We start from the raw sequence: 230,686 nt of genomic DNA, 5'->3' as shown, positions 1-230,686 counted from the left end.
GGCTCGGGGGTTTCGGTGTCCACCGGTTCGGACGCCACGCCGTCCAGCGGCGGCGCGGTGTCGCCCCGGCGGACCAGCAGGGCGGTCAGCCCGGCCAGGTCGGCGATGCGCTGCTGGCGTCCGGCCGGCTGATCGGAGTCGACCGGTACGTACGCGGCGCCGGTCTTGAGCACCGCGAGCATGGCGATCACCAGCTCGGCCGACCGGGGCAGCCGGATGCCGACCCGGGTGCCGGGTCCGGCCCCGAGCCGGACCAGCCGGGCCGCCAGCGCGTCCGCTGCCGAGTCGAGCACGCGGTAGGTCGTGTCACGGCCGCCGGCGGTCACCGCTATGTGCTCGGGGTGGGCCGCGGCCTGGCGGGCGATCAACCTGTGCAGCGCGGCGCGGCCGTCGGACGGCGCGGTGGCGGCCAGTGCGAGCAGCGCCTGCCGCTCCTGCTCGCCGGGCAGGTCCAGGTCGACGACGGGACGCTCGGCCGCCGCGGCGCCCTGCTCGGCCACCCGCAGTACCTGCTCCGCCAGCCGGCGGACGGTCTCCTCGCAGAACCGGTCGGTGTCGTAGTCGCAGACCAGCGCCTTGCCCTCGCGGTCGGCGAGGAAGGCGATGTCGCAGCCGGACAGCCGGCGGCGCAGGGCTCGCGTGCCCTGCGCATCCACCGGGCCGACCAGCACCCGGGGCCCGTCGCAGGCGTCGTCCACCGTTCCGGCCGGAGGGCTCCCGACGGCGGCGCGGACGTCGCCGAATCCGGTGGACGGGCCCACGTCCACGCCGATGCGGTGCACATGTGCGGCGCCGCCGTCGATCTCGACCCTGCCGATGACTGCGCGCGGGGCCTCCTGGTGGCGGGCGAGCAGCACCGCGACGGCGGCGGCCAGGTCGGTGTCCGGCGGTACGCCGTCCACCCGGACCCGAGCCCTGCGGTACGTGGGCGCGAGCGGTCGTGGAGCGGCGAGCGGGAACGACGAAGCGCCTTCCCCAGGGGCTCCGTCCTCAGCGTGCTGCACGTGTCTCCTCGGCGTGCGACGGGTCGGCGGCGCCGACTCGGCGGATGATCAGGCGGTCCATCACCAGCGCGTCCAGGCCGGCGTCCAGGAAGGTGTCCACCGCCTCCCGGGGGGTGCGGACGATCGGTTGTCCCGCCACGTTGAACGAGGTGTTGAGCAGCACCGGCAGCCCGGTCCTGGTTTCGAAGGCGCGCAGCAGGCCCCAGAAGCGTGGGTTGTCGGTCCGGGAGACGGTCTGCACACGCGCCGAGCCGTCCACGTGGGTGGTGGCCGGCATCCGGACGGCGTGCTCGTCGCGCACATGGGCGACGAAGAGCATCGCGGCGAACATGTGCACGTCCTCGGGGTCCAGCTCGAACAGCCCGGCGGCGGCCTCGGCGGTCACGGCGGGCGCGAACGGGCGGAACGACTCGCGCTTCTTGACCAGGGCGTTGATGCGGTCGCGCATGTCGGCGCGGCGTGGGTCGGCGAGGATGCTGCGGTTGCCCAGGGCACGCGGCCCGAACTCCATCCGGCCCTGGAACCAGCCGACGACCAGCCCTTCGTTCAGCAGCCCGGCCACGGCAGAGGTCAGCTCGGCGTCGTCGGCCGCCTCGGTCACCCGGACCCCGGCAGTGGTGCGGGCGGCCCGCTCGCACTCCTCGGCCCCGTAGCGCGGGCCGAGCAAGGTGCCGGGCTCCGGCTCCGGGCGCTCGCCGGACTGCCAGGCCGCGTACAGCGCGGCGCCGAGCGCCGCCCCGTCGTCCCCGGCCGCGGGCTGGACGTGCACCTCGTCGAACAGGCCGCTGCGCAGGACCACCCCGTTGGCCACGCAGTTCAGGCCGACACCGCCGGAGACGCACAGCCGGTCGAGCCCGGTCTCGGCGCGGACCGCCCGCAGCAGGTGGAGCTGCGCGCGTTCCAGGACCGCCTGGAGGGCGGCGGCGATGTCCATGTACCGCTGCTCCATCGGCGCCCCGGGGGATCTGCGCGGGCCGAGCAGCCGCTCCAGCTCGGCGAGCGCCGGCCGGTAAGTCTCCTTGTCGAGGTCGGTGACGTTCTCCAGCAGGACCGGGACGCGGTAGGTCCCGTCCGCGGCGAGCTCCACCAGACGTTCCAGGACGCGGCGGTGCCGGCTCGCGTCGCCGTGCGGGGCGAGGCCCATCACCTTGTACTCGCCGTCGCCGAAGCGGAATCCCAGGTAGAGGGTGAACAGGCCGTAGAGCAGTCCGAGCGAGTCGTGCGCGCCGATCGCGCGTACGGTCTCGAAGCCGTTGGGGCCCGCGGCCAGCACGGTGGCCGAGTGGCGCTCGCCCAGCCCGTCGGAGACCAGCACCAGGGCGCGGTCGAATCCGCTGGGGAGGTACGCGCCGGCGGCATGGGCCAGGTGGTGCGGCACCGGCAGGAAACGGCCGCCGAGGTCCGTACCGAGCGCCTTCTCCGCGACGGCTCGATTGGCCTCGGGGGCGAGCACCTCGCGGTAGAGATCGTTGTAGTAGCCCTGCTGACCGAGGTAGAAGTCGCGCTCCGGCCCGTAGGAGAAGCAGTGGGCGACCAGGTCGAGGTCGTCGGGGCCGATGCCGGCCTCCGACAGGCAGAAGTGCGCGGCTGCCGCGGGGAAGGCCTCGGAGTGCTTCTGCCCGTCGAACCGCTCTTCGGCCGCTGCCGCGGCCACTCGGCCGCCGACGACCAGGCCGGCCGCTGCGTCGGCCCCCTGGAAGATCGCGTACTCGCTCTCCGTGAGCTCGGAAAGCCGGTCGCGTTTGAACCTGCGGGCCCCGTCGAGTCCGCTGAAACCGAGAACACGCATCCCCGGCAGAATTTGCCCCGCGCTGCTCATCGATAACCCCTCCCCAGGGTCAATGGCTTCCATCCAAACATTGGACACACAGCCAATGGCCGTTGGTGCGAAGAAACTGCCCGCACTGAATCGGCATCATCATTCGGTGGGAGGCGCGGCCAACTGTAGGTCGGCCCCCGGGAAACTGTCAACGATCACAAAATGCGGACGCCGGGGAATCCCAGGCGTCCGTTTTGGGTGCCTCCGATAAGGTTGCGGGGCAGGTAAAAATTCCGGCTCGAAGGTTTTGCGTTCCTTTGGGATTACCGGCCGGGGGTGGGCTGCGACGCCCGCTTATGCCGGTCAAGAGACTGGAACTTCCCTGTGTTGCAGGGCTCTTGGCGGCAAGACGCGTCTTGACAGTGCGGTGGTGACGCGTAAATCTACTGAAGTTCTGACACGGGTCCGGTGCCCTGGCGGCGTTGCTGCGGCACTGAATGACCCGGTATTGCGGAAGCTCTGACATACGGAAGGCCCGGACACTACGGGCCGAGATTTCCCGTCATCCTGTCACCGCAAGGCACGGCTTTTCCCTACCTTCCCGTCGTGTGTGTACGCGACCAGATCGACCGAGTGAGGGCCAGCTGCAATGACCGAATCCGAAATGTCGGCCGGTGAATTCGTCAAGGACGAGCGGTACGACAGGTTCCACAAGCGTGGTGAACCCGTCACCTGGTGGGACTACCAGGGCGGTCGGTGGCTCGTGACCGGTTACGAGGCCGTCTGCGCGGCGGCCAAAGACCCCGAGACCTTCGCGTCACGCCACGAGATGCCCAACGGGGCGAGCCCGTACTCGGGGGTGATGGTGCCGGCCACCCCGGTGCGCGCGGTGCCGATCGAGATCGACCCCCCGCTGCACCAGGAGTACCGCAAGCTGCTCAACTCCCGCTTCTCGCCCACCGCCGTGCGCAAGATGGGGCCCCGCTTCCTGGAGTTCACCACCTGGTGCATCGACAGGTGGATCGAGACCGGCCGTGCCGACCTCTTCCACGGCCTCGCCAAGCTGGTCCCCGCGATGACCACCATGGACCTGCTCGGCCTGCCCGTCGAGGACGCCGAAATATTCGCCGACGCCGTGCACGTTCGCGGCGAGGACCGGTTCACCCTCAACGACGCCTGGTCGCGGCTGCTCAGCAGGACCACCGAGACCATCGTCGCGCGCCGCGCGGACCCCAAGGACGACCTGGTCTCGCACCTGCTCGCCGCCGAGGTCGCGGGCCGGAAGTTCACCGACATGGAACTGGTGGAGATCTGCTTCACCTTCGTCATCGGCGGCATGGCCACCACCGCCCGGCTCGCCCTGGGCGCGCTGTCCTACCTCGGCGCCCACCCCGACCGGCGCGCGGCCATCGTCGAGGACCCCTCCCGGCTCCCCGCCGCGATGGAGGAGTTCCTGCGCTACTACAGCCCGGTGCCCTTCCTGTCGCGCACCGCGACCAAGGATGTCTGCTTCTACGGCAAGGACATCAAGGAGGGCGACCGCGTCGCCATCGGGTACGCCCCCGCCAACCGCGACCCCGAGGTCTTCGACGAGCCGTCGGAGATCATGCTGGACCGCCTGCCGAACCGGCACGTCGCGCTGGGCCAGGGCATCCACTTCTGCATCGGCGGCGGCCTCGGCAAGGCGGAGGCGACCACCATGGTCGAGCAGGTACTCAAGCGCCTCCCCGACTACCGCATCAGCTCCAAGAGCCTGTCCGTCGACGTCGGTCAGCCGAACAACTGGGAGGCCCGGGTCTCCCGCGGCCTGCACATCGAGTTCACCCCGGGCGAGCGGATCGGCGGCACGTCGTCCTTCGACCTCGCGTCCCTCTCCTAGGCGCAGCGACATGAAACTGCTCTCGGCGGAATGGATCGCCGAACGGCTGCGGCTCGGCTCCGCCCTGCCCGCAGCGCCCGGGGCCACCGCCCTCGTCCAGCACGTGGTCGAGGCGGGGCCGGACGGAACGGTCGAGTACTACGACGACATACGGGACGGCCGGCTCGCCGACAGCGCTCTCGGCCGCCACCCCACTCCGCAGGCCGTGATCAATTACCGCTGGCCGGTCGAACTCGCCATGCTGCGCGGTGAACTCGACCCGGTCGGCGGCGTGCTGAGCGGACGCATCCTGATCGACGGGGACATGAACAGCCTGCTGCCCCTGGTGCCGGTGCTGCAGACCTCGGCCGCCATCGACGTCCAGCGCGCCCTTGACGGCCTTCTCGACCCGTCGTGACGCCACCGCACCGACCACAGGATGGAGAGCCCGTCGTGGACACACGACCGTCCGTGACCTTCCCCATGCCGAGGAGCAACCCCTTCGACCCGCCGCCCGGCTACACCGCCCTGCAGGGCCAGGAGCCGCTGACGCTCGCCCGGATGGCGGTCGGAAAACGGCAGGACGTGTGGCTGGTCACCCGCTACGAGGAGGCGCGGGCGATCCTCGCCGACACCGCACGTTTCAGCTCCGACTCGCGCGACCCCGGCTACCCGCTGGTCCGCGCCTTCAGCCGGATGATCCGGGACGACCCGCCGGAGCACACCCACTTCCGGCAGATGCTCACCTCGGAGTTCCTCGGCCGCCGCATCACAGCGCTGCAGGACGACGTCCAGCGGCTCACCGACGAGCTGCTGGACGGCATCGCCACCCGCGAGCAGCCGGTGGACCTGGTCAAGGCGCTTGCCATGCCGCTGCCGTCGCTGGTCATCTGCCGCCTGCTGGGCGTGCCGTACGACGAGCACGAGTACCTCCAGCAGCGCACCGCGGCCGCGCTCAGCAAGGAGTCCACCTCCCGCCAGATCGACCAGGCCATCGACGACCTGGGCGACTACCTGGAGAAGGTCGTCCGCACCAAGATGGACGCCCCCACCGACGACCTGCTCAGCAGGTTCGTGGTCGGCCAGGTCCGGTCCGGGCAGTGCCGTTACGAGGACGCCGTTGACATTGCCCGACTGCTGCTGGTCGCCGGGCACGTCACCACCGTGAACATGATCGGTCTGGGAGTCCTGACACTGCTTCAGCACCCTGACCAGCTCGATGAATTGCGCCGCGATCCGGCCCTCATCGGCGGCGCGGTGGACGAGCTGCTGCGCTACCTGTCGATCACCGGGGGTGTCGCCCGGGTCGCGACCGAGGACGTCGAGGTCGCCGGCCGGCTCATCCGCGCCGGGCAGGGCGTCCTGGTGCTGCACTCGGTGGCCAACCGCGACCCCCGCGAGTTCCCCGACCCGGACCGCTTCGACATCCACCGCGACGCCCGCCGCCACCTCGCCTTCGGCCACGGCGCACACCTGTGCATCGGGATGCTGCTGGCTCGGATGGAGATGCGCGTCGTGCTGAGCACCCTGCTGCGGCGCTACCCCGGACTGCGTCCCGCGGTCCCGGCGGACGAGATCCCCTTCCGGCACGAGATGCGTATCTACGGCATCCACGAGCTCCCGGTCCTGTGGTGAGCGAGGCCACGGCCGGGACCGCAGCCGGACCCGCCACGTCCCATCCGCTCACCCTGGAGCAGCGGATGGGACTCAGCCGGGACAAGATCCGCCGCTGGCGCCTCACACACAGCTGGCGGATCCGGGGCCCGCTGGACGCGGACCGCCTCCGGGCCGCGCTGGCCCTCGTCGTTGAGCGTCACGACCCGCTGCGGATGCGGCTGGTGCGCACACCGGACGGCATCCGGCAGACCTTCGCACCCGCCACGGCCGCGCACCCCTGGTTCGGCCGCTCCACGGTGACGCCGGACGGACTGGCCGCCGCCGTCGCCGAGGCGGTCGGGCACCGGCTCGACCTGTTCGGCACCGGGCCGCTGCGCGCCGACCTGCTGACGGCCGCGCCGGACGACCACGTACTCGTCCTGACGATCCACCACATGGCGTGGGACGCATGGTCAGCCGGCGTCCTGTGGCGCGACCTGTGGACGGTGTACGCCGCGAACGCCCCGGACCTCGCTCCGCTGCGCACCGGCTACCCGCGGTTCGCCGACGCCCAGGCCGCGCACGGTACGGTGCCGACCCCCGCGCAGCTGGCGCACTGGCGGCAGGTCGTCGGCGAGTCGCCCGGCCCGTGGCCCGCCCCCGGCTCGGCGCCCCCTCCGGTCCGAAGCGAGGACGGTTCGGGCGGCGCCCGGCTCGTCGCCGCCCGCCCCGGCCCCGGCTTCCCGCGCCGCCTCGGCGCGTTCGCCCGCGCAGCCCGCGTCACCGCGGCCAGCGCCACCACGGCGCTGTGCCTGCTCGCCGTCGGCAGGGCGCTGGAGCAGCCCTCGCTGCTGGCCAACTACCAGTACCACGGGCGCGACCGCGAGGAGGAGTGGGACCTGGTCGGCATGTTCTGCCGCCGCTTCCCCGTCCGCGCTGCCCTCGACGAGGGAACCGAACTGGGCGAGTTCGCCCGCCGGGTCCAGCGCGGGCTGACCGAGGGCGCGGCCCGCTCGGCCGCCCCCTTCACACTGCCGGGCCTGCGCCGCCTCCTTGAGGACGAGCAGCCGGCGGACGCGCCCGCCGTGGCGTGGCACCCGGGCCTGTCCCCGATCACCGTCAACGTCGTCCCCGGCCGGATGCGCGGTTCCCCGGCCGGCCGGACACCGGCGCCCGGGCTCACCGTCGAGCCCTACGCCGCCGCCGAGCCGGGCCCCGAACCCGTCGCCCGCTACGCCGGGCAGCTCTGGGTGATCGCCACCACCGACCCCGAACCGGTCTTCTACGCCGACTACGACCGCACGGTCGTTTCCGACACCGCAGTCCAGCAAGTCTCCGGCCACCTGGCCCTGCTCACCTCGGTGGCCGACGCGGCCGCGGCGGCCCGGCGGCTGGGCGACCTCGGCTGAAACGGCGTCCGCTGCCGCCGGTACCATCGGTGACGCAGCGACAACAACGGAATCCAGTTTGCTACGGAGCACGCATGCGCGATCAGGCCATCGGTGATTTCCTCCAGCAGTTGGCGGACCGCGTCCCGGCGCCGGGCGGTGGGGCGAGCGCCGCCCTGCACGCCGCCCAGGCGGCCGCCCTGCTCGGCATGGTGGCCCGCTACAGCGAGGGGCCGAAGTACGCCGAGCACGAGGCCGTGATCAGCCGCGTCCGCACGGAGACGGACGACGCGCGCGCGCAGGCCCTGCAGCTCGCCGAGGACGACGCGCTGGCGTTCGGCGCGGTCGCCGCGGCCTACGGTCTGCCGAAGGCCACCGACGAGGAGAAGGCCGCCCGCTCGGCCGCCATCGCCGACGCCCTGATCGGTGCCGCCGAGCCGCCCGCCCGCACCATCGAGCTGTCCACCCGGCTGGCCGAGCTGGCCGAGCTGCTCCTCCCGGTCGGCAACCGCAACGTGCTCAGCGACGTCGCCGCCGCGGCCGAGGCCATTCGGGCCGCCGCCACCACCGGCCAGGTGAACGTCGAGGTGAACCTCGGCGGCATCAAGGACGAGGCAGCGCGCACCGCGTTCGCCGCCCGGGCCGCCGCAGCCGACCACGTCGCGGCACGGACCGCCGCCACCACCGCCGCCGTACGCAAGGAGATCAACCGGTGACCGCAGCTGTCCTCTCCGGCCGGGAACTCGCTGCCGCGATCCGCGCCGAGACCACCGAGCTCGCCGCGAAGCTGGCCGCTCAGGGCCGGCCCGTCCGCCTGGCCGTGGTCAGCGCCACCGACGACGAGGCCAGCGCCTGGTACGTCCGCTCGATCGCCGGCGCGGCGGCCAAGTGCGGGCTGGTGTGCGACGTCGTCGACCTCGGCCCGCAGGCCACCACCACCGAGGTCGCCGACACTCTGCGCCGCCTCAGCGACGACTCGCAGGTGCACGGCGTCATCCTGCAGACGCCGCTGCCGGCCGGCGCGGCGCTGGAGGACCTGGCGTCCGCGATCGCACCCGAGAAGGACATCGACGGGGCCAACCCGCTGTCGCTCGGCCGGCTCGCCGCCGGGCTCCCGGCGTTCGCCCCGGCCACGGCCGAGGCCGTCGTCCGGCTGCTGAAGCACCACGGGATCGAGCTCGTGGGACGGCACGCCGTCGTCGTCGGCCGGTCCACCGTCGTGGGCAAGCCCGCCGCGCATCTCCTGCTCGACCAGGACGCGACCGTGACCGTCTGTCACTCCCGCACCGCGGACCTCGCGGCCGTCACTCGTACGGCCGACGTCCTGGTCGCCGCAGTCGGGCGCGCCGGCCTGCTGAGCGCCGACCACGTCCGTGACGGCGCCGTGGTGATCGACGTCGGCACCAACCCCACCCCGGACGGGGGCCTCGCCGGCGATGTCGACCCGGCCGCGGCCGAACGGGCCGGCGGCCTCACTCCGGTCCCCGGCGGCGTCGGCCCGGTGACCACCGCACTGCTGCTCCGGCATGCCGTGCAGGCCGCCGAGAGCTGAGCCTCGTCGGTGGTCCGCCGGGCGCCTTTCAGCGCGTCCGGCGGACCGCCTCCTCCTTCTCCCAGGCCCGCAGCACCTGTTCCTCCCGCTCGGCCGGCAGCCACTCCGCGGTGCGCACCGCCCTGCCCAGCTTCTCCGCCGGGATCCGCCGTAGCCACGCCCAGGTGTCCGCCACCGTCTCCGCCAGCGGGCGGTAACGTGCACCCGCCGCGATCCCCGCGCCGGGATCCACGTCGTAGATCCCGGCGCCCTCGCCCCCGGCAGGCACCCAGACGGGCAGCTCGGTCCACGGGACCACGCCTGTGCCGGCCAGCCACCGCTCGTCGACCCGCACCAGCCGGCCCGCGCTTCCCGTCACCTCGGCACAGGCGTCCAGTAGGCCGCCCATCGTCGCGTGGCCGGGCGGGCAGCTGATGTTGTACGCCCCGCCGAGCCCCCGCCCAGCGGCGTGCAGGATCCACTGCGCGAGGTCGCGGACGTCGACGTACTGGACGCCTCGGTCGGGGCTGCCCGGTGCCAGGACCGGTTCGCCCTCCGTGGCCGCGGCCATGCGCAGCAGCCACCTCGGCAGCCGGCCCGGGTGCTCCCACGGGCCGAGGACCAGGCCGGGACGCGACAGCAGCGCGCGGTCGCCCATGACCTCCACCACCGCCCGTTCCGCGGCCGCCTTGCGGGCGGGGTAGTCCTCGGTGCGCGAGCCGGGGGACGGCGGGCGCAGCGGGGCCGCCTCGGTGAGCGGCCTGGGGACGGGCCAGTGGTAGGCCATCAGGCTGGAGACGTAACCGTAGTGGCCGACGCTGCCGGCCAGCAGGGACGCCGACTCCCGCACCGCCTCGGCCCGCCCCGCCCAGGTGTCGACGACCGCGTCCCATGAACGCCCTCGCAAGGCGGCGAGGTCGGCGGGATCGGTGCGGTCCCCGGTCAGCCGCTCCACCTCGCCCGGGCCGCGGCCCGAGCGGTCCCAGTTGAAGGTGGTGACCTCCCAGCCGCCTGCGAGCGCGGCCTCCACCACCGCCCGCCCGACGAACACCGAACCGCCCAGGACCAGCAGCCGCACCGTGGATCATCCCCCCGTAGACAGCGTCGGCGCGGACGCTACTCCGCCATTCCGGCAGGGGACAAGAGGTACTGGCCGGCTGCCGTGCCCGGTGTCGTGGACCGCCGCGGCGGTCCACGCACGTCACCGCGGCACCGCAGTCCGGACTCCTCGGCCGCCCTGCGGAGGCGGGGCCCTGCCTGCGCATCCGCACTTCCGGCACGCGCCCTGGAAGCAAGGACATTGGACCGTCTGTCATCTCCGGACGATGTGTCTAACCTGAGGGATCCAGCCAAACGACAGCACGTCGAGCGAAGGGGAGCCGGAACCGCCCATGAACGACGAACAGCCTCCAGCGGTCGCCGTAGCCGACCTGTACGACCGGTCCGGGCGGCGCTATGCCCTGGACGACCCCCGCTGGCGGGGCGAGGACGGCAGTCCGCTCGCCGTCAGTGCGCTGCCGGGTCTGCGGCCCGGACAGATCGACACCGCCGAACGGTCCCTGTGGCGCTATCACACGGTCCTGCCCGTCCCGTTCGCCCGCCGGGTGAGCCTGGGGGAAGGGTGTACGCCGATGATCCCGGTCGACTGGGCGGGGCAGCGGGTTCACTTCAAGCTGGAGTGGTTCAACCCGACCTCCAGTTTCAAGGACCGCGGGGTGTCGGTGATGATCTCCCACCTGGCGGCGCACGGCGCGGATCGCGTCCTCGAGGACAGTTCGGGAAACGGCGGTTCCGCGGTGGCCGCCTACGCCGCCGCTGCCGGAATCGACGCCAAGATCATCGTGCCCGCCGCCACCTCGGCGGCCAAGATCCTCCAGGCCCGGGCCTACGGGGCCGAGATCGAACTCGTACCGGGCACCCGCGACGAGGTCGCGGACGAGGCGATCCGGCAGTCGCGGCAGATCCCGTACGCCAGTCACAACTGGCACCCCATGTTCATCCAGGGCACCAAGACCGTCGCCTACGAGATGTGGGAGTCCCTCGGTTTCACCGCGCCCGACAATGTCGTCCTCGTGGCCGGGGCCGGCAGCAACGTCATCGGGTGCGACCTCGCGTTCGGCGAACTGCTCGCCGCCGGTCAGATCGACAGGCGCCCCCGCCTGTTCGTCGGGCAGCCCGAGCACTGGGCGACCATCGCCGACACGTTCAACGGCGTCGACCCGGGCTCCCGCGGCGAGCGGGTGCCGACGATCGCCGAGGGCGCGTCCATCGCCCATCCGGTCCGGCTGCCCGAGGCGGTGGAGGCCGTCCGCCGCTCCGGCGGAGCCGCGTACGCCGTCCCTGAGTGGGAGATCCGCGCCGCGGTCCGCGCCCTGAGCGCGCGCGGACTGTACGCCGAGCCGACGAGCAGCGTCGCCGCGGCGACCCTTGACCACTTCATCGCGACCGGGGAGATCGCCCCGGACGAAACGACCGTAGTCGTGCTCACCGGCGCGGGCCTGAAGTCGGCGGAGACGATGGCCGCGGTGTTCGCCGGGCACGGTGACGACTCCCGGGAAGCGAGCAGCGGACGATGACCGGCGCTACCGGCCGGCCCGCCGGTGGGGACGACGAGCACCTCGTTACGGGAAGCCGAACGCATCGCTGTCGCCATCGGGCGCGTGTTCCCCGGTCTGTGCGAGGTCGCCCTGCACGATCTGCGCCGGCCCGACAACGCCATCCGCGCCATCGAGAACAACCTGTCCGGACGCCAGGTGGGCGACCCCGCCACCGAACTGGGCCTGCGCCGCATCGCGGATCCCGGTCACATCGCTCGGTATGCCGGACTCCTACCCCTCCCCGTTGTGCCCTGGCAACGTCCCGCCTTGGTGGCCGGACTTCAGCCCGGCACGACCGGGCCTCGTGCGCTACGGGCCCACGACCGTGAGCAGGTCCACGACGAAGACCAGTGTCGAGCCCGGCGGGATCAGATGCGAGGGGGACTGTTTGCCGTAGCCGAGACGCGGGGGAACGATGATCTCGCGGCGGCCGCCGGGCTTCATTCCCCGTACGCCCCGGTCCAAGCCCTTGATGGCCTTGCCGCCGCCTACGGCGAACTTGAACGGGCGGTTCTGTTCCCAGGAGGAGTCGAACTCCCGCCCCGATGCGAACGCGACCCCTACGTAGTGAACCTGGATGACCCTGCCCGGCTGCGCCTCCGGTCCGTCCCCCTCCACGAGGTCGCGGGTCGTGAGTTCGGTGGGCGCGTCACCCTCCCGGATCTTGATTTCAGGCTTCGTCGGTTCGTTCATCGCGGTCCCCATCGTTCGCCACCGTGCTCCCTTGCCGGGAGGCCGGACCATGGACCTTCCATGTGGCAGGCGATCACGCTATCGGCCGATGAGAGACCTCGGCGCCCTTCGACTGTCAGCGGCGGGAGGCAGGACGCGCAGCATGACGACGACCGGGGTGGCCGGTTCGGCGGTCCGGGGGACTGCGGCACGCCGACTTTGCCGTGTCGGGAACAGTGGGTCCGGCCGGGGCGGTTGCATCGAGCGGGGGCCGGAGCCGTACGGGTGCGGGAGCACCGCCGGAGTCCGGGGCCCGGGAGCGCGGCGCGTTTGCCGCGTGCCCTTGTCCAGGCGTAATCAAGCAGAAGGACCGTGACATGACCGACCGGCCGTTGACGATCATGGCAGTGCACGCCCACCCCGACGACGAGGCCACCAGTACCGGAGGTGTCCTCGCGCGGTATGCGGCGGAAGGCATCCGCACGGTGCTGGTGACCTGTACCGACGGCGGTTGCGGTGATGGGCCGGGAGGCAGTAAGCCGGGCGACCCCGGGCACGATCCGGCGGCCGTTGCCGTGATGCGGCGCCGGGAGCTGGAGGCGAGCTGCGAGGTGCTGAAGATCAGCGACCTGGAGACGCTGGACTACGCCGACTCCGGGATGATGGGCTGGCCGAGCAACGACGCACCGCATTCCTTCTGGCGTACCCCCGTGGAGGAGGGTGCCGCACGGCTCGCGGCGCTGATGGAGCACTACCGGCCCGATGTGGTCGTCACTTATGACGAGAACGGCTTCTACGGCCACCCGGACCACATCCAGGCCAACCGCATCACCATGGCGGCACTGGAAATGACCGAGCTGACGCCGAAGGTGTACTGGACGACGGCGCCGCGCTCGATGATGCAGCGCTTCGGGGAGACGATGCGGGAGTTCGGCGAGGACATGCCGGAGCCCGACCCCGAGGAGGCCGCCGCGCTGGCCGAGATCGGCCTTCCCGACGAGGAGATCACCACCTGGGTGGACATCACCCCGTTCAGCGGCCAGAAGTTCGACTCGCTGGCCGCGCACGCCAGTCAGGGCGAGAACATCTTCTTCCTCAAGATGGGCAAGGAGCGGTTCGGTGAGCTGATGGGCATGGAGACCTTCGTACGCGTCAAGGACACCACCGACGCCGCCGTGCCCGAGAACGACCTCTTCGCCGGACTGCGCTGATCCCGACGGCAGACAGTCGCCTCCGGGGCAGGCCGGGACCGTCCCGACCTGACCCGGAGGCGTACGCACGGCTCAGTGCTCGCAGAGGGAGAACTCCCGTTCGTAGAGCTGTTCGTTGTGCTCGTCGACGAAGAACTTCCGCTCCCGCATGAGCTGTTCGCGGTACTCCTCCGCCTGGGCGGGCGTCATGGTCGAGGTGCCGGCCCAGGGCTGCTGCGGCGGTACGTCGGAGGTCGAGACGATCGTCCGCTCCGGGTCGACCAGGAAGAACGCGAGGATCTTGCGGTGCCCGGCACGGGTGGGGTCCGCGAGACCGAACGAACCGACCCGGTGCTGCAGGACGTTCGGGAAGGCCAGGCAGCGGCCCGCGGGGGTGGATGCCGCACCCAGCACCTGGTTCAGCGCGCCCTCGTTCTCCAGGCCGTACACCGCACGCACACCGTTGTCGTCGCTCTGCTCGTACTCCGGCTCGTCGAGGGCCGTCCGGAAGCTCAGCCGGCTGTCCGTGATGTTCTCGCTGTCCCAGTAGTAGATGCCGGTCGACACGATCCGCTCGTTCAGCATCCCCTCGACGTGCCAGGAACCCCCGGCGTACTCGGGTTTCTCCGGGGTGAGGTGGATGGTGGCGAGCTTGACGATGACCTGGAGGCGGCGTCCGCGCAGGTCCACCGGGGCGAATTCGTCCGGCAGCGCGGGCGGGGCGTAGTCCGGGGCGTCCGGGATGACCGGCTGCCGGTTCTCGTACCAGTCGTCCAGGGCCTCTTCATGCGCCTGGACCGCTTCTTCGTACGCCTCCTTGTCGCTGAAGTCGTCCTCCTCCGGGTAGTCCGGCTCGTCGTCTTCGTACCAGCCGTACGGGTCGGCCGCGATCCGCAGAGGCCGCGGGTGGCGCAGATCCGTGAGTACGTTCTCCAGCAGGGGGCGCATGCGGCCGAACAGCTCCGGGAGAACCGAGGCCAGTTGTCCCTGCCGCTCGGGGTGGACGTTGTTCACGTACGAACGGAACGCCACCTTGCCGTCCGCGTCGATGTCGACGTCCGTGGGCAGCCACTGGAACGTGTCCGAGAACTCGTGCTTCGAGTAGTGGTTCGTCGGGTTCTCCCAGGCGCGCTCCGGCCCGCCGCTCACGCCCCGTACCAGGCAGAACAGCGAGGGGTGCACCAGGTCGAGCACCTGGCCGTCCGAGCCCGGGTGCCAGTCCTTCTCCTCCTCGGGGACCTCCTCCAGCACCCGGACCGCCTCGCGCAGCCGCGACCGCAGCTCGTCGTCGATCAGCGTGTCCGACTGCCAGACCCCGTCGACGGCGGACACCTCGATGCCGGTCCGGGCGTCCCGCAGCTCCGCGTAGCGCGCGAGTTCGGCCAGCACGAAGCGGATCTGCGCCTCGGTCAGCCCCTGGGCTATCGCCTCGCTCGTCCACCGGGCGACGATGTCGGGGTCGTTCATCTTGTCGAACCATCCCGGCTTCGCCCGGAGGTGCGCGCTGCACTCGATCATCTCCAGCTCCCGCAAGGTGCGGGGCTCCTTGTACAACGGGGAGTGGGAGGCTTGGAACGGCAGCGGGAAGGTGGACTTGCCGGTCAACTCTTCGAATCCTTCCGGGTGGTGAGTGGTGGCCGGAAGGATACGGGAGCCGACTGACATCGCCCCCGGGCGCGGACTAGACGGTCCGGCGCAGCGCCAGGAGCGTCGCGTCGTCGGTGCGGTGGGGGCCGTCCAGGTGGGCGACGAGCCGTTCCGCGTAGTCCTGGAGCCCGGCGTGCCCGCCGCCCGGGGCGGCTTCCCGGAAGCAGCACTCGGCCGCCTGCAGGAAGCGGCGCGTGTCCGCGTCCGGGTCGGCCGGCCGGCGCTCCGTCAGGCCGTCCGAGTACATGAGGACGACGTCGCCGGTCTCCAGCGGTGTCTCGGTGGCGCTGTAGACCGTGTTCGGCAGCACGCCCAGTGTGAGGCCGGGGCCCCCGGCGGGCGCCGGGAGCTGGGACGCGCGGCCGTCGCGCAGCAGAACGGGGCGCGGATGCCCGGCACAGGTCCAGCGGAGCAGGCTGAGATCCGGGTGGTAGCGGGCGACGATCGCGGTGGCCGTGGACTCCCTGTCGTCGGCGGCTGCCACCTCGTTGAGCCACTGCGTCAGCAGCTCGACGGGCTGCGAGGTGTACGCGAGACCCGCGAGCGCGTACCGGAGTTCGGCCATCAGGGTGACCGCTGCCAGGCCGTGGCCGCGGGCATCGCCCAGCGCGACCAGCAGGCGGCCGTCGGGCAGGCCCCGGGCCTTGTACCAGTCGCCGCCGACCCCGGCCCCGCGGGCGTCGGGGCGGTAGACGGCCGCCGCCTCCAGCCCGAAGTTCTCCAGTTCGTCCTGGAAATGGGGGAGCACCGCGTCGCGCAGGACGTCGGCGACCTCCGCGACGGCCTCGGCACGCTCGTGCTCGCGGCGCGCGTCGCGTTCGGCGCGCCGTGCCGCCTCGCGCCGCCGCCGGTCCGAGGTGACGTCGACGAGGACGGCCCGCAGCGCCCACACCAGGCTGCCGGGGACGATGCGCACGGGCTCGGCGACCATCCGGAACACCCGCTCGCCGCCCCGGAAGCGCAGCTCGCAGTCGGTGGTGCGCTTGCGCAGGATGACGTCGTACAGCGCCTGGTACAGCGTGGAGCGGCTGTCCGGTGTGGCGGCTGTGGCCAGGTCGCTCAGGCTGGGCTCCGGGGCGTCGTCGGCGAGGCCGAGGACCTGGCGGAAGCCGCGGGAGGGCTGGACGCCGTCGTCGGCCAGGTTCCACTCCACCCAGCAGGTGCGTACGAGCTGCTGGGCCGCGGCGGCCATACGGAGCCGGCCGCCCGGCTCCCACGTCAGCAGGAAGTGGTCGCCGCAGGGCGCGATACGCACCTCCGCGCTGATCCGCACCGGCCCCGTGCGGGTGCACACCAGCCACTCCACCGTGTCGCTCTGCTGCGGTGCGCGCTGGTGGTACGCGTCGGCCAGCATCCCCGGAATGGCCGTGGACGCCAGCGAAGGGATGCGTTCGAACAGCGGCACCGGCCCCGTCCACGGGGGCACGGCGTCCGCGGGGAACCGGGAGGCCGCATAGGCGCGGGCCGTGGCGTTGCGGGCCAGGAGCACGACGTCCTGGATCTCGTCGTCCTCACCGACCACGGGGGCCAGGAGCAGGGCCGCCACCGGGAGGGCGTCGAGCACGTCCTGGCAGGTGGGCGGGACGGAGGCCGCGACGGCCGGGGGCGAGGGGTTGGGCGGTCCGGCCCCGTAGCGCTCGGCGTACGCGGTGACGCGCCGCCGCTGCGCGTCCAGCAGGGCCCGGATCGCCTGCAGCTCCAGACGTGCGCGCGGGCCGCCCGCCGGAGGGGAATCGTCCACGGGCATGTCGGGCCTCTCGGTGCGGGTGTACGGGCGGCGCCGGAACAGCATCGGGGCGGGGGAGCGGGGATGCCAGTCGGGATGGGCCGGTGGTGGCAGCGGCGGTGCGTTGCGGTGGGGCGGGCCCGCACTCGCCCCCGCCTCCACGGCCGACGCCGGAAGGCGCCCCGCGCACAGGCGTGGGGCGCCTCACCGTCACGACCCGCGCGGTCAGCCCGTCGCGCAGGAGACCGTCGGCCAGGCCCAGGAACCGTTGGTCTGGATGGTCACTCCCCAGTTGTTGCCGCTGCCGTTGGGCTTCGCGGTGAGCACCTGGGCGCTCGGGTAGGTCGCGCTGATGTTCCAGGTGGTGAGGATCTTCTCGGGTGCGGGTACGCGCATGGTGACGGTCCAGTTGCCGCCCCCGGTCACGGAGACGTTGAGGTTGTAGCGGTCGCCCCACCGCGGTCCGGCGGAGAGGGTCGCCGTACAGCCGCCGGTGTTCCCGCCCCCGCCGCTGTCGCCGTCGGGGGCGACGGCCCGCCCGGTCTGCGGCGAGATCATGCCCGAGCAGAGGCCGCGGGAGGCGAGCGACTGGGCGATGCGGGGGATGGCGGCCAGGGTGTTGGCCGGCCACTCGTGCATCAGGATGACCTGGCCGTTGGAGAGCCGCGACACGGCCTGCACGATCGCGTCGGTGCTCGCCCCGTTCCAGTCCTGCGAGTCGACGTCCCAGATCACCTCCGTGAGACCGTACTTGGCCTCGACCGTCCTGAGGGTCGCGTTGGTCTCCCCGTACGGCGGCCGGAACAGCTTCGGGGTCCCGCCGCCCGCGGCCGCGACGGCCTGCTGGGTGCGGGAGATCTCCGAGTCCATCTGGGCCTGGCTCTGCTGGGTGAGGTGGGGGTGGGTGTAGCTGTGGTTGCCGACCCACATTCCCGCGTCGACCTGGGCCTTCACCTGCGCCGGGTAGGACGCGGCGAACTGGCCCTCGTTGAACATCGTGGCCCGCAGACCGTTCTGCTTCAGGGCGTTGAGCAGGGCGGGGGTGTGGTCGTTGGACGGGCCGTCGTCGAAGGTCAGGCCCACGTAGCCGTTGCAGGCGGCCGCCTGTGCCGGGGCTGCGGCGGTGGCGGTCAGGCCCAGGGAACTCGCCGCGGTGAGCACGAGGCCGGCTGCCAGGACGGCAGGGCGGCGGCGGGGACGGAGACGCATGGGGGTCCTCCTGATGAGGGGTGCTCCGGCCACGCCGGGGGCGGCCGGTCCTGAGCACGGAGTTTTTGGTGGCCCTCCCGTGCTGTCAATGGTTTCGACAGATCTTTCGAAAGCGTCGGACCGGTAGGACGGCCTCTATGTGGGATCGTGTTGCACGTCGGGGGAGTTGGACAGGGGCTGACGTCCCGTAGAGATTGAGGTCCGGGCTCGGCGATACGTGTCGGAGGCAGAACCTCTGTCGAAACTTTCGGTTCTACGGAGGGGCTGTCCGGTTCGGGTGGTGGTCGCCGTATTGACAGTGGGCAGTCAAGTTCGCTGTGATGGGTGGGAGCGCTCCCATTTATGAACTGCCCTACGGTTCCCCGCCCGAGGAGGCGCACATGCCCATACCCGTCCCGCGATTGCCGCGCAGAGCCTGGACCGCCGCCGGAGCCGTGTGCGCGCTGGCCCTGTCGCTGCTCGTCGCCGTGCCCGCCAGCGGTTCGGCCGCGGCGGCCGGATGCCAGGTCGACTACACCGTCAACGAGTGGACCGGCGGCTACACCGCCGAACTGCGGGTCACCAACGAGGGCCCGGCGCTCAGCGACTGGCGGCTGACATGGACGTACGAAGGCGACCAGCACGTCACCTCCGCGTGGAACGCGGGCGTGACGCAGACCGGCCACGCCGTGACCGCCGTCAACACGGCCTGGAACGGGGCCCTGGCGGCCGGCGGCACCGTCGGCTTCGGGGTCCAGGGAACCTCGGGGTCGGGTGGCCCGGCGCCCGCCGGCTTCGCCCTCAACGGGGTCTCCTGCGGCGGTGACGGCACCGCACCCCCGACCACGCCGCCTCCCACGACGCCGCCGCCCACCACTCCGCCGTCCGAGGACTGCGGCGACGCCGTCGTCTGCGACGACTTCGAGAGCCAGACCGGTTCGACGCCCGCCGGGAACTGGAAGTTCACCGCGCCCGACTGTCAGGGCACCGGCGCGGCCGCTGTCGACACGGAGATCGCGCACAGCGGCACACGGTCGCTGCGGCTGGATGGGAAGGCCGGCTACTGCAACCACGCCTTCGTGGCCTCCACCGCGGACCTCTCCGCGGTCGGCCCCGTGTTGTACGTACGCATGTGGGTGCGCCACACCACGGCGCTCCCGGCCGCGCACGTCGCGTTCGTGTCCATGCCCGACAGCTCCCAGGGCGGCAAGGCGCTGCGGATCGGCGGGCAGAACGGGGCCCTGCAGTGGAACCGCGAGAGCGACGACGCGACGCTCCCGGCGCAGAGCCCGACCGGCGTGGGCCTGAGCCGGCCGCTGCCGACCGGCACCTGGCAGTGCCTCCGGTTCGCGGTCGACACCACCGCCCCGGGGCTCGACACCTGGCTCGGCGACGAACAGGTGCCGGGGCTGCACGCGGACGGCGAGCCCACGCGCGACATCGACGACCAGTGGCTCTCCCGGACCACTCCACCGCGCCCCACCGCCCTGCGGCTGGGCTGGGAGAGCTACGGAGTCGGCGACGACACCCTCTGGTTCGACGACGTGGCCGTCGGCTCCTCGCCGGTCGGCTGCTGACGGACGGCCGTACCGGCGCGGGCTCCGGAAGGGGCCTGCGCCGGTACGGAAGGCCCGCCCCCCGGCCGCCCAATCTTCAAGAAAGCGCAATGGTCTAGGCCAACGCATTGACGTGAATGCGTCACCCTCCGATCCTTGGCGGCACCTTCTCCCGACAGGAGCCTCCATGAGACGTCTTCGCGCTCTGCTCTCCGGCGTGGCCACCGCCGCCCTGGCCACCGCAGGGCTCGCGGCCTTCGCCGCGCAGCAGGCCTCGGGTGCGTCCGCCGACGCCACCGCGCTCAGTAACCGGTGGTACGCCGCCGCGCCCTATCTGATGCCGCACGACAACAATCCGCCGGACGCGGGCGCCATCATGGACGCCACCGGCCTCAAGGCGTTCCAGCTCGCCTTCATCCTGGCCCCCAACGGCGGCGGCTGCAGCCCGACCTGGGACGGTACGTCGCCGGTCTCCTCGGACACCGCCGTCGCCTCCGTGATCAGCGCGATCCGGGCCAAGGGCGGTGACGTCTCGGTCTCCATCGGCGGGTACGGCGGAACGAAGCTCGGCCAGACCTGTTCCGACGCTGCCTCCACCGCTGCCGCGTACCAGCAGGTCATCACCAAGTACCAGCTCAAGGCCATCGACTTCGACCTGGAGGAGCCGGAGTACGAGAACACGGCCGCCATCGCCCGCGAGATCGGCGCCGCCAAGATCCTCCAGCAGAACAACCCGGGCCTCTACGTCTCCGTCACCACCGCGGCGACCGCAGACGGCACCGGCTGGTTCGGCAAGCAGATGCTCAACGAGGCCAAGGCGCAGGGCTTCACGCCGAACAACTTCTCCATCATGCCGTTCGACGGCGGGTTCAACGGGGCCGCCGCCCAGACCGGCGCCCTGACGAACTTCAACTCGATCCTGCGGTCCACCTTCGGCTGGGACGAGGCGACCGCGTACGCGCACGAGGGCTTCTCCGGGATGAACGGCCGCAGCGACACCGGTGAGTACTTCACCCAGGCCGATTTCCAGACCGTCCTGGACTTCGCCACCAGCCACCACATGGACCGCTTCACCTTCTGGTCCCTCAACCGCGACCGTCAGTGCACGCCGCCCGACAACAACGGCAAGACCTCCGGCACGTGCAGCAGCGTGGCGCAGTCGGCCTGGGACTTCGCGAAGTACTCGGTGAAGTTCGCCGGTGCCACCCCGCCCACCACCACCCCGCCGACCACCCCGCCCCCGACCGGCAGCTGCACCGCCGCCGCGTGGAGCAACAGCGCCGTCTACACCGGCGGTGCCACCGTCTCGTACGGGGGCCACACCTGGAAGGCCAAGTGGTGGACCCAGAACGAGACCCCCGGCAGCACGGGTGAATGGGGCGTCTGGCAGGACCTCGGCGCCTGTTGATCCGCTCCGCCGCCCCGGCCCCGGCCGGGGCGGCTCGTACCCCCGCGGGTGCCTGCACGTGTCACCCGCTTTGCTCACCCCCACCACCCTGCGACTAGTTTGTGTCCAGCACAGACGGGCGGTCCGTGACAGCAGAGGTGCACGGGGACGAGAGGTCGGGAAGAGTGTCGCTGCGCGCAGGCGATCCAGCCGAGATCGGCGGTTATCCGCTGGAGGCGCGGCTCGGCTCAGGTGGCATGGGCGCGGTCTTCCTGGCCCGCACGAGTTCCGGCCGGCCCGTCGCGATCAAGCTGATCCACCAGCAGTTCGCCGGCGACTCCGAATTCCGCACCCGCTTCCGGCAGGAGGTAGCGGCGGCACGGCGGGTGAGCGGCGCTTTCACCGCCGCCGTGGTGGACGCCGAGCCCGAGGCCGACCAGCCGTGGATGGCGACCACCTACATCGAGGGCCCCACGCTCGCGCAGCGCATCGCCGACGAGGGCCCGCTGAACGGAGCCGGACTGCGGAGCCTGGCCATCGGGCTCGCCGAGGCGCTGCGCGACATCCATCGGGTCGGCGTCGTCCACCGCGACCTGAAGCCGTCGAACGTCGTGCTCGCGCCCGAGGGGCCGCGCGTCATCGACTTCGGCATCTCGCGCGCCGCCGACCAGCAGACGCTGACGATGACCGGACGCGTCATCGGCACCCCGCCCTTCATGTCACCGGAGCAGCTGCAGGCGCCGCGTGGTGTCGGGCCGCCCTCCGACGTCTTCTCGCTCGGCACCCTGCTGGTGTACGCGGCCACGGGCCACGGCCCCTTCGACGCGGACAGCCCCTACCTCACGGCCTACCAGGTGGTGCACGACGAGCCGTCGCTGGACGCCGTACCCGCGGAGCTGCGTACGGTCGTCGAACCGTGCCTGGCCAAGGAGCCCGAGGGCCGCCCGTCGGCCGACGAACTCCTGGAACTGCTGCGTGACCTGCCCGCCGACCTCGGCGGACCCGGCGCGGGCGCGACGGGCCGCACCCGCGATGTGGCCACCCAGCACCACCTCGCCACCCGGGACACCCGGGCGCCGAGCGCCCCCGCCGCCCCGGAGGGGACCGGCTCCCTCATCGGGCGCAGGCTGCGCGGGCGGTGGCGGCCCGTGCTGGCGGCCGCCGTCGCCGTGGCGGCGATCGGCGGGGGTGCCGCCGTGCTGCAGTCGGGCGGCTTCGGCGAGGACCCGGCCGAGGGCAAGGGCAGCACGGTCGCGGCGTCCGCCGCCTCGCTGCCGGACGGCTTCCGGCCCTGGCGCGTGACCGTGCCCGGCGAGCAGGAGGACATCCCCGACGAACTGCGCTGCGTCGCACGCGGTGACGCCGTGTTCTGCGGGGGCGGCGGGGTCGTCGCCACCCGGATCAACGTCCGGGACGGCTCGCGCGCCTGGACGGTGAAGAGCCCGGGCGTCCCCGTCCAGGGCATGCACCTGGTGGGCGCCACCGACGACACCGTGATCGGTTACCGGTTCGCCGCGCAGGACGACCCGCGGGGGCGGGGCGACGAGGTGGTGGCCGTCGACGCCGACAGCGGCAAGGAGCTGTGGTCCACGCCCTCCGGCGCCCAGTCGACGGCCGTCACGGGCCGGACCCAGGACGCCGTCGTCCTCGGCTCCACCGTGATCACCGTCAACGCCTCGGACGACGCCTTCGAGGCCCGGGACGCGCACAGCGGCGAGCTGACCTGGACGGCGCCCTTCCCCGGAGGTTCCCGGTGCGCCCCCGTCCTGGCTGGCAACGTGCTGCTGGCCATGTGCGTGACCGACGCGGAGATCCAGACCCTGGCGGAACGCCGCCCGGTCGTCCACACGCTCGACCCGGCCAAGGGCAGCTGGGGCCGGGCCATCGCGCTGGACGGGCCCGGCGTTCCCGTGGGCGCCGCCGACGGCCGGCTCGTCCTGCTCCAGGAGCACACCGAGGGAACGGCGCTCACCGGCTACGACGCGGTGACGCGGCTCGACCCGGTCTCCGGGAAGGTCACGAACACCCCACTAAACACCACGTACGAGGGCACGCCCGGAATGGCGGACGGCACCGTGTACGTGAGCACGCAGACCGGCCGCGTCACCGCGTTCGACCCCGCCACCGGGCGCAGGAAGTGGGCCCGGCAGACCAGCGTGGAGGGGGCGTCGGGCCCCGCCGCCGGGAACGGCGCGCTGTTCTTCAGCTCCGCCACCGGCCGCGTGGTCGCGCTGTCGCCGTCCGACGGTTCGACGCTGTGGGCGACGGACCCCCGAGCCGACGGTCTGACCGGCGAGGTGGGCGCGAGCCCGCGCGTGGTCGTCGCGGGGCGCGCGGTCGTCGTGGCCGCGGACGGGAACACCCTCTTCGCCTTCGACACGCAGCACCCGCCTAAGTCCGGCTGACCGGCGATGGCCTCCTCAGCCGTCCAGCAGGCCAAGGCGCTCGCCGATCCGGGCGGCGGCCGGCCGGTGCAGCTCGTCGACGAGCCGGCCGTCGGCGAGCAGTAGCACCCGGTCCGCGTGGGCCGCGGCGACGGGGTCGTCGGTCACCAGCACACAGGTCCGCCCCTCCCGGTCCACCCCGTCCCGCAGGAGCGCGGCGATCTCCCGGCCTTCGGCCGCACCGAGGGCGCCGGCCGGCTCGTCCGCGAACAGCACATCGGGGCGTGCCACCAGCGCCCGGGCGATCGCCAGCCGCTGCTGCCGGTCCCCGGAGAGCTGCCCCGGCCGGTGCCGCTCGTATCCGGCGAGCCCGGCCAGGGCGAGCACCTCCCGGACCCGGTCGGGGCCGGCGAACAGCCCGACGTTCTGCTCCACGGTCATCGACGGCACCAGGTTGAACGCCCGGGACACGAACCCGACCCGGTCGCGCCGCAGCTCCGCCAGCCGCCGCTCGGGCAGCCTGGTCACCTCCGTACCTCCCCAGCGGACGGAGCCCCGGGACGGCCGGTCCATCCCCGCGAGGCAGTGCAGCAGGGTGGTCCTGCCGGAGCCGGCGGGCCCCATGACCGCCGTGAACGTACCGGGGGCGAGGTCCACCGACACCCCGCGCAGCGCCCGGACGGCGGCGCCGCCGTGTCCGTACGTGCGGTGCAGGTCCTGTGCCCGGACGGCGGTTCCGGTACCGATGTGTGTCGCTGTCGAAGTCATGACTTCATCCTGGCCGTCCGGACCGTGCCGATCGATCCTGCCCGCACCCGGACCGGGGGTACGGGAAAGTGAACCACCGCCGGGGTGGAGACCCCGCCCCGTCTACAGTGGGCCGCATGAACCGCTGGACCGAGCTGACCGGAGAGACGTCCGGGGAGGACTACGCCGCCCGCTTCGCGGCCCTCGCCCGCAGTGGCAAGGACATGCACGGCGAGGCGAACTTCTGCGCCGCCCTGGTGCCCATCGGCGCGCGCGTCCTGGACGCCGGCTGCGGCACCGGCCGCGTCGCGATCCGGCTCGCGGAGCTCGGGTACGACTGCACCGGGGCGGACGTCGACGCCTCGATGCTCGCCGTGGCGCGGAAGCAGGCCCCCGCACTGCCCTGGTTCCGGGCCGACCTGGCCGCGTTCGACCCGGAGGCGCTCGGTGTCGAGCCGGGCTTCGACCTCGTCGTCGCCGCCGGGAACGTCATGGCGCTGCTCGCCCCAGGCACGGAGGCCACCGTCGTCGCCCGTCTCGCCGGTGCCCTGCGCCCGGGCGGTCTGCTGGTCGCCGGGTTCGGCCTGGACGCGGCCCACCTCCCCGTACCGCCCGGCCTCACGCTCGCCGAGTACGACGACTGCTGCGCCGCCGCGGGGCTCGCCCCCGTCGACCGCTTCGCCACCTGGGACGCCGCCCCGTACGACGGCGGCGGCTACGCGGTCAGCGTCCACCGGCGGGACGACCGGTAGGGCCCTGTCTGCAGGACGGACCCGGCCGGCCGACGACGTGTCGCACCTGATCGCGCGAGAGCTCAATCCCCCTGGTCCGAACCATTGTTCCGCGGAGGGCAATACGCGGCGGCCGTTGATCCATTCCATCGCGTGTTCGTATTGACTTGGACTAGGTCCATCGTAGGATCGGTTCCGGCCGAAGCCAGGGCAGGACGCCCCCGGGGGCGAAACCGGTCAGGCCGCTTCACCCGCCACATTCTCAGAGCACCGAGATCCGCCCCGTCCGGAAGGAATTCCATGACTGAGAACCACGACGCGATCGTCACCGACCCCAAGTCGGAGGAGGCCGGCGGCTGCCCCGTCGCGCACGGTCGCGCGCCGCACCCCACCCAGGGCGGCGGGAACCGCCAGTGGTGGCCGGAGCGGCTCAACGTGCGGATTCTCGCCAAGAACCCCGCCGTGGCCAACCCGCTCGGCGAGGACTTCGACTACACCGCGGCCTTCAACGCCCTGGACCTGCCCGCCGTCAAGCGGGACATCGCCGAGGTGCTGACCACCTCGCAGGACTGGTGGCCCGCCGACTTCGGCAACTACGGCCCCTTCATGGTCCGGATGGCCTGGCACAGCGCCGGCACCTACCGCATCAGCGACGGCCGCGGCGGCGCCGGCTCCGGCCAGCAGCGCTTCGCCCCGCTCAACAGCTGGCCGGACAACGCGAGCCTCGACAAGGCGCGGCGCCTGCTGTGGCCGGTCAAGAAGAAGTACGGCAAGAACATCTCCTGGGCCGACCTCCTCGTCCTCACCGGGAACGTCGCCCTGGAGACCATGGGCTTCAAGACCTTCGGCTTCGGCGGCGGCCGCGTGGACGCCTGGGAGCCCGACGAGGACGTGTACTGGGGCCCCGAGACCGCCTGGCTCGGCGACGAGCGCTACACCGGTGACCGCGAGCTGGAGAACCCGCTCGGCGCGGTGCAGATGGGCCTCATCTACGTCAACCCGGAGGGCCCCAACGGCAACCCGGACCCGATCGCCGCGGCCCGCGACATCCGCGAGACCTTCCGCCGCATGGCGATGAACGACGAGGAGACCGTCGCGCTGATCGCCGGCGGCCACACCTTCGGCAAGACGCACGGCGCCGGCCCCGCCGACGCCGTCGGCCCCGACCCCGAGGCGGCCCCGATGGAGCGCCAGGGCCTCGGCTGGGAGAGCTCGCACGGCACCGGCAAGGGCGGCGACACCATCACCAGCGGCCTCGAAGGCATCTGGACGGACACCCCCACGACCTGGGACAACAGCTTCTTCAACATCCTCTTCGGCTACGAGTGGGAGCTGTTCAAGAGCCCCGCCGGCGCCCACCAGTGGAGGCCGAAGGACGGGGGCGGCGAGGGCACCGTGCCCGACGCGCACGACCCGTCGAAGAGCCACGCCCCGACCATGCTCACCACCGACCTCTCGCTGCGCTTCGACCCGGCGTACGAGCAGATCTCGCGGCGCTTCCACGAGAACCCGCAGGAGTTCGCCGACGCCTTCGCCCGCGCCTGGTACAAGCTGACCCACCGCGACATGGGCCCGGTCGTCCGCTACCTCGGTCCCGAGGTCCCGCAGGAGACGCTGGTCTGGCAGGACCCGCTGCCCGCGCGCACGTACGAGCTGGTCGACGCCGCCGACATCGCCGCGCTCAAGGAGAAGGTCCTCGCCTCCGGCCTGTCCGTCTCCGAGCTGGTCTCCACCGCCTGGGCCTCCGCCTCGTCCTTCCGCGGCAGCGACAAGCGCGGCGGCGCCAACGGTGCCCGCATCCGCCTCGAACCGCAGAGCGGCTGGGAGGTCAACGACCCGGACCGCCTCGCGGGAGTCCTGCGTACGCTCCGGTCCGTCCAGGAGTCCTTCAACGCGGAGCAGCAGGGCGGCAAGCAGGTCTCCCTCGCCGACCTGATCGTCCTCGCGGGCGCCGCCGGGGTCGAGAAGGCGGCCAAGGACGCCGGGACCGGGATCGAGGTCCCGTTCACCCCGGGTCGCGTCGACGCCTCGCAGGAGCAGACCGACGTCGAGTCCTTCGTCGAGCTGGAGCCGGTCGCCGACGGCTTCCGCAACTACCTCGGCAAGGGCAACCGGCTCCCCGCCGAGTACCTGCTGCTCGACCGGGCGAACCTGCTGAACCTGAGCGCGCCCGAGATGACGGTCCTCGTCGGCGGTCTGCGCGTCCTGGACGCCAACCACCAGCAGACCTCGCACGGTGTGCTCACCGACGCCCCCGGCACGCTGACCAACGACTTCTTCGTCAACCTGCTCGACATGGGCACGACGTGGAAGTCCACGGCCGACGACCAGAGCGCCTTCGAGGGCCGCGACGCCGTCACCGGTGAGGTCCGCTGGACCGGCACGCGCGCCGACCTCGTCTTCGGCTCGAACTCCGAACTGCGCGCCGTTGCCGAGGTCTACGCGAGCGACGACGCCAGGGAGAAGTTCGTGCGCGACTTCGTCGCCGCCTGGGACAAGGTCATGAACCTGGACCGGTTCGACCTGGTCTGAGTACGCCGCAAGGGCCGGCCCCCCGCGCGGGGGGCCGGCCCTTGCTGTCGCGCGGGTCCGGTCAGGCGGTGGCCACCGCGAAGACGTGGATGATCCCGCCGTCCGTGGTGGACGGCAGCGTCACGCTCGCGAGCTGCTTGCCCGCCTGGAGTGCGATCGGCGCGGTCGTGAAGACCTCGGTGCCCACCGGGTCCTTCCCGCCGCCCTGCACATCGCGGTACTCGGTGTGCACCGCGACCGTGTTCCCGTACGACGGCTGCTGCGAGCCGCCGCCCAGCGTCCAGTCGCTGAAACCGATCCCGGCCTGCTGCGTCGTGCCGTCGGTGTACGTGAGCGTCACCGTGCCCGACGCCTTGCCCTCGGCCGCGCTGCCCAGGAAGGCGAGCTTCGTGTCACCCTGCGCGGAGGGGACGTTCAGCACCTGGGGGCCCGTACCGACCACCTCGATGTTGTCGGGGTCACCGGCCTTCACCTTCGGCCAGGTGAAGTCGAAGCCGCCCGAGGAGACCGTGCCGCCCGGCTCCGCACCGGCCGCCGCGAGCGCCTCGGCCGAGTAACTCCAGCCCTCACCGTCGAAGTTGGCCTGCGGATTCTTGTCGTCCGCCGAGATCCCGGTGCTGTTGCGGTTCCACAGCAGGCCGTTCTTCTCGGCGACCGTCACCGCCGCCGACGTCTTCGGCAGGTCCGTCCCCGTCGAGGACGTCAGCGTCACCGGGACCGTGTAGTAGCCCTCGGCGGTGTCCTTCCCGGCCGACACGGTCAGCTTTGCCTGCGCCGCGCCGCTCGCCGGGACCGTGAAGTCCCCCTCAGACGGTGTGACGTTGACCCCGTCCGGCGCCTCCGCCTTCCAGTGCACGGTGGTGGCCTCGGTCTCCAGGCTCTGTACCTTGACCACGGTCTGCGCGCCCTCGGCGCCCGGCTCGACCTTCAGCTGGTCGGGCGAGGCCCCGGTGAAGTACTTGAGGCCGCCGCCGGGGAAGGACGGCGGGGCGTCGGCCGGTGCGCTGCCCCAGGAGGTGTCGGGCGTCGTGCCCAGCGTGAAGTCCAGCCGGCCGCCGCGCTCGACGAGCGAGTCGCCGACCCAGGGCTTCGTGGACGTACGGCCGTTGACCTTCAGGCCGTGGATGTACGTGTGGTCCGCCGACGCGGCCGGTGCCTCGATGGTGATCTTCCTGCCGTGCCCGGTGTGCACCACCGCGTGCGGGAACAGCGGGGCGGTGAGCGTCAGATCGGCGCGGCTCGGGTTCTGCGGATACATGCCGAGCGCGGAGAAGACGTACCAGGACGACATGGTCCCCGCGTCGTCGTTGCCCGGGATGCCGCCGGGACCGTCGGTCCACAGCTGGTCCAGCTCGGCGCGGACCGTCTCCTGCGTCTTGTACGGGGCGCCGAAGTAGTTGTACAGGTAGGGCGCGTTGATGTCGGGCTCGTTCGTCGGGTCGTAGCGCGTGTCGTCCTTCGCCGAGAAGTCGAACTTCCCGTCCGGCATACGGAAGAACGCGTCGAGCCGCTCCATCGCGCGCGCGTTGCCGCCCATCGCGCCGGCCAGTCCGGCCACGTCCGAGTAGACCATCCAGGTGTACCGGGCGCTGGTGCCCTCGACGAAGCCGGCGCCGGTGCCGGGGGTGAAGGTGCCCGCCCAGCTGCCGTCGGACTTCCGGTCGCGTATGTACCCGCCGTGCCCGGTGGCGTTGGCGTCGAAGACGTTGGTCCAGTTGCCGGACCGGTCGAGGAACCTCTTCGCGTCCGCCTTGTTTCCCAGCCGCCGGGAGAGCTCCGACAGGCCGTAGTCGGCCGCCGCGTCCTCCAGCGTCTCGGCCGCGCCGCCCCAGCAGTGGCAGTTGTCCGCCGGTACGTAGCCGAGCTCAAGGTACTTGTCGAGCGCGGGGCGCTGGCCCACGCACTCGACGTTGCAGCCGGAGCTGTCGGAGTCGTTCGCGGTGGGCACGGTCGCCGCCTTCACCAGCGACTTCAGCGCGCCCCTGACGTCGAAGTCACGGCCGCCGAAGGCGTAGATGCCGGCGAGCGCCGCGTCGGACGGGTCGCCCGACATCACGCTCGTCTTGCCGTTCTCCAGCAGCCAGCGGTCCCACTCGCCGTCGCGCTGGCTCGCGTAGTTGAACAGGGACTGCGCGTAGTCGCTGCCCGCCCTCGGGTTGAGCAGCGCCATCAGCTGCACCTGGGCCCGGTACTGGTCCCAGCCGGAGAAGGTGCCGTACTGCGCCTTCTGGCCCTTGACGAGCCGGTGCGGCTTGCGGTCGGCGCCGAGGTAGCGGCCGTCCACGTCGCTGGTGAGGGTCGGCTCCAGCATCGAGTGGTAGAGCGCGGTGTAGAACGCGGTGCGCCGGGCGTCGGTGCCGCCGCCGATCTCGACCGCCTTCAGCGCCTTGTTCCAGTTCGCCGCCGCCTGCCGCTTCACGAGGCCGAAGCTCTTGCCGGGCCCGTTCTCCTTACGGAGGTTGGCCTCGGCGTTCGCGGCGCTGACGTACGAGACGGCCACCTTGGCGCCCGCCTCGGTGGTGCCGTCCGCGAAGGTGACGTACGCGCCGGACCCCTTGCCCTCCACCGCGTTGCCGGACGAGCTGTAGCCCGTACCACCGGAGGCGGAGGTGGAGCCGGGGGAGAGGGTGCCGTCCTTCCAGGTGCCGACCTTCGCGAAGGGCTTGTCGAAGTGGGCGGTGAAGTACAGCGTGTAGAGGTCCTTGCGGTTGTTCGCGCTCTGCGGTCCGCAGAAGTTGCCGGCCGTGACGGACCCGGTCACCGTCCGCGCGGCCTTGTCGATCCGCACCGTGGCGTCGGTGCTGCCGGTCTCCGAGTTGGAGGTGCGGAAGAGCATGCTGGCCGGCTTGTCCGCCGGGAAGCCGAACTGCCCGGACCCGGTCCTGGCGGTCGTGGTGAGCGCCGCCGACGCGCCGCTCGCCAGGCCGACCTCGTAGTACCCGGCGGACGCCGTCTCGTCGTCGTGCGAGAAGTCGCTCGCGTACTTCGCGTCGGTGGTGTCCGAGGTGGGGGAGGAGTCGACGTCACCCACGTACGGCATGATCGGGATGTCGCCGTTCGCGCCCGAGCAGCCCACACCGTTGAGGTGGGTGAGACTGAAGCCGCGGATCTTCTTCGCGTCGTACTGGTAGCCGCCGGGAGCGGGCGTCGAGACCTGCTTGCCCCTCGAGTTCTGCGGACTCCACGCCAGCATGCCGAACGGCTGCACGGCGCCCGGGTAGGTGTTGCCCGCGTTGGACGTGCCGATGAGGGGATCGACGTACGACACCGGGTTCTTCACGGTGTCCCTGCCCGGCGCGGCCGAAGCGGGGGCGGCGGCGGCCGCGAGCCCCGCGACGGCCATGGCGGCGGCCGTGACGGAGCCCACGGCCCGGAGTGCGGCGTGCGTACGACGTTTGTGCGTCTGTGGCACCGTTCCTGCCCTTCTGATGTGACGGACGGTCAACGCGGCGGGAGCCGGGCGCCGTGACCGCGGAGGAACGGCGTCGCCCCGACAACGTTGTCAACGACGTGAGGATGCTCCTCCTGCCGGTCCGGGGTGTCAAGGCTCCCCGGAATCCGTCCGTCCGGCCGGGCTGCCCTCCCGTGCAACAGCCCGGCCCGCGCACCCGGTTGATCCGGGTGCGCCCATCAGCGCAGGGACGCCGGAAGAGCCTCCCGGTGCAGGATCCCCAGCCGCTGCGTGGCGCGGGTCAGCGCCACGTACAGGTCACTCGTCCCGAACCGGCCGGGCTCCACCACCAGGACGTGGTCGAATTCGAGGCCCTTGGCCTGCCGGGGCCCGAGCAGCACCACCGTGCGGGTCAGATCCGGCTCGGCGCCGGGCGTGACCCCGTCCAGAGGGGCGGCGATCTCCTCGTGCAGCTCGTGCGGCGCGATCACCGCGAGGCGCCCCTCGGCAGGCGTCAGCTCGGCCACCGCCCGCGCCACCGCGCCGGCCAGGTCCGCCCCGGTGTCCCGGACCCACGGGACCTCGCCCGTGGACCGCACCGACCCCGGCGGCTCGAACGACGGGTCCTCGGCCCGCAGCACCTTCGCGGCGACCTCCATCACCTCGGCCGGCGTACGGTAGTTGACCCCGAGCCGCACATGCTCGTACCGGTCACCCACGTACGGCTCCAGGATCTCCTGCCACGAGCCGACCCCCGCCTCCTCCGAGGTCTGCGCCGGGTCGCCCACCAGGGTCATCGACCGGGTCGGCGACCGACGCATCAGCAGCCGCCACGCCATCGGCGACAACTCCTGCGCCTCGTCCACGATGATGTGCCCGAACGCCCACGTCCGGTCGGCGGCGGCCCGCTCGGCCGCGCTGCGGTGGTCGGCCTCCTCCTGGCGCTCCGCCATCCGCTCCGCGTCGATGATGTCGTGCGCGGCGAGCAGCTCCGACTCCTCGTCCTCGAACTCGAAGGACTCCGAACCCCTGGACAGTTCGAGCACACCCTGCGCGTACGCGATCCGCTCCTGGCGCTCCGCCTCGGCCCGGACCCGCTCGGCGCTGTCGTCGACGCCGAGCAGCTCGGCCGCCTCGTCCAGCAGCGGCACGTCGGCCGGCGTCCAGGTGTCCTCACCGGGCGCGCGCCGAATGTCCTCGGCGTCCGCCTCCGGCAGATGGACCGGCTCGGCCAGGTAGCCGGCCAGGAAGCCCTGCGGGGTGAGCGGCGGCCACAGCTCGTCGATCGCCGCGTGCACCTCCTGGCTGACCGCGACGGCCTTGCCGAGCTGGGCGATGTCGTCCGGCCCCAGGAAATTGGGACCGCCGTACGGGTCGGCGCCGATGCGCTCGGTGAGCTGGGCGGTCAGCGCGTCGATGATCCGGAACGCGAAGTGCGGCCGGGCCAGGTTGTGGGGCAGCCGGGTGTCGCGGGCCGCCTGCCGGGCCTCGTAGGCGATCTCCCAGTCCAGGATCAGGTCGCCGTCGTCGTGCGGGACGATCAGCGGGGCGCCCGGTTCGGGCAGCAGCTGCCGGTCGCGCACCGCGAGCTCCAGCGCCTCGGCCATGGCCGCGCCGCCCTTCACCGCGGCGGCCCGGGGCGTGTCCGCGGAGCGCGCGTGGACGCCGGGGAAGAGCTCGGCCTGCGTGGCGAGCAGGACACCGGTCTCACCGAGCGCCGGCAGCACCTCGCCGATGTAGCTGAGGAAGGCCGGGTTGGGGCCCACGATCAGGACCGCGCGCTTGGCCAGCAGCTCCCGCTGCTCGTACAGCAGGAACGCCGCCCGGTGCAGGGCGACCGCCGTCTTCCCGGTGCCGGGGCCGCCCTCGACGACGAGGACACCGCGGTGCGGCGCGCGGATGATGCGGTCCTGCTCCGCCTGGATGGTCCGCACGATGTCGGCCATGCGCCCGGTGCGCGCGGATTTCACGGCGGCCAGCAGGACGGAGTCGCCGCTGGGGTCCTCGAAGCCGGTGCGCTCCCGGTCCTCGATGTCGAGGATCTCGTCGTGCAGCTCGGTGACCGTGCGGCCCTCGGTCGTGAGGTGGCGGCGCCTGCGCAGACCCATCGGGGTGTGATGGGTGGCGAGATAGAAGGGACGGGCGACCGGGGCGCGCCAGTCGATCAGCAAAGGCGTGTGTTCGGTGTCGTCCTCGCGGATTCCGATACGGCCGATATGGTGTGCGACGCCGTCCGAGAGATCGATACGGCCGAAACAGAGCGAGCCGTCCACCGCGTTCAGAGCGGCGAGCAGACCGGAGCGCTCGGCGACCAGGACATCGCGTTCGAGCCGGGCCTGCTGGCCGGTGCCGACCGGCGTCAGGGCGTCCTGGACCTGCTCGGCGGCGTCACCACGCAGCACGTCGACACGGTGGTGGAGCCGGTCGATGTATTCCTGTTCCTTCTGCAATTCGGCGCTTTCCCGAGTTGACAAAACAGCTCCCTGACGGATATGGTGATTCTTGTTGGCCCCCGGTGAGGGGCCTTTTCTGTGGGCGCACAGAACCACTCAATATACCTGGGAAAATCCCCGGGCCGCAATTGCGGCCCGGGGATTTCTCTTTGCCGTGCGGGGCTCAGATCTCCTTCAGAAGCACATCCGTCGTCGTCACGACCGCGCAGCGGCCCGCCGCCCAGCGCAGCGCCATGTCGTGGTCCTCGCGCGAGAAGTCCGCGACCGCGTCCGCCACCACGAACGCCTGGATGTCGCGCATCCACGCGTCGGCGGCGCTCATCAGCACCCCGATGTGCGCGTACACCCCGGTGATCACCAGCTGGTCGCGGCCGTCGTCGCGGATCAGGGACTCCAGCTCGGTGCGGACGAAGGCGCTGTACTTCCACTTGGTGAGCGCCGTGTCGCCCGGTGCGGGCGCCACCGCCTCCGGCGCCGCCAGGGCCACCGGGTCGTCCGCCACCCCCGGCCCCCAGAAGTCGAGCTGGAGGCCGCGCTCCTCGGCGCTCTGGCCGCCGCGCTGCGCCGAGTGCACCACCGGGATCCCGGCGCGCCGGCTCGCCTCGATGATGCGGGCGGTGTTCGCGAGCATGCCGGTCAGCGGCTGCTCGCCGGGGCGGTACGCGCGCAGGAAGTGGTTCTGCAGGTCGTGGACGAGCAGCACGGCGCGGGCCGGGTCGACGGTCCAGCCGACCCGGTTCGCCGGGAGCTCGTCCGCGCAGGGCAGGGGGTAGGGGGCGATGGCGGGGAGTGGCATGGGGGAGCCTTTCGGTGCCGCTCGGGGCGGATTCAGTGCTGTGTGACGGGGGCTGACGGGGCGTCGGCAGCCGATGGCCCGGATTCGGTGCGCAGGCCCTTCTTGCTGACCTTGCCGATCCCCGTCTGCGGGAAGACGTCGACGAACTCGACGAGATCGGGCACCTTGTACGCGGCGATCCCGCGCTCGCGCACATGCCGTTTCACGGCGAGCGCCCCGAGCACTTCGGCGCCCTCGCGCAGGATCACGTACGCCAGGGTGCGTTCACCGAGGTACGCGTCGGCCACCCCGACCACCGAGACGTCGTGCACGGACGGGTGGGCGAGGATGATGTTCTCGATCTCCTCCGGCGCGACCTTCTCGCCACCCCGGTTGATCTGGTCCTTCGCCCGGCCCTCGACGACGAGATGGCCGCTGGGGGTGCGGCGCACGATGTCGCCCGTACGGTAGAAGCCGTCCTCGGTGAACGCCGACCTGTTGTGGTCGGGGGCGCGCCAGTAGCCGCGGATGGTGTACGGGCCCCGGGTCAGCAGATGCCCGAAGTGCCCCTCGGGGACGTCCAGTCCGGCATCGTCCACGACGCGGATCTCGTCGTCCTCGGAGATCGGCCGGCCCTGGGTGGTGACCACGGTCTCCTGGTCGTCGTCGAGCCGTGTGTAGTTGACCAAACCCTCGGCCATGCCGAAGACCTGCATCAGCCGGCAGCCGAGCGCGGGCTCCAGCCGGCGGGCCGCCGTCTCGCTGTACTTGGCGCCGCCGACCAGGACCAGCTCCAGGCTCGACAGGTCCTGCTCCGCCGCCGGGGCCGCGTCGGTCCACAGCAGGGCGAGCGGCGGCACCATGCCCGTCATCGTGACCCGCTCGCGCTCGATGACCGGAAAGGCGGTCGCCGGGTCGGGGCGCGGGCACAGGACGACCGTGCCGCCGGCGTACAGCGTGCCGAGCCAGCCGGGCGAGCTCATCGGGAAGTTGTGCGCCGCGGGCAGGACCACCAGGAATCGGGTGTCCGCGTCGACGCCGCAGATCTCGTTGGAGCCGCGCAGCGAGTAGATGTAGTCGTCGTGTGTACGGGGGATGAGCTTGGGCACCCCGGTGGTGCCGCCGGACAGCTGGAGGAAGGCCAGGTCGTGCGGCTCGGGCTCGTCGTCCGGCTCGCCCGTCTCCTCGCACGGCACGTCGGACAGGGCGGTGTGCTCACCCGGGTCGCCGACGACGAACACGTGCTTCAGGGTGGGCGCCTGCTCCTTCACCGCCGCGGCCAGGGTCCGGTGGTCGAATCCGGCGTGCCGGTCCGGGATCACATAGGCGACGGCCTCCGCGAAGGAGCAGAAGTAGGCGATCTCCGTCTCCCGGTGCGCGGGCAGCGCGTAGACGGGCAGCGCGCCGATGCGGAAGAGGGCGAAGACGACCTCGGCGAACTCGGCGGCGTTGGGCAGCTGGACGACGACCCGGTCGCCCTTCGCAATCCCGCGCGCCCGGAAGCCGGCCGCCAGCCGGGCCGCGCGCTCGTCGAGTTCGCGGTACGTCCAGGCGCGGCGCTCGGGGGCCGGGTCGACGATCGCGACCCGGTCGCCGTGGGCCTCGGCCCGTTCGCGCAGCATGCCGGTGAACGTCTCGCCGCGCCAGTGACCGGCCGCCCGGTAGCGGGCGGCGAACTCGGCGGGCCAGGTCGGGGCGTCTTCGTACGGTGAGGCAGTCATCGTTGAGGTCTCCAGTGGGGAGGGCTGCGAGCCGCTTTCGGGGGCGCCGGGCGGACGGGTCAGGCGCGCAGGGTGGCGCCGCCGTCGACGTACAGGTCGTGCAGGGTGATGTGGCGGGCCCGGTCGGACACCAGGAAGGCGACCGCCTCGGCGATGTCGGACGGCTCGGCGATCCTGCCCAGCGGTATGCCCGTGCGGTAGCTCGCCAGGTCCCCGGCGATGACGCGCTGCGCGGCGGGCCCGTCGTCGCGCGCCTCGCCGGCCGGCCACATGCCGCGCTGCATGTCGGTGAGGGTGGAACCCGGCGAGACCGTGTTGCACCGGACGCCGAGGGGCGCCAGCTCCAGGCCGAGGCACTTGGTGAACATGACGGCGGCCGCCTTGGACGCGGCGTACGCCGCCATGGTCGTACGGGGGATGCCGGCGGCGTTGGACGCCACGGTGACGATGCTGCCCGCACCGCGCGCGGCCATCCGGCGTGAAACGGCCCGCGATACGTGGAACACCCCGTCGGTGTTGACGGCGAACGTGGCCGCCCAGTCCTCGTCGGTCAGCTCGGCGACCGGTGAACACCGCAGTATCCCGGCGACGTTGACCGCGATGTCGAGGGCGCCGAGCGTCTCCTCGGCCTCGGCCACGAGGGCTTCGACGGCCGCCGCGCCCGTCACGTCCAGCCTCCGTGCGACGACGCTCCGGCCGTACTCCCGGGCCAGGGCGTCCACGCCTTCGGGGGCCGCGTCGGTCGCCAGGACCCGGCAGCCGCGTGCGACCAGGACGCGGACGACCGCCTCACCTATGCCGCGTCCGGCTCCTGTCACGAGGGCCAGGCGGCCGGTGAGTTCCAGGTCGTCGGAGGGGGCGGAACGGCCGGAGTCATGCGTGGAATGCGGCGCCATGGCCTGGGGTCTCCATTTGCCGATGAGGGGTGAACGGGGCCGTGCCGGACGATCGACGTCGTTTCAGGGCAGGGGCGTGCCCCGGTGCCGCCGCCGACATCCCGACACACTTAGGTAAGCCTAACCATATGTTGATCGTGTGGGCGAGGGGGCCGGAAGGCGGATTTCCGGCCTTCCGCATGGCTCCTGTGCCCCTTTTGTCACTTTATGGGCCAAAGGTCAACAGTGGGCACTTGGGGAGGGTTTGATGCTGCCCAAGGCCATCGAAACGGACTAATGCCCCACTTCGGTCGCAGTGGGCAGCGTCACGTTCGCCGTTTCTGACGCGTAATCCGATCTCGCGGTTCCCAGGCGTGCCAAGAAATTTGACTCCCCCTGCCGAGAGCGATCATGAGCATTTCCTTTGATTGATCTTGCAAAACAATTGTGATCAGCAATTCTGGGCTTGTTCCGGCCGTCGTTTCTCGCTTACGGTCCCGTCATCAATCCGGATGGAACGCCGAATCCTGCCGCCGTCCGGGAACCCGACCACCCACGTACGGCAGGAGCGGGGGACCCAGGTTTGCCGCCGGTCCGGAATCCGGAGCGGCTAGGGGTGAAGTCGCCATGCGCGACCGGACATCTCCAGTCCGAACCCGACAGCTCACCTCGTAGGCGACGGAGAGGAAATACGCCATGCCCATCACGGGTAAGCACCGTCGTGCCAAGTCCGCGTCCCTGACCCGCGGTTTCATCGCCGTGAGCGCGGGCGGAGCCGTTCTCGCGCTCCCCCTGATCACTGCCGGATCGGCCTCCGCCGCCCCCGCCAAGTCCGTCGTCGCCGAAAGGGCCGCGGCCCCGACTTCCGTCGCCGGCAAGGAAATTGCCGTGCGCAAGGCCACGCCCACCACGTATTCCGTGGTCTCCGGCGATTCGCTTTACAAGATCGCGCAGGGACATTCCCTCAGCGGTGGCTGGGAGCGGCTGTACAAGGACAACCGCGGTGTTGTCGGCAGCAACCCCGACCTCATTCACCCGGGCCTCAAGCTCACCATCGGAGCCAAGTCCGAGGCCGCCGCCCCGAAGGCCGCGGAGAAGAGCGAATTCAAGGCGGAGACCGCCGAGAAGAACGGCGACACCGCGCCCCGGACGGAGAGCGCCGACCGCGCCGACCGCTCCGAGCGCACGGTCGTCCCCGTCGCCGAGAAGACCGCCGCCGCGCCCGCCGAGGCCCAGACGGTCGCGTACACCGACGACCTCGACGGCTGGATCAAGGAATCCCTGGCCGTCATGGCCGAGCACGGCATCCCCGGCAGCTACGACGGCATCTACCGCAACATCATGCGTGAGTCCTCGGGCAACCAGTTCGCCATCAACGACTGGGACATCAACGCCGTCAACGGCACGCCCTCCAAGGGTCTGCTCCAGGTGATCCAGCCCACCTTCGACGCCTACCACGTGGCCGGTACGTCGACGGACATCTACGACCCGGTCGCCAACATCACGGCCGCGTGCAACTACGCCGCCGCCACGTACGGCTCCATGGACAACGTGTTCGGCGCCTACTGATCCCACCCGGCCCCGTGCTCGGGGCGGAGCCGTGAGGAGGGGCGGAGGAAGCGAATGCGCTTCCTCCGCCCCTCTGCGTGTGCCGGTAAATACATGGTGTTCGACGTCGTGGGGTCCCGCCCCGGAATGCGTCGGGCGGGCCGGGCGTGGATGCTGGAACGGTCAGCGTCTCTAGGAGGTCAGTCATGAGCATGCTCGACAAGATCAAGGGCATGATCAAGGGGCACCCCGATCAGGCCCGGCAGGGCGTCGAGAAGGGCGGGGACTTCGTCGACAAGAAGACCGGCGGCAAGTACGGCGGCCAGGTCGACTCGGCCCAGCAGAAGATCAACGACCAGCTCGGTGACCGCCGCCCGCCCGACGAGGGCCGGTAGGAGCCTGCACGGACCGTGAAGGAGCGGTGGCCGCCACACCCGTGGCGGCCACCGCTCCGCCGCGTGGGAAGGCCGGACACACCCGGCCCCCGGCCGCGAACCGGCGGAAGGAAGGCGCGGACCCGGCCCCTCTCCGACGTGCGCGTACCGGCCGGGCGGGAGCATCCTGGCTGTGTGACCTGGCACGGTGCGGCCGGGCGGGTGCCGCTCGGTCCGGGCGACGGCCTTCCCGGGAGACCGGACGACGGACGGGCACCGGACGATCTGTCCCTGGTGCTCGCGCAATCAGTCGTGAGCGCCATCGACGCAGTCGGCGGCCTGGCCGGCGGGATCTATCTGCCCTCCGGCACCCCCGGCCTGCTCCGCCTGGCCGTCCTCGCCGGGCTTCCCGGACCGCTGTTCCGCCCCTGGTGGCGGATGCACGTGAACCGGCCGTTCCCGATCGCCGAGGCGTTCCGCACCGGCAGCCCCGTCTACCTCGCCGACGCCGAGGACGCCATGCGCCGCTTCCCGCAGCTCATGGCCGGCCTGCCGTTCCCCTTCGGGTCCCTGTACGTGCCGGTCCTGCGGGGTCACGAGCCGGTCGGCGTCCTCGTCGTCCTGCGCGCCGCGACCGGGGACGAACCGGTGTCCGCCGCCGACCGGGACCGGCTCCAGCGCATCGCCCGGAGCCTCGGCACCGAACTGGCCGCCCTGGCGGACTCCGGCACCCGGCCGGAGTGGGACGGGGAACCGCTGCCCGTCCAGCTGCCCGCCGAGACCTCGCCGCCGGTGCGCATCGGCCGCTTCGACTGGGACCTCGGCACCGGCACCGTCCAGGCGGACGCGGACCTCGACGCGATCCTCGGCACCGGCACCGGCGGCTTCCCCGGCACCATCGGGGCCCTGGCGGCCAGACTGGCGCCCGAGGACGTCTACGGCCTCTGGGCGCTGGCCCGGCAGGCGGCGGACTCCCACGGCCCCGTCGTACGCCGGATGCGCCTGCGCGGCCCGGACGGCCGCTCCCACCTGCTGGAGGTCTCCGGGCGCCGGGACGACGACGCCGGCCCGGGCGGACACCTCACCGGCTTCCTGGTGGACCTGGGCATCGGCCCGGTCGTCGCCGAGGCCGCCGACCGGCTGCCGCGCGGCATCTTCTCGCTCGACCGCTTCGGCCGGATCACCTACGTCAACCCGCTGGCCGAGGAGATGCTCGGCCGGGCCCGCGCGGAACTGGTCGGGCGGGTCTTCTGGGAGGCGCTGCCCTGGTTCGCGAACCCCGCGTACGAGGACCACTACCGGGCCGCGATGATCTCCGACGCCCCGGTGCACTTCCTCGCCCGGCGCGACCCGCCGCCCTGGCTCTCCGTCTCCCTGTACCCCGGGCACGACGGGCTGACCGCCGTCCTCACCCACACCGACGAGCCCGCCTACACCCCGGGCTCCGTCGTCTCGCCCGGCCTGGGACTCGGCTCCCCGGCCGACCGGTCCGCCGCCCTCTACCGCCCGGTCGCCCTCGCCATCGCGCTCACCGAGGCCGTCACCGCCCGCCAGGTCTCCCGCGTGGTCACCGAGGAACTGCTGCCCGCGTTCGGCGGCCGGCAGCTGGCGATCTACCTGCTCAAGGAGGGCCACCTCTACCTGGAGTGGGAGACCGGCTTCCCGCAGGGCTTCCTCGACCGGTTCGACGCCGTAGGCCTGGACGCCCGCATCCCGGGCGTGGAGACCCTCACCACCGGGCGCCCCATCTTCTTCGAGTCCATGCAGCGTCTGGCGGCCGCCTACCCCGGCATCCCCATGGACGCGGACGTCGGCGCCCGCGCCTTCCTGCCGCTGATCGCCTCCGGGCGGCTCGTCGGCTCCTGCATCCTCGGCTTCGACCGGCCGCGCGGCTTCAGCCCGGAGGAGCGTACGGTCCTCACCGCCCTGGCCGGCCTCATCGCCCAGGCGCTCCAGCGGGCCCAGCGCTACGACACCGAGGCCGCCCTGGCCCGCGGCCTCCAGGACGCCCTGCTGCCGCACCGGCTGCCCGCCGTCCACGGCATCGACACCCAGGGCCGCTACCTCGCCGGCACCCAGGGCATGGACGTCGGCGGCGACTGGTACGACGTGATCGAGACCCACGGCCGGCTCGCCCTCGTCATCGGGGACGTACAGGGCCACGGCGTGGCCGCCGCCGCGACCATGGGCCAGCTCCGCAGTGCCGTACGGGCCTTCGCGCTCAGCGGCCACGACCCGCAGGAGGTCATGAGCGGTACCAACCGCCTGCTCATCGACCTCGACACCGGCCAGTTCGCGAGCTGCTGCTACATCGTGACGGACCCCGCCACCGGCCGCACGCACGCCGTGCGCGCCGGGCATCCCCAGCCCGTCCTGCGCCGGCCCGACGGCACCGCCGAGGTCATGGAGCTGGCGGGCGGCATCGTCCTGGGCATCGACGCCGACGTCGCGTACCCCGTCACCGAGCTCCACCTGGACCCCGGCGCGACGCTCGCCCTCTACACCGACGGCCTCGTCGAGCAGGCCGGCACCGACATCGACATCGGGGTCGAGCGGCTGCGCGGCACGATCGCCGGCCTCGGCGCCGTGCCCCTGGTCGACACCGCCGACCACGTCATCAGCCGGGCCCGGCTGGCCGCCGACCGGCCCGACGACATCGCCCTGCTGCTCGCGGCCAGGTGGACCGACGACGAAACCGTGCGCGGGTGGCTTCACGGCGTGTGACGCAACCAGCGCCGCTCACGACGGCCCCACCGCCCGCCCGTGCCCCGGGGCAGCGGCGGACAGCGCGACAGCGAGCTCCGCGACGGCCGGCAGATGGTCGTTCAGGAAGAAGTGCCCGCCCGGCAGGACCCGCAGTTCGAACGGGCCCGTGGTGTGCGTGCGCCATGCCCGTACGTCCTCCGGAGGCGCATCCGGGTCGCTGTCACCGGTGAGGGCGACGACCGGGCACGCCAGGAGGCCGTCGCCCGGCACGTAACCGGCGACGGCCGCGTAGTCGGCACGCAGCGCGGGAAGGATCACGTCGAGCAGGTCGGGGTCGGCCAGCACGGCGGGATCGGTGCCGCCCAGCGCGCGGACCCTCGCGATCACCGCCTCGTCGCTCTCCAGCCGCTCCCCGGCCCCGAGGCGCGAGGGCGCCCGGCGGCCGGAGACGATCAGCGCCGCCGGACCGTGGCGCCCGGACAGCCGCAGCGCCACCTCATGGGCGAGCGAGGCGCCCATGCTGTGCCCGACGAAGACCCGCGGCCCGGCCGGCGGCGGTCCGCTCTCCAGCGCCTCGGCGACCAGGTCGGCGAGCCGGTGCAGATCGCGGACGGGCGGCTCGCGGTAGCGGTCCTGCCGGCCCGGGTACTGGACGGCGCGCACGTCCAGCGAGGCGCGGACGGCGGCGGACAGCGGACGCCAGAAGCCCGCCGCGCCGCCCGCGTGCGGGAAGCAGACCAGCTCGGCGCGGGCGTCCGTGGAGTGGTAGCGGCGCAGCCAGGCGTCCTGGCGTACGGCGGCCACCTCAGCTCGCCACGGGCAGGTCGAGGAGGCGGTCCGACGTGAGGATCGCCTGATGCAGCCTGCGCAGCGACCGGCAGGGCTCCAGGCCCGGTTCGGACCGCTCGACGGACAGCTCCAGGCAGGCGGGCCGCTCCTCCTCCACCCAGGTGGCGAAGCGGGTCAGGAGGACCGGACCCTCGGGCGTGCCGTCGGCCGCCGTGAGGAACTTGCGCAGCTGTGAGAGGTAGCCGTGGACGGCCGCCGAGGCGCGCCGGGGCGACCCCGGCCCCCACGGCTCATCGATGATCTGATTCTTGGTGGTCACGCGTCCGGCTCCGACGAGCAGGGTGGCCAGGGTCACCGAAACGCATGGGGTGCGGCCGGCTTCGGAGCGGCTTCGGTACGGGCGGGAACGCCGGCGGCATGCGCCTCGCCCTCGCCCGGCATCTGCGGTCCTTCGCATCTTCATTGATCGCTTTCGGTCAGATCCGGGTCTGCACGCCGCCTGTCGACCAGGGAGTCAGCGGCGCCGGAGGCCCGGCGCGGGCACGAGCCGGACCGCCGTGTTCAGGACATGGTCGATCGCGTCGCGCGAGGGGTGCTCCGTGAGGTTGGTGAGCAGCCGGGCCAGCGTGTTGAGCAGGGCCGGCGAACCCATCACATAGCGGTTCAGCACCGGCTGGAAGCCCGACCGGCTGAAGATCAGGTCGGCGGCCGTGTTGCCGAGCCGGTAGTAGCGGCCCCACCGGCGGTTCATCTCGGCCGGGTAGTGGCGCAGCGCCCGCTCCCGCCTCGGCCCCGGCGGCAGCGCCAGCGCGAGCGCCGTCGTCTCGGCGGCGACCTCGCCCGCCTCCAGGGCCTGCCCGATGCCCTCGCCGTTCCACGGGCTGACCATGCCCCCGGAGTCACCGACCAGGAGCAGCCCCCTGGTGTACAGCGGGTGGCGGTTGAAGCCCAGCGGGAGGGCGGCGCTGCGCACGGGCCCCTCGGCGTTCTCCTCCCGCAGCCCCCACTCGGCCGGGGTGCGGGCCAGCCACCGGTCCAGCGTGGCCCGCAGGTCGGCGCTGCCGAGCCGGCGGTGGGGGAGCGCGCCGAGCCCGACGTTGACCCGGCCGTCGCCCATCGGGAAGATCCAGCCGTACCCCGGCAGGTAGGCATCGCTCTTCGGGAAGCGGAGGTCGGCCCACAGCTCCAGGAAGTCCTCCCGCGAGCGCTCCGGGCTGCGGTAGTAGCGCCGGGCGGCCGTGGCGATCTGCCGCTTGGCGTCCCGCTCAAGACCCATGGCCAGTGCGATCCGGGCCGAGGCGCCGTCGGCGGCGATCACGACGGGTGCCCGGTGCGCCACCGTGCCCGCCGCGGACACCGCCGTCACCCCGGTGATCCGCCCGGCCCGGTCGGTCACCGGCTCCTTCACCTTCACGCCGGTACGCAGCCGGGCACCGGCCGCGACCGCGTGCCGGGCCAGAATGTCGTCGAAGTCGTGCCGGCTGCGGGTGAGCCCGAAGTCCGGGAAGCCGCCCAGCGCCGGCCAGTCGATCTCCACCTGCCGGGGCCCGGCCACCCAGCGCATGCCCCGCGACCGGGTCCAGCCCGGGGTCTGGATGTCGACGCCCATGCGGATCAGCTGGTGCACCGCGCGCGGGGTCAGGCCGTCCCCGCACACCTTCTCGCGGGGGAAGCGGGACTTCTCGAGCAGCAGCACGTCGACCCCGGCCCTGGCGAGGTGGTAGGCGGCGGACGAACCGGCCGGGCCCGCACCCACCACGATGACCTGGGCCTCCTCGGCCGCGCCGTGGGCGGCCTCCTCGTCCGACGGCGACTGCTCTGCACGCGTCTCCCGCATGGGGCTCCTCTCCTCGGCCGGGCACCGCCGCCGGGACGACGGCCCTGTACGCCGACATCCTGCCAATTTCCCGGGCCCCGGGGCGGGTGATCGAGAAAGGAGTGCCCGGCACCGCGCCGTTCACACGCAGCGCCCCGCGGCTCAGCCCGGCGGCCTGCGGCCCGAATCGGCGAGCAGCCGCTCGATGCGGTCGAAGCGCTCGTGCAGCAGCCGCTCCGTGTCGTCCCGCATCCTGCGCGCGGCATGCTCCGCGTCGGCCGCCAGCCGGTGCCGCCGTCGCTGCTCGTGCCCCACGAACCAGGTCGCCAGGGCGGCCGTGACCATCCCGTACGTCGTGATGCCGACACCCATCACGACGGCGGCCACGATCCGCCCCCACAGCGTCACCGGGAAGAGATCCCCGTAACCGACGGTCGTCGCGGTCTCCACCGACCACCACAGCGCCCGCGGATACGAGGTGATCGTGGCGTCGGACGCGTGCCGCTCGGCCAGGACCACCAGCCAGGAGCCGGTCAGCATGGTCACGGCGAGCAGCACTGTCGCCCAGCCCGCCGCCTTGAGATGCAGCGAGCGGTTCTCCCGGCCGAGCAGCAGCTCGACCGCCTTGGTCAGGAATACAGGCACCATTTCCGGATCATCGGGCGGCCGCGGCGCTCCCGGCGGCCGGGCACGCACCCGCCGCCCCCGCGTCACCCGATCGCACCGGGCCGGGACCGCCGGGGAAAGCGGACTGGGCCCGCCCACCGATCGCCCCGCGACGATCCGTGTTAAACCTGAACATGTGGGTGGTACAGGTCGATTCCGGGCGAGGTTTCACCGCTCCGCCCGGCGTCCGCGTCGACACGATGGCGGCCGCCCGGGCGGTGGCACACCCACGCCCCCCGGACCGCCGCCCGAGCGGACCTCACCGGGGCGCCGACTGCGCGCCCTGTTCAGTGTCCGCACCGTCGCCGGTCAGTTCTTCATCCTCATGCTCGGCATCGTCGTCCTGCTCGACGCCGCCGCCGTCGTCGCCCTCGTCGTGCAGGGCCGGCGCGACAGCATGAGCGCGGCCCGCGCCCAGTCGCTGAGCGTCGCGCAGACCTTCGCGCACGCACCGGGGGTGGCGGCCGCCCTCGACAGCAAGGACCCCACGGCCGTCCTCCAGCCGCGTGCCGAGGAGATCCGGCAGAGCACCGGCGTCGAATACGTCGTCGTGGCAGGCACCAACGGGATCCGCTACACCTACCCGGACATCGCTCTCATCGGCAAGCAGATCCCCGGTCCCTACAAGGACGCCCTGGAGGGCGGGCCCGTCACCCGGACCGTCGACGCCGGCCGGGGCAAGGCCGTCAGCTCCGCGGTGCCCGTCCCGCGCAAGGACGGAACGGCCGCCGGCCTGGTCGCGGTGGGCATCAAGGTCGAGGCCGTCAACCGGCTGGCGTACCCGAGCATCCCGCTCACCATCGGCGCCGGGATCACCGCCCTCGTCCTCACCATGGCCGGCGCCATCCTGGTCGGCCGCCGCCTCAGCCGCCAGACGCGCGGCCTCGGCCCTGCCGAGATGACCCGGATGTACGAGCACCACGACGCCGTGCTGCACGCCGTGCGCGAAGGCGTCCTCATCATCGGCGCCGACCACCGGCTGCTGCTCGCCAACGACGAGGCCCGGCGGCTGCTGGACCTCCCGCGCGACGCCGAGGGCCGCGCGGTGACCGACCTCGGCCTCGCGGCGGGTACCGCGGAACTGCTGGCCTCCGGACAGGTCGCCACCGACGAACTGCGCCCCGCCGGGGACCGGCTGCTCGCCGTCAACCTCCGCCCCACCGAGGAACGCGGCGGCCAGCCCGGCATGGTCGCGACCCTGCGCGACACCACCGAACTGCGCGCCCTCACCGGCCGCGCCGAGACCGTGCGCGAGCGGCTGACGCTGCTCTACCGGGCGGGCGCCCTGATCGGCACCACCCTCGACGTCACCACCACCGCCCAGGAACTCGCGGACGTCGCAGCCCCCGGCTTCGCCGACTGCGTCACCGTCGACCTGTCCGACTCCGTCCTGCGCGGCGAGGAACCGCGGCCGCCCACCGGCGACACCCTGGACCTGCGCCGCACAGCCGTCAGCCGCGCCGTCGAGAACCAGCCGTTCCACCCGGTCGGGCGCGTCATCGGCTACCTGCCGACCAGCGCCGACAGCTTGGGCACCGGCGTCGGCCACACCTGGATCGTCTCGGATCTGGCCGCTTCCCGGCAGTGGCGCGAGGCCGACCCGGACAAGGCCGCCCACCTCATGGACCACGGCTACCACTCACTGCTCTCCGTCCCGCTCCGGGCCCGCGGTGTCATCCTGGGCGTCGCCAACTTCTGGCGCGCCGGGAACGAGGAGCCCTTCGACCTCGACGATCTCTCCTTCGCCGAGGAACTGGTGGCCCGCGCGGCGGTCAGCGTCGACAACGCCCGCCGCTACACCCGCGAGCACCAGATGGCCGTCACCCTCCAGCGCAGCCTCCTCCCGCGCGGCCTGCCCGAGCAGAACGCCCTCGACGTCGCCTACCGCTACCTCCCGGCGCAGGCCGGCGTGGGCGGCGACTGGTTCGACGTGATCCCGCTGTCCGGCGCCCGGGTCGCCCTCGTCGTGGGCGACGTCGTCGGACACGGGCTGCACGCGGCGGCCACCATGGGCCGGCTGCGCACCACGGTCCTCAACTTCTCCACGCTGGACCTGGCCCCCGACGAACTCCTCGGCCACCTCGACGAACTGGTGGTCGGGATGGACCAGGACGAGGAGACGGGCGGCGCCGCGATCACCGGCGCCACCTGCCTGTACGCGATCTACGACGCGGTGTCCGGCCGCTGCACGGTCGCCCGGGCCGGCCACCCAGGGCCCGCGCTCGTGCTGCCCGACGGGACGGTGAGCTTCCCGGACATCCCGGCCGGGCTGCCCCTCGGGATCGGCGGCATGCCCTTCGAGATGACCGAGCTCGAGGTTCCCGAGGGCAGCCGCCTCGTCCTGTACACCGACGGGCTGGTCGAGCGCCGCGACCGGGACATCGACGACGGCCTGGAACTGCTGCGCCGCTCGCTCGCCGACCGCGACCGCACGCCGGAGGAGACCTGCGACGACGTGCTGGAGGCCATGCTGCCCAGCCGCCCCGGCGACGACGTGGCCCTGCTGGTCGCCCGGACCCGCACCCTGGACCCGTCCCGGCGCGTCCAGTGGGACGTCCCCCCGGACCCCGCCGCCGTCGCCGGTGTCCGCCGGCAGGCCATCCGCTGGCTCTCCGACCAGGGGCTGGACGAGGAGGGGTTCGTCACCGAGCTCATCCTGAGCGAACTCGTCACCAACGCCATCCGCTACGGCTCCGAGCCCATCAAGGTCCGGCTGCTGCACGACCGGTCCCTGATCTGCGAGGTGTCCGACTGCAGCAGCACCTCCCCGCACCTGCGCTACGCCGCCACGACGGACGAGGGCGGCCGGGGCCTCTTCCTGGTCGCGCAGTTCGCACAGCGCTGGGGGGCCAGATACACCGACAGGGGCAAGGTCATCTGGTCCGAGCAGACGCTCGGCGGCCCGCCCCCGGCGGCCGAGTGGCCGCTTTGACCACGACGACGCGGGGCCCGGCACACCGCCGGTCCCCGCGCCGCTCACTCACCTCGTACGACCTGTGTCACCTGCCGTCCGTCACGGGAACGACACCACGTTCGACGGAACGGTGGAGGTCCCGGACGTGGGCGATCCGGTGTTGTTGATGACGTGGTTGTACTGGCCCTGGCCGCCGAGTGAGACGACGAGCAGGTCGTGGAACTTCACGCCGGCCTTGACCGGGGCCTCGAAGCCGTGGTCCTGGCGGATGCTCGGGTCGACGTTGAAGTAGCAGTAGCTCCCCAGCCCCCAGCCCTCGTGGGTGTTGACCGAGTCGTCGACCTTGTAGGCGGCGTAGCCCTTGATGCCGCCGTTCTGGACGGCGTCCTGGTTGGGGGCGTCGTAGGCCTTCTCGTTCTGGAAGAAGATCGTCTTGCCGTTCTCGCCGGACCAGCGGACGTCGTACTTGTTGAAGTGTTCGACGAACAGGCCGGTGGCCAGGACGTTGTCGCCGTTGACCTGGAGGCCGTAGTCGGAGCGGTTGGTGTCCCAGCCGATGCCCTCGCCGTGGTCGGCGCGCCACAGCCAGGTGTGGTCGATGATCGTGTCGTTGCTGTTGATCACCATGCCCGTGGTGGCCTTGCCGGCACCGGCGCCGCCGACCCGGACGAACACGTCCTGGACGCTGGTCGGGTTGGCGGAGTGGTTCGCGGACGCGCCGTCGGGGCCGACCTGGACGAGCACCTGGGAGTTCTGCGGCCCGGCGTCGATGAGGAGCCCGGCGAGCTTGACGCCGTCCACGTCACCGACCTTGAGGGCGGTGACCCCGTTGTCGGGGATGATCGTGGCGAGGCCGAGCCCGAGGACCACGGTGTCGGCACGGTCGATGTTGATCGTCTGGTTCACGTGGTAGATGCCGGGCGTGAACAGCAGGTGCAGACCCTGCTGGACGGCCGCGTTGATGGTGGCGGCGGAGGCCCCCGGCTTGACGACGTAGAACTGGCTCAGCGGAATGGACTGGCCCTGCGGGGTCCCGCTCCAGGAGACACCGCGCGCGTTGGTGCGCTTCGCGGGGACGAACACCTTGTAGTCGTTGCCGTCCAGGTAGAGGAACGGCTTCTCGCGGGAGACCGGGGTGTTGTCGAGTGTGGTGTACGGGGGGTTGGGGAAGCTCTGGGCCGGGGCGCCCTCGACACCGGAGAACGTCATGTTCCAGACGCCGTTGCCCCAGCCGCCGATGGAGCTGTCGCGGGTGTACCACTGCTGCTGCGAGTACGGGCCGACCTGGCCGTCGATCTTGCTGTCGGCGATGTACCCGCCACTGGCCCAGCCGTAGCCGTTCGGGGCGAGGTTGAGGCCGCCCTTGACGTGCATCCGGCGGAACGGCGCGGCCTGCGAGACCGCCCAGCGGTCGGTGCCGTTGACCGGGTTGAGGGCCAGGTTCTCGGCCGAACGCCAGAAGTTCTGCGTCGCGTTGCCGTTGAACCAGCCCGCGTCGACCGTGACGTCACCGTTGAACGTGGTGTCGTCGGGCTTGAGGCCGAGGCCGGCGATCGAGGTGTAGAAGCCGATCTGCGCGTTGATGTTGTTGTACGTGCCCGGCTTGAACAGCAGCGCGTAGCGGCCGGTGCCGAACTGTGCGGACTCCTGCTGGTGGAAGATCTCGTCGACCTTGCCCTGGATGTTGGGCGTCGACGGGTCGAAGACCAGGACGTTCGGGCCGAGGTCGCCGCCGCCCGGAAGCTGCGGGCCGCCGTCGCCGCCGGTGGTGCCGAACACCTGGAACTCCCAGAGGGAGTAGCCGTACTGGGTGGCGCGGGCGGTGCCGGTCAGCCGGACGTACCGGGCGGTGCCCGAGACGTTCAGCGACTCGTCGCCGCCGGGGCCCGTGGTGGTCGAGTAGGCCGTGCTCCAGGTGTTGTTGTCCGTGGAGAACTCGATCTTGTAGCTCTTGGCGTACGCGGCCTCCCACTTCAGCGCGATCCGGCTGACCGAGGCGGAGGTGCCCAGGTCGACCTTGATCCACTGCGGGTCGGAGAACGTGCTCGACCAGCGGGTGCCGTTGTCGCCGTCGACGGCGGCGGTGGCGGGGGTGCCGGCGCCCTCCTGGCTTGATGTGGTCACCGTCTTGCCCTGCGAGAGCAGGGAAGGGGCCGCGTCGGCCGGGGTCGAGGGTACGAAGGCGAGGAGCGAGACGACGAGACCGGCGACGGCGGCCAGCACGCCGGTACGTCTTCTTCCGGAGGAAGGTGCGGGTCTGCGGAGCGAGGGGGGTCCATACATGGGGGCTTGTCTCCTGAGTCGCGGAACGGGTGCACGACACGAAGCCGGAGAGCGCTCTCTCCGGCGATGGGGATACTTCACCCCCGGCTCACGACACGTCAATAGGTGTGCAGCGACGGCTTGTTGGGGTGGACTTGAGGTCAACAGTTGACGACGGAAAGCTCACGTGTGTCCGTGTTGCGGCCATCTTGACAGCGCCCGCTACAAGGGAACTGACATGGCGTCGGTTCAGGTGATGACGGGGCAGGTACGAGGAGTGCATGAGGCGACGTGGATCGTTGCCACCGCAATCATCGATCGGGTACGGAGAGCGCGGGGGTCCGAACGGCCGAGCCTGTTACCGGACATGTTCTTGCCGCCCCGGGGACAGCGGGCCCGGGCCCTCGCTATCCTCCGGGGCATGAGCCGTGAGCGTGGCGCCGGAAGCGGCGCTGACCAGGCACGACGAGGCCCCGGATGACCGAGGTGACGGGCGCCGCGCCGGCGGACGCCCGGAGCGTCAGGGCATGGCGGGTGTTCGGCGCCCGGCTGCGTCACTGGCGCAGGCGGGCCGGTCTCACCCAGGCCCAGGTGGGGGCCCGGGTCGGCTACGACCACACCGCCATCAGCAAACTCGAACACGGCAGCCGCAGGACCCCGCTGCCGCTGGCCCGCCGCCTCGACGACCTCCTGGCGGCCGGCGGAGACCTCGTGGCCGCCTGCGAGGACGCAGAGCGGGCCGACGCGGGCGAGCGGGCGCCCGCCGCTCCCGCGCCGCTGCCGGACCCGGTCGGCCAGGGCCCGCTCCCCGGCGAACCGGCCGGCGGGGCGCTCGCGGCGATGCTCCCGCCCGGGGCCGTACTGCCCCCACGGCTGCCCGCGTACGGGCTGGTCTGCCCGCTGCACGGCCGGGACGGGTGCACGGTCCCGGCGCTCACCGACGTGGTCGCCCTGCACGCGCGCTTCTGCTCGCTGGGCCCCGACACCTCGTCCCGGCCGGCCCTGGACACCGACACCGTGCACGCCCTGACCGCACTGCTCGCAGTCTGCCTGCGCGCCGACGAGGAGCACTCCTGGCCCGGCGCGACCGCGGTCGTCGAGCGCACGCTGCACGCGATGCTCCGCTGGATGGCGCTTCCGGCCGCCCCGTATCAGCGGCAACTCGCGCCGCTGGCCGCCGAGTACGCGCAGTCGGCCGGCTCGCTCAGGCTGCTGTGGGGCCGCAACGGCACGGCGATGGCCTGGCTCGACCGGTCCCTGGTGTGGGCGGCCATGGCGGGCCACGTCGGCGCGCAGGTCGCGGCGCTGAGCGACATGAGCACCCTGGCCCGGCTCGAGGGCGACGGCCCCTCCGCGCTCGCCTACGGCGAAGCCGTCCGCCGGGCCGCCGCGGGCCGGCACTGGGCGGGGGCCCTGAGCGATCTGTACCAGGCACGCGGCCACGCGGTGCGCGGTGACGCCGACAGCACCCTGCACCACATCGCCCGTGCCTGGACCCAGATGGACCGGGCCGACGAGCGGGACGAGACGGAGGCGCCCTGGCTCTCCGTCGCCTCCGTGCGCCTGCGGGTGGAGTCGGGCGCCGCCGGCGCACTGCGGGACCTCGCCGCCGCGACGGGGGAGCGCCGCTTCGCGCTCCGCGCCCTCGACGCGGCCGGCACCGCGATCAGGCTGCTGCCGCCCGGCATGCACTCGGCCCGGATGCTGTTCCTGGCCCGGACGGCGGACGCCTACGTCTGCGCGGGCGAACCGGCCGCCGCGCCGTCGGTGGCCGGTCCGGTCCTGGACGGCAGGGTGCATCCCCCGACGCTGCTCGGCCAGGAGCTGCGCGGACTGTACGGACGGCTGGCCGCCCGTACCGGCGGCGGGACCGAGACCGACGACTTCGTCCGCAGACTGGCCGCCGCCGTCCGCTGAGAACGCGCCGAGGGACGGAGCGTGTCCACCACGCCCCGCCCCTCCCTTTCACCCCTACGGTCGGGTCAGCTCACGTCGAGGGCCACATCGTCCACGACGAAGCTGGTCTGCAGATAGGCGTCCTCCTTGCTGGTGAAGCCCAGCGTCACCGTCTGCCCGGCGGCCGACGTGACGTCGAAGGTCTTCAGCGCATAGCTGTTGGTGGCGTCGAGATTCGAGTACGTGGCCAGCGTCCGCGACCCGAGCTTCACGGTGAACGTGTCGTACGCGTTCCCGTCGGGCGTTTCTGCGGTGTCGGTGCGCAGGTAGAACGACAGCCGGTACGTCGAGCAGCCGGCCGGCACGGTCAGTGACTGGGTGGCGGTGTCGCTGTGGGTGCTGCCCCAGCCGCCGAACCACGCCTGGTACGAGCCGCTGTGCGCGGGCTTCTCGGAGGTCCGGTTGTTGATGACGCCGTTCGTCTGCGTCCAGGGCGACGTCCCGTTCTCGAAGCCGCCGTTGGTCACCACCTGCCGGGGCTGGCAGTTGCCGCCGCCACCGACCACGAGCGAGTACGTGGTGGTGTGGGTGGCCGTCCCGGTACCGGTCACGGTGAGCGTGTACGTACCCGCCGCGGCCTGGGCGCCGGCGGAGACGGTCATCGTGGCCGACGAGCCGGACTGCACGGAGGCCGGCGAGAAGGAGACGGTGACGCCGCTCGGTGCACCGGACGCCGTCAGCCGGACGCTCTGCGCGGAGCCGCTGGTGGTGGCCGTGGACACGGCCGCGGTGACCGAAGCGCCCGGCTGGACGCTGCCCGAGACCGGGTTCACCGAGACGGAGAAGTCGTCGGCCGGCGCGGTGGAGCCGACGGCCGTCTTCCACAGTGTGTAGGCGACCCCGTCGGCACTGCGGTCGAGCGCGGTGGCGTTGATGTTGGAGGTGGTGTCGCAGGACTGGTGGTAGCAGGGGTCGTACGAACGGCCCGCCGTGCCACCCCACTTGGACGCCTGCGCCGAGGTCTTGGTGTCACTGGCGCCGGTCGCGTAACCCGAGGTGGCGATCCCGCCCTGCTGGAAGGAGTAGTCGTCGGAACGGCCCTGGCCCTCCACGTTCTCCTCCGGGGCGAGCCCGAGGGAGGCCCAGTACTCCTTCATCGGCGCCGAGGCGGCCGAGTTGAGGTTGTTGATGAAGTAGCCGCCGTTCACCGAGGCGACCATGTCGAAGTTGTAGTACGCGGTGATGGCGCTGCGCTGGGCCGAACTCAGCTGGTTCACGTAGTACTCGGAGCCCTGGAGCCCCTGCTCCTCGCCGTTCCACCAGGCGAACCGGACGTGCTTGGTCATGGTCGGGTTCTGCTGGGCCAGGGCGAGCGCGTTCTCCAGCAGGGTCGCCGAGCCGGAGCCGTTGTCGTTGATCCCGGGCCCGGCGGAGACGCTGTCCAGGTGGGCGCCGAACATCACGGTGCGGTCGGCGGGCCCGCCCGGCCAGTCAGCGATGAGGTTCTTGCCGGAGTAGCTGCAGGTGGCGCAGGTCTGCTCGGTGACGGTGTAACCGGCCGCCTGGAGCTTGCCCTTCACGTAGTTGAGCGAGGCGGTGTACCCGCTGCTGCCGGCCCGCCGGTTGCCGCCGTTCTGCGAGGCCAGGGTGTTGAACTGGGCGAGGTGCGCCTGCACGTTGGCGACGCTGATGTCGGGCGCCGTACCGCCGGGGTTGCCGCCGCCGTCGTTGACGGTCAGCGTGTACTGGGCGGTGTGCTCCTGGGTGCCCGCGCCCTTCACGGTGAAGGTGTACGAGCCGGGGGCGGCGGCCGACGTCGTCGACACGGTCATCGTGGACGTGGCGCCGGACTGCACCGAGGAGGGGCTGAAGGAGACGCTGGCCCCGGCGGGCAGGCCGCTCGCGGACAGGTTCACCGTCTGGGCGCTGCCGGAGGAGACCGTCGTACGGACGGTGGACGTCACCGAGCTGCCGGGCTTCACCGAGCCGGAGGCCGGGTCCAGGGACATCGAGAAGTCGTTGTTGCCGCTCGGCGAGCAGGCCGGGTCACCGCTCTGGGCGGGCACGCTGACCGCGTCCCACGCCGCCTTCGCGCGGTTGTACAGCACGCAGGTGGCGTCGAGGTTCTTCGCCGCGGTGAGGGTGGCCGTGCGGTAGCGCTTGTACGTCATGCCGCTCGTCTTGAGGAGCATGCCGCCGTAGAAGACCTTGCCGGCGCTCTGGATGCCGACACCGGTCACCGACGAGCTGTTGCAGGTGGGGCTGGAGGGCTTGCCGCCGCCGGGGTTCGAGCCCTCGGCGAGCAGGTAGAACCAGTGGTTGAGGGGCCCGGCCGCCGCGTGTTCCTCGGTGTTGGGTATGGAGGAGCTGTAGCAGTTCGGGTCACCGATCTGACCGGGGTTGTACATGATCCGGATCGGCCCGTTGCCGACGAGGTTGATCTTCTCGCCGACGGTGTAGTCCGGGTCGTCGTACGGGGTCGGCTCGTTGGTGTACGCCTCGGTCAGCGCGCCCATGATGTCGCCGGTGGCCTCGCCGAGACCGGACTCGTTGTTGGCGCCGCCCGGGGTGTACTGGTCGATGCCGTGGCCGAACTCGTGGCCCACGACGTCCATGGCGCCGATCCACTGGTTGGCCTGGTTGTGGCCGATCGAGACCGTGGAGCCGTCCCAGTAGGCGTTGACGTCGTTGAGACCGACCTTGACGGGCCAGCTGCGGCCGTTGCCGTCGTGGCCGTTGCGCCCGAGCCAGTCGCGCAGCATGTCCCACTCGTGCTGGGCCGCCCACATGACGTCGACGCAGCCGGTCTCCTTGCTGGACGCGCTGCCGGTGCCCCAGGAGTCGGTGGACTTGGTGAACACGCTCCCGGTGCTGTAGTCGGCGCAGCTCAGCCCGGGCCGGTTCGGGTCGCGCAGCGAGTAACGTCCGCCGGACGAGGTGGTGTTGATGGTGAGCGGGGACGGCCCGTTCCACTGGCTGTTGCCGGTGCCGGCCCTGACGTCGTCGTAGCTGTCGATGACCGCGCCGGTGCCCGCGTCCACGAACACGTGCAGCCGGCTCGGCGCCTTCGCGGTCCGGCCGGTGAGCACGGTCTCCCAGGCGAGCCGCGAGCGCTTGTCGGTGGCCCGTACGACGAGCCGGTGGCTCTCGACCTTGTCCACCGTACGCAGCTGCTTGCGGGAGGTGGACTCGGCGGCCTTCGCGGAAACGGTCGCGGTGGTGGGCACGTTGATGCGCCGCGAGACCGCCGACTGCGAGCCGCGTACCCGGCCCTTGGAGTCGGCCACCACGACGGCGTCCCCGCCGACGACGGGCAGGCCGCGGTAGGTGCGCTCGTACGCGACGGAGTAGAGGCCGTTGACCCACGGGGTGACCATCCGGCGCTCGTAGCGCTCGTCCGGCCCCTTGGCCAGGGTGTCGAGCCCGCTGGCGGCCGCCTTGTCGGCGGCCGAGACGGCGGCGGTGAGCGCCTTGGGGGCCGGCGGCGGTGCGGGTTCCGCGGAGGCCGGCTGACCGCTGATGGCGACCAGCATTCCGGCGAGGACGGCCAGGGTTGTCCCGGCCGTCATCGGTCTGCGTTTCATCGAGGCTCCTCGTTTCGTGGGGAGCCCGGTCACGGGCAGCGGCGTGGGGAGACGCGCGCCCGCCCGTACGGCGGGCGGGGCCGTCCGACGGGTGGTGTCCGTGATCGAGCGACCGAACACTCACACGTGGTCATGACCTCGTCAACGAACTGCGGCACCGCGAAAGGGGGTTGGCAAGTCTCGTCAAGTCGCCGATCTGACCGTCAACCGGATCGGCTTCGGCGCCATGCGGCTGACCCGGAACGGCGCGGCGTTCAGCGACGAGCGCACCCCGCACGACCGCGACCGGGCCGTCGAGCTGGGCGTGAACCACATCGACACGGCCGCCTTCTGCTTCTCGCCCCTGCGCTCCGCCAACGAGCTGATCAACCGGGCGCTCGGTCCTTACCCGGACGACCTCGTCATCACCACCAAGGTCGGACCGGGCCGCGGCCCCTCCGGCGACTGGACCGACTGGGCCCGTCCCGAGCAGCTGCGCGGCCGGGTCCAGGAGAACCGCTACGGCATCGGCGAGCGGCGCGCCGACTCCCAGGAGGTCATGCGCATGTGCGGGGAACTGGGCATCGCCTTCGTCCCCTTCTACGCCACGCGGGCACCGGCAACCCGGCCCACCTGGAGGCCAGTGTGGCGGCGGGCGCCCTGCGGCTCACCGCGCTCGGCCAGCCCACCGGAGCGGACGTAGCATGATCCCCATGGAGCAGCGCGAACTGGGCAGGACCGGACGGAACGTATCGGTCGTCGGACAAGGCACCTGGCAACTCGGCGGGGACTGGGGCGACGTCCGCGAGGCGGACGCACTCGGGGTGCTCGACGCGGCCGTCGAGGCGGGAGTCACCTTCTTCGACACGGCGGACGTGTACGGGGACGGCCGGAGCGAACAGCTCATCGGCCGCTATCTCAAGGAACGGCCCGACGCCGGGGTCTTCGTCGCGACGAAGATGGGCCGCCGCGCCGACCAGGCGCCGGAGAACTACACCCTGGAGAACTTCCGCGCCTGGAACGACCGTTCCCGCGCCAACCTCGGCGTCGACACGCTCGACCTCGTACAGCTGCACTGCCCGCCCACCCCCGTCTACTCCTCCGACGAGGTGTACGACGCGCTGGACACGCTCGTCGCCGAGCGGCGGATCGCGGCCTACGCGGTCAGCGTCGAGACGTGCGCCGAGGCGCTGACGGCCATCGCACGCCCGGGTGTCGCGAGCGTCCAGATCATCCTCAACCCGTTCCGCCTCAAGCCGCTGGACGAGGTGCTGCCGGCGGCGCGGGAGGCCGGGGTCGGCATCATCGCGCGGGTCCCGCTGGCCTCCGGGCTGCTGTCGGGCAAGTACACCGCGGACACCGTCTTCGCGCCCGGCGACCACCGCACGTACAACCGGCACGGCGAGGCGTTCGACCAGGGCGAGACCTTCTCCGGCGTCGACTACGGGACCGGGGTGGCGGCCGCCGCCGAGTTCGCCACGCTCGCCCCCGAGGGCGCCACCCCGGCGCAGACGGCGCTGCGCTGGATCATCCAGCAGCCGGGCGTCACCAGCGTCATCCCCGGCGCGCGCTCGACGGAGCAGGCACGGGCCAACGCGGCCGCCGCCGCGCTCGACCCGCTGCCGCAGAGCACGCTGGACGCGGTGCGCGACCTGTACGACCGCCGGTTCCGCGCGGCGGTCCACGACCGCTGGTAGCGGCCGTCTGCTACCGGCCGGTCCCGGGAGCCGCCGGCGCGGTCGTCGAGGTGCCGTCGTCCGGCGTGGTGGCCGAGCCGGTGTCGGGGGAGAACAGGCTCATCCCCAGGAACACGGCGGCCAGGAAGGCGATCGCGCCCGCGATGGCGCTGGCCACCCGGGGCCGGCGCCGGATCGCCTCGCCCGCGGTGCGCCGCCGGGGCTTCGCGGTCCGGGCCGCCGCTCGCCGGCCGTGCCCCTGACCGTGCCCGGCGGGGGCCTGCGGCAGCCGGTACGTGGTCGGCGCGGCGGCGTCCGCCCCGGGAGGCGGGGCGGACACGGCGGCGAAGGGTGCGGGCGTCGCCGGGTGGGGCGCGTGGGCGACGGGCTGGTGCGCGGGAGCCGGGTGGTGCTGGGGCAGCGCCTCCGCGTGGCCCCGCCAGGCATCGCTGTGGAACCAGTCGGCGACCTGCTGGGCGGTGGGCCGGTCCTCCGGCTGCTTCGCCAGCAGACCGAGCAGGTAGGCGTCGAAGGCGGCGGAGACGTCCACGCCGCGCTGACGCAGCGGCACCGGCGGGGTGTCCACGTGCTGGTAGAGGGTGGCGGTCGCGGTGTCCGAGCGGAACGGCGGCTGCCCGAGCAGCAGTTGGTAGATCACACAGCCCAGTGAGTACATGTCGGACGCGGCGTCGGCGGTGCGGCCGAGCGCCCGTTCCGGGGCGAGGTAGAGGCTCGTACCGACGATGTGACCCGTCGTCGTCAGCGCGGCGGACGGATCGTCGACGAACTGCGCGATGCCGAAGTCCCCGATCTTGACGGTGCCTTCGCCGTCCAGCATGAGGTTTCCGGGCTTGATGTCGCGGTGGACGACGCCCTGCCGGTGCGCAGCGGCGAGACCGGCGGCCGCCTGGCCGGCGATGTGCGCGGCCTGCTCGGGCCCCAGCCGCTCCTGGGCCAGCAGCAGGTCCGCCAGGCTCCGGCCCTCGACCAGCTCCATCACGAGGAAGAGCCGGTTCTCCCACGCGCCGAAGTCGAAGACGGCCACCAGGTGGGGGTGGCTCAGCCGGGCGGCGGTCTGGGCCTCCAGCCGGAACCGGGCGGTGGCCGATTCGTCGGCGTGTTCGCCCAGCAGCAGTTTCACGGCGACGGCGCGCCCGAGGACTTCGTCGGTGGCCCGCCAGACCTCACCCATCCCGCCCCGGCCGATGGCGGATATCAGCCGGTACCGACCAGCAACCAGCACCTGTGCACACCTGTCTCGATAGCTAGGGGGGTGTCTGGTAAATCCCCGTGGCGTCACGTCGCCTGGCACGCACGCTCGCGGCGTTGCCGAAAAGCCCTAGTAGCTCCTTCCCCAAGCTCTGACGAGCAGGGGAGGCCCCATCCGAGGACTTCCCGGCGCCTTGCGATCGCACGCACCAGGCGACGCTCCTTCTTCCACGGGGATTTACCAGACACCCCCTGGGGCGTCGGCCCGGACCGAGGGCCGCTTCGACTGCCGCGGCGGCGGCCTCGCCGGGGCGAGGCCGGGTGGGGGAGCGCGGCAAGATCAGGATATCCGGCGCGCGGACCCCGTACGACCGTCGGTCCTCAACGGCCGCCCGCGGCCGACCGGCCCACCGACTCGACGAGGGGCAGCAGCCGGTGCGGCACGCGTTCGCGCAGCGCCATCTCGGTCCGGGTCCTGACCACGCCGGGCAGCCGGATGAGCCGCTGGATGACGTCCTCCAGATGCCCGTTGTCCCGGGCGACGACCCGGGTCAGCAGGTCGCCGCCACCCGTGGTCGAGAAGGCCTCGACGATCTCCGGCACGGCGGCGAGCGCGTCACCGACCTCGTCGAGATGGCCCTGGGTGACCTCCAGGTGCACGAAGGCGAGGACGGGGTGGCCGAGCGCGGCGGGGGAGAGGAAGGGGCCGCTGCCGGTGATCACACCGTCCCGTTCGAGCCGGTCGATCCGAGCCTGGAGGGTGCCCCGGGCGATGGACAGGATGCGTGCGTACTCGCGCACGCTCGTCTGCGGCTGCTCGATGAGCAGCCGCAGGATACGGGTGTCGAGCGCGTCCACCGCCATGCTTCGCCGGCCTCTTTCGGTGCGTCCTTCGGGGGCCAGCGACTGTACCAACGGCATCGGTACGCACCCGGTCGCCCCGTGGCCGGACGTGCCCCGCACACGGGCGGGTGGCGCGGGGCACGGACCGGACGGTCAGAACTGCACGTCGGAGCAGGCGTAGAAGGCGTTGCCGGTGTCGGAGATCGTCCACACGCCGAGGATCAGGTGCTTGCCGGACTTCTGCGGCAGCACGCCGGAGTGGCTCACCGTCGAGCCCGGCTGCCTGCCGCCGAAGGGCACGGTGAGGAACGGCTGCGGGTCCAGGTCGGCCCGGGTGAGGGGCTTCGTGGGGTCGTAGCCGTCCTTGGTGATGTAGTAGCGGAAGTCGGTCGTGGCGTGACGCGCCTCGATTCGCCAGTTGAACGTGTAGCTCTGGTTGGCGGTGACCTTGGTGGCGGGCCAGGCGCCGCCGCGCGGGTCGTCGAGCTCGGAGAAGCGGCCGATGCCGCCCGAGCAGATGTGGCCGTCGGCCGGGCCGCGGGTGGGGAAGCCCTTGGGGCCCTCGACGCTCGGCGGCTCCCACTGGATCTGCCCGCAGTGCTTGACGGTGCCGATGCCGCAGAGCTGCTGACGGCTGATGGGGGAGTCGGTGTAGCCGTGGCTCTGGGCGGGGGCCGAGGTGGCCAGCAGGGCCGCCCCGGCGATCCCGAGCCCGGCGAGTAACGAGGTGATCTTTTTGCGCATCCTTCGCTCCTGGAGATGTGGGGTGATGTCCGGAGAGTGCTGCGGTCTAGACCAGGGGTGAGCGTAGCGACGGCAATTTGACATGTCTAGACCAAGGAAAGAGGTGCTGCGCGGACGCACCCCGGCGGTGCTGGTCCGTTGGCTACCGGCTGGTAGCGCATATATGCCTTCGTATGGGCCAATGGCTCAGTGGATCGAGCTCAATTTGAGCCAACCGCCCTTCGGATGGTCTGATGGATCCGTCGATGGCGCTGCGGACCTCCGCGGCGCCTTTTTCGTGCCTGGAGGGAGAACCGGTGGACCGGAGCGGGGGAGCAGTCGTGCTGAAGAAGGCGTTCGTGGCCGGGGACCCCGGACGGCTGCGGCTGCGTTTCGCCTGCCGCGCGGTGCTCGGCATCGGGCTCGCCGTGGTGCTGTGCGGGCTGGTCGGCCACTCGCTCGTGGCGGCGATCACCGGCGGCCTCGCCGCGCTGCTCGCCCTGTTCACCGTGACGGACCCCACCGTCCGGGGGCAGGCGGTCACCACCGCGCTGCTGCCCGCCGTCGGCTTCCCGGTGCTCGCCCTCGCCGCCGTGCTCCACGACCACCCCGCCGCCCGCGACGCCGCCTTCCTCGCGGTCATGGGAGCGGGGGTCTACGCGAGGCGGTGGGGGCCGCGCGGGCACTCCCTCGGCGTGTTCGCGTTCATGGCCTTCTTCACCACGCAGTTCCTCCACACCCTGCCCCGCCAGCTCCCCGAGCTCTACTCGGCCGTCGCCCTGTCCCTGCTCTCCGCGGCGGCCGTCCGCTTCGGCCTCTGGTGCTACGAGCGCCGGCTGACCGCCCCCGCCGTGCCCGCGCCGCCCGCCGGCACCGGCCTGGCCCGGGTCACCACCCGCCAGGCCGTCCAGGCGGTCTCCGGCGGGGCCGCCGCGCTGCTGGCCGGACAGCTCATGTCGGACCAGCGCTGGTACTGGGCCGTCGGCGCCACCTGGTGGGTCTTCGTGAACACCGCCTCGCGCGGCGAGACGCTGGTACGCGGCTTCCGCCGGGTCCTGGGCACCCTCATCGGCATCCCGATCGGCCTCGCCGCCGTGATCCCGGTGCACGGCGCGCCCGTGCCCACCGCCCTGATCGTCGCCGCCGGGGTGTTCGGCATCTTCTACACGGCCGCGGTCTCCTACACCTGGATGATGCTCTCCGTGACGGTCATGGCCGGCGCACTCTACGGCTCCCTCGGCGTCCTCGATCCCGCGCTGCTCGCCCTGCGGCTCGGCGAGACGGCCGTCGGCGCCCTCGGCGCGATGCTCGCGGTGCTGCTCGTGCTGCCCGTCACCACGCACGCCACGACCGACGCCTGGATCCAGCGCGCCCTGCGGTGCGTGCACGCCTGCACCGAGGAGGCCGCCGCCCGGCTCTCCGGCTCCGCCACCGCCGACCCGGCCCCGCGCGTCGCCGAGCTGGAGGCGCTCCTCGGGCGCGTCCGGCTCTCGCTCGCCCCGCTGGTCCACCCGCTCAGCCCGCTGCGCGCTCGCAGGGCCAGGGCCGGGCACGTCCTGGCCCTGCTCGACGAGTGCGCGCGGGAGGTGCGCGGCCTCGCCTCGGTGGCCGCCGACCCGGAGGCCTCCCACGACGCCCGGCTCGCCGCCGCCTGCTGGCGCGTCGAGAACGCCGTCGAGGCCCTCACGGCCCCCGAGCGGCCCGCCCGTACCGCCGTCACCGCCGCCGTCCCGGCGCACCCCGCAGCCACCGAGCCCGCCCTCGCCCACCTGCACAGCCTGGAACGCGCGCTCGCCGAACTCGCCGCGCCGCTGCACAGCCCGCCGAGCGCTCCCCTGGCCACGGCCTGATCCGGACCCTCGCCACCACCCGATCCGGTCCCTTGGTCTAGACCGCACCGCCGCACTGCTACCGTCGCCGCAGAAGATCACGACGGCCACGTCCGCCGCGCACAGCCGGCGGGGAGGAGCAGCGGTGGACAGCAGCAACAGAGCGGGACGGGCATTCATCGGGTCGTTCACCTCGGCGGGCGGGCGGGGCGTCACCGTCGCCGCCGTGGACGGGGAGACCGGCGCGCTCACGGTCCTGGGCGCCACCGACGCCGTACCGGACCCCTCCTACCTGGCCCTCGGCCCCGGCGGCACCGTCCTCTACGCGGTCAGCGAGACCGAGCCGGGAGCCGCGGCGGCCCTGGACGTCACGGCGGACGAACCCCATCCGCTCGGTGAGGTCCGGGCGGTGGACGGCGACGGCCCCACCCACCTCGCCCTCGCCGCGAACCACCTGGTCACCGCGAACTACGGCTCGGGCAGCGTCAGCGTGCTGCCCGTTGCCGGGGACGGCACGCTCGGCGCCGTCGCCGCGGTCCTCGCGCACAAGGGCGGCGGACCGGTCGCGGACCGCCAGGAGGGCCCGCACGCCCACCAGGTCCTGCCGGACCCCTCCGGGGACTGGGTGCTCAGCGTCGACCTCGGTACCGACTCGGTACGCGTCTGCGCGCTCGACCCGGCCACCGGGGAGCTGCGCCCGCACGCCGAGACGGCCCTGCGCCCCGGCACCGGGCCCCGCCACCTGGCCTTCCACCCCTCCGGCCGGCACGCCTACGTGCTGAACGAGCTGGAGCCCACCGTCACCGTGTGCCGTTGGGACGCGACCGCGGGCGTCCTGGAACCGGTCGGCGAGACGCCGGTGCTCCCCGAGGGCGTGACCGGCGAGAGCTACGCCTCCGAGGTCGTCGTCGCCCACGACGGCCGGTTCCTGTGGGCGGCCAACCGGGGCCACGACAGCATCTCCGTGTTCGCGCTCGACGCGACCGGCGAGCACCCGTCCCTGGTCACCACCGTGGACTGCGGCGGTCACTGGCCGCGCGACCTCGCGCTCGACCCGGCCGGACGCCGGCTCTACACGGCCAACGAGCGCAGCGGGAACGTCGCCTGGTTCACGGTGGACCCGGAGACCGGCGTCCCGCGCCACGACGGCTCCCTGGATGCCCCGGCGGCCTCCTGCGTGATCTTCGGCTGATCGCTCCCGGGTGCGACTGAGGCCCCGTACGGGACTGCCGTCCGGTACGGGGCCTCACGCATGCCGAAGAGGTCAGCGGGCCTGCGCCCCCTGAGCCACCGGGGGAGCGATCCCGAGGGCCGAGGTGTACATCGAGAGCACCAGCTTGCCGATCGCCGGGTACGCGCCCAGCGGCTCGGCGGTCGCGCAGCCGGCCTCCTTCGCGGCGGCGTCCAGCAGGCCCTCCGCCACCTCGGGGCCCACCAGGTACGGCGCCACGGCCAGCTGCAGCGAGCCGGAGCCCTTCAGCTGCTCCGCGATCGCGGCGACCGAACCGTCCACGTCGAGCGCGGCGGCCATCACCGGCACCGCGAGCCGGGCCGCGAGCAGCATGCCGGTGATCCCGGCGGCCTGCACGGCCTCCTCGCCGCCCACCGTGGCGAGCACGATCCCGTCGGCGGCCGTCGCCACCGTGAAGAGCCTCGCCCGGTCGGCGCGGGCGAGCCCGGCCTCCGACAGGCGCACGTGCAGCGCCTCGGCCAGCAGCGGGTGCGGGCCGAGCACGTCGGCCAGCTCCGCCGGGGCGCCGCTGTCGGTGATCGCCTGACGTATGCGCTGCACCAGCGCGCTGTCCGGACCCACGAGCAGCGGGACCACGACGGCGGCGGGGCCCTCGGGCTCGGCGACCTCACGGCCCACGGCCAGCGCCTGCTCGTAGCGCGCGGTGCGCTCGGCGGCGGAATGCGCGACCACGGAGGTCAGCGTCGGGTACTCGGCGTCGTCGCCGTCGACGTAACCGATCAGGGCGTTCAGACCGGGCAGCTCGGAACGGGCGATGCTGATGACTTCCTCGGCCAGACCACGGCTGTCCGGGGAAGGCGTACCGGGAACGGCGAGAACGAGCGCGGCGGCGCCCTCGGGTGCGGCCACGGGCTCCGGGCGGCGGTGCCGTCCGGACTGGCGAGGTCGCGGCATTCGTACAGGCAGGCCGGAAGCGGGCCCAGTGGGGGTGCTCATGGCGCCGCATGCTACTGGTTTCGGACGGCTCCCTGCGCGGGGAGGGTCCGGTCGAGCGGCCTCTGTCCGCTTTTGTCTGATCGGCGGCTTACCGGGCAACTGCCCTGATCTGTCGTCAGCGTTCATGGGCCCGCCACCCTACGACCGCGGTGAGGCCGTGGGAACGCACAGCAGCGTCGGGTGGTGCGGCAGCCGCAGACCGCCGGTGGCCAGGGCCTGGGCGATGCGCAGGGCGCCGATCAGCGGATCACCCGAACCGGGGACCGCCCGTGCCCGCGGCAGCAGTTCCGCCAGTTCCTCCCGAAGGGGTACGAGCAACGGCTCGCCCATCCGGAACAGCCCGCCCGTGAGCGCGACTTCGTACGCCTCCTCGTCCGCCTTCGCCTCCGGGCACACCGCCGCGGCGGCCTCCGCGATGTGGGCGGCGGCGGCCCGCAGGATGCCTTCGGCGACCGGGTCGTGGTCCGCGCACGCGGCCACCTCCGGCGCGAACGAGGCCAGCAGGGCGGGCCGGTCGGCGCGCGGATAGAGCAGACCGGGCAGCTCCTGCGGCGGGCCGAACACCGCCTCCAGCCGGGCCAGCAGTGCCGGTGACCCGCCGCGCCGACCGTCGTACGCGCGCATCGCGGCATCGAGCCCGGCCCGCCCGATCCAGGCCCCGCCCCCGCTGTCGCCCAGCAGGTGCCCCCAGCCATCCGCCCGCCGCCACCGCGTCAGGTCCGTGCCGAGCGCGATCAGCCCGGTGCCGGCGGCCACCACAGCGCCGGGCCGCTGCCCGACCGCACCGGCGTACGCGGTCACCGCGTCCGCCGCGAGCGCGATCCGGCGCACGCCCAGCGCGTCGGCCAGGGCGCCCGGCAGTTCGGCGCGCAACTCGTCGCCGAGCGTGGCCATGCCCGCGGCGCCGACCGCCGCGGCGGTGATCCGGGCACCGTCACCGAGCCCGTCGAGCAGGCCGCGCACGACGGGCAGCACCTGCTCCAGGAGGTGGGCGGCGTCGATGCCGCGCGGCCCGGTGCGTACGGGACCGCCGCACTCGGCGGTCTCCGACGGGGCGTCCGCTTCCGCCGTGCCCAGCGCCACCCGGAGTCCTGAACCGCCCGAATCCACCCCGAGGACATACGTGCCCGGTTGTCCGTGTGACGTCATGGACCGGCTCCCGGGGGACGAAGGGGTGAGGGACGGGCAGCACCCTATCCCCGGGGGACCGCGTTGCGCCGGTAGGGTGATCTTTCGTGACAGCGCGACCGTTGAACGAAGTAGTCGAGCCCGGCTGGGCCGACGCCCTCGCCCCCGTGGCCGGGCGCATCGCCGAGATGGGCGATTTCCTGCGTGCGGAGGTCGCGGCCGGCCGCACCTACCTTCCCTCCGGGGCGAACGTGCTGCGCGCGTTCCAGCAGCCCTTCGAGGACGTACGCGTCCTGATCGTCGGTCAGGACCCCTACCCCACGCCGGGGATGGCGATCGGGCTGAGCTTCGCGGTCTCCCCGGACGTCCGCAGGCTGCCGGGCAGCCTGGAGAACATCTACCGCGAGCTCCACGACGACCTCGGCCTCCCCCGGCCGTCGAACGGCGACCTGACCCCGTGGACCCGCCAGGGCGTGCTGCTGCTGAACAGGGCGCTGACGACCGCGCCCCGCTCGCCCGGCGCGCACCGCGGCAAGGGCTGGGAGGAGGTCACCGAACAGGCCATCCGCGCACTGGTCGCCCGCGGGAAGCCGCTGGTGTCCGTGCTCTGGGGACGCGACGCCCGCAACCTGCGCCCGCTGCTCGGCGACCTGCCGGCCATCGAGTCCGCGCACCCGTCCCCGATGTCCGCCGACCGCGGCTTCTTCGGGTCCAGGCCGTTCAGCCGGGTCAACGAACTCCTGGCCGCGCAGGGTGCCCAGCCGGTGGACTGGCGGCTTCCGTAACCGGCTTACCGTAGCGGCTTCCGTGAAGCTCACACGTCGACCGCCGCCGCCCGTACGCACAGCACGTCCGGCAGATGCGAGGCCAGCTGCTCCCAGCTGTCCCCGTCGTCCGCGCTGGCGTACAGCTCGCCGTTGCGGTTGCCGAAGTACACGCCGGCCGGGTCCGTGTCGTCCGTGCACAGCGCGTCGCGCAGCACCGTGCCGTAGTGGGCGCTCTCGGGCAGGCCCGCCGACAGGGGCTCCCAGTGGGCGCCCGCGTCCGTCGTCCGGAAGACCCGGCAGCGGTGCTCGGCCGGCACCCGGTCGGCGTCGGCGTTGATCGGGAAGACGTACGCCGTGTCCGCGCGGTGCGGGTGGGCGGCGACGGCGAAGCCGAAGTCCGAGGGCAGGCCCGCGCCGATGTCCGTCCAGTTGCCCCCGGCGTCGTCGCTGCGGAAGACGCCCCAGTGGTTCTGGAGGTAGAGGCGGTCCGGGTCGGCCGCGTCCCGGCTGACCTTGTGCACGCACTGGCCGAACTCCGGGTCCGGGTCGGGCAGGAAGACCGCCGAGACCCCCTTGTTGGCCGGGGTCCAGCTCGCGCCGCCGTCGGTCGTCCGGAACACCCCTGCGGTGGACACGGCGACCGTCACGGCGCGGGCGTCCCGCGCGTCGGTCAGGATCGTGTGCAGCCCCTCGCCGCCTCCGCCCGGCACCCACCGCGAGCGCGTCGGGTGCTCCCAGAGCGGGCGCACCAGCTCGAACGACTCGCCCCCGTCCTCGGACCGGAAGAGGGCGGCCGGCTCCGTGCCCGCGTAGACGACGCCCGGCGCCTCGGATCCCGCCGGCTGCAACTGCCACACCCGCTCCAGCGAGGTGCCGGTGAACTCGGGGAACTTCACCGCCGGGGTCTTCGGCTCGACCCAGGTCGCGCCCAGGTCGTCGGAGTGGAAGACGGACGGGCCCCAGTGCGCGCTGTCCCCGCCGACGAGCAGCCGGGGCCGGTCGCCCCGGGTGTCGATGGCGACCGAGTAGACCGCCTGCGCGTTGAAATGCGGCCCCTCGAACTCCCACGTACCGCCGCGCCTGCGGCCGAGGAAGAGCCCCTTGCGGGTGCCCACGGTGAGCAGTACATCGGTCATGACCGAACCTCCCGAAACGCCGTTGTGCCGGATACGCGCCAGTCTGTACCCCGGCACTGACAACGGCGTGGACAACGGCCCGGGGCGTCCCCGGTCCGGGCGGTCCCCGGCTCAGCGGCAGGGCGGGGCCGTACTGCTGCGGACCACCAGATTCGTCGCCAGGTCCACGCGCGTCGTCGCGGGCTGCCGGCCCCGGCCGAGGTCGAGGACCAGCCGGGCCGCGGTCTCCGCCATCTCGATCAGCGGCTGGCGCACCGTGGTCAGCGGCGGACCGATCCACCGGGTGAGCGGCAGGTCGTCGAATCCGACCACGCTCAGGTCCTCCGGGATGCGCAGACCCAGCTCGCGCGCCGCCTCGTACACCCCGAGCGCCTGGAGGTCGTTGCCGGCGAAGACGGCGGTCGGGCGGTCCGCCGAGCGCAGCAGCTCCATGCCGGCCGCGTACCCCGCCTCGTGCGAGAACTCGCCCTCGCGGATCAGAGACTGGTCGATCGGTACGCCCGCCGTCTCCAGGGCGGCGCGGTAACCGTCCACCCGGGCCCGGCTGCACATCATCCGGGACGGTCCGCTGACCACGCCGATCCTACGGTGGCCGAGCCCGGTGAGGTGGCGGGTCGCGGCGAGACCGCCCTGCCAGTTCGTCGTGCCAACCGACGGGATGTCGTCGCCCGGGTCGCCGGCCGGGTCCACCACGGCGTACGGGATGCTGCGACTGGTGAGCTGTGCGCGCTGGGCGGCGGTGAGGTCGGACAGCACCAGGATCACCCCGACCGGCCTGCGGGCCAGCACCCCGTCGACCCAGGTCTGCCCGGGGCTCAGACGGCCCGCGCTCTCCGAGAGGACCAGGCTCAGACCCTCCTCGCGCGCGACGTTCTCCACCCCGCGTACGACCTCCATGGCCCACGCGCTGTCCAGCTCGTGGAAGACCAGGTCGATGAGTTGCGACTGCGTGGTCGAGCCGCGTCTGCGGCGGTAGCCGTGCTGCAGCAGCAGCTCCTCGACCTTGGTGCGCGTACCGGGCGCGACATCGGCGCGCCCGTTCAACACCTTCGAAACTGTCGGAGCCGAGACTCCGGCCGCTCGGGCGATTTCCGCCAGCGTGGCAGTGCCGTCGGACGGCGCTGCGGCAGGCGCATTCTCCTGATGTGACTGGACGTTTGCGGGGCTCATGCAGCGAATCGTAACCGCCCGGCGCCCGAACGGAGGCGGGAGCCCCGGCGAAAAATTCGCTGTCCGCGACCTCTTGACTGGCCGGAAACCCAACCGTACGGTTCCGGCAACATTCGCAAGCAACTCCGAAAGATTCGACAGAGGTGCGGTCATGCGGTCGGGAATTTTCACTCAGGGCAAGCGTGCGGCGAGATGGACAGCGGCCGGTGCGGCCATGGTCATGGCGGGAGTCCTGGCGGGCTGCGGATCGGACAGCGGCAGCGGCAGTGGTGGCGGCGGCACGCTGACCGCGTACGTCTACGGTGACGACGCGGTGAAGGTGCAGCAGGCGGCGGTCAAGGAGTTCAACAAGACCTCCGACGTCAAGGTCAAGCTCGTCTCGGTGCCCGGTACCGACTACGTCAACAAGCTCCGCAGCGCCATGGGTTCCCCCAGCGCCCCCGACATCTTCTTCAACTGGGGCGGCGGCTCCATCAAGCCGTACGTCGACGCGAACCAGCTGGTCGACCTGACCTCCACGTTCAAGGACGACGCCACCCTGAAGGACGGCTTCCTGCCGTCGATCGTCACCGCCGGCAGCCTCGACGGGAAGGTCTACGGCGTCCCGATGCGCGGTATGCAGCCCGTGATGCTCTTCTACAACAAGACCCTCTTCGCCGAGAACGACGTCGAGGTCCCCAAGACGTGGGAGGACCTCCAGAAGGCCATCAAGACCTTCAAGGGCAAGGGCATCACGCCGTTCGCCCTCGGCGGCTCCGACAAGTGGCCCGAGCTGATGTGGATGGAGTACCTGCTCGACCGGATCGGCGGCCCCGACGTCTTCCGCAAGATCCAGAACGGCGACAGCTCCGCCTGGGGCGACCCGGCCGTCCTGAAGACCGCCCAGACCGTCAAGCAGCTCGTCGACGACGGCGCCTTCGGCAAGAACTTCAACTCCGTCGACTACGGCAACGGCGGTGCGCCCACCCTGCTCAACAAGGGCAAGGCGGCCATGCACCTGATGGGCTCCTGGGAGTACTCCACCCAGCTCGGCAAGGCACCCGACTTCGCCAAGAAGGACCTCGGCTGGACGAACTTCCCGACCGTCGCCGGTGGCGTCGGCGACCCGGCCGACGTGGTGGGCAACCCCACCAACTACTGGTCCGTGAACGCCCGCACCAAGCACAAGGACGCGGCCATAGCCTTCCTCAAGACCATGGCGTCCAAGTCCTACGCCCAGGCCCTCGTCGACAACGGCGACGTGCCCACCACCTCCAACGCCGCGTCCATGCTGAGCGGCTCGCCGAACCCGAAGTTCGCCACCGACCAGTACCAGATGGTCCAGAAGGCCCCCGACTTCACCTTGTCCTGGGACCAGGCGCTGGAGTCCAAGATCGCCACCCCGCTGCTCACCGAGATCAGCAAGCTGTTCGCCGCCAAGTCCACGCCCGAGCAGTTCGTCGCCGCGATGAAGGCCGTCAAGTAACGATGTCCCACGTTTCCTCGTCACCGAAGGTGCGCGGAGGACGGAAGGCGGCCGCCGGCAACGTCGGCCGCCCCCCGGTCGCCTGGGCCCTGCCCGGCATCCTCTTCTTCGCCCTTTTCGCGATCGTCCCGCTGGCGATCGCCGTGTACCTCTCCTTCTGCCACTGGGACGGGCTCAACTCCCCGACCTCGGCGGGCACGGCCAACTGGACCCGGCTCTTCAAGGACCCGGAGTTCCGCCAGGCCGCCTGGCTCAGCCTGCTCCTCACCACCATCAGCTGGGCCTTCCAGACCCCGGTCGCCCTGCTGCTCGGTGTCTGGGCGGCCGGCCGGCAGCGCAGCCGCGCCGTGCTCTCCGCGATCTTCTTCGTCCCGCTGCTGCTGTCCACCACGGCCATCGCGATGCTGTTCCACGCGCTGCTCGACCCCAACTTCGGGGTCATCAAGGAGATCGGGCCCTGGTTCGGCATCGACCCGAACATCATGGGCTCGTCCACCGGCGCCCTGCTCACCGTGGCGTTCGTCGGCGGCTGGCAGTTCATGCCCTTCCACACCCTGATCTACCAGGGCGGCACCCGGCAGATCCCGCAGGTCCTCTACCAGGCCGCCGAGATCGACGGCGCGGGCATGTTCCGGCAGTTCTTCCACATCACCCTGCCGCAGCTGCGCAACACCATCACGACCTCCTCGGTCCTGATGATCGTCGGCTCGCTGACCTACTTCGACACGGTGCTGATCATGACCAAGGGCGGACCCGGGACGGACACCACCATCCTGCCGTACCTGATGTACCGCACCGGTTTCCAGACCTACGACCTCGGGTACGCCGCCGCGATCGCGACCGCCCTCGTCGTCGTGGCCACCGCGATCTCGCTGATCCTCGTCCGCTTCAGCGGCTTCGGGAACATGCGCTCCACCCGGGAAGGTATGTGACGCGATGTCGACCGACACCCGCCCCGCGGCGCGACCCGCACGGCCCCTGACCCGCACCCGCCCCGCCGCCGTCCGGCGCCGCCGCAGGTGGGGCAACCCGCTGGCCGGCCTCGGCTCGCTGGTCTGGCTCGTGCTCGTGATCGTCCCGCTCTACACGCTGGTCTCGTCCTCGCTGATGCACCAGGACGAGGCGCTGAACGGCGACCCGCTGGCCGTCCCGGCCAACCCGACGCTCGAGAACTACCGCACGGTGCTGGACAGCGGCTTCTCCACGATGCTCTCCAACACGGCGATCGTCGCCGTGGCGACCACGGCGATCGTGCTGGTCCTCTCGATCCCCGTCGCGTACGTCGCGGTACGCACCCGCAGCAGGCTCTCCGGACTCGCCTTCCGCACCTTCCTGCTCGGCGTCGCCATCCCCGCCCAGGCCGTGATCGTGCCGCTCTACCTGCTCATCAGCAAGATGGGCCTGTACGACAGCCTGCCGGCCATCATCCTGCCGACCGCGGCGTTCGCGATGCCGGTGGCGGTGCTGATCCTGAGCGGCACCATGCGCGACGTCTCCGAGGAGATGTACGAGGCCATGGCGCTCGACGGCGCCTCGTCGCTGCGAATGCTGTGGCAGCTGGCGATCCCGATGTCCAAGGCGGGCATCAGCACGGTCGCGATCTACACCGCGCTCCAGGCGTGGAACGGCTTTCTGTTCCCGCTGATCCTGACCCAGTCCGAGGAGAACCGGGTGCTGACGCTCGGCCTCTTCAACTTCATGTCCCAGTTCGGGGTGAACATCCCGGCCGTGCTCGCCGCGATCGTGCTCTCCGTCGTGCCGATCTTCGCCGTGTATTTGGTGGCCCGCAAGGCCCTGGTCAACGGACTGATGGGGGTGGGCGGCAAATAGCGCACTCATGCCGCCACGTACCACCGCACTCTTGAGAGGAATCCCCGCCGCCATGGCAAACCCCCCTGTTCCGCATGCCCGCAGGACCGAAGCGGCCACCGCCGTCGACGGCCCCTGGCAGGACCCCGCGCTCGCCCCCGAGGAGCGTGTGGCCGACCTCGTCTCCCGGATGACCCTCCAGGAGAAGACCGCCCAGCTGTACGGAATCTGGGTGGGCGCCGACGCCGACGGGGACGGGGTCGCCCCGCACCAGAACGAGATGGTCGGCGCCATCGACTGGGACGCGCTGATCCCGCGCGGCCTCGGCCAGCTGACCCGCCCCTTCGGCACCGCCCCCGTCGACCCCGCCGTCGGCGCGATCTCGCTCGCCCGCGCCCAGCAGGCCATCGCCGGCGCCGGCCGCTTCGGCATCCCGGCGCTCGCCCACGAGGAGTGCCTCGCCGGCTTCACCGCCTGGGGCGCCACCGCCTACCCGGTCCCGCTGTCCTGGGGCGCGGCCTGGAACCCGGACCTCGTCGCCGAGATGGCCCACCGGATCGGCGGCGACATGCGGTCCGTGGGCATCCACCAGGGCCTCGCGCCGGTCCTGGACGTGGTACGCGACCTGCGCTGGGGCCGCGTCGAGGAGACCATCGGCGAGGACCCCTACCTCGTCGCCACCATCGGCACCGCGTACGTGAAGGGCCTGGAGTCCGCCGGTGTCGTCGCCACCCTCAAGCACTTCGCCGGGTACGCGGCATCGGCCGGCGCCCGCAACCTCTCGCCGGTCCGGGCCGGGGCCAGGGAGCTCGCGGACGTCATCCTGCCGCCCTTCGAGATGGCCCTCGTCGAAGGCGGCGCGCGTTCGGTCATGCAGTCCTACGCGGAGATCGACGGGGTGCCGTCGGCGGCCGACCCCGCCCTGCTCACCGGACTGCTCCGCGACACCTGGGGCTTCGAGGGCACCGTCGTCGCGGACTACTTCGCCATCGGCTTCCTGGAGACCCTGCACAAGATCGCCGAGGGCCGGGCCGACGCCGCCCGCCTTGCCCTGCGCGCCGGGGTCGACGTGGAACTGCCCACCGTCCGCAGCTACGGCGACGAACTCGCCGCCGCCGTCCTGGCCGGTACGGTTCCCGAGGAACTCGTCGACCGCGCCCTGCGCCGGGTCCTCCTCCAGAAGTGCGAGCTCGGGCTGCTCGACCCCGACTGGACCCCGCTGCCCGCGCTCCTGCGGGACGCCGACCCGGAGCAGGCGCGCGAGACCATCGACCTGGATCCGCCGCGCAACCGCGCCCTCGCCCGCGAACTCGCCGAACAGGCCGTGGTCCTGCTCGCCAACCCGCAGGGGGCGCTGCCGCTCGCCGGTACGGGCCGGATCGCCGTGGTCGGGCCCCGCGCCGACGACGCGCTGGCGATGCTCGGCTGCTACTCCTTCCCGAGCCACGTCGGCGTGCTGCACCCCGAGACCGCCATGGGCATCGACATCCCCACCGTGCTCGACGCGGTGCGCGGCGAGTTCCCCGCCGCCACGGTCACCGGCGCCCCCGGCTGCGAGGTCGACGGCACCGACACCTCGGGCATCGCCGAGGCGGTCGGCGTGGCCCGGGACGCGGACGTGTGCGTCGCCGTGCTCGGGGACCGGGCCGGGCTCTTCGGGCGCGGCACCTCCGGCGAGGGCTGCGACGCCGACGACCTGTCGCTGCCGGGCGTCCAGGGCGAACTGCTCGACGCGCTGCTGGACAGCGGCACCCCGGTCGTCCTGGTCCTGCTCACGGGCCGGCCGTACGCGCTCGGCCGCTGGGCGGACCGCACCGCCGCAGTGGTCCAGGCGTTCTTCCCCGGCGAGGAGGGCGGCCCGGCCCTCGCCTCCGTGCTCTCCGGCCGGGTGAGCCCCTCCGGCCGGCTGCCGGTCTCCGTCCCGCGCCACCCGGGCGGCCAGCCGTGGACCTACCTCCAGCCGCCGCTCGGACTCGCCAACGGGGTCAGCAACCTGGACCCGACACCGCTCTACCCCTTCGGCCACGGGCTGACGTACACCTCCTTCGCCTGGGAGCCCGGCGCCCCCGCCCCGGAGGAGATCCCCACCGACGGCTCAGCCGACATCGAGCTGACCGTCCGCAACACCGGGGACCGGGCCGGCGCGGAGGTCGTCCAGCTGTACGTGCACGACCCGGTCGCCCAGACGACCCGGCCCGACAACCGGCTCATCGGATACGCCCGGGTGCCGCTCGACGCGGGCGAGGAGGCGCGGGTGCGCTTCCGGTTCCACGCCGACCTGGTCTCCTTCACCGGGATCGGCGGGCGGCGGGTCGTCGAGCCGGGCGCGCTGGAGCTGCGGCTCGCGGCGTCCAGCGGTGCCGGGGACATCCGGCACACGGTGCACCTGCGCCTCACCGGTCCCGAGCGCACCCTCGACCACCGGCGCCGGCTGGTGTGCGACGCGGTGGTCGAACCCGTGCCGGCGGTCGCCCCCGTACGGGGCTGACCGCCTCCGCACCACCGGGCGGGGGCGCCTCGGCCTTACCGCAGCGCCCCCGCCCGGTCCACAGATCCACGAAACTTTCGAAACACCCACACTCGCGCACGCCCTCCCGGTAACCGGGAACCCGGTCGTGCGCCTCTCGAAAGGTTTCTGTCATGCGCAAGCCAATCAAGGCCGTGCTGGTCGGCACCGCGGCCGCTGCCCTGCTCGCCCCCTGCACCATCAACGCCTTCGCCCACTCCGGCCACGACGGCGGGCCCAAGGGCCGCCCGGCCACCACGCTCGGCGCCCTCGGCAAGCGTGCCGGCCTGCGCATCGGCACCGCCGTCGACATGACGGCCCTGGCCGACGACGCGCCCTACCGGGCCAAGGCCGCGAGCGAGTTCAGCTCCGTCACCCCCGAGAACGTCATGAAGTGGGAGGTCGTCGAGCCGAGCCGCGGAACGTACGACTGGGCGGCGGCCGACGAGCTCGTCGACTTCGCCCGCGCCAACGGCCAGCTCGTGCGCGGCCACACCCTGCTCTGGCACAACCAGCTGCCCGCCTGGCTCACCACCGGCGACTTCACCGCCGACGAGCTGCGCGCCGTCCTGCGCAAGCACATCACCGACGAGGCCCGCCACTTCAAGGGCCGCATCTGGCAGTGGGACGTCGTCAACGAGGCGTTCAACGACGACGGCACCCTGCGCGACAGCATCTGGCTGCAGAAGCTCGGCCCCGGCTACATCGCGGACGCCTTCCGCTGGGCCCACGAGGCCGACCCCAAGGCCAAACTGTTCATCAACGACTACAACATCGAGGGCGTCAACGCGAAGAGCACCGCCCTCTACGACCTCGTCGCCCGGCTGCGCAAGCAGCACGTACCGATCGACGGCGTAGGCATCCAGGGACACCTGTCCGTCCAGTACAACGCGCCCCACGACATCGCCGAGAACATGAAGCGGTTCGACGACCTCGGCCTGGAGACCGCGATCACCGAGGCGGACGTCCGCATACCGATGCCCTCCGACAGCACCAAGCAGGAGGCACAGGCCGAGGGCTACGACGTACTGCTGCGCGGCTGCCTGCTGACCCGCAAGTGCACCGACTTCACGGTATGGGGCTTCACCGACAAGTACTCCTGGGTGCCCGACACCTTCGAGGGTGAGGGCGCGGCCAACCTCTTCGACGAGAACTACCGGGCCAAGCCCGCCTACAGCGCCCTGCGCGACGACCTGCTGCTCGTCGCGGGCCGGCGCTAGCACGGAGAGGGAGAGCAGGATGGACAACGACACCCCGCGGCCCGCCAGCCGCGGGGCGGTGCTCGGCCTCGGGCTCACCGCACTCACCGTCACACCTCTCGGCACCCTCGGCGGGCTCACCGGCGAGGCGTCGGCCACCTGGCACGGCCCCGCGGCCCGGCCAACCGACCCCGGCGCCTACATCTCGTTCACCGCCTCGCGCGGCAGCTTCCCGCTGGTCAGGCACGGGCGGGCGACGCCGGTCCTGGTCAGCGTCCGCGACCGGCCGGGCGTCGTACGGGTCGCGGGCGACTTCCGGGACGACATCGAACGTGTCACCGGCACGGGGCGGTCCCGAAGGACCGAGAGATCACGATCATCGGGACCGTGGGCCGCAGCCCCCTGATCGACCGGCTGGTCGCCGACGGCCGGCCCGACGTCTCCTCGATCCGGGGCAAGTGGGAAACCAGCCTCCAGACCGTCGTCGACAAGCCGCTGCCCGGGGTCGAGCGCGCACTCGTGATCGACGTCTCGCCCTGGTACTGGTGGGACGACGTCGTCCCCGTACCTGCACGCGCTGCGCGAGGCAAAGTTCACCTTGACGCTCCCAGGACCCCCCGTCCTTCAGGTCTTCGACAACGTCACCACCGTGCACCGCGTCACCGCCCCCGGCACGCATGTGCTGAAATTCTGGATGGTCGATCCGACGGTGGTTCCCCAGAACCTGGTGATCGACACCGGCGGCCTCGAACCCAGCTACCTGGGCCCGCCGGAGAGCCTCCGGCCGGACTGAGCCCGGGGGACCGGAACTCGGGAAGGTACGCAGCGATGACGAACGAGCACGAGGACACCGGCATCCTGGACGTCGCCCCCGCCGGGGCGGAGGTCGCGATCCGGGCCGCCACGCCGTCCGGCGAGCTCACCTTCCTGTGCACCCCCGCCCGGGCCCGGGAACTGGCCGCCGCTCTCGGCCTCGCGGCGGACGAGGCCGAGAGCGGCCCGGCGGACCACGTCACCGTCAGGGCCGACGAGCTGCGCCGGGGCGACGTACGCGACGGCGACCGCCCCATGACGGTGAACGCCGTTCGCACCGACGCGGGCACCGCCCATGTCACCTGGTCCTCGGGCGCCGGGCGCAGCTGGAACCAGATGTACGACGCGGACGCCTCCATCCCGCTCCGCCGCCGGGGGCGTGAGGTGGGCGCCTGAGCAACCCCCGGCCGCCGGCCGGGCCCCCTCGCGCGCCGTTCCCGCGTGAGGCGCACCCTGGAAGGGAGACCTTCCGGAGGTGAAGCGCCATGACCCGAACCGCTGTCGGCTGGCACATCGAGCTCGAATTCGAGGAGGACACCCACCGCACCCGCGCGGCCGCCCTGGTGCGGCTCTCCGACGGACAGGAGGTACGCGCCCAGGGCTATGCCAGCCGCCACCCCTCGGACGCCGAGCAGCCCCGGGTGGGGGAGGAGGTCGCCGGAGCACGCGCGCTGAACGAACTGGCGATGAAGCTGCTGACCAAGGCCCACGACGAGATCGACGAGGCGGCCGGCCGCAGCTCGTACCCGCTGAAACCCCGCTGACCGGAATCCGCGAACCACTTGTACGAGAGTGGTCGTAATTTGACGGGCGTCGTACTACGGGATGTATCGTACTAGCGATCCTTCCGTACCCGGCGAAACGGAGTCCGTCGTGAGTGCCCTCTTCGAGCCCTACACCCTCAGGTCGCTTGTCGTGCCCAACCGGGTGTGGATGGCGCCGATGTGCCAGTACAGCGCCGCGCCGGAGGGGCCCGAGACCGGTGTGCCCAACGACTGGCACTTCGCCCACCTCGCCGCCCGCGCCACCGGCGGCACCGGCCTGATCCTCACCGAGGCCACGGCGGTCAGCCCCGAGGGCCGGATCAGCCCCGCCGACCTCGGTATCTGGAACGACACCCAGGTCGAGGCGTTCCGCCGGATCACCGACTTCGTCAAGGCGCAGGGCTCCGCGGTGGGCATCCAGCTCGCCCACGCCGGCCGCAAGGCGTCGACCGCCGCGCCCTGGACCGGCGGCGGCCCCGTCGGCCCCGACGCGCACGGCTGGACGCCGGTCGCCCCGAGCCCGCTGCCCTTCGACGAGGGCTACCCGGTGCCGCACGAGCTGACCGCCGACGAGATCGCCGGCGTCGTCGACGACTTCCGCGAGGCCGCCCGCCGCGCCGTCGAGGCGGGCTTCCAGGTCGCCGAGGTGCACGGGGCGCACGGCTACCTCATCGGCCAGTTCCTCTCCCCGTACACCAATCGCCGCACCGACGAGTACGGCGGCAGCTACGAGAACCGCGTCCGCTTCGCCCTCCAGGTCGTCGACGCCGTGCGCGAGGTGTGGCCCGAGGACCTGCCGGTCTTCTTCCGCGTCTCCGCGACGGACTGGCTCACCGAGAACCCCGAGGACGAGCGCGAGGGCTGGACCGCCGACGAGACCGTGCGCCTTGCGGCGGAGCTGAAGGAGCACGGGGTCGACCTGCTCGACGTCTCCACCGGCGGCAACGCGCCCCGCGCCCGCATCGAGACCGGCCCCGGCTACCAGGTGCCCTTCGCCGAGCGCGTCAAGAGGGAGACCTCGCTGCCCGTGGCGGCCGTCGGTCTCATCACCGACCCGCAGCACGCCGAGAAGATCCTCACCGAGGGTCGCGCGGACGCCGTCCTCCTCGGCCGCGAGCTGCTGCGCAGCCCCTCCTGGGCCCGGGACGCCGCCCGTGCGCTGAACGGCACCGTACACGCTCCCGCCCCGTACGGCTACGCGATCTGACCCACTCTCAGGGCATTCCCTTTCGCCCTCGGCCGCCCCCTTCGCACCCAAGGTGTGCGTAGGGGGCGGTCTGCGTGGACCGCCTGCCGGGCTCGCGCCGACGATATTTTCTATCGTTGAAAAATCCTCATGCACGACTGTTGTTTTGCGTTTGATGCTGTGGCTCAATGTTCGATTGTGTGCTGTGCCTCACAGGTTCGAGGCACGTCAGCTCTCTCGACAGGACGACGCCTTGAGACCACAAACGCCCCACCCCCGCGCTCTGTTCAGGACGGCGGCCTGCGCCGCCGCGCTGTTGATCCCCCTCGGTGCGACCCTCGTTCCGGCCGCCGCGGCCGCTCCCGCGAGCGCCGCCTCGACCACGTTCAAGGCCGGTGACCCGGCCACCACCGTCCATGGGCTGAAGGGCGAGTACTTCAGCATGTCCGCGCCCGGCGCGCGGGACTTCGACAAGCTCGGCGGGGTCGCCCTCGAACCGCAGATCAACTTCCCCGGCCTCACGGGCACGTTCGAGTCGACCACCGGACAGACCGAGAACACCACCGCCCGCTGGACCGGGTTCATCACCGCGCCCGAGGACGGCGACTACACGTTCGCCGCCAGCGGCGACAACGGCTTCCGGCTCTTCATCGACGGCAAGGCCGTCATCGACCACTGGCAGCCGGACTGGGACAACGAGCAGACCAGCGAGCCGATATCGCTCAAGGCCGGCGAGCCGCACGAGTTCAAGCTGGAGATGTTCCAGGACGTCGGCGGCGCCAACATGTTCCTGCGCTGGTCCAGCGCGAACACGGCCAGGCAGTTCGTCCCGGAGTCCGCCTTCACCCCGCCCGCCGACTTCGAGGTCTACCCCGTCGGGCTGAGCGTCGCGGACAACGGCACGGAGCTGCACGCCGTCTTCGAGGACAAGGTCAGCGACTACGCGTCCCTGAAGGACCACCTCACCGTCGAGGCCGACACCACCCCGATGCCGGTCAAGTCCGTCACCCGGGCCCGCAGCGGCAAGGAACTCGTCGTCAAGCTGGACGCGGCCGTCCTCAAGGACCAGCGCGTCAAGATCACGTACGACGGGAAGGCCGGCCTCAAGTCGGGCGGCGAGACCGTCCCCGAGATCAACCGCACGGCCACCAACAAGTCCACGCACCGTCTCACCACCAAGTGGGGCGACAAGGTCGACCGCAACCACCCGCTGCCCGAGTACCCCCGGCCGCAGCAGGTGCGCGACAAGTGGCAGAACCTCAACGGCCAGTGGGAGTTCGCCGGGGCCGCCGCCGGTGAGAAGCCCGTCTTCGGTAAGAAGCTCGACGAGCGCATCACCGTTCCGTACCCGGTCGAGTCGCAGCTCTCCGGTCTCGAACGCCACGAAGACCACATGTTCTACCGCAAGCTCGTCACCGTCCCGAAGAACTGGGCCGTCAAGGGTGACAAGCACGGTAAGAGCAACCGGCTGAAGCTCAACTTCGGTGCTGTCGACTACCAGGCGACCGTCTGGGTCAACGGCAAGCAGGTCGCCGAGCACACGGGCGGCTACACCGCCTTCAGCGCCGACATCACCGACGCGGTCAAGGGCAGCGGCCCGCAGGAGATCGTTGTCGCGGTCACCGACACCACCGGCCCCGACCAGCCCACCGGCAAGCAGTCGGCCAACCCCGGCGGCATCTTCTACACCGCCTCCTCCGGCATCTGGCAGACCGTCTGGATGGAGCCCGTCGCCCCGGCGGCCGTCGACTCCCTGACGACCACCCCGGACATCGACAAGGGCCGCCTCGCCCTGAAGGTCAACTCCGAGGACGCCTCGAAGTCCGCCACGATCTCCGCCGTAGCCCGGGACAAGAAGGGCAAGGTCGTCGGCAGGATCAGCGGCCCGGCCAACCGCGAGCTGAGCCTCCCGGTCGCCAAGCAGCACCTGTGGACGCCGGACGACCCGTACCTGTACGACCTGGAGGTCACCTTCAAGGACGGCCGGTACAAGGACACCGTCGACAGCTACTTCGGCATGCGCTCCGTCGGCATCGCCAACGTCGGCGGCTACCAGAAGATCGTCCTCAACGGGAAGCCGTTCTTCTCGCTCGCCCAGCTCGACCAGGGCTTCTACCCGGACGGCCTGAACACCGCGCCCAGTGACGACGCGCTGGTCTTCGACCTGAAGGCGCAGAAGGAACTCGGCTTCAACTCCGTGCGCAAGCACATCAAGGTCGAGCCCGCCCGCTGGTACTACCACGCCGACCAGCTCGGTCTGTTCGTGTGGCAGGACTTCGTCTCCGGCAACCTCACCAACGAGAAGGGCCACCAGGCCTTCCTCGACCAGGGCGCCGAGATGATGAAGCAGCTCCACAACTACCCCTCGATCGGTTCCTGGATCGTCTTCAACGAGGGCTGGGGCGAGTGGGACCGCACCGAGACCGGCAAGATCACCGAGCAGGTCCAGGCCGCCGACCCCTCCCGCATCGTCAACGCACACAGCGGTGTCAACTGCTGCAACTCGAAGGGTGACTCGGGCAAGGGCGACATCATCGACCACCACGACTACAACAACACCGACCCGGCCTTCCCGGACGCCAACCGCGCCGCGATGGACGGCGAGCACGGCGGCTTCACGCTGCGGATGCCCGGCCACATGTGGCCCGGCGCCCCGACCGTGATCTACAGCGGCGTCGCCGACAAGGCCGCGCTCACCGCCAAGTACGTCGAGAACACCCGCAAGTACTACCTGGAGGCGGCCGGCGCCGAACTCTCCGGCTCCATCTACACCCAGGTGACCGACCTGGAGAACGAGCTCAACGGCCTCTGGACGTACGACCGCCGCGAGATCAAGGTCGACGCCGCCCAGGTCCGCAAGATCAACCGCGAGGTCATCGCCGCCGGCGCCGCCGCCGGCACCCGCACCCCCGTCAAGGGCGGCGGCTCCTGGTCCCTCGACGAGAACAAGGGCACCAAGGCCGCCGACAGCGGCCCGAACCACAAGGACCTCACCCTCTCCGAGGGCACGTCCTGGACCACCGGTGTGCACGGCTCCGCGCTGAAGTTCGACGGCGAGGGGCAGTACGCGGAGACCAACGGCCCGGTGGTCGACACCACCGGCGACTACACCGTCTCCGCCTGGGCGTCCCTGGACGCGCTCCCGGGCAACTACGGCACCGTCGTCAGCCAGGACGGCCGGCGCCAGGAGAACCCGTTCTACCTCCAGTACGGCCAGGGCGCGTTCGCCTTCTCCACCCCCGGCGCCCACCGCGCCCGGGCGGAGATGACCCCGGAGCTCGGCCACTGGTACCACCTGGTCGGCGTCCGCAGCGGTGACGAGATCAAGCTGTACGTGGACGGCAAGCTCGCCTCCACCGCCCCGGCCGGATCGGCCGACGTCAGCAGCGGCGCCCTGTCCGTGGGCCGCGCCAAGTGGTCGGGCAACAACACCGACTTCTGGAACGGCTCCGTGGACCAGGTGCAGGTGTACGACAAGGCGCTCACCGACCAGGAGGTGACCGCCCTGTACGACGGCGGGAAGGCGTAAGCCCCCCTGCCCCCAGGACCGCTCCCGGCGGTGCGCGGCGACGGCCCGCACCGCCGGGAGCTTCCGGCTGCCCGCGCTTTCCCTTAACCGGCGCTGCTCTCGCGGACCAGCAGACGGTGCGGGACGACGATCCGGCGTGCAGGCAGCCCGGAAAGCCGGCCGAGCACGCGCTCGCTCAGGCACTGCACCGCCCGCTCCGCGATCTGCGCCCGGTCCGGGGAGACCGTGGTCAGCGAAGGCGTGGAGAACCTCCCGTCCTCGATGTCGTCGAAGCCCACCAACGCCAGGTCTTCGGGCACCCGCACCCCCTGCTCACCGGCCGCCCGCAGCGCCCCCAGGGCCAGTTCGTCGCTGAAGCAGAACACCGCGTCCGGACGCTCCGGCATAAGCAGCAGCTCGCGCAGCGCCCGCGCCCCCTCCTCCCGGTGCAGGTCCGCCACCTCCACCTCGGCGACCGGGCCGAGCCCCGCCTCCGCGAGCCCCTGCCGGAACCCCTCGGCGCGCAGCTCCGCCGTGCCGTGCCCCAGCGCGGACTGCAGCCCGATCGCGGCGACCCGACGGCGGCCGGCCGCCACCAGGTGCCGCGCGGCGTCCCGGGCCGCCGCCACGTTGTCCAGCGCCACATGGTCGATGGACCCGTGCGGATCGAGTTCGCCGAGGACGACGAGCGGCAGCCCGCCCGCGAGCGAGGCCAGTTCGGCCGGGGGAGCCGACCAGGGGCTGATGATCATCCCGTCCACCTGATGGCCCTCGGAGCCGTCGAGCAGCCGCCGCTCCAGGTCCGCCCGGCCCCCGGTGCGCTCCAGGAGCACGGTCCAGCCGCGCTCCTGGGCCGCGTCGATGAGGAGACCCGTGAGCGCGCCGAAGTAGGGGGAGTGGATCTCCGGGACGGCCACGCCGATGAGGCCGGTACGGCCCTGGCGGAGGTTACGGGCGGCGAGGTTGGGCCGGTAGCCCAGCTCCTCCACCGCGGCCAGCACACGGGCCCGGGTCGCCGGGGCGACGGCGGCCGCGTTGCTCACCACGTTGGAGACGGTTCTGACGGACACGCCCGCGAGCGCGGCGACGTCCTTGAGTCTCGCTGCCACGTTCGGTGCTCCTGCTCTCTGCCGGCGGGCGGAGGGTCCGCGCCCTGTGCGCAGTGACCGTAACAGGTGGTGCGAGGTCCGTCCGTACAGGCTCTTGCCACGTTGCTTGCAACGTTGCAATATGGGGGTGCTCCGAACGAAGGAAGGACCACACCATGACTGAGGCCGCGACCACCACCGCACCGTTCCCGCCCGCCGAGGACGCGGTGCGCGACCTGCACGGCGCCGGGATCACCGCCTGCTGCGGGGCGTTCAGCCCGCAGTGGGCGGACCGGATACGCGAGGACATCGACGCCGCCTTCGCCGAGGCGCGCGGCCGGGAGGGCGGCGCGGTCGGCCGCGGCCCCCACCGCTACTACGTGGAGATCCACCCGGAGCAGCTGCGGGGCTTCGTGGACCTCGTCGACCACCCCTGGGTGCGCGCGGTCAGCGAGGCGGTCCTCGGCCCCGGCTACCGCATCGTCGAGCTGGGCTTCGACGTGCCGCTGGCCGGTGCGGTCAACCAGCCCTGGCACCGCGACTTCCCGATGCCGGAGGAGACCCGCCGCGACCGCCGGCTCACCTCGCTCGCCTTCAACCTCACCGCCGTGGACACGCGCGAGGACATGGGGCCGTTCGAGATCGCGCCCGGCACGCAGTGGGACGACGACGCCCGCTTCGGCCACGCGATGTTCCCGCGCCGCGAGGACTACCCGCGCTACGAGGCCCTGGCCGAACGCAAGTTCCCGCAGCGGGGCGACATCTCGGCGCGCTCGGCACTGACGATCCACCGGGGCACGGCCAACCAGTCGCAGGACCCCCGCCCGGTCCTGGTGCTCGGCGTGGACGCCCCGGGCGCGGGCAACGACGGCCACCACGACATGGCGGTCACCCGCGGCTTCTGGGAGTCGCTGCCCGAGCGGGTCCGGGCGCACCTGGGCTGCCCGGTGGCCGACGCGCTCGAGCCCATCGTGCAGAAGCACACCATTGAGGGGCTGGTCATGGGCGACGCATGACGAAACCGGGGACCGGCGGCGGTCCGCCGGTCCCCGGTGCTCATCTCAGGGAGCCCAGGGCGCCTCCACCGCCCAGGTGGTGTCCTCGGTGAAGGTGGCCGGGTTGTCCCAGTCGTGTCCGCCGCCCGGGGTGGCCAGCCACACCTCCGAGTTGATGTGCCGCAGATAGCTGCCCGGCAGGTTCGCGCTGGTCAGCCGCACACCACCGTTGCCGGCGACCGCGCACCAGGTGGCGTCGGCCCTGTAGAGCGCGGACCCGTCGTTCGCCTCGCGCCGGACCCGGAAGTCCCGGTGGCGCAGGTACTCGCCGGGGTAGTTGCGCGACTCGAACGAGTAGCAGTTGCCGTTCGCCAGGCCGGGCACGACCTTCCAGGTGGCGTCGTTCTTCAGCAGCGCGCCGCTGTTGCCGTCGACCACCTCGGTGAAGGCCAGCGAGTCCTGGTGGCGCAGGTACTTGTCGGTGTACCCGGGCGTGGTGACCCGCAGCGACTTGTAGCCGCCGGTGGGCAGGGTCACCGGCGGGGCCGGGTTCTTCGAGGCGTTGACCAGGGCCTGGTTCGCCGCCCGCACCCGCGCCGCGTCCACCTTGACGACCTGGCGGTCGTAGGTGAGCAGCCCGTTCGCCTCGTTCTCCACATCGGTGATCTCGGTGTAGACCGAGGCGGACAGGCCCGCCGGCAACTGGCCGATCCGGATGCCGTCGATCAGCCCGACGAACCGGTCGTTCAGCGCGGAGAGGCTCGGCTGGTCCTCGTAACTGAATCCGCCGCCGGGGAACCACTCGTGCCCCGGGACCTTGTAGCCGAGGCCGCCGAACTCGCCGAGGACCGCCGCGCGGGTGGCGGTCGGCGCGGTGTTGCCGGGGCCGACGTAGACGTGGTTGTCGACCACGTCACCGTTGCCGCCGTCCACCGCGCCGCAGCAGTTGACCCCGCTCATGTTGTCGACCAGCCGGGTCGGGTCGTACGCCTTGACCTCGTTCGCGATCCTGGCCTGGTCGTACTGCCCCCAGCCCTCGTTCTGGTCCACCCACATGACCAGCGACGGCGAGCTGCGGTGCTGGTCGATGATCGCGTGGAACTCGGCCTCCCACTGGGTGCGGGCCGCCGCGTCGGGGGTCTTGCCGGTGTCCATGGCCGGCATGTCCTGCCAGACCAGCAGCCCCAGCTTGTCCGCCCAGTAGAACCAGCGCTGCGGTTCGACCTTGATGTGCTTGCGGACCATGTTGAACCCGAGGTCCTTGTGGGCCTGGAGGTCCGACTTGAGAGCGGCGTCGGTCGGCGCGGTGTAGATGCCGTCCGGCCAGTAGCCCTGGTCCAGGGTGCCGGTCTGGAAGACGAACTTCCCGTTCAGGACCGGCCGAAGGACGTTGTCGACCTTCGCGATCGCGATCGAGCGCATGCCGGCGTAGCTGCCGGCCGAGTCCGTCACCGCCGAGCCGTCGAGCAGCTCCGCCCTGACGTCGTAGAGGAACGGGTCGTCCGGGGTCCACAGATGGGTGTTCGGCACCGGTACGGAGATCCGGGAGCCGACCGTACCGGTGGCGGAGCCGACCACGGTACCGCCGCTTGAGACGGTGACCCTGGCCGTACGTCCGGACGCCGAAGCGGCCTGCACCTTCACCCGCAGGGTGCTGTCGCCCAGGTTCGGGGTCATGTCCAGCCGGGTGATGTGCGCGGCGGCGACGGGTTCCAGCCAGACCGTCTGCCAGATGCCGGAGGCGGCGGTGTAGAAGATGCCGCCCCCGTTGTGCGGCTTCACGTCGTTGATCCGCTGCTTGCCGACGGCCTGGCCACCGGTCTGCGTCGGGTCGTAGACGGACACCACAATCGTGTTCGTGCCGCCGTTCAGCTGGGGCGTGATGTCGTACGAGAACGAGTCGTACCCGCCCTTGTGCGCGCCCGCCTGGGTGCCGTTGACCCAGACCGTGGTCTGCCAGTCGGAGGCGCCGAAGTTGAGCACGGTCCGGCGGCCGTTCCAGTCCGACGGCACGGTGAAGGTGCGTTTGTACCAGAGTTTGTCGTTCTCGGTGATCCTGCGCTGGATGCCCGAGAGCGCGGACTCGGCGACGAATGGCACCCGGATCCGGTCGGTGAACGCCGATGGCTGCCCGGCGTCGCGCCCGGTCACCGCGAAGTCCCAGATGCCGTTGAGGTTGGCCCAGTCGGGCCTGGTCAGCTGAGGGCGCGGGTACTCCGGCAGCGGCTTGTCGACCGGGACCTGGCTGGTCCAGGGCGTCGTCATCGGCGGGGCCTTGGGCGACCAGGACGCGGCGCCGGCCGGCGAGGCGCCGACCCCGACCAGCGCGGAGGACACCAGCGCCAGCAGGCCGGTCGTCGCGATCGCCCGTCTCCACCACGGCCTCGGGCCGGGCACACGTAAACGGCTCACGGTTCGTCTCCTTGATTCGGTTCGGCCCCCGGGGACGGGAGCGGTATGGGGGAGGTGCGGGGAGCACCTGGAATCAGACGAGCTGCCAGAGGTGGTCGTCGGTGCCGTTGTCGTCGAACTGGACGACATGGGCGCTGTCGGCCGTGGACATGTTGTCGACGCCGAGGACCTTGCCGGAGTGCCGGTTGCGGATGCGGTACCAGCCGTCGCCGTCCGGGACGAGCTGCCAGAGGTGGTCGTCGGTGCCGTTGTCGTCGAACTGGACGACATGGGCGCTGTTGTCCATCGACATGTTGTCGACGCCGAGGACCTTGCCCGAGTGGTGGTTGCGGACGCGGTACCAGCCGTCGCCCTCCGCGACGAGCCGCCAGTCGTGGTCGTCGGTGCCCGTGTCCCCGAACTGCACGACGTGCGCGCTGTTGGCGGTGGACATGACGTCGACGCCCAGGACCTTGCCGGAGTGGCGGTTGCGGATGCGGTACCAGCGGTCGGCGAGCCAGGGCCGCGCGTCCGGGTCGGCGGTCGGGAAGGAGGTGACGCGCAGCCGGGCCGCCCCCATCGGGACGAGCGTGACCTCCTCCACCGGCTCGGTGCTGCGCGCCGGCGAGTCCTGGAGCGGGGCGACCACGTGCTCGTCGTCGGCCGTCCACTCCGGGATGCGGCGGGCCTTCGCGGTGATGGACAGCGGCGTGCCGTCGAGCGTGAACGGGTTGCCGGCCTTCACCCTGCGCGCGGTGTGGTGGCGCAGGGACGCGGCGGGCTTCTTCGCGTCCAGGACGAGCCCGTAGTTCCACGGGCCGGTCGCGTGGACCGCGTACTCGGGAAACCGGTCGGTGCCGCCGATGCGCTCGTACGTCTCGCCGATGCGCAGCGAGTATGTGAGCGGACCGCGGTCCACGCTGACGGAGCCGTGGTTGTCCGCCCAGGTACGGACGCTGGTGCGCTGCGGGAGCCGCAGGGTGACCCGGTCCCCGTCGGCCCAGGTGCGGTCGATCCGGGTGAAGGCGGGGCCGGCCGGGGCGTCGACGCGCCGTCCGTTCACCGCGATCTCCGGGGCGTCGCACCAGGCGGGGACGCGCAGCACCAGCGGGAAGGCCAGCCGCTTCGGGGCCTTCAGGGTCAGCGTGACGGTGTCCGTGAAGGGGTAGTCCGTCTCCTCGGTGAAGGTGACCTCGGTGCCGTCGGCGACCTTGGCCGTCACCTCGCAGGCGGCGTACATCGCGGCGGCGAGCCCGCCGTCGGGGGTGGCGAGCCACAGCTCCTCGGTGAAGTACGGCCAGCCCATGCCGTAGTTGTGCGGGCAGCAACGGTACTGGTCGACGCCGGGCAGGAACGCCTGCATGGCGAAGCCGTTCTGGAACTGGCGCTCCGACTTGGGCACGTTGTCCAGGTCGACGCTGTTGGCGCTGGTGATGTAGTGGATCGCCTTCCCCGAGGGGTCGAGCGAGGCGGGCAGCGAGTTGAACGCCAGTTCTTCGCAGCGGTCGGCCCACAGCGGGTCGCCGGTGATCCGGGTCAGCAGTTGGTGACTGGCCATGAACTCGACGATGCCGCAGGTCTCGAAGCCCTGGCGGGGGTCGCCGTGCCCGGGGCGGGCGTTCTCGTCGCCGGCGAAGCCGCCGCCGGGGAACTGTCCGTACTGGTCCATGGCCTTGCCGTACGTCCCGTACGTGTCCCGGGTGTCCTGGGCCGAACCGCTGCGCAGCGCGTACTGGGCGGGCTCGCGGAAGCCCTGCGCGATGTTCACGTTGTGCGGGTTGACCAGGTTGTCGCCCCAGTCGGCGCCGTACGTGTGGATCTTGTCGGCGAGGTCCAGCAGGAAGGTGTCGCCGGTGCGGTTGAACAGCCAGAAGACGCTGTCCAGGCCGTCGCCCCAGCGCAGGGCGATCCAGCTGGTGTTGAAGGCGCCGGGGCCCTGGGCGTTCATGTACCGGAAGAAGCGGCTGAGGAAGGGGATGATCCGGGTGTCGCCGGTGTACTCCTGCCAGGAGCGCAGGGCCTGCACCAGAGGAAGGAACGGCCAGAAGTCCGGGCCGCCGTTCAGCGAGGTGCGCAGGGCCTTCGGGCCGAAGAACCCGTCGGACTGCTGGGTGGCGAGGATCCCGTCGAACCAGCGGCGCACCGAGGCCAGCGCCTTCGCGTCGCCGGTGACGATCGCCAGGTCGGTGTAGCCGCGCAGCCAGTACGGGACCTCCTCCCAGCCGCCGAGTTCGGGGCGGACCCAGCCGGTGGCCGAGAAGTCCAGGAAGTGCGAGAACTCCTCGTACCGGCCGCACAGCCCGTCGAGCTGGAGCTTCAGCTGTCCGGCGAGCCAGCCGCGCGCGGTGACCTTGCCGGGCGGCAGCTTCAGGAAGGCGGTGGGCTGCAGGGGCGCGGCGTTGGGGGAGTAGTGGCCGCCGTGCGCGGGACGCGCACGGTGCTCGGCGGCGGTCGCGGTGGCCGACCAGCGGCCGGCCGCCGTGGTGGCGGCGACGGTGGCGAGGGCGCCGGTCATGAGTTGTCTGCGGTTCAGGGGCATGGGGGAGGGCTCCTGCTCTGCCGGACACGCGGCTCCGGCTCAAGGAATGCGCATGACAAAAAGAGGGTCGTCGCTGCGCGGCGGTCCGGACCGGACGCGCGCATGACGAAGAGCGCCGTCACGATCCGGGCGGAGGGTGCGGTGCCTCTTCTGCAACGTTGGAAAATGGGGTTCCGGCGGTATGACAGCACGCCCTCGGGCGGCTGTCCAGAGGATCGGCGGCATTGCTTTCGCCGGGCCCCGGCGTCCGGGGAGGTCCGCTCCGACACATTTTGGAAACGCATCGACAACGCTCTTGCCGCCCGTGCCGCGCCGCCTATATAACGTTGTAAACCGAGCCGCCGAGAGGCCGCGCAGGCTCTCACGACCACAGTTTGTGCAGCTAGGGGCCGTCTCCTAGCGGGGCCGTGAGTGCAGTGACATCAGCCGCCGTGCAGCGGCCGATGCATCGTCCAGCCATGACCGACCGCACGCCCCTCGGCGTGCCGTCAACCCGCCAAGGAGCTCCCGCGCATGATGATCCAGCGCCGATCCCGTACCCTCGCCGTGGCCTGCGTCCTCGCCGCCACCGCCACGCTGGCTGTTTCCGGCTGCTCCAAGTCGGAGGGCTCGGACAACAACGCGAGCAGCGACAGCAGCCAGGCAGCGCAGGCGGCCAAGACCCCCGAGTCGTCGTCCGGTTCCGGCTGCTCGCTGCAGAGCTACGGCGCGCCGAAGCTCGACCTGAAGAACGCCGTGGTCGGCTTCTCCCAGTCGGAGAAGGAGGCCAACCCCTTCCGTATCGCCGAGACCCAGTCCATCAAGGACGAGGCGCAGAAGCTCGGCGTCAAGAAGCTCCTCACCACCAATGCCCAGTCGCAGCTGCCCAAGCAGATCAGCGACATCCAGGACATGCTCGCCCAGGGCGCCCAGTTCCTCATCATCGCCCCGCTGAACTCGGACGGTCTGGAGCCGGCCCTCAAGGCCGCCGCCGCCAAGAAGGTCCCGGTCCTCACCGTCGACCGCAAGCTCAACGCCACCGCCTGCAAGGACTACGTGGCTTTCCTGGGCTCCGACTTCGTGGAGCAGGGCAAGCGCGCCGCCGACGCGATGATCAAGGCGACCGGTGGCAAGGGCAAGGTCGCCATCCTCCTCGGTTCGTCGGGCAACAACGTCACCACCGACCGCACCAAGGGCTTCGTGGACCAGCTCAAGGCCAAGGCCCCCGACATGGAGATCGTCGCCCAGCAGACCGGTGAGTTCGCCCGCGACAAGGGCCAGTCGGTCACGGAGCAGCTGATCCAGTCCAAGCCCGACATCACCGCCATCTACGCGGAGAACGACGAGATGGGCCTCGGCGCGGTCACCGCGGTGAAGGCCGCCGGCAAGAAGCCCGGCAAGGACATCAAGATCGTCTCCGTCGACGGCACCCGCAACGCCGTCAAGGCCATCGTCAACGGCGAGTACAACGCCGTCATCGAGTCCAACCCGCGCTTCGGCCCGCTCGCCTTCGCGACCGCCCAGAAGTTCTACAGCGGCGAGGAGATCCCCGAGAACGTCATCATCAGCGACCGCGCCTACGACGAGTCCAACGCCAAGTCCACGGTCGGCAACGCGTTCTGATCCCAGCCGGCCCCATCTGCCCGTACCGGCTCCGTCGGTTCACCGCCGCCGTGGCGCTCCCTCGTCACGGCGGCCACCGGGCCCCCATCCTTGGAAGAGCGGAAGGCCAAGACCAGCCATGGCACCACCCGAAGCAGTACCGCAGCCGCCGGAGCCGGCCGCCGACGTGAAGGGGACGAGCGCGACCGGAACGGCCCTCGCGGACGAGCCCGGCGCGGCTCCGGCCGTCCTGGAGGCCCGCTCGGTCAGCAAACGGTTCCCGGGCGTCGTCGCCCTCGACGGCGTCTCCTTCTCCCTGCGCGCCGGCGAGACCCACGCCCTGGTGGGGGAGAACGGAGCCGGGAAGTCCACCCTCATCAAGGTCCTCACCGGCGTCTACCGCCCCGACGAGGGCGAGCTGCGGCTGGCCGGCGAACAGGTCTCCTTCAACCGGCCCTTCGAGGCCCAGCAGGCCGGGATCTCCACGATCTACCAGGAGGTCAACCTCGTCCCGCTGATGAGCGTGGCGCGCAACATCTTCCTCGGCCGCGAACCCAAGAACCGCTTCGGCCTCATCGACTTCCCCCGGATGTACCGCGAGACGAGCGAACTGCTCGACGGCTTCGGCGTCCGAGTCGACCCGAAGCGCCCCCTGCACACCCTGGGCATCGGCACCCAGCAGATGGTCGCCATGGCCCGAGCCGTCTCCGTCAACGCCCAGGTCGTCATCATGGACGAACCCACCTCCTCGCTGGAGCCCCGCGAGGTCGAGACCCTCTTCCGGGTCATCGAGGACCTCCGCGGCCGCGGCATCGCCGTCCTCTACGTCAGCCACCGCATGGACGAGCTGTACCGGATCTGCGACCGCGTCACCGTCCTGCGCGACGGCCACCACATCCACACCGGGGACCTCGCCGACCTCGACCGGATGAAGCTCGTCTCGATGATGCTCGGCCGCGACATGGCCGAAGTGCGCCGCGAAGGGCTCACCAACTTCGGCTCCGAGGGCCACGAAACCGCGCGCACCCCGGTGCTCACCGCCACCGGCCTCTCCCGCGACCACCAGCTGCACGACATATCCCTCGACCTGTACGCGGGTGAGGTCCTCGGCCTCGGCGGGCTCCTCGGCTCCGGCCGCAGCGAGACCGCGAAGGCCATCGCCGGAGCGCTCGGCCTGGACTCGGGCGAGGTGAGCATCGGCGGACGCACTCTGCGCCGGCTCACCTCCGCGGGCGCCATCCGCGCCGGCATCAGCCTGCTGCCCGAGGACCGCAAGGCCGAGGGCATCGTCCCCGGCCTCTCCGTCCGCGAGAACATCGTGCTGGCCGCGATGCCCCGGCTCTCCCGGGCCGGCATCGTCTCCCGCGCCAAGCAGGACCGTATTGTCGACATCTTCATGAAGCGACTGCGGATCAAGGCGGCGAGTCCCGAGCAGAAGGTCGGCGAACTCTCCGGAGGCAACCAGCAGAAGGTCCTGCTGGCCCGCTGGCTCTGCCTGGAGCCCAAGGTCCTGCTGCTCGACGAACCCACCCGGGGCATAGACGTCGGCGCCAAGGCCGAGGTCCAGAGCCTCATCGACGATCTCGCCCGCGAGGGCCTCGCCGTCCTGCTCATCTCCTCCGACATCGAGGAACTGATCGAGGGCGCCGACCGCATCGTCGTCCTGCGCGGCGGCGCGGTCGCGGGTGAACTGGCGGGCGACGAGGTGGCCGAGAGCCATCTGCTCGAAGTACTCGCCGACCACTCACCGGCAGCCGCGGACAAGGCGCCGGCCGCCAAGGAGGACCCCCGATGACCCAGGCCGCAGTCACCACCCCCGCGGCGCGGCCACTGGCCCGGCTGCGCGACCCCGCCTGGTACCAGGAGTACGGCGTCTACCTCGCCGTCGCAGTCGTCCTCGTCTTCAACGCCCTGTTCACCGAGCACTTCATGACGGTGGACAACCTCCGCACCCAGCTCGTCCAGGTCGCCCCGATCGTCATCGTCGCCCTCGGCATGGCGCTCGTCATCGGCACCGAGGGCGTCGACCTCTCCGTCGGCTCGACCATGGCCCTGGCCGCCGCGCTGCTGCCGCTCTACCTCGGCTACGGACTGGTCCCCGCGCTCGTCATGGCGCTGCTGGCCGGTGCCCTCGTCGGAGCGGTCAACGGCACCCTGGTCTCGCTCGTCGGACTCCAGCCGATCGTCGCCACACTCGCCCTGTTCGTCGGCGGCCGGGGCATCGCCCTGGTCATGGCGGACAGCCAGCTCAAGCAGATCGTCAACCCCGACCTGCTCTCCCTGGGCACCGGCTCCTTCCTCGGCATCCCGCTGGTCGTCCTCATCGCCGGCGTCCTCGCCGTCGCCGTGGCCTTCCTCGTCACCCGGACCACCTTCGGCCGCCAGGTCGTCGCCATCGGCGGCAACCGCTCCGCGGCCGCCCTGGCCGGCCTGCCCGTACGGCGGGTGCTGATCGGCGTGTACGTGCTCTGCGGAGTGCTCGCCGCCCTCGCGGGGGTCCTGGCCACCGCCCGGCTCACCGCCAGCGACCCCTCCTCGCTCGGCACGCTCATGGAACTCTCCGCCATCACGGCGGTCGTGGTGGGCGGCACCCCGCTCAACGGCGGCTCCATCCGGGTCCTCGGCACCGTCGCCGGCGCCCTGCTGATGCAGCTGCTGCGCGCCACCCTCATCAAGCACGACCTGCCCGACTCCACCGCACAGATCGCCCAGGCGGCCATCATCATCGCCGCCGTCTACGTCGCCCGGGAGCGTCGGTCCCGATGAACGAAACCTCACCTGCCCCGGCGGCCCCCGCCCCGGCCCCGCACAAGACCCCCGCGACGTCCGGCGGCACCACGCCGGAGCCCGGCGCCAAGGCGCAGCGCCCGGCCGGCCGGAGGATCGCCGAACTCCTGCAAAGCCAGGGCGTACTGGTCGTCCTCCTGGCGGTCGTGATCGTCGCGTCCTGCATCTACCCCACGACGTTCTCCACCCTGGACAACGCCCGCGGAGTGACCATCCAGGCCTCGTTCCTGGCTGTCGTCGCGCTCGGGATGACCATGGTCATCATCACCGGCGGCATCGACCTGTCCGTCGGCTCCGTCTTCGCCCTGGGCGGGGTGCTCGCCGCCTGGGCCTCCCAATGGGGCATCCTGCCCGCCCTGTTGGTCCCGCTCGTGGTCTGCGGCGCGATCGGCCTGCTCAACGGGTTCCTCGTCGCCCGGGCCGGAATGGCCCCGTTCATCGTCACGCTCGCCACCCTGCTCGGTGCGCGCGGCCTGCTTCTCGCGATCACGGACGAGGGCGCCACCACCTACCTGGTGCCCAAGGACTCCGCCTTCGCCGAGCTCGGCCAGGGCGCGCTGTGGGGCTTCGGCTACCCGATCTTCATCGCCCTCGCGCTGTTCGGCCTCGGCGGACTCCTCCTCCAGCGCACCTCGTTCGGGCAGTCGATCTTCGCCGTCGGCGGCAGCAGCGACGCGGCCACGCTGATGGGCCTGCCCGTCGCCCGTACGAAGATGCTCGTCTACACGCTCAGCGGGCTGCTGGCCGGGCTGGCCGGGGCGCTCAACGCCGCCCGGCTCTCCTCCGGAGTCACCATCATCGGCGTGGGCATGGAGCTCGACGCGATCTCCGCCGTCGTCATCGGCGGCACCCTCCTCATCGGCGGCGCCGGCTCCATCAGCGGAACGCTCTGGGGCGTCCTGCTCCTTCAGGTCATCCAGAACCTGATCAACCAGATCGGCACGTTGAACTCCTCGTACCAGTCGGTCGTCAGCGGCGGCTTCCTTATCGTTGTCGTCGTGGCCCAGCGCTATCTGGCGCGCAGCCGCAGAACCACCTGAACCGGTGCCGGGGCCCCACGGCCCCGGCACCGTTCGAGCCGATCGAGCCGAACCGGCGGGAGCCGGACCACCGCGCGTCACCGCGCGACAAGTCGATTCAGGGAGTGCCGTGGGCGTCAGCCTCAAGGACGTTGCGCAACGGGCGGGCGTGTCCATCAAGACCGTGTCGAACGTGGTGAACAACTATCAGCACGTCACACCGAAGATGCGCGCCAAGGTGCAGCAGGCCATCGACGAGCTCGGCTACCGGCCGAACCTCACCGCGCGCCATCTGCGCAAGGGCCGCACCGGGATCATCGCCCTCGCCGTCCCCGAGTTCGGCAACCCGTACTTCGCCGAACTGGCCGGCGCGGTCGTCGACGCCGCCGCCCGGCACGACTACACCGTGCTGGTCGACCACACCGGCGGACTGCGCGAGAAGGAGCTCCTGGTCAGCCAGGGATTCCGGTCCCACGTCATCGACGGACTCATCCTCAGCCCGATTCACCTGGAGACCGAGGACCTGATGGCGCGCACCGAGACCGCGCCCCTCGTCCTGCTCGGCGAGCGCGAGTACGAGGCGCCGTACGACCACATCGCCATCGACAACGTCGCGGCGGCGCGCGAGGCCGTACGCCATCTCATCGGCCTCGGCCACCGCCGGATCGCCTTCCTCGGCTCCCGCACCGGCCGCGAACGCCAGCCCGCCCACCTCCGGCTGCGCGGCTGGCGCGAGGAACTGGCCGCCGCCGGCATCGAGCCCGACGAGGCGCTGGTCGTCGTCACCGACGGCTACGGCCGCGAGGACGGGGCCTCCGCCATGGCAGCCCTGCTGGACCGGGGCGAGCGGCCCGACGCCGTGTTCGCGTACAACGACCTCATCGCCATCGGCGCCATGCGCACGCTCTCCGCACGCGGCCTGCGCATTCCCGAGGACGTCGCCGTCGTCGGGTTCGACGACATCGAGGAAAGCCTCTACGGCGCCACCACGCTCACCACCGTGGCGCCCGACAAGGAGGCCATCGCCCGGCTCGCCGTCGACAGCCTCGTCGAGCGCCTCTCCGGCGACCAGGTGACCGAACCCAGGCGGCCCCGGCCCGGCTACCGGCTCGTCGTCCGCGAATCCACCGTTCCCCGGCCCGCCGCCGACAGGCCCTAGGGGGCGGACTCCCCGCCACCCCTGGGGAGTCCGCCTCCGCCCACGGCCCACCCGTCCGGCCGCTCAGGCCTTCCGATCGCCCCAAGGATCATTGATGCCTCGCCCCACCGTGCACAGCAAACCGTTCGGCGCCCACGGGCCCACGGACGTCGACATCTGGACGCTCGACTCCGGCACCGGAGTCCGGGCCGAGATCCTCACCTACGGCGGCATCCTGCACCGGCTCACCGTGCCCGACACCGCCGGCACCCCGGCGTCGGTGGTCCGCTCGCTGCCCGCCCTCGACGACTACACCGGCAAGAACCCGTTCTTCGGCGCCCTCGTCGGCCGGTACGCCAACCGCATCGCGCACGGCAGGTTCACCCTCGACGGCACGGAGTACCAGGTCCCCGCCACCGACCGGGGCCACGCACTGCACGGCGGCCCCGACGGCTTCCACACCCGCGTCTGGGAGGCGGCCGGCTCCGCAACCGACGAGGCGGCCGTCCTGCGGCTCACGCTGCACAGCCCAGACGGCGACATGGGATTCCCCGGCGCCCTGGACGTGACCGTGACGTACACCCTCGACACGTCGGGCACCCTCGCGCTCGACTACGCGGCGACCACCGACCGCGCCACCGTCGTCAACCTCACCAACCACGCCTACTTCGACCTGACCGCACGGGGCGACATCCTCGGCCACACCCTCCAGGTGGACGCCGGGCACTATCTGCCGGTCGACGAGGAGGGCATCCCCGAGAGCCCGGCCGTGCCCGTCACCGCCACCCCGTTCGACCTGACGGCGCCTCAGGTGCTGGCGGACCGCGTCGCCCTGACGGACGAACAGCTACGCCGGGCGGGCGGGTTCGACCACTGCTGGGTCCTCGACGCTCCCGGCGGACTGCGCCGCGCCGCCCGCCTCACGGCCCCGGACGCCCGACGGGTCATGGAGGTGTGGACCACCGAACCCGGCATCCAGGTCTACACCGCCAACCAGCTGGACGGCACCCTGGCCGACCCGGACGGCGGCCACCACGAACGGCACAGCGCCGTCTGCCTGGAGACCCAGCACCTGCCCGACTCGCCCAACCGCCCCGACCAGCCCGCCACGGTCCTGCGCCCGGGCGAGGACTTCCGCAGCCGCACCGAGTTCCGCTTCCCGCACCTGTCGGGCGCATGAGCGCCGGGCCCGTCAGCTGACCTTGCGGCCCTCGGCCATGGCGGCCACCGCCCGGCCCAGCCTGGCCGCCCGGACCTCGGGCGACGGAGCCGTCATCAGCCGCAGGAGCACCAGATAGCGGTCGGACCTGCCGAGCCGCTCGTAGAACCGGCCCGCCGCCTCGTCCGCCGCCAGCGCGGCGGCGAGATCGGCGGGCACGGTGGCCAGGCTCTGCGAGGGGTACGCCGCCTCCCACCGCCCGTCCGCACGCGCCGCCTCGACCTCCGCGAGCCCCGGCGCGCGCATCCGCCCGGCCGCGATCAGCGCCTCGACCTTCTCCACGTTGACCAGCGACCAGACGCTGCGCGGCCGGCGGGGCGTGATCCGCTGGAGGTAGTACACCTCGTCGCAGGACCTGCGCTGCCCGGTGATCCAGCCGTAGCAGAGGAGGGCGTCGGTGTACTCGTCGACGGTCACCGACGCCACCCCGGAGTTCTGCTTGGCGATCTTCATCCAGAGCCCCGCACCGTCCGCGTGGTGCTCCTCCAGCCAAGCCTCGAGAGCCGCGGCACTCGCGAAGGCCAGGGCGTTCTCCTGGATGTCGGCCTTGCCCGTCATGGCTGCGCCTTCCGCTCGGGGCCGGCTCCCGTCGGCCGGCCGCACCACCACGCTAGGCACCCTTCAGGACAGTTCTTGACCTATACGTGAAACTACGACGAGCCTCGTAGTATGGGAGCCCCATGCGGAGCGACGATGCGGAGAGCGACCGTGACCCCTGCCAGCACCACCGACCCGGCAGCGGGCGCGCGCACCCTGGCCCACCCCGCCCGCGAGGACATCAGGCTCGAAGCGGTCCTGCACGCGCTCTCCGACCCGGTGCGGCTGTGTGTCGTACGCGAACTGGCGGCCGCCGAGGGTGAGCTCACCTGCTCCTGCTTCGACCTCCCGGTCACCAAGTCCACCACCACGCACCACTTCCGGGTACTGCGCGAGAGCGGCATCGTCCGGCAGACGTACCGGGGCACCGCCAAGATGAACGGGCTGCGGCGGGACGCGCTGGAGGAGCTGTTCCCCGGACTGCTGGACCGCGTACTCGAAGCGGCCGCCCGCGAGGCGGACCGCCTCGCGGAGAGGTGACGCGGGAGGCCCATCACCCGTCGTCACGCCCGTTTCACGGGCCGTAGTACTTCATTGACCGATCAGCCGCGACGGGACATGCTGTACCCCCGCCACGGCCCGGTTCCGGCGGCGCAGGGGATCGCCGGAGCCGGGACGTCTCAGGCCGCGGGCCTGTCGCTGCCGTTGGTCGCGGCGGCCCACTCGACCAGCAGACGCTGGTACTGCTCCTCGTCCTCCGGGGAGAGGTGGCCGCCCGAGCGCCGCCACAGGTCGCGAATGTCTGCATTCACCACTGCTGCGGGGCGTACGGAACCGGACGGGCACTGAGTCGGGGACATGGCTACCAGGCTAAGGCCACGATGTGACAATCCGACCCATTGGGCGTCAGGGACATCTCTCACATGTGTCTCAGGCAACCTTCTCGGTCAGTCCGAGCTCCCGCAGTCCGTACGGCCGCTCCTGCACCGGCAGATGGCGCACGAAGCGCACCTCGCAGCCCAGCGCCGCCGCTCCGCCGTCGGCGTCACGGTTGTCGCCGACCATCACCACATCCGTCGGGTCCTGTCCCAGAAGTGTGCAGGCCGTGTGGAAGAGGCGTGCGTCCGGCTTCTGGACGCCGTGCTCGAAGGAGAGCACATACGCGTCCACGTACTGGTCCAGGTCGTGCGCCCGGAACACCGGCCGCAGGTCCCAGCCGATGTTGCTGACGATCCCGATCCGGACGCCGGCCTCGCGCAGCCCCGCCAGGACCTCCGCCGCATCCGGGTAGGGCCGCCAGGCGTCCGGGCTCAGATGACGGTCGTACAGCGCGTCGTACAGACCCTGGTCGGGCAGCGGGACCTGGCGGGCCAGACCGGTGTACACCGCGCGGTGCAGCTCCGCGCTCTCGTCGCGGTGCGCCCAGCCGTCCGCCAGCTCCCCGGGCATCCGCTTCGGGCCGGGCCCGCCCGGCAGCGCGCCGAACGCCTCCAGCTCCGTCGCGTACCGCTCGAACGCGTTCTCGTCCACGCTCACCCCCCGCTCGGCGAGGGTCGCGGCGAGCCAGGAACGGACGGATTCGATCCGGAACAGCGTCCCGGAGAAGTCGAAGAGGGCACCCTTGATCGGCATGGCACCGATCCTCGCCGACCAGTCGGCGGCGGGCAAGGGCGCCTGTTCAGCCTCCCGGAACGCCCAGGAAACCCTGGTCAGAACCCCGCGCCGTGGCGCTCCGGAGCGGCAGCCTGCCACCGTTCGAAGCCGCAGACCGCGAACGCGGCCAGCGCCGCCCCCAGGAGCCACCCGCCCAGGACGTCGGACGGCCAGTGCACGCCCAGGTACACCCGGGTGAGACCGACCCCCAGCACCGACACGGCCGCCGCGCCCACCGCCGCCCGCCACAGCCGGGGCCGGGCGCCGGACCGGTGCAGCAGCCACAGCAGCAGCCCGCAGCTCACCGTCGCCGTCATCGCGTGCCCCGACGGGTAGGCCGCGTACGAGGCGGAGTCCACCGGGTCCGCCCACCAGGGCCGGTCCCGGCCCACGGCGGCCTTGACGCCCTGCTGGAGAAGCGCGGAGAGCAGGGTCGTCGCCGCGACACACGCCGCGAGCGGCCGGGCGCCGCGCCACCACAGGGCGACCACCGCGACGGCGATCAGCGCGCGGAAGGCCCACGGATCCCACAGCCAGTCCGTCAGCAGCCGGTTGACGTGGACGAAGCCGGGCTCGGTCACCGCCCGCCGGTGCAGCGCGACCGCGACATCGAGGTCCAGGTCGGTCAGCGGCCGCCAGCGGGTGACGACCAGGGCCGTCACCGCCCCGCCGAGCACCGCGCAGACGGCCCCCGCCCGCGCGAGGGGCGAAGCGGCGGAGACGTGGCCGACGGGGGAGAGCAGCGGGAGATGCATGGCACGATCCTCGCCGACGGGCGCCACCTGCGGCCATTTCAGCGCGCCGGACAGGCCCGGGCTACTTCAGAGCGCTGAGACCCGGGACGAACGCCACGAGCAGCGGCACCACGGGGACCAGGGCCGCTGCCGCGGTCAGCCGCAGCCGCCGCCCTGCCGTCAGCCTGCCCGCCGGAGCCAGCAGCCGGTTCACCCGCTGCGGCAGCTCCGCGTCCGCGGTCGGGCAGGGGCCGAACACGCCCCTGTCCTCGTTGAGTTCGACCAGGGCGAGCGCGATCGTCAGCCGGCCGAAGCGCCGCGAGGCCACATCGTCGGCGGCCAGCTCGACCAGCCGGTGCATCTCGTTCCGGAACGCCGCGAACACCGGCACCTGCGGGAACCCGGAGGCCAGCGCCTCCGAGCAGTTGAGCAGCCAGTCGTGCCGCGCCTGTGCGTGGCCCTGCTCATGGGCCAGGACCGCGTCGAGCTGTCGCCCCTTCAGCCGGCCCAGCGCGGCCGTGGTGATGACGAGTTGGGGCGCGGCCCCGGGCAGCCACCAGGCGTCGGGGCGCTCTCCTTCCAGCACCACCAGCCGCCCGCCCCCGGGTTCCTCGCCGGGCATCAGCGGGGCGCGCACCAGGAGTTCGGCCCGCCGCTGCCTGCGCCGCAGCTGCGCGCGGTGGATCACCCGGGCCAGCATGGCGGCCGTCCACACCCCGCCGAGGGCCAGCAGCACCGCCATCACCGCCGACCACGGCCCGTGGCCCGCGAGCGCGTACGCGTCGACGACGGCGTGCGGAGCGGGTGCGAAGACGTGGCCGCGCACCGCCTGCCACGCCACGGCGGCGCTGAAGGTCATGGAGAGGGCGAACGAGAGCAGCACGGCGGCCACCACGCACTGCCACACCCACAGGGCCACCACGGGCTCCCGCTCCGGCCACTCGGCCCGCGCCATCAGGCGCGGGGCCACGACGGCGGCCAGTGCACCGATCAGCAGCAGCGCTAGGGAGACCCACATGGCGCCAGCCTATGAGGGCCCCGCCACACACGGATACGGGTCCGCGCGCCAAGTGACGCACACCACGGAGGCAGGGCTTCCCCGTCTCACAGGGTGAGCAGCATCGCGAACATGGCTATGCCCATGGTCAGCCGGCAGGCCGGCGCCAGCTCCGGGAGGGCTCCCCAGCCCGAGGGCGAAGGACCGCCGCCGGTGGCCGCCACGGCCACCGGCACCAGCCGGGCGCCCGAGCGCAGCACGTACACCGCGTAGTAGGCGAGGAGCAGCCCCGTCAGCAGGGGTATGCCGCCCGCAGCGGCCATGCCGTGGCCACCCATCGTGTGTGCGGCGTGGCCGCCGTGCGCCCCTCCGCCGGCCCGGGCCATCACGACGGCCATGTAGACCATCGCCGACGAGCCGACCAGGTGGTGCAGATGGTGGCCGCTGCGCCGGGAGAACCACAGGGCCCGCAGCGCCGCCACCCCGAACAGCACCGCGTACACCCCCCACCCCCAGGTGGGCGGGGCGACGGCGGCGGCCGGCACGGCCATGGCGGCCATGCCGAACCCCATCAGCGCCTCCGCCCGCGCGGTCCTGCGCTCCTCCTCGCTTCCCGTACGGGCGCGCAGCAGGCAGTACGAGCCCGTCACCGCGCACAACGCCATCAGCAGCCATCCGGACATCGCCGGTCCGTGCACAGCACCCTCCCCCCGGGCGAACGACATCGCCGTCGGTTAGTCGATGCCCGGGGCCGCACGCCCGTACGCGGCGCACTGGGGTGCGGGGGAGCGCGCGGCGGGAGCGTTTCCGCGACGTACCTGGTGCGGGCGGCCCCGCGCGCCCCGGGAGATCCGCCCTGAGCAGGGACGAGGCCGGCGGAGTTACGCTGCTGGGGCACCGCTCTCGCACGAATTCGGAGAAACACCGCCATGGACACCGCGCCGCCCCGGGACACCGGGAAGCTGACATTCCGCGACGCCACCGAGGCGGACGTTCCCGCCCTCGTGGAGCTGATCGAGTCGGCGTACCGCGGCGACAGCAGCCGCGCCGGATGGACCACCGAGGCGGACATCCTCCAGGGCCAGCGCACCGACCCGCAGGGGGTGCGCGAGGTGGTCGAGAGCCCCGGCAGCAGGCTGCTCGTGGTGGAGCGCGACGGCGCCCTCGTCGCCTGCTGCCAGCTGGAGCACCGCGGCGAGGTCGCCTACTTCGGCATGTTCGCGGTCCGTCCCGCGCTCCAGGGCGCCGGTCTCGGCAAGGTGATCATCGCCGAGGCCGAGCGCACCGTCCGGGCGAGCTGGGGCGCGCGGGAGATGCACATGACCGTGATCTCCGCCCGGGCGGAGCTCATCGCCTGGTACGAGCGCCGGGGCTACCGCCGTACGGGCCGGCTCTCCCCGTTTCCGTACGGTGACGAGCGGTTCGGCATCCCGCAGCGCGACGACCTGGCCTTCGAGCTGCTGATCAAGGAGCTCGAAGGCTGACCGTCACGCGGTGGCGCCGCCCCCGCGCCGGATGTCGGGGTGGTCGGTGGTCACGCCGTCGAGCCCGAGCCCCTCGGCCAGCCGCAGCTGGTCCTGGGTGTTGACCGTCCAGCCGAACACCGTCAGCCCTTCGGCGTGGGCCTTCTCGACGAGTTCGAGCGTGATGCGCCGGATGTTCAGCACCAGCCGGGTGGCGCCCACCGCCTTCGCACGGTCCAGCAGGTTCCCGCCCCACCGGCTCGCCACGAGAGCAGTCCGCACGCCCGGCACGAGCTGCGCGATCTCGGCGATCGCCTCGTCGTGGAAGGAGATCACCTCGACGCGCTCGACGAGATCGCGCTCGTGCATCACCCGGGCCAGGGTGCGAGCGGCGGCCACGTCCTTGATCTCCGCCTGGAGCGGAGAGCGCACGGCGTCCAGGACCTCCTCGAAGACGGGCACCGGCTCGCCCAGGCCGGCGTCGAGCGCGCGCAGCTCGGCGAGCGTCTTCTCCGCGATCGCGCCCTCGCCGTCCGTCGTACGGTCCACGTCCGCGTCGTGCATGACGGCCAGTGCGCCGTCCTTGCTCAGATGCAGGTCCAGCTCGATGAGGTCCACGCCCTCCCGCTCGGCGCGGACGAACGAGCGCAGGGTGTTCTCCGGCTCGATCCCGGCCGCTCCGCGATGACCGATCGTGAGAAGAGACAAGGCACGCTCGCTTCCGTCGACACTCTGTTCCCCGTGCGCTGCTTCTGCCCGCACGGCTCGGTGCTATGACCGCGATCGGCAGCCTAGTGGCCCGCGCACGCGGGGCCGAGGAAGGGCGGGACCGCTCGCGCAGCGCGTCCGACACCCGCCGAAGAAGCCGCTGAGTCGGCATGCAACAGGAAAAACAGCGGTGACCATGGGGTGTCGGCAGGATAATTTTCACAACCCCACTTGTCCCGGGGACTCGCGCGTGGATACGGTGGTCGGACGCGAGGTTCTCCCGTGGAGGAAGTGTGATGACGGAAATTCTTGTGCACGACGCCGAATCCGGCGACATAGCTGCTGCCGCGCGGGTGATCGAGCACCCGGCCTGGCCCGCGCTCAAGAATGCCGTGGAGGAGATCCGTCCCTGGCAGTCGAAGGACGGCTCCATCGACTTCGACGCCGAGGGCGCACCTGCCCCGGCCTTCGCCGAGGCCGCCGTGGGACGGGTGATCGCCGCAGTCGAGCAGCTCTCCCCGCTGCTGCCGCACGACGCCGCGTACCACCGGGCCCTCGTCAAGGACCTGCGCGGCTGGGTGGGCGGTGGCTTCGACGTCCCCGACTTCCTGGACTCCCTGCTGGCCTTCCAGCCGGCCAAGGGCCGCGCCGACGGGCTCCAGCACCTGGTCGTCTTCGCGATGTACACCCAGAACGGCAACCCCGACCGCAACCTCGAAGCGGTCGTGCTGCGGATGGTCTGGCCCGAGTGGCTCGCCGAACTGGAGGCCACCCGCTACGACAACCCGCTCTTCTGCGGCATCACCTTCGAGGACTTCACCTCCGGCTACGACACCAACTCCGCGGTCCTCTTCCCGGAGACCATCGCCGTCCGCGAGGCCCCCGAGCGGTTCAGCTGGGGCGGCATCTTCTGCGACCGCGAGGCCGCCCGCTTCCGCCGCGTCACCGAGGCGTCCGTCGAGCTCCTCGGCGTGGACCTGCCCGACGACATCCGCGCGATGATCGGCGACCAGCAGCGCTGCGAGCAGGCATTCGTGCTCTGGGACATGGTCCACGACCGCACCCACAGCCACGGTGACCTGCCGTTCGACCCCTTCATGATCAAGCAGCGCCAGCCGTTCTGGATGTACGGCCTGGAGGAGCTGCGCTGCGACCTCACCGCCTTCAAGGAGGCCGTGAAGCTGGAGGCCGAGGGCAACGCCCACGGCCGCGACGTCCAGTACGCCGTGCTCTTCGACCGGATGTTCCGCTTCCCGGTCACCGGCGAGCGCGTCCGCAACTACGACGGCCTCGGCGGCCAGCTCCTCTTCGCGTACCTCCACAAGCACGACGTCGTCCGCTGGACCGACAACAAGCTGCGGATCGACTGGGAGCGGGCCCCGCAGGTCACCAACCAGCTCTGCGGCGAGATCGAGAAGCTCTACCGCGACGGCATCGACCGCCCCAAGATCGTCCACTGGTTCGCCGCGTACGACCTGGTCTCCACCTACCTCGCCCCGCACCCCGGCTCCCGCTGGGCCAAGGGCCCGGACGCGCTGGATCTCTCCCAGCCGCCGCGGAAACTCGTGGACGACGTGCTTCCGGACGAGTTTCCCCTGAGCATGTTCTATGAGGCCCTCTCCAAGAAGCTGAAGCACGTGATCGCCTCCACCAAGGGCATCACCGCCTCGGACGCGGGGAAGGCTGCCGCGTGAGCACAGGTCACAAGGAGGCGGAGGCCATGAACGGAACAAGCACGGGCGACGCGAGCGGCGCGCTCGAGGGCGCCGTCGTCGCCGTCGCGGGAGCCGCAGGACCGGCCGGCCGGGCCACGCTGCTCCGGCTCGCCGAGGCGGGCGCGGTCGTCGTCGCGTCGGACTCCCACCCCACCCGCCTCGCCGAAGCCGTCGACGCGGCGCGCTACGCCCACGGCGGCGCGACCGTCACCGGCGACACCGTCGACCTCCTCGACCTGGGCGCCACCCGGGAATGGGCGGCCAAGACGGAGAAGGAATTCGGCCGAGTCGACGGCGTCGTCCACCTTGTGGGCGGCTGGCGCGGCAGCGCGAACTTCGCCGAGACCGACCCCGCCGACTGGACGCTGCTGGAGAAGCTGCTGATCCGTACGGTGCAGAACACCTCGCTCGCCTTCCACGACTGCCTGCTGCGCAGCGACCGCGGGCGCTACCTGCTGACCAGCGCCGCGGGCGCGAGCAAGCCCACCGCGGGCAACGCCGCCTACGCCGCGGCCAAGGCCGCGGCCGAGGCGTGGACCCTCGCGCTCGCCGACTCCTTCCGGAAGGCGGGGGGCGAGGACGGCCCGCGCAGCGCGGCTGCGATCCTGGTCGTGAAGGCACTGGTGCACGACGCGATGCGCGCCGAGCGCCCGAATGCGAAGTTCGCGGGCTTCACCGACGTCGGGGACCTGGCCGATGCCATCGTCGGCGTCTGGGACCGGCCCGCCCCGGAAGTGAACGGAAAGCGCCTGTGGCTGACCCCGCAACCGTAAGGACCGACGCGCGTCGCCACCACGACCCGCAGGTACGCGGTTTCGCCAGTGACAACTACGCGGGAACGCACCCGGAGATCCTCGCCGCGCTCGCCCTCGCCAACGGCGGTCACCAGATCGCCTATGGCGAGGACGACTACACGGGCCATCTCCAGCGCGTGATGCACAGCCACTTCGGCCCCACCGCGGAGGCATTCCCGGTCTTCAACGGCACCGGCGCCAACGTGGTGTCGCTCCAGGCCATGACCGACCGCTGGGGCGCGGTCATCTGCGCCGAGTCCGCCCACATCAACGTGGACGAGGGCGGCGCGCCCGAGCGGGTCGGCGGCCTCAAGCTGCTCACCGTCCCCACCGAGGACGGCAAGCTCACGCCGGAGCTCATCGACCGGCAGGCGTACGGCTGGGACGACGAGCACCGCGCCATGCCGCAGGTCGTCTCGATCACGCAGAACACGGAACTGGGCACCGTCTACACGCCCGACGAGATCCGCGCGATCTGCGAACACGCCCACGGGCACGGCATGACGGTCCACCTCGACGGAGCCCGCATAGCCAACGCGTCCGCGTCCCTGGACGTGCCCATGCGTACGTTCACCAACGCCGTCGGCGTCGACGTGCTGTCCTTCGGCGGCACGAAGAACGGCGCCGTCTTCGGCGAGGCGGTCGTGGTCCTGAACCCCGACGCGGTCCGGGCGATGAAGCACCTGCGCAAGCTGTCCATGCAGCTCGCGTCCAAGATGCGCTTCGTCTCCGTGCAGCTGGAGGCGCTGCTCGCGGGCGACCTCTGGCTGCGCAACGCCCGGCACGCCAACGCCATGGCCCAGCGGCTCGCGGAGGGCGTGCGCGGAGTCGGCGGTGTGGAGATCCTCTATCCCGTGCAGGCCAACGCCGTCTTCGCGCGGCTCCCGCACGCGGTGAGCGAACGGCTGCAGAAGCGCTTCCGCTTCTACTTCTGGGACGAGCAGGCCGGCGACGTGCGCTGGATGTGCGCGTTCGACACCACGGAGGAGGACGTCGACGCGTTCCTCCTCGCGCTCAAGGAGGAGATGGCCGCGGCCTGACGGCCACCAGGAACAGCGCCGGGGGTGCGGACGGTACCGTCCGCACCCCCGGCGTGATGTTTCAGCCGCGCTCGCGCACCTCGGCCGGCGTCGGAGCCGTACCGCCCAGGTGGGCGGGGACCCACCACGTGTCACTGGCGTCCTTCGGCCGGACCGGATAGGCCCGCTGGGCGGCTTCGAGCAGCTCCTGTACCCGCTCGCGCAGCCGGCGCGTGATGGCGCCCGCGTACTGGTCGGTGGGGGCCTCCACGGGCTCGCCGACGCGGATGGTGATCGGGGTGTGACTGCGCTTGAAGCTGCGCGGCCGGCCCTTGGTCCACAGCCGCTGCGTGCCCCACAGCGCCATCGGGACCAGCGGCACCCCGGCCTCCTGCGCCAGGCGCGCCGCACCCGACTTGAAGCTCTTGAGCGTGAAGGACTCCGAGATCGTCGCCTCGGGGAACACCCCGACGATCTCCCCGGACCGCAGCGACTCCAGCGCGTGCGCGTACGCGTCCTCGCCCTGTTTGCGGTCGACGGGAATGTGCTTCATGCCGCGCATCAGCGGCCCGGAGACCTTGTGCCGGAATACGGATTCCTTGGCCATGAAACGGACCAGCCGCTTCTGCGGCAGTGCCGCGAGCCCGCTGAAGATGAAGTCCAGATAACTGATGTGGTTGCTGACCAGAACAGCGCCACCGGTCTTCGGGATGTGCTCCGAACCCTGAGTGTCGATCTTCAGGTCGAGCGCCTTGAAAAACGTGCGAGCGGCGCCGATGACCGGCCGATAGACGAGTTCTGCCATCTGGGGAAGACCCTTTCTTCAGCGCCCGCGGAGGTTCTCCCGGCGGAAGTTACGCAGCCGTAGGTTTTCGGCATTGGGGCGATCGTGCCCCATGCGGTGACGCGGTGGCCAGTCCCGGCAGCCCCGGGCCGCGAGATTCTCGTCACGTAGGGCGGCCGGGAATGCCCGCGCCGCAGCGGGCGCTGACCCTCTGCGTAGAGCTCTGACAGGAGGACGGCAGTGGACGGGCAGGCGCGTACGGAGAGGCTGGACCCGGCAGGACTCGGCGCGGAACTGGGGGAGCGGGCCACGCTCGTGCAGTTCTCCAGCGCATTCTGCCAGCCCTGCCGGGCGACGCGCCGTACCCTCGCGGAGGTGGCCGCGATGGTCGACGGGGTCGCTCATGTGGAGATCGACGCGGAGTCGCACCTCGCGCTCGTACGGGCCCTCGATATCAGCCGCACCCCGACCGTGCTGGTCCTCGACGCCGGGGGCCGGATCGTCCGTCGGGCCGTCGGGCAGCCCCGGACCGTCGACGTCGTCGCCGCACTCGGGCAGGCGATGTGACGGGCCGTGATGCTTCTCCCACCTGGTGGGACGCCCTTGACCGCAAGCACCAAGCATCGTCAGTCTGACGCTATGCCGTCAGATCCCCTTCTCCATGGCCGGGCGTACATCGACCTCGCCCGCACCGCCGGCGCGTGCTGTCCGGATGCCTGAGCATCCACGACCCCGCACCCCCGACGCCCAGAAGGACATCTCCATGACGGCAGCACCCGGCCTCGGCACCCCGCGCACCGCGTCCCCGGACCTCCTGCGTTCGGTGTTCCGGCAGCACGCCGCCGGAGTCGCCGTGATCACCGCCGCCGGCGAGCGCCCCGTCGGCTTCACCGCCACCTCGCTCAACTCCGTGGCCGCTGAGCCGCCCCTCATCTCCTTCGGCGTCGGTACGTCGTCCTCCAGCTGGCCGGTGATCGCCACGGCCGAGCATGTCGGCGTGCACATACTCGGCGAGCACCAGCAGGAGCTGGCCGCCACCTTCGCCCGCAGCGGCGCCGACCGGTTCGGCCCGTCCACCTTTTGGCGCAGCGGCCCGGAAGGCGTTCCGCTGCTCGACGGCGTGCTCGCCTGGCTGGTCTGCCGGGTCGTGGCCCGGGTCCCGGCGGGGGACCACCGCATCGTGATCGCGCAGGTGGTCGAGGGCGACCCGGCGGGCGGCGGCCGGCCACTGGTCTATCACCAGGGCCGATTCACGGCTCTGCGAGACTGAGGCGAACCGGGTGGTTCCCGGGCGTCGCGCGTTGGGCAGATCACAGTGCAAAGCGCTTGCTCATTGGCCACCCACTCGATGTACTGGCGAGTAATATGACGGTCGGAGGCGTCGGTCGCCTCGACCGGAAAACGCCCCATCAGGCGCCTATGCTGCGTGCAACAAGGCAGCCCGGAAATGACGATGCAGTAGGAGAGCCGGCGTGAGCTTGAGGATCGTTGTCTGTGTGAAGTACGTGCCCGACGCGACCGGTGACCGGCATTTCGCCGATGACCTGACGTTGGACCGTGAGGATGTCGACGGTCTGCTGTCGGAGCTGGACGAGTATGCGGTCGAGCAGGCGTTGCAGATCGCGGAGGCGGCTGATGATGCGGAGGTCACCGTGTTGACGGTGGGTCCGGAGGATGCCAAGGACGCGTTGCGCAAGGCGTTGTCGATGGGTGCGGACAAGGCTGTTCACGTCGAGGACGACGATCTGCACGGCACGGACGCGCTGGGCACGTCGTTGGTGCTGGCGAAGGCGATCGAGGAGACCGGGTACGACCTGGTTGTTTCGGGGATGGCGTCGACGGACGGGACGATGGGTGTGGTTCCGGCGCTGCTCGCGGAGCGGCTGGGTGTGCCGCAGGTGACGCTGCTGTCGCAGGTGTCCGTCGAGGGCGGTGTCGTGCGTGGGCGTCGTGACGGGGACAGTGCGTCGGAGGAGCTGGAGGCGTCGCTCCCGGCGGTCGTGTCGGTGACCGACCAGTCCGGTGAGGCCCGGTATCCGTCGTTCAAGGGGATCATGGCGGCGAAGAAGAAGCCGGTGAAGTCCCTGGACCTGGACGATCTGGGTATCGACGCCGACGAGGTGGGTCTGGCGGGTGCCTGGACCGCGGTCGACTCCGCGACCGAGCGTCCGGCCCGCACCGCGGGAACGATCGTGAAGGACGAGGGCGAGGGCGGCAAGCAGCTGGCCGAGTTCCTGGCCGGCCAGAAGTTCATCTGAGCCCCGGCGCCCCCTCATCACCCCCGCCTACTTCGCACACGCAGGAGATTGAAGTCCCATGGCTGAAGTTCTCGTCTATGTCGACCACGTGGACGGTGCCGTCCGCAAGCCCACCCTGGAGCTGCTGACGCTTGCCCGCCGCATCGGCGAGCCCATCGCCGTCGCCCTGGGCAACGGCGCCGCGGACACCGTAGGCGCGCTTGCCGAGCACGGCGCGGTCAAGGTGCTGACCGCCGATGCCCCCGAGTTCGCCGACTACCTCGTGGTGCCGAAGGTGGACGCCCTCCAGGCCGCCTTCGACGCTGTGTCCCCGGCCGCCGTGCTGCTGTCCTCCTCCGCGGAGGCCAAGGAGATCGCGGCCCGCCTCGCGGTCCGGATCGGCTCCGGCATCATCACCGACGCCGTCGACCTGGAAGCCGGCGACCAGGGCCCGGTCGCCACGCAGTCCGCGTTCGCCGCCTCGTACACCACCAAGTCCCGTGTTTCCAAGGGTGTCCCGGTCATCACGGTCAAGCCGAACTCCGCCCCGGTCGAGGCGGCCGCGGCCGCCGGTGCCGTCGAGACCCTCGCGGTCTCCTTCTCGGCGCAGGCCACCGGCACCAAGGTGCTCTCCCGCACCCCGCGTGAGTCGACGGGGCGTCCGGAGCTGACGGAGGCGGCGATCGTGGTCTCCGGTGGCCGTGGTGTCAACGGTGCGGAGAACTTCGCGGTCATCGAGGCGCTCGCGGACTCGCTGGGTGCCGCGGTGGGCGCCTCCCGTGCGGCGGTGGACGCGGGCTGGTACCCGCACACCAACCAGGTCGGCCAGACCGGCAAGTCCGTCTCGCCGCAGCTGTACATCGCCTCGGGTATCTCGGGTGCGATCCAGCACCGGGCCGGGATGCAGACCTCGAAGACGATCGTCGCGGTCAACAAGGACTCCGAGGCCCCGATCTTCGACCTCGTCGACTACGGCGTCGTCGGCGACCTCTTCGACGTCGTCCCCCAGCTCACCGAGGAGATCAACACCCGCAAGGGCTGATCCTCGGACAGCAGGCACGCGCAACGGCCCGGGGCCGCACGGTGAACGCACCGTGCGGCCCCGTGGCGTTTCCGGGCACCGTTGACTCGGATGCGGCGGCCTTATAACTTCACTATACGGATTGTTGTTTCCGGGAAGCGGAAACAGTCAGAGTCTGGAGGGTGCGGACGATGGGTCAGCAGGAGAAGGTGGCGACGAGCCTCGCCGGAGCGGTCAGCGACGGGATCAGCGCGTCCCTCGCGGCGGTGGACGCCGAACTCGCCCGCCGGTACCCGGGCGACCCCGGCACCCGCCAGCCCGTGCACACGGTCTACGTACCGGGCGACACCTTCAAGGCCGGCACCCTGCGCACCTGGGGCGACGAGGCGCTGAAGGCGCTCGACGAGCACGCCCCCGACGCATCGGCCCTCGCCGGGGTCCTCGGGATCCCGGACGAGCTGGCCGGCCCCGTGTACGACCGGGTGCGCGCCAAGCTGGAGCGCGAGCCGGTCGAGGACCTCAGGATCGACTTCGAGGACGGCTACGGGCCCCGCCCCGACGCCGAGGAGGACGAGGCGGCGGCCCGCGCGGCCCGGCTCGTCTCGGAGGCGTACGCCAACGGCACGGCGGCGCCGTACATGGGCATCCGGATGAAGTGCATGGAGGCCGCCGTCCGGGACCGGGGCATCCGGACCACGGACGTCTTTCTCACCGGCCTGATGCGGGCGGGCGGGCTTCCCGAAGGGCTCGTCCTCACCCTGCCGAAGGTGACGTACCCCGAACAGGTCACCGCCTTCGTCCAGCTCCTCGACGCCTTCGAGCAGGCGCACGGGCTGCCGGCCGGGCGGCTCGGCTTCGAGATCCAGATCGAGACCAGCCAGTCCATCCTCGCCGCCGACGGCACCGCCGCCGTGGCCCGCATGATCGACGCGGCCCGGGGCCGGGCGACCGGTCTGCACTACGGAACGTTCGACTACAGCGCCTGCGTCGGTGTCAGCGCCGCGTACCAGGCGAGCGACCACCCGGCCGCCGACCACGCGAAGGCCGTCATGCAGGTCGCCGCCGCCGGCACCGGCGTACGCGTCTCCGACGGCTCCACCAATGTCCTGCCCGTCGGGCCCACCCGGCAGGTCCACGAGGCGTGGCGGCTGCACTACGGCCTCACGCGCCGCGCCCTGGCCCGCGCCTACTACCAGGGCTGGGACATGCACCCGGGTCACCTGCCGACCCGGTACGCGGCCGTCTACACGTTCTACCGCGAGGGCCTGGAGCAGGCAGCCGCCCGGCTCGCCGCGTACGTGTCCAAGGCCGGCGGCGACGTGATGGACGAACCGGCCACCGCCAAGGCGCTCAGCGGCTACCTGCTGCGCGGCATCGACTGCGGCGCACTGGACACCGACGAGGTGGCGAAGCTGACCGGGCTGACCCGCGCCGACCTCGACGCCTTCGCCTCGCCCCGGCGGGGCTCCCTGACGGTCACCGCGCCCTGAGGCGTGTCCTTCAGGCCGGCGGGATCTCGCCCGAGCCGCGGGCGATCAGCCGGGTCGGGAGCTCCACGCGCGCCGGGGTGTGGTTGGCACCGTCGAGGCGCCGGAACAGGTGCTCGGCGGCGGTGCGGCCCACCGCCGCCGCGTCCTGGGAGATGACGGTGATACCGAGCAGGTCCGCCAGCTCGATGTCGTCGAAGCCGACCAGTGCGACCGGCCGCTCCCGTTCGGCCAGTACGCGCACGGCGGTCACCGTCACCCGGTTGTTGCCGGAGAACAGCGCCGTCACGGGCTCCGGGCCACCGAGCATCGCCTCGGCGGCGGCGCGGACCCGGCCGGCGTCCGTGGAGCCGAGCGACACCCAGGAGTCCTCGACGGTTATCCCGGCCTCCGCCATCGCGGTGTGGTAGCCGCGCAGACGCTCGGTCGCCGTGTGGATGCGCGGCTGGTCACCGATGAAGCCGATCCGCCGGTGGCCGTGTGCGATGAGATGGGTGACGCCCTCGTGCGCCCCGCCGAAGCTGTCCGACAGGACCATGTCCGCCTCGATCCGCCCGGCCGGGCGGTCCACGAAGACGGTCGCCACCCCGGCCTTGATCTCCGGCTCCAGATAGCGGTGGTCGTCGGCGGCCGGGATCACGATCAGCCCGTCCACCCGGCGCGCGCACAGGGCGAGGACCAGTTCCTGCTCGCGCTCCGGGTCCTCCGCGCTCGACCCGTTGATGAGCAGGGCGCCGTGCGCACGGGCCACCTCCTCCACCGCGCGGCTCAGCGGCCCGTAGAAGGGGTCCGCGAGGTCCTCCAGGACCAGGCCGATGGAGGCGGTCCTGCCCTTGCGCAGCACGCGCGCGCTGTCGTTCCGGCGGAAGCCCAGCGCCTCGATGGCCTCCTGCACCCGGCGCTCGGTGTCCGGGGTGACCCCCGGCTCGCTGTTGACCACGCGCGAGACCGTCTTCAGTCCCACCCCGGCCCGGGCGGCCACGTCCTTCATGGTCGGCCGGATGCCGTAACGGGGCTCGGGATGACGGGTGGTCTCGGCCACGGTGCGCTGTCCTGTCGTCGGTGCGGGCGTTCCCGGCGGGCCGCGGCTGCCGCCGCGCGGGCTCCCGGAGGGTGTGGCGTCGAGCATAGGCCCTGGACAACGTTGTCAAGGGAATGGAGACTAGGCAGACTGTTCACCTGAGCCGCAGGTCCCGCCCCTCACCACCCGGAGCCACACCGATGCATACCGACCTCGTCGCCGCCCTGGACATCGGGGGAACCAAGATCGCAGGCGCGCTGGTGGACCGGGACGGCACCCTCGTGGCCCGCGCGCAGCGCCCGACGCCCGCGCGGGAGAGCGGCGAGCGCGTCATGGAGGAGGTCGGCGGCGTCCTGGCAGACCTGACCGCGTCGCCGCGCTGGAGCGACGCGACGGCCGTCGGCATCGGCAGCGCCGGGCCGGTGGACGCCGCCGGAGGCACGGTCAGCCCGGTCAACGTGCCCGGCTGGCGCGGCTTCCCGCTGGTCGAGCGGGTCAACGACGCCACGGGCGGCCTCCCGGTCACGCTGGTCGGCGACGGCGTCGCCATCACCGCCGCGGAGCACTGGCTCGGCGCCGCGCGCGGCCACGACAACGCGCTGTGCATGGTCGTCTCGACGGGGGTCGGCGGCGGACTCGTCCTCGGCGGCGCGCTGCACCCCGGGCCCAGCGGGAACGCCGGCCACATCGGGCACATCAGCGTGGACCTCGACGGCGACCTGTGCCCGTGCGGGGCGCGCGGCTGCGTCGAGCGCATCGCGAGCGGCCCCAACATCGCGCGCCGTGCGCTGGACCGGGGCTGGCGGCCCGGCCCCGACGGGGACGCGTCCGCGAGGGGCGTCGCGGCGGCCGCGCGGGCGGGCGACCCGGTCGCCCTGGCCTCCTTCGAGCGCGCCGCGCAGGCCCTGGCCGCGGGGATCGCCGCGACGGCGACCCTGGTCGAGATCGACATCGCGGTGATCGGCGGCGGGGTCGCCGGTGCCGGTGACCTCCTGTTCGCCCCGCTGCGTACGGCGCTCCGCCGGTACGCCACCCTGTCCTTCGTCCAGCAGTTGACCGTGGTCCCCGCCGTCATGGGCAACGACGCGGGCCTGGTGGGCGCGGCGGCGGCCGCCCTCACCGCGCGGACGGGCGCGGGGGAGGGCGTACCGGCGCGGGCGCACTGACGCCCGGCGCCCCCCCGGCCGACGGGCTCAGCAGGTCATCCGGAGGTCCCCCCAGTCCGCGTGGTCCGAGTCGACACCGTCGCCGCCGTCCGTGACCACCAGGCGGACGACCTGCGCCCCGGTCACGTCCGCCGAGAGCGGCTGCGGCGGCATCGCGTTGGTCAGGACCCCCGTGGACGCGGCCTTCGTGCCGTCCGCCCAGATCTCGAAGGCCACGCTGCCCTTGGTCCCCTTCTCGTCGTCCACGCCCACCTGTGCCGTCACGCTGCTGCACGCGCCGCCCGCGTAGAACTCGACGCTGCTCGCCGCGTGGACCCCGAGGCCCTTGGCGTACACCTGGCCCCCGATGGTCAGCGGGTGGCCGTCGCCCGCGGCGCTCTCCCCGTTGCTGGTGTCCTTCTCGACGGGCCCGTAGCCGTTGGACGCGCCGAGCTGCGGCAGGTCGCTCAGATAGCCGCCGCCCGCAGGCGCGGGCACCACCACATGGGCCTGGAACGGGACGGACGACCGCACCCGTTCACCGGTGGGGGAGCGGTACCGGGCGGTGAGCGTCAGGTCGTAGCCGCCCGGGGCCGTCCCCGCGGGCGCCGTCACCTGCCAGCGGGTGGCCAGCGTCCGGCCGGTGGGCAGCGCCGCCGTCCTCGTCGCCGAAGCGGCCTCCACCCGCCAGCCGGCCGGGCCGGTGAGCTCGGCGGACACCGTGAGGGCGGGCGTGCGGCCCAGGTCCGTCACCTCGGTCGTCAGCGACGCCGTGCGGCCCGCCTCGACCAACGGGCTGCCCTCCAGAGAGAGTTCCACGGCCGGGGGGTGCGCGGCCCAGCGCCGGTCGGCGGCGACGCGCAGCAGTACGGTGGCGTGGGCGGGAACGGTCGCCGAGAGGCTGCCCGCCGTGTTGCGGGTGGTGTGGTCCCACAGGTCGCGCACGGTGTACCCGGAGGCATGCGGCAGCCCCACCGCGGCGGCCGTGGTGGAGATCCGCTGGGCGCTGCCGGTCTCGTTGAACAGCGCCACCGCCCGGCTGCCGTCCTGCATCTCCTTGGCGACGACCCAGCGTCCGGCCTCGGAGGAGAGCACCTCGCCCTGCCTGCCCAGCGGGTCCTGGTCGACGGCGATGACCTCCTCGTTGGAGAGGATGCCGAACGTCTCCTGCGAGGCCGTGCGCAGATCGGCCCCGATGAGCAGCGGCGCCGCCATCACCGACCACATCGAGAAGTGGGTGCGGTACTCGGTGTCCGTCATCCCGCCGTTGCCGACCTCCAGCATGTCGGGGTCGTTCCAGTGGCCGGGGCCGGCCGCGGCGGACAGCGGGAGGTTCTGCTTCATGATCGCCAGCATGCTGCCCCAGCTGTCGTTGATGTCGCCCGTGGTGCGCCAGAGATTGCCCAGTTCGGCGGCCCATTCCCAGGGCTTGTTCTCGCCCCATTCGCAAATGCTGTAGACGATGGGCCGGCCGGTCGCGGCGAGCGCGTCCCGCATCGTCGTATAACGCTTCCTGGCGTCCACGCCCTGGTTGTTGCAGTTGTCGTACTTGAGATAGTCGACGCCCCAGTCGGCGAACTGCTGCGCGTCGCTGAACTCGTGGCCGAGCGCGCCGGGAAGTCCCACGCTGTCGCAGGTCCTGGTGCCCGCACTGGTGTAGATCCCGAGTTTGAGTCCCTTGGAGTGGACGTAGTCCGCGACCGCCTTGATGCCGTGCGGAAAGCGCACCGGATCGGCTTCCAGTTCTCCTTCCGCGTCGCGCTGCGGCACCGCCCAGCAGTCGTCCAGATTGACGTACTCGTACCCGGCGTCCTTCAGTCCCTTCTCGACGAGGATGTCGGCGATTCCCTTGACCATCGCCTCGTTGAACTCGGCGCGGCAATGCGTGGAGTTCCAGTTGTTGAACCCCATGGGAGGGGTGAGGGCGAGTCCGTTCGCTGCCCGGACGCCGGCGGCCGGTGCGGGACCGGGCGTCTGTGCGGCGGCGGGAACCACGGCCCCCGCCGCGCACAACAGGGCTGCGGTCAGGGCTCCGAGGACTCTGCGGCGGCTCGCTCGGCTGGGACGGCTTGGAAGGTGACGCATCGTTACGTTCCTCCGTACTCGTGCCGGATCATGTGGCGACATGTGCACGCCAAGGCGGGCGATTACGTTAGAGCGTGTTGAAGTCTGTTGGAAGAGGGCGGGCGTTCGAAGGGCTACATCTCGTCAAAACCCTTGACTGCGCTCCACGTTGAGGGTGAGATCCAAGCGCACGTTCGGTTGTGTTCGGTTGCCTTCCGGAGGGCGGGGTCATGGCACACTCGTACGACAGAACGGATCTGCCCGGCAGTGTCGCGGGGCATCGGATGTCCCGGCGGAGCCTGCTGCGGGGAGCGGCGCTCGGTGCCGGTGCGGTCACGCTCCCCGCCCTGCTCACCGCGTGCGGCGGCGGTCCCGGCGGGGACGGCAAGACCATCACCCTGGGATCGAATGCGTCCGACCCCATTCCCAAGAAGGCGTTCGCCGACGCTTTCAAGGCGTACGCCGGACAGTCGGACGGCCGCAAGGTGAAGGTCAACACCGTCGACCACAACACCTTCCAGGAGAACATCAACCGCTATCTCCAGGGCAAGCCCGACGACGTCTTCATGTGGTTCGCCGGGAACCGCATGCAGTTCTTCGCGAAGAAGGGCCTGCTGCACGACATCAGCGACAACTGGCAGCACTACACGGGATTCTCCGACGCCCTCAAGGATCAGTCCACCGGCGAGGACGGCAAGCAGTACCTCACCCCGTATTACTACTATCCCTGGGCCGTCTTCCACCGGAAGAGCCTGTTCGCCGAGCGCGGCTATCAGGTGCCGAAGACGCTGGACGAGTACGTGGCGCTCGCCAAGCAGATGAAGAAGGACAAGCTCGACCCCATCGCGTTCTGCGACAAGGACGGCTGGCCCGCCATGGGCACCTTCGACTACATCAACATGCGCTGTAACGGATACGAATTCCACAAGAGCCTCATGGCCGGCGAGGAGGCATGGACGGACAAACGCGTCCGGGAGGCCTTCGACACCTGGCGGCGCCTGCTCCCGTACTGCCAGCCCGGCGCCAACGGCCGCACCTGGCAGGAGGCCGCCACCAGCCTGCAGAAGCGCGACGCGGGCATGACCGTCCTCGGCCTCCCGCACCCCGGCGCGCAGTTCCCCAAGGACGAACAGACCGACCTCGACTTCTTCCCGTTCCCCGTGATCAACCCCGAACACGGCCAGGACGCCGTCGAGGCACCCATCGACGGGTTCCTGCTGGCCAAGAAGTCCAAGAACCTCAAGAACAAGAAGTCCCTGGAGAGCGCCAAGGACCTGCTGAAGTGGCTGGCCACCGGCAAGGCCGAGGACATCTACCTCAAGAGCGACCCCAACAACATCGCGGTCAGCGACGAGGCGGACACCTCCGGGTACTCCGCGATCCAGAAGAAGGCCGTCGCACTCGTCTCGGGCGCCAAGCAGATCTCACAGTTCCTCGACCGCGACACCCGCCCCGACTTCTCCTCCACGGTGATGATCCCGGCGATCCAGAAGTTCATCAGCAGTCCGAACGACGTGGACGGCCTGGTCAACGACATCGAACGGCAGAAGAAGACCATCTTCGCCTCGGACTGAACCGGGAGTACGCACCGTGTCGTTCATCTCGGGGCGGCGCACCGGGCGACGGGGTTCGCGGCGCTACACCCGCCGCGACCTCGTCGTGCTCGGCGCCCTGCTCGGCCTGCCCGTCCTGCTCGACCTCGCCATCGTCTGGGGGCCGACCCTGGCCTCCGTCGCCCTCTCGTTCACCAGCTGGGACGGGATCGGCGACATCGAGTGGGTCGGTACGCGCAACTACGTGAACCTCTTCACGAACTACCCGCAGTTCTGGCCGGCCGCCCGGCACAACCTGCTCTGGCTCGCCTTCCTCGGCCTCGTCGCCACCCCGTTCGGGCTGCTGCTCGCCGTACTGATCGACCGGGGTGTGCGGTTCAGCCGCTTCTACCAGTCCACGCTGTACATGCCCGTCGTGCTCTCGCTCGCCGTGGTCGGCTTCATCGCCCAGCTCGTCTTCTCCCGCGACCAGGGCGCGCTCAACGCCGTGCTCGGCGACACGGACTCGCCGACCGACTGGCTCGGCGATCCCGACCTCAACATCTGGATGATCCTGCTGGCCGCCGCCTGGCGCCACACCGGCTATGTGATGATCCTCTACCTCGCCGGACTCAAGGCCGTGGACCCGTCCCTCAAGGAGGCGGCCGCGATCGACGGGGCGAGCGAGGCGCAGACCTTCTTCCGCGTCGTCTTCCCGACCCTGAGGCCGGTCAACGTCATCGTCGGCGTCATCACCGTCATCGAGTCGCTGCGCGCCTTCGACATCGTCTACGCGGTCAACCACGGCCGCAACGGCCTCGAACTGCTCTCCGTGCTCGTCACCGACAACATCATCGGCGAGGCCAGCCGGATCGGCTTCGGCTCCGCCATCGCCGTCGTCCTGCTGACCGTCTCCCTCGGATTCGTGGTGACGTACCTGGTCCAGGAGCTCCGAGGGGAGAAAGACCGATGACCACCACGCAGGCCACCCCCGTACGCCCGGCGCCCGCCGCCCCCGCCACGGCCCGCCGCCGGCTCCGCCCGGGAAGGCTCGGCGTGCACGCCTTCCTGATGGCGGTCTCGCTGGCCTTCCTCGCCCCGCTGCTGCTCGCGGTGTACGCGTCCCTGCGGCCGTACGACGAGACCTCGGAGCACGGCTACTTCTCGCTGCCGCGCCATCTCTCCCTGGACTACTACCGGCAGGCGTTCACCGACTCCGGCATGACGAAGTACTTCGTCAACACCATGATCATCGCGATCCCGGGGGTGCTGGTCACCCTCTTCCTCGCCTCGTTCGTGGCCTTCGCGCTGGCCCGGCTGAAGATGCGCGGCGGGCTGGTCCTGCTGATGCTCTTCACGGCCGGCAACCTGCTCCCGCAGCAGGTGATCGTGACCCCGCTGTACATCGTCTTCAACCGGATCCCGCTGCCCTACTGGATGTCCGACTCGATGACGATGTTCGACTCCTACTGGGCCGTCGTCCTGGTGCAGATCGGATTCCAGCTCGGCTTCTGCGTCTTCGTCCTGGCCAACTTCATGCGCACCCTCCCCAAGGAGATCCTGGAGGCGGCAGTGGTGGACGGGGCCGGTGTGTGGACGCAGTTCTGGCGGATCACCCTGCCGCTGTGCCGCCCCGCGCTCGCCGCGCTGGGCACGCTCCAGTTCACCTGGATGTACAACGACTTCCTCTGGGCGCTGGTCTTCATCTCCGACGGCGACAAACTGCCGATCACCTCCGCGCTGAACAACCTGCGCGGTCAGTTCTTCACCGACTACAACCTGCTTGCCGCCGGCTCGGTGATCGTCGCCCTGCCGACCCTCATCGTGTTCCTGCTGCTGCAACGGCACTTCATCGCCGGTCTCACGCTGGGGGCCGGCAAGGGGTGACGCGGTCCCCTGACCGAGGCCTCCGGCCGGTGACCCGCCGCGGTTCGCGCCCACCCGCCGATGTCAGTGGCGGGTGCGATCCTGCTCGCATGGACGAGATCATGCGACGGCGGGTGTACGGCGCCGACCACGACGACCCCGACCCGGGTCCCCGGCCGGGGCGCGAGTACCGCGAACTGGTGGGCGGACCGCTCGACGGCCTGCTGCTCGACGTGACGGGATGGACGCCGGTGGCCCTCGCGGACGGCTCCGCCCTGGTCACCGAGATCGGCGCCTACGGCCCCGGCGGCCGCGCCGAGTACGGGCCGCGCGCGGACGAGCCGGACAAGTGGGACTGGCGGGGCGATACGCCGTAGCCGGATCGTGGCCGCCCTCACTCCCGTACGCGCAACGCGTCGCCCCGGGCGGGTTTCCGCGGCAGGGTGTTGCGGGCAAGCCACAGGGGGCTGCTACGGAAGAGGGGGAACCGTGATCGTCTGGATCAACGGTGCGTTCGGCGCCGGCAAGACCAGCGCCGCGCGTGAACTGATCGATCTGATCCCGAACAGCACCTTGTACGACCCGGAACTCACCGGGACGGGGCTGCGGAACCTGCTGCCCCAGAAGAAGCTCGCCGAGGTGACCGACTTCCAGGACCTGCCGATCTGGCGGCGCCTCGTGGTGGACACCGCCGCCGCGCTGCTCGCCGAGCTCGGCGGGGTGCTGGTGGTGCCGATGACACTGCTGCGACAGGAGTACCGCGACGAGATATTCGGCGGCCTCGCCGCCCGGCGCATACCGGTGCGCCATGTACTGCTCTCACCTGAGGAAACGATCCTGCGTGAGCGCATCGCCCACCGGGCGGAGTTCCCCGGCGACGGGGACGACGTGGACCCGACGGGCGACTGGGCGTACGACCGCATCGAACCGTACCGCTCGGCCCTCGGCTGGATCACCGGGGACGCCCACACCGTCGACAACAGCGCGCTCACCCCGCGCGAGACGGCCGAGCGCATCGCGGAGGCCGTACGCACCGGGGCCGCCCCGGCCTGCGAGATCGTCCAGACACCCGAGCCGACTGCGGAGACCGTCGCCGCCGGGGTGCTGCTCTTCGACGAGCACGACAGGTTCCTGCTCGTCGACCCCACCTACAAGCCCGGCTGGGAGTTCCCCGGCGGGGTGGTGGAGGCCGGCGAGGCGCCCGCACAGGCCGGCATCCGGGAAGTGGCCGAGGAGATCGGCATCCGGCTCGAACGGGTGCCCAAGCTCCTCGTCATCGACTGGGAGGCGCCCGACCCGCCCGGGTACGGAGGGCTGCGGCTGCTGTTCGACGGCGGTCTGCTGCCCCGGGCGGACGCCGAGCGGCTGCTCCTCCCCGGCTCCGAACTGCGCGGCTGGCGGTTCGTCACCGAGGCGGAGGCGGCCGCCCTGCTGCCGCCCACCCGCTTCGAGCGGCTCTGCTGGGCGCTGCGGGCCCGGGAACGGTCAGCCGTGCTCAACCTGGAGGCCGGCGTCCCCGTCGGCTGAGGCCCGCAGCACCGCGGCGGCGTCCTCGGTGAGGGGGGCGCCGTGACCGAAGCAGACCGTGGCCGGTTCCAGGGCGGCCAGCCGCCGGAACGAGGCCACGGCCTGCTCGCGGTCGACGTTGAAGACGCCCGGCATCACCTGGCCCACCCCGGCCACGCAGTCGCCCGTGAACAGGACGCCGTGCCGGGGCAGATGCACACCGATGGAGCCCGGTGTGTGCCCGGGGGAGTGGACCACCCGGGCCCCGCCCCCGAACGGCAGGGTCACACCGTCGGACAGCTCGGTGTCGGCCCGGGTCGGGGGCGCCGGAGGCACGGTCAGCGCGTGCTCGTACAGCGGGCGTTCCCAGTCCAGGAGCACCGGCTCCCCGACCTCCTCCTCGCCCCGGATCACCGGCGCGTCCAGCCGGTGCGCGAGGATCTCCGCACCATGGCGGCCGGCCAGCTCCTGAGCGGCGCCGTAGTGGTCCCGATGGCCGTGGGTGATGACGATCCGGGCGATGTCGGCGGGGTCGTGGCCGAGGCCGCGCACCGCCTCCTCGATGGCGGACGCCGCGTTCACGTCGCCCGCGTCGATCAGGGTCAGCTCCGTCCCGTCGCGCCAGAGGTACGCCTGGCCGGTCGGGAAGCGGAACATGTGCAGTTGCGGAAGCACTTCGACGAGATCCATGCGGCGAACGTACGGCGAGCCGCCCGGCCACCGCATGGATCTACGTTCTCGGCGAGCTTCGCCCAACGCGTAGCCCGGTCCCCGTGCGGACTCAGACCGCCTTGGACGCCGCGTAGTTGCGCAGGAACAGCGCCTCGGTCACCGACAGCCGTTCCAGCTCCTCGGGCGAGACGCTCTCGTTCACCGCGTGGATCTGGGCCTCCGGCTCGCTCAGCCCGATCAGCAGGATCTCCGCGTCCGGGTACAGCTCGGCCAGCGTGTTGCAGAGCGGGATCGAGCCGCCCATGCCCGAGGACTGCATCTCCTGGCCCGGGTACGCGACCCGCATGGCGTCGGCCATCGCGGCGTACGCCGGGCTCGCGATGTCCGCGCGGAACGGCTGCCCCTGCCCGACCTGCTCGACGGACACCTTCGCGCCCCACGGGGCGTGCGCCAGCAGGTGGGCGGTGAGCAGCTTCGTCGCCTCCTCCGCGTTCTGCCCCGGCGGCACCCGCAGGCTGATCTGGGCCCGGGCGCTCGCCTGCACGGAGGGCGTCGCGCCGACCACGGCCGGGCAGTCGATGCCGATCACGGTGACGGCGGGCCGCGCCCAGATCCGGTCGGCGACCGTGCCGGTGCCGATGAGCCCGACCCCGTCGAGGACCTTGGCGTCCTTGCGGAACTCCTCCTCCGGGTACTGCAGACCGTCCCACGCCGTGTCCGCGGCCAGGCCGTCGACGGTCGTCGAACCGTCCTCGGCGCGCAGCGAGGCGAGCAACTGGATCATCGCGGCGAGCGCGTCGGGCGCGGCACCGCCGAACTGCCCGGAGTGCAGGTTGCCCTCCAGCGTGTCCAGCTGGACCCGCAGCATCGTCATGCCGCGCAGCGTCGAGGTCACGGTCGGCAGCCCCACCCGGAAGTTGCCGGTGTCACCGATCACGATGGTGTCGGCCGCCAGCAGTCCGGGGTGCGCCTCGGCGTACCGCTCCAGACCACCGGTGCCCTGCTCCTCCGAACCCTCCACGATCACCTTGACCGAGACGGGCACCCCGCCGTCCGCCTTGAGGGCGCGCAGCGCGAGCAGATGCATGATGAAGCCGCCCTTGCAGTCGGCCGTGCCCCGGCCGAACCAGCGGCCGTCACGCTCCGTCAGCGCGAACGGCGGGGAGAGCCACGCCGACTCGTCGAGCGGCGGCTGCACGTCGTAGTGCGCGTAGAGCAGTACGGTCGGAGCGCCCTCCGGGCCCGGCAGGAGACCGTAGACGGACTGGGAGCCGTCCGGGGTGTCGAGCAGTTCGACGTCCTGGAAGCCTTCGGTACGCAGCGCGGCGGCGACCCACTCGGCGGCGGCCTCGCACTCGCTCTTCGGGAAGACCGCGGGATCCGCCACCGACTGGAAGGCCACCAGCTCGGTCAGCTCCGCCTTGGCGCGGGGCATCAGCGAGGCGACGGTCTCGGAAATCGGATGGCCGGTCATGGGGCACGCTCCTGGTAGGTGCGACGTTATGTGTACGTTTCCTGGTACTCGCCCGCCTGGAGTGCGGCGTCGCGGGTACGTCGGAGACTCGGCCGATCCTCCCACAGCGGATCTCGGCCACAACGCGCCGTAGGATGCCGTGAGCAGCTTGGGCCACTGGTCGGATCGGGAGCAGAAGCACATCGTGAGCAGCGAGAACGCAGACGCCGGACATGAGCACGAAGAGTCGTCCGTGTGGGACGTCGTCGTAGTCGGCGCCGGACCGGCGGGAGCCTCCGCGGCATACGCGGCGGCTGTCGCCGGCCGCAAGGTACTGCTCCTGGAGAAGGCGGAGCTGCCCCGTTACAAAACGTGCGGCGGCGGCATCATCGGATTTTCGCGCGACGCGCTGCCGCCCGGGTTCGAACTGCCGCTGAAGGACCGGATCCACGCGGTCACCTTCTCGCTCAACGGCAGGCTGGCGCGCACCCGCCGCTCCAAACGGATGCTCTTCGGGCTCATCAACCGCCCCGAGTTCGACGCGGGGCTCGTCGAGCAGGCGCAGAAGGCCGGTGCCGAACTGCGCACCGGGGCGACCGTCTCCCGGGTGGAGCAGCACGGCGCCGCGGTGCCCGACCGGCGCACGGTCGCCGTGGTGCTGTCCGGCGGCGAGACCGTCCTCGCCCGCGCGGTGGTGGGCGCCGACGGCAGTGCCGGGCGGATAGGAGCACATGTCGGGGTCAAGCTCGACCAGGTCGACCTCGGCCTGGAGTCGGAGATCCCGGTCCCGCCCACCGTCGCGGAGGACTGGGCGGGCCGGGTCCTCATCGACTGGGGCCCGATGCCCGGCAGTTACGGCTGGGTCTTCCCCAAGGGCGACACCCTGACGGTCGGCGTGATCTCCGCGCGCGGTGACGGCGCCGGGACCAAGCGGTATCTGGAGGACTTCGTCGCGCGGCTCGGTCTCGCCGGGTTCGAGCCGACGATCTCCTCCGGCCATCTGACGCGCTGCCGCACCGAGGACTCGCCGCTCTCGCGCGGCCGGGTGCTGGTGTGCGGGGACGCCGCGGGCCTGCTGGAGCCGTGGACCCGCGAGGGCATCTCCTTCGCGCTGCGCTCGGGTCGGCTCGCCGGTGAGTGGGCGGTGCGCGTCGCCGAGGCGCACGACGCGGTGGACGCCCGCCGCCAGGCGCTCAACTACGCCTTCGCCGTCAAGGCCGGGCTCGGCGTCGAGATGAGCGTGGGCCGGCGCATGCTGAAGCTCTTCGAGCGGCGCCCGGGTCTGCTGCACGCCGTGCTGACGGGCTTCCGCCCCGCGTGGAACGCCTTCGCGGGCATCACCCGCGGCACGACCTCGCTGGCCGAACTGGTCCGTTCGCACCCGCTGGCCCAGCGGGCACTCTCGGCGATGGACCGTTAGAAGGCGGGATTTCCGGGGGCTGGCGCACCGTCCGGTGTGTCAGCCCTTTTCGCTGATCAGGAAGACGGGGTGGTCGGGGCAGGCCGCCAGGAGCTCGGTGTCCGTGGACTTCGCTGTGATGCCCTGGAAGTACTGGTTGACCTCCCAGCCCCAGCGCTCCAGGTACGCGCGGATGACGGCCGCCTTGTGCGCGTCGTCCGCGATCTCCACGGCCGTGAAGTTCCGCGTCCTGCGGCCGGTCCGCAACTCCCCGCCGCCCGCCGCCCGCATGTTGCGCACCCACTGCGAGTGGCCGCGGGCGGAGACCAGGTAGCGGGCGCCCTCGTAGGTGTGGGGGTTGACCGGGACCCGCTGCATCTTGCCGCTCTTGCGGCCCCGCACCGACAGCTCCTGCGAGCCGAGCAGGCTGATCCCGTGCCGCGCGAGCCAGCCGACGAGGCTGTTGAAGCGGACGTTGAGCGGGCTGCCCTGCAGGTAGTACGGCTGCGTCTGCGACATGGTGTGACCCCCACGGTGGAGAGAGCGTTTCCGAGAGCAGTGCTCTCGCTTGAGATCAGTGTGCACGGAAGCGGTGTTCAAAAGCAAGAGCACTGCTCTCATTATTGGTCGCTGCTCTGCCCGCGTGGCAGACTGAGCCTCATGAGCGCTATCCGGGGAGCCAGGGAACGGGCCCGCATCGAGGTCACCGCCGCCATCAAGGACGAGGCGAGGAAACAGCTCGCCGCCGAGGGCGCGGCGAAGCTGTCGCTGCGCGCCGTCGCGCGCGAGCTGGGCATGGTCTCCTCGGCCCTCTACCGCTACTTCCCCAGCCGCGACGACCTGCTGACTGCCCTGATCGTCGACGCGTACGACGCGGTCGGGGAGGCGGCCGAGCGGGCCCACCGCACCGCCGCCCAAGCCCCCGGCGCCCCCTCCACGGGGCTGGCCCGCTGGGTGGCCGTCGCCTGCGCCGTACGCGACTGGGCTCTGGCCCACCCCCACGAGTACGCGCTCATCTACGGTTCGCCCGTGCCCGGCTACACGGCACCGCAGGACACCGTCGGCCCCGCCGCGCGCGTCGGCATGGTGCTCATCGCCATCGTCGAGGAGGCCCACCGCGACGAGGGCCTGGCGCTCCCGCCGCTCCCCGACGAGCTGCGCCCGGAGGCTGAACGGCTCGCCGCCGACATCGCCCCCGGTCTGGCCCCGGCGGTGGCCGCCCCGCTCGTCGCGGCCTGGTCCCAGCTGTTCGGGCTGGTCTCCTTCGAGGTGTTCGGCCAGTTCAACCGGGTGGTGGAGGCGCGCGAGGTCTTCTTCCGCCATGCCGTCACGGAGCTGGCCCGCACAGTCGGCCTGTTGGGCCGGCGCGGCTGACGACGGCGGACGTACGGCGGGGGCGCGGGGCGGGCCCGGCCCGCACGCCCGCGCCCCCGCCGTACGGTCAGGGCGTCACGACCAGGTGATCGAGGAGTTGTCGCGCCACAGCCGGGCCGGCTCCTCGTCGCCCGTCACCGTGAGGGCGGTGAGCGGGAGCCGGTTCCACAGGGTGAGGTAGAGCGTCTCGGCCGGGCCGCTCAGCTCGCAGTCCACGGCGGACGTCGGATCCGGCGCCTCCTCGCGCACCGCCGACGGCGGCTCGGCGGACAGCCGTACGGTCCACACGGTGCCCGCGTCCGTGGCCCGGACCCGCAGCGTGCGCGGGGTCTCGGTGCGCACGCGGCTCTTGGGGCGGGCGTGCATTCCGCGCAGCAGTTCGTCGATGCCGTCCAGGGCGTGGTCGACGGCGACGGGCGAGAGGGCGCCGCCGCGCGCGGACTCGGCGTCCACCCGGTGGATCGTCGTCTCGTGGACCTGGCGGCGGGCCCAGAAGGCGAGCGGCGAGGAAGCGGGGAGGAACGACCAGCACTGCAGGTCCCGCGGAGCGTTCTCCAGCGCCTCCACCAGAAGCCGGTGTCCCTCCCGGAAGTGGGCCACCAGTTCCGCACCGTCCAGCTCCGGCTCCCCGCTGTCGGGGACGTACGAGGTGTGGCCCTCGCGTACGAAGGCGGCGGCCCAGGCGTGCACCATCGCGGTGTGCCTGAGCAGATCGCGTACTTGCCAGCCGGGACAGGTGGGCACCGGCGCCCCGGTCCCGGCCGTGTCGGCCGCGTCGGCGAGGAGGCGGCCCTCGGCGGCCAGGGTCTCTATGTGTTCCGTGATCTTCATGGCCGGATTGTGCCAGCCGGTCAGGCACCCTGGGGGTGGGCCGCGCGGGTCCGGCGGGCACCGCCGCGTACGAGCCGGACGAACCAGCCCAGCGCCAGCGACTGCACCAGCACGGACACCGTCAGCGCCAGGTACATGAACCAGGCCGGGCCGAAGGACTCCGCGCCCGCGAGCGAGCCGCCGAGCAGGAACAGGAACACGGTCGGCGCCGCCAGCAGGAACAGCCACACACCTGCGAACGAGGCGTCGTCGTGGGTGACCAGCAGGGTGTCCACGGTGACGAACACGGTGACCACGGCGACCGCACCCAGGTAGAGCAGCGACGCGGCGTTCCCGAAGGTGAGCCGTGCGAGCGTGCGGATCGTCTGCTGGTTCATGGCCGGCATGTTCATGGTGTGCTCCCCGTCGATGGCTGTGTCTCCATCGTGCGCGGGGGGAATCGTTCCTGCCTGAGTACCGCTACTCATCCGCTCAGGTGTGCGCCACCTTGCGGGCCCTGTACCCCAGGGCCGCCGCCGCGCCGGCCAGCACCGCCACGGTGGTCAGGGCCACCGGCAGCGAGAACCAGTCGGCCAGGAAGCCGATCGCGGGCGGCCCGAGCAGCATGCCGCCGTACCCGAGCGTCGAGGCCGCGGCGACTCCGCCGGGACCGGCCAGCTCGCCGGCCCGGCCGACCGCCACCGGGAAGATGTTGGCGAGCCCGAGCCCGGTCACCGCGAAGCCGAGCAGCGCCAGCCAGGCCGTCGGGGCGAGCGAACCCAGGAGCATCCCGGCGGCCGCCGTCGCGCCGCCCGCCACCAGCGTGCGGGTCTGGCCGAGCCGTTCGAGGAGGAGGGTGCCGCTGAGCCGGCCGGCCGTCATCGCCAGCGCGAACAGCGAGTATCCGGCGGCGGCCACCCCGGGCCGGGCGTGCAGGTCCTGCTCCAGGTGCAGGGCGCCCCAGTCGGCCAGCGCGCCTTCGCCGTACGCGGTGCAGAGCGCGATCACGCCGAACAGCAGCACCACCTTGCGCGCCCGCCCGGACAGCCGCTGGGCGGGCTTGCCGGCGGACGGAGCGTCCGCCTCCTTGGGCGCCTCGGGGGCGGGGTGCCGCAGAAGTTCCGGCCCGGCGGCGGCGGTGACGACCAGTCCGATTCCGGTCAGGAAGAAGAGGTGAGTGGCGGGTGAAAGGCCGCCCGCGACGAGCCCGCCGAGGCCCGCGCCGATCATCCCGCCGAGGCTGAACGCGGCGTGGAAGCTGGGCATCACGGGGCGGCGCAGCGCGGTGACCAGGTCCACCGCCGCGCTGTTCGCCGCCACGTTCATCCCGCCGTACGCGGCGCCGAAGACCAGAAGCACGAGCCCCAGCGACAGGGCCGAGTGCGTCTGGGCGGGCAGCGCGATGCTGAGGGAGAGGAGGACACCGCAGACGACGGTCACCGCGTGGCTGCCGAACCGGTGGCAGAGCCGGCCGGTGAGCATCATGGTGATCACGGCGCCGGCGGAGACGCCGAGGAGTGCGAGGCCGAGGGTGGAGGCCGAGGCGCCGGTCTGGTGCTTGATGGCCGGGATGCGGACCACCCAGCCGGCGAAGAGGAAACCGTCGAGGGCGAAGAACACGGTCAGCGCGGTACGGAGACGGGCCGGCGGGAGCGGGGCGGTGTTGCCGCCAAGTCCCCCCGGGAGTGCCGTCCGCAGTTTGTTTAGTTGCGGCACAAACTCAGCATAGGGGCGGCCCGACAGCCGGCGCAAGACGGATGCCCCGCCCGGCCCGAAGCGCGGGGCGCGTGGGTGCGCACCCGGGGCAAGTCGGCCACCACGGCGTCAAACGCACCCACGGATCATGGGAGACTCGCCCCCATGAACGGCAAGGCGACCACCACCCGGACGAAGTTGGAGAGGGGCCGCAGCGCGCTCGGACCCGCCCTGGAACTGGTCCATACCGGACGTGCGCCCACGCGTGCCGTCCTCACCTCCGAGCTGGGGGTCACCCGGGCGACGGCGGGCGCGGTCGCCGCCGAACTGGAGGCGCTCGGCCTGATCCGGGTCGACTCCAGCCCCGGTTCGGCCGCGGGCTCGCAGGGCCGGCCCTCGCACCGGCTGGCCGTACGGGAGTCCGGGCCGGTGGCCGTCGCCGCCCAGGTGCACGCGGACGGCTTCCGCGCCGCGCTCGTCGGGCTCGGCGGCCGGCTCGTCGCGACCGCGCCCGGCTGCGTCACCATCACCGCCGACCCGGCCCAGGTCATCGGCGAGGTCGTCGACGACTGCGCCCGGCTGCTGCGGGACAGCGGACTGCGGTGCGTCGGGGCCGGACTCGCGGTGCCGTCGGCGGTCGCCGAGCCGGAGGGCACCGCCCTCAACCCGCTCCACATCGCCTGGCCCGCCGGCGCCCCGGTCCGCGAGATCTTCGCCACCTGCGTACGCGAAGCAGGCATCGAGGGACCGGCGTTCACCGGCAACGACGTCAACCTCGCCGCGCTGGCCGAACACCGGCACGGCGCCGGGCGCGAGGCGCAGCACCTGCTGTGCGTGGCCACCGGACACCGCGGCGTGGGCGGCGCGCTCGTCCTCGACGGCCGCCTGCACACCGGGAGTTCGGGTCTCGCCCTGGAGGTCGGCCACCTCACCGTCAACCCGGAGGGCCGCCCCTGCCACTGCGGGGGCCGGGGCTGCCTGGACGTCGAGACCGACCCGCTCGCGTTCCTCACCGCCGCCGGACGCACCCCGGGCCCCGAGGAGTCCCTGCTCAAGCAGTCGGGTGACCTGCTGCGCAACGAGTACGAGGACCCGGCGGTGCGCACGGCGGCCGAGGAGCTGATCGACCGGCTCGGCCTCGGGCTCGCCGGTCTCGTCAACATCCTCAACCCGGACCGGATCATCCTCGGCGGGCTGCACCGCGCCCTGCTCGACGCCGACCCCGAGCGGCTGCGGGCGGTGGTGGCCGACCGCAGCCTGTGGGGGCGCAGCGGAAGCGTGCCGATCCTGCCCTGCACCCTCGACCACAACAGCCTGGTCGGGGCGGCGGAACTGGCCTGGCAGCCGGTCCTGGACGACCCGCTGGGGGCGCTGGCCTGAGTGGGCTCAGACCCCCGGCGCCTCGAACGCGAACGCCCGGGCCGCGTTGGCGACCAGCACCGTCTCCATGACCTCGGCGCCCAGCACCTCCTCGAGCCGGGGCCGCAGCCGGCGCAGCAGGTACGGCATGCCGGGGGTCTCCGGCACCGTCGTGTCACCGCCCAGCAGCAACTGCCCGGTGAACCCCGCCCCGGCCAGCTCCGCCAGTTCGTCCGGCAGCCGCCAGTCCGTCGCGTGGTTGGCCCGCGAGGGTCCGTCGAATGCCAGGAAGGCCCCCGCCCGCGCCGCCTCCCGCTGCGCCGCCCCGTCCGGGGAGCGGCCGAGGTGGCCCAGGATCACCCGGTGCGGCGGGACGCCCAAGTCGCCGCACAGCAGCTCCAGGACGTCGAGCGCGGCCGTGCCCAGCTCCAGGTGGACGGCGATCGGCGCGCCCGTGTGGTGATGGGCCTCGGCCGCCGCGGTCATGGTGAGGCGGGCGTGTGCGTCGAGCGTGTGGAAGGCGCCGGCCACCTTGATCAGACCGGCCCGCACGCCCGTGGCGCCGATGCCCTCGGTCAGCTCCGCGACGAACATCGCGGCGAGGTCGCCCCTGATCCGGTCCAGCAGTTCCGGCGGGTAGTGCACCGCCTGGTGAAGCCCCGTCGCGGCCACCACGTGCGCGCCCGTCGTACGAGACAGCTCCGCCAGCGCGCCGGCCCCGCGGCCCATGCCGTGCGGCGTCCACTGCACCACCGCCCGGCCGCCCAGCGCGTGGAAGGCGCGCAGCCGCTCGGCCGCCGGTCCGGGGTCGTCCAGCTCCTGGCCCGGCAGCGCGGGGCTGCGCAGGAAGAGGTGGTCGTGCGCGTCGCAGACCCCCAGCTCACCGGGCGGGATGTCACCGAGGACGGTGCGGACCAGCGCTACCACTGCCGCCCCTCCCCGAGCCGGTCCCGCTCGGGGCTGCTGAGGTGGAGCACCTGGTAGCGCTCACCGGGCGCCTTCGGGGCAGGGTCGTCCCAGAGCGTGAAGTGGAGGAGTTCCCAGTGCCGGGGGTCGGCCGCCAGTGCCGTGGCCACCGCGCCGGGGGCCTTCGCGAGCCGCCGGCTCTCCTCCAGCGCGGCCTCCACCGCGTCCGCCGGGGCGGCCGACTGCGGCACGGTCGAGCGGTGGCGGGTGGCCGTGCGGGGGAGTGCGCCCGATGCCGGGCCTTCCTCGTACGAGAGTCCGGTCCAGTGCTGCACCGCGGGCCGGCCGAAGTCCTGGACTACGCCCTGGAATCCGGAGCCCCAGAGGAAGGCGTTCATGCCTTCGGGCCGGGTCCACAGGTAGAACGGCGCGTACTGGTTGACCGGGGAGTCCTCGCCCCGCTCCCGCATCAGGTACGCCTTGATCCCGAGCCCGGGGAAGTCGTCGAGGAGGTGGCCCCTGGTCGCGACGCGGTGGCGGATGACGCCCATGTCGTAGTCGGCGGGGAGGGTGATCTCGTACTGCATGGCGTGCATCGAAGGCTCCTCAGGATGCCGGGTAGTCGGCGACGCGGGTGTCGGTGTGCCAGTGGATGGTGCTGCCGTCCTCGGCGGCCTCGACGACGGCGAGATGGGTCATGAACGTGCGCGGCGACGCCCCGTGCCAGTGCCACTCGTCCGGCTCGATCCACACGGTGTCGCCCGCGCGGATCGTCTCGACCGGGCCGCCCCGGCGCTGCACCAGGCCCTCGCCCTCGGTGACGTGCAGGACCTGGCCGTGCGGGTGGGTGTGCCAGGAGGTGTGGCCGCCCGGTGCGAAGTGCACGCTGAACATCCGCAGCCGGGACGGCGGTTCGGGGGCGGCGATCTCGTCGAGCCAGACGGTGCCGTTGAAGTGCGCGGACGGCCCCTGCTGGGTGTCCGGGCGGTTCCTGCTGATACGCATGGGCGGCTGCTCCTGAAGCGGTCCGTGGGTCAGGCGGGCGGGGCGAGCAGGGCGAGCAGTCCGCGGACGCCCGCGTCGAAGGAGTCCGTCGAGCCGGCGGCGCGGGCCAGCACATAGCCGCCCTGCACCGTCGCGACGATCGACGCCGCGATGTCCTCGGGCACCAGGCCGGGAGCGAACTCGCCCGCGCCGACGCCCTCCCGGACGATCGCGGCGAGCCGGCCGCGCAGCCAGGTGATCGTCTCGTCCACCGGCTCCCGCAGCTCGTCGCTCGCGATGATCTCCGGATCCATGGTCAGCCGCCCCACCGGGCAGCCGCGCAGGACGTCGCGCTCGCGCAGCAGATAGGCCGAGATCCGCTCGTACGCCGACCCGGGCGCGTCGAGCACCCCGCCCGCGGCCTCCCGCATCTCGTCGGCGGTACGGCGGATGGCGGTCAGCGCCAGGTCCGGCTTGCCGGTGAAGTGGTGGTACATGCTGCCCTGGCCCACCTCGGCGTGCTGCTGGATGGCCTTGGGACTGGTGCCCACGTAACCGCGCTCCCACAGGAGCTCCCGGGTGGCCTCGATCAGACGGTCCTGAGTGCTCATGCGGACAGTGTACATACTAGTAGGTACAGAATGGGGGCGGCTCATGCGGAGGGGCTCGCTGCCGTGCGACACGGAAGCGGGGCATCCCACGTGGGATGCCCCGCTCCTGTGGTCTCAGCCCACCACGGCCGACCGTGCCGTCGACGGCGGTGAACCCTCCAGATGCTTCAGGCCGCTCAGGTCGAACGGCCCGTCGGTCGTCGCCCCGTACACGAGCGACGGGCGGGCGAGCCGGTCCGGTGCGGGGAGCGTGAACCACACGACCTTCCCGGACTCGCCGCGGGGACGGACGCCCCAGCTCTCGCTGACCGCGGCGATCAGCGCGAGCCCGCGCCCCGAGGTGCTGGAGTCGTCGGCCTCGCGCACGGTCGGCAGCCGTGGGTCGTGGTCGTGGACGGACACCGTGAGCCGTTCGAGCAGCAACTCGATCTCGACGGTGCATGACTTGTCCGGCTGTGCGTGCCGGTGGACGTTGGTGAGGAGCTCGGTGACGCCCAGCGCTGTCTGGTCGATCAGAGAATCGAGATGCCAGTAGCGCAGTTGCGCCGAGATGATTCTGCGGACCTGACCGATCCGCGACGGCAGGGCCTGGAGCTCCACCGTGCAGTGCCTGCTTGGCTCGCTGATCACGGCTGCGACTCCCCGAAATAGGTCCGGAAGAAGACGAAGGGACGGATCCAGCACATGGCTCGCTGCTGAGTCCGGGCCGGCGGCCTGGATCACAGTGTCACCGCCGGTACACCATGAGTGACGTGACTCCAATGTCGCTCAGGGCATACGGCTCCGCAACTCGCGGTGCCGCCCGCCGCGCCGCTCTCAGCTCCGCCGCCCTCCCGCGCTGTACAACGCCTCCAGGAACCGGTGCGAGGGCGCCACGTCGCCGGGCTTGCCGTCCGGCGGCCGCATCGTCAGCCGGTACCGCGTCCCGTTGACCCGCGCCACCGTGGCGTCCGCCCCCGCGAACCAGGGTCTGCCCGCGCTCACCGTGCCCACCGGCGCGCTGTCGATCTCCCGCCCGTAACTCGTCAGGAGGGCCACCCGGCCGTCCTTGACGGTCACCTGCCCCGCCCTGGTGACCGAGCGCGCCCACCGGTCGATGCGTACGCCCGTCGCGCTGAACTCCGTCACGCCCGTGGTGCTGAACTCCGTTTCGGACATGGCCCCTTCGCCCCCTTCGTCATGCTTCTGAAACGAAGTGTGCCCATCCGGGGGCGCCCGCACCAGAGCGGGACGGTACGTAAACGGCGCATTCGGGCCGCGTGGGGGCACCGAGGTCCGGCCGCGACACCAAGGCAGTGCTATGGACCATCAAAGTCAACGTTTGTGCAGGTGGGGGGCTTATCGTGGGCCGCGTCGAGACCGGTCGTACGAGGAGAAGCGCGCAAATGGACACCAGTGAGCACGGGCACGGCGGCGCAGCCGCGGCGACCGTCGACATCGACCGGTCCGACCCGGCCTACCGCGCCTGGCTCAAAGAGGCCGTCCGCAAGGTCCAGGCCGACGCCAACCGCTCGGCCGACACCCATCTGCTGCTCTTCCCGCTGCCCGAGAGCTGGGGCATCGACCTCTATCTCAAGGACGAGTCGACGCACCCCACCGGCAGCCTCAAGCACCGGCTGGCGCGTTCGCTCTTCCTGTACGGGCTCTGCAACGGCTGGATCCGGCCCGGCAAGCCGGTCATCGAGGCGTCGAGCGGTTCGACCGCCGTCTCGGAGGCGTACTTCGCCAAACTGATCGGGGTGCCGTTCATCGCCGTGATGCCCCGCACCACCAGCCCGGAGAAGTGCCGCCTCATCGAATTCCACGGCGGCCGCTGCCACTTCGTCGACGACTCGCGCCGGATCTACGAGGAATCGGCGCGGCTCGCCACGGAGACCGGCGGCCACTACATGGACCAGTTCACCTATGCCGAGCGGGCCACCGACTGGCGGGGCAACAACAACATCGCCGAGTCCGTCTACCAGCAGCTGAGGCTCGAACGGTATCCGGAGCCCACCTGGATCGTCGCCACCGCCGGCACCGGCGGCACCTCGGCGACCATCGCGCGCTACGTGCACTACATGCAGCACGACACCAGGATCTGCGTGCCCGACCCGGAGAACTCCTGCTTCTTCGACGGCTGGACCCACCACGACCCGAACGCCACCAGCGACTGCGGCTCCCGCATCGAGGGCATCGGCCGGCCGCGCATGGAACCGAGCTTCGTGCCCGGGGCCATCGACCGGATGATGAAGGTCCCGGACGCGGCGAGCGTCGCGGCCGTGCGCGCCCTGGAACGGGCCATCGGACGCAAGGCCGGCGGCTCCACCGGCACCGGGCTGTGGAGCGCCTTCAAACTGGTCGCCGAAATGGTCGCCCAGGGCGCCGGCGGCAGCGTCGTCACTCTGATCTGCGACCCCGGCGACCGCTACCTCGACAAGTACTACTCCGACTCCTGGCTGACCGCCCAGGGCCTCGATATCGCCCCGTACACCCGGACCATCGACCACTTCCTGGCCACCGGCAGCTGGCCGGAGGCCTGACCGCTCAGCCGTACCCGCGCGCGGGCCGGTCCAGCATGACGTCGAGCACCCGGCCGAAGACCCGCTTCCCCGCACCGGCCAGCACCGGGTCGGCCCAGCGTGGCAGCAGCCGCACGCTCAACTCCTCCACCCACACCACATGGGAGCCGGCCCTGTTCGGATACACGTCGATCGACGCCCGGCCCAGCACCATCCGGCCGCGCTTCTCCAGCCGGCACATCCCCGCGCGGCTCCCGGCGGGCGGCGACCAGCGGACCACTTCCATCGGGTCGTCGAACGCCAGAGGACCCACTCCGGTGCGCGCCACGAAAACCGTCCCCACCCGGGTCGGCAGCCCCGTCGGCACCGTGATCGTCGTCAGCGGCACATGCGCGGCATGCCGTTCCCAGTCCGTCACCCTGCGCCAGGACTCGGCGGCGGGCAACGAGGTGAAGCGCTCGATCCGGAAGACGGCCACACCCCGATCCTAGGGGGTGACGGCCCTGTCACGAGCGGAGCGGAATCCTCAGCCCGCGGACTCGTCGCCTCCGGCCACCAGCAGCCCCGGCAGATGCTCCTCGATCTCCGCCCGCGCACCCGCCGGCAGACCGGCGTCCGTGACGAGCGTGCTCACCTCGTCCAGCGCGGCGAACGAGCTCAGACCGACCGTGCCCCACTTCGTGTGGTCGGCGACCACCACCACCCGTCGGGCCGACTGCACGAACCGCCGGTTCGTCTCCGCCTCCGCGAGGTTCGGCGTGGAAAGCCCCGCCTCCACCGAGATCCCGTGGACCCCGAGGAACAGCACGTCGAAGTGGAGCGCCGCGATCGCCCGGTCGGCGACCGGACCGACCAGCGAGTCCGACGGCGTACGCACCCCGCCGGTGAGGACGACCGTCGCCGCCCCCGGACGACCGCCCGGCGCTCCGGGCCGCTGCGCGGCGTGGAACACGTCCGCGACCCGCACCGAGTTCGTCACGACCGTCAGGTCCGGCACGTCCAGCAGATGCTGGGCCAGCGCGTACGTCGTGGTGCCCCCGGACAGGGCGATCGCACTGCCGGGCACGGCCATCGCGGCGGCGGCGCGGGCGATGTCCTCCTTGGCGGTGAGCTCCAGCGTCGACTTGGCCTCGAAACCCGGCTCGTGCGTGCTCGCCTCGACCACGGGCACGGCACCGCCGTGCACCTTCTCGATCACTCCCTGCCGGGCCAGCGCGTCCAGATCGCGGCGCACGGTCATGTCGGAGACGTTCAGCTTCCGGGTCAGCTCGTTGACCCGCACCCCGCCGCGCCGGCGCACCTCGTCGAGGATCAGCGCACGCCGCTGCTCCGCGAGCAGATTCTGATTCTCGCTCAACGCTGGGCCCCGCCCTTTCCTCTGGCCGTACAGGAGTCCGTATCGACGGAGTCATCCTGCCACGCGGTGTCGCGGACCGTCGCCCTGGGGAGATTCGATAGGAACGACGCGGCCATCCGCGCCCGCCCGCGATCGCGGTGACCGGGCATCAGCCGCCTTCCCCCTGCGAGAGCGAGACCCACGTGCCCCCTCCCACCCATGCCCCGCGCAGCACCGGGCCCGCGCTTGAATTACTGGTCCACGGGGTGGGCGGGACCACCCCCCAGGACATGCTCGTCGACCCGCGCACGGTCCGCGTCACCGGCGACACCACTGCGGCCATCTACCGGCGCTCCACCGATGTCGACGCCGAACAGCACCCCGAGCGGTACCGCGACAAGCCCATCGCCGAGGCGTACTGCTGGTCCAACCTCACCTCCGGCAACGGTTCCCGCGCGCTGTGGCTGCTGCTGCTCCCGTTCATGGTGATCAACCTCGCCCACTGGATGCGCCCCACCGCCCGGCGGCGCCCCCGCGCCATCCGGCTCTACGGCGTCCTCGTGCGGCTCGTCGCGCTCAGCCTCACCGTGCTGCTGACCGCCGCCGCCTGCGAGGTGGCGCTCGACCTCACCGCCTGGCAGTGCGCGGGCGTGCCGGTCTGCTCGGGACGGCGCTCGTGGCTGGGCTTCCTCTCCGCCGAGCAGGGCGGCTGGTGGTCCCAGCCCGGCCGCCGCCTCGCGCTGGCCGCCGTGGTGCCGGCCGCGCTGGTCGGGCTGCTCTGGTTCCTGTCCAACCGCACCTGGAGCGCCTACGAGTCCCAACGGCCGCTGACCGGGGCGGCGGACGCGGACGACGAGGACGAGCCGGGCGAGACACCCGCCCCCGACCCCGTGCGCCCCGCGCTCGGCCGGCCCGGATTCTGGTACGGGCGCCGCCTCGTCGCACGGCTGCGCGCCGCCCACACCGCCGCCGGCTTCCTCACCGTCGCCGCGGCCGTCACGGAGGCCGCCGCCCGCCACGACCGCGCCGTCGCCGGACCGGTCGCCCCGGTCCTCGGCCGGCTCATCGAGGGCGCGCTCGCCGGCGGGCTGATCGTCGTGCTCTGGGTGGTCTGCCGCCGGGGCCGCAGCGAACGGCGCCTCGACAACCGGCTCGACCGGGCCCTCATCACCTGGCTGCCCGGCGCCGCGCTGGCCCTCCTCGTCCTCGCCGCCGTCCACGCAGCCTGGTCCCGCCCCGGCTGGACCTCCTCCGGAAGGCTCCCCGGTGACGTCACGCTGTTCCGGGCGGTCAGCGTCGCCGAGGGCATCCTGGTGGTCCTCCTCGCGGCGATCTCGCTCGACCTGTACCGGCGCAGCCCCGAGCCGCGCACCGTCCTGCGCGGCCTCGGCGGACCGGCGGTCGCGATGCTCGCCTGCGCGCTCGGCGGCGTGATGACCGGCGGTGTCGCCCAGCGCGTCGCCGACTGGCTCGACGGACCCGGCAGCCCCGGCATGGGGCGCAGCGCCTTCATAGACGGGCCACCGGTCCTGCTCAGCTGGCAGGCGTCCGTCATCCCCGTCCTCCTGCTGCTGCTCCTGATCCCGGGCGCCTGGCTCGGCCTGCGGACCTGGCTGGTCGCCCGTCGGCTGGAACCCGTGGTCGACGCGGAGTACGGCGAGCCCTTTCCCGATCCGTCACGGACCAAGCGGATCGCCCGCATCCGGGCCACGGCCGCGCTCACCGACTCGGCACCCGGCATGCTGGGGCTCGTGTCCGGCGCCACTCTGTTCCTGGGCGCGGGGGCGGTGATCGGCTCCTGGACCACCGGCGAGGTCCCCGGACTCGCGCTGGACGGCAGCGGGCCGTTCCTCGAATCGGTGGCCGAAGCGGCGCAGTCCACCGGCTCCTGGCTGGTCGGCTTCGGCTTCCTCGTCTTCGTCGCCTGCGGCAGACGGGCCTACCGCGACGCCTCCGCCCGGCGCACGATCGGCATCCTCTGGGACGTCGGTACGTTCTGGCCGCGCGCCGCCCACCCCTTCGCCCCACCCTGCTACGCGGAACGCGCCGTGCCCGACCTGGCGTCCCGCATGTCCGGCTGGACCGGCCGCACCCGGGGCCGCCTCGTCATCTCCGGTCACTCGCAGGGCAGCGTCCTGGCCGCCTCCGCGGTCTGGCAGCTGCCCGCCCGCACCCGCTCCCGGGTCGCTCTGCTCACCTACGGATCACCGATCGAACGGCTCTACGGCCGATGGTTCCCGGCCTACTTCGGGCCCGGGCAGCTCCACGGGCTGCACCGCTCCGTGCACTGCTGGCGCAATCTGTGGCGGGCCACCGACCCCATCGGCGGCGAGATCCGGCTCGGTGAGGAGTCCGGACCCGAGGTCGACCGTGGCCCCCTCAGGGACCCGCTGGTCTACGGGCGGACCCCCGAACACCCGCTGCCGGAACCGGTGCTCGGCCACTCCGACTACCAGGCCGACCCCGTGTTCGCCGAGGAACGCGCCGCCCTCCTGGAACGGCTCGACCCCGTCCTGCCCCACCAGGCGGACCCGGCCGAGGACCTCAGGGCAGTTCCGGGAGGTCCTCCGGGTACAGCAGAGTGAGATCGTCCGTGCTCGGATCGGCGAGCTGGGCGACCCGGCCGGCGTGCCGCTCGACCATCGACTCGAAGGTCTGGCGAGCGGTGCGCCCGTTGCCGAAGGCCGGGCCCTTGGGCAGCTCGGTGAAGTACTTCAGCAGCGCCTCACCGGTGCCCGACGCCAGGCTGTACTCCTGCTCCTGGGACTGCTGCTCGACGATCCGCAGCAGCTCGGCCGGGTCGTAGTCGCTGAACGTGATGGTCCGCGAGAACCGGGACGCCACACCGGGGTTGACGGTCAGGAACCGCTCCATCTCCTGGGTGTACCCGGCGACGATGACGACCACCGCGTCCCGGTGGTCCTCCATCAGCTTCACCAGTGTGTCGATCGCCTCCCGGCCGAAGTCCCGCCCGGAGTCCTCGGGCGACAGCGCGTACGCCTCATCGACGAACAGCACCCCGCCGCGCGCCCGGTCGAACGCCTCCTGCGTACGGATGGCGGTCGAGCCGATGTGCTCACCGACCAGGTCGACCCGGGAGACCTCGACGAGATGGCCCCGCTCCAGCACACCGAGCGCGGCCAGGATCTCGCCGTACAGCCGCGCCACCGTGGTCTTGCCGGTGCCCGGGGAGCCCGTGAAGACGAGATGACGCCGGACCGACGCCGCCTTGAGGCCCGCCTCCCGGCGCCTGCGCCCCACCTCGATCATGTCCGTGAGGGCCCGCACCTCGCGCTTGACGCTGTCCAGGCCGACCAGAGCGTCCAGCTCACCCAGGACCTCCCCGGAGGTGCGCGCGGGCTCGGCCGGTGCCGCCGGCGCGGCCTCCACCGGGCGCGGCGCGGGGACCGAACCGAGCAGCCCGGGCGAGGACTGCGCGGCCGTCAGGACGGTGGCCGGCGGGGGAGTGGCGGTACGCAGCCCGCTCTCGTCGCTCGTGCAGTCCTCCACGACCAGCCCGCTTCCCGTGCCGTCCCCGTGGCCCGGGCCCTCGGGGAACTCGTAACCACCGCGGGCGCACCGCTCGGTGCGGCACCGGGTCAGCGTCGTCCGGCAGCCCTCCATCACATGGAAGCCGTACCCCTCACTGCCCGTCACCCGGCAGCCGTTGAATGTCCCGCGGCCCTCGGCCGACACATAGAACCCGGCCTCGGCTGGCGAAGTCACCGTGCACCGCTCGATCACCGGGTCGGCGCCCTTGGTGACGATCACGCCCGTCTGCGCCGCGTCCACGGTGCAGTTGTTCAGCGTGCCGCCGCTCCCGTGGTCCCGGAACCAGGCGCCGGTCGACGCCTCGCGGATGCGGCAGTCGTCGAGCTGCGCGGTCGCCCCGTCGCTGACCGACACCGCGGTGTTGCGGACCTGGGAGAGATCACTGTCCACGACATCGGCGCGGGAGCCCCGGTCGAGGACGAACAGGGCGTCCGGCACGTCGTGGACCCGGCAGGAGTCCAGTATCACCGTCGCCCCGTCGCTGACCCAGACCGCCGGGTAGTCGCCCGTACTGTCGTGGATCTCGCACTGGTTGGCATCGACCCGGGTGCCCGGGTCCCACACGGAGAGGCCGTTGCGGCCGAAGCGGCGCACCGTCGAACGGGTCAGCGTCAGCACCGCCCGCGAACGCAGGTCCACCGCGTTCTCCGGGATGTCGTGGATGTCGCAGTCGGCCAGCGTGAGCACCGCGTCGGTGTCCAGCGTGACGCCGTCCGCCGAGGTGCGGTGCACGGTGCAGTCGGTGAGGTGGGCGGAGGCCCGAGCCGTCACCTGTATCCCGCTGCCCTTGATCTCGTACACCTCGCAGCCCAGCGCCTCCAGGCCGCTGCCCTCGCCGGTCACCGACAGGCCCGCGCCCGAGGCGTGGTGCACCCGGCAGCGCTCCAGCCGGGGATGACCGCCGTCCCGCACGGCGACCCCGGACTGGCCGGACGAGACGATCTCGCACTCCTCGAACACGCCGCCGGCGCCGTCGAGTACGGCGATGCCGACGCCGGCCGGATTGTCCACGGTGCACCGGCGGACGGTGGGGCGGGCGGCGCCCCGCACCTCGACGCCCGAGGCGGACCGGGTCACGACCCGCACGTCCGTTATCTCCGGGGCGCCCTCCTCGATGAGCACGGCCGGGGCCGCCGAGTCCTGGCCCTCCACATGGAGGTCCTGGACGATGGCGGAGGCGCGCAGTGTCAGCGGCACTCCGTCGGCGGGGGCGATGCGCACGGAGCCGACTGAGCCCTCGGGACCGCGCAGCGTCACCGCGCGGGCGATGACCAGGTTCTCCCGGTAGGTGCCGGGCGCGACGGTGAGCACATCACCGTCCGCCGCCGCTTCGAGCGCCGCGGTGAGGGAGGCGTATTCGCCCGTGCGGCGCCGCCACCGCGATGTGCCGGTGTGCGTCACCTGGACCGTGCCCTGTGCCATGGCGCTGTCGTGTCCCCGCCTCGTGCGTGTGTGATGCCCGTGTCGCCGGCCTCGCGGCAGCGACCAGCCGGGGTCCGCCTGCCGGAGTGAGCGACGGGCGGGCCGGTCCACCGTAGCGCGCGCCGAGGGCCGGAGTTGACCCGATCCGCAGGTCCCGGCACCCGCCCCGGCGGATCGGGACCGGGAGGCTCGCCCGGCTCCCTCTAGCTGCCCGTGCCCGTCCTGCCCCAGTCCGGACCCACCGCGGCCCACGCCCGGTCGATCCGTTCGTACCGCCGTCGCGTCATGCGCCACATGAGCAGGCGCCGGCCGCACTCGATCAGCAGGGCAGCCAGCATCGCGGTACCGAACCCGGCCAGCACCGCGTGCGTGTGCGCCGTCGGCATGTCCATCGGCCGCAGCGCCGGACCGCCGTCCCGGTCGGTCCAGATCCGGACCCGCGCGCCGGGCTCCGCGTTGCGCGAGGCGGTCGTCACCGTCGCGGTGCGCGCGGTGCCGTCCGGGGCCTGCCACTGCGCGACCACCTCGGGGCGCGTCACCCGGCCGGTGGATATCTCGGGGTCGGTGACGAGACGGGTGGCGGCCGCCCGGCGCACCACGACGGCGGTGGTGAGGTGACGATCGGCCCGCTGGGCGCGCACCGACGCCTGCAGCGCCGCGTCGGTCCTGGCCCCGCAGAGCCAGCCGAGTGCCGGAGCCGCCAGCATGAGCAGGAAGAACGCGAGCAGCGCCAGCCACGCCTCGCACCGGTCCGTCGCCCGGCGAAGCGGGTTGTGCCGCCAACGCCAGACACCCGACATAGCCCGCACCGTCCCGCACCCCCTTCCGTATCCGGCCCCGATCCGCCGGAAAGGCCCCGGGCCGCGCGGTGGGGGCGGCCCACTGTGCTCAACGCGCGGCCCGTCGCCCTGAGTTCCCGGCGTCCGTCGGCACCCTCAGCCGAGTATGCGTACCGGGTCGCCGGTCCGGATGACCCCCCGGGCGTCGGGGATCAGATTCTGGCCGAACAGCAGCTGCCCGCCGACGCGGCGGTGGCGGGCGAGCGTGCGCAGGGGTTCCTTGCCGCGCTCGGCGGTCTCCTGGTCGGTCGTCGTGATGACGCAGCGGCCGCAGGGCTTGACGATGCGGAACGGCACGTCACCGATCGCGATCCGGCTCCAACCGTCCTCCGCCCAGGCCTCCGTGCCGCTCACCACTGCATTGGGCCGGAAACGGTCCATCGGCAGCGGCCCCTCCCCGGGGTGGTCGCCGCGTGCGATGAGCGCGTTCAGGGCGTCGAGTGAGGCTTCGGTGGTGAGCAGCAGCGGAAAGCCGTCCGCAAGGCCGACGGGCTCGCCCGGCCGCGCGTACACGGTGTCGATGTGCCGGCGCCGGTCCGGGGCGTCGAGGTGGACCAGCCGTACCGGCACGCCGAGGCGGTCGCCGAGCCAGGCGTGGGCCTCCGCGGCGGCCTCCACCACCTCGACCCGGTCGCCGTGGAGCCGTACCCCGACCCTTTCCCCCGGCTCCGGGACCTCCACGGTCAGGGCCGCCCTCCCCGGCGCGGACAGGGTGACACCGCCGTCCGGGGCGGGCACGGCGGAGACCAGCGCCATGCGGGCCAGTTGGCGCTGTGTGACGGCCGTACCCCCGGCGTCGACGAGCATCCAGCGGCGGTCACCGTCGAGTCCCCATGGCTCGACGACGGCCTCGCCCACCGCGTACGCGGCCAGCGACTTGACCGGGTGAATGCGGACGGCGCTCAGCTCGGGATGGTGCATGCGCCCATTTTGACAGGCGTGACGCCCCGGGCCGCGCTCCGGCTAGTAGCCCCGGCCGCCCTGGTAGGGCCGGCCGTACGGATCGTCGTACGGCGACTGCGTGGGAGCCGCCGGGCGCGGCGCCGCGGGGCGCATCGACTCGTAGCCCGTGCTCGGCGCCGGCCGCTGCTGCTGCGGCGGGGGCGCCTGGTACATCCCCCGGCCGCCGGACGGCTGCTGCGGGATGTAGGGCGCCGGCGCGTGTTGCAGCTGCGGAGACTGCATCGGCGCGTAGCTCTGCTGCGCGGGCGGCTGCGGGTAGCCGTAGGACGGCTGGGGCTGGGAGGGCGCCGCGGGAAGAGCCGGCAGGGCCGCGGGGAGCGCCGGCAGGTAGCTGTTGCCGGTGTCGTAGGCGGCAGGCACTCGGATCGGTGCGATCTGAGGGGTGCCCCGCTCCGCGACCAAGGAGTCGTAGATCGGAGTGTCGGGGAACGACGGCGCGGCGTAGTAGCCGCCACCGTAGGTGGAGCGGGGGGAGGTCATGACACCTAAGTTAAGCCCACGATGTGCAGATTGGGGAGTCCCAATTTTATGGTCATCGGATTTACCCTCACTCTGGCAGCCTGACCTGCCGAAACATCGTTGTCTTCCCAGGCCCGTACCCGCAGGAATCCCCCTTGATTCACCGCCGAACCGCGACCCTCATTCCGGTGCTCTCCGCACTGGTGCTCACCGCATGCGCACCGGACTCGACCGCTCGGCCCGAAAGCGGCCGCGAGGCGGTGAGTGAACGCCTGGCCGCGGCCGACGACGCGCCCTACTCGGCGGCCCTCGAAGCCGTGACCCGCTCCGGGTCGCAGCGGCTCCAGCTCATGGAGGGGCGGATCAACCTCAACGCACCGCTCACGGGGCGTACGAAGGACACGACCGACCAGTACACCGAGGACGTCGTGATGACCCGGCAGAAGGTCTACCGGCGCGCGGTGGGAACGAGCGGCGCGTGGCAGGAATTCCCCGCGGCCGTGGCCAAGGGCGGCATTCCCACCGACCGGCTTCCGCAGTTCGTGCGCCTCATGCTCGATCACAGTGCTTCGGTGGAACAGGGGAGCGAACCGCTGCACGTGTCGGCCCGTCTCACCCCGAAGCAGATCGAATCGGTGGACCGGACCGTCGGCCGCAATCTCCGTCCCGCCACGTCGGTCGACGCGGAGGCGTGGATCGACGAACAGGGCCGGGTCGTCCGCGTACGCCAGAAGATGCACTTCGCGTCCGCCCCCGACATTCGCGCCTCGCTCGAACTCACCGATTTCCGAAGCGCAATTGCCGTGAGCGCGCCCAGCGGGCGGTCATCAGGTCCTGAGAACGCCGAAGCCCGGGAAAACAGTCGCCGCGTCCACGACTCCGGGCACCCGGACACGTACCTCTGTGGTTCCGTGGCGGGGCCGGCATTAGGTTGACCCGGAAAGATCTCGGCAGCGGACTCGTGATGGGGGCGAGCATGACCATGCAAAAGGGAACCAATGTCCCAGTGGCGGCCCAGGCCGTGCGTGTCGAACTGGGGTGGCGCACCGCCCCCGGGACACCGGACGTGGACGCCTCCGCGCTCCTTCTCCTCGGCTCGGGAAAGGTGCGCAACGACGGGGACTTCGTCTTCTACAACCAGCCGTCCCACACCTCCGGCTCGGTACGCCACGAGGGCAAGCGCACCGCGGGCGGCGCTGCGACCGACACCCTGGCCGTCGACCTGGCGCGGGTGGAACCGGCCATCGACCGCGTGGTGCTGGCCGCTTCCGCGGACGGCGGCACCTTCGGGCGGGTGAGCGGACTGTACGTACGGGTCCTGGACGCGGCGAACGGCGCCGAGCTGGCCCGCTTCGAGAGCTCCGACGCCACCGTGGAGACGGCCTTCATCCTCGGCGAGCTCTACCGGCGCCAGGGTGCCTGGAAGTTCCGCGCGGTCGGCCAGGGCTACGGCTCCGGACTCGCGGGGCTCGCCACGGACTTCGGGATCTCCGTGGACGAACCCCATCAGCCCCGGGCGGCCTACCCGGCCACCCCGCCGCCTCCGCAGCCCCAGCCGACGCTCGCCGCACCGATGGCGCCCCCGGTGGCCCCGCCGGTCCCGCCGGCACCTCCGGCGCCGCCCGCCCCTCAGCCCGTCCGGCTGACCAAGGTGACGCTCACGAAGGAAGCGCCGTCCGTCTCGCTCACCAAGCAGGGCGGCACATCGGGCGCCATGCGCGTCAACCTCAACTGGGAGGTGCGCAAGCAGTTCAAGGGATGGGGCAGCAAGCTCGGCCGGGCCGTGGCGAACCACTCGGACCTCGACCTCGACCTCTGCGCCCTGTACGAACTGACCGACGGCCGCAAGGGAGTCGTCCAGGCGCTCGGCAACGCCTTCGGCGCACTCAACCAGCCGCCCTTCGTCCAGCTCGACGGCGACGACCGCACCGGCGCCGTCTCCACCGGCGAGAACCTGACGATCAACCTCGACCACAAGGCGCAGCTCCGCCGCGTCCTGATCTTCGTCACCATCTACGAGGGAGCGCGCAGCTTCGCCGACCTGCACGCCACGGTCACCCTCCAGCCCCAGCACGGCGCGCCGATCGACTTCTCGCTGGACGAGTGCACGGTCCCGTCCACCGTCTGCGCGCTCGCGCTCATCACCAACACCGGGAACGACCTCACCGTGCAGCGCGAGGCCCGCTACCTGGTGCCGCAGCGCGGCGTCAGCCCCCAGCGCACCATCGACCAGGCCTACGGCTGGGGCATGAACTGGACCCCCGGCCGCAAGTGACCCCGCCCGGATGCCACCGGGTCACCGGTCCGGTGCGGCCTCGGGACGGGCGTACGTACGCCCCTTCCAGGCCGCACCGCGGCCCCGGTAGTGCTGCACCGCCGAATCGACGGTCATCAGCAGATACAGCAGCGCGGTGAACGGCAGCAGCGGGGCCAGCCACAGCGACTGCCGGTAGTAGCCGAGCATCGGCATGTACGTCCCCACCATGACCGCCCACGCCAGCCCCCCGGCCCACGCAGCCACCGCACCCCCGCCCAGCACCCCGGCGACCAGCGTCACCGGCGGGGCGAGGTAGACCAGCGCCAGCCCGAGCACCGTGCCCAGCAGCACCAGCGGATTGTGCCGCAGCTGGGCGTACGCGCTCCGCGAGACCATCCGCCACAGATCCGCCAGGCACGGATACGGCCGCACGCTGTCCACCCGGTCCGCGAGCCCCAGCCAGATCCGGCCTCCCGAGCGGCGTACCGCACGGGCCAGCGACACGTCGTCGATCACCGCCTGCCGGATCGAGTCCGGCACCCCCGCCCGCACCGCCGCCTCCGTCCGCAGCAGCACACAGCCCCCCGCCGCGGCGGCGGTCCGGCCGCCCTTCCGGTTGATCCACCGGAACGGATAGAGCTGCGAGAAGAAGTAGACGAACGCCGGCACGACGAGCCGCTCCCAGACGCTCGCCACCCGCAGCCGCGCCATCTGCGAGACCAGGTCGAAGCCGCCCGACTCCGCTGCCGCCACCAGCTCCCGCAGGCTGTCCGGCTCGTGCGCGATGTCGGCGTCCGTGAGCAGCAGGTACTCCGGCTCCCGGGTACGGGCCAGCGCCATCCCGTGGCGTACGGCCCAGAGCTTGCCCGTCCAGCCGGGCTCGGGCTCACCGGGCGAGACCACGGTCACCGGCAGGCCCCCGTACCGCACGGACAGGGCGCGGGCGACGTCCCCCGTGCCGTCCTTGCTGCAGTCGTCGACCAGGAAGACCTCGGCGGCCCCCGGGTAGTCCTGCGCCAGCAGCGACGGCAGGCTGACCGGCAGCATCTGCGCCTCGTCGCGCGCGGGCACGACGACCGCGACCGAGGGCCAGCCCTCCGGATCCGCGCGGCTCGGCAGCCGCTGGTCGGTGCGCCAGAAGAACCCCTGGCCCAGCAGCAGCCAGACCCATGCGACAAGCGAACCCACGGCGATCCAGGCAACGGCGCTCATTGGCGGAAGTCTGCACCACTGAGCGGGGACCGCAAGGGTGGTCGACTATGGTGACCGGGTGAAGATCGCGCTCATGGACTCCGGAATCGGACTGCTCGCCGCCGCCGCCGCAGTACGCCGGCTGAGGCCGGACGCCGATCTGGTGCTCTCCTCCGATCCCGACAACATGCCCTGGGGCCGCGCCCCCGAGGGCGTGAAGGCCCACGCGCTCGCGGTGGCCCGGGCCGCCGCCGAGCACCGGCCCGACGCGCTGATCGTCGCCTGCAACACCGCCTCCGTGCACGCGCTGGAGACCCTTCGGGCCGAGCTGGAACCGGGCCTGCCCGTCATCGGCACCGTCCCGGCGATCAAGCCCGCCGCCGCGGCCGGCGGCTCCGTCGCGATCTGGGCCACCCCAGCCACCACCGGCAGCCCCTACCAGCGCGGGCTGATCAGCGACTTCGCCGGGTCGGCCGCCGTCACCGAGGTGCCCTGCCCCGGACTGGCCGACGCCGTGCAGTACGCGGACGAGGCCGGCATCGAGAAGGCGATCGCCGCCGCCGCCGCGCTCACCCCGCCCGACGTGCGGGCCGTCGTCCTCGGCTGCACCCACTACGAGCTCGTCGCCGAGCGCATCCGCACCGCCGTCGGCACGCCGGGCCGGCCCCCGGTCGCCCTGCACGGATCAGCCGACGCCGTCGCCGCCCAGGCGCTGCGCCGGATCGGTGCCGGACCCGCTCCGTCGGCCGAACCCTCCTCGTCCATCGCGGTCATCCTCAGCGGACGCGCCGCAGAGCTGCCGCAGGCCGCTCTGGCCTACCCGGAAGGGCGTGGACTGGCCGCCGTCGGCTCCGTCCACTGACCTCCCGGCGTCCCGCCGGAACCCCTCGCGCGCACGTTCTTCAGTACGCTGCTGGGCATGAGGGAGCACGCCCGAGAGCCGAAGCGCACCGGAACCGGAACCCACTCGCAGGTCTGGGTCGGCCGGGCCACCAACCGCACCCAGTGGGTCCTCGCGGCCCTGGGCGCCGCCTGCCTGGCCCTGGGCATCCAGCTCGCGGTCAGCTCCAACTGGGCCTCCGGCATCGCCCCGCTGCTGATGTCGGTGATCGGCTGCGTGGCCGCCGGCCTGCTCATGCTGTTCGGCACCCTCGCCTTCGTGAACGTGGCCGTCCGCGTCGACGGCGACGCCCTGGAGGTGCGCTGCGGCCACATGGGGCTGCCGCGCCGCCGCATCCTGCTCACCCATGTGGTGGCCGCCGAGTTCGCGCCCCAGGTGACCCCCCGGCAATGGGGCGGCTGGGGCTATCGCTGGCGCCCCGAGAAGGGCACGGCCGTGGTCGTGCGCCGGGGCGAGGGGCTGGTGCTGCGGCTCGGCGACGGGCGCACCTTCACCATCACGGTGGACGACGCCGAGGCGGGCGTACGGTTCATCCGCGCCCGCCTGCATCTGCCGTCCTCGGGCTTCCCGGCCGGGGCCTGACCTCCGCGGGCGGTCCGCCCGGCCCGTCGGCCCCGATCGGCCGCCTCGCCGACGCCAGCCCGGCCAGCAGCCCCGCGCCCGCCGTCACCGGGGTGAAGCTCAGCGCGTTGCCCACGCTCGCCAGCGCCGCCAGGGCCGTGAGCGTCGCGCCCGCCGTCAGGACCACCGCCGTGGGGCGCGGCGAGCGCCACAGCGCGTACAGCAGCCAGCCGAACGCGGCGCCCAGCAGCACCACCCCCACGACCCCCTGCTCGGCGGCCTGCTGCCAGGGCGCCGAGTGCGGCTTGCCGTCCGAACCTAGGCTCTGCTGCGCGGTCGGGCTCAGCTCGTCGAAACGGCCGGGACCGGTCCCGAGCACCGGATGCTGCTCCGCCAGCCGCGCCGCGTCCTGCCACAGATCGACCCGGTTCCGCGTGAGCTGACCCTCCAGGGAGACCGTGAGCCCTTCGGGCAGCACCTCCTCGGCCACCGCCCACGAGGCCCCGACGATCAGCCCGGCCACCAGCGCGAGGCCGGTGAGACCCAGCAGACGGCGCCGCGTCCGGGCGGCGGCCAGTGAGCACACCAGCACCCCCAGGGCCGCAGCGAATCCCGCCACCGAGTCCAGCGCGAGCGAGGTACCGGCCGTCCCGAGGGCCAGCAGCCGCAGGACCGTGCGCCACGGACCCTTCCCCGCGGCCGCCGCCGCGCAGCAGGCGGCACCGGCGGCGAGGACCAGCAACGCGGCGGCGGCACCGGTCTGCCCGGGCGTCTGGTCCGCGGTGGCCGTCGCACCCGGCATGCCGTGCCGCCAGGCGAGAGCCAGGAGCAGGGCCACCAGCGCCGCGCCCGCCGCGGTGACCACCGGCAGCAGCGTGCCGCAGATCCGCCCGCAGGCGAAGCCCGCCGCGACGGCGAGCAGCGCCAGCAGCACCCCCTCCGGCCGGGTCTCGCGGCCCGCCGCGCTGATCAGGGACCAGATCGCACAGGCGGCGAGGATCAGGGAGCCGGCGGCATCGGAAGCGGAATGGTTCCCGGGCGTCTCCGCGAAGTCCCGCCCGGTTCCGGACGCACGGCCATCGGGCCCCCGCCGCTCTGTTTCAGCCATCACGTCCGTCCCCCGGCCTGTGACCGTCCCGTACGCCAGGGCCGGAGCCGGCCCGTCGGCGGGGGACTGGCGCACAGGTTAACGGCCACGCCGCGCATATGGGCGGAAGATGCGGAGAAATGATGCGGTGGTCGGGATTCCGCCATCAGGACGGGGCTCCCCCGCGGGCAGCCGGTCACCGTAGACTCCGCCGGGTGAGCACCACCATCGCCCAGGTCGGCGAACCGCAGAGCCCCGCCCCCGCCCCCGGGAAAGGCGGCTTGCCGAAGCGCCTCGTACGGCCCGGGGCCGCCGTCATCTCCGGCGTGATGCTGTATCTCAGCTTCCCGCCCCGCCCCCTGTGGTGGCTGGTTCTGCCCGGGTTCGCCCTGCTCGGCTGGGTGCTGTTCGAACGCCGGGCGCGCGCCGCCTTCGGGCTCGGGCTGCTCGCGGGGCTCGGCTTCATGCTGCCGCTGCTGCACTGGACCGGCGAGGAGGTCGGCCCGGTGCCGTGGCTGGCCCTCGCGGCGGCCGAGGCGCTGTTCATCGCGGTCGGCTGCATCGGCATCTCCGCCGTCTCCCGGCTCCCCGGCGGACCGCTGTGGGCGGCCGCTGTCTGGACGCTGGACGAGGCGGTCCGCGCCCGGGTGCCGTTCGGCGGCTTCCCCTGGGGCAAGATCGCCTTCGGCCAGGCGGACAGCGTCTTCCTGCCGCTCGCCGCGCTCGGCGGCACCCCGCTGCTCTCCTTCGCCGTGGTGCTTTGCGGCTTCGGCCTCTTCGAGGCGGTACGCCGCTTCGTCCACCACCGGGCCACCGGCGAACTGCGTCTCGCGGCGACCGCCGTGGCGGCGGCGACCGTCCTCGTACCGGTGGCCGCGGCCTTCGCCGCGCTGCCGCTCGTGGACGACTCGGCCGAGGACGGCACCGCGACCGTCGCCGCGATCCAGGGCAACGTGCCCCGCCTGGGCCTCGACTTCAACTCCCAGCGCCGCGCGGTCCTGGACAACCACGCGAAGCGTACGGAACAGCTCGCCCGGGACGTGAAGGCCGGCAAGGTCCCGCAGCCGGACTTCGTGCTGTGGCCGGAGAACTCCTCCGACCTCGACCCGTACCGCAACCCGGACGCGCGGATCGTCATCGACGACGCCGTCAAGGCGATCAAGGCCCCGACCGTCATCGGCGCGGTCGTCGAGCCCGACACGGGCCCCCTGCGCAACACCCTCATCCAGTGGGACCCGGACAAGGGCCCGGTCGCCACGTACGACAAGCGCCACATCCAGCCTTTCGGCGAGTACATGCCGATGCGGTCGTTCGTACGCCTCTTCAGCTCGGACGTCGACCGCGTGCAGCGCGACTTCGGCCCCGGCAAGAAGGTGGGCGTCTTCGACCTCGCGGGCACCTACACCGGACTCGTCACCTGCTACGAGGCGGCGTTCGACGACGCCGTACGCGACACGGTCGAGCACGGCGCCCAGCTGATCGCCGTCCCCAGCAACAACGCTACCTTCGGCCGCAGCGAGATGACCTACCAGCAGCTCGCGATGTCCCGGGTGCGCGCCGTCGAGCACAGCCGGTCCGTCGTCGTCCCCGTCACCAGCGGGGTCAGCGCGATCATCCGCCCGGACGGCACGGTGGTCGAGAAGACGAAGATGTTCACCCCGGACGCCCTGGTCGACGAGGTGCCGCTGCGCTCCTCGCTGACCCCGGCGACCCGGATGGGACCGCTGCCCGAGGGCGTCCTGATCCTCCTCGCGCTCGGCGCGCTCGGCTGGGCGGGCGCGCTGGCGGTGCGTGCCCGGCGGGTCCGCTGAACGGGCGGCGCGCCGCATAGGGTCGGCACATGGCCATTCCTGACTTCATCCGCGAGATCCGTGCCACCGCCGGGCAGCAGTTGCTTCTGCTGCCCGGCGTCACCGCCGTCGTCTTCGACGACGAGAGCAGAGTGCTCCTCGGCCGGCGTGCCGACACCGGCGAGTGGTCCGTGATCGGCGGCATCTCCGAGCCGGGCGAGCAGCCCGCGCTGACGGCGGAGCGCGAGGTGTACGAGGAGACCGCCGTGCGCTGCGTCGCGGAGCGGGTCGTGCTCACCCAGGCGCTGCCACCCGTCCAGTACGACAACGGCGACCGCTGCCAGTTCCTCGACATCACCTTCCGCTGCCGTGCCACCGGTGGCACGGCCCGCGTCAACGACGACGAGTCGCTGGAGGTGGGCTGGTTCCATGTGGACGCGCTGCCCGACCTGGCCGATTTCGCGCTGTTGCGGATCAAGCAGGCGCTGACCGACGGACCCACCTGGTTCGAGTCAGGCGTCCCGCAGTAGTGGCGACGCGAGGGAGCCGGGCGGACCGCATGCGGCCCGCCCGGCTCCTCCGTTTGCCCGGATCAGACGCTGTGCGCGGCGTCCCGGGGCGCCGCGGCCGCGGTGTCGGACCCGGGTCCGACCTCGGCGAGGTTGCGGTGCCGGGTCTCCTTCGCGCAGACCAGGGCCAGCACCGTGAGCAGCGAGGCGGCGATCACGTACAGGGCGATGGGCGTCGAGCTGTCGAAGTCGGCGAGCAGGGCCGTGGCGATGAGCGGCGCGGGCGCGCCCGCCGCGACGGACGAGAACTGCGCGCCGATCGAGGCGCCCGAGTAGCGCATCCGGGTCGCGAAGAGCTCCGAGAAGAACGCCGCCTGCGGCGCGTACATCGCCCCGTGGAAGAACAGCCCGACCGTGACGGCGAGCAGCAGGTTCCCGAAACCGCGGGTGTCGATCAGCGCGAAGAACGGGAACATCCACAGCCCCACACCGACCGCGCCCACCAGATAGACGGGCTTGCGCCCCACCCGGTCGGAGAGCGCGCCCCACATCGGGATCACGGCGAAGTGGAAGGCCGAGGCGATGAGCACGGCGTTGAGCGCCGTCTGCTTGCTCAGGTCGGCGGCGGTCGTCGCGTAGACGAGGATGAACGCGGTGATCACGTAATAGCTGATGTTCTCCGCCATCCTGGCGCCCATGGCGACCAGCACATCGCGCCAGTGGTCCCGCAGCACCGCCACGACCGGCGTCTTCTCGGCCGCCCCGGAAGCGGTCTTCCGCTCGTCGGCACGGGCCAACGCCTCCTTGAACAGCGGCGATTCGTCGACAGAGAGACGAATCCACAAACCGAGGATCACGAGTACCCCGGACAGCAGGAAGGGGATGCGCCAGCCCCACGACTCGAAAGCCGCGTCCGAGGTCAGCGCGGTGAGTGCGGAGAGCACCCCGGTGGCCAGCAACTGTCCGGCCGGGGCACCGGTCTGCGGCCACGACGCCCAGAACCCGCGCCGCTCCGCGTCCCCGTGCTCCGACACCAGCAGGACGGCCCCGCCCCACTCACCACCGAGCGCGAACCCCTGCACCAGCCGCAACAGCGTCAGCAGCACGGGCGCGGCGACCCCGACGGTCGCGTGCGTCGGGAGCAGCCCGATCGCGAAGGTCGCCCCGCCCATCATCAGCAGGCTCAGCACCAGCAGCTTCTTGCGCCCGAGCCGGTCGCCGTAGTGCCCGAACACCAGCGCCCCGACGGGCCGGGCGGCGAAGCCGACCGCGTAGGTGAGGAAGGACAGCAGGGTGCCGACGAGAGGTTCGGAGTCGGGGAAGAACAGCTTGTTGAAGACCAGCGCGGCCGCTGACCCGTAGAGGAAGAAGTCGTACCACTCGACGGTCGTGCCGATGAGGCTGGCGGCGACGATGCGCCGGAGGTGCGAGGGCGGTGGGGGAGCGGATGCTGCGTCGGCCATGGGTACCACTTCCGGGCGGTCGGCGGGGACGGGGACGTGTCGCCACACCGTAGGAAGGGGCAGGTCAGGGGCGTATGTGGCGGGACACCATAGTGCAAGGTGGACGAGTGCGCTCAGCCACCATGGCAGCCCCCCGCGGGCCTTCTAGCGGGCCCGGGAGCGCTATGGGAGCAGCTGTCTCTGTTGCCCTGATGTGGCGTGATTTGGCGGTGCGGTGCTGACTTCCGTGCTGACTGAAAGCCCACGTCATCACTCCTCTTTACCCCTCCCCGTGCTGACTTGGTGCTGACTAGGGAGAGGCCGCTCACTGCCCCAGGCCGCGCGGCGTCTGGGCATCAGGTGTCAAAACGTCCAGCGCGTCGTCAACGACCTCGTATCGCTCGGACTGGCCGACCTCGTGGTGAACCCGGGCCACCGTGCCTCGCCTCTGCTGACGCCGATACCCGCTGGCACGGACGGGGGCGCAGGTGGGTCCGGCCCTTGCGTCGACAGAGTGCAGGCCGATCAGGCCGTAGTCCTGCCGTCAGTGGTGAGAGAGGGGGGAGCGGCCCGGGCGGGCACCGAGCGGCCCCGCTCGGCGGCAGTCGGTTCGGTCATGGCGGCATCTGGGGCAGCAGTCATGCAACTCCTCACGGGACGGATAACCGAAGCCTCCAGCACGGTAAGGCGATCCTCGCTAGCCTCGTCCTGGTTGTCCTTGTCCACGGCATCGTGAATCGCCGCGACACGCGTTCATGCTCAGTGATGGCGGCAGACTGTCAGGCGTGGCCCTGGAACGAGGCTCCGATCCATGAGGGCCTGGGCCGGCTCGTGGCCTCGGAGAATGATTGATCAAATATTCGATCATCACAGGGGTTTCACTCTGTCGGACAAAGATGACATAAATGGTGCCGGGGGCATGTGCCTGTTTCCCTTGGGGTGGGGGCGGGTTCTTGGCGCCGGCGGTGGTGGAGCGCCGGTCAGGAACCTCGCGGGAGAGGAGTACTCATGGGCGGGGCGCGAGCGGTCTCCCCTGCGGCGCGGCGCATCGTGGCGCTGGTGCGGGAGTTAGCTCCAGGGATCTCGCGGCGGGATCTCGCGGCGGAGGCGACCCGGCGGATTCCGGGGCTGCCCGAGCCCAGGCTCGCGAAGCTGATCGCCGAGGCCGTCGCCGGGGGTCTGCTGCGGGTGGACGGCGACCGCCTCCTGCCCGGCGCCGCCCCGGAGAACCCTCCCGGTGACCAGGCGTCCGCGAACGCCACGAGGCCCCCGGACGACAGTACGAAGACCTCCGACCTGACGGACTCCGAGGGCGGGGTGTTCCCTGGAAGATCTGTCCTCAGGGCCGTCGCGCTTGACATCGAGAGCGTCGTACGCACCACCGCCACCGCACCCTACGTTCGGCGTCATGTCTACGACGTGGCTGCCGTTCGGTTCGGCGCGGATGGCGAATGGGTAGCGGCGCGTCCCCGCTGGCAGCGGTATGTCAGGTTTCCGGGCGACGGCGACGAACTGCGTGATGGGCCCGTGCGGGACGCGGTACTGAACAGGGGTGTCGACGCCGCTCGGGCATGGGCGGAGCTGCGCGACATCCTCGCGGACGCCGATGTCGTCGTGGCCCACAACGGCACAGTCCTGGACTTCCCCGTCGTCAGTCAGGCGGCGTCGGAAGCCGGTGTCGAAGATCCGCTCGCCGCCGTACGGTTCGTCGACACGCTGTACCTCGCCCATGCGATGTGGCCGACGGCTCCCTCTCACCGGCTCCAGGACCTGGCCCCGGCACCCGGTCCTCGTGAAGCACGGCCGCGCGCGCACACCGCGGACGGTGACGCCGCCCTCCTCGTCCGTCTCCTGGAGCGGGCCGCGGCTGAATTCGCGGAGAAGGCCCCAGAACTGCGTGCCCTCGTCGCCGACGCCTGCCCCGACTCCGACGCATGGCGGCTGCTGCGGGAGCTCACCGAGGGGGAGCGGGCCTCCGCCCGGGAACTCCACATCTGGGAGCAGACGGACGTGGCCCGCCTCCTGGGAGCGGAGGTCGCACAGCATCCGCCGCGCCGGAACACGGACGGCCGGATGCCCGGCCGTGGCGCCGTCCTCGTCCCGGCCGCGCTTCGGGGGCCCGACGGCAGGGTCGACGCGACCGCTCTCGCCCGCGTCGTGCACGGCCCCCATGTCGAACCCCGACCCGCTCAGCAGCGCATGACGGCAACCCTGCATCAGTGGACCAGCGACGGCCTCAGCGGGCTGCTGGAAGCCCCCACCGGCACCGGCAAGAGCTACGCGGTGCTCGCTGCGGCGCTGGACTGGCTTGCCGGTGGCGATGACCGCACGGCGGTCATCGCCACGTATACCAAGCAGCTCCAGAGCCAGATGGCGAAGGACGTCCAGGACCTGGAGCGGGGACTGCCGGGGGTCCTGGACGTCACCGACCTGGTCAAGGGACGGTCCAACCGTCTCTCTCTCGCCGCCCTCACCAAGGCGCTCGCTGATGCCACACGTGCGCGGGCGTCCCAGGGACCGCGCCGAGGCCGGGCCCGCCGGCAACCGGCCCCCTGCTTTCGTGAGCTGGCCGTCCTGCTGGCCCTGCGGCTGATCGCGTCCAAGGAGGCCCCTCGGTCCTGGACGGCGAGGTCCGTCGACCCGGTGGATCTGCCCGCCTTCTGTACGGACTACATGGGCCCTGCGCTCCCTTTCTGGTTGGAGTCGCTCTCCCAGCGCGACGGCGACTATGGTCCCGCCGCGGGCAATCCCCTCACCGCGCACACGGACACGGTCCGTGAGGCCATCGGCAGCCACCGCCTCATCCTCGCCAACCACGCCTTGGTCCTCTCCCATCTGGACGACCTCCGTGCCGCCGGTCCGAACGTCCTTCTAGTCCTCGACGAGGCACACGAGTTGGAGAACGCCGCCACCACCGCGCTGACCGTCGCCGTGGACTACCAGGACCTCGAGGAGGCACTGGCCGAGCACCTCGCCTGGGTGGCCGACGCCCGTCCCGGCCCGGACCGGGAGCGGGGCCTCACCGTGACCACGGAACTGGAACGGCTGCTCGACGACGAACGGCTCCCCAAGCTCGCGGCCCTGGCCTTCGACGCCCGGGCCAAGGGAGTGGGCGTGCGGATCGGCAACCGGGCGACCACGCTCGCCGGCCCCCACACTGGCACCTCCGGCACCCGGGACACCCGACGGCTGTCGCTGCTCCTGGAGCGCGTCGCCCGGGAACTCGTGGGCTGTCGCATCACCCTGGAGCGGTACGTCGCCCAGAATGCCACCTCTCTCGACCCGCTGGTCCGCGAGCGCCTCGACGCGATCGCCCTGCACACCGACACCCTCACCACGGCCCTCGGCCGGATCACCTCGGACTTGGGTGACTTCCTCGATCCCGCCCGCACTCTGGACGAGCACCTCCCCTCCCGCGTCGTTCACCTGGAGGAACTTGCCGAGCCGAAGACGGAGCTGCGCTCCTACCGCTTCCGCATCGCCACCAGCCCCGTCGACCTGCCCGCCGACCCGGAGTGGCGGCGCTACCTGGAGTCGTTCGACCGCGTCCACTACGTCTCCGCGACCCTGCGCGTCGCAGGGGAGTGGGACTTCGTCCTCGACAGGCTGGGGCTCCCGCAGGACCTGCCGGCGATCGCGCTGCCTTCCCCATTCGACCTGAGCACCCAGGCCGAGGTGGTCTGCTTCTCCGACTTTCCGTCCTGGGCCGAACAGGAGGAGGGCGCAATGCGTACCGTGGCGCATCAGGCGGCCGGATTCGCCACCGAGGTGACACGGGAACGCCCGGACGGAAACGGCTTCGACGGCGGCGGCATGATCCTCACCACCGCGCGTTCGACCGCCGCCGGCATCGGCTTCCACCTCGTCGAGGAACTGCGCTCGCGCGGCCTGGACACACCGGTCGTCGAAGCACTCACCCTCGGCAACAGCCGCGCCTACCAGGCGTTCACTGACCGGCGGGACGGTGGAGGATTCCTCGTCGGCACCAAGGGTCTCTGGCAGGGGGTCGACGTCTCCGACCCCGCGCGGCTCAACCTCGTCTGGATCAACAAGCTGCCCTTCGCGCCGTTCGCCGCCCCGATCGTCGAAGCCCGGCGCGCGGCCGTCGCCGAGCGGGCGGCCCAGTCGGGTCACCCCGACCCCGAGGGCGCCGCCACCGAGCACTACTACCTGCCGCTCGCCGCCCTTCAGCTTCGACAGGCGGTCGGTCGGCTCATCCGCTCCGACCGGCACCGCGGAGTCGTGATCATCAGCGACCGCAAACTCGGCGGACAGAGCAGCCTGCGCCGCTCTTACCGGCGGGCCTTCCTCGGCAGCCTCGACGAGGGTCTGCGGCGCCCCGACCCGGACAGCGGCGAGGTCGGCGGCGGCAATGTCACCACCATGGCCGAAGGGTGGCGCCGTATCTGGGAGTTCATGGCCGCCCACGGAATCCTGGACCCGGTCCGGGCCGCAGAGCTGTGCACCGGCCCGGCGCTCGAACGGCACACCCTCCTCCCGTACACCCGACGCATCCGCGCGCTGGAGCTGACTCCCGACGAGACCCTCAGGCTGCGCGACAAGGGCCTGCTCGCCGAGGAGGTGCGGGAGCGCTGCGCACAGATCGGCGGTCTGCTCAGGCTCTCCGACGAACCCGTCGCTCTCAAGCCCGCCCAGCAGGCCGTCATCACCGCCGTGGCCGAGGGACGCAACGTCCTCGCTCTGCTGCCCACCGGCTTCGGCAAGAGCTTCACGTTCCAGCTGCCCGCCCTGGTCCTGCCTGGTGTCACCGTGGTCGTCAGCCCGCTCGTGGCGCTCATGCACGACCAGGCCCTCGAACTCAACCGGACCATCGGCGGAGCGGTCCGTGCCCTCATCTCCCCACTGCGGGAGTCCAGCAGCAGAGCAGGCAAGACCGAGGTCGCCGACCAGCTCCTCGGCCGCGCCGACCTCGGGATACGCCTGGTGTACGTCAGCCCGGAACGCCTGTGCCAGCGACGCTTCCGCGAGATCGTACGGGCAGCCGCGGCGGCCGGCCGGGTGACCAGGATCGCCGTCGACGAGGCCCACACGCTTGCGCAGTGGGAGGACTTCCGGCCCAGCATGCGCCGGGTCAGCCGGTTCCTTGACGAGTTGCGCCGGGACCACGGGGTGGCCGTCACTGCGGTGACGGCCACCGCCAACAGAGCCGTACACGAGGCACTGCGCGAGGGACTGTTCGGCCTGCCCGGGGCGGTGCCTTCGCCGGGTTCGGCCCGGGCGGCCGCCGAAGCGGATCATCACGGCGTCGTCGGCGGTCTCCTGACCGTCCGGGAGAACCCCATCCGGCCCGAGCTCGCCGTCTTCCGCCGTTCTCTGGACCGGCCCGGACAGGGAGGTGTCGCGGGCCTGGCCGAGCGTGTCGTCGACGCATTGGAAGGCCACGCCATCCTCTACTGCCTCACCGTCAAAGAGGTCAACACGCTCTACACGCATCTCCGCGAGTACGTCGGCGACGCCGGCGCCCGCGTCCTGCGGTTCCACGGTCGCCTCACCGAGGCGGAGAAGGCGGCCGCCATGAATGAGTTCCGCGAAGCCCCGCGCGAGGACGACGACGGGTTCCGCCCCCTGGTCGTCGTGGCCACCTCCGCGTTCGGACTCGGCGTCGACAGGCCCGATGTCCGCACCGTGATGTGCGTGTCCCCGCCCACCGACCTGGCCGCTCTGTACCAGCAGATCGGCAGGGCGGGACGGGACGCCGTACGCAGGGACCCGGCCGCCCCCACCCCCGTCAACAGCGGCCTCGCCCTCGCTACGAGTCGGGGCATGCGCTTGGTCCGTTTCATGACCGGCCAGGAACTGCCGGCCTTCGTGCTTCGGCGCGCGGGCCATCTCGTCCTCGCGGAGCGCGGCGGAACGCTCGACCCGGTGCGGCTGGCCGAGGCCCTGATGGCCGACGACGCCGCCACCGGTGAGCTGAGCGAAGCCGACCTGGAGGACCGGTACACCCAGGACCGCTACCGGAGCGGCGTCATGCGGGCCTTCAGCGCCCTCGCCGACCTCGGGGCGGTGGAGGACCTCGGCGACCACCCTCCCTACTGCGCGATCAAGCCGGGCGACCTCGGGCCGCCATCGCATTCGGTGGATCAGCCCGGCGGGCAGCCGACCGATCCTGCACGCATCGAGTGGGCCGCCGTCGACATAGCCCTGTCCTGGGACACCCCGGCCAAGGTGGACGTCCAGGCGCTCGACCGGGAACTCGCCATCTGCTGCCCCGACTACCGGTCCATCGCCGACGGCCCTGCGGCGACCTGGGAACTCCTCGCCGACCTCCACGACCGAGGGCTGCTGGATGTCTCCGCAGCGCCGAGCCGACGTCTCGTCACCGGTCTCACCGTGCACACGGACACCCTCCCCGACGGCTATCTTCCACTGCTGTCCCGGCGCGGCAGCCGAGCCGCGGCGGAACTGGCCGAACTGAGGCGCTTCTTCGAGGCGACCACCGTCTGCGCCCAACGGGTCTTCGGCGACTACTTCGGCGTCAGCGACCTCCCGGAAGGCTGCTGCACCACCGCCGGCTGCCGCTGCTCCGCCTGCTGGAACACCGGAGACCAGCCTGTGGACGAACGGCGTCCCGCCGTCGCGGACGCCTTCTACAGCCGCCCCCACGGCAACGCCCGTACCGACACGGGACTGCGCGAACAGCGCATCGACCTTCAGATCCACCGGCTTCTGCAGCTTCAACCGGCAGGAGCCCATCCCCGCAGACTCTGGCACGCGCTACGCGGTGACGAGTCCTCCTACAGCCCGAGGCACCACAAGATGATCCTCCTGCCCAAGGTCCTGCGGGAAAGCCGTCACTTCGGAGGCCGTGCCGACCTCCCCTACGCCGCGGTCGGTGCCGGCCTGACGCGACTGGCCGGGGGCGGGGTCGCCGCCGAAGGACCGGACGGCCTCTGGCGCGCGATCCGCCCGGCACGACGAGCGCCGGGGGCCGTCGCAAGGGAGGACACAGGAGCGTGACGGACACGGACGGTACGGACATCTGGCGGCCCTATGTGGGCCGCCCCGTGCTCACCTCAGGAATGACCGCCGGACACCGGACCGCACCTCCGAAGGAGGTGGCCAGGCTCCGCCGTTACCTGGAGGCGGTCGTCGCCGACCGCAACTGCCCGGTGCATACGGCGGTCGCCTTCAACGCCGCGTACTTCGGCTACGAAACCGGTGGAGAGGGCTACGGAAACGGGGCGTTCGACCTCGACGCCTTCCCGGTCCTCACCCTGGGGAACGAGGGGGCGTCCCGTCCTGTCGGCGCGCTCGTGCGGATCAGGACGGGCTCCGACCCGCTGTATGCAGAGGTCGTCTACAAGGAGGGCCGTCATCCCGCGATCCGGGAGGACGGCGAGGTGCCGGCCTGGGTGTCGGGAGCACCGTCCGCTGCTCAAGGCCCCGAGGAACAGCCGGCGGAGTCCCCCGTACGCAGAGAACTGCTTGTGCCCGATTTCACTGCTTTCGGCCCCGCACTCGAACTCGACGACACGAAGCTCAAAAGACTGCGGACCCGGGGAAAGTGGCTCGACGAGAACGGCCATGTCCTGGTCGACGCGGGCTACGCCACCCATGGGGAGGCCGCCCGCGACGACACGACGGCCTTCATGGACTACCTCCTCTCCGACCAGAAGGACTGGCTCCTCAGCCCTCTCGTCCCCGTATCCGTCGCCCATCTCGCCGACGGTGACGACGAGGAGCGGCTGCGAGCCGCCCTCACCGGCTTGCTGGACGTGATCGCTCACGCTCTGCGGACGGCCGACAGCCTGCGCAGCTGGGGCCCCTACGCGTTGACCCGCGCGCGCATCGGGGCCGGACTGTGCCAGGACGGACCGCTGGGCGACGCGGACCTGTACTCCCTCGCCGGCTCCCTCGAGCGCGCGGCCACCCCCAGCACCCTCCGCCGGCGCGGCCTGAGCGGCGCCCGGACCGCGTACACCGCCATCGCTCCCTGGCTGCGCGGTGTGGCGGGCGTCGAACCACTGATGACCGGCACCGAGTACGCCGTCTCGGTCTGCCGGGCCAACCTCGCGGTGGCGGACTTCCTCCGCGGCGAGACCGACGACGGCCTGCTCAATGGCAGCGACGTGCGGATCACCCTGGACGACAGCTTCGAGAGCGGGGGCATCTGGCGCTCCCACCACCCCGGCTCGGATGAGGCGGACGGCAGCGACCCCCTGGTCCCGGCGGGACGTGGCTGGCGCGACACGATCGCCCCGCCCGCGCCTCGCGCCGCCGAGCCTCCGCAGGGCACCCACGAGGACGAGGAACCCGCTGATGTCCCGGCCGCCGAGATCCCTCCTGCCGACGCTCCCCTTGTCGACGCTCGCCTCACCGACGAGGAGAGGATCGGCCTCGGGCACTACCTCCGGATCAACGACAGCGAAGTCTGCTGGCAACAGCCGCTGCGCCTGGCCCACCTGCTGGAGGACAGGCTGCCGCTGAACCGGATGGTCCGGGACGCACTGGCGTATCTCGGACCGGAACGCGTCACCGTACGATTGGAGGTCCGCCACCCCGGCGTCGAGATCGACCCGTCCGAGGAAGTGCAACAGGTGGCGCTGGACGTCACCGGCGAAACCGGGATGCTCCACACCGTCCAATGGCCCATCGACTTCTTCCCCGGACTCCGCCTGCAGCTCCAGTGGCCGCGCGGCGGCACGGTCTTCAGGCTGTCCACCGTCGAACTGGAGGAGCCCGTCGACATCGACGGACAGCTGTTCACCCACCAGTACGACCCGCAGGTGCTGACCCGCGATGGTGCTCCGGGGAGCGCCCGTGACGGCGACTCGCCTGCCGGGCTCGACGACAAGCGACTGGTGCTGCGCGCCGTACGACGTTTCGGCCGGCTCACGCCCGACGGCCACGCCCTGCTCGACCGCGACGCACTGCCCGGGGGAATCTATGACGCCTCACCCGCTCCCCACCAAGTCACCGATGTGGAGCGGGCCCTGGAGGAACTGGTCGCCGAGCGACACCTCTACACCGACGTCGGCAGCCGCGGTGCGGACGGCGAGCCCCATCACCCCCCTCTCGACGGCGAGCCCCGCATCCTCCTCGTGGGCTACGCGCCCAACCCCGTCGTCGTACCGCGACCGGGCTCGGGAAGCAGCGGGCTTCCCCAAGGCGCGGGCGTCGAGTACGTCGTCCACGGGTTCCTGCGGAGACTGCCTCCGGGAGGGGAACCGAGCGAAGCACAGCGCGCCGCCTACCGCGCGAACTGCCGCCGCGTCGGAAAGGCCGACGGATGGGAACTGCCCCGCGGCTACACCTTCGTCACCACCCACGTCCGCCGGCGCTGACGGACACCCGCCCGCCGGAGGCACCCGCTGGGCTCGGGCCCCACCGCGCTCACCGACCCCCAGCCCGTTTGCCGCACATCACCACGCACACATCGACACGAGAAGTCGGATATTGAATGGCCCTTACCTATCCGGTGGTCACAGACCTACCGTTCTCGCCACAGGGCGTGCCCGTCGCACTCCTCCAGGAGTTGCGCTCCGCCCTTGAGGAGCTCGGGCCAGTCGTGGACACCGCTCTCGCGGAACTCACCGTCGAGGAAACGGGACTGGCGCTCAACTCCCTTGCCTCCAAGGATCGCCAGGCGATCATGCACAGGCTCGGATTCCGCAGAATCGTGCCGCGACGGTTCGGGCAGGCGCTGAGCGAACAGGTCCTCCGACGGATCCAGCGGCTGGAGCGGGCCGGCGAGCGGAGCCACTCCGCATCGCACCTCACCAGCCGCATCGTGAGCGACATCCTGGGCGATGTCATGGAGGACCTGCCCGAACGCCGCGGCGACAGCTCCGCCGACCGATGGGGCGCACGACTCGTCCGCCTCGCGGTCTTCTGCCGGGTCCAGGCGTCCGTATTCGACGCACATCTCCTCGTGCGGACGGCCGAGCGTGGCTGGTATGGCGTCGAGGCGGACGACGCTGCACTTGAGACAGTCCGCGCCGCTGCTCAGCACGTCATCGATGCGGTGCCGGACTACCGGCCCCGTGAGGCGTTCGGCGCCGGCATCGTCGGTGAGGGCGGGGACAGCGGGATCGTGGACGGGGAGGAGCAGGCAGAAGGCCGGGGAGCCACGGCCGTCGACCTCCATCCTCACACCGTCGACGACGACGCCGGAGAAGAACGGACGGAGGTAGAACGCCCCGTGGAACAGACCACGTTGCAGAGACTCGGTGTCCTTCAGGAGGAACTGACGGACGTCTTCGGCGAGGCAAGGATCGCCGCCGACCGCGTGCGGCTCGCCCTGAAGGAGGGCCGTCCTCCGGCGGCTTCCGATCTGGAGTCCCTCGTCGTAGTCGGGCCCGCGTTCGCCCGGGCCCGGACGGTGCTCGAGGAATCCGGTCTCACCGAGGTCGTCGATCGTCTCGACGACCTCGGCGGCGCCGTCGAGGCCTACCGTACGACCGCGGAGCGCATCGAGAAGGACGGCCTTGCACGCCGTGCCGTCGCGACAGTGCTCACTCTCGGCTGTCCTCCGGACAGTGCGGTGGCGGGTGTGATCGCGGATGCCAGACAGCGGGCCGAGCAACTCCTCGCCGTGCACCAGTGGGACGAGCAGGACGAGGCATGCGCCCACTTCCTCACCCTGCTGGTACGTCTCGTCGAGGTAAGGGACGCCGAGGTTCCCCAGCAGACGCTTGTCGAGGTCCAGCAGCAGCTCTCGCTGGCCCACCCTCCGTACGCCGTGGCCGCCGTCCTCCACGAGCAGATCACGATGTCGCCCCTATCGGAGTTGGACACCAGGGCACATGTGGTGGTCGAGCCGCCCTCGGATGTGCCGGACGAAGGACAGGAACGGCGGGAGGCGGCGGTCCGGGAGGTCGCCCCCGACACCCGTACCGACCTGGACGGGCAGGAGGTGGACGGAGTAACCGTTGCCGCCACCGGAGAAACCGGATCCGGCAGGAAGGAGGAGCCCGCCGCGCAGGTCACCCGGTCCGAGTGGCATGTGGCCGACCTGCTGGAGAAGGCATCTCGGACAGGCGCGGCGTCACCCGTCGACACCGGCACCGAAGCGGTCGCGGCCGAAACCAGTGCCGAGGTCGCGTCCCGCCCGGAGGGTGGCGACGGCGGACCGCGGCAGGACGTCGAGCCGATCCTCGCGCGCCTCATCGCCGAGAAGCGCTTCGGGCTCGCCGCCCACCTCTCCACCACCGCGGGCCGTTCCCAGGCGGAGGCCGCGGTGTTGCGGCTGTCCGCCGCGTCGGCGCTGCTGAACCCCCGCTCCGACGGGGCCGCTCGGTTCGTCGAGGACGCCCTGCGCACCTGGGACCCTCGAGAGGGCGCCGTGGCCGGCGGACTGGAACTGCTCCTGCTCCCCGTTCTCGTGAAGGCGGCGCTGGTGACCGGTGCGCCGGTAGTCGGCGCTCAGCTCCGAGCGCTCTCCCAGCACCTTCCTGACAGCCTCCAGAAGGTGGCAACGGAGACGGCCGAGCGCACCTTGAACAGCGCACTGATCCTGGCACCGCTGCACACCGTCGTCGCCGACGCCTCCCAGACCGAGAGTCGGCTCCAGGACGCGGTCGCGACGTGCCAGAACCTACTGGTGGTACCCAGGATGCGGTTCCAGCGGGCGTCCCAGATGGTGAAGCTGTGGCTTCTGCCGACCGGCTTGCTGGGCAGCGTACTGACGGCCATCGTCCACCGCTCCGCCGCCGCCGCGGACCTTGCCGACGCTCTGCTGGACCGGCTGGACCGGACCGCGCGCATTGAGGACGAGATCGACCGGATGGACGCCGAACTCCGCGGCACCGGCGGGCGCGTCATCAACGGACCCGGACGCAACAACGTGCGCCACCTCCTGGAGCGCGTGCGCACTGCGGTGTGGGAATGGCGCACGGTCCAGCGTGAGCTGGGAAACGTCCAGTCCGAGGAGACGGCGTGGGCCGCCGACTCGGTGGCCGGGCTGAGGCTGTCCCTCCTGGGACTCCGCAAGGGTGTCATGAGCGACCTGGCCACAGCCGGCCAGCGGTCGCGTCCCGTGGGCAAGGCCACCGCGATCGCCTCGGAGGAGATGCTCACCGAGGTCTTCGACGAACTCGAGTCGGGGACGCCTCCGGCGCGGTATGGCAGCGAGGCCGACGTCTCGAAGCTGTTGGACATCGAGCTGTACAAGCTGCCGGACTGGCCGGGAACGGATCCCACCGTGCCCGGCCTGATCGCGGCAGTTGACCGGACGTGGGAAGAGGCGATCGGCTTCCAGACCGCGCGGGACGGCTTCACCGCCGTACGGATGGTCCTGAACCTCGACGAACGGGGGGTCCTGCCCGCAAACCACACCCTGGACACGCACAGGGATCGCGTCGCCCGCCTCGCGCAGACGGAGAAGGAGCGCCACAACGCACTCGCCGACAAGGCACGTGAGCTCGGGGCGGAACTCCGCCGCGCTCAGGCAGACGCGGCCCTCACCGACGAGCAGGACGTCAATCTCCAGGAGCTCCTCGCGGACTCCGCGCCGCGCACCGAGAGTGGGGAACCGCGCGAGCTGTACGTAATCCGCCGCAATCTGGACCGGGTGGCCTCGCTGATTCCGCACCACCGCAAGGAGGCCGCGAACAGGCTCAGGGCACGGCTCGCCGCCCTGCCCGAAGTCAGCGAGGAGGACCGCAAGCGCGTTCTGCACAACCTGGCCACCGACCACCTGGCCACCGCCGCGGAACTGGTCTACTTCCTCGAACTCGGCGAGTCCGTCCCGGAAATCAGGGCCGAGGACTCGCACCTGGAAATGTTCTTCCCCGCCGTACCCGACACCCTGCCCAGCGGCATCACCCCCGATCTGGTCGAGGCCGTCCGGTACCGACGGCAGTTGGGTGAGTCGGCCGTGCTGGACTACTCGTCCCTGTCCGAGGGCGAGGCAGAGCGGGCCGCGGACGCCCTCGAACGCTGGGCCAAACTCGCCACGACCCGGGACCGGGCCAACATCAACCCCCGGGTCGACCTGATTCCGGCCCTGTCCCTTCTCGGCTTCGAGGCAAGGAAGGCCCTTCCCCTGCGCGAGCTGCGGTACGGCAACGACTACCGATTCTTCGAACTCGCCGAGACGGAGGTCACCGGCAGGGCCTGGGCGCCCGCCTTCGGCTCGCAGATCAAGGACCGGGGCAACAAACTGCGCGCGCTCCTCATCTGGGGACGCCCGGCAGCGAAACTGCTCCTGAGCCGTATCACCCAGGACCCCGACGAAAGCAGCCTGCTCGTCGTCCATTTCGGGACGATCGACAGCCGGACCCACACCGAGCTCGCCGCTGCCTCGCAAGGCGGGAAGCCCATCCTCGTCGTCGATGATGCGGCACTGGCCTACCTCGCCGCACACGGCAACCGGCGGGTCGACGCCGCAACCGAGACTCTCCTGCCGTTCTCCGGGGTGAACCCGTACATCAAGGAGAAGCGGGGCCAGATCGGCCGTGAGATGTTCTACGGACGCGACCGCGAACGCAAGAGCATCCTCGACCCGGACGGGACGCAGATCATCTACGGAGGCCGCGGCCTCGGAAAGTCGGCACTGCTCGCCGACGCGGGTGACCGGTTCGTGGAACAGCGTCCGGGATCGCACCGCAAGCTCTACCTCAACCTCGACAAGATCGGCATCGGGAAGGGCACCGCACTCGGCGCGGCGGCGATCTGGACCACCCTGGACCAGGAGCTGACCAAGGGAGGCGTCCTTGGGGGGCCTCGCCGTAGGGGACCGCAGCCGGAACCGTGGCAGCGGGTCACGGACGGCATCGCCGCCTGGCTGGAAGAGGACTCCGACCGGCGACTGCTCATCCTGCTCGACGAGTGCGACCGCTTCTTCGAGGCCGATGTGCCCGAATGCACCGAGACCCGCCGCCTGCGCGGCCTGGGCGACACCTCGCGCGGCCGCGCCAAAGTGGTCTTCGCCGGTCTGCACTCCGTTCAGCGCTTCACCCGCCTTGCCAGGAACGGACCCTTCAGCCATCTCGCCCAGACGCCGACCGTCGTCGGACCGCTCACCCCGCAGTTCGCCGCCGATCTGATCGTCCATCCCATGCGGGCTCTGGGCTTCGAGTTCGAGGACGTTGACCTCGTCAACCGTGTCCTGGGATTCTGCTCGTACCAGCCCTTCCTGCTGCAGATTTTCGGCAGCCGGATGGTGCAGGTCATGCAGGACAAGCGGGCACGGCAGCCGATGCTTCCGCCGCCGTACACCATCGAGGCGGGCGACGTGGACGCCGTGGAGCAGGACGCGTCGCTGCGCTCCGACATCACCGCGGCCTTCAAGGACACGCTCGCCCTCGACGACCGCTACAACGTCGTGGCCAACGTCCTCGCCCAGCACGCCCGTGATAACGGATTGGAGACGAGGCTCAGCGACAGGGATCTGCGCGACGAGTGCGCCGGCTGGTGGCCGCAGGGCTTCGACAAGCTGGACAGCGAGGGTTTCAGAGCCTACCTGCAAGAAATGGTGGGGCTCGGCGTCCTCGCGCCGAACCATGACGGACAGGGCTGGCACCTGCGAGGTCCGAACGCCCTGCGCATGATCGGCACCGCTCAGGAGATCGAGGCACGACTCCTCGGCGCAGAGCGGGAGTACCGGCTGGAGGAGGCCGTCGTCCTGGAGAGCCGCCCCGGCCTCGACGACGGACGGCGCTCCGCGCCTCTGACGATCAACCAGATCGACTACCTGCTCGGCGAGCGGGGGAACCAGGTCCGCGTCGTCCTGGGCACCCGTGCGACGGGCATCGGGGACGTGGAGCGCACTCTGCGGGACGCGACGGGCCGGGTGGCCGGCTGGATCCTCCCACCGATCGGTAGCGCCAACACCTTCCGCAAGGAACTCGCTGCCGGCCGGAACGGAGAGCGGCGCCTGCTGATCAGCGACCTCACGCTGGGCAGTGACAAGTCCTGCCGCCAGTCGCTGGAACTGGCTACGACGACACTCCCGACCGCCGCCGAGGCGACGCGGTCGGTGGTCCTGGTGTCCAGTCCCGAACAGCTCGGCTTCTGGCGTGATCTCCTCACCGACTTCGACGCGGCCGCCGGAGACGGTGTCACGGTGGTGGTGCTCCGCCGCTACGACCGGCGCGGGCTGAGGGACTGGACACAGCAGCACAGCGCCTACGAGACGGAGGAGCGGCTGAGCAGGCTGGCCGCGATCACCGGAGGCTGGCCGATCCTGCTGGATAAGGTCCTGGTCCTGCGCGACCGGTACCGGGATCAGGACCGGGCCTTGGAAGAACTGGAGAAGTGGCTGACGCGCAAGGAGAACGCCCAAGAGCTCGTCGATGCCGCGGGCATGGCGCAACCCTCCCTGACCGACGTGGACGGTGAGGACGAACTGGTCAGGCGCGCCTACGAGGCCGTCGTGGCAGAACTCGGCACGGGATGGAACCCTGAGGCCGACTGCGCGACCGCGGCCGAACTCGCCGGCCTCTCGCCGGACGACGCACAATGGGCCCTCACCTGCCTGGAGACCCTCCAGGCCCTGGACAGGGACGGCACCCGTCTGCGCGTCGAACCTGTCCTCTACGCGGCGCTCGGCACCCGCGGCAGCAAGGAGTGATCGGACCGTGGGGGCCGTGTCCCAGGGGCACGGCCTCCACGGCTCTGTTTTTTTGGAGCCATCCTGCAGGCGGGGATCACACGCCAATCATGGGTGGCTGCTGTCAGCGGTCGCGGATCCCACTCGCCGGGCTCGTCACCAGCGCGGCGGGCTGCTGGGGGCAGGGAAGTCTGGCCTCCGAGCCGCAATTCGGCGAACTGGCCGAGATCCCGGGCATTGACTCTCACCGACGCGCAGCCGTCACCGGAATTGAATCGATCTCCCTGAAGGAGGTTAAATGCACCGCCCGGCAGGACCGTCACTCCGCGGAGGGCCGGGGGCCGGTCACCCGGCCCGGGTCCGGGACCGTGCGGCCGGGTGCGCTTCGTGTGCGAGGGGCACCCGGCCGGCGCCGTTCAGCGCATCGCGGCCACCAGGGCGTCGCTCGCCGAGCACCACAGCTGGCGGGCCTCGGAGAAGCCCTGTTCGCGGAGGGTTTCGAGGTGCCAGCCCGTGGCCGTGGGGCGGTCGGCGTGTGCACCGGCGGGGCGGGGTTCGCGCGGGTCGCCGAGCAGGGCGAAGCGGCGGGCGGCCGCTTCGCCGAGGGCGGGGTCGTCGGCGACCCGGCTCCACCAGTCGGCCCAGTCGAGTGCACCCTGCCGGCGCTGCTGTTCCCGGCGTTCGGTGAGCAGGGCGTCCATGGCGGCGTTGAGGCGGGGCGCGGACTCGTCGTACATGTGGTCGGCGTTGAGGAACACGCCGCCCTCGCGCAGCAACCCGGCCAGGGTGCCGTACAGGCGGCGGAGCGGTTCGGTGTCCAGCCAGTGCAGGGCGGTGGCGGTCACCACGGCGTCGAAGGACCGGTGGGGGAGCCGCGCGGCCCAGCCGGGCTCGGTGAGGTCCGCCTCGACGAAGGTGACGCGGGCGTCCCCGGCGAAGTGGCCGCGCGCGATCGTCAGCAGGGCGGGGTCGACGTCCACGCAGACGGTACGGGCGTCGGGGAACCGGCGCAGGACGCGGTCGGTGATGCTGCCGGTACCGCAGGCGAGGTCCAGAACGACCGGGGCGCGGCCGGCGACGGCCTCGACGGCGTCCGTCATGACCCGGAAGCGCTCCTCCCGGTCCGGCATGTACCACTCCTGCTGGCGGTCCCAGCTCGCCTGCCACTGCTGCCAGTCGGTGGAGGACGGGGCGTTGCTCATGGTGCGGGTGTTCCCTTCACTGGTTGCTCCGTTCCGGCGCCGGCGCCGCGGCGCCGAGGTTCTGGGACCGCAGCAGCAGGCGTGTGGTGCCGGCGGTGGGCGAGGAGAGGACCGTACGGCTGTCGCCGCGCTCCACGACGGCGCCCGCGTCGAGGACGACCAGGTCGTCCGCGAGCCGCCGGACGAGGCCGAGGTCGTGGCCGATCCACAGCACGGCCGTGTCGCTCGCCTCCCGGAGGCGGGTGATCTCGGCCAGGACGAGGCCGGTGCTGACGGCGTCGAGGGCCGTGGTGATCTCGTCGCAGATGAGCACGTCGGGCTCGGCGAGCAACGCCCGTGCCAGGGCCGCGCGTTGCAGCTCGCCGCCCGACAGGGACGCGGCGTGCCGCGTGGTGTGTTCCGACGTGAGCCCGAGCCGCTCCCACAGCTCCCGGGTCCGCCGCTCGGCCTCCGGGGTGGTGAGCCCGTGGAGCCTGACGGCGGTGCGGGCGACCTGTTCGAGGACGGTGCGCCGGTCGTCGAAGGAGTTGCGCACCTCCTGCCACACGTACTGCACGCCCCGGATCTGCCGGGTGGTGCGACGGCGGAGTACGGGCAAGGGCTCGCCCCGGTGGGTGAGTCCGCCGCGGTGGCGCTCGTGCAGTCCGGCGAGGCAGCGGGCGAGGACGGTCTTTCCGCTGCCGGAGGGGCCGACGACCGCGGTGCACCCGCCCTCCGGGACCTCTAGCGACACCTCGTGCAGGACCTCGTCCCGGCGCCCGGGGCGCAGCCACGCCGTCAGGTTCCGCGCCTCCAGTACGGCCCGCGCCGGCTTGGCGGACGCCGTGGACGCCGGGGGAGCGGGCGGGGCCGCCGGAGCCGGAAGGAGCTCCTGGGTGGGGCCGGCCGCGGTCACCCGGCCGCCCTCCAGCAGCACCGTCCGGGCGGCCACCGCGCGGACGAGGTCGTGGTCGTGGCTGAGGAGCAGGAGGGTGTAGCCGTCGGCGGCCAGCCGGTTCAGCTGTCCGGCGAGCCGGAGCCGGGCCACCGTGTCCAGGCCGGTGCTGGGTTCGTCGAGCACCAGGACGCGGGGACCGCAGGCCAGCACCTGCGCCAGGGCCACGCGCTGACGCTGCCCGCCGGAGAACTGGTGCGGGAAGCGGCGCCGGGTCGCCTTGTCGTCGGGCAGGCCGGCGGTGCGCAGGGCTTCGGCCGCGAGTCCGGCGGCGGCGGAACGGGCGCGGGTGCCGCGCTCATCGGAGAGCCCGTGCAGGCGGGCGAGTTCGGTGAGGACGGAGCCGACGCGCCGGGCGGGGTTGAGCGCGTGGGCGGGGTGCTGGGGCATGTACGACACGACCCTGCCGCGTACGTCCCGCCCGGCGCCGGTCGGCCCGTCGTCGCCCACGACCTGGACGCCTCCGATCCGTACCGTGCCGCTCAGCCGTACGCCGGGCGCGGCGTCGCCCAGCAGGGCCAGCGCGGCGGTGGTCTTGCCGCTGCCGGACCGGCCGACCAGGGCGGTCACCTGGCCCGCGGAGACGGTGAGGCCGACGCCGTCCAGGAGCCGTGCCGCACCGGCCAGGGCGGTCAGGCCCCGGACCTCGATCACCGGTTCCACGCCCCGGCCCTCCCCTCGGTCCGCGTGGCGCGCGGCAGCAGACCGTCCGCCAGCAGATTGACGCCGACCACGAACATCACCAGCATCAGCGTCGGCGCCAGCACCGCCCACGGCTGTACGAACAGCGCCTCCCGGCTCGCGGCGATCACCACGCCCCAGTCCGGGGAGGTCGGATCGAGCCCGAGGCCCAGGAAGTTGGCGGCGGCCACGGTGAAGACCGCGCCCCCGACCCGGGTACCGGCGTCCGCGGCCGCCACCGGCAGCACGGCCCGCCCGACGTGACCGAGCAGGATGCGCGCCGGGGACTCGCCCTGGAGGCGCATCGCCTCGGCGACGGGCCCACCGGCCGCGTCCAGCGCCGCCGCCCGCAACAGCCGTGCCACAGCGGGGACGTTGAGCGCGGCCACCGCCAGCGCCACGGCGACCGGATGCCCGCGCCAGCCGACCCCGACCACGCTGATCACCAGCAGGGACGGCAGCGGCAGCAGCAACTCCACGGGCCGCATCAGCAGGTCGTCCAGCCACCGGCTGCGGGACGAAGCCGCGGCCAGACCCAGCACGGCGCCCACGAGCACGGCCAGCGCCACCGCGGCACACGCCACCCCCAGCGCGCTCGTCCCGCCGCGCAGCACCAACGCCAGCACGTCCCGGCCCAAGGCATCCGTCCCGAACAGGTGTCCGTCGCCCACCGCGTAGGGCATCCCGTCCGAGGCGATGGCGGAATCAGTGACCAACGGACCCAGGACGGCCGCGGCGACCGGTGGGACCGACAGGAGCGCGCCTCCCAGTGCGCGACCGGGACGTACACCGGCACTCATCGCAGCACCTCCGAGCGGGGAGCCAGCCGGTGGCTGACGAGATCCGCCACCAGGTTGAGCAGGCACGCCACGGCCGCCAGGGTGAGGGTGAGGGCCTGGACCGTGGGGACGTCGCGGTTCTGGACGGCCTCGACCAGCGCGGTCGCGGTGCCCGGGATGGCGAACACCGCCTCGACGACCAGCACCCCGCCGAGCAACTGATCGCCCGTACGTGCCAGTTCCTGCACGCCCGGTACGGCCGCGTTGGGCAGCACATGCCGCAGCACCAGCCGGGCGGGCGGCACCCCGAGACGGCGGGCCTGCACCGCGTACCCGGCGTGCAGCGCCGTGACCGTACCCGCGCGGATCTGCCGCGAGAGCACACACACGGTCCGGGCGAGCAGCACCACCACCGGCAGCACGAACAGCTCCGGACGCCGCCACCACCCGTCGTCCGCGCCCACCCACGTCGACGGCAGCCAGCCCAGGCGCAGCGCGAAGACACCGACCAGCAGCAGGGCCAGGACGAAGTCCGGTACGGAGGTGAGCGTCAGCGTCACCGCGGAGACGACCCGGTCGGTGCGGCTGCCCTCGCGCAGCCCGGTCAGCAGGCCGACCCCGACCGCCAGCGGCACCAGCAGTACGAGGGTGACCGCGGCCAGTACGGCCGTCACCGGGACCGAGGCCGACAGCACCTCCCTGACCGGGGTCCCGCCGACCAGCGAGGTCCCGAGGTCGCCGGTGAGCAGGCCGTGCGCCCAGTCGGCGAACCGCTCCGCCACCGGGCGGTCGAGCCCCATCTGCTCCCGGAGCCGGGCGACCTGCTCCAGCCCCGCCTGCTCGTTGAAGTCGACGGTCGCGGCGTCGCCCGGCAGCAGATCGGTGAGCAGGAAGACCATGACACTGAGCGCGGCGAGCTGGACGAGTGTCCAGGCGGACCGCCGCAGGGCGTGGCGGAACACCGGCGATCAGGCCAGCCACACGCGGTCGAACCTGGCCCAGTCCACGGTGTTGGGCGGGGCCTCCTTCACACCGTGCACCGTGGACGCGACGGCGTTCAGCCACTCCGGGTGGCCCCAGAGCACCAGGCCGCCCCGGTCGCGCAGGGTCGTCTGCACAGCCCCGTACCGGTCGGTGCGCCGCTCGTCGTCCACCATGGCGCGGGCGGCGGTGAACGCGCTGTCGAAGTCCTCGTGCTGCCAGGCGCTCTGGTTCTGCGGGGCGTCGGTGAGGAGCCGTTCACTGATGTACGTGGGGATGGTCATGGCCCCGCACCGGTGATTGGTGATCGTGCCCTTGGTCAGGGCGTCCGTGAAGTAGGACTCCGGCGGCCCGTTGACGACCTCCACCTTGAGCCCCGCCTCCCCGGCCTGCTCGGCGAAGAGATGGGCGGCCTGGGGGAAGCCGTCGGCGGCGGTGGAGGTGTAGAAGGCGACCTCCTTGTTGTACAGGCCGGTCCGCTTCAGCAGCCGCCGGGCCTCCGCCACGTCCCGCTCGCGCTGCTCCAGCCCGTCCGGGTAGTAGGTGTACCCCTTGCCGTACAGGTCGTTGCCGATCTCCGCGCGGCCCGAACAGACCACCTCCACCAGCCGCTTGCGGTCCACCAGCAGCTTGACGGCCATCGCCGCGTCCGGGTCGTCGAAGGGTGCCCGGTCCGTCTTCAGCGCGAACCCCTGCACCCCGCTGCGCCTGGTGGCCACCATCCGTACCCGGTTGTCGTGGGCGACGGTACGGGCGAACGTGGGCGTCATCTCGTGCGCGAAGTGCACCTCCCCGCTGCGTACGGCGGCGGCGCGCGCCTCGGTCTCCGCGGACAGGATGCGTACCTCGTCCACGTACGGAGCCCCGTTCCAGTGGTCGTCGAAGCGGCGACCGGTGAAGCCGCGCCCGGCGGTGAACGAGACGGACCGGAACGGGCCGGTGCCGACGGGCTCCGTCGGGTCGTCCCAGCCGTCACGCACGATCGGCGTCCCGGTCATCGCGAGCTGACTGGGCAGTTCGGCGTTGGGCCGGGTGAGAGCTATCTCCACACCCCGCCGGCCGACCTTCCGGCAGTTGACCAGGTCGATGTGGGACAGGGAGTTCTTCGCCAGGTGGTCGGCGGCGTCCGGGTCGAGGATGCGGGACAGGCTGTACAGCACGTCGTCCGGGCCGAGGCGATGCCCGTCGTGGAACCGGGCCTCGCGCAGCTCGAACCGCCACACCCGGGCCTCGTCGTCACTGGACCAGGAGCGCGCCAGTCGCGGGACCGGGCGCAGCGTCGAGTCCAGCTCGACGAGCTTGTCGAAGACGGCCTTGTGCCGGGCGATGTCCACGAACTGCCGCTGCGCGTGCGGGTCCATGGTCTCCTTCACCCCGGCTCCGGGAAAGGCCGCGCGCAGCGTCCCGCCCTTCTTCGGCGCGGCGGACCCGGAATCCTCGGACGAGCAGCCGGTGAGAAGACCGGCTCCCGCGGCGACCGCCGCGGCGAGAACCCTCCGGCGGGTGGGGGTGACCGGCATGGGAACGACCTTCCTGCCTGCTGCTCCTGAACCATGGCACACGCATCCAATACGTAATTGCAATATATGTGCAACAAGGGGGTGTGTGGGGATGATCACTCGGGGGTGCGGTTTTCCGAACGGCCGATTCGGGGGCGGGCACGATCGATCGCCGCGCTCCGCCCGCCGACGATGAGGACATGGTTGAGACGACGACGGATATCGGGACGGGCACAGCCGCCCGGGCGGAAGGCCTGCACCGCGAGTACGGACGCGGAGCCGCCGCCGTACGGGCGTTGCGCGGGGTGTCGGTGGGCTTCGCGCCCGGTACGTTCACGGCGGTGATGGGGCCCTCGGGCTCCGGGAAGACCACCCTGCTGCACTGCCTGGCGGGCATGGACCGGCCGACGCGGGGCTCCGTGTTCTGGGGCGGTACGGAGGTGTCCCGGCTGCCCGAGCGGCGGCTGGCGGTACTGAGGCGCAGCCGGGTCGGGTTCGTGTTCCAGGCGTTCAACCTGATGCCCGCCATGACGGCCGCGCAGAACGTCGAGCTCCCTTCCCGGCTGGCCGGCGAGCGGCCAGACCGGGACCGGGTGCTGGACGCGCTGGCCCGGGTGGGGCTGGCCGGGCGCGAACGGCACCGGCCCGCCCAGTTATCCGGCGGGCAGCAGCAGCGGGTGGCCATCGCCCGGGCACTGGTCTCCCGGCCGGCGATGCTCTTCGCCGACGAACCCACGGGCGCGCTCGACCGCGCCACCGGCCACGAGGTCCTCGCCCTGCTGCGCGCCGGTGTGGACGAGGACGGCGGCACCTGCGTGATGGTGACCCACGACCCGGTCGCCGCCGGGTATGCGGACCGGGTGCTGCTGCTCGCCGACGGCGTGGTGGTGGACGAACTCGACCGCCCCACCGCTGCCCAGGTCGGCGAACGCCTGAGCAGGCTGGGCGGGGGAGAGCGGTGACCCTGCTCGCGCTCGGACAGGTGCGCCGCCGCCCCGCCGCCTTCGCCGGCCTGGCGGTCGCGCTCTTCCTCGCCATCGCCACCCTGACCCTGTTCGGCCTGCTGTTCGCTACCGACAGCACCACCCCGGCGGCAGCCCGCAAGGCGGCCGACGGACCCGGACTGATGGTGATCGCCGGAGCTTTCGGCGAGATCGCCGTGCTGGTCGCGTTCTTCGTCGTGGTCAACGCGCTCGGGTTCGCGATCCGCAGGCAGCACCGGGAGCTGGCGCTGCTCCGTACCATCGCGGCGACACCCCGCCAGGCACGGCGCCTGATCCGCGGTCAGGTCGTGGCGACCACACTGGTGGTGGCCGCGCCGGGTTGGGCCGTCGGCGCCGCGGTGGCCCGGGGCCTGCTCGCCGCATTGCAGCGGCGGGGGATGGCTGCGCCGGGTGTACGGGTGGCGGACACCCCGCTGCCCATGCTGGTGGCGCTGGCCGTCGCACTCGCCGTAGGCCTGGCGGCCTCGGCCGTGGCGGCGCGGCGCATCTCCCGGATCGCCCCCGCTGCCGCCCTCACGGCGAGTGCGACCGAGCACGGGCGGACGGGCGCGCTGCGTCTGCTCGTCGCGATCGGCGCGTTGACCGGCGGCGGGTTCCTGCTGCGGCTGGCCGCGACACGGCCGGCCGAGCAGGTGGACAAGGCGGCGCAGGCGGCCTTGCTCAGCTCGCTGGTTCTGCTGGTCGCCGTCGCTCTGGCGGGCCCGTTCGCGGCGCGCGTCCTGGCGGCCGCGCTGGGTGCGCCGGTACGGGTGCTGGCACCCGGTGCGGGATGGCTCGCCGACGCCAACCTGCGCGGGTACGCGCGGCGGCTGTCGTCCGCCGTGGTGCCGGTCGCCCTGCTCGTCGGCCTGTCGGGCACCATGCTGGTCATGACAAGCACCGCCGAACACGCCGCGGGCGCGGCGGCGTCCAGCGCCACCTCCGCCACGGACGTCTGGCTGCGCCAGGCCGAGCTGGCCATGCTCTCCTGCTTCGCCGCGGTCTCCACCGTCAGCACCCTGGTGGCCGTGACCGCCGAACGCCGCCGCGAGTTCGCACTGCTGCGGCTGGTCGGGGCGACCCGGCCGCAACTCCTGCGCATGCTGACCGCCGAGGCGGCGCTGACCGCGGCGGTGGGCGTCCTGCTCGGCGCCGCGGTCGCGGGCGCCGCGTCGGCGGCCTTCAGCACTGCGGTCAGCGGGTCGCCGATGCCGTCCCTCCCGGTGGCCGGCTGCTGGTGGATCGCCGCGGGCGCGACAGCGCTGACCGTCCCCGCCATCCTGGCCACGGGCCTTCGCGCGGTGCGCGGACCGGCGGCGGCGCAGGCGGCAGGCAGCCGTGGCTGAGCGGGGCGACGGCACCGCCCATGCACGGGTGCCCGTCCCGGGAGCGCGGGCGGGCGGGCCGCCGGCATCCGCCCCGGGCGTGACGCGACCACCCACCTCGGGCGAGCCCGTGCCGGTCCCCGGAGCCGGCCGTGGCTGACCGGCGGCGGTACCTGTCCGTCCGGGGCGGCGAGTGGGCCTTCGCGGTCGCGGGGCTGCCGCTCGCACTGCTCGGCGGGGGCTACGCACTCGCTGTCCTGTACGCGGGGGGCCTGCTCTCGCTCACCGTGTTCGGCCTGCCGTTCGTGGCGGCAGCGCTGGCGGGCGCGCGCGGCCTGGGCGCGCTGCACCGGCGGCTGGTCGGCCGGTTGCTCGGCGAGCCGGTCGAGGCGCCGGACGGGCTGCCCCGCACGGAGGGTGCGGTCGCTCGGGTGCGGGTCGTACTGACCGACCCGATCGCCTGGCGGTCGTTGCTGTATCTGCTGCTGCGGCTGCCGCTCGGTGTGCTCGGGTTCGCCGCGGCGGTGGTGCTTCCCCTCGGCTGCCTGTGGCTGGCCGGTTTCCCGTTCTGGGTACGCGTCCTCGAACCGGGGCCGCGTCCCGTCACCTGGATCGACGTCACCTCCACGCCGCTCGGACTGGCGCTCCTCTCGGCGGCGCCCGGAGCCGTCCGGGTGCTGAGCGGCGCGAACCGGAGGCTCGCCCGGCTGCTGCTCGGACCGGCCCGGACCCAGCGGCGCGTACGGGAACTGGAGACCGCCCGGGCCACCCTGCTCACGCAGAACACCGACGAACTCCGCCGCCTGGAACGCGACCTCCACGACGGCACCCAGGCGAGGCTGGTCGCCCTCGCCATCACCCTCTCGCTGGCCGAGGACGAGCTTGCCTCCGCCCACTCCCCGGAGTCCGTACGGCTGCGCACCCTGCTGGAGCGTGCCCGCAACCAGACCGACGACACCGTCACCGAGCTGCGACGGCTCACTCGCGGCATCCACCCGGTGGCGCTGGACGGCGGTCTCGCCGAGGCGCTGCCAGGACTCACCGCCACTTCGCCCGTGCCGGTCGCCCTGCGCCTCGACCTGCCGGAACGGCCGGACCACGTGGTCGAACGCGCCCTCTACTTCTGCGCCGCCGAACTGCTCACCAACATCGCGAAGCACAGTGACGCCCGCTCGGCCGAACTGGAGGCGGCCGCGTCCGGCGGCCGCGTCCGGCTGACCGTGCGTGACGATGGCCGCGGCGGGGCGGTGATCGGCGTCGGCACCGGGCTGACGGGTCTGGCCGAGCGGCTCGCGGCGGTGGACGGCGCCCTGCGGATCGACAGCCCGTCCGGCGGGCCGACCGTGGTCACCGCCGAGCTTCCGGCCAGGTTGTGACGTCTCGTCAATTGGCCTCCTCCGCAAGGTAGGCGAGGACGGCCTTCACCCGGCGGTTGTCGGTGTCCGTGGCCCGTAGGCCGAACTTGGTGAACACGGCCGCGACGTGCTTCTCCACCGCCCGCTCCGACACCACCAGCAGCGCGGCGATCGAGCGGTTGGTGTGCCCCTGCGCCATCAGCTCCAGTACTTCGCGTTCGCGAGGAGTCAGGGTGTCCACCCTGCTGCGCTGCCCACCGCGCATCAGCTGGGTGACGATCTCCGGGTCGAGCGCCGTGCACCCGCCGGCGACCCGGTGAAGCGCGTCCACGAACTCGGAGGTCCGCGCGACGCGTTCCTTCAACAGGTACCCGATGCCCGCCGCGCCACCGGCCAGCAGCCGGGCGGCCCAGGTGGTCTCTACGTGCTGGGAGAAGACCAGGATGCCCACGTCGGGCGTCTTCGCACGGATCTCCACGGCAGCGCGGATGCCCTCGTCGGTCTGCGTGGGCGGCATCCGGATGTCCACCACCGCCACGTCGGGACGGTGCTGGTCCACCGCGGCGATCAGCGCGGGCGCAGTCCCGGCGGTGGCGACCACCTCACACCCACGGGCGCCGAGCAACTCGACCATGCCGTCACGGAGAACAACGGAGTCCTCGGCCAGTACTACGCGCAGACGCCTGTCGATCACCCCGCCATTATCGCCCCCGCGGACGTCCCGCGAGCGTCAGACTCCGAGCTCGTCGCACAACGCGACGTAGGCCTGGAGGTGATCCGGGTTGTGGCGGAAGGTGCCCAGGCCGATGACGTCGAAGGCATCCGCTGCGGCGGTCGCCCGCACGCCCAGCGCCTCCAGGGCCTGATTGATCGTCGCCCCGTCAGGTGTCACGCGCATCTCCCCGTCGAACGTGGCCGCCCACTGGCCGCCCGTGCCGCCGAAGTACTCGGTCTGGATGACGGCGAACCGGGGCCGCGGCTCATGGGTCACCTCGCACACGAGGTCGCGCAGAACGGCGTCGCCCGGGAACGTCACGCTCTCCGAGAGGATGCCTGGCGGCAGGTCGAGCCGGGCCGGGTTGCCGCGCACCGCGGCCCAGTAGGCGGAGAAGTAGTGATCGATCGGAAACACGCTGATGCCCGCGTACGTGAGTCGGGCGTGCAGCCCCAGCGACTCGGCCCTAGGGGTGTCGAGTTGTCCCGTCACGACGAGAGCGCACACAGCGTGGGTCATGCGGGCATGGTAGCCAGCGGGACGCGTGGTGATCAGCGGTTGGCCGGAGGGGACATGAGTGGGGAAACGATGGTGCGGCCGAGGAGTTCGAGCGCACCGCGGACTGGCTGCGGAACGAGTCGAAGAGTCCTCGTGGCAGCAGTCCGCGCCGCGGAGCCGGAGGCCGAGGAGGAAGCCGCCGCCGCCTCGACCAGCGCGCTGTCCGTCTCCGTCATCAGCCGGGGCGTGATCCTCCGTTCGGCGTACGTGGCGACCGCCGTCGAGCCCCGGCCCAGCGCGGCGGCGAGCGCGACCACCAGCAGGGCGGGCACGGCTCCGTGCAGCCGGTCGCCCGCCGGCCCGGCACCCAGGACGGGCTTCATGGCGTGGGCGGTCGCGGTCAGCAGTACGGCGGCCGAGAGGCCCGTGACGGCCTGGCAGCCCAGGAGCAGTTGTACGGCGAGCCGGTCGGTCCGCCACGACAGCCGCGCGATGCGGCCCAGGACGGCGGGGATCTGCCCGCACATCCTGCGGAACGAGACCTCGGCGAGCGGATTGACGGAGTACTGCCCGCTGTAGGTGATCTCCGCCGGCGGTGGCGGAGGGGGCGTGGTGGACTGCTGCGTGTTCGTGGCGGCCGAGGTCAACGTGGTCCTCCTGGCGTTCGTCCGGCGTGGATGTGAAGCTCAACGACCGCGCCGGAATATCGAACACATGTGTTTCGGTCGGCCTCGGAATCCCGGGGTTGAGCGGGCGGCGGCGCGTGGAGAATGCACGGACCCGGGCCCCGCAACAGGTCTGCGAGGCGGGGGGTTGGCCGAATCGCCGAGGGTGGCCCCGGATGGCCCTGGCTTGATCGTCCTCGTCCGGGGTAGCGAAGGGGCATGGCCACTGCGAACACAGCCGCCGCCGGCGGATACGTACAGCCCGAGGTCGACGTGCGGGCGCTGACCGAGGTGCTCGACGGCGACTACGCGGACATCCGCGATCTCGTCCGGACCAACCTGGTGGCGTACGCCTCCGTGCTGGAGGAGGCCGAGGAGCTCGGCATCGACGCGTTCCGTGAGCGGGTGCGGGAGATCGTGGTCGAGATGGCCGCGACCGGGCAGACCGGGATGGGGTTCCCGCAGGAGTACGGCGGGGGCGGTGACGTCGGGGCCTCCATCGCGGCGTTCGAGACGCTGGCCTACGGTGACCTGTCGGTGCTGGTGAAGGTGGGGGTGCAGTTCGGGCTCTTCGGCGGGGCGGTCCTGCAGCTGGGCACCGCACGCCACCACAAGGCGTATCTGCCCGATCTGATCACCGGGCGCCTGATGGGCTGCTTCGCGATGACCGAGTCCGGGCACGGCTCCGATGTGCAGTCGCTCGGGACGGTCGCGCGGTACGACCACGACACCCGGGAGTTCGTCCTCACCACCCCCGGCGACGAGGCGTGCAAGGACTACATCGGCAACGCGGCCCGCCACGCGGAGCTCGCGGTCGTCTTCGCCCAGCTGGAGGTGGCCGGGAAGGCCGAAGGGGTCCACGCGTTCGTCGTACGGGTCCGGCAGGACGGCGAGGTGGTGCCCGGCGTCCTGATCGAGGACGACGGCCGCAAGATGGGCCTCAACGGCGTGGACAACGGCCGCATCCGCTTCGACGGCGTACGCGTGCCGCGCGAGGCCCTGCTCAACCGGTTCGCCGACGTCACCGCCGACGGCGTTTACGAGAGCCCGATCGAGAACCCCGGACGGCGCTTCTTCACCATGCTCGGCACGCTGGTCCAGGGCCGGGTCAGCGTCGCCGGCGCCGGGGTCGGCGCGGCCAAGGTGGCCCTGACGATCGCCACCAGGTACGCCGTGCGGCGGCGGCAGTTCGCAGCGGCCCCGGGCACGGACGAGCAGCTGCTCCTCGACTACGGGCTGCACCAGCGCCGGCTGCTGCCGCTCCTCGCCCGTACGTACGCGCTGCACTTCGCGCAGGACGTCGTACGCACCCAGCTGCACGACGTCTTCTCCGGCGTCCAGGACGACGAACAGGCCCGGCGCCTGCTGGAGTCGCGGGCCGCCGGCACCAAGGCGCTGGCCACCTGGCACGCCACCCGGGTCGTCCAGGAGTGCCGCGAGGCGTGCGGCGGCGCCGGGTACCTCAGCGTCAACCGGTTCGCCGCGCTCAAGGCGGACAGCGACATCTTCACCACGTTCGAGGGCGACAACCACGTTCTGCTGCAACTCGTCGCCAAGGGGCTGCTCACCCATTACGCGAGCGAGTTCGAGGACCTCGACCAGCTCGGCACCGTCCGCCACGTCGCCGGGATCGCCGTCGAGACGGTCATGGAGAAGACCTCGGTCCACAAGATGCTGGAACGGGTACGGGACCTGCTGCCGGGGGGCGACGAGTGGGACCGCGAGGCGGGGCTGCTCGACTCGGAGTACCAGCTCGCCATGGTCCGCTTCCGCGAGGAGCACATGCTCGCCGGGGTGGCCCGCAGGCTCAAGCGCGGGATCGACGAGCACCGCGACCCCGGCGCCGTCTTCTCGTACGTGCAGGACCACGTCATCGCCCTCGCCCGCGCGCACGTCGAACGGCTGGTCCTTGAAGCGTTCGTCGAGAAGGTGCGCGCGTTGCCCGACGACGGCGGCAACAAGGAGGCGCTGGGCCTGCTGTGCGATCTGTTCGCCCTGTCGACGATCGAGGCGGACCGCGCCTGGTTCATGGAGCACGGCCGGCTGACCGTCCAGCGCTCCAAGGCGATCAGCCGCGAGGTGAACGACCTCTGCCGCAAGGTCCGCCCGCTGGCCGTCGACCTCGTCGACGCCTGGGGCATCCCGGACGAGATGCTGCGCGCCCCGGACCTGGTGGGCTGAGCCGAGTCAGGCGGTCCCGGCGCGGGCGGCCGAGGCCGCCAGGGTGGTGTACGGCATGGTGAAGCGGCCGCCGAGGAGCGCGCGCTGAGCCGCGTCGCGGCCGACGCCGACATCGACTCGCTCGCCGACGTTGTACAGGGGCCGTGACCCGGGGCACCGCCCGTCCGGATACGTACGGCGGATGAGTACGACCGCTCAGCCGTACGGGCGTTCCGGCGGCAACGATGGGGGTTCGTCCCGAGCGAACCGGAGAAACCCATGCTCAGCCGCCTTGCCGGTCAACTGGTCCCTGCCGTCGGGCGGCTGACGCTCACCACCGACGACGGCGCCGTCCTTCCCCCGGCCGGGATCATCGCCGCCAACCACACCTCGTTCGCGGACCCCGCGATCGTCCTGGCCGCGCTGCGCCGCCTCGGCGCCCGCCCCGTCGTCATGGCGACGGCGGGCCTGTGGAGCGTGCCCCTGCTCGGCAGCGCGCTCGCACGCGAGGGTCATATCCCCGTGTATCGCGGCGACCCCCGCGCGGCGCGGGCGGTCGACCTCGCCCAGGAGGCGCTGGAGCAGGGCCGGCACATCCTGATCTACGCCGAGGGCGGCCTGCCCCTCCGTAAGGACGCGGCCGAAGCCGAGCCGGGCGCCTTCCGACGCGGCCTGGCCCGGCTCGCGCACCGGACCGGCGTGCCCGTGATCCCGGTGGGCCAGGCCGGGGCGCGCCGCGTCACCTCCGGCTCGGCCGTCAAGCAGCTCGCGGGCCTGGCCACCGCGCCGCTGCGGCGCCCCCGCCTCCACGTCCACGTCGGGTTGCCGCTGCGGCTCGACGGCGACGGACCGGCGGCCACCGCACAGGCCAGGGCCGCCGTCACCGCCGCGTGGCGGGCAGCGGCCGCCCGGCTGGGCGAACCGGCCGCCCTGGCGGCCTGAAGCCGGGCCGGCGGGCGCTCAGAGCTCGGCGCCCACCGCGCTCAGGAAGGTGCGGAACTTCGCGGCGGTCTCAGCGGTTTCCGCCGCGGGTTCGGACGCGGCGACGATGCCCGCGCCGGCATAGAGCCGGAGCGTGCGCTCCTCCGCCTCGGCGCAGCGGATCGTGACGACCCACTCGCCGTCCCCGTCCGCGCCGCCCCAGCCGACCATGCCCGTGAAGTAGCCCCGGTCGAACGGTTCGGTCTCGGTGAGCACCTGCCGGGCCGTGGCCGTCGGCGTGCCGCACACCGCAGGCGTGGGGTGCAGTGCGCAGGCCAGGGTGAGGGCCGAGATGTCCGGGTCGGTGAGCGTGCCCGTGACCGTCGTGGACAGGTGCCACATGGTGGCGGTACGGATCAGGGTCGGCCGGGGCGGGACGGTCATCCCGGAGCAGTACGGGGCGAGGGCCTGGTGGACGGCGTCCACGACGACGGCGTGCTCGTGGAGGTCCTTCGCGGACTCCAGGAGCGCGGCGGCCCGGCGCACGTCCTCGGCGAGGTCGTCGCTGCGCGGGGAGGAGCCGGCGAGGGGGTTGGCGACCACCTGGCGGCCCCGGCGGGAGACGAGGAGCTCGGGGCTGGCGCCGATCAGGGTGCGGCCGGGTCCGGTCGGGAGCGCGAAGGTGTAGCCGGACGGATCGCGGCGGGCCAGGCGCTGGAGCATGGCGGGCACGTCCAGCGGTGCGGGGGAGGTGAGTTCGAGGGTGCGGGCGAGGACCACCTTGCTGAACTCGCCCCGCCACATCCGCTCCACGGCCGAGGCGACGCCCGCCGCGTAGACCTCGGGCTCCGGCACCGGGCGGATGTGCCAGCCGGTGGAGTCCGCCCCCGCCGATGGCAGGGCGATCAGCGGGTCGGACGAGAGGGGCGGGGCGACGCGCAGCGCCGCGGGCACGCTCAGGGCGGCCGGCGCGGTGTGGTCGAACGGGATCGCGCCGATCACCACCGGCGCCTCCTGGCCGGCGGCGGCGGCCTCGGCAAGCGCGACCGACACCCGCTGGTCCACCGGTTGCGCACCGTGCGGCACTTGGCGCGCGGGGCCGTGGGCCAGCAGGGTGCGCCGGGGGGTCGCGAGGAAGCGTGCGCCGGCCGCGTAGTCGTCCAGGAGGGAGGTTGCCGCCCCGGTGGCCGGGTGGGCCGCGGGAATGTGCGTGGCGACTCGGGATGCCGTCGACACGGGGACTCCGTTCTCGATGGCCCGTCAGCGGGGGCCAGGGATGAGGATGCGGGGAGGCGCTGCGCCGGACCGGCGCGGCGGGACGCCTGCGGCGGGTCTTCACCCGGAGCAGCACCTACGGTAGGTTAGGTGAGGGTAACCTAAGTTTGCTTGTCGCGCAGGAGGGTCAGGGGGTGGCGCATCGTGTGGCCCGTATTTGAACTGCGCGTATGGGCGGCCTGATTGGACGAAGGGATGCCTGTGTCGCGTCTCTCGATGTTAGGTTAGCCTTGCCTGGGCCTGAGGGGGACTGTATGGGGGCGTGGAATGTGGGAGACACCGGCCCGCTCGGTGCCGGAGGCTCCGTACTGTGCGTTCCCTGGCGAGGGGTGTCGCGCGCAAGGCGCTAGGCCGTGTCCGTGATGCCCCGCCGCGCGCCGTCATGGCCGGCCGAGCCGTCGCCTCCCCCTTCCTCTTTCATGAACAGCCCTTTACCGGACTGCTGTTCACGTGCACGCCCCGCGCCCTGCCCCGTACGCACCGCAACTCCCGCTCCGGCCCGCTGTCGGCGCCCACCCCCGAAGGAGAACTCCGATGAGTCAGACCTTGTCGCCCGACCGTGTCAGGGCCGACATCGCCGAACTGCTGGGCTGTGAGCCCGGCGAGATCGCCCCCGACGAGAATCTGGTCGACCTCGGTCTCGACTCGATGCGGATCATGGTCCTGGTCGAGCGCTGGCGGACGGCCGGGGCGACCTCGCTGGAGTTCCCCGACCTGTTCGAGCTGCCCGAACTCGGCCACTGGCAGACCCTGCTGGCGGGTGAGGCCGCATGAGCCGCACCGACCACCGCGACCGCCACCTGGACAGGATCGCCGAGGTGCGCGCCGGCCGGCACGCCGAGAAGGTCGGCTACCCGATCGGCATCCGGGAGGCCGAGGTCGTACGTACGGTCAACGTCGGCGCGGGTCTGCTGCGGGTGACCCTCGGTGGCCCCGGCACCGAGGGTTTCGAGGCGCACGCGCCCGACGAGCACGTGAAACTGCTCTTCCGGGAGGCGGACGGCACCCTGCGGCTGCCCGAGCGCAACGGGACGATGCTGCGCTGGCCGAGGCCGCTGCCCACCTCGCGCGAGTACACCGTGCGCCGTTACGACTCCCTCACCGGTGAGCTCGACATCGACATCGCCGTGCACGAGGGCGGACTCGCCTCGGACTGGGCCGGCAAGGCGCAGCCCGGCGACACCGTCCACGTCGCCGGCCCGCCCGGCGGGCTGATCGTCCCGCACACCTACGACCGCTATCTGCTGGTCGGCGACCTCACCGCCCTGCCCGCCGTCGCGCGGTGGCTGGAGGAACTGCCCAGGTCCGCCAGGGGCTGGGCGTTCGTCGAAGTCGCGGACGCCGACGAGGAGATCGAGCTGGCCGCGCCCGAGGGCTTCGAGGTCCGCTGGCTGCACCGCGGCGGCGCCCCCGCCGGATCGGGTGACGCGCTCGTCCGGGCCGTGACCTCGGTCACCGTCCCCGAGGGGGAGCGGGCGTACGTGTGGGTCGCCGGCGAGGCCGGGCAGATCAAGCCGCTGCGCCGCTGGGTCCGGGACGAACTGCGCCTGGAGAAGGCCGACTACGACATCACGGGCTACTGGAAGCGCGGTGTCGCGGACTTCGACGAGGACCACGAGCAGGAGCCGGGGCACGACCACGGCGACCACGACCACAGCCACGACCACTGATCCACCGGCGGCACCGGGGGGTTGAACCCCCCTCGGGTTGTCCTGCCGAAAGACCATCAACTAAGGTGAGCCTTACCTAAGTAGCAAGGAGTTCGGAAATGTCCATACGCAGATCGTCCGGTCTGGTCGGCGCCCTCGCGCTGGCCCTCGCGCTGACCGGATGCGGGTCATCATCGGACGGCGGGTCGGACTCCGCCTCCGAGAAGAGCAGGACCCGGGTGTTCACCGCGGACAACGGCAAGATCACGATCCCGGCGAACCCGAAGCGTGTGGTGGCCACCGGCTACGCCGTGCCCGCGCTGATCGAGGCGGACGCACCGCTGGTCGGCATCTCGTCGTGGAAGCGTGGCGAGCCGATGATGACCAAGGAGGACCTCGCCACCTACGAGAAGCTCAAGAAGGTCGCCGGCGAGCAGGCGGCCGAGACCAACTACGAGGCCATCGCCGAGGCCGAGCCCGACCTGATCGTCATCGGTGTGCCGGCGCCCGTGCTCGGCGACATCGACATGAAGCGGCTGAAGTCGATCGCCCCCGTCGTCGCGATCGGCCCGAGCCTGCCGTCCGCCTGGCGCGACCTCTCCCGCAAGCAGGCCGACGCGGCCGGTGCGGTCAAGCAGTTCGACGCACAGAAGAAGACGTACGACACCAAGGCCGCCGAGCTGGCCGCCAAGTACAAGGACGTCCTGCCGAAGCTGAAGCTCGGCCACGTCGGCGCGTACGGTGACGCCGCCAAGGGCACCTTCCAGCGCGAGTTCAACGGCTCCTGGGGCACCAACATCGCCGAGGACCTGGGCGCCACCTACTACGGCAAGGTCAAGAAGGCCGGTCCGGGGTCCGCGGCCGTCAGCGAGTACCCCTCCATCGAGGAGCTGCCCGCCGCCTTCCGCGAGGCCGACGCCCTGACGTACTCGGTCAACGCCGACGGCAGTGTCCCGCCCTCCGTCAAGTACGTCCTGGACTCCAAGCTCTGGAAGAACCTGCCCGCCGTCAAGGCCGGCAAGGCCTTCCCGTACCGCTACACCGAGGCCGCCACCTACGGCGAGGCCCTGATGACCCTGGACGCGATCGACGAGTCGCTCGCTCCGCTGCTGAAGCGGTGACCGTCGCGGGCCGCGCGTCCGAGACGGCGGGAAACCGGCGGGCCGTCCCGCAGGCCGCCCTGCTCGTCGGCGGACTGGTACTGCTGGCAGCTCTCGCCGTACTCAGCATGGGCGTCGGGGCCCGCCACGTCGCCCCCGGCGAAGTCGTGCGCGCACTCTTCGACTACCAGGGCACGGACGACCACGTCGTCGTACGGGACGTGCGGGCACCGCGTGCGCTGCTCGCCGTCGCCGTCGGTGCCGCGCTCGCCGTCGCGGGCGCGCTCATCCAGACGCTCGCCCGCAACCCGCTGGCCGAGCCCGGCATCCTCGGGGTCACCGCAGGCGCCGGGTTCGCCGTCACCCTCGGGTCGGCGGCGGGCCTGGCCGGCGGTCAGGCCGGCGAACTCGGCTTCGCCGTCATCGGATCCGTGGCCGCGGCGCTCCTGGTCGCCGCGGTCGGCCGCACATCACCCCTGCGCCTGGTGCTCACCGGTGTGGCGGTGACCGCAGTGCTGAACGGCGTCGCCCTCGGGCTGCGCCTCATGCTCCCCGACACCTTCGACCTCTACCGGTTCTGGTCGGTGGGGACGCTGGCGGGGCGCGAACAGGCTTCCCTGTCCTGGCCGTTGACCGCCATCGCCGTGTCCCTGGCCGGTGCGCTGCTGCTGAGCAGGGCGCTCAACGCCCTGACACTCGGCGAGAACGTGGCGCACACCCTGGGGGCCAACGTGGGCCGGGTCCGCCTCATGACCCTCGTCCTCATCACCGTGCTCAGCGGCGCGGCGACGGCCGTGGCGGGACCCATCCTGTTCGTCGGGCTGATCGTGCCGCACCTGGTGCGCAAGCCGGCCTCCGGATCGGTGCCCTGGCTGATCGCCTACACCATGATCCTCGGCCCCGTCCTGCTCCTCGCCGCCGACATGGCCGCGCGGGTCCTGCTGCCCACCGGCGAGGTACCGGTGGCCGTCGTGACCGCCTTCCTCGGCGGCCCCATGCTGATCTGGGCGGTCCGCCGCTACGGGGCGGGGTCCCTGTGAACGTGCTGAAATTCCACTTCGAACGCCGCACGGCGGTGCTCGTCGCCGTCCTGGTCGCCCTGATGCTGGGGCTCGGCCTGCTCGGGCTGTGCTACGGGGCGTCATGGGCGCCGCCCGGCAAGGTGTTCGCCGTCCTCACCGGCTCCGAGCACTCCGTGGTGATCCGGGACTGGCGGCTGCCGCGGGTGCTGGCCGGGCTGGTCTTCGGCGCCGCGCTCGGCGTCGCCGGCGCCATCTTCCAGAACCTCACCCGCAACCCCATGGGCAGCCCCGACGTCATCGGTCTTGACGCCGGCGCCTACACCGGCGCCCTGGTCGCCCTCACCGTACTGTCGGGCACCTCCGCACAGCTCGCCGTCGGCTCCGTGATCGGCGGACTCGTCGTCGCGGCCGCCATCTACCTGCTGTCGCTCGAAACCGGCTTCTCCGGCCTCCGGCTGGTCGTCATCGGTATCGCCATCAACGCGATGGTGACCGCGATCAACTCGTGGATCGTGCTCCGCGCCGACCTGGAGGTGGCGATCGCCGCCGTCGGCTGGAGCGCGGGCTCGCTCAACGGCGTGGGCTGGGACGACCTCGGCATCCCGTTCACCGTGATCGCCGTCCTGCTGGCCCTCATGACCACGAGGGCGCACGCCATGCACCAGGCATCGCTCGGCGACCCGATCGCCGTCACGACCGGCGTCGGACTCGACCGGCTGCGGCTGCTGATGGTCCTGGTCGGCGTCGGCTGCACCGCCACGGTGACCGCCGTGGCCGGACCCATCGCGTTCATCGCGCTGGCCGCCCCGCAGATCGGCCGCCGGCTCGCGGGTGCCGCCGGAGTGCCCCTGCTCCCTGCCGCACTGACCGGGGCGGTGCTCCTCCAGGGCGCCGACCTGCTGGCCCAGATGCTGCTGGCACCCGTCGCCCTGCCCGTGGGCGTCGTGAGCACCGCGATCGGCGGTTGCTACCTGATCTGGCTGCTGACCAAGGAGGTGAGGCGCGCGTGACCGCACGCCTGACGGCGCGGGACATCACCCTGCGCTACGGAGACCGGGTCGTGTCCACACGGCTCACCCTCGACATACCCGACGGCGCGTTCACCGCCATCGTCGGCCCCAACGCCTGCGGCAAGTCAACGCTGTTGAGCGCGCTGGTACGGCTGCTCAAGCCGCACTCCGGACACGTCGAGTTCGACGGTCGCGCGGTCGGTGCCTTCGGCACCAAGGCGCTGGCCAAGCAGCTCGGCTTCCTGCCGCAGGACCCGATGGCCCCCGACGACATCAAGGTCCGCCAGCTGGTCGCCCGGGGACGTTTCCCGCACCAGTCGATGCTGGCCCTGTGGTCGCCCGATGACCAGAAGGCCGTCGACGGGGCGATGGCCGCCGCCGGCGTCTCCGACCTCGTCGACAGGCCCGTACAGGAACTGTCCGGCGGACAGCGCCAGCGGGTCTGGATGGCGATGGTCCTCGCCCAGCAGACGCCCTACCTGCTGCTCGACGAACCCACCTCGTTCCTCGACATCACCCACCAGTACCAACTGCTCGGCCTGCTCGCCAAGCTGCGCAACGAGGGCCGCACCGTCGTCGCGGTCCTGCACGACATCAACCAGGCATGCCGCTTCGCCGACCACCTGGTGGCCATGAAGGCCGGCGCCGTGGTCGCCGAGGGCGACCCCGGGGACATCGTGGACGCCACGCTGATCAAGGACGTGTTCGACCTTCCCAGCGTCGTCGTCCCGGACCCCGTGACCGGCACTCCGATGGTCGTACCCACACTGCAAGGAGAGTAAGTTGCCCACCGCGAGCGTGTCCCCGGACGGCCTCCTCCCCCTGACCGGCGCCCAACTCGGCATCTGGAACGCCCAGCGCATCGAACCCGACTCGCCGTACTACGTCGTCGGCGACGTGGTCGAGATATCCGGCGGCGAACCGGTCGACACGAACGCGCTCGCCCAAGCGGTCCGGGCCACCACCGAGGAGGCCGAGAGCCTGCGGCTCAGGGTGTACGAGACGCCCGAGGGGCCACGCCAGGCGGTCGGCGCCCACCCCGTCGCCCTGCCGCCGCTCGTCGACGTCAGCGCCGAGGCCGACCCCGCCGCGGCGGCCCGGGCGCTCGTCGACGCCGAACGCGCACGCCTCGCCGAGGACTGCCGGGGCATGACGGACCGCCCGCTCTGCTCGCGTACCGTCATCAAGCTCTCCGACCGCGAGGTCTGGTACACCCAGCTCGGCCACCACCTCGTCTTCGACGGCTACACCGCCGCCCTGCTCGCCCGGCGCACCGCCGCCCACTACACCGCCCTGGTGCGCGGCACCGAGCCGCCCCGCTCGACGTTCGGCGCGTTCGCGACGCTCGTCGCCGAGGACACCGCCTACCGCGAGAGCGAACAGGCCGCCGAGGACCGCGCGTACTGGGTGGAACGCTTCACCCCGCTGCCCGACGTCGAGGGGCAGGGGGGCCCGGACACCGCCGGCGCGCCCGCCCGCACGATCACCGCGCGGGCCGAACTGGGCCCCGGGGAGACCGCCGCCCTGCGCGCCTTCGCCGACGCCGAGGGCGTGGCCTGGGGCCAGGCACTCATCGCCTGCTACGCGGCCTTCCTGCACCGCATGCTGGGCCGCACCGACGTGGTCTTCGCGCTGCCGCTGATGTGCCGGACCGGCTCGGCCGCCCTGCGCACCCCCTCCATGGCGGTCAACGTGCTGCCCATGCGCGTGACCGTGCGCGGCGACGACCGGCTCGGCGACCTGAGCCGCCGGGTCGCCACCGCCATGCGAGAGATGCGTGACCACCAGCGCTACCGGGGCGAGGACCTGCCCCGCGACCTCGGCGTGCCCGGCGCGGGGGCGCTGCTGCACGGACGCGGGATCAACCTCAAGGCGTTCGACCTGACGCTCGACTTCGCCGGGGCGGCCGGCACCATGCGCAACGTCGCCGGCGGACCGCCCGAGGACATGGGCCTCAGCGTCCTTCCGACCCGCGACGGCGGGCTCCTCCTCGGCTTCGAGGTCGACGCCCGCAACAAGGACCGGGCCGCCGTCGACCACCTGATGAGCGGGCTGCGCGCCCTGCTGTCCGGACTGCTGGAAGGCCTGCCCGTCGGCCGGATCGCCCTCGCCGGCGACGTCGACGGACTGCTCGCCCAGTGGAGCCCGGCAGCCCTGCCCGGCACCCCCCTCGACGTGCCCGCCGCGTTCGACGCGATGGTCGCGGCCGGACCCGGTCACACCGCCCTCGTCTGCGGCGACGAACGGCTGACCGCCGCCGAACTCGCGGACCGGGTGCACCGGGTGGCCCGCGCCCTGCGCGCCCGCGGCGTCGGCGCCGAGGACGTCGTGGCGCTCGCCCTGCCGCGCTCGGCCGACTTCGTCGTCGCCCTGCTCGCGGTGCTGGACGCGGGCGCCGCGTTCCAGCCGCTCGACGCCGCACACCCGCCCGAGCGGCTGCGCGAACTCATCGACGACACACGCCCCGTCCTCGTCCTCACCGACGGCACGGTCGACGGACTGCCGTGGAAGGCCCTCGCCGACGAGGCCGCGGGACTCTCCGGCGCACCCCTGACCACCGCCGAACTCTCCCGGCCCCGCGACCCCGGACACCTCGCCTACGTCATCCACACCTCGGGATCGACGGGCCGGCCCAAGGGCGTGCTCGCCCGCACCGGCGGCCTCGCCTCACTGCTGCACCACCAGCGGTCCACGGTCGTCGCGGAGGCCGAACGGGCCGCCGGCCGCCGGCTGCGCGCCGCGCACACCTACTCCTTCGCCTTCGACTCCGCCTTCGAACACCTCGTCTGGCTGCTGTGCGGGCACGAACTCCACGTGTACGACGCCGAGACCGCCCGCGACGCCGACGCCCTGCTCGCCGCGTACGCCCGCGACGGCATCGACGTCATCGACACCACCCCCTCGATGGCCACCCCGCTCATCGACGCCGGCCTGCTCGAACTGCCCCCGGCACTCCTCCTCCTGGGCGGCGAGGCCACCCCGCCCGCCCTGTGGCGCCGGGTCGCCGCGTCGGGCGTAGCCGCCCGCAACATGTACGGGCCCACCGAAGCCACCGTGGACGCCACCACCGCGCGCATCGACGACGGCGAACCGGCCATCGGGCACCCCCTCGCCGGCACCCGGGTCCATGTCCTGGACAACGCCCTCCAGCCCGTCCCGCCCGGCACGACCGGCGAACTGTACCTGGCAGGCCCCCACCTGGCCCGCGGCTACCTCGGCCGGCCCGGGGCCACCGCCGAACGCTTCGTCGCCGACCCGTTCGGCGCGCCCGGCGAGCGGATGTACCGCACCGGCGACCTGGCCCGCTGGGTGCCAGGCCGCGGCCTGGAGTACGGCGGCCGAGGCGACGGACAGGTCAAGATCCGCGGCCACCGGGTGGAGACCGGCGAGGTCGAGGAGGCGCTCGCCGCACTCCCCGGCGTCACCGCCGCCGCCGCGCGGGTCCTCTCCTCCCGGCTCGTCGGCTACGTCGTGTCCGCCTCCCTCACCGGCGACGAGGCACGTGACCTGCTCGCCGAGCGGCTGCCCGAGCACATGGTGCCCGCCGCCGTCGTGGTGCTGAGCGGCCTGCCCGTCACCCCCAACGGCAAGCTCGACCGCGCCGCCCTGCCCGCGCCCGCCCTGCCCGGCGGCGGCCGGGAGCCGAGCACCGAACGCGAACGGCTGCTGTGCGCCGTCCTCGCCGACGCGCTCGACGTCGAACGGGTGAGTGTGGACGACGACTTCTTCGCCCTCGGCGGCGACAGCATCACCGCCATCACCGTCAGCAGCAGGCTGCGCGCCCTCGGCCTCGGGCTGCGTCCGAAGGACCTGCTGGCCCGCCGTACCTTCGCCGCGCTCGCCGCCTCCGCCGAGCTGCCGGCGGAAGCGGCCGGCCCGGCGGACGAGCCGGTCGGCCCCGTGCCGGCCCCGCCCATCGTGCGCGCCCTGCTCGACCCGCACCCGGACATCGACACGGTCGCCGGATACGCCCAGTGGACCGCCCTGCACGTCGACGCACTCACCCCCGGCGCGCTGACCAGGGGCGTCCAGACCCTCATCGACCACCACGACGCCCTGCGGCTGCGGGTGGCCGACGGACCGGAGGTCCTGCCCCGGGGCGCGGTCCGGGCCGCCGTGGAGGAGGTCACCGGCGAAGAGGTCACCGCCCTGGCCGAACGGCTCGCCGGTGAACTCGACCCGCGCACCGGCGACCTGGTGCGCACCGCGCTGCTCCGTACGGAGGAGGGCGCGCCGGACCGGCTGGTCCTCGTCGTGCACCACCTCGCCATGGACGGCGTGTCCTGGCGCGTCCTGCTCCCCGACCTCCACACCGCCTGCGCCGGCGGAACCCCCGAACCCGTCGGCACGTCCTGGCGGCGGCACGCCCAGATCCTCGCCGAACAGGGCAGGACCGGCGCCCGGCGCGGCGAACTCGCCCACTGGCGTACGGCACTCGGCTCCGCGCCCCGGCTCGGCGCCCGCCCGCTGGACCCCGCACGCGACACCGTGGCGACCGCCCACCGCTCCGTCACGACCGCCTCGCCCGAGGCCACCGAGGCCCTGCTCACCACCCTGCCCGCCGCCTACCGGGCCGGCGTCGACGAGGTCCTGCTCGCCGCCCTCGTCCTCGCCCTGCGCGGCTGGGGTCTGCGCGGAGACGCCCTCACCGTGACCATGGAGGGCCACGGCCGCGAACACCTCGACCTGGCGCGCACGGTCGGCTGGTTCACCAGCGAGTACCCCGTCCGCGTGCCGGCGTCCGACGACGTGCGCGAGACGCTGCGCGCCGCCAAGGAGGCCCGCCGCGCAGTCCCCGACAGCGGTGTCGGCTACGGCGTGCTGCGCCACCTCGACCCCGAGGCGAGCCCGGAACTCTCGGCGGTCCCGCCGCCGGACGTACTGCTCAACTATCTCGGCCGGTTCGCCCCACCGGCCGCCGACGGCTGGCGGCTGCCCGACCACGACGCCTTCTCGGTCATCGAGCCCGGCGCCAAGGCACTGGAACAGGTGCTGGCCCTCAACTGCTTCGTCCACGAGGGCGACGAACCCCGGCTCGCCGTCGAGTGGACCGCCGCGGGCCAGGTCCTGGGCACCGACGCCCTGGCCGCCCTCCAGGACTCCTGGGCCGCCGTGCTCGACGCGCTGGCCGCGCACGCCCTGCACACCACGGGCGGGCTCACGCCCTCCGACCTGCCGCTGGTGGCCGCCGACCAGGGCGCCATCGACGCCCTGGAGCGCACCGGCCGCATCAGCGACGTGCTGCCCGCCACCCCGCTCCAGGTCGGTCTCTCCTTCCACACCCTGGTCCGGGACGAGGCCGACGCCGACGTCTACGTCGTCCAGGCCGTGACCACCCTGTCAGGCGAGCTGGAGCCCGCCCGCATGGAGCGCGCCGCCCGCGAACTGCTCCGCCGCCACCCCGCCCTCCGGGTCCACCTGGGCACGGTCGGGGACGACGTGGTGCAGGTGATCCCCACCGGCGTCACCCTGGACTGGCGGCAGGACGACGACTTCGCCGCGGCCGCCCGCGCCGACCTGGAGCGCCCCTTCGACCCGGCCCGGCCGCCGCTCATCCGCTTCCTGCTCTCCCGCGTCGGGCCCGCCGAGCACAAGCTCGTCATCACCAACCACCACGCCCTGCTCGACGGCTGGTCCATGCCGATCGTCGGCCGTACCCTGCTCGCGATCTACGCCGAACTCGGCGGCGGCCCCGCCGCACCGGTCTCGCCGCCGCTGTCGGAGTACTTCCGCTGGCTGGCCGGCCGGGACGAGGAGGCGTCGCTCACCGCATGGCGCGAGGCGCTCGCGGGCGTCGACGACGCGACCCGGCTGGCCCCCGCCGGCACCGGCACCGCCGTCGAACGGCCCGGCCGGGAGACCGTCGCGCTGAGCCGCGAGTTCAGCGACCGGCTGCGCGCCTTCGCCCGCGAGCAGGGCATCACCCTGACCACGGTGCTCCAGACCGCGTGGGGCCTGCTGCTCGGCAGACTCACCGGCCGCCGCGATGTCGTCTTCGGCTGCCCGGTCTCCGGCCGGCCCGCCGAGGTCGACGGCGTCGAGTCGATGATCGGCCAGCTCGGCACCACGGTCCCGGTGCGCGTCCGCTACACCGGGGACCGCACGGTGAGCGATCTCATGGCCCAGGTGCACGACGAGAGCGTCGCCCTCGCCGAGCACCACCACGTCGGGCTGCCCGGCATCCAGCGGGCCGTGGGCATCGGTGAACTCTTCGACACCATGCTCGTCATGGAGAACTTCCCGCTCTCCAGCCGCACCCGCACCCCGCTCGCCCCCGGGCTCGACCTCACCGGCGTCGACATCACCGACGCCACCCACTACGCCCTCACCGTCATCGTGATCCCAGGCGACGAGATCACCATCGGCCTCGGCTACCAGCCGCGCGCCTTCGACGCGGACACCGTGCGCGACTACGGCCGCTGGCTGCACCACCTCCTGCACGAGATCACCGAGGACCCGGCCCGGCCCGCCGTCGCGCTGCCCGCCCTCGACGCCGGTGAGCGCGCCCGCATGCTGTGTACCGGCACCGAGATCGTCGCCGCCAAGGAACGCGGCCACTGGCTGGAGGAGTTCGCCGCCTGGGTGCGGCGCAAGCCCGGCGGCGAGGCGCTGGTCTGCCGCGACCGCAGCCTGTCGTACGACGAACTCGACCGGCAGGCCAACCGGCTCGCCCACGCGCTCATCGCGCGCGGTGTCCGGCCCCAGGACCCCGTCGCGGTCCTCATCGGCCGGGACGTCGAGATGACCGTCGCCCTGTTCGGCGTCGCCAAGGCGGGCGCGGTGTACGTACCGATGGACGCGGCCTACCCGCGCGAACGGCTCGCGTACATGTTCGACGACATCTCGCCGGCGGCCGTCGTGACGACCGGCGCCGAACTGCCCGTCGACCGCGACATCCCCGTGCTGCGCCTCGACGACCCGGCCACCCTCGCCTCCGTACCGGACACCGACCCGGCCGAGGCCCGCGCCCGGCTCACCGACGACGCGCTCGCGTACGTCATCTACACCTCGGGCACCACCGGCCGCCCCAAGGGTGTCGGCGTCACCCACCGGGGCGTGCCCGACCTGATGGCCCTCCAGGAGGAGGTCGTCGGCGTCAGCGAGCACGACCGCTACCTGCACTTCGCCTCGACCAGCTTCGACGTCGCGTTCTGGCAGACCATGGTGCCGCTGCTGTCCGGTGGTACGTCGGTCATCGCGCCCGAGGAGGTGCGCGTACCCGGCGACGAACTCCTCGACTACATCGTGGAACACCGCGTCACCGGCGTGAACCTGCTCCCGTCGTTCCTGGCCGCGATGCCCGACGACCGGACCGTCGACCCCGACGTGTTCTTCGTCGTCGGCGCCGAACGGCTCGATCCGGAGCTCGCCCACCGCTGGGGCCGGGGCCGCAGGGCGCTGTTCAACGCCTACGGGCCCACCGAGGTCACCATCAACTCCACCACCTGGCACTACGACCCGGACGACGCCGGACCGCTGCCGATCGGCCGCCCCGACCCCAACGTCCGCGCCTACGTGCTCGACGGCGGACTCCAGCCCGTCGGCGCCGGCGTCACCGGCGAGCTCTACCTCGGCGGCCCGAGCGTGGCCCGCGGCTACCTCGGCCGCCCCGGCCTGACCTCCGGCGCGTTCGTCGCCGACCCGTACGGGCCGCCCGGCACCCGCATGTACCGCACGGGCGACCTGGTCCGCTGGCGGCACGACGGGCAGCTGGTCTTCCTCGGCCGCGCCGACCACCAGATCAAGGTGCGCGGCTTCCGCGTCGAGCTGGGCGAGATCGAGACCGCCCTCACCGGCCACCCCGACGTCCGCGCCGGCGCCGTCGTGATGCGCGAGGGCCGGCTCGTCGGCTACGTCATCCCGACCGACGACGCCGACCTGGACACCGCCGAGGTGCGCGCGTACCTCGCCGAGCGGCTGCCCGACCACATGGTGCCGACCGCGCTCGTCCCGCTCGACCGCCTCCCACTGAGCCCCAGCGGCAAGCTCGACGCCTCGGCACTGCCCGCCCCGGCCACCGTCGCCGCCGCCCGCCGCGAACCCGCCACCGAGGCGGAGGCGCTGCTGCTCGCCGTGTTCCGGGACGTACTCGGCCGCGACGACATCGGCCCCGACGACAACTTCTTCGACATCGGCGGCGACAGCATCGTCTCCCTCCAACTGGTCTCCCGGGTCCGCCGCCAGGGCCTCGGGCTCAGCCCGAAGGACGTGTTCGACGGCGAGACCGTCGCGGGCATCGCCGCCCGGGCCCGCGCCCTGGACGGCGAGGCCGCCCCGGCCGTCGGCGACGCCCCGCTGACCCCGGTCATGCGCGACCTGCTGCACCGCGCCGGGAAGGCCGCCGACGGCTTCTGCCAGTGGGTGGAGGTCTGCGTCCCGGCCGGCGGCGACGAGGCGGGCTGGACAGCCGTGCTCGACGCGCTCCTGGCCCGGCACGACGCGCTGCGCGCCCGCCTCGGCGACCGGGACGAGGTACTGCACATCCCGCCGGCCGGCGAGGTGACCGGCGCCGACGTCCTGATCCGCGTCGAGGCCGGCGGTGACCCGCGCGCCGCTGCCGACACCGCGACCGCCGCCGCACGGGAGGCCATGGACCCGCGCACCGGACCGATGCTGCGCGCGGTCTGGGTGGACGCGGGCCCCGACCGCCCCGGCCGGCTCGTCCTGATCGCCCACCACCTGGTGGCCGACGGGGTGTCCTGGCGCATCCTCCTCGACGACCTCCGGCACGCCCACGACGGGGGAGAGCTGACCCGGCACGGGCAGTCCTTCCTCGGCTGGGCCCGCACCCTGCGCGAGGCCGACCGGCGCCCCGAACTCCCGCACTGGCGGCGGATGACGGCGACCGAGCCCCTCGCCCGGCCGCTCGACCCCACCCGGGACACCGTGGGCACCGCCGCGCACCACGAGATCCGGCTCGACGCGGCCGCAACGCGCGCCCTGATCACCACCCTGCCCGCCGCCCACCGCACCACCCCCGACGCGGTGCTCCTGACGGCGCTCGCCCGTGCGGTACGGGACTGGCGCGGCGTCCCCGAACTGCTGGTCGCCCTGGAGAGCCACGGCCGCCCCCGCGAGGTCGACCTCTCGCAGACCGTCGGCTGGTTCACCGCCGTCCACCCCGTCCGGCTCGACGCCACCGACGACGTGCGGGCGGTCCGCGAGCGGCTGCGCGCCCAGGGCGACGGCCTCGGCCACGGCATCCTCACCACGGCCGGCCTGCTCGACCCGGTCCGCCCGGAGATCGCCTGGAACTACCTCGGCCAGTACCCCGGCGCCCCGGAGACGGAGACGCCGTGGCAGCCGGCCCCGGACGCCGACCCGCTCGGCTCCGACGGCTCCGGCCCGATGCCCCTCCCGTACAGCCTCATGGTCAACGCACTGGTGCGCGACGACGAGCTCGGAGTACGGATCACCTGGCCGGGCGCGCTGTTCACCGGTGCGGAGATCGAGGAGCTGGCGGAGCACCTGAGGACGGCGCTGCTGCGGGTCGCAGCCGCGCCCGAGATCAGCGCGCTCGGGGACCGGCGGGTCGCCGCCGTACAGCCGCTCAGCCCCTTGCAGGAGGTGATGCTGCGGCACTCGCGGACCGAGCGCCCCGACCCGTACACCGTGCAGTCGGTGTTCTCGCTCGCGGGCCCGCTCGACACCGAGGCGCTGCGGGGCGCGGGCGACGACCTGCTGGCCCGGCATCCCCACATGGGCGCGGTGTTCCCCGCCTCCCTGGGGGTCATCCCCGAGTCGCCCCGGCCGGAGTTCCGCGTCACCGACGCGCCCGCCGACGAGGTGCTGGCCGCCGACCTCGCCGAACCGTTCGACCTCGCCCGCGGGCCCCTCTACCGGATCACCGTCGTCCGGCTGGGCCCCGAGCGCGCCGACCTCGTCCTGACCAGCCACCACGTGCTCTCCGACGGCTGGTCCGCGCCGCGCATCCTCGGTGAGCTCTTCGCCCTGTACAGCGCGCGCACCGAGGACCGCGCGCACGGACTGCCGGACCCCGTCCCGTTCGCGGACTACCTCGCCTGGTGCGCGGAGCACGAACCCGACCTCGACGCCTGGGCGGCCGAACTCGACGGACTGCCCGAAGGTGACTACCTGGGTGGCGGCGAGAGCGGCCCGGCCTGGCAGGATGCCGAGGTCATCACGTTCGACGCGGAGCTCGTGGACGGGCTCACCCGGCTCGCCGCCCGGCGCGGGCTGACCCCCAACACCCTGGTGCAGGGCGCTTGGTCGGTGCTGCTGGCCCGGCGGTCCGGTCACCGCGACGTCTGCTTCGGCGCCATGGTCTCCAGCCGCCCTCCGGAGCTGGAGGGCGTGGAGGAGATCATCGGCCTGCTGGCCAACACCGTGCCGGTACGGGCCCGGCTCACCGGCACCCTGGCCGCCGCGCTCTCCGGCCTCCAGTCCCGCCAGCGCGACCTGATCGAACACCACCACGTGGCCCTGCCCGACCTGGAACGGCTCACCGGGCGGCGCAGGCTCTTCGACAGCATGGTGGTGTTCGAGAACTACCCGGTCGACCCGGACCGCCTGCGCGAACCGGCCCCCGGACTCACGGTGCTGGGCACGCGTTTCCGGGAGTCGGCCCACCACCCCGCCACGCTGACCGTCATGCCGGACGGCGACGGCTGGACCGGGGTGCTCGCCCACCGGGCCGGCACCGACGTCGACGGGCTCGCCGGCCAACTGGGCGACCTGCTGCGGAACATGGAACAGCACCTCGACGAGGACGTGCGCGGCCTGCTGGAGAACCGATGACCGGTCGGGCCGCGCCGCCCGCCGAGCGCGTGGACGGAGAACTGCTGCGGATCGCGTTCATCCTGGTCCTCGGCACGTTCATGGCCTCGCTCGACGCCACCATCGTCAGCGTCGGACTCGACCGCCTCACCGAGGAGTTCGATGCCTCCGTCGCCGAGATCCAGTGGGTCTCCACCGCCTATCTGCTGGCGATCGTCGCCGCCGTCCCCGCGTCCGGCTGGCTGGCCGGCCGGTTCGGCGGCCGGCGGACCTGGATCGCGGCCGTGGGCCTGTTCCTGCTCGGCTCGGTGCTGTGCGCGTCGGCCTGGTCCGCGACCAGCCTCATCGTGTTCCGCGTGATCCAGGGCATCGGCGGCGGACTGCTGCCCGCGACCGGACAGGCGCTGCTCGCCCGGGTCGCGGGCCCCGGGCGCACCGGCAAGGTGATCAGCGTCGTCGCCGTCGTCCCGTTGCTCTCGCCGGTGTTCGGACCGCTCGCCGGGGGCTCGGTGCTCGCCGTGGCGCCCTGGCCGTGGCTGTTCCTGATCAACCTGCCGATCGGCGTCGCGGCGATGCTGCTGGCCCGCCGTCACGTGCCGGTGGTGCCCCCGGCATCGCGGCGGACGGCGTTCGACCTGCGCGGAGCGCTGCTGCTCTCACCGGGCCTCGCGGTGCTGGTGTACGGGCTGACCGAGGTCGCCCACGACCGAGCGCTTCCGGCCACGATCGGCGTGGTGGCCGGGGTCGTGATGCTCACCGGGTTCACCGTGCACGGGCTGCGGACCCGGACCACCCCGCTCGTCGACCCCCGGCTGTTCGCCCGGCCGCCCTTCGGCGCCGCCGCCCTCGCGCTGGTGGTGCTCGGGGCCTCGGTGTTCGGCACGATGTTCCTGCTGCCGCTGTACTTCCAGTCGGGGCGGGGGATGTCGGCCTGGGAGGCGGGACTACTGCTCGCCCCCCAGGGGCTGGGCGCGGCGGCCGGCTCGGTGCTGGTCAACCGGACCATCAGCAAGGTCGCGCCGAGGACCCTGGTCGTGACCGGCATCGTGCTGATCCTCGCCGGGACGGCCCCGTTCATCCGGCTCGGGCACGGGGTGCCGGACGCGGCGATCGTCGCGGCGCTGGTGGTGCGGGGCTTCGGGATGTCGATGGTCGGTGCGCCCGTGATGAACATCGTCTACAGCCGGATCGAGCCGGAACAGCTGCCCCGGGCGGCCGGGGCGCTCAACCTGCTGAACACCGTGGGCGGTTCGCTCGGCACGGCGGCCCTGGCGGTGATCCTGCAGAACCGGCTCGCGGTCCGGGGCACGGACATCTCCGCGGCCTTCGGTGACACCTTCTGGTGGGTGCTCGGCTTCTGCCTGTTCGCCGCGGCCGCCGCGACGCGGCTGCCCCGTACCCAGCCGCGGAAGGGGTGACCGGCGGGACATGGGTGTGCCCCCGGCCGAGACCGGGGGCACACCCATGTCCCGCCGGTCAGGGGCGGCTGGTGAGGTACCCGCCCATGGAGGTGAAGAACTCCGTCGCGGGCAGCTCGCGGCCGTCCTCGGTGCGGACCCGGGTGATGGCCAGGCCGTGGTTGCGGCCGGTACGGGCGTCGGCGCCCGCGACGATCACCACGCCCTCGCCCTCGCGGTAGAAGATCCGGCCGGGCGTACCGCCGTACCGGCCCTCCGACACCACGCCGGTCACGACCTCGATCCGCTTGCCGCGGTGGAAGGTGAAGGCGCTGGGGTACGGGGCCGACTGGGCGCGCACCAGGCGCTCCAGGTCCTCGGCCGGCCAGTTCCAGTCGATCCGGATGTCCTCCTCGGACCGCTTGTGGAAGAAGGTGGCCTGCGAGCGGTCCTGCGGGGTGAATTCCGTCTGCCCGTCCGCGATCAGGGCCAGCGCCTTGGTGGTGACGGGGGCGATGAGATCGACGGTCTTGTGGAAGAGGTCGGTGGCGGTGTCCTTCGGGCCGACCGGGACGGACTCCTGCCGGACGATGTCGCCGGCGTCGAGCTCGTCGTTCATCATGTGCGCCGTGACGCCGACCTCGCTCTCGCCGTTGATGAGCGCCCAGATCAGCGGCGAGAAGCCCGCGTACTTCGGCAGCAGCGAGTCGTGCACGTTCAGGGTGCCCCGGCTGGGGAGCGCGAAGATCCGCGGCGGTATCCACGTACGCCAGTTGTTGGCCACGATGACGTCGGGCTCGGCCGCCTTGAGGTGCTCGTAGAGCTCGTCGTCGTCCGGGCGGTTGCGGATCAGGACCGGGACGCCGTGCTCCTCGGCGAGATCGGCGACGGAGTCGCTCCAGATCTTCTCGTACGCGTGCTCACTTCTGGGGTGGGTGACGACCAGCACCACGTCGTGCTCGGAGTCCAGGAGGGCTTGCAGGGTGCGGTGCCCCCAGGTCTGGTAACCGAACATGACGACCCGCATAGGGTTCCTCCTCGACGTAGAGACAGAGCCAGGTAAATAAAGCAAGGCTTACCTTATCTTGCAACGGACGCGCCGAGTGCCCCAGTTGAGTCGGTCATGCTCCGACCGTGTCCGAATTACGCCTGTCGACAAGCGTTGACGAATTAGCTTAGGCTCACCTAAGTTCAGCAGGCCGCGGTTTCGGCGTGCCCGTTCCACGCCCGTTCCCCACATCCGACAGGCGGCTTCCCCGCACGATGGGAGTGACATGTCACAGGCTCGTCCTGGCGACGCAGCACCGGTCCACGATCTCATTGGTATCGGCTTCGGGCCGTCCAATGTGGCCATGGCGATCGCGATCAGCGAGCACAACGCGCGCTCCGGAACGCGGGAAGCGGTGACCGCCCAGTTCTTCGAGCAGCAACCGGCCTTCGGCTGGCACCGGGGCATGCTCATCGACGACGCCACCATGCAGGTCTCGTTCCTCAAGGACCTGGTGACACTGCGCAATCCGGCCAGTGAGTTCAGCTTCCTCTGCTACCTGAAGAGCAAGGGGCGGCTGATCGACTTCATCAACCACAAGAACCTCTTCCCGCTCCGGGTCGAGTTCCACGACTACTTCGAGTGGGCCGCCTCCCAGGTCGACGACATGGTGTCCTACGACCACGAGGTCGTCGGCGTCACGCAGGTCGTCGAGGACGGTGTCGTCGAGTTCCTGGACGTCACGGTCCGGTCGGGGGAGGGGCTCAAGGTCCACCGCGCCCGCAACCTCGTCATGGGCACCGGGCTGCGCCCCCTCGTGCCGGAGGGCGTCGAGCGCGGCGACCGCGTCTGGCACAACTCCGAACTGCTCACCCGCATCGAGGAGCTGGACGGCACCTCGCCGTCCCGCTTCGTCGTGGTGGGTGCCGGTCAGAGCGCCGCCGAGAACGTCGCGTACCTGCACCGCCGCTTCCCCGGCGCCGAGATATGCGCGGTGTTCTCCCGCTACGGCTACAGCCCGGCCGACGACAGCAGCTTCGCCAACAAGATCTTCGACCCGGACGCGGTCGACGAGTTCTACGCGGCGCCCGAGAACGTCAAGCGCCGGCTGATGGACTACCACGGCAACACCAACTACTCCGTCGTCGACATCGACCTGATCGACGACCTGTACCGGCAGATGTACCAGGAGAAGGTGCTCGGCACCGAGCGGCTGCGCTTCCTCAACGTGTCGCGGCTCACCGAGGTCAAGGAGACCCCGGACAAGGTCCGCGCCACCGTGAAGTCCCTCGTCACCGGCGAGGAGACCTTCCTGGACGCCGACGTCGTGGTGTTCGCCACCGGCTACAGCCCTGCCGACCCCCTCGGCCTGCTGGGCGAGGTCGGCGCGCACTGCCTCCGCGACGAGGAGGGCCGGGTCCGCGTCGAGCGGGACTACCGCATTGCTACCGGCACCGGGCTGAACTGCGGGATCTACCTCCAGGGCGGCACCGAGCACACCCACGGCATCACCTCCGCGCTGCTCTCCAACACGGCGGTCAGGGTCGGTGAGATCCTGGACTCGCTGCTGGACCGGAGCGCCAAGTCCGCGCCGGACGAGGCCCGTCCGGTGGCCGACGGCACCGGCGGCATCCGCTAGGGCCTGTATTGAGTTGTGGCGCGGCGTCGCGACGCAACTCAATACAGGCCCCAGGGCCTGTCCGGCCGCCGGAGAGAAGCAGCAGGACCGGGCCCGCCGTCGCCGGCACGAGCCCACCCGAAACCGACGCACACCACCGACGCGGCCGTCTCCGGCCCGTCGGCCCGAGGAGGCACCGCCCGTATGAGCACCAATCCGTTCGACGACCCCGAAGGCCGTTTCCTGGTCCTGGTCAACGACGAGGGCCAGCACTCCCTGTGGCCGTCCTTCGCCGAGGTACCCGGCGGCTGGACGGTCGCCTCCGAGGAGAACACGCGCGAGGCGTGCCTGGAGTACGTCGAGGCCAACTGGACCGATCTGCGGCCCCGTTCGCTCGCCGCGTCGATGGACGCCTGACCTGTGGGACGACGTGCTCCGGCGGGACGGCCCGCCGGAGCGCTCCTGCCCTGTGGCACCGAGGAAGGACCGTCTTGACCACGGCCGCGCGCCCCGTACCCCTGCCCTCCCCGTCGCACCGGAGGGCGCCGCGCGTCCGGACCGCCGGGTCCGGCGACGCCGCCGCGCTCACGGAGCTGTCCCGGCCGTTCGCCCGCGCGGGCGCCCTGCGCAAACGGCCCGCCTCCCTCTACGCGGCCCGCGCCGCGGAGTTCCTCGTGGCACCCGGCGCCGACGGCCTGGAGGGCTGTGTGGGCCTGCGGGTGTACGCGGGGGAGGGGGCGCCCGGGGCGGCCTTGGGCGTCCTCTACAACTTCTGCGTCGCCGGGCACCGGCAGGGGCGCGGGACCGGGGCCGCACTCCTGCGGACCGCGCTGGCGCTGGCGCGCACCCAGTCGCTCGGCGCCCTCTTCACCGCGACCACCGGGGACGGCCGGCTGTTCCGCCGGTACGGCTTCGCCCCCGCGACGGCACGTCAGGCGCCGCGCACCTGGGCCGAATCCCTGGACCCCCGGCGCGACGCGCTGATCCTCACCCGCACCCTCTGAACCGGGCGCCGGGCCGTCCGTGAGCCCGGCCTGGCGCCCCGCACGTCAGACCGGGCTCGCCACGTGGTCCGGGTCGGGCACCACCGTGGTCCCGGTGACGTTCCCGTCGAGGACGCCCCGCAGCACCGCGTGCGGCACCCGGCCGTCCAGCACGTCCGCCCGGCCCACCCCGCCCCGTACGGCCCGCAGGCAGCCCTCCATCTTCGGCAGCATCCCGCTCGCCAGGCCCGGCAGCAGCCCGTCCAGCGCGTCCGCCGTCAGGCGTCCGATCACCTCGGTGCTGTTCGGCCAGTCCGCGTACAGCCCCGCCACGTCCGTGAGGACCACCAGCCGTTCCGCGCCGAGCGCCACGGCCAGGGCGGAGGCGGCGAGATCCGCGTTGACGTTGTAGACCTGCCCGTCCTCGCCCCGGGCCACGGGGGAGACCACCGGTACATGACCCTGCGCCAGAAGAGCCTGCACCATGCCGGGGTTGACCGCGGTGACGTCCCCGACCTGGCCGATGTCCACCGCGACACCGTTCACCCGGGCGGCCCGCCGTACGGCCGTCATCGTGTGCGCGTCCTCGCCGGTCAGGCCGACGGCGTACGGGCCGTGGGTGTTGATGTGGCCCACCAGTTCGCGCTGGACCCGGCCCGACAGCACCATGCGGACGACCTCCATGGTCTCCGCGGTGGTCACCCGCAGGCCCGCCTCGAAGCGGCTCTCCAGCCCGAGCCGGTCCAGCATCGCACTGATCTGCGGTCCGCCGCCGTGCACGACGACCGGGCGCAGGCCCGCCCGGCGCAGCGCCACGACGTCCTCGGCGAAGGCATGTTGCAGCTGTGCGTCGACCATGGCGCTGCCGCCGAACTTGATGACGACGACCGGTCCCGAATCCTCTTCCATTTAGCTTAGCCTAACCTTAATTGGCTCGGTGGTGGTCGAGAAGAAGCCCGTCGGCGGAGGACGTCTCCTCCGCCGACGGGCGGTACCCGGGGGCCGGTCAGCCGATCTCGATCAGCAGGTCGCCCGCCTCCACCTGCTGGACCCGTCCGATCGCCAGGCGGCGCACCACCCCGGCCGACTGGGCGGTGATCGACGCCTCCATCTTCATCGCCTCGATCGTGGCGACCGTCTGGCCCGCCGACACCGACGCGCCCTGCTCCACCTGGAGCGTCACCACCCCGGCGAACGGCGCCGCCACCTGGCCCGGGTCGGAGCGGTCCGCCTTCTCCGCCGCCTTCACCTCGGTCGCCACTGACCTGTCCCGCACCGACACCGGCCGCAACTGGCCGTTGAGTGTGGCCAGTACGCTGCGGAAGCCGCGCTCGTCCGCCTCGGAGATGGCCTCCAGCTCGATCAGCAGCGTCACGCCCGGTTCGAGGGTGACCGGGTGCTCGGTCTCCGGCTCCAGCCCGTACAGGAAGTCCTGCGTCGACAGCACCGAGGTGTCGCCGTACGCCTCCCGGTGGGCGGTGAACTCCTTGGTCGGGCCCGGGAACAGCAGCCGGTTCAGCGTCGCGCGCGGCGACTCGCGCAGCGCCTCGCGGTCCTCGTCCGACAGGTGCGGCGCCCGCGCCTTCTCGGGCCGGCCCTGCAGCGCCCGGGTGCGGAACGGCTCGGGCCAGCCGCCGGGCGGGTCGCCCAGCTCACCGCGGAGGAAGCCGATCACAGAGTCGGGCACGTCGAACTTGCCCGGGTCGGACTCGAAGTCGGCGGCCCCCACGCCCGCGCCCACCAGATGCAGCGCCAGGTCACCGACCACCTTCGACGACGGGGTCACCTTCACCAGCCGGCCCAGCATCCGGTCGGCCGCCGCGTAGCAGTCCTCGATCAGCTCGAAGCGGTCGCCGAGGCCCAGCGCGATGGCCTGCTGCCGCAGGTTGGACAGCTGGCCGCCCGGGATCTCGTGGTGGTAGATCCGGCCGGTCGGCGAGGCGAGCCCCGACTCGAACGGGGCGTACACCTTGCGGGTCGCCTCCCAGTACGGCTCCAGGTCGCCGACCGCCTGGAGGGACAGGCCCGTCGCGCGCTCCGTGTGGTCGGTCGCCGCCACCAGCGCGGACAGCGGCGGCTGGCTGGTGGTGCCGGCCATCGACGCGACGGCCGCGTCCACCGCGTCCACCCCGGCGTCGATCGCGGCGATCAGCGTGCCCAGCTGGCCGCCCGCCGTGTCGTGGGTGTGCAGGTGCACCGGCAGGTCGAACCGCTCGCGCAGCGCGGTGACCAGGGTGCGCGCGGCCGGCGGACGCAGCAGCCCCGCCATGTCCTTGATGGCGAGCACATGGGCGCCCGCCTCCACGATCTGCTCCGCGAGCCGCAGGTAGTAGTCCAGCGTGTACAGGGTCTCGCCCGGGTCCGACAGGTCGGCGGTGTAGCACAGCGCCACCTCCGCCAGCGAGGTCCCCGTGGCGCGTACCGCGTCGATCGCCGGACGCATCTGCGACACGTCGTTGAGGGCGTCGAAGATACGGAAGATGTCCATCCCGGCCGAGGCCGCCTCCGAGACGAACGCCTCGGTGACCTCGGTCGGGTACGGCGTGTACCCCACCGTGTTGCGGCCGCGCAGCAGCATCTGCGTACAGATGTTGGGCACCGCCTCACGGATCTTGACCAGCCGCTCCCACGGGTCCTCCGCGAGGAACCGCAGCGCCACGTCGTAGGTGGCGCCGCCCCAGCACTCCAGGCTCAGCAACTGCGGAGCGGTGTGCGCGACATGCGGCGCGACCGCCAGCAGGTCCCGGGTGCGGACCCGGGTGGCGAGCAGCGACTGGTGGGCGTCGCGGAACGTGGTGTCGGTGACGGCCACGGCCGACTGCGCCCGCAGCTCGGCGGCGAACGCCTCGGGACCCAGCTCGGCCAGGCGCTGCCGCGAACCGGGCGGCGGCGTCCCCGGCGGCAGGGCGGGCAGCTTGTCCGCCGGGTCGATGACCGAAGGCCGGGGCCCGTACGGGCGGTTGACCGTGGTCTCCGCCAGGTAGCCGAGCATCCGGCTGCCGCGGTCGGCCGAAGGACGGGCCCGGATCAGCTCAGGGTGCTCGTCGATGAAAGAGGTCGTGATGCGCCCCGCCCGGAAGTCCGGGTGGTCCAGCACCGCGCCCAGGAACGGCAGGTTCGTCGCCACCCCGCGGATGCGGAACTCGGCGATGGCCCGGCGCGCCCGGCGGGCCGCGTTGGTGAAGTCGTGGCCGTGGCAGGTGAGCTTCACCAGCATCGAGTCGAAGTGCGCCGACACCTCCGCACCCGTGTGGACGGTCCCGCCGTCCAGCCGGACGCCGGGGCCGCCGGGGGAGCGGTACGCGGAGATGGTGCCGGTGTCCGGACGGAAGCCGTTGACCGGGTCCTCCGTCGTGATGCGGCACTGCATCGCCGTCCCGTTGAGCGTGATGTCCTCCTGCGACAGCCGCAGTTCGGGCAGCGTCATGCCCGCCGCGATCCGCAGCTGCGCGATCACCAGGTCGCGCCCGGTGACCTGCTCCGTCACCGTGTGCTCGACCTGGATGCGCGGGTTCATCTCGATGAAGACGTGGTTGCCGCGCTCGTCGACGAGGAACTCGACGGTGCCCGCGTTCACGTACCCGATGTGCCGGGCGAAGGCGACCGCGTCCGCGCAGATCCGCGCCCGCAGCTCGGGGTCCAGGTTCGGGGCCGGTGCGATCTCGACGACCTTCTGGTGGCGGCGCTGGAGCGAGCAGTCCCGCTCGTACAGATGCACCACGTTGCCCTCGGCGTCGGCCAGGATCTGCACCTCGATGTGGCGGGGGTTGATCACCGCCTGCTCCAGGAACACCGTCGCGTCCCCGAACGCGGACCGCGCCTCGCGCATCGCCGCGTCGATCGACTCACGCAGCTCGCCCGGCTCCGCCACCCGGCGCATGCCCCGCCCGCCGCCACCGGCGACCGCCTTCACGAAGACCGGGAAGCCGATCTCCTCCGAGGCCGCGACGAGGACGTCCACGTCCTCCGACGGCTCGGACGACTTGAGGACCGGCACACCCGCCTCCCGGGCCGCCGCCACCGCACGGGACTTGTTGCCCGTCAGGTTCAGCACCGACGCCGGCGGGCCGACGAACGTGATGCCCGCCTCCGCGCACGCCGCCGCCAGGTCCGGGTTCTCCGAAAGGAAGCCGTAACCGGGGTAGATCGCGTCCGCGCCCGCCTTGCGGGCCGCCTTCACCACCTCGTCCACCGACAGGTACGCCCGCACGGGATGCCCCGGCTCACCGATCCGGTAGGCCTCGTCCGCCTTGGCCCGGTGCAGGGAGTTGCGGTCCTCGTGCGGATACACGGCCACGGTGGAGATGCCGAGCTCGAAGGCCGCGCGGAACGCGCGGATCGCGATCTCCCCGCGGTTGGCGACCAATACCTTGTCGAACATCAAACTCCCCAGTCGTGTCACGAGCGTGTGGCGTCAAGGACGGGCGGTACGGCAAGGACACGCGATTTCCGCGTCGGAGACCGTACGGCGGTGGCGAGGTGCTCCGTAACCCTCCGGGACCGGAGCGTTCGACACCGTACCGGAGACTTCCCCCGAGATCGCGAGCGCAAAAGATGGCTTGCGTCACGCCCCAAAACGTCCCCCGGACGCAGTGCTGCCACGGGGACGTTTTGCCGGTCCCTGGCAGTGGGGCCATGCTGGTGGGCATGGCCGACCACGCCGGCCCCGAACCCGTCGCCGCCGTGCGGCGCGCACTCCGTCTGCTGGAGGCCGCCGGGGCGCACGGGGGCGAGGCCACCGCACAGCAGCTGGCCCGGGAGGCGGGGCTTCCCCCGGCCGCGGTGGGCGAACTGCTGCCCATGCTGGTCGGCGACGGCTATCTGAGGGAGCTGGAGGACCACACCTTCGTCCTCGCCGACACCGACCCGGGCGGCGGCCCCGGCACGCAGCCGGTGCCCGCCCGCGTACGGCCCGCCCTGACCGTCCTGCGCAACGACACGTCGGCCGCCGCCTACCTGACGCTCTACGTGGACGGCGAGATCCGGGTCATGGAGATCGTCGACAGCGCGCGCACCCCGCGGGTGGACCTCTGGGTGGGTCTTGAGGAGGCCGGGCACGCCACGGCCCTCGGTAAAAGTGTGCTGCGCGAGCTCGACGATGACGCGCGCGCCGACTACTTCTCCCGGCACGACCTGACCGGGCTCACGCCCCGGACCATCACGCACCAGGAGGAGCTGGTCCGGGAGCTGGACGGCTCGCCCGCACCGGTGGTCATGGACCGCGGGGAGTACGTGCGCGGCACCACCTGCGTGGCGGTGCCGGTCTACAGCGGCGAGCAGGTGGGGTCCCTCGGCATCTCCTTCCGCTCCGACCGGATGTACCGCACCTCGCAGGTCCGCGAGGAGCTGCTGTCGGCCGCCGTCAGCGTGTCCCGCAGGCTCACCCTGCCCCGCTGACGCGCCTTGCCAGGCCCTCAGCCCAGCCTGGTCAGGTCCGGCCGCAGCCGCTGCCACACCGGGTGCCGCAGCCGCCCCGCCGCCGTCCACTGCGACGCGCTGACCTCCGCGACCAGCCGCGGCTCCACCCAGTGCGTCCCGGGCACATCGACCGGACCCGTGAACGGGGACCCCGGGCACGCGAGGACCTTCAGGTACTCCCGCAGCTCGCCCAGCTCCCGGTCCGACATCCCCGATCCCACGGAGCCCGCGTACCGCAGACCGGCCGGGTCGTCCACCCCGACCAGCACCGCCCCCGGCACACCCGTGGGCGCGCCCCTGCGCTGGGTCCACCCACCGATGACCACGTCCAGGGTCTCGACCCGCTTCGTCTTGCGCCAGTCGGGTGAACGGAGCCCCGGCGTGTACAGGGAGGACAGCCGCTTGGCGACCACCCCCTCCAGGCCGCCGCGCACGACGGTCTCCCACGCCTTCGCGCCCTGACCGCGCACATAGGACGGCACCGACCAGTGCGGCCCGGCGGACAGCACCCCGGACAGGACCGCGCGCCGCTCCTCGTAGGCCAGGGAGGTCAGCACCCGGCCGTCGAGGAACATCACGTCGAAGACCACCAGGTGCGCGGGGAAGTCCAGCGCCAGGCGGGCGGCGCGGCGGGCGTTCATGATCCCCATCCGGCGCTGGAGCAGCCCGAAGTCGGACCGCCCCGACGCGTCCAGGGCCACGATCTCGCCGTCCAGGACCACGCTGCGCCCGCGCAGTACGTCTCCGAGGGCGTGCAGCTCCGGATAGGTCGGCGTGACGTCGTTGTGTGCCCGTGAGGTCAGCCGCAGCGTGCCGTCGCCCGGTGCCGTGACGACGCAGCGGGCCCCGTCCCACTTGGCCTCGAACGCCCACTCCGCGTCCGGTACGGGCAGCGGTCCCGGTACGGCCAGCATCGGTGCGATCGAGGGGAGCGCCCCGGAGGCGTCCGAGGAGGTGGGGGCCATAGCCTCCATGATCGAACGGCCGGCCGGTCCCCGCAGTCCGGGACGGTCAGGCCGCCCAGGCCGACACCGTCAGGGTGGCGGCGAGGACCCGCCACAGCGCCCAGGCGCCCGCCCGGCTCGCCGCGCCGCACGGCACACTCCTGGTGCAGGAGGTCTCCCGGTCCTGCCACGCGGCGACGTCCAGGTAGTGGAAGCCGAAGGTGCGCGTGAAGGTGAACCGGATGTGCAGGCCCGCGCCCAGGTCGTGGCCGGGGAGCGTGGCGATCTGGAGACGGTCGCCGGCGGCGGACTCCACGCGCACCGGATTGCCGCCGAGCAGGTCGCACGCGTCACCCGAGCGGACCCGGTCCGGGCAGCCGCCGCTCACCGGGAACAGCCAGAAGTGCCCGGTCAGCTGCCGGCGTACGGCCTCCGGCGTGGTGAACGGGTGCGCCCCGAGTCCGAAGCCGTACCAGTACAGCAGGCGCTCGCCGTCGAGGCAGCGCTCGCGGTCCGGGTCGCAGTCACCGGCCGTGGCCCGTGGGGGAGCCGCCTGCCGGGGCCCGGCGTCCGCGCGGGCCGCCGGGGCGGCGAGCACCAGCGCGAGGCAGGGTGCCGCCGCGAGCGCCAGGGCGCGCCGGGCGCCCCGGCGCTCACGGAACACGGCTCAGCCCGGTGACTCGTCCGGCACCGGGTGCTCCGGATGCACCCCGGCGTTGCGGGCCTCACCCCGCCCGGACCCGGACTCGTCCGGATCGGGCACGTCGTGGCCGTCGTCCCCGTCGCGCCCGGCACGCGGCGGCGTCGGCACGTCCATCGGGTCCTCGCCCTCCTGGACCTGCTGGTCGGGCATGTCCGCGGGCACGGGAGGGGGGCTCGGGGACGCACCCTCGTGGACGGGCCCCTCTGGTCTGCGGTCGGTCATGGAGATCCTCCGTCGTCGTCCCCGCGGGCAGGCGGCGGGGCCATCGGTAGCCTCGCGGCGCGGGTACCCGCAGCGCGCCCGCCAACTCATTGTGGTCCGGCCGGGACGACACGGCATGTCCGCCGGACCCGGCACGACGTGACCCGCTCCCCGGCTCAGCGCCGCCGGGCGAGCAGGAACATCTGCGGTTCGGGGACGGCCGCCGGGACGGCGGGGACGAACATGATGCTCCTGCGCGACAGCACGGTGAACCCGGCCTCCTCCACCAGCGCGGTGAACGCGTCCTCGCCGAAGCTGGTGACCTCCACCGGCTGACCCATGAACGTGCCGCCGACCCCCTCCACGTCCAGCGGCACCGTCGCCACCGCGAGATGACCCTCCGGTCGCAGTACACGCGCGGCCAGCCGCAGCACGTCGCCCTGCTCGGAGCGCGACATCTGCAGCAGCGCGAAGTACATGCACACCGCGTCGAACGTGCCGTCCTCCAACGGGAGCGTGCGGATGTCGGCGCACCGGAATTCGGCCCCGGGCACCTGGCGGGAGGCGATGTCCACCATCACCGGCGAGACGTCCACCCCCAGCACCTCGTGTCCGGCGTCGACGAGCGCCCGGGCCGTCGGCCGGCCCGTGCCGCTGCCGATGTCCAGCACCCGGCCGTGCTCGGGCAGCACCGCCAGGAGCTGGTCCAGCGAGGCGCGGTGCGCGGCCGAACCGGCGAACGCCTCTTCGTATACGGTGCCGAGGGCGTCGAACACCGCCGCCGCTGTGCGAGGTTGTCCCGCTGACATGGCAGACCCCTTCCTGCTTCGGTCGTGTTCCGGTACTCCCACACTTCTACTGCAACGCGCGCACCGCCGCCGCGAAAACCGCCGGAGCCCGGTGTGCGGCCGGCACGATCAGCCGGGCCGTGGCGGGGCGCCGGGCCGCCACCAGCAGCCCGGCCGTCAGCATCCGGTGACGCAGCGTCAGCCGCTGCCAGCGGGCCGGGTACGCCTCCGGCCGGCCCGCGGCCAGGGCGTCCACCGCAGCGCCCGCCGTCGCCACGGCCAGCGCGATCCCTTCGCCGGTCAGCGCGTCCAGGTAGCCCGCCGCGTCCCCGACCAGCAGCACCCGCCCGGCCCGCCGCGCCCGCGCCCGCTGACGCAGTGGACCGGCACCCCGTACGGGCCCCGCCTCCCGGCCCGTCAGCAGCGCGGCGAGCCGGGGGAACGCGGCCAGGTGACGCCCGTACGGCAGCCGCTCCCGGCTGAGCACCGCCACCCCCACCGAGCCGTCGCCGAGCGGTGTCACGTACGCCTCGCCGTGCCGCGACCAGTGCACCTCCACGAAGTCCGTCCACGGGTCCACCCGGTAGTGGCGCCGCAGCCCGTACCGGCGCACCGGCGCCGGGGGGCCGTCGAGCCCCAGCTCCCGGCGCAGCGGCGAGTGCAGCCCGTCGGCGGCGATCAGCCAGCGGGCCGAAAGACCGCACGCCGTCACCCGGTCCTCCTCCTGCCGCACACCGGCCACCTTGCCGGGGACGATACGGACGCCCAGCTCCAGCGCCCGTCGGTGCAGCGCCGAGTGCAGGACGGTGCGCCGGACCCCGAGCCCCGGTCCGCCCCGGAACGGGGCGACCGCGCTGCGCGGGCCCGCCACGTACCGGATGCCGCGCAGCGGCCGCCCGCCCACCGGGACACCCAGGGCCCCCAGCGCCGCCACGCCGCTGGGCATGATCCCCTCGCCGCACGCCTTGTCGACGGGGGCCGGGCGGGGCTCCACGACCACGGTCTCCATGCCGAGCCCCGCGGCCCGGATCGCCGCGGCCAGCCCGGCCGGGCCGCCTCCCGCGACCAGCAGGTCGATCACGCCGGCACGCCCGGAGCGGCGGCGAGCGCCGCCTCCTCGCACCGCACCCGTACGGCCATCAGCACCGCGTTGCACACGGTGAAGACCGCGGCCGTCACCCACGCGCCGTGCACCAGCGGCAGTGCGATTCCCTCGGCCGCGACGGCCACGTAGTTGGGGTGGCGCAGCAGCCGGTACGGGCCGCCCGTCACCAGGGGCAGGCCGGGCACCACGACGACGCGGGTGTTCCAGCGGTGTCCGAGCGTACGGATGCACCACCAGCGCAGGCCCTGCGCGGCCAGGACCACCGCCACCATCGCCCAGCCGAGCAGCGGCACGAACGGCCGGTCCGCCACGACCGCCTCGGCCAGGCAGCCCGCGAGCAGCGCCGTGTGCAGGGCGACCATCGCCGGATAGTGGCCCCGGCCCGACTCGACACCGCCCCTCGCCCGGGCCCAGCGGGTGTTGCGCAGGGCGACGGCGAGTTCGGCGACCCGCTCACCGGCGACGGCCAGCACCAGCACGGCGTACCAGATCATGTCTCCTCCGATCTACCAGCGCAGCAGCACGAGTTCGCTGCAGAAGCCGGGGCCCATGGCCATCAGCAGACCCGGCGAGCCCCGTTCCGGACGGCGTTGCTCCAGGGTGTCGCGCAGCACGTGGAGCACCGAGGCCGAGGAGAGGTTGCCCACCTCGGCGAGCGACCGCCACGTCACGTCGAGCGCCCCCTCGGGCAGCGACAGGACGTCGGACACGGCCTCCAGGACCTTCGGGCCGCCCGGGTGGCACACCCAGTGCGCCACGTCCTTCGGCTTCAGCCCGTGCTCCGCCAGGAATTCGCGTACGTCGTCCGCCAGATGGCGGCGCACCACGTCCGGCACGCCGGGGTCGAGCATCACCTTGAAACCGGTGTCGCGGATGTCCCAGCCCATCACGTGCGCGGTGTCCGGATACATGCGGCTGCGCGTGGCCACCACCTCGGGGCCCTCGCCGGAGCCCCGGCCCGCGCCGAGCGCCACGACGGCGGCCGCCCCGTCACCGAACAGCGCGGTCGCCACCAGGTTCGCCGGTGTCGCGTCCCACCGCTGGAACGTCAGCGAGCACAGCTCCACGGAGAGCAGCACCGCCACGTCGTCGGGCCGGCCCAGCAGGTAGTCGTGCAGCCGGGCCACCCCGGCCGCCCCCGCCACACAGCCGAGCCCGAACACCGGCAGCCGCTTCACATCCGGCCGCAGCCCGAGCCGCCCCACGAGCCGGGCGTCCACGGAGGGTGCCGCCACGCCCGTCACGGACGTGAACATCAGCAGGTCCACGTCCTCGGGCCGCAGCCCCGCCGTCCGCAGCGCCCCGCGCAGCGCGTCGGCGCCCAGATCGACCGCCGCGCCGATGAACACGTCGTTGGCGTCCCCGAAGCCGCGCAGCTCCCCGTACTGCTCCAGGGGCAGCACCATGGTGCGCGTGCGCACCCGGGCGTTCGCGTGCAGCCGGTCCAGGACACGCCGGTCCGCGCCCGGCGGCAGACACGTCCGGGCCACCATGTCGGTGACCTCCGCCTGTGTGTGCCGGTACGGGGCCGGGGTGCCGTGCACGGCCGCGATCCGGGTCATCGCGGGTCCCGCTGAGGATGCGTCATGCGCTCATCCCTGCCCCACGAGAGGGACGAACCACCGCAAACAACCCGTGCGGGTGTCACCTACCATCACGCCATGGGCACCCCGGAACCTCCGCTCACCTCCGCCGCCCCCGCCCGGCCCCTCCACCACACGGCCGCCCTGGCCCGCTCCTGCCACCCGGGCCCGGTGGCCGCGGTGACCGTGATCGCCGCGCTCCTCGCCACGGGGTCGGGTCTTGACGGGGCGCGGCGGGCCCTGCTGGTCGCCGCGGTGCTGACCGGTCAGCTCTCGGTGGGCTGGTGCAACGACGCGTTCGACGCCCGGCGGGACGCGGCGGCCGGTCGCCGCGGCAAACCGGTGGCCGACGGCTCGGTGGGCGCGCGGACGGTGTGGGCGGCGGCCCTCACCGCCGCCCTGCTCTGCGTCCCGCTCTCCCTCGCCTGCGGCCCGCTCGCCGGAACCCTGCACCTCGCGGCGGTCGCCGCGGCCTGGGCGTACAACCTCGGCGTGAAGGCGACGCTCCTGTCCTGGCTGCCGTACGCGACCGGCTTCGCCGCCCTGCCCGCCATGGCCGCCCTGACGGTACCCGGCGGCCCGCCCCCGCCCTGGTGGCTGCCGACAGCCGGCGCCCTGCTCGGCGTCGCCGCCCACCTGGGCGACGTACTCCCCGACATCGAGGACGACCTGCGCGCGGGCGTACGCGGCCTGCCCCAACGCCTCGGCCCCACCGCGACGGCCGCGCTCCTCCCCGTACCGCTCCTGGCAGCCTCCGCCACCCTCGCCCTGGGCCCCCCGGGCCCGCCCGGCCCCTGGGGCACGACGACCCTGGCCCTCGCCCTCCCGACAGCCCTGACCGGCCTCCTCCTCACCCCCAAGTGGCGCAAGGCCCCGCTGGCCGCGGCCGCGATCCTGGCAGCGGCGGACGTGGTGCTGCTGGCGGTACGGGGAGCGGGGTGACCCGGAGCGGCGGCTACCGGCCGCCCGCCACCCGCATGACCGTCCCCGTCGCGTACGACGCGTCCGGGGAGAGGAGCCAGGCGACGGCGCCCGCGATTTCTTCCGGGAGGCCGGGGCGGCCCAGGGGGGTGCCGGGGCCGAGTCTGTCGGGGCGCTCGGGGTCCGCGTGGAATTCGGTGCGGATGACGCCGGGGGCGACCGCGTTGACGCGGATGCCGGCCGGGCCGACCTCCTTGGACAGGCCGACGGTCATCGTGTCGACGGCGCCCTTGGCGGCGGCGTAGTGCACGTACTCGCCGGGGCTGCCCAGCGTGGCGGCGGCCGAGGACACGTTGACGATCGCCCCGCCGCCCGAGGCCGTCATGTCGCGGACCGCGCGCCGCGCGCAGAGCAGGTAGCCGAGGACGTTGACCTCCAGGGCGCGCCGCATGCCCGCCGCGTCGGCGTCGGCCAGGGGACCGACCGGGCCGCTCATGCCCGCGTTGTTGACCAGGCCGGTGACCGGGCCCAGTTCGGCGGCCGCGGTGTCGAAGAGGCGGTCCACGTCCGCCTCGTCGGCCGTGTCCGCCCGGACCGTCACACAGCGCCGGCCCGTCGCACGTACCGCGTCGGCGACCGCCTCGGCCGCCGCGGAGTCCGCGTGGTAGGCCAGCGCGATGTCATGGCCCTCACCTGCCAGCCGTACGCATACCGCCGCACCGATGCCGCGGCTGCCGCCGGTGACCACGGTGACCGGTCGACCGTTCATGGCGGGCCCCACCTTTCGTCGTACTCGCTTGCGGGGCCATCGTAGGCGGGGATGATCAACGGCCCGGCGCCGCCCTGTGAACGCGGCGGTGGACTGCCACCCACTCATGGAAGAGTGACAGTCCACCGGTCTGTGTGCCGTGTCGTCACACGGCGAGGTCGTTGTTCTCGCGGCCGTCCTGCTGCTCGCTCTGCTCCTGGAGCCTGCGGGCCTTCTCCTGGAGCCGGCGGCGCTGCTCCGGGTCGCCGGTGCGCTCCGCGGCCTCGGTCAGGTGCCGGGCCTTCTCGCGCATCTGCTGGGCTCGGTTCACCTCTCGTGCAACGCTCATCGTCACTCCTCGGGGACGGTAGGGGAGAGCGGGCCCCTACAGGGAAGCAGCGCGCCGTCACCAACGCACGCCGAAGCATCACGCACCGTGATGGCCGCAGGTGGGGGTGGGCGGAACGGACCGGCCCCGGGCGCTGGCATGATCGGGGGTATGAACGAGCGCATGATCGCCGCGTGTGACGGGGCGTCGAAGGGTAATCCGGGGCCCGCGGCCTGGGCCTATGTGGTGGCCGACACCCAGGGGCGGCCCCAGCGGTGGGAGGCGGGGCCGCTCGGCACCGCCACCAACAACATCGCCGAGCTCACCGCACTCCAGGAGCTCCTTGAGTCGGTGGACCCCGCCGTGGCGCTCGAGGTCCGGATGGACTCGCAGTACGCGATGAACGCGGTCACCAAGTGGCTGCCGGGCTGGAAGCGCAACGGCTGGAAGACCTCGGCCGGCAAACCCGTCGCCAACCGCGAGCTGGTGACCCGCATCGACGAACTCCTCGGCGGGCGGGCCGTCACCTTCGTCTACGTACCGGCCCACCAGGTGGACGGCGACCCGCTCAACGCCCTCGCCGACCAGGCCGCCAGCGAGGTGGCCGTCACCCAGAGCGCCGCCGGCACCTCGCGCGGCTCGGCCACCCCCGTCCCCGCGCCCTCCCGCGCCACGGAGGGCCGCCGGACCGGCGCCGCGGTGAAGAAGACGGGCGGCACGGGGCGCACCGGCGCCACCATCCGGGCCAGGTTCGCCGGCCGCTGCCACTGCGGGAAGCCGTACGCGGCCAAGGACATGATCGCGAAGAACGACCACGGCTGGGGCCACCCGGAGTGCCGCACGGCCGCCGCCTGACCGCCCCTCCGGAAGCGGCTGCTTCCGGCCGACCGGCCGCGTACGCCCACCAGGTGGGGCGAACCACCCGCGCGGGGCAGCGGCCCGTGCCATGATGCGGCTCCGGTGGTTCACGGTGTGCGCCGCCGGGGGAGCGTCCGGGAACGCCGACACGCTGGGGGGCGTATGGAGAGCACGTCGACGGTGCTGCGTCAGCTGCGCGGTGCGCAGAAGACGGCCAAGGGGGTGTCGCTCTACTCGCGGTACGTGAACCGCCCGGCCGGGAGGATCTTCGCCGTCGGCGCCCACCGGCTGGGCATGACACCCAATCAGGTCACCCTGGTGAGCGCCGCGTTCACCTTCGGCGCACTGGCAGGTGCGGCGCTCGTCCGCCCCGGGCCCGGGCTCGCCGTCCTCGTCTACCTCGGGCTCGCCGTGGGTTTCGCCCTCGACTCGGCAGACGGGCAGCTCGCCCGGATGACCGGGCGCGGCGGGCCCGACGGCGAATGGCTGGACCATGTCGTCGACTGCGCCAAGATGATCCTCGTCCACACCGCCGTACTCATCTCGTTCCACCGCTGGTTCGCCCTGCCCGGCGACGGCTGGCTGCTCCTGCCGCTCGGCTTCCTGTTCGTCGCGGTGCTGACGTTCTGCGCGGGGCTGCTGCGGGAGCAGCTCGGCAAGGCGGCGGCGACCGCCCCCGCCTCCGCCGCGCCTCCGTCCCGGCTGCGGGCCGTGGCGCTGCTGCCCGCCGACTACGGGGTGTTCTGCCTGGTGTTCCTGCTGCTCGGCGACGAGACGGCGTTCCGGATCGGATACGCCGTACTCGCCGCCGTGCACGCGCTGTTCCTCGTCCTGTTCCTGGGCAAGTGGTTCAGGGAGCTGAAAGCGCTCCGGGCGCACTGACGAGCGTCTCCAGCGCCCGGCGCAACTGGGTGCTGGAGGTGTGCACGGTGTACGGGAAGTACACGACCTCCACGCCGACCTCGGCGAAGTCGCGTTCGAGCCTCCTGCCCTTGTCCGTGTCCCGCCAGTCGTCCCCCTTGAAGATGACGTCGAACCTGACCTGCTGCCAGGTCTCGACCTTCTCCGGGACGGTCTCGACGAAGGCGGCGTCCACGTATCGCACGCTGCGCACGATCTCCAGCCGTTCCGGGAGCGGGATCACCGGCCGGTGTCCCTTGGCGAGCGTGGCCATCTCGTCCGAGACCACCCCCGCCACCAGGTAGTCGCACTGGCTGCGCGCGTGACGAAGGATATTGAGGTGTCCCACGTGGAACAGGTCGTAGACCCCCGGCGCGTAACCGACCCTGTGCACCATCCGTTCTCTCCCCCCACGGTGAACGCGATGTCCGCGATAGTCCAACGACCTTACTGTGAAGACCACTTGCTCATCTCATGAACGGATAAGCTCGCTTTTGGGGCTGTTCCTCGGTGGAACACAGGTGGCTCCGGGGGGAAGGCGATCGTCCGATGGAAGACGAAGAGCACCGCAGACCGTTCGAGCACCGGCGCCTGCTGGTGGTCTCCACGAACTACGCGCCGGAACTGACCGGCATCGGCCCGTACGCCGCCCAGCTCGCCGAGCACTGGGCCGCGTCCGGCGCCGACACCCACGTCCTGACCGGCATGCCGCACTACCCGGCCTGGCGGACCGAAGCGGCCTACCGCGGCGTGTGGCGGGCCGAGGAGCGGCGGGCCGGCGTCACCGTCCACCGCAGGCGCCACTACGTGCCGCCCCGGCAGAGCGCGTTACGCAGAGCCGCCTTCGAGGCGAGCGTCCTGGCGCACGGCCTCCTCGCCCCGCCCGCGGTGCGCCCCGACGCGGTGATCTCCCAGATACCCAGCCTCGCCGGCGGCGTCATCGGCGCCCGCGCCGCCCGCCGCCACCGGGTGCCGTACATCCCGGTCGTCCAGGACCTGATGGGCGCCGCCGCGGCCCAGAGCGGCATCCGGGGCGGGGACAGGGCGGCCGCCCTCGCCGCGAGGGCCGAGCGGTTCGCACTGGGCGCCGCCACCCTCGTCGGCGTCATCCACGAGAGCTTCGTCCCCCGCGTCACCGCCTACGGGGTGGACCCCGGCCGCATCCGGGTCGTCCCCAACTGGAGCCACGTGCGCACCCCTTCGGCCGGCCGCGCCGCGACCCGGGCCCGGCTCGGCTGGTGCGAGGGCACACCCGTCGTCCTGCACTCCGGGAACATGGGGCTCAAACAGGGCCTGGAGGTTCTGGTCGACGCGGCCAGGCTCGCCCCCGAGATCCGGATCGTCCTGATGGGCGACGGCAACCAGCGCGACGCCTTGCGCGCCCGCGCCGCCGGACTGCCCAACCTGGACTTCCTGCCGCCCGCGGACGCGGAGGAGTTCACCGACATCCTGGCCGCTGCGGACGTCCTCGCCGTCACCCAGCGGGCCTCGGTCCTCGACATGAGCGTGCCCTCCAAGCTCACCTCGTACTTCGTGTCGGGCCGCCCCGTCGTCGCCTCCGTGGCCGACGAGGGCGGCACCGCCGAGGAGGTACGGCGCTCAGGGGCCGGGCTCCTGGTCGCGCCCGAGGACCCGGCCGCGGTGCTCGGCGCCGTACGCAAGCTCGTCGAGTCACCCGCCGAGGCCGACGCGCTCGGCGCCAACGGACCGCGTTACGTGGACAGGTATCTGGGCCGGGAAGCCGCGCTCGCCCGGTTCGACGCCCTGCTCACCGAGGCCCTGCGGGACCACCGGGAGGGACGCCGCCGATGACCGAACCGATCCGCACGCTGGACGAGCAGGACGAACCCGCGCTGCTCAGGGACCAGTTCCGCCAGCTCCTGCGCTACCGGACCCTCCTCGTCACCGGAGTGCTCCTGGGCCTCCTCGGCAGCGGCTGGCTCGCCCTGAGCGGCGAGGACACCTACGCCGCCACCGGCGAGGTGTCCGTACGCTCCGCCGCCTCCGACCCCTTCGCCGCCGGGGCCTCCGCCGACAAGGGCATCAACATCGGCTCCGAACGCCAGACCGCCGTCAGCGACGCCGTGGGCACCATCGCGGCCGGCACCCTCGCCAGACAGGGTGACACCGTGGAGGTCGGCGCGCTGCTCTCCGGGCTCCAGGTCACCAACCCGCCCAACACCCTCGTACTCAAGTTCTCCTACACCGGCCGCACCCCCGAGGAGGCCAGGGCCAGAGCCCAGGCGCTCGCCGAGGCCTACCTGGAGATACGGCGCGAGCGCACCGAGGACAGCATCGACAACATGGTCGACGGCTACCGCGCCCAGCTCAAACCGCTCACCGAACAGCGCGACCGCCTCGCCGAGCAGGAGACCGGAACGAGCGGCGACGACGTCACCAGCGCACGGGCCAACCTCATCGTCGCCATCTCCGCCCTCAACCAGAAGATCTCCGAACTCCGCGCCCTGGACACCACACCCGGCTACCTCAACAAGAAGCCCGTCGCCCCGCAGCACCCCACCGGGGCGGGGCTGCCGCTGCTGCTCGGACTCGGCGGCGTCGTCGGACTCGCCCTCGGGCTGCTGATGTCGTGGGTGCGGCTCGTCTTCGACCCGGCCGTCCGCTCCACCCGGGAACTCGTCCGCTCGCTGGGCGCCCCACTGCTCGGCACCCTGCCCAGGGAGCGCGCCGGAGCACGCTCCCTGCTCGCGATCGGACGCCCCGGCAGCCGGCTCGCCGAGGAGTACCGGGCGGTCGCCTTCCGGCTCGCCTACGACCCCTCCTTCACCGAACGCCGCCGGCTCCTGGTCACCGCGCCCCGGGGCGACAACGACATGGCGCGCGCCGCCGCCGCCAACCTCGCCGCAGCCTTCGCCGAGATGGGCCGGGACGTCCTGCTCGTCGAGGCCGACCTGCGCACCCCGTCCCTGGCCGCCGAGCTGGGCGCGGCCCACCCGGGCACCCGGGGCGGCCCCCGCTGGGCCACGGGCCGGCAGGAACGCGGCTGGCCCGCCGACAGCCGCGCCAACGTCGACGTCCCCGGCTCGGGCGCCTTCACCCTGGTCGCGGGCCGCCGCACCGAGAACGTGCCGCGCGCACTGACCTCCGCCCCCGTCAGCCGCATCCTCGCGGAGGGCGGCCGGCCCGGGGCGGTCGTCATCGTGCTGGCCCCGCCGGTCCTCTCGTACGCCGACGCCGTCGCCCTCGTCGACCGCGTCGAAGGCGTCGTCATCGTCTGTCAGCCGCGCGAGGTGCACCGCAGCGACCTGGAACGCATCCGCGAGATCATCGGCGCGGCGGGCGGCTCGGTCCTCGGCACCCTCCTCCACCCCGGCTACGGCCGACTGGACCGGCGGGCCCGCCGCAACGCCCCCCGGGGGGACGGGCGGGAACGGCAGCCGGCCACGCAGGAGCCCGCCGCCCCGCAGGGCAGGTACGGCGATCCCGACGTGGCCGCCGTCCAGGGCGACCCGGCCGAGACGCTCGGGCTGCGCACCGTGGACGACGGCCACGGACGCGGCGGCCACAACAGCGCCGCCGGACACAGATGAGGGCCCGCGCCGCGATCGTCTGCTCGGTCGCGGACCAGGGGGTGGCGGCCCTCACCAACATCCTGGTGCTGGTGGCCGCCGCCCGGCTCTCCACCGTCGCCGGCTTCGCCCGCTTCTCCGCCGTCTACCTCGTCTTCACCGTGCTGCTCGGCGTCTCCGGCGCCTATACGGGCCAGCCGCTCACCCTGCGCCGGGGCGGGGGCGAGGACACCCGCGGGGCCTGCCGGTCCGCCGCCTGCTTCACCCTGCTCGCCGCCACCGCCCTCGGCGGACTGCTCGCCGCCGTCTGCGCGCTGCTGCCGGGCTCCACGGCACGGGCCCTGATGACGCTGGGCCTTGTCCTGCCCGTGGTGCTCGGGCAGGACATCGCGCGTTACGCCTTCGCCACGCTGCACGCCCAGCACCTGGCCCTGGCCGCCGACACCCTCCGGCTCGTCTGCGTCATGGGGGCACTGGCCGTACAGCCGCACGGGGCACCGGCCGCCCGACTGGTCGCCGTCTGGGGGCTCTCCGCCCTGCCCGCGCTCCTGCTGTCGGCCGTCGCCCTGCACCGCAGGACCGCCGGCGGACCGGTGGCGCTGCGGCCGCTGCTCGCCAAGGGGCACCTCGGCCGGCGGTTCGTCGTGGAGTTCGGCGTCGGCAACGCCACCTCCCAGCTCTCCGTGCTCGGCCTCGGCGCCGTCGGCAACCCGCTCGTCGTGGGCGCCCTGCGCGGCGCCACCACCCTCTTCGGCCCCCTCAACGTGCTGTTCACCTCCGCCACCGGCTTCGGCCCCCCGCTCCTGGGACGGCTCGCCACCGACCGGCTCCGGGTACGCGCCACCGCCGCACTGGCTGCCGTACTCGCCCTGACGGCCGCCTCCTGGGCCACCGTCCTCGCCCTGCTGCCCGGCTCCGTCGGCCGCCATCTGCTCGGCGCCACCTGGCCCGCGGCGGCGGCGCTGCTCCCGGCCACCGGCAGCCAGTACGCGGCGATGGCCGCCGGAACCTGCGGACTGCTGGCCCTGCGGCTCCTCAACCCGCGCACCACGTTGTCCATCCAGGTGGTGTTCTCGCTCGCCTCCGTGGCGTTCCTCGCGGGCGGATACGTCGTCGGGGGCGTCCCGGGCGCCGCCTGGGGGCTGTTCCTGGGCTCGCTCTGCAAGGCAGCCGCCACCTGGATCAGGGTGGCGCGGCTGCGTCGGCGTACCCCGGCCCGCGACGAGGACGTCAGCGCCGACGCCCTGCCCGCCGCTCCCGGAACGTACTGATCGCGGCCAGACACAGCGCGGCGATCGCCAGCTTCCCCGCCGCCTGGAGGAGCGGCCCGCGCAGCAGGATGAAGGTGTAACCGGCGATCAGCGGCGCGGCGATGGCCAGCACGCTTCCGGGGCCCGGCCCCGCCCGGGTGACGGCCAGGGCGTAGCGGCGGTCGGTGCGGGCCGACGCGTAACCGATCAGCGCCATCCCGCCGATCATGCCGGTCGCTCCGAAATCGACCCAGAACTCCGTCCACAGCGGGGCCGACAGATTGGTCATCCGCAGCCCCATCCACTGCCCGACCCGGACCCCGGTGTCCTCCGGCTTCCCGCTCCACACCGCGCGCGGCACGAAGAACAGCCCGGACCCCGCCAGTTGGCGACCATAGGTGTGGCCCCGGGTGCCGACCCACGAGATGGTGTTGGCGAACATCACCATCTGGTCGTAGTCCTTGGTCACCAGCGGATCGAAGACCGAGGCCGACTGCACGGCCCGCTGGCTCCCCTCCTCGTACCGGAACCTGTCCGCGTACGGGAACAGCACCAGCGCCCCCACCACGCCCGCCGTCAGCACCGTCCGGTAGACCGCCGCACTGCTCGGGAACGCGGCGAACACGAACGCCACCACCACAGTGAGGAACCAGTAACGGGCGTTGGAAACCGGGTTGTTCACGAGCAGGTTCAACGCCACCAGCGCCACCCACACCAGCACCGTCGACGGTCTGCGCCGGGCCCGGTACGAGGTCGCCAGGCGGCGGGTGTAGAAGAGGAGCGCCAGCAGCGCGGGGACCTGCCCGAATCCCTTGAGGAACGCCGAGCCCACATTGGACCCCTCCGCCGCCACCCCGCTCGCCGCGACCGTCTCGTTGATCTCCTGCCGGCTGGCGAAGAAAACCGCGGGCCCGCCCAGCTTCAGTACGTAGAACGCGCTCGCCGCGAACGCCAGCAGCACCAGCAGCCGCAGCCGCAGCGGATGGGCCACAGCTCTCCCGCCGCCCGGGCCCCGCGCGGAGGGCGTCCGTCGGCGCAGTGGACGCCGGGACGCCAGCAGCGCCCCCAGGTCGTAGGCGGCGCACCCCACCAGAACCATCGCGACGGCCGTGACCAGGTCCTGGCGCGGCCCCACCATGGGTGTCGGCGTCTGCCCGATCACCACTTGGGCGAACGGCGCCACACCCATCGCGATGTACACGAACATCCAGAAGACGCCCTGGAGCAGCCGCCGCCGGGTGGAGAGGATCATCGTGGCGAGCCGGGCCCCCGCGTAGCAGGTCAGCACCAGCTGGAGCCAGTACGCCGTGTCCCGGACCTCACTGCCGGGCTGTGCGGCGATCACGGCGGGCAGGAAGCAGACCAGGCCCAGGATGAGCGGCACGGACAGCGCCCGCGACAGCATCGACCAGGCGATCGGCCGCTCCGGCGGCTTGGGAGGACCACCGGACCCCCCCGGCTTCGGCGCGCCCGCGACCGTGGGCTCGTCCCGCCCCCGCGCCGACGTGTGCACCGGCGTCATGCGCACCCCCGGGATCAGCGAACTGATGAACACTCTAACGAATCAGCCCACTTGAGGGTGACCGATGACTACGCTGTGAATACTTGGCCATAGTGGAGGGGAACTCTGGTGAAAGTACTGCACGTTGTCACGCTCCACACCCCGGACCACGCCTTCGGCGGTCCGACGCGAGTGGCGTTCAACCTCTCCAGGGTCCAGCGGGCGCACGGCGACGACGCACGCGTCATGGCCCTCGGCGACGGCTTCCCCGACGGCGAACGTCCCAGCCAGGTCGAGGGGGTTCCGGTCCACCTCTTCCAGGCCCGGCACCTCCTCCCGATGTTCGAGGTCAGCGGCATCACCTCCGCCGCGCTGCTGAACACCGCCCGCCGCATGATGCGAGGCGCCGACCTCGTCCACGTCCATCTGATGCGGGACCTGGTGACCCTGCCCGCGGCGCTCCTCGCGCTCGCGACCCGTACGCCCCTGGTCGTGCAGACCCACGGAATGATCGACCCCACCGAGAAGAGGGTCGCCCAGCTCACCGACCTCCTCGGGGTCCGCAGGGTGCTGCGCGGGGCGGACGCCGTCCTGCATCTGACCGAGATGGAGCGGCTCGATGTGAACGCCGTCGCCGCGCCCGTCCCGCTCACCCGCACCGTCCGGCTGGTCAACGGGGTCCGCCCGCAGGAGCGCAAGCCCGCCCGCGAGCCCGGCCGGCCGTTCACCGTGCTGTATCTGGCCCGGATCCAGGAGCGCAAGCGGCCCGAGGACTTCGTCGCCGCGATGCCGCACGTCCTCGCCCGCCACCCGGACGCCCGTTTCGTGCTGGCCGGCCCCGACACCGGCGCGCTGGCCGGCACCCTCGCGCTCGCCGGGAGGCTCGGGGTGGCCGAATCCCTCGACCACGTCGGCCCGTTGGAGCATGACGAGGTGCTGGCCGCCGACCGCGAGGCCGATGTGTACGTGCTGCCCGCGATCGAGGAGCCGTTCCCCGTCTCGGTGCTGGAGGCGATGTCGGTCGGCACCCCCGTCGTGATCACGCGTACCTGCGGGCAGGCCCCCGATGTGGCCGGGGCGGGCTCGGGCCGGGTGATCGACAGCCGGGTGGGCGAGGACGCGGCCAACGCCCGCAAGGTCGCCGACGCGATCCTGGAGCTGCTTGAGCCGGAGGCCGCCGAGCAGGCGGGCAAGGCCGCCTGGGAGCTGGTGAACGAGCGGTTCACCATCGAGGCCGTCACCGCCACCCTCCGGCGGACCTACGAAGACGTGGTCCGCCGGAGGCGAGGGTGAGCGGCCTGCGTATCAACGAATGGGCTTCTCGCGGGACTTGAGTGCGATCTGCCAGCGGTAGAAGCTCATCGCCAGCGCGAAGTCGAATCCCGCCCGGCCGTCCAGGAAGCCCCGCCTGTAGAGATACATGTAGGCGAAGGACACCACCGGCTTGAACGGCGCCTTGTGGAACAACTGCCCCTGGCGCGACTTGACCTGGCGAACCTGCTCCTTCACCTGGGGGTGGTGCTCCAGCCAGGCCTCCCAGTCCGAGTAGCGGTTGTGCCGTTCGAACCAGGCGGTCACCGGGTCGAGATCCTGGTGCTCGATGGGGTGGGTGAGGGTGCCCACGCCGGCCGCGACCGGCTGGTAGTGGCCCTCCACCTCCCCGATCCCCGGCGCGTCCAGGTCCCCTACTTCCGGGTAGTGGCAGCGGGTCCGGTCGGTCAACGACCTTTTCCGGATGGTGTATCCGTGTCGCAGCCGTTTGCCCGAGAACCAGTAGCCGAGCGGAATGTCGTACGCGGCGGGCTTCGGTGCATCCGGGTCCCGGAAGGCATCCCGCAGCTCGGCCAGCAGCCCGGGGCTGAGCCGCTCGTCGCCGTCGAGCAGCAGGATCCAGTCCAGGTCCGTGCGGACGTTCTCCAGGCACCACTGCTTCTTGCGCGGGTGGCCGCCGTCCCAGGTGTACGTGACCACCTCGGCCCCGCACTCCTCGGCGATCTTCACGGTGTCGTCGGTGCTGTGGGAGTCCACCACGACGACCGCCTCGAAGTGGCCGAGCACCGATTTCACCGCCTCCGCGATGTTCAGCCCCTCGTTCTTGGTGGGGATCGCCACGGCTATCGGGAGTTTCGGCGTACCTGCGGTCATCCCTCGGCTCCTTCGGGCAGCCAGGCGTAGCAGCCTGTGGACGTGAACGTACGGGCGGAACCGGGAATGGTGATCTTCCGCGACTTCCCGGTGCCGGAGGTGCCGGAGGCCAGCTCCTTGCCACCCGCCCCTTCGATGCGCCAGGAGCAGTCCGTGGTGGGGGACGCCGAGCGGTACACGCCCGGCCGGAGCTTCTTCCCGGAGTGCGTGCCGTCCGGGTAGCCGTACGCCGCCTCGTCGACCAGGTCCTGGTGCTGGGTGCAGAGCCCGGCGACGGCGTCCTTCGCGTCGGGGATCTCGCCCGTCACGATCGCGCCGACCGCGGTGTCCCGGTCGGTCTTGACGAGGTAGCGCAGTCTGTCGCAGGTCTCCTGGCCGGTCTGGAGCACGGCCGCCGGGTCAGTCCCCTTCGGCACCCGGTCCTTCAGATACTCCTTCTCCTTCTTGGTGAACGTGCCCGTGGCCGGGGTGATCTGGTCGACGGGTGTTTTCGGGCCCTCGGCCTCGGCGGCCGGAGCGGGCGCATCCGGAGCCGCCGGACCCTCGGCGGGCGGTGTGGCGGGCCCCGTGGTGGACGGTCCTGGAGCGGCGGGCCCGGAGGCCGCGGGGCGCTGGGCGCCCGCGGCCTCCGGGCCGTTCCCCTCCGCGGACGAGCCGCAGGAGGCCAGCGCCACCGCCGTCAGGACGACGACGGCACTGGCCGGGAACGGGTTTCTCATCTCTCAGCCGTTCCTCAGGGCGTAGTGCGCGCTGATCCGGGAAGCGCTCAGCGCGGTCGAATAGACGGCGGTCTCGTCGATCTGCCCGGCGAAGAAGTTGCTCGTCGGGCGGTTCGGCCAGGTGGCGAGGTTGTCCCCGCCCACCCGCCAGTAGCCGGTGTAGTTCTGGTTCTTGGTGTACCGCGAGTTCGAGGCGCGGAGCTGTCCGTCCACGTACAGGGCCATGCCGCCGGAGCCCTGGGTGGCGACCACGTGGTGCCAGGCACCGTCGTTGTAGGCCCCGGGCGTGCTGACGGTCTGGCCGCCGCTGTTGGAGGTGCCGAAGGTCAGACGCCCGTTGTTGAGCATGTACACATGTTTGTCGTACTTGCCGCTCAGCTCCATGGTGTTGGTGCCGAAGCCGATGATCTTTCCTCCCCGGGTCGTCGTGGTCTTGATCCAGGTCTCCACGGAGAACGCCGTGAGCTGGGACCGGCTCCGGTTGCTGTACGCGTACTGGGTGGACCCGTTGAACCCGATGGCGGTCGAGGGCCCGGCCACGGCCGCCGGGGTCTGCCGGTACGAGGGCGAGCCGCGCAGGAAGCCGTTGTCCAGCCCCGCCCCGGTGTCGGCGGCGAAGGTGGACGTGCCCTCGTCGTAGCGCCAGTACAGGGTCGCCCCGTCGGAGAGCACCCTGGCCGGATAGCTCTCGGCCTCGGCCGCCACGGTCGCGCTCACGGCCGGCGACTTGGCGCTGGTGTTGGTGCCGTCGCTCGCGGAGATCCGGTACGTGTGGGTCTCACCGGGCGCGACGTCGGTGTCCGTCCACCGCAGCTGCGGACGGTCCCAGAACACGGAGTAGCCCGTCGTCGTGTGGACGGGGGTGCTCGCCCCGTCCTTGTAGATCCGGTACGTGAGCGTCCCGTCGTCGGTGTCGAAGCTGGTCTGCCAGTTCACGTCCACCTTGTTCGGGGCGACCGTGGACACGCTGACGTTCGGTACCCAGGGAGCCCCGGTGTCCGGACCGTCGGCGAACCGGGTGAGCCCCTGCTGCCTCTCGCTGTTGACCGTGGTGAACTCGCCGCCCACCCAGAGGTAGTGGCGGCCGCCCTTGTCGGTCTGCGCCATCACGCGCGGCCCCACCGGCTCCCCGATCCCGTCGTTGGTGTCGGGGAACCAGGGAAGCAGCTTCGGGTCGCCCACCGACTGGGCCAGCAGGTGCTTGCGCGGCTGGTCGGGGAACTCGCCCATGGACGAGCAGTCGTGCGCGTGACTGCCGCTGTAGAGCACCCCGTTGTGCACGAGGACGGCCTGGGTGGCGCCCAGGCAGGTGTCCCGCCAGCGCTGCTCGAAGTTGCCGAGGTTCAGGGCGATGCGGCCGTCGAACACGCCACCGCCGGTCCCCTCGTTGCCGGTGTAGAAGCCGCCCGCGTCGGTGGTGATGTCCTGGACCGTGGAGTTGTCGTGGATGAACCCCGGGTATGACTTGGTGAGTTGTCCGGTAGTGGCGTCGACGACGGCCAGGGCGTGGGTGCTCGTGCCGTTGATCCGGAAGAAGTCCCCGCCGAGCAGCACGTTCCGCCCGTCCGGAGTCACCTCGACGGCCCGTGCGACTTCGTCGGCGTCGGCCGTGAAGGGCAGCAGCGAGGCTCCGGTCGTGACGGCGGCGAAGTGGCTCCTGGGCTGCCCGCCGACCTGGGTGAAGTCGCCCCCGAGGTACACCGTGTCGTCGGTGACCGCGAGCGCCCGCACGGTGGCGGAGACGGCGACCTTGAAGTCGTCCCGCGGGGTGCAGGTGGCGGTGTCGATGGCCGCGATGTTGCTGACGCCCACGCCGTTCACCGCCCCGAACCGCCCGCCCGCGTACAGGGTTTCACCGTCCGGCGACAGCACGAGCGAGCGTACGGTCGCGGTGCCCGAGGAGAGCGTGAACGACAGGGAGCAGTCGGTGGGCGCCCCGGTCGCGGCGTCGAACGCGGCGAAGTTCACCGCGGGCTGCTCGGAGGTGCCGGAGGCCGCGCCCGGCGGCCGCACGGTCGAGAAGGTGCCGCCCGCGTACACCACACCGTCCGCCGAGGCGGCCATCGACCACACGATGCCGTTGGTCTGCCAGGTGGACAGGTCGTCCGCGGTGATCGAGACGGGCGCGGTGAGCGCGGCGGCCGGGGGACCGGCCGCCGCGGCGGCGCTCAGGGCTCCGGCGAGCAGGCCGAGCGCCGCAGCCGTGGCCCGCGTCCGGCCGCGCCGGCGCCCCGTGGTTGCTTTCATCATTCAGCTCCGAAGGTGAGAACGAGCTGCGGCCCGTGGGCCGCGGTTGCTGCCCCGCCCGGCTGCCACCGGGGGCGGGTGAGGAGACGGGACCCGGGAGCCCCGCCCGTACCGGCGCGTTCTGCCCCACCGCGTCACCGGTGGGGGTGGGGTGCGCGCCGGAGTCGGTTATCTGTCGACCCGCACGGCGGTTCCGGCGAGTTCGTCGGCGAGCCGGCGCACATCGGCGTCGACCATGATCCGGGCCAGCTCCCGCGCCCGTACGGCCGGTTTCCAGCCCAGCAACTGCCCGGCCTTCGAGGCGTCCCCGATCAACGCGTCGACCTCGCTGGGCCGCTCGTACTTCGCGTCGTATCGGACGTACTCGCGCCAGTCGAGGCCGGCGTGCTCGAAGGCGTACTCCAGGAACTGCCGCACGCTTACGCCCTCGCCGGTGGCCACCACGTAGTCGTCCGGGGTGTCGCACTGGAGCATCCGCCACATCGCGTCCACGTACTCGGGGGCGTAACCCCAGTCGCGCACCGCGTCC

Annotated in this window: 180 protein-coding genes, 4 pseudogenes and 1 riboswitch (2 of these 185 only partly in view); of the genes and pseudogenes, 97 read left to right on the top strand and 87 right to left on the bottom strand. The window is 72.3% G+C overall.

Going from position 1 to position 230,686, the window contains the following annotated elements:
• Both OG242_RS02765 and OG242_RS02760 read right to left on the bottom strand, forming a co-directional pair.
• A protein-coding gene (locus OG242_RS02765) for an amino acid adenylation domain-containing protein (RefSeq protein ID WP_405896618.1) crosses the window boundary here: on the bottom strand, positions 1 to 1,004 show its beginning. The gene continues 4,729 nt to the left of window position 1, outside the view; 1,004 of the gene's 5,733 nt are visible here — the first part of the coding sequence; the start codon lies at positions 1,002 to 1,004; the stop codon falls past the left edge of the window.
• Positions 991 to 2,793, bottom strand: coding sequence for a carbamoyltransferase (locus OG242_RS02760; protein ID WP_405896617.1), 1,803 nt, complete (start codon positions 2,791 to 2,793; stop codon positions 991 to 993). The genes OG242_RS02765 and OG242_RS02760 overlap by 14 nt, the downstream gene beginning before the upstream one ends.
• A gap of 619 nt (positions 2,794 to 3,412) precedes the next feature.
• Between OG242_RS02760 and OG242_RS02755 the strand changes: the two genes are divergently transcribed.
• The 6 genes from OG242_RS02755 to OG242_RS02730 all read left to right on the top strand — a co-directional run bounded on the left by OG242_RS02755 (position 3,413) and on the right by OG242_RS02730 (position 9,157).
• Positions 3,413 to 4,642 carry a cytochrome P450 gene (locus OG242_RS02755; protein WP_405896616.1) on the top strand — a complete coding sequence of 410 codons (1,230 nt, stop codon included), beginning with the start codon at positions 3,413 to 3,415 and terminating at the stop codon, positions 4,640 to 4,642.
• Positions 4,643 to 4,652: 10 nt separating this feature from the next.
• On the top strand, positions 4,653 to 5,039 hold the full coding sequence (locus OG242_RS02750; RefSeq protein ID WP_405896615.1) for a hypothetical protein: 387 nt from the start codon (positions 4,653 to 4,655) through the stop codon (positions 5,037 to 5,039).
• A 35-nt stretch (positions 5,040 to 5,074) separates the two neighbouring features.
• Positions 5,075 to 6,256, top strand: coding sequence for a cytochrome P450 (locus tag OG242_RS02745; protein WP_405896614.1), 1,182 nt, complete (start codon positions 5,075 to 5,077; stop codon positions 6,254 to 6,256).
• Positions 6,253 to 7,626, top strand: coding sequence for a condensation domain-containing protein (locus OG242_RS02740; RefSeq protein ID WP_405896613.1), 1,374 nt, complete (start codon positions 6,253 to 6,255; stop codon positions 7,624 to 7,626). The genes OG242_RS02745 and OG242_RS02740 overlap by 4 nt, the downstream gene beginning before the upstream one ends.
• Before the next feature lie 74 nt (positions 7,627 to 7,700).
• Positions 7,701 to 8,321, top strand: a complete 621-nt coding sequence (locus tag OG242_RS02735) for a cyclodeaminase/cyclohydrolase family protein (RefSeq protein ID WP_405896612.1) — start codon at positions 7,701 to 7,703, stop codon at positions 8,319 to 8,321.
• On the top strand, positions 8,318 to 9,157 hold the full coding sequence (locus OG242_RS02730; protein WP_405896611.1) for a bifunctional 5,10-methylenetetrahydrofolate dehydrogenase/5,10-methenyltetrahydrofolate cyclohydrolase: 840 nt from the start codon (positions 8,318 to 8,320) through the stop codon (positions 9,155 to 9,157). Before OG242_RS02735 ends, OG242_RS02730 begins: the two co-directional genes overlap by 4 nt.
• A gap of 28 nt (positions 9,158 to 9,185) precedes the next feature.
• Here OG242_RS02730 and OG242_RS02725 read toward each other — a convergent pair whose 3' ends face one another.
• The gene (locus OG242_RS02725; protein WP_405896610.1) at positions 9,186 to 10,214 is read right to left on the bottom strand and encodes an NAD-dependent epimerase/dehydratase family protein; all 1,029 of its coding nucleotides are present in this window, start codon (positions 10,212 to 10,214) and stop codon (positions 9,186 to 9,188) included.
• A 313-nt stretch (positions 10,215 to 10,527) separates the two neighbouring features.
• Between OG242_RS02725 and OG242_RS02720 the strand changes: the two genes are divergently transcribed.
• Positions 10,528 to 11,712 carry a pyridoxal-phosphate dependent enzyme gene (locus OG242_RS02720; protein ID WP_405896609.1) on the top strand — a complete coding sequence of 395 codons (1,185 nt, stop codon included), beginning with the start codon at positions 10,528 to 10,530 and terminating at the stop codon, positions 11,710 to 11,712.
• Positions 11,709 to 11,970: pseudogene (locus OG242_RS02715) on the top strand (PAS domain-containing protein); the annotation flags it as partial. The gene OG242_RS02720 and the pseudogene OG242_RS02715, both read left to right, overlap by 4 nt.
• Before the next feature lie 72 nt (positions 11,971 to 12,042).
• Here OG242_RS02715 and OG242_RS02710 read toward each other — a convergent pair.
• The gene (locus OG242_RS02710; RefSeq protein WP_405896608.1) at positions 12,043 to 12,426 is read right to left on the bottom strand and encodes an FKBP-type peptidyl-prolyl cis-trans isomerase; all 384 of its coding nucleotides are present in this window, start codon (positions 12,424 to 12,426) and stop codon (positions 12,043 to 12,045) included.
• Positions 12,427 to 12,782: 356 nt separating this feature from the next.
• On the opposite strand from OG242_RS02710, the gene OG242_RS02705 reads away from it, so the two are divergent.
• Positions 12,783 to 13,616, top strand: a complete 834-nt coding sequence (locus OG242_RS02705; RefSeq protein WP_405896607.1) for a PIG-L family deacetylase — start codon at positions 12,783 to 12,785, stop codon at positions 13,614 to 13,616.
• A 72-nt stretch (positions 13,617 to 13,688) separates the two neighbouring features.
• Here the strand turns inward: OG242_RS02705 and OG242_RS02700 are convergent, their stop codons facing one another.
• From OG242_RS02700 to OG242_RS02690, 3 genes are all read right to left on the bottom strand, one after another.
• Positions 13,689 to 15,260, bottom strand: a complete 1,572-nt coding sequence (locus tag OG242_RS02700) for a DUF4246 domain-containing protein (RefSeq protein ID WP_405896606.1) — start codon at positions 15,258 to 15,260, stop codon at positions 13,689 to 13,691.
• 16 nt (positions 15,261 to 15,276) lie between these two features.
• Positions 15,277 to 16,989, bottom strand: coding sequence for a PP2C family protein-serine/threonine phosphatase (locus OG242_RS02695; RefSeq protein ID WP_405896605.1), 1,713 nt, complete (start codon positions 16,987 to 16,989; stop codon positions 15,277 to 15,279).
• Positions 16,990 to 17,193: 204 nt separating this feature from the next.
• The gene (locus OG242_RS02690) at positions 17,194 to 18,177 is read right to left on the bottom strand and encodes a polysaccharide deacetylase family protein (RefSeq protein WP_405896604.1); all 984 of its coding nucleotides are present in this window, start codon (positions 18,175 to 18,177) and stop codon (positions 17,194 to 17,196) included.
• 380 nt (positions 18,178 to 18,557) lie between these two features.
• Between OG242_RS02690 and OG242_RS02685 the strand changes: the two genes are divergently transcribed.
• The 3 genes from OG242_RS02685 (at position 18,558) to OG242_RS02675 (ending at position 23,504) form a co-directional block, all read left to right on the top strand.
• Positions 18,558 to 19,733, top strand: coding sequence for a cellulose-binding domain-containing protein (locus tag OG242_RS02685; protein ID WP_405896603.1), 1,176 nt, complete (start codon positions 18,558 to 18,560; stop codon positions 19,731 to 19,733).
• A gap of 166 nt (positions 19,734 to 19,899) precedes the next feature.
• The gene (locus OG242_RS02680) at positions 19,900 to 21,120 is read left to right on the top strand and encodes a chitinase (protein ID WP_405896602.1); all 1,221 of its coding nucleotides are present in this window, start codon (positions 19,900 to 19,902) and stop codon (positions 21,118 to 21,120) included.
• A gap of 164 nt (positions 21,121 to 21,284) precedes the next feature.
• Positions 21,285 to 23,504: a serine/threonine-protein kinase gene (locus OG242_RS02675; protein ID WP_405896601.1), complete on the top strand. Its 2,220-nt coding sequence runs from the start codon at positions 21,285 to 21,287 to the stop codon at positions 23,502 to 23,504.
• A 15-nt stretch (positions 23,505 to 23,519) separates the two neighbouring features.
• Here OG242_RS02675 and OG242_RS02670 read toward each other — a convergent pair whose 3' ends face one another.
• Complete coding sequence (locus OG242_RS02670; RefSeq protein WP_405896600.1) at positions 23,520 to 24,251, bottom strand: ABC transporter ATP-binding protein; 732 nt, start codon at positions 24,249 to 24,251, stop codon at positions 23,520 to 23,522.
• A 116-nt stretch (positions 24,252 to 24,367) separates the two neighbouring features.
• Here OG242_RS02670 and OG242_RS02665 point away from each other — a divergent pair, with 116 nt between their 5' ends.
• Together OG242_RS02665 and katG are read left to right on the top strand one after the other, a co-directional pair.
• On the top strand, positions 24,368 to 24,982 hold the full coding sequence (locus tag OG242_RS02665; protein WP_405896599.1) for a class I SAM-dependent methyltransferase: 615 nt from the start codon (positions 24,368 to 24,370) through the stop codon (positions 24,980 to 24,982).
• Positions 24,983 to 25,261: 279 nt separating this feature from the next.
• Positions 25,262 to 27,493, top strand: a complete 2,232-nt coding sequence (katG, locus tag OG242_RS02660) for a catalase/peroxidase HPI (RefSeq protein WP_405896598.1) — start codon at positions 25,262 to 25,264, stop codon at positions 27,491 to 27,493.
• Positions 27,494 to 27,554: 61 nt separating this feature from the next.
• Here the strand turns inward: katG and OG242_RS02655 are convergent, their stop codons facing one another.
• The 5 genes from OG242_RS02655 to OG242_RS02635 form a co-directional block, all read right to left on the bottom strand.
• Positions 27,555 to 30,860 carry a GH92 family glycosyl hydrolase gene (locus OG242_RS02655; protein ID WP_405896597.1) on the bottom strand — a complete coding sequence of 1,102 codons (3,306 nt, stop codon included), beginning with the start codon at positions 30,858 to 30,860 and terminating at the stop codon, positions 27,555 to 27,557.
• A gap of 263 nt (positions 30,861 to 31,123) precedes the next feature.
• Positions 31,124 to 33,334 (bottom strand): HelD family protein, encoded by a 2,211-nt coding sequence (locus OG242_RS02650; RefSeq protein WP_405901487.1) that lies wholly within the window; start codon positions 33,332 to 33,334, stop codon positions 31,124 to 31,126.
• Positions 33,335 to 33,500: 166 nt separating this feature from the next.
• On the bottom strand, positions 33,501 to 34,133 hold the full coding sequence (locus tag OG242_RS02645; protein WP_405896596.1) for an isochorismatase family protein: 633 nt from the start codon (positions 34,131 to 34,133) through the stop codon (positions 33,501 to 33,503).
• A gap of 32 nt (positions 34,134 to 34,165) precedes the next feature.
• Positions 34,166 to 35,833: a (2,3-dihydroxybenzoyl)adenylate synthase gene (locus OG242_RS02640; protein WP_405896595.1), complete on the bottom strand. Its 1,668-nt coding sequence runs from the start codon at positions 35,831 to 35,833 to the stop codon at positions 34,166 to 34,168.
• 59 nt (positions 35,834 to 35,892) lie between these two features.
• On the bottom strand, positions 35,893 to 36,729 hold the full coding sequence (locus OG242_RS02635) for a 2,3-dihydro-2,3-dihydroxybenzoate dehydrogenase (protein ID WP_405896594.1): 837 nt from the start codon (positions 36,727 to 36,729) through the stop codon (positions 35,893 to 35,895).
• Positions 36,730 to 37,216: 487 nt separating this feature from the next.
• Positions 37,217 to 37,401: riboswitch (cyclic di-AMP (ydaO/yuaA leader) on the top strand.
• Positions 37,402 to 37,404: 3 nt separating this feature from the next.
• Between OG242_RS02635 and OG242_RS02630 the strand changes: the two genes are divergently transcribed.
• The 3 genes from OG242_RS02630 to OG242_RS02620 all read left to right on the top strand — a co-directional run bounded on the left by OG242_RS02630 (position 37,405) and on the right by OG242_RS02620 (position 41,354).
• Positions 37,405 to 38,277 (top strand): transglycosylase SLT domain-containing protein, encoded by an 873-nt coding sequence (locus OG242_RS02630; protein WP_405896593.1) that lies wholly within the window; start codon positions 37,405 to 37,407, stop codon positions 38,275 to 38,277.
• Positions 38,278 to 38,462: 185 nt separating this feature from the next.
• On the top strand, positions 38,463 to 38,651 hold the full coding sequence (locus tag OG242_RS02625) for an antitoxin (RefSeq protein ID WP_405896592.1): 189 nt from the start codon (positions 38,463 to 38,465) through the stop codon (positions 38,649 to 38,651).
• Positions 38,652 to 38,825: 174 nt separating this feature from the next.
• Positions 38,826 to 41,354: a SpoIIE family protein phosphatase gene (locus OG242_RS02620; protein WP_405896591.1), complete on the top strand. Its 2,529-nt coding sequence runs from the start codon at positions 38,826 to 38,828 to the stop codon at positions 41,352 to 41,354.
• Positions 41,355 to 41,369: 15 nt separating this feature from the next.
• On the opposite strand, the gene OG242_RS02615 is transcribed toward OG242_RS02620, so the two are convergent.
• The 4 genes from OG242_RS02615 to OG242_RS02600 all read right to left on the bottom strand — a co-directional run bounded on the left by OG242_RS02615 (position 41,370) and on the right by OG242_RS02600 (position 44,589).
• Positions 41,370 to 42,140, bottom strand: coding sequence for a thioesterase II family protein (locus OG242_RS02615; protein ID WP_405896590.1), 771 nt, complete (start codon positions 42,138 to 42,140; stop codon positions 41,370 to 41,372).
• 1 nt (position 42,141) lies between these two features.
• On the bottom strand, positions 42,142 to 42,444 hold the full coding sequence (locus tag OG242_RS02610; protein WP_405896589.1) for a hypothetical protein: 303 nt from the start codon (positions 42,442 to 42,444) through the stop codon (positions 42,142 to 42,144).
• A 195-nt stretch (positions 42,445 to 42,639) separates the two neighbouring features.
• Positions 42,640 to 43,962 (bottom strand): geranylgeranyl reductase family protein, encoded by a 1,323-nt coding sequence (locus OG242_RS02605; protein WP_405896588.1) that lies wholly within the window; start codon positions 43,960 to 43,962, stop codon positions 42,640 to 42,642.
• Between the two features lie 141 nt (positions 43,963 to 44,103).
• Positions 44,104 to 44,589 (bottom strand): potassium channel family protein, encoded by a 486-nt coding sequence (locus tag OG242_RS02600; RefSeq protein WP_405896587.1) that lies wholly within the window; start codon positions 44,587 to 44,589, stop codon positions 44,104 to 44,106.
• A gap of 343 nt (positions 44,590 to 44,932) precedes the next feature.
• Here OG242_RS02600 and OG242_RS02595 point away from each other — a divergent pair, with 343 nt between their 5' ends.
• Entirely contained in the window at positions 44,933 to 47,539 is a 2,607-nt protein-coding gene (locus OG242_RS02595) for a SpoIIE family protein phosphatase (RefSeq protein ID WP_405896586.1), read from the top strand.
• An 81-nt stretch (positions 47,540 to 47,620) separates the two neighbouring features.
• Here OG242_RS02595 and OG242_RS02590 read toward each other — a convergent pair whose 3' ends face one another.
• Positions 47,621 to 49,804, bottom strand: coding sequence for a discoidin domain-containing protein (locus OG242_RS02590; protein ID WP_405896585.1), 2,184 nt, complete (start codon positions 49,802 to 49,804; stop codon positions 47,621 to 47,623).
• A 456-nt stretch (positions 49,805 to 50,260) separates the two neighbouring features.
• Here OG242_RS02590 and OG242_RS02585 point away from each other — a divergent pair, with 456 nt between their 5' ends.
• On the top strand, positions 50,261 to 51,700 hold the full coding sequence (locus tag OG242_RS02585) for a helix-turn-helix domain-containing protein (protein WP_405896584.1): 1,440 nt from the start codon (positions 50,261 to 50,263) through the stop codon (positions 51,698 to 51,700).
• Positions 51,701 to 51,765: 65 nt separating this feature from the next.
• On the opposite strand, the gene OG242_RS02580 is transcribed toward OG242_RS02585, so the two are convergent.
• Positions 51,766 to 55,248 (bottom strand): M28 family peptidase, encoded by a 3,483-nt coding sequence (locus OG242_RS02580; RefSeq protein WP_405901486.1) that lies wholly within the window; start codon positions 55,246 to 55,248, stop codon positions 51,766 to 51,768.
• A 211-nt stretch (positions 55,249 to 55,459) separates the two neighbouring features.
• On the opposite strand from OG242_RS02580, the pseudogene OG242_RS02575 reads away from it, so the two are divergent.
• Positions 55,460 to 55,950 (top strand): annotated as a pseudogene (locus OG242_RS02575) (aldo/keto reductase).
• Positions 55,947 to 56,939, top strand: coding sequence for an aldo/keto reductase (locus OG242_RS02570; RefSeq protein ID WP_405896583.1), 993 nt, complete (start codon positions 55,947 to 55,949; stop codon positions 56,937 to 56,939). Before OG242_RS02575 ends, OG242_RS02570 begins: the two are co-directional and overlap by 4 nt.
• Before the next feature lie 10 nt (positions 56,940 to 56,949).
• Here the strand turns inward: OG242_RS02570 and OG242_RS02565 are convergent, their stop codons facing one another.
• The 3 genes from OG242_RS02565 to OG242_RS02555 all read right to left on the bottom strand — a co-directional run bounded on the left by OG242_RS02565 (position 56,950) and on the right by OG242_RS02555 (position 59,714).
• The gene (locus OG242_RS02565) at positions 56,950 to 58,110 is read right to left on the bottom strand and encodes a serine/threonine-protein kinase (protein WP_405901485.1); all 1,161 of its coding nucleotides are present in this window, start codon (positions 58,108 to 58,110) and stop codon (positions 56,950 to 56,952) included.
• Between the two features lie 398 nt (positions 58,111 to 58,508).
• Positions 58,509 to 58,991, bottom strand: a complete 483-nt coding sequence (locus OG242_RS02560; protein WP_405896582.1) for an Lrp/AsnC family transcriptional regulator — start codon at positions 58,989 to 58,991, stop codon at positions 58,509 to 58,511.
• 132 nt (positions 58,992 to 59,123) lie between these two features.
• Positions 59,124 to 59,714 (bottom strand): lytic polysaccharide monooxygenase, encoded by a 591-nt coding sequence (locus tag OG242_RS02555; RefSeq protein WP_405896581.1) that lies wholly within the window; start codon positions 59,712 to 59,714, stop codon positions 59,124 to 59,126.
• A gap of 320 nt (positions 59,715 to 60,034) precedes the next feature.
• Between OG242_RS02555 and OG242_RS02550 the strand changes: the two genes are divergently transcribed.
• Positions 60,035 to 61,543 carry an FUSC family protein gene (locus tag OG242_RS02550; RefSeq protein ID WP_405896580.1) on the top strand — a complete coding sequence of 503 codons (1,509 nt, stop codon included), beginning with the start codon at positions 60,035 to 60,037 and terminating at the stop codon, positions 61,541 to 61,543.
• Between the two features lie 124 nt (positions 61,544 to 61,667).
• Positions 61,668 to 62,714, top strand: a complete 1,047-nt coding sequence (locus OG242_RS02545) for a lactonase family protein (protein WP_405896579.1) — start codon at positions 61,668 to 61,670, stop codon at positions 62,712 to 62,714.
• 72 nt (positions 62,715 to 62,786) lie between these two features.
• Here the strand turns inward: OG242_RS02545 and OG242_RS02540 are convergent, their stop codons facing one another.
• Both OG242_RS02540 and OG242_RS02535 read right to left on the bottom strand, forming a co-directional pair.
• Complete coding sequence (locus OG242_RS02540) at positions 62,787 to 63,710, bottom strand: sirohydrochlorin chelatase (RefSeq protein WP_405896578.1); 924 nt, start codon at positions 63,708 to 63,710, stop codon at positions 62,787 to 62,789.
• A 138-nt stretch (positions 63,711 to 63,848) separates the two neighbouring features.
• Positions 63,849 to 64,859, bottom strand: coding sequence for an N-acetylglucosamine kinase (locus OG242_RS02535; RefSeq protein ID WP_405896577.1), 1,011 nt, complete (start codon positions 64,857 to 64,859; stop codon positions 63,849 to 63,851).
• Between the two features lie 86 nt (positions 64,860 to 64,945).
• Between OG242_RS02535 and OG242_RS02530 the strand changes: the two genes are divergently transcribed.
• Entirely contained in the window at positions 64,946 to 65,623 is a 678-nt protein-coding gene (locus OG242_RS02530) for a uracil-DNA glycosylase (RefSeq protein WP_405896576.1), read from the top strand.
• A 29-nt stretch (positions 65,624 to 65,652) separates the two neighbouring features.
• Here the strand turns inward: OG242_RS02530 and OG242_RS02525 are convergent, their stop codons facing one another.
• Together OG242_RS02525 and OG242_RS02520 are read right to left on the bottom strand one after the other, a co-directional pair.
• A complete protein-coding gene (locus OG242_RS02525) occupies positions 65,653 to 66,741 on the bottom strand; it encodes a WD40/YVTN/BNR-like repeat-containing protein (protein WP_405896575.1) in 1,089 nt (362 codons plus the stop codon).
• Between the two features lie 111 nt (positions 66,742 to 66,852).
• A complete protein-coding gene (locus OG242_RS02520) occupies positions 66,853 to 67,911 on the bottom strand; it encodes a LacI family DNA-binding transcriptional regulator (protein WP_405896574.1) in 1,059 nt (352 codons plus the stop codon).
• Positions 67,912 to 68,125: 214 nt separating this feature from the next.
• On the opposite strand from OG242_RS02520, the gene OG242_RS02515 reads away from it, so the two are divergent.
• From OG242_RS02515 to OG242_RS02465, 11 genes are all read left to right on the top strand, one after another.
• Positions 68,126 to 69,376 carry an extracellular solute-binding protein gene (locus OG242_RS02515; protein ID WP_405901484.1) on the top strand — a complete coding sequence of 417 codons (1,251 nt, stop codon included), beginning with the start codon at positions 68,126 to 68,128 and terminating at the stop codon, positions 69,374 to 69,376.
• 2 nt (positions 69,377 to 69,378) lie between these two features.
• Entirely contained in the window at positions 69,379 to 70,308 is a 930-nt protein-coding gene (locus OG242_RS02510) for a carbohydrate ABC transporter permease (protein WP_405896573.1), read from the top strand.
• Between the two features lie 4 nt (positions 70,309 to 70,312).
• Entirely contained in the window at positions 70,313 to 71,206 is an 894-nt protein-coding gene (locus OG242_RS02505; RefSeq protein ID WP_405896572.1) for a carbohydrate ABC transporter permease, read from the top strand.
• A 52-nt stretch (positions 71,207 to 71,258) separates the two neighbouring features.
• A complete protein-coding gene (locus OG242_RS02500; RefSeq protein ID WP_405896571.1) occupies positions 71,259 to 73,673 on the top strand; it encodes a glycoside hydrolase family 3 N-terminal domain-containing protein in 2,415 nt (804 codons plus the stop codon).
• 152 nt (positions 73,674 to 73,825) lie between these two features.
• Positions 73,826 to 74,911: an endo-1,4-beta-xylanase gene (locus OG242_RS02495; RefSeq protein WP_405896570.1), complete on the top strand. Its 1,086-nt coding sequence runs from the start codon at positions 73,826 to 73,828 to the stop codon at positions 74,909 to 74,911.
• A 19-nt stretch (positions 74,912 to 74,930) separates the two neighbouring features.
• Entirely contained in the window at positions 74,931 to 75,296 is a 366-nt protein-coding gene (locus OG242_RS02490) for a hypothetical protein (protein ID WP_405896569.1), read from the top strand.
• A gap of 192 nt (positions 75,297 to 75,488) precedes the next feature.
• Positions 75,489 to 75,683, top strand: coding sequence for a hypothetical protein (locus OG242_RS02485; protein ID WP_405896568.1), 195 nt, complete (start codon positions 75,489 to 75,491; stop codon positions 75,681 to 75,683).
• A gap of 35 nt (positions 75,684 to 75,718) precedes the next feature.
• On the top strand, positions 75,719 to 76,099 hold the full coding sequence (locus OG242_RS02480) for a hypothetical protein (RefSeq protein ID WP_405896567.1): 381 nt from the start codon (positions 75,719 to 75,721) through the stop codon (positions 76,097 to 76,099).
• Between the two features lie 89 nt (positions 76,100 to 76,188).
• On the top strand, positions 76,189 to 76,467 hold the full coding sequence (locus OG242_RS02475; RefSeq protein WP_405896566.1) for a DUF1876 domain-containing protein: 279 nt from the start codon (positions 76,189 to 76,191) through the stop codon (positions 76,465 to 76,467).
• 109 nt (positions 76,468 to 76,576) lie between these two features.
• The gene (locus tag OG242_RS02470; protein WP_405896565.1) at positions 76,577 to 77,674 is read left to right on the top strand and encodes an NADH:flavin oxidoreductase/NADH oxidase; all 1,098 of its coding nucleotides are present in this window, start codon (positions 76,577 to 76,579) and stop codon (positions 77,672 to 77,674) included.
• 232 nt (positions 77,675 to 77,906) lie between these two features.
• The gene (locus OG242_RS02465) at positions 77,907 to 81,182 is read left to right on the top strand and encodes a LamG-like jellyroll fold domain-containing protein (protein WP_405896564.1); all 3,276 of its coding nucleotides are present in this window, start codon (positions 77,907 to 77,909) and stop codon (positions 81,180 to 81,182) included.
• Between the two features lie 83 nt (positions 81,183 to 81,265).
• On the opposite strand, the gene OG242_RS02460 is transcribed toward OG242_RS02465, so the two are convergent.
• Positions 81,266 to 82,270, bottom strand: a complete 1,005-nt coding sequence (locus OG242_RS02460; protein WP_405896563.1) for a LacI family DNA-binding transcriptional regulator — start codon at positions 82,268 to 82,270, stop codon at positions 81,266 to 81,268.
• Between the two features lie 155 nt (positions 82,271 to 82,425).
• Here OG242_RS02460 and OG242_RS02455 point away from each other — a divergent pair, with 155 nt between their 5' ends.
• A complete protein-coding gene (locus tag OG242_RS02455; RefSeq protein WP_405896562.1) occupies positions 82,426 to 83,265 on the top strand; it encodes a phytanoyl-CoA dioxygenase family protein in 840 nt (279 codons plus the stop codon).
• Positions 83,266 to 83,310: 45 nt separating this feature from the next.
• Here OG242_RS02455 and OG242_RS02450 read toward each other — a convergent pair whose 3' ends face one another.
• Together OG242_RS02450 and OG242_RS02445 are read right to left on the bottom strand one after the other, a co-directional pair.
• Positions 83,311 to 85,581, bottom strand: coding sequence for an AbfB domain-containing protein (locus tag OG242_RS02450; protein WP_405901483.1), 2,271 nt, complete (start codon positions 85,579 to 85,581; stop codon positions 83,311 to 83,313).
• A 148-nt stretch (positions 85,582 to 85,729) separates the two neighbouring features.
• Complete coding sequence (locus OG242_RS02445; RefSeq protein ID WP_405896561.1) at positions 85,730 to 88,174, bottom strand: RICIN domain-containing protein; 2,445 nt, start codon at positions 88,172 to 88,174, stop codon at positions 85,730 to 85,732.
• A gap of 513 nt (positions 88,175 to 88,687) precedes the next feature.
• Between OG242_RS02445 and OG242_RS02440 the strand changes: the two genes are divergently transcribed.
• From OG242_RS02440 to OG242_RS02415, 6 genes are all read left to right on the top strand, one after another.
• Positions 88,688 to 89,776, top strand: a complete 1,089-nt coding sequence (locus OG242_RS02440; protein ID WP_405896560.1) for an ABC transporter substrate-binding protein — start codon at positions 88,688 to 88,690, stop codon at positions 89,774 to 89,776.
• A gap of 118 nt (positions 89,777 to 89,894) precedes the next feature.
• Positions 89,895 to 91,550 (top strand): sugar ABC transporter ATP-binding protein, encoded by a 1,656-nt coding sequence (locus OG242_RS02435; protein ID WP_405896559.1) that lies wholly within the window; start codon positions 89,895 to 89,897, stop codon positions 91,548 to 91,550.
• Complete coding sequence (locus OG242_RS02430; protein ID WP_018520938.1) at positions 91,547 to 92,521, top strand: ABC transporter permease; 975 nt, start codon at positions 91,547 to 91,549, stop codon at positions 92,519 to 92,521. The genes OG242_RS02435 and OG242_RS02430 overlap by 4 nt, the downstream gene beginning before the upstream one ends.
• Positions 92,518 to 93,582: an ABC transporter permease gene (locus OG242_RS02425; RefSeq protein ID WP_405896558.1), complete on the top strand. Its 1,065-nt coding sequence runs from the start codon at positions 92,518 to 92,520 to the stop codon at positions 93,580 to 93,582. The genes OG242_RS02430 and OG242_RS02425 overlap by 4 nt, the downstream gene beginning before the upstream one ends.
• A 109-nt stretch (positions 93,583 to 93,691) precedes the next feature.
• Positions 93,692 to 94,720 (top strand): LacI family DNA-binding transcriptional regulator, encoded by a 1,029-nt coding sequence (locus OG242_RS02420; RefSeq protein WP_405896557.1) that lies wholly within the window; start codon positions 93,692 to 93,694, stop codon positions 94,718 to 94,720.
• A 94-nt stretch (positions 94,721 to 94,814) separates the two neighbouring features.
• On the top strand, positions 94,815 to 95,879 hold the full coding sequence (locus OG242_RS02415) for an aldose epimerase family protein (RefSeq protein ID WP_405896556.1): 1,065 nt from the start codon (positions 94,815 to 94,817) through the stop codon (positions 95,877 to 95,879).
• Positions 95,880 to 95,891: 12 nt separating this feature from the next.
• Here the strand turns inward: OG242_RS02415 and OG242_RS02410 are convergent, their stop codons facing one another.
• Positions 95,892 to 96,476: a YdeI family protein gene (locus OG242_RS02410; RefSeq protein ID WP_405896555.1), complete on the bottom strand. Its 585-nt coding sequence runs from the start codon at positions 96,474 to 96,476 to the stop codon at positions 95,892 to 95,894.
• A gap of 150 nt (positions 96,477 to 96,626) precedes the next feature.
• Between OG242_RS02410 and OG242_RS02405 the strand changes: the two genes are divergently transcribed.
• Positions 96,627 to 96,995, top strand: coding sequence for an ArsR/SmtB family transcription factor (locus tag OG242_RS02405; RefSeq protein ID WP_405896554.1), 369 nt, complete (start codon positions 96,627 to 96,629; stop codon positions 96,993 to 96,995).
• Positions 96,996 to 97,135: 140 nt separating this feature from the next.
• Here the strand turns inward: OG242_RS02405 and OG242_RS02400 are convergent, their stop codons facing one another.
• The 5 genes from OG242_RS02400 to OG242_RS02380 all read right to left on the bottom strand — a co-directional run bounded on the left by OG242_RS02400 (position 97,136) and on the right by OG242_RS02380 (position 100,537).
• Positions 97,136 to 97,315, bottom strand: coding sequence for a hypothetical protein (locus OG242_RS02400; protein ID WP_405896553.1), 180 nt, complete (start codon positions 97,313 to 97,315; stop codon positions 97,136 to 97,138).
• A gap of 70 nt (positions 97,316 to 97,385) precedes the next feature.
• Entirely contained in the window at positions 97,386 to 98,087 is a 702-nt protein-coding gene (locus OG242_RS02395) for an HAD family hydrolase (protein ID WP_405896552.1), read from the bottom strand.
• 77 nt (positions 98,088 to 98,164) lie between these two features.
• On the bottom strand, positions 98,165 to 98,863 hold the full coding sequence (locus OG242_RS02390; RefSeq protein ID WP_405896551.1) for a phosphatase PAP2 family protein: 699 nt from the start codon (positions 98,861 to 98,863) through the stop codon (positions 98,165 to 98,167).
• A 61-nt stretch (positions 98,864 to 98,924) separates the two neighbouring features.
• A complete protein-coding gene (locus tag OG242_RS02385) occupies positions 98,925 to 99,860 on the bottom strand; it encodes a M56 family metallopeptidase (RefSeq protein WP_405896550.1) in 936 nt (311 codons plus the stop codon).
• Positions 99,861 to 99,946: 86 nt separating this feature from the next.
• Positions 99,947 to 100,537 carry a DUF5134 domain-containing protein gene (locus tag OG242_RS02380; RefSeq protein WP_405896549.1) on the bottom strand — a complete coding sequence of 197 codons (591 nt, stop codon included), beginning with the start codon at positions 100,535 to 100,537 and terminating at the stop codon, positions 99,947 to 99,949.
• A gap of 231 nt (positions 100,538 to 100,768) precedes the next feature.
• Here OG242_RS02380 and OG242_RS02375 point away from each other — a divergent pair, with 231 nt between their 5' ends.
• Positions 100,769 to 101,323, top strand: a complete 555-nt coding sequence (locus OG242_RS02375; protein WP_405896548.1) for a GNAT family N-acetyltransferase — start codon at positions 100,769 to 100,771, stop codon at positions 101,321 to 101,323.
• Between the two features lie 3 nt (positions 101,324 to 101,326).
• Here the strand turns inward: OG242_RS02375 and OG242_RS02370 are convergent, their stop codons facing one another.
• Positions 101,327 to 102,010, bottom strand: a complete 684-nt coding sequence (locus tag OG242_RS02370; RefSeq protein WP_405896547.1) for a glycerophosphodiester phosphodiesterase — start codon at positions 102,008 to 102,010, stop codon at positions 101,327 to 101,329.
• 296 nt (positions 102,011 to 102,306) lie between these two features.
• Between OG242_RS02370 and OG242_RS02365 the strand changes: the two genes are divergently transcribed.
• The 3 genes from OG242_RS02365 to OG242_RS02355 are packed head-to-tail and all read left to right on the top strand — an operon-like array spanning position 102,307 to position 105,559.
• On the top strand, positions 102,307 to 103,704 hold the full coding sequence (locus OG242_RS02365) for a DUF6421 family protein (RefSeq protein ID WP_405896546.1): 1,398 nt from the start codon (positions 102,307 to 102,309) through the stop codon (positions 103,702 to 103,704).
• A 26-nt stretch (positions 103,705 to 103,730) separates the two neighbouring features.
• Complete coding sequence (locus OG242_RS02360; RefSeq protein ID WP_405896545.1) at positions 103,731 to 104,498, top strand: SDR family NAD(P)-dependent oxidoreductase; 768 nt, start codon at positions 103,731 to 103,733, stop codon at positions 104,496 to 104,498.
• On the top strand, positions 104,477 to 105,559 hold the full coding sequence (locus OG242_RS02355; RefSeq protein ID WP_405896544.1) for a threonine aldolase family protein: 1,083 nt from the start codon (positions 104,477 to 104,479) through the stop codon (positions 105,557 to 105,559). Before OG242_RS02360 ends, OG242_RS02355 begins: the two co-directional genes overlap by 22 nt.
• Before the next feature lie 61 nt (positions 105,560 to 105,620).
• On the opposite strand, the gene OG242_RS02350 is transcribed toward OG242_RS02355, so the two are convergent.
• The gene (locus OG242_RS02350; protein WP_405896543.1) at positions 105,621 to 106,343 is read right to left on the bottom strand and encodes a lysophospholipid acyltransferase family protein; all 723 of its coding nucleotides are present in this window, start codon (positions 106,341 to 106,343) and stop codon (positions 105,621 to 105,623) included.
• A gap of 219 nt (positions 106,344 to 106,562) precedes the next feature.
• Between OG242_RS02350 and OG242_RS02345 the strand changes: the two genes are divergently transcribed.
• The 6 genes from OG242_RS02345 (at position 106,563) to OG242_RS02320 (ending at position 111,070) form a co-directional block, all read left to right on the top strand.
• A complete protein-coding gene (locus OG242_RS02345; RefSeq protein ID WP_405896542.1) occupies positions 106,563 to 106,889 on the top strand; it encodes a TlpA family protein disulfide reductase in 327 nt (108 codons plus the stop codon).
• A 9-nt stretch (positions 106,890 to 106,898) separates the two neighbouring features.
• On the top strand, positions 106,899 to 107,042 hold the full coding sequence (locus tag OG242_RS02340; protein ID WP_405901482.1) for a putative leader peptide: 144 nt from the start codon (positions 106,899 to 106,901) through the stop codon (positions 107,040 to 107,042).
• 43 nt (positions 107,043 to 107,085) lie between these two features.
• Positions 107,086 to 107,592 (top strand): flavin reductase family protein, encoded by a 507-nt coding sequence (locus OG242_RS02335; RefSeq protein ID WP_405896541.1) that lies wholly within the window; start codon positions 107,086 to 107,088, stop codon positions 107,590 to 107,592.
• Between the two features lie 202 nt (positions 107,593 to 107,794).
• Positions 107,795 to 108,580: an electron transfer flavoprotein subunit beta/FixA family protein gene (locus tag OG242_RS02330; protein ID WP_405896540.1), complete on the top strand. Its 786-nt coding sequence runs from the start codon at positions 107,795 to 107,797 to the stop codon at positions 108,578 to 108,580.
• A gap of 58 nt (positions 108,581 to 108,638) precedes the next feature.
• Positions 108,639 to 109,601: an electron transfer flavoprotein subunit alpha/FixB family protein gene (locus OG242_RS02325; RefSeq protein WP_405896539.1), complete on the top strand. Its 963-nt coding sequence runs from the start codon at positions 108,639 to 108,641 to the stop codon at positions 109,599 to 109,601.
• A gap of 170 nt (positions 109,602 to 109,771) precedes the next feature.
• Positions 109,772 to 111,070 carry a DUF6986 family protein gene (locus OG242_RS02320; RefSeq protein WP_405896538.1) on the top strand — a complete coding sequence of 433 codons (1,299 nt, stop codon included), beginning with the start codon at positions 109,772 to 109,774 and terminating at the stop codon, positions 111,068 to 111,070.
• A 10-nt stretch (positions 111,071 to 111,080) separates the two neighbouring features.
• Here OG242_RS02320 and OG242_RS02315 read toward each other — a convergent pair whose 3' ends face one another.
• Entirely contained in the window at positions 111,081 to 112,109 is a 1,029-nt protein-coding gene (locus OG242_RS02315) for a LacI family DNA-binding transcriptional regulator (RefSeq protein ID WP_405896537.1), read from the bottom strand.
• Between the two features lie 179 nt (positions 112,110 to 112,288).
• On the opposite strand from OG242_RS02315, the gene OG242_RS02310 reads away from it, so the two are divergent.
• Positions 112,289 to 113,254, top strand: coding sequence for an ROK family protein (locus OG242_RS02310; RefSeq protein WP_405896536.1), 966 nt, complete (start codon positions 112,289 to 112,291; stop codon positions 113,252 to 113,254).
• Positions 113,255 to 113,281: 27 nt separating this feature from the next.
• Here the strand turns inward: OG242_RS02310 and OG242_RS02305 are convergent, their stop codons facing one another.
• The gene (locus tag OG242_RS02305) at positions 113,282 to 115,318 is read right to left on the bottom strand and encodes an NPCBM/NEW2 domain-containing protein (protein ID WP_405896535.1); all 2,037 of its coding nucleotides are present in this window, start codon (positions 115,316 to 115,318) and stop codon (positions 113,282 to 113,284) included.
• Between the two features lie 263 nt (positions 115,319 to 115,581).
• Here OG242_RS02305 and OG242_RS02300 point away from each other — a divergent pair, with 263 nt between their 5' ends.
• From OG242_RS02300 to OG242_RS02280, 5 genes are all read left to right on the top strand, one after another.
• Entirely contained in the window at positions 115,582 to 116,871 is a 1,290-nt protein-coding gene (locus tag OG242_RS02300; RefSeq protein WP_405901481.1) for an ABC transporter substrate-binding protein, read from the top strand.
• Positions 116,872 to 116,887: 16 nt separating this feature from the next.
• Positions 116,888 to 117,802: a carbohydrate ABC transporter permease gene (locus OG242_RS02295; RefSeq protein WP_405896534.1), complete on the top strand. Its 915-nt coding sequence runs from the start codon at positions 116,888 to 116,890 to the stop codon at positions 117,800 to 117,802.
• Positions 117,799 to 118,716 (top strand): carbohydrate ABC transporter permease, encoded by a 918-nt coding sequence (locus tag OG242_RS02290; RefSeq protein ID WP_405896533.1) that lies wholly within the window; start codon positions 117,799 to 117,801, stop codon positions 118,714 to 118,716. Before OG242_RS02295 ends, OG242_RS02290 begins: the two co-directional genes overlap by 4 nt.
• 89 nt (positions 118,717 to 118,805) lie before the next feature.
• The gene (locus OG242_RS02285; RefSeq protein WP_136202328.1) at positions 118,806 to 119,072 is read left to right on the top strand and encodes a hypothetical protein; all 267 of its coding nucleotides are present in this window, start codon (positions 118,806 to 118,808) and stop codon (positions 119,070 to 119,072) included.
• 112 nt (positions 119,073 to 119,184) lie between these two features.
• A complete protein-coding gene (locus tag OG242_RS02280; RefSeq protein ID WP_405896532.1) occupies positions 119,185 to 120,222 on the top strand; it encodes an NUDIX domain-containing protein in 1,038 nt (345 codons plus the stop codon).
• Here OG242_RS02280 and OG242_RS02275 read toward each other — a convergent pair.
• Entirely contained in the window at positions 120,181 to 120,891 is a 711-nt protein-coding gene (locus OG242_RS02275) for an MBL fold metallo-hydrolase (RefSeq protein WP_405896531.1), read from the bottom strand. The two genes, OG242_RS02280 and OG242_RS02275, sit on opposite strands and share 42 nt — an antisense overlap.
• Positions 120,892 to 120,982: 91 nt before the next feature.
• A complete protein-coding gene (locus OG242_RS02270; RefSeq protein WP_405896530.1) occupies positions 120,983 to 122,347 on the bottom strand; it encodes a dipeptidase in 1,365 nt (454 codons plus the stop codon).
• Positions 122,348 to 122,531: 184 nt separating this feature from the next.
• On the opposite strand from OG242_RS02270, the gene OG242_RS02265 reads away from it, so the two are divergent.
• Entirely contained in the window at positions 122,532 to 123,746 is a 1,215-nt protein-coding gene (locus OG242_RS02265) for a geranylgeranyl reductase family protein (RefSeq protein ID WP_405896529.1), read from the top strand.
• 39 nt (positions 123,747 to 123,785) lie between these two features.
• On the opposite strand, the gene OG242_RS02260 is transcribed toward OG242_RS02265, so the two are convergent.
• Complete coding sequence (locus tag OG242_RS02260; protein ID WP_405896528.1) at positions 123,786 to 124,244, bottom strand: nitroreductase family deazaflavin-dependent oxidoreductase; 459 nt, start codon at positions 124,242 to 124,244, stop codon at positions 123,786 to 123,788.
• 141 nt (positions 124,245 to 124,385) lie between these two features.
• Here OG242_RS02260 and OG242_RS02255 point away from each other — a divergent pair, with 141 nt between their 5' ends.
• Positions 124,386 to 125,099: a TetR/AcrR family transcriptional regulator gene (locus OG242_RS02255; RefSeq protein WP_405896527.1), complete on the top strand. Its 714-nt coding sequence runs from the start codon at positions 124,386 to 124,388 to the stop codon at positions 125,097 to 125,099.
• Positions 125,100 to 125,174: 75 nt separating this feature from the next.
• Here OG242_RS02255 and OG242_RS02250 read toward each other — a convergent pair whose 3' ends face one another.
• The 3 genes from OG242_RS02250 to OG242_RS02240 all read right to left on the bottom strand — a co-directional run bounded on the left by OG242_RS02250 (position 125,175) and on the right by OG242_RS02240 (position 127,625).
• Positions 125,175 to 125,930, bottom strand: coding sequence for a maleylpyruvate isomerase family mycothiol-dependent enzyme (locus tag OG242_RS02250; RefSeq protein ID WP_405896526.1), 756 nt, complete (start codon positions 125,928 to 125,930; stop codon positions 125,175 to 125,177).
• Between the two features lie 20 nt (positions 125,931 to 125,950).
• The gene (locus OG242_RS02245; RefSeq protein ID WP_405896525.1) at positions 125,951 to 126,322 is read right to left on the bottom strand and encodes an SCO4225 family membrane protein; all 372 of its coding nucleotides are present in this window, start codon (positions 126,320 to 126,322) and stop codon (positions 125,951 to 125,953) included.
• Positions 126,323 to 126,401: 79 nt separating this feature from the next.
• Positions 126,402 to 127,625 (bottom strand): MFS transporter, encoded by a 1,224-nt coding sequence (locus tag OG242_RS02240; protein ID WP_405896524.1) that lies wholly within the window; start codon positions 127,623 to 127,625, stop codon positions 126,402 to 126,404.
• Between the two features lie 144 nt (positions 127,626 to 127,769).
• Here OG242_RS02240 and OG242_RS02235 point away from each other — a divergent pair, with 144 nt between their 5' ends.
• On the top strand, positions 127,770 to 128,984 hold the full coding sequence (locus OG242_RS02235; protein ID WP_147973729.1) for an ROK family protein: 1,215 nt from the start codon (positions 127,770 to 127,772) through the stop codon (positions 128,982 to 128,984).
• Positions 128,985 to 128,990: 6 nt separating this feature from the next.
• Here OG242_RS02235 and OG242_RS02230 read toward each other — a convergent pair whose 3' ends face one another.
• From OG242_RS02230 to OG242_RS02205, 6 genes are all read right to left on the bottom strand, one after another.
• Entirely contained in the window at positions 128,991 to 129,890 is a 900-nt protein-coding gene (locus OG242_RS02230; protein ID WP_405896523.1) for a phosphotriesterase, read from the bottom strand.
• Positions 129,884 to 130,465 (bottom strand): DUF4865 family protein, encoded by a 582-nt coding sequence (locus OG242_RS02225; RefSeq protein ID WP_405896522.1) that lies wholly within the window; start codon positions 130,463 to 130,465, stop codon positions 129,884 to 129,886. The genes OG242_RS02230 and OG242_RS02225 overlap by 7 nt, the downstream gene beginning before the upstream one ends.
• 10 nt (positions 130,466 to 130,475) lie before the next feature.
• The gene (locus OG242_RS02220; RefSeq protein ID WP_405896521.1) at positions 130,476 to 130,874 is read right to left on the bottom strand and encodes a cupin domain-containing protein; all 399 of its coding nucleotides are present in this window, start codon (positions 130,872 to 130,874) and stop codon (positions 130,476 to 130,478) included.
• Positions 130,875 to 130,903: 29 nt separating this feature from the next.
• Complete coding sequence (locus tag OG242_RS02215) at positions 130,904 to 131,464, bottom strand: TetR/AcrR family transcriptional regulator (protein WP_405896520.1); 561 nt, start codon at positions 131,462 to 131,464, stop codon at positions 130,904 to 130,906.
• A gap of 114 nt (positions 131,465 to 131,578) precedes the next feature.
• Complete coding sequence (locus tag OG242_RS02210; RefSeq protein WP_405896519.1) at positions 131,579 to 132,094, bottom strand: ATP-binding protein; 516 nt, start codon at positions 132,092 to 132,094, stop codon at positions 131,579 to 131,581.
• A gap of 186 nt (positions 132,095 to 132,280) precedes the next feature.
• A complete protein-coding gene (locus OG242_RS02205; RefSeq protein ID WP_405896518.1) occupies positions 132,281 to 132,622 on the bottom strand; it encodes a hypothetical protein in 342 nt (113 codons plus the stop codon).
• Positions 132,623 to 132,849: 227 nt separating this feature from the next.
• Here OG242_RS02205 and OG242_RS02200 point away from each other — a divergent pair, with 227 nt between their 5' ends.
• Positions 132,850 to 133,986 (top strand): PLP-dependent cysteine synthase family protein, encoded by a 1,137-nt coding sequence (locus OG242_RS02200; protein ID WP_405896517.1) that lies wholly within the window; start codon positions 132,850 to 132,852, stop codon positions 133,984 to 133,986.
• Between the two features lie 4 nt (positions 133,987 to 133,990).
• Here OG242_RS02200 and OG242_RS02195 read toward each other — a convergent pair whose 3' ends face one another.
• Together OG242_RS02195 and OG242_RS02190 are read right to left on the bottom strand one after the other, a co-directional pair.
• Positions 133,991 to 134,443: an SRPBCC family protein gene (locus OG242_RS02195; protein WP_405896516.1), complete on the bottom strand. Its 453-nt coding sequence runs from the start codon at positions 134,441 to 134,443 to the stop codon at positions 133,991 to 133,993.
• A gap of 48 nt (positions 134,444 to 134,491) precedes the next feature.
• Positions 134,492 to 135,322: a DeoR/GlpR family DNA-binding transcription regulator gene (locus OG242_RS02190; protein ID WP_405896515.1), complete on the bottom strand. Its 831-nt coding sequence runs from the start codon at positions 135,320 to 135,322 to the stop codon at positions 134,492 to 134,494.
• Between the two features lie 269 nt (positions 135,323 to 135,591).
• On the opposite strand from OG242_RS02190, the pseudogene OG242_RS02185 reads away from it, so the two are divergent.
• Positions 135,592 to 137,873, top strand: a pseudogene (locus tag OG242_RS02185) (hypothetical protein); the annotation flags it as partial.
• Here OG242_RS02185 and OG242_RS02180 read toward each other — a convergent pair.
• From OG242_RS02180 to OG242_RS02165, 4 genes are all read right to left on the bottom strand, one after another.
• Positions 137,846 to 140,275, bottom strand: coding sequence for a right-handed parallel beta-helix repeat-containing protein (locus OG242_RS02180; RefSeq protein ID WP_405896514.1), 2,430 nt, complete (start codon positions 140,273 to 140,275; stop codon positions 137,846 to 137,848). The pseudogene OG242_RS02185 and the gene OG242_RS02180 sit on opposite strands and share 28 nt — an antisense overlap.
• Positions 140,276 to 140,478: 203 nt before the next feature.
• The gene (locus tag OG242_RS02175; RefSeq protein WP_405896513.1) at positions 140,479 to 141,075 is read right to left on the bottom strand and encodes a hypothetical protein; all 597 of its coding nucleotides are present in this window, start codon (positions 141,073 to 141,075) and stop codon (positions 140,479 to 140,481) included.
• A 135-nt stretch (positions 141,076 to 141,210) separates the two neighbouring features.
• Positions 141,211 to 142,035, bottom strand: coding sequence for an MOSC domain-containing protein (locus tag OG242_RS02170; RefSeq protein WP_405896512.1), 825 nt, complete (start codon positions 142,033 to 142,035; stop codon positions 141,211 to 141,213).
• Positions 142,036 to 142,077: 42 nt separating this feature from the next.
• A complete protein-coding gene (locus tag OG242_RS02165; RefSeq protein WP_405896511.1) occupies positions 142,078 to 142,557 on the bottom strand; it encodes a DUF6643 family protein in 480 nt (159 codons plus the stop codon).
• A gap of 23 nt (positions 142,558 to 142,580) precedes the next feature.
• Here OG242_RS02165 and OG242_RS02160 point away from each other — a divergent pair, with 23 nt between their 5' ends.
• Both OG242_RS02160 and OG242_RS02155 read left to right on the top strand, forming a co-directional pair.
• Positions 142,581 to 143,471 carry a hypothetical protein gene (locus tag OG242_RS02160; RefSeq protein WP_405896510.1) on the top strand — a complete coding sequence of 297 codons (891 nt, stop codon included), beginning with the start codon at positions 142,581 to 142,583 and terminating at the stop codon, positions 143,469 to 143,471.
• Between the two features lie 29 nt (positions 143,472 to 143,500).
• The gene (locus OG242_RS02155) at positions 143,501 to 144,811 is read left to right on the top strand and encodes a TerD family protein (RefSeq protein ID WP_405896509.1); all 1,311 of its coding nucleotides are present in this window, start codon (positions 143,501 to 143,503) and stop codon (positions 144,809 to 144,811) included.
• 21 nt (positions 144,812 to 144,832) lie between these two features.
• Here the strand turns inward: OG242_RS02155 and OG242_RS02150 are convergent, their stop codons facing one another.
• Entirely contained in the window at positions 144,833 to 146,005 is a 1,173-nt protein-coding gene (locus tag OG242_RS02150) for a glycosyltransferase (RefSeq protein WP_405896508.1), read from the bottom strand.
• 58 nt (positions 146,006 to 146,063) lie between these two features.
• Between OG242_RS02150 and OG242_RS02145 the strand changes: the two genes are divergently transcribed.
• Positions 146,064 to 146,846, top strand: coding sequence for a glutamate racemase (locus tag OG242_RS02145; RefSeq protein WP_405896507.1), 783 nt, complete (start codon positions 146,064 to 146,066; stop codon positions 146,844 to 146,846).
• Positions 146,847 to 146,903: 57 nt separating this feature from the next.
• Positions 146,904 to 147,467 (top strand): hypothetical protein, encoded by a 564-nt coding sequence (locus tag OG242_RS02140; RefSeq protein WP_405896506.1) that lies wholly within the window; start codon positions 146,904 to 146,906, stop codon positions 147,465 to 147,467.
• Here OG242_RS02140 and OG242_RS02135 read toward each other — a convergent pair.
• The gene (locus OG242_RS02135; protein WP_405896505.1) at positions 147,415 to 148,554 is read right to left on the bottom strand and encodes an O-antigen ligase family protein; all 1,140 of its coding nucleotides are present in this window, start codon (positions 148,552 to 148,554) and stop codon (positions 147,415 to 147,417) included. The genes OG242_RS02140 and OG242_RS02135 overlap by 53 nt on opposite strands.
• A gap of 194 nt (positions 148,555 to 148,748) precedes the next feature.
• On the opposite strand from OG242_RS02135, the gene lnt reads away from it, so the two are divergent.
• Together lnt and OG242_RS02125 are read left to right on the top strand one after the other, a co-directional pair.
• Positions 148,749 to 150,344 (top strand): apolipoprotein N-acyltransferase, encoded by a 1,596-nt coding sequence (lnt, locus tag OG242_RS02130; protein ID WP_405896504.1) that lies wholly within the window; start codon positions 148,749 to 148,751, stop codon positions 150,342 to 150,344.
• 29 nt (positions 150,345 to 150,373) lie between these two features.
• A complete protein-coding gene (locus OG242_RS02125) occupies positions 150,374 to 150,853 on the top strand; it encodes an NUDIX hydrolase (protein WP_405896503.1) in 480 nt (159 codons plus the stop codon).
• Positions 150,854 to 150,915: 62 nt separating this feature from the next.
• On the opposite strand, the gene OG242_RS02120 is transcribed toward OG242_RS02125, so the two are convergent.
• Positions 150,916 to 152,295 carry an MFS transporter gene (locus tag OG242_RS02120; protein WP_405896502.1) on the bottom strand — a complete coding sequence of 460 codons (1,380 nt, stop codon included), beginning with the start codon at positions 152,293 to 152,295 and terminating at the stop codon, positions 150,916 to 150,918.
• A 987-nt stretch (positions 152,296 to 153,282) separates the two neighbouring features.
• Here OG242_RS02120 and OG242_RS02115 point away from each other — a divergent pair.
• The 3 genes from OG242_RS02115 (at position 153,283) to OG242_RS02105 (ending at position 167,812) form a co-directional block, all read left to right on the top strand.
• Positions 153,283 to 159,255: a DEAD/DEAH box helicase gene (locus OG242_RS02115; protein ID WP_405896501.1), complete on the top strand. Its 5,973-nt coding sequence runs from the start codon at positions 153,283 to 153,285 to the stop codon at positions 159,253 to 159,255.
• A complete protein-coding gene (locus OG242_RS02110) occupies positions 159,252 to 161,582 on the top strand; it encodes a hypothetical protein (protein ID WP_405896500.1) in 2,331 nt (776 codons plus the stop codon). Before OG242_RS02115 ends, OG242_RS02110 begins: the two co-directional genes overlap by 4 nt.
• A 167-nt stretch (positions 161,583 to 161,749) precedes the next feature.
• On the top strand, positions 161,750 to 167,812 hold the full coding sequence (locus OG242_RS02105; protein ID WP_405896499.1) for a hypothetical protein: 6,063 nt from the start codon (positions 161,750 to 161,752) through the stop codon (positions 167,810 to 167,812).
• Between the two features lie 395 nt (positions 167,813 to 168,207).
• Here the strand turns inward: OG242_RS02105 and OG242_RS02100 are convergent, their stop codons facing one another.
• The 5 genes from OG242_RS02100 to OG242_RS02080 are packed head-to-tail and all read right to left on the bottom strand — an operon-like array spanning position 168,208 to position 173,888.
• The gene (locus OG242_RS02100) at positions 168,208 to 168,993 is read right to left on the bottom strand and encodes a class I SAM-dependent methyltransferase (protein WP_405896498.1); all 786 of its coding nucleotides are present in this window, start codon (positions 168,991 to 168,993) and stop codon (positions 168,208 to 168,210) included.
• Positions 168,994 to 169,009: 16 nt separating this feature from the next.
• Positions 169,010 to 170,590 carry an ABC transporter ATP-binding protein gene (locus tag OG242_RS02095; RefSeq protein ID WP_405896497.1) on the bottom strand — a complete coding sequence of 527 codons (1,581 nt, stop codon included), beginning with the start codon at positions 170,588 to 170,590 and terminating at the stop codon, positions 169,010 to 169,012.
• Complete coding sequence (locus tag OG242_RS02090) at positions 170,578 to 171,408, bottom strand: ABC transporter permease subunit (protein WP_405896496.1); 831 nt, start codon at positions 171,406 to 171,408, stop codon at positions 170,578 to 170,580. The genes OG242_RS02095 and OG242_RS02090 overlap by 13 nt, the downstream gene beginning before the upstream one ends.
• Entirely contained in the window at positions 171,405 to 172,349 is a 945-nt protein-coding gene (locus OG242_RS02085) for an ABC transporter permease (RefSeq protein WP_405896495.1), read from the bottom strand. Before OG242_RS02085 ends, OG242_RS02090 begins: the two co-directional genes overlap by 4 nt.
• A 6-nt stretch (positions 172,350 to 172,355) precedes the next feature.
• On the bottom strand, positions 172,356 to 173,888 hold the full coding sequence (locus tag OG242_RS02080; protein ID WP_405896494.1) for an ABC transporter substrate-binding protein: 1,533 nt from the start codon (positions 173,886 to 173,888) through the stop codon (positions 172,356 to 172,358).
• A 179-nt stretch (positions 173,889 to 174,067) separates the two neighbouring features.
• Between OG242_RS02080 and OG242_RS02075 the strand changes: the two genes are divergently transcribed.
• The 3 genes from OG242_RS02075 (at position 174,068) to OG242_RS02065 (ending at position 177,551) form a co-directional block, all read left to right on the top strand.
• On the top strand, positions 174,068 to 174,829 hold the full coding sequence (locus tag OG242_RS02075) for an ABC transporter ATP-binding protein (RefSeq protein ID WP_405896493.1): 762 nt from the start codon (positions 174,068 to 174,070) through the stop codon (positions 174,827 to 174,829).
• On the top strand, positions 174,826 to 176,196 hold the full coding sequence (locus OG242_RS02070) for an FtsX-like permease family protein (RefSeq protein WP_405896492.1): 1,371 nt from the start codon (positions 174,826 to 174,828) through the stop codon (positions 176,194 to 176,196). The genes OG242_RS02075 and OG242_RS02070 overlap by 4 nt, the downstream gene beginning before the upstream one ends.
• 131 nt (positions 176,197 to 176,327) lie before the next feature.
• On the top strand, positions 176,328 to 177,551 hold the full coding sequence (locus tag OG242_RS02065) for a sensor histidine kinase (RefSeq protein ID WP_405896491.1): 1,224 nt from the start codon (positions 176,328 to 176,330) through the stop codon (positions 177,549 to 177,551).
• Positions 177,552 to 177,558: 7 nt separating this feature from the next.
• On the opposite strand, the gene OG242_RS02060 is transcribed toward OG242_RS02065, so the two are convergent.
• The 3 genes and pseudogenes from OG242_RS02060 to OG242_RS02050 form a co-directional block, all read right to left on the bottom strand.
• On the bottom strand, positions 177,559 to 178,224 hold the full coding sequence (locus OG242_RS02060; protein ID WP_405896490.1) for a response regulator transcription factor: 666 nt from the start codon (positions 178,222 to 178,224) through the stop codon (positions 177,559 to 177,561).
• Between the two features lie 36 nt (positions 178,225 to 178,260).
• On the bottom strand, positions 178,261 to 178,764 hold the full coding sequence (locus OG242_RS02055) for a hypothetical protein (RefSeq protein ID WP_405896489.1): 504 nt from the start codon (positions 178,762 to 178,764) through the stop codon (positions 178,261 to 178,263).
• Positions 178,765 to 178,943: 179 nt separating this feature from the next.
• A pseudogene (locus OG242_RS02050) lies at positions 178,944 to 179,390 on the bottom strand (ABC transporter ATP-binding protein); the annotation flags it as partial.
• 237 nt (positions 179,391 to 179,627) lie between these two features.
• On the opposite strand from OG242_RS02050, the gene OG242_RS02045 reads away from it, so the two are divergent.
• Positions 179,628 to 181,589, top strand: a complete 1,962-nt coding sequence (locus tag OG242_RS02045; protein ID WP_405896488.1) for an acyl-CoA dehydrogenase family protein — start codon at positions 179,628 to 179,630, stop codon at positions 181,587 to 181,589.
• A gap of 258 nt (positions 181,590 to 181,847) precedes the next feature.
• The gene (locus OG242_RS02040) at positions 181,848 to 182,510 is read left to right on the top strand and encodes a lysophospholipid acyltransferase family protein (protein ID WP_405896487.1); all 663 of its coding nucleotides are present in this window, start codon (positions 181,848 to 181,850) and stop codon (positions 182,508 to 182,510) included.
• Positions 182,511 to 182,528: 18 nt separating this feature from the next.
• Here the strand turns inward: OG242_RS02040 and dhbC are convergent, their stop codons facing one another.
• Positions 182,529 to 183,725 carry an isochorismate synthase DhbC gene (dhbC, locus tag OG242_RS02035; RefSeq protein ID WP_405896486.1) on the bottom strand — a complete coding sequence of 399 codons (1,197 nt, stop codon included), beginning with the start codon at positions 183,723 to 183,725 and terminating at the stop codon, positions 182,529 to 182,531.
• 573 nt (positions 183,726 to 184,298) lie between these two features.
• Here dhbC and OG242_RS02030 point away from each other — a divergent pair.
• The 8 genes from OG242_RS02030 (at position 184,299) to OG242_RS01995 (ending at position 200,700) form a co-directional block, all read left to right on the top strand.
• Entirely contained in the window at positions 184,299 to 184,538 is a 240-nt protein-coding gene (locus tag OG242_RS02030; RefSeq protein ID WP_405896485.1) for a phosphopantetheine-binding protein, read from the top strand.
• A complete protein-coding gene (locus OG242_RS02025; protein ID WP_405896484.1) occupies positions 184,535 to 185,434 on the top strand; it encodes a siderophore-interacting protein in 900 nt (299 codons plus the stop codon). The genes OG242_RS02030 and OG242_RS02025 overlap by 4 nt, the downstream gene beginning before the upstream one ends.
• 98 nt (positions 185,435 to 185,532) lie before the next feature.
• A complete protein-coding gene (locus tag OG242_RS02020; protein ID WP_405896483.1) occupies positions 185,533 to 186,534 on the top strand; it encodes an ABC transporter substrate-binding protein in 1,002 nt (333 codons plus the stop codon).
• The gene (locus OG242_RS02015; protein ID WP_405896482.1) at positions 186,531 to 187,553 is read left to right on the top strand and encodes a FecCD family ABC transporter permease; all 1,023 of its coding nucleotides are present in this window, start codon (positions 186,531 to 186,533) and stop codon (positions 187,551 to 187,553) included. Before OG242_RS02020 ends, OG242_RS02015 begins: the two co-directional genes overlap by 4 nt.
• A complete protein-coding gene (locus OG242_RS02010; protein WP_405896481.1) occupies positions 187,550 to 188,545 on the top strand; it encodes a FecCD family ABC transporter permease in 996 nt (331 codons plus the stop codon). The genes OG242_RS02015 and OG242_RS02010 overlap by 4 nt, the downstream gene beginning before the upstream one ends.
• On the top strand, positions 188,542 to 189,327 hold the full coding sequence (locus tag OG242_RS02005; protein ID WP_405896480.1) for an ABC transporter ATP-binding protein: 786 nt from the start codon (positions 188,542 to 188,544) through the stop codon (positions 189,325 to 189,327). The genes OG242_RS02010 and OG242_RS02005 overlap by 4 nt, the downstream gene beginning before the upstream one ends.
• A 1-nt stretch (position 189,328) precedes the next feature.
• Entirely contained in the window at positions 189,329 to 199,303 is a 9,975-nt protein-coding gene (locus tag OG242_RS02000; RefSeq protein ID WP_405896479.1) for an amino acid adenylation domain-containing protein, read from the top strand.
• The gene (locus OG242_RS01995; RefSeq protein WP_405896478.1) at positions 199,300 to 200,700 is read left to right on the top strand and encodes an MDR family MFS transporter; all 1,401 of its coding nucleotides are present in this window, start codon (positions 199,300 to 199,302) and stop codon (positions 200,698 to 200,700) included. The genes OG242_RS02000 and OG242_RS01995 overlap by 4 nt, the downstream gene beginning before the upstream one ends.
• A 58-nt stretch (positions 200,701 to 200,758) precedes the next feature.
• On the opposite strand, the gene OG242_RS01990 is transcribed toward OG242_RS01995, so the two are convergent.
• A complete protein-coding gene (locus tag OG242_RS01990; RefSeq protein ID WP_405896477.1) occupies positions 200,759 to 201,706 on the bottom strand; it encodes a methionyl-tRNA formyltransferase in 948 nt (315 codons plus the stop codon).
• Positions 201,707 to 201,953: 247 nt separating this feature from the next.
• On the opposite strand from OG242_RS01990, the gene OG242_RS01985 reads away from it, so the two are divergent.
• From OG242_RS01985 to OG242_RS01975, 3 genes are all read left to right on the top strand, one after another.
• Entirely contained in the window at positions 201,954 to 203,306 is a 1,353-nt protein-coding gene (locus OG242_RS01985) for a lysine N(6)-hydroxylase/L-ornithine N(5)-oxygenase family protein (protein ID WP_405896476.1), read from the top strand.
• A gap of 183 nt (positions 203,307 to 203,489) precedes the next feature.
• Positions 203,490 to 203,702, top strand: coding sequence for an MbtH family protein (locus OG242_RS01980; RefSeq protein ID WP_405896475.1), 213 nt, complete (start codon positions 203,490 to 203,492; stop codon positions 203,700 to 203,702).
• Between the two features lie 74 nt (positions 203,703 to 203,776).
• On the top strand, positions 203,777 to 204,289 hold the full coding sequence (locus tag OG242_RS01975) for a GNAT family N-acetyltransferase (protein WP_405896474.1): 513 nt from the start codon (positions 203,777 to 203,779) through the stop codon (positions 204,287 to 204,289).
• A gap of 45 nt (positions 204,290 to 204,334) precedes the next feature.
• On the opposite strand, the gene argB is transcribed toward OG242_RS01975, so the two are convergent.
• Positions 204,335 to 205,177 carry an acetylglutamate kinase gene (gene argB, locus OG242_RS01970; RefSeq protein WP_405896473.1) on the bottom strand — a complete coding sequence of 281 codons (843 nt, stop codon included), beginning with the start codon at positions 205,175 to 205,177 and terminating at the stop codon, positions 204,335 to 204,337.
• A 97-nt stretch (positions 205,178 to 205,274) separates the two neighbouring features.
• On the bottom strand, positions 205,275 to 208,649 hold the full coding sequence (locus OG242_RS01965) for a pyruvate carboxylase (RefSeq protein ID WP_405896472.1): 3,375 nt from the start codon (positions 208,647 to 208,649) through the stop codon (positions 205,275 to 205,277).
• Between the two features lie 266 nt (positions 208,650 to 208,915).
• Between OG242_RS01965 and OG242_RS01960 the strand changes: the two genes are divergently transcribed.
• A complete protein-coding gene (locus OG242_RS01960; protein ID WP_405896471.1) occupies positions 208,916 to 209,665 on the top strand; it encodes an IclR family transcriptional regulator in 750 nt (249 codons plus the stop codon).
• A gap of 17 nt (positions 209,666 to 209,682) precedes the next feature.
• Here the strand turns inward: OG242_RS01960 and ligD are convergent, their stop codons facing one another.
• From ligD to OG242_RS01925, 7 genes are all read right to left on the bottom strand, one after another.
• Positions 209,683 to 210,651, bottom strand: coding sequence for a non-homologous end-joining DNA ligase (gene ligD, locus OG242_RS01955; RefSeq protein ID WP_405896470.1), 969 nt, complete (start codon positions 210,649 to 210,651; stop codon positions 209,683 to 209,685).
• A gap of 46 nt (positions 210,652 to 210,697) precedes the next feature.
• Positions 210,698 to 211,294, bottom strand: coding sequence for a hypothetical protein (locus OG242_RS01950; protein WP_405896469.1), 597 nt, complete (start codon positions 211,292 to 211,294; stop codon positions 210,698 to 210,700).
• A gap of 3 nt (positions 211,295 to 211,297) precedes the next feature.
• Entirely contained in the window at positions 211,298 to 211,555 is a 258-nt protein-coding gene (locus OG242_RS01945; protein ID WP_405896468.1) for a hypothetical protein, read from the bottom strand.
• 155 nt (positions 211,556 to 211,710) lie between these two features.
• Positions 211,711 to 212,343, bottom strand: coding sequence for a class I SAM-dependent methyltransferase (locus OG242_RS01940; protein ID WP_405896467.1), 633 nt, complete (start codon positions 212,341 to 212,343; stop codon positions 211,711 to 211,713).
• Between the two features lie 46 nt (positions 212,344 to 212,389).
• Positions 212,390 to 213,403 carry an NAD(P)/FAD-dependent oxidoreductase gene (locus tag OG242_RS01935; protein WP_405896466.1) on the bottom strand — a complete coding sequence of 338 codons (1,014 nt, stop codon included), beginning with the start codon at positions 213,401 to 213,403 and terminating at the stop codon, positions 212,390 to 212,392.
• A complete protein-coding gene (locus OG242_RS01930; protein ID WP_405896465.1) occupies positions 213,400 to 213,921 on the bottom strand; it encodes an isoprenylcysteine carboxyl methyltransferase family protein in 522 nt (173 codons plus the stop codon). The genes OG242_RS01935 and OG242_RS01930 overlap by 4 nt, the downstream gene beginning before the upstream one ends.
• 12 nt (positions 213,922 to 213,933) lie before the next feature.
• A complete protein-coding gene (locus OG242_RS01925) occupies positions 213,934 to 214,989 on the bottom strand; it encodes a type III polyketide synthase (protein ID WP_405896464.1) in 1,056 nt (351 codons plus the stop codon).
• A 99-nt stretch (positions 214,990 to 215,088) separates the two neighbouring features.
• Here OG242_RS01925 and OG242_RS01920 point away from each other — a divergent pair, with 99 nt between their 5' ends.
• On the top strand, positions 215,089 to 215,952 hold the full coding sequence (locus tag OG242_RS01920) for a UbiA family prenyltransferase (RefSeq protein ID WP_405896463.1): 864 nt from the start codon (positions 215,089 to 215,091) through the stop codon (positions 215,950 to 215,952).
• Between the two features lie 13 nt (positions 215,953 to 215,965).
• Here the strand turns inward: OG242_RS01920 and OG242_RS01915 are convergent, their stop codons facing one another.
• Positions 215,966 to 216,700, bottom strand: coding sequence for an SDR family oxidoreductase (locus tag OG242_RS01915; protein ID WP_405896462.1), 735 nt, complete (start codon positions 216,698 to 216,700; stop codon positions 215,966 to 215,968).
• A 145-nt stretch (positions 216,701 to 216,845) separates the two neighbouring features.
• Complete coding sequence (locus tag OG242_RS01910; protein ID WP_405896461.1) at positions 216,846 to 217,028, bottom strand: DUF6381 family protein; 183 nt, start codon at positions 217,026 to 217,028, stop codon at positions 216,846 to 216,848.
• A 150-nt stretch (positions 217,029 to 217,178) separates the two neighbouring features.
• On the opposite strand from OG242_RS01910, the gene OG242_RS01905 reads away from it, so the two are divergent.
• A complete protein-coding gene (locus tag OG242_RS01905) occupies positions 217,179 to 217,862 on the top strand; it encodes a ribonuclease H (RefSeq protein WP_405896460.1) in 684 nt (227 codons plus the stop codon).
• A 165-nt stretch (positions 217,863 to 218,027) separates the two neighbouring features.
• Entirely contained in the window at positions 218,028 to 218,747 is a 720-nt protein-coding gene (locus tag OG242_RS01900; protein ID WP_405896459.1) for a CDP-alcohol phosphatidyltransferase family protein, read from the top strand.
• On the opposite strand, the gene OG242_RS01895 is transcribed toward OG242_RS01900, so the two are convergent.
• Positions 218,716 to 219,162 carry an adenylyltransferase/cytidyltransferase family protein gene (locus OG242_RS01895; protein ID WP_405896458.1) on the bottom strand — a complete coding sequence of 149 codons (447 nt, stop codon included), beginning with the start codon at positions 219,160 to 219,162 and terminating at the stop codon, positions 218,716 to 218,718. The two genes, OG242_RS01900 and OG242_RS01895, sit on opposite strands and share 32 nt — an antisense overlap.
• Before the next feature lie 152 nt (positions 219,163 to 219,314).
• Here OG242_RS01895 and OG242_RS01890 point away from each other — a divergent pair, with 152 nt between their 5' ends.
• Genes OG242_RS01890 through OG242_RS01880 form a run of 3 tightly spaced genes read left to right on the top strand, consistent with a single transcriptional unit; the run spans position 219,315 to position 223,566 of the window.
• Entirely contained in the window at positions 219,315 to 220,577 is a 1,263-nt protein-coding gene (locus tag OG242_RS01890; RefSeq protein ID WP_405896457.1) for a glycosyltransferase, read from the top strand.
• On the top strand, positions 220,574 to 222,316 hold the full coding sequence (locus OG242_RS01885; RefSeq protein WP_405896456.1) for a lipopolysaccharide biosynthesis protein: 1,743 nt from the start codon (positions 220,574 to 220,576) through the stop codon (positions 222,314 to 222,316). Before OG242_RS01890 ends, OG242_RS01885 begins: the two co-directional genes overlap by 4 nt.
• Positions 222,313 to 223,566: a hypothetical protein gene (locus tag OG242_RS01880; protein ID WP_405896455.1), complete on the top strand. Its 1,254-nt coding sequence runs from the start codon at positions 222,313 to 222,315 to the stop codon at positions 223,564 to 223,566. The genes OG242_RS01885 and OG242_RS01880 overlap by 4 nt, the downstream gene beginning before the upstream one ends.
• Here OG242_RS01880 and OG242_RS01875 read toward each other — a convergent pair.
• Positions 223,526 to 225,067 carry a hypothetical protein gene (locus OG242_RS01875; RefSeq protein WP_405896454.1) on the bottom strand — a complete coding sequence of 514 codons (1,542 nt, stop codon included), beginning with the start codon at positions 225,065 to 225,067 and terminating at the stop codon, positions 223,526 to 223,528. The genes OG242_RS01880 and OG242_RS01875 overlap by 41 nt on opposite strands.
• A 108-nt stretch (positions 225,068 to 225,175) precedes the next feature.
• Here OG242_RS01875 and OG242_RS01870 point away from each other — a divergent pair, with 108 nt between their 5' ends.
• On the top strand, positions 225,176 to 226,339 hold the full coding sequence (locus OG242_RS01870) for a glycosyltransferase (RefSeq protein ID WP_405896453.1): 1,164 nt from the start codon (positions 225,176 to 225,178) through the stop codon (positions 226,337 to 226,339).
• A 12-nt stretch (positions 226,340 to 226,351) separates the two neighbouring features.
• Here the strand turns inward: OG242_RS01870 and OG242_RS01865 are convergent, their stop codons facing one another.
• The 4 genes from OG242_RS01865 to gmd all read right to left on the bottom strand — a co-directional run.
• On the bottom strand, positions 226,352 to 227,191 hold the full coding sequence (locus tag OG242_RS01865; protein ID WP_405896452.1) for a glycosyltransferase family 2 protein: 840 nt from the start codon (positions 227,189 to 227,191) through the stop codon (positions 226,352 to 226,354).
• Positions 227,188 to 227,910: a hypothetical protein gene (locus OG242_RS01860; RefSeq protein ID WP_405896451.1), complete on the bottom strand. Its 723-nt coding sequence runs from the start codon at positions 227,908 to 227,910 to the stop codon at positions 227,188 to 227,190. The genes OG242_RS01865 and OG242_RS01860 overlap by 4 nt, the downstream gene beginning before the upstream one ends.
• A gap of 3 nt (positions 227,911 to 227,913) precedes the next feature.
• On the bottom strand, positions 227,914 to 230,160 hold the full coding sequence (locus OG242_RS01855) for a LamG-like jellyroll fold domain-containing protein (RefSeq protein WP_405896450.1): 2,247 nt from the start codon (positions 230,158 to 230,160) through the stop codon (positions 227,914 to 227,916).
• Between the two features lie 165 nt (positions 230,161 to 230,325).
• A protein-coding gene (gmd, locus tag OG242_RS01850) for a GDP-mannose 4,6-dehydratase (RefSeq protein ID WP_405896449.1) crosses the window boundary here: on the bottom strand, positions 230,326 to 230,686 show its 3' portion. 653 nt of this gene lie beyond the right edge of the window; only the last 361 of its 1,014 coding nucleotides appear in the window; its start codon lies off the right edge, out of view; the stop codon is at positions 230,326 to 230,328.

It is taken from the genome of Streptomyces sp. NBC_00727 (assembly GCF_045161745.1).
Classification (GTDB): domain Bacteria; phylum Actinomycetota; class Actinomycetes; order Streptomycetales; family Streptomycetaceae; genus Streptomyces.
This window is presented reverse-complemented; position numbering and strand designations above follow the sequence as displayed.

Coding starts and splice junctions, on each gene's coding strand:
- OG242_RS02760 (WP_405896617.1), bottom strand. CDS start 2,793: ATGCGTGTTCTCGGTTTCAGCGGACTCGACGGGGCCCGCAGGTTCAAA.
- OG242_RS02755 (WP_405896616.1), top strand. CDS start 3,413: ATGACCGAATCCGAAATGTCGGCCGGTGAATTCGTCAAGGACGAGCGG.
- OG242_RS02750 (WP_405896615.1), top strand. CDS start 4,653: ATGAAACTGCTCTCGGCGGAATGGATCGCCGAACGGCTGCGGCTCGGC.
- OG242_RS02735 (WP_405896612.1), top strand. CDS start 7,701: ATGCGCGATCAGGCCATCGGTGATTTCCTCCAGCAGTTGGCGGACCGC.
- OG242_RS02720 (WP_405896609.1), top strand. CDS start 10,528: ATGAACGACGAACAGCCTCCAGCGGTCGCCGTAGCCGACCTGTACGAC.
- OG242_RS02710 (WP_405896608.1), bottom strand. CDS start 12,426: ATGAACGAACCGACGAAGCCTGAAATCAAGATCCGGGAGGGTGACGCG.
- OG242_RS02705 (WP_405896607.1), top strand. CDS start 12,783: ATGACCGACCGGCCGTTGACGATCATGGCAGTGCACGCCCACCCCGAC.
- OG242_RS02700 (WP_405896606.1), bottom strand. CDS start 15,260: ATGTCAGTCGGCTCCCGTATCCTTCCGGCCACCACTCACCACCCGGAA.
- OG242_RS02695 (WP_405896605.1), bottom strand. CDS start 16,989: ATGCCCGTGGACGATTCCCCTCCGGCGGGCGGCCCGCGCGCACGTCTG.
- OG242_RS02690 (WP_405896604.1), bottom strand. CDS start 18,177: ATGCGTCTCCGTCCCCGCCGCCGCCCTGCCGTCCTGGCAGCCGGCCTC.
- OG242_RS02685 (WP_405896603.1), top strand. CDS start 18,558: ATGCCCATACCCGTCCCGCGATTGCCGCGCAGAGCCTGGACCGCCGCC.
- OG242_RS02680 (WP_405896602.1), top strand. CDS start 19,900: ATGAGACGTCTTCGCGCTCTGCTCTCCGGCGTGGCCACCGCCGCCCTG.
- OG242_RS02670 (WP_405896600.1), bottom strand. CDS start 24,251: ATGACTTCGACAGCGACACACATCGGTACCGGAACCGCCGTCCGGGCA.
- OG242_RS02665 (WP_405896599.1), top strand. CDS start 24,368: ATGAACCGCTGGACCGAGCTGACCGGAGAGACGTCCGGGGAGGACTAC.
- katG (WP_405896598.1), top strand. CDS start 25,262: ATGACTGAGAACCACGACGCGATCGTCACCGACCCCAAGTCGGAGGAG.
- OG242_RS02645 (WP_405896596.1), bottom strand. CDS start 34,133: ATGCCACTCCCCGCCATCGCCCCCTACCCCCTGCCCTGCGCGGACGAG.
- OG242_RS02640 (WP_405896595.1), bottom strand. CDS start 35,833: ATGACTGCCTCACCGTACGAAGACGCCCCGACCTGGCCCGCCGAGTTC.
- OG242_RS02635 (WP_405896594.1), bottom strand. CDS start 36,729: ATGGCGCCGCATTCCACGCATGACTCCGGCCGTTCCGCCCCCTCCGAC.
- OG242_RS02630 (WP_405896593.1), top strand. CDS start 37,405: ATGCCCATCACGGGTAAGCACCGTCGTGCCAAGTCCGCGTCCCTGACC.
- OG242_RS02625 (WP_405896592.1), top strand. CDS start 38,463: ATGAGCATGCTCGACAAGATCAAGGGCATGATCAAGGGGCACCCCGAT.
- OG242_RS02605 (WP_405896588.1), bottom strand. CDS start 43,962: ATGCGGGAGACGCGTGCAGAGCAGTCGCCGTCGGACGAGGAGGCCGCC.
- OG242_RS02600 (WP_405896587.1), bottom strand. CDS start 44,589: ATGGTGCCTGTATTCCTGACCAAGGCGGTCGAGCTGCTGCTCGGCCGG.
- OG242_RS02595 (WP_405896586.1), top strand. CDS start 44,933: ATGCTCGGCATCGTCGTCCTGCTCGACGCCGCCGCCGTCGTCGCCCTC.
- OG242_RS02590 (WP_405896585.1), bottom strand. CDS start 49,804: ATGTATGGACCCCCCTCGCTCCGCAGACCCGCACCTTCCTCCGGAAGA.
- OG242_RS02585 (WP_405896584.1), top strand. CDS start 50,261: ATGACCGAGGTGACGGGCGCCGCGCCGGCGGACGCCCGGAGCGTCAGG.
- OG242_RS02580 (WP_405901486.1), bottom strand. CDS start 55,248: ATGACGGCCGGGACAACCCTGGCCGTCCTCGCCGGAATGCTGGTCGCC.
- OG242_RS02570 (WP_405896583.1), top strand. CDS start 55,947: ATGATCCCCATGGAGCAGCGCGAACTGGGCAGGACCGGACGGAACGTA.
- OG242_RS02565 (WP_405901485.1), bottom strand. CDS start 58,110: ATGGGTGAGGTCTGGCGGGCCACCGACGAAGTCCTCGGGCGCGCCGTC.
- OG242_RS02560 (WP_405896582.1), bottom strand. CDS start 58,991: ATGGCGGTGGACGCGCTCGACACCCGTATCCTGCGGCTGCTCATCGAG.
- OG242_RS02555 (WP_405896581.1), bottom strand. CDS start 59,714: ATGCGCAAAAAGATCACCTCGTTACTCGCCGGGCTCGGGATCGCCGGG.
- OG242_RS02540 (WP_405896578.1), bottom strand. CDS start 63,710: ATGAGCACCCCCACTGGGCCCGCTTCCGGCCTGCCTGTACGAATGCCG.
- OG242_RS02535 (WP_405896577.1), bottom strand. CDS start 64,859: ATGACGTCACACGGACAACCGGGCACGTATGTCCTCGGGGTGGATTCG.
- OG242_RS02525 (WP_405896575.1), bottom strand. CDS start 66,741: ATGACCGATGTACTGCTCACCGTGGGCACCCGCAAGGGGCTCTTCCTC.
- OG242_RS02520 (WP_405896574.1), bottom strand. CDS start 67,911: ATGAGCCCCGCAAACGTCCAGTCACATCAGGAGAATGCGCCTGCCGCA.
- OG242_RS02515 (WP_405901484.1), top strand. CDS start 68,126: ATGGTCATGGCGGGAGTCCTGGCGGGCTGCGGATCGGACAGCGGCAGC.
- OG242_RS02510 (WP_405896573.1), top strand. CDS start 69,379: ATGTCCCACGTTTCCTCGTCACCGAAGGTGCGCGGAGGACGGAAGGCG.
- OG242_RS02505 (WP_405896572.1), top strand. CDS start 70,313: ATGTCGACCGACACCCGCCCCGCGGCGCGACCCGCACGGCCCCTGACC.
- OG242_RS02500 (WP_405896571.1), top strand. CDS start 71,259: ATGGCAAACCCCCCTGTTCCGCATGCCCGCAGGACCGAAGCGGCCACC.
- OG242_RS02495 (WP_405896570.1), top strand. CDS start 73,826: ATGCGCAAGCCAATCAAGGCCGTGCTGGTCGGCACCGCGGCCGCTGCC.
- OG242_RS02490 (WP_405896569.1), top strand. CDS start 74,931: ATGGACAACGACACCCCGCGGCCCGCCAGCCGCGGGGCGGTGCTCGGC.
- OG242_RS02480 (WP_405896567.1), top strand. CDS start 75,719: ATGACGAACGAGCACGAGGACACCGGCATCCTGGACGTCGCCCCCGCC.
- OG242_RS02475 (WP_405896566.1), top strand. CDS start 76,189: ATGACCCGAACCGCTGTCGGCTGGCACATCGAGCTCGAATTCGAGGAG.
- OG242_RS02455 (WP_405896562.1), top strand. CDS start 82,426: ATGACTGAGGCCGCGACCACCACCGCACCGTTCCCGCCCGCCGAGGAC.
- OG242_RS02445 (WP_405896561.1), bottom strand. CDS start 88,174: ATGCCCCTGAACCGCAGACAACTCATGACCGGCGCCCTCGCCACCGTC.
- OG242_RS02440 (WP_405896560.1), top strand. CDS start 88,688: ATGATGATCCAGCGCCGATCCCGTACCCTCGCCGTGGCCTGCGTCCTC.
- OG242_RS02435 (WP_405896559.1), top strand. CDS start 89,895: ATGGCACCACCCGAAGCAGTACCGCAGCCGCCGGAGCCGGCCGCCGAC.
- OG242_RS02430 (WP_018520938.1), top strand. CDS start 91,547: ATGACCCAGGCCGCAGTCACCACCCCCGCGGCGCGGCCACTGGCCCGG.
- OG242_RS02425 (WP_405896558.1), top strand. CDS start 92,518: ATGAACGAAACCTCACCTGCCCCGGCGGCCCCCGCCCCGGCCCCGCAC.
- OG242_RS02415 (WP_405896556.1), top strand. CDS start 94,815: ATGCCTCGCCCCACCGTGCACAGCAAACCGTTCGGCGCCCACGGGCCC.
- OG242_RS02410 (WP_405896555.1), bottom strand. CDS start 96,476: ATGACGGGCAAGGCCGACATCCAGGAGAACGCCCTGGCCTTCGCGAGT.
- OG242_RS02400 (WP_405896553.1), bottom strand. CDS start 97,315: ATGTCCCCGACTCAGTGCCCGTCCGGTTCCGTACGCCCCGCAGCAGTG.
- OG242_RS02395 (WP_405896552.1), bottom strand. CDS start 98,087: ATGCCGATCAAGGGTGCCCTCTTCGACTTCTCCGGGACGCTGTTCCGG.
- OG242_RS02390 (WP_405896551.1), bottom strand. CDS start 98,863: ATGCATCTCCCGCTGCTCTCCCCCGTCGGCCACGTCTCCGCCGCTTCG.
- OG242_RS02385 (WP_405896550.1), bottom strand. CDS start 99,860: ATGTGGGTCTCCCTAGCGCTGCTGCTGATCGGTGCACTGGCCGCCGTC.
- OG242_RS02375 (WP_405896548.1), top strand. CDS start 100,769: ATGGACACCGCGCCGCCCCGGGACACCGGGAAGCTGACATTCCGCGAC.
- OG242_RS02365 (WP_405896546.1), top strand. CDS start 102,307: ATGACGGAAATTCTTGTGCACGACGCCGAATCCGGCGACATAGCTGCT.
- OG242_RS02360 (WP_405896545.1), top strand. CDS start 103,731: ATGAACGGAACAAGCACGGGCGACGCGAGCGGCGCGCTCGAGGGCGCC.
- OG242_RS02350 (WP_405896543.1), bottom strand. CDS start 106,343: ATGGCAGAACTCGTCTATCGGCCGGTCATCGGCGCCGCTCGCACGTTT.
- OG242_RS02340 (WP_405901482.1), top strand. CDS start 106,899: ATGCTTCTCCCACCTGGTGGGACGCCCTTGACCGCAAGCACCAAGCAT.
- OG242_RS02335 (WP_405896541.1), top strand. CDS start 107,086: ATGACGGCAGCACCCGGCCTCGGCACCCCGCGCACCGCGTCCCCGGAC.
- OG242_RS02325 (WP_405896539.1), top strand. CDS start 108,639: ATGGCTGAAGTTCTCGTCTATGTCGACCACGTGGACGGTGCCGTCCGC.
- OG242_RS02320 (WP_405896538.1), top strand. CDS start 109,772: ATGGGTCAGCAGGAGAAGGTGGCGACGAGCCTCGCCGGAGCGGTCAGC.
- OG242_RS02310 (WP_405896536.1), top strand. CDS start 112,289: ATGCATACCGACCTCGTCGCCGCCCTGGACATCGGGGGAACCAAGATC.
- OG242_RS02305 (WP_405896535.1), bottom strand. CDS start 115,318: ATGCGTCACCTTCCAAGCCGTCCCAGCCGAGCGAGCCGCCGCAGAGTC.
- OG242_RS02300 (WP_405901481.1), top strand. CDS start 115,582: ATGTCCCGGCGGAGCCTGCTGCGGGGAGCGGCGCTCGGTGCCGGTGCG.
- OG242_RS02290 (WP_405896533.1), top strand. CDS start 117,799: ATGACCACCACGCAGGCCACCCCCGTACGCCCGGCGCCCGCCGCCCCC.
- OG242_RS02285 (WP_136202328.1), top strand. CDS start 118,806: ATGGACGAGATCATGCGACGGCGGGTGTACGGCGCCGACCACGACGAC.
- OG242_RS02275 (WP_405896531.1), bottom strand. CDS start 120,891: ATGGATCTCGTCGAAGTGCTTCCGCAACTGCACATGTTCCGCTTCCCG.
- OG242_RS02270 (WP_405896530.1), bottom strand. CDS start 122,347: ATGACCGGCCATCCGATTTCCGAGACCGTCGCCTCGCTGATGCCCCGC.
- OG242_RS02260 (WP_405896528.1), bottom strand. CDS start 124,244: ATGTCGCAGACGCAGCCGTACTACCTGCAGGGCAGCCCGCTCAACGTC.
- OG242_RS02255 (WP_405896527.1), top strand. CDS start 124,386: ATGAGCGCTATCCGGGGAGCCAGGGAACGGGCCCGCATCGAGGTCACC.
- OG242_RS02250 (WP_405896526.1), bottom strand. CDS start 125,930: ATGAAGATCACGGAACACATAGAGACCCTGGCCGCCGAGGGCCGCCTC.
- OG242_RS02245 (WP_405896525.1), bottom strand. CDS start 126,322: ATGAACATGCCGGCCATGAACCAGCAGACGATCCGCACGCTCGCACGG.
- OG242_RS02235 (WP_147973729.1), top strand. CDS start 127,770: ATGAACGGCAAGGCGACCACCACCCGGACGAAGTTGGAGAGGGGCCGC.
- OG242_RS02225 (WP_405896522.1), bottom strand. CDS start 130,465: ATGCACGCCATGCAGTACGAGATCACCCTCCCCGCCGACTACGACATG.
- OG242_RS02220 (WP_405896521.1), bottom strand. CDS start 130,874: ATGCGTATCAGCAGGAACCGCCCGGACACCCAGCAGGGGCCGTCCGCG.
- OG242_RS02215 (WP_405896520.1), bottom strand. CDS start 131,464: ATGAGCACTCAGGACCGTCTGATCGAGGCCACCCGGGAGCTCCTGTGG.
- OG242_RS02205 (WP_405896518.1), bottom strand. CDS start 132,622: ATGTCCGAAACGGAGTTCAGCACCACGGGCGTGACGGAGTTCAGCGCG.
- OG242_RS02200 (WP_405896517.1), top strand. CDS start 132,850: ATGGACACCAGTGAGCACGGGCACGGCGGCGCAGCCGCGGCGACCGTC.
- OG242_RS02180 (WP_405896514.1), bottom strand. CDS start 140,275: ATGGCACAGGGCACGGTCCAGGTGACGCACACCGGCACATCGCGGTGG.
- OG242_RS02175 (WP_405896513.1), bottom strand. CDS start 141,075: ATGTCGGGTGTCTGGCGTTGGCGGCACAACCCGCTTCGCCGGGCGACG.
- OG242_RS02170 (WP_405896512.1), bottom strand. CDS start 142,035: ATGCACCATCCCGAGCTGAGCGCCGTCCGCATTCACCCGGTCAAGTCG.
- OG242_RS02165 (WP_405896511.1), bottom strand. CDS start 142,557: ATGACCTCCCCCCGCTCCACCTACGGTGGCGGCTACTACGCCGCGCCG.
- OG242_RS02155 (WP_405896509.1), top strand. CDS start 143,501: ATGGGGGCGAGCATGACCATGCAAAAGGGAACCAATGTCCCAGTGGCG.
- OG242_RS02150 (WP_405896508.1), bottom strand. CDS start 146,005: ATGAGCGCCGTTGCCTGGATCGCCGTGGGTTCGCTTGTCGCATGGGTC.
- OG242_RS02140 (WP_405896506.1), top strand. CDS start 146,904: ATGAGGGAGCACGCCCGAGAGCCGAAGCGCACCGGAACCGGAACCCAC.
- OG242_RS02135 (WP_405896505.1), bottom strand. CDS start 148,554: ATGGCTGAAACAGAGCGGCGGGGGCCCGATGGCCGTGCGTCCGGAACC.
- OG242_RS02125 (WP_405896503.1), top strand. CDS start 150,374: ATGGCCATTCCTGACTTCATCCGCGAGATCCGTGCCACCGCCGGGCAG.
- OG242_RS02120 (WP_405896502.1), bottom strand. CDS start 152,295: ATGGCCGACGCAGCATCCGCTCCCCCACCGCCCTCGCACCTCCGGCGC.
- OG242_RS02115 (WP_405896501.1), top strand. CDS start 153,283: ATGGGCGGGGCGCGAGCGGTCTCCCCTGCGGCGCGGCGCATCGTGGCG.
- OG242_RS02100 (WP_405896498.1), bottom strand. CDS start 168,993: ATGAGCAACGCCCCGTCCTCCACCGACTGGCAGCAGTGGCAGGCGAGC.
- OG242_RS02090 (WP_405896496.1), bottom strand. CDS start 171,408: ATGAGTGCCGGTGTACGTCCCGGTCGCGCACTGGGAGGCGCGCTCCTG.
- OG242_RS02080 (WP_405896494.1), bottom strand. CDS start 173,888: ATGCCGGTCACCCCCACCCGCCGGAGGGTTCTCGCCGCGGCGGTCGCC.
- OG242_RS02075 (WP_405896493.1), top strand. CDS start 174,068: ATGGTTGAGACGACGACGGATATCGGGACGGGCACAGCCGCCCGGGCG.
- OG242_RS02055 (WP_405896489.1), bottom strand. CDS start 178,764: ATGACCCACGCTGTGTGCGCTCTCGTCGTGACGGGACAACTCGACACC.
- OG242_RS02045 (WP_405896488.1), top strand. CDS start 179,628: ATGGCCACTGCGAACACAGCCGCCGCCGGCGGATACGTACAGCCCGAG.
- OG242_RS02040 (WP_405896487.1), top strand. CDS start 181,848: ATGCTCAGCCGCCTTGCCGGTCAACTGGTCCCTGCCGTCGGGCGGCTG.
- OG242_RS02030 (WP_405896485.1), top strand. CDS start 184,299: ATGAGTCAGACCTTGTCGCCCGACCGTGTCAGGGCCGACATCGCCGAA.
- OG242_RS02025 (WP_405896484.1), top strand. CDS start 184,535: ATGAGCCGCACCGACCACCGCGACCGCCACCTGGACAGGATCGCCGAG.
- OG242_RS02020 (WP_405896483.1), top strand. CDS start 185,533: ATGTCCATACGCAGATCGTCCGGTCTGGTCGGCGCCCTCGCGCTGGCC.
- OG242_RS01995 (WP_405896478.1), top strand. CDS start 199,300: ATGACCGGTCGGGCCGCGCCGCCCGCCGAGCGCGTGGACGGAGAACTG.
- OG242_RS01990 (WP_405896477.1), bottom strand. CDS start 201,706: ATGCGGGTCGTCATGTTCGGTTACCAGACCTGGGGGCACCGCACCCTG.
- OG242_RS01985 (WP_405896476.1), top strand. CDS start 201,954: ATGTCACAGGCTCGTCCTGGCGACGCAGCACCGGTCCACGATCTCATT.
- OG242_RS01980 (WP_405896475.1), top strand. CDS start 203,490: ATGAGCACCAATCCGTTCGACGACCCCGAAGGCCGTTTCCTGGTCCTG.
- argB (WP_405896473.1), bottom strand. CDS start 205,177: ATGGAAGAGGATTCGGGACCGGTCGTCGTCATCAAGTTCGGCGGCAGC.
- OG242_RS01965 (WP_405896472.1), bottom strand. CDS start 208,649: ATGTTCGACAAGGTATTGGTCGCCAACCGCGGGGAGATCGCGATCCGC.
- OG242_RS01960 (WP_405896471.1), top strand. CDS start 208,916: ATGGCCGACCACGCCGGCCCCGAACCCGTCGCCGCCGTGCGGCGCGCA.
- ligD (WP_405896470.1), bottom strand. CDS start 210,651: ATGGCCCCCACCTCCTCGGACGCCTCCGGGGCGCTCCCCTCGATCGCA.
- OG242_RS01945 (WP_405896468.1), bottom strand. CDS start 211,555: ATGACCGACCGCAGACCAGAGGGGCCCGTCCACGAGGGTGCGTCCCCG.
- OG242_RS01940 (WP_405896467.1), bottom strand. CDS start 212,343: ATGTCAGCGGGACAACCTCGCACAGCGGCGGCGGTGTTCGACGCCCTC.
- OG242_RS01930 (WP_405896465.1), bottom strand. CDS start 213,921: ATGATCTGGTACGCCGTGCTGGTGCTGGCCGTCGCCGGTGAGCGGGTC.
- OG242_RS01925 (WP_405896464.1), bottom strand. CDS start 214,989: ATGACCCGGATCGCGGCCGTGCACGGCACCCCGGCCCCGTACCGGCAC.
- OG242_RS01920 (WP_405896463.1), top strand. CDS start 215,089: ATGGGCACCCCGGAACCTCCGCTCACCTCCGCCGCCCCCGCCCGGCCC.
- OG242_RS01915 (WP_405896462.1), bottom strand. CDS start 216,700: ATGAACGGTCGACCGGTCACCGTGGTCACCGGCGGCAGCCGCGGCATC.
- OG242_RS01910 (WP_405896461.1), bottom strand. CDS start 217,028: ATGAGCGTTGCACGAGAGGTGAACCGAGCCCAGCAGATGCGCGAGAAG.
- OG242_RS01905 (WP_405896460.1), top strand. CDS start 217,179: ATGAACGAGCGCATGATCGCCGCGTGTGACGGGGCGTCGAAGGGTAAT.
- OG242_RS01900 (WP_405896459.1), top strand. CDS start 218,028: ATGGAGAGCACGTCGACGGTGCTGCGTCAGCTGCGCGGTGCGCAGAAG.
- OG242_RS01895 (WP_405896458.1), bottom strand. CDS start 219,162: ATGGTGCACAGGGTCGGTTACGCGCCGGGGGTCTACGACCTGTTCCAC.
- OG242_RS01890 (WP_405896457.1), top strand. CDS start 219,315: ATGGAAGACGAAGAGCACCGCAGACCGTTCGAGCACCGGCGCCTGCTG.
- OG242_RS01885 (WP_405896456.1), top strand. CDS start 220,574: ATGACCGAACCGATCCGCACGCTGGACGAGCAGGACGAACCCGCGCTG.
- OG242_RS01880 (WP_405896455.1), top strand. CDS start 222,313: ATGAGGGCCCGCGCCGCGATCGTCTGCTCGGTCGCGGACCAGGGGGTG.
- OG242_RS01875 (WP_405896454.1), bottom strand. CDS start 225,067: ATGACGCCGGTGCACACGTCGGCGCGGGGGCGGGACGAGCCCACGGTC.
- OG242_RS01865 (WP_405896452.1), bottom strand. CDS start 227,191: ATGACCGCAGGTACGCCGAAACTCCCGATAGCCGTGGCGATCCCCACC.
- OG242_RS01860 (WP_405896451.1), bottom strand. CDS start 227,910: ATGAGAAACCCGTTCCCGGCCAGTGCCGTCGTCGTCCTGACGGCGGTG.
- OG242_RS01855 (WP_405896450.1), bottom strand. CDS start 230,160: ATGATGAAAGCAACCACGGGGCGCCGGCGCGGCCGGACGCGGGCCACG.